Source organism: Methylobacillus pratensis (genome assembly GCF_054072455.1).
The window spans coordinates 343,346-574,031 of the sequence record NZ_JBSUSR010000002.1 but is presented as its reverse complement, the minus strand read 5'-3'; the positions used below and the strand labels follow the sequence as shown (position 1 = coordinate 574,031).

Below are 230,686 nucleotides of genomic sequence, written 5' to 3'. Positions count from 1 at the left end.
GCGAGCTGGCGTGCGCGGTAGGCCGCGACAAGGGTCAACTGGAAACGGTTGGGTATCTTTTCCAGACAGTCATCAACGGTAATACGTGCCATGTTACGAATATCTCCTGAATTTTGTCATGTACATTTACATGGGCCGGAAGACGGCTAGAGCAGTTTCTGCACCACATCCTGGTAGCGCAGCAATTGCTTTTCGCGCCGCAATCTCTGGCTGCGGATAATGGCCCGCAGGTCTTCCAGCGCATGTTCGAATCTGTCGTTGATTGTAACATAGTCGAATTCCGCCACGTGGCGCATCTCGTCCCGCGCCGCAGCGAGCCTGCGCACAATCACCTCCGCGCTATCCTGCGCGCGGTTGTTCAGGCGCTGCTCCAGGGCCTCCATCGAAGGCGGCAGGATGAAGATGCTAATGGCTTCGGCATACTGGCTGCGCACCTGCTGCGCGCCCTGCCAGTCGATTTCCAGGATCAGGTCGTACCCTTCCGCCAATACGGAATTCACCGTCGACTGCGATGTGCCGTAATAAGCGCCGTGCACTTGCGCGCTTTCGAGGAAGTCGCCGTGGTTGAGCAGTTCCACGAACCTGGCTTCCTCGACGAAGTGGTAATGCACGCCGTCCTCCTCGCCCGGCCGCGGCTGGCGCGTGGTATGGGAGACAGAGAGCTTGATATGCTCGTCACCGTCCAGCAGCGCGCGCACCAGCGAGGTTTTGCCGGCGCCCGATGGGGCGGTAATGATGAATAGGTTGCCTTTCATAGCATGGAATTCCGTCGTGCAAACTTAAAAAAAATCAGACCCGATGCGCCAGTCTGCGCCTGTAGAAGATGGATGACAACAAGGCCGCCATGATGAATATCACGCCGATGAGGCCGGTCACCACTTCAGGCACGGGCCGGTAGATGGTGTAGAACATGATCAGCCCGAGCACTCCGATCGCATAGTGGGCGCCGTGCTCCAGGTAAACATAGTTGTCTAGCGTGCCCTTGTACACCAGGCGCACGGTCATGGAGCGCACGAACATCGCGCCTATGGTCAGGCCCAGCATGATGATCACCACGTCGCGCGTAATCGCAAACGCGCCGATCACGCCGTCGAACGAGAACGAGGCGTCGAGAATTTCCAGGTAAAGAAACCCCATCGCCCCGTTGCGCTTCGCGGTCTTGGCAAAGGCGTCACCCTCGGCCTGCGAAGAGAAAAACCCGCTCAGGCTGTCGATCACGACATACAGCACCACCCCGCTCAACCCTGCCAGCAGGATGGTCAGGCGCTCGGCCTGGGAAATGGGCAGGAAGTTCTGCAAGCCCAGCAGGATCAGCAGAATGACGATGATCTTGATGGACTCCAGGCTACCCAGCCTGCCGAATGCCGCTTCCAGGCGGCCCAGCCAGTGCAATTCCTTCTCCGGGTCCAGCAGGAAGCTCAGGAACACCAGGAACAGGAAGGAGCCGCCGAATGCCGCAATCGCGTTATGCCCGTCGTCTAAGTAATCGGCATACAGCACCGGGTTATTGATCGCCATATCGGCCACCTCGAGCAGCCCCTGGTCGGTGGCCGCCGCCACCAGCAACAAAGGGAACAGCAGGCGTACGCCGAACACGGCAATCAGGATGCCCACGGTGAGGAAGATATGCCGCCATTTTTCGTCCATTTCCTTGAGGATGGAGGCGTTCACCACGGCATTGTCGAAAGACAGGCTGATTTCCATGATGCCGAGGATCAGCGCCACGCTCAGCGCAGGCCAGATGCCGGACACCCCGCCCTTGATTTCGTAGCCCCAGAGCGCGGCCAGCCCGAGGCAGAGGAAAGTGACGAAAAAGGAATATCTGAAATCGCGCATTGCTTAAGTTCCGGATCAATGAGGTTCGCGGCCAGGCAGCAGCCTGCGCCAGGACAATCGGACGGCTACTCTATGTTCTGCACTTGCTCGCGCATTTGCTCGATCAGCAGCTTGAGCGCCATGGCGACTTGCGACACTTCAGTGGAAACAGACTTGGAAGCCAGGGTATTGGCTTCGCGGTTCAGTTCCTGCATGAGGAAATCCAGCTGCTTGCCTGCCGGGCTGCCCGCCTCGAGAATGCGCTTCACTTCCTCGATATGCGCGCCCAAGCGGCTCAGTTCCTCGTCCACGTCAATGCGCTGGGCGAAGATGGTGAGCTCCTGGCGGATGCGCTCGTCATCCACCGAGCCCAGCGCCTCCTGTAATTTGCCGTACAGGCGCTCCTGATAGATCTTCACCTGCTCGGGCAACAAGGGGCGCACCCTGGCGACCAGGCTCTCCATTTCCGCCAGGCGGTCGAGGATGATGGCCTTGAGCTTGATGCCTTCGCGCGCACGCGCTTCTGTCATCTGCTGCACCAGCTTCAACAGGCTGTCGTGGATGGCAGCCGAGAGGGCCTCGTGATCCGCGCCTTCTCCCGATATCACCCCTGGCCAGCGCAGGATGTCCGCCACGCTCAAGGGGCGGCTTTCCGGGAAATGGCGTTGCACGCTGACGGTCATCTGCGCCAGCTGCTGCAACACTGTGTCGTCCAGCTGCACCTGCCGCTGTTCGGAGGCGCGATGGGCCAGGCTGATGCGGCACTCCACCTTGCCGCGCTTGAGGCGCTGGTTGATCAGTTCGCGCACCTGCGGTTCGAACATGCGCACATTGTCATCCAGCTTGAGCTGCAACTCGAGGTAGCGATGATTGACCGAACGCAGTTCGAGCACCAGAACGCCATGGCTCACCTCCTGCTCCAGCGAGGCATAACCCGTCATGCTGAAAATCATGTTGATGGAAATTCCCGATTAAATTTGGCCCATGGTATCAAATCCGGAGCGTTTCATGACAGAATAGCCTGCAAATTATAGGTTTTACCCTTGCCGCCCATCATTCACCAGCACATGCACGCCAATCAGAATCTTGCCCTGCCGCCAGGCTACGAACTGCAGGGATATGAAATCAAAAAGCTTCTCAGTGCCGGTGGATTCAGCTTCGTCTACATCGCACGCGACCTGGAAAACGACACCACCGTCGCCATCAAGGAATACCTTCCCAACATGCTCGCGCTGCGCAAGGAAGGCGACCAGGTACGCATTCCGACCAATGAAGCCGCCGCAGGATTCCGCTTCGGATTGAAATGCTTTTTCGAGGAAGGCCGCGCGCTGGCCAATATCGAGCACAAGAACATCGTACGCGTGCAGAACTTCTTCCGCGCCAATGACACCGTCTACATGGTGATGCGCTACGAGCGCGGTAAGTCCCTGCAGGAATACGTGCTGGCGCGCGACACGCCCTTGCCGGAAACCATGCTGCGCAGCGTGTTCAGCCAATTGCTCAACGGCCTGCGCGAGGTGCACGCGCAAAAACTGCTGCATCTCGACATCAAGCCCGCCAATATCTATATCCGCCTGGACGGCTCCCCGGTATTGCTGGATTTCGGCTCCGCCCGCATGGCGCTCAACGAAGCCTCCAACACGCTGCCGCCAAGCTACACTCCCGGGTTCGCCTCGCCCGAGCAATATGGCGACCGCAAGCAACTCGGTCCGTGGAGCGATGTCTACAGCATAGGCGCCAGCATGTACGCCTGTCTGCTCCAGGCCGCGCCACAAGCGGCGGACCAGCGTTTGAGGAAGGACCAGCTGGTGCCCGCAGCCAGGCTGGGCAAGGGCAGGTATTCGCGCAACCTGCTGCAGATCATCGACAACTGCATGGCCTTGGACCACATGGACCGGCCGCCCAGCGTGTTTGCCTTGCAGAAATCGTTGCTGGAAGCGGTGCCGCTGCCGGCACGCCACGGCTGGCTGAACAAGATTACCTCGCTGTTCACCCAGGATTGAAAGATATTGAGCACTCACTAAACCAGGATGAAATTCACCATACACCAGAGCAGCCGTAGCGGAGGACGCCCGGTCAACCAGGACCGGGTTGCCTACTCCTACAGCAAAAACGCCGTGTTGCTGGTGCTTGCCGACGGCATGGGCGGGCACCATCATGGTGAAGTTGCGGCGCAACTCGCGGTCAAGATGCTCACCGGCGCATTCCAGCAGGCGGCCCAGCCGGACCTGCCGGACGTAGTGGGATTCCTGCAGACCGAAATCATGAAGCTGCATGAGGCCATCCACCAGCTGGCAGAAAACCGCGGGCTGCCGGAAACGCCCAAGACCACGCTGGTAGTGGGCATCCTGCAGCACAACACTCTCTACTGCGCTCATGTGGGCGACTCGCGCCTCTATCATTTCCGCAACGGCAAGCGGCTGTTCCGTACCGAGGACCATTCCATCGTCCAGATGATGCTGAAACAGGGCAAGCTGGATGCAAAATCCATGCTGCAACACCCCGACCGCAACAAGATATACAACTGCCTGGGCAGCGAGTTGACCCCGACCATAGAAATCAGTCCGCCTTGCCCCCTGGAAGCCGGGGACCAGATCCTGCTGTGCAGCGACGGCTTATGGGCCCAGCTCAGCGATGAACGCATGCAGGACATCCTCAACAACGGCCTCGGCATCGCCCACAGCGTGCCCAGCCTGCTGGACGCTGCCGAGCGGCTAGGAGGCAAGAACATGGACAACCTGAGCGCCATCGGCGTGCAATGGGAAAGCAAATCCGAACAGCCGCTGACGATCTCCACGCTAGAGATGTCATTGGCCCAGTCCCACACCATCCTCGGGTCGGCGGAACCTGCGGAAAATAGCACCGCGGCAACGGCCGCCGACCTGGATGAAGAAGACATCGAGCGCGCCATCGCCGAGATCAACGCCGCCATCAAGCGCAGCAGGCATTGATTCCACAGGACAAAACCACGCCAGGCCGCGGTAATCATCACGCTTGCCATGGTCATCGCATATAATATGCACTTTGCAAATTCAGGAAACATCATGCGTCCCAGCAACCGCGCCCCAGACCAGCTACGCGAAGTCGAGATCATCCGCCGTTACACCAAGCATGCGGAAGGGTCTGTGCTGGTCAAGTTCGGCGACACCCACGTGCTGTGTACCGCCAGCGTCGAAGACAAGGTCCCGCCCTTCCTACGCGGCAAGAACCAGGGCTGGACCACCGCGGAATACGGCATGCTGCCCCGCTCCACCGGCAGCCGCATGGACCGCGAGGCAGCACGGGGAAAGCAGTCGGGCCGCACGCAGGAAATCCAGCGTCTGATCGGCCGCAGCCTGCGCGCCGTCATCGACCTCGAGAAGCTGGGAGAACGCACTATCCACATCGATTGCGACGTGATCCAGGCCGACGGCGGCACGCGCACCGCCAGCATCACCGGCGCCTACGTGGCGCTGCATGACGCTGTCGGATTCCTATTGAACAAAGGGCTGATCCAGGCATCGCCCTTGCGCGACGCGGTGGCCGCCATTTCCGTTGGCGTCTACCAGGGCACGCCGGTCCTCGACCTGGATTACATCGAGGATTCCGCCTGCGATACCGACATGAACGTGGTGATGACCGGCAGCGGCGGATTTGTCGAAATCCAGGGCACGGCGGAAGGCGAACCGTTCCAGCGCGATGCCATGAACCGCATGCTGGATCTCGCAGACAGCGGCATCCGCACCCTCCTGCTCAAGCAGAAAGAAGCGCTGGGGCTGTAAGCATGGGCATGCCTTTCCAGAAACTGGTAATCGCGAGCGGCAACCAGGGCAAGCTGAAGGAAATCCAGGCCTTGCTCGCGCCGCTGTCGATCGAGGTATTGCCGCAATCCGCGCTCAATGTGCCGGAGGCGGAAGAACCGTTCGTGACGTTCATCGAGAACGCCCTGGCCAAGGCGCGCCACGCCAGCCGCCATACCGGCCTGCCGGCGCTGGCTGACGACTCGGGCATCTGCGTCAACGCGCTGCAAGGCGCGCCGGGCGTCTATTCCGCACGCTATGCCGGCGAGCCCAAGTCCGACGAGCGCAACAACCAGAAGCTGCTGCAAAGCCTGGAGGGCCTGCAAGACCGCCATGCCTATTACTATTGCGTCATGGTGCTGGTGCGTCATGCGGACGACCCGCAGCCATTGATCGCGGAAGGCGCCTGGCAGGGAGAAATCCTCACCGTGCCGCGCGGCGACGGCGGTTTCGGCTACGACCCCCTGTTCCTGGACGCCAAGACTGGTCAGACCGCGGCGGAGCTGCCTAGCGAGATCAAGAACCGCATCAGCCACCGCGGCCACGCACTGACCAAACTGGTACAGCAACTGGAAAGGCTGGCCTGATGAGCGGAAACTGGCCCAAATGGTTGCGTGACGACGGCAGCGTCGTCTCCTGCACGGAAAAGGTCAAGGTCATGACCGAGAACTTCGACGAACTCAAGCAGATTGCCCAGGATGCGCTGGAGGACGGCCTATTGATGGAAGTCTCCGAATCGCAGATGCGCGAAGCATTGCACCGCCTGATTGACGAACTGGTGAACCCCTATCAGCACACCCATCGAAATCAAGGCGATTAGCGATACTCCCGGGCTAGCGGAGCCAGGGGAAACGCCCGCATCCGCTCCCACCCAGCCCCCGCCGCTCTCGCTTTACATCCATATCCCCTGGTGTGTCCGCAAGTGCCCTTACTGCGACTTCAATTCGCACGAGTCGCGCAGCGAGATTCCCGAGGCTGCCTATGTCGATGCATTGATCGCCGACCTGGAGCAATCGGTGCCGCGCGTCTGGGGACGGCGCGTGCACAGCATTTTCTTCGGCGGCGGCACGCCCAGCCTGTTCTCGCCCGAGGCGATCGACCGCATCCTGAGCAATGTGCGCGCCCTCGTGCCGTTGAGCGTGGATTGCGAGATCACGCTGGAGGCCAATCCCGGCACCGTGGACGCCGCGCATTTCCGCGGATACCGCGCTGCGGGCGTCAACCGGCTCTCGCTCGGCATCCAGAGCTTCGACAGCGCCTACCTGCAAAAACTCGGGCGCATCCATGATGAAACCCAGGCCGTGGCGGCCGCCGAGCTGGCGCTGCAGACCTTTGACTCCGTCAACCTGGACGTCATGTATGCCTTGCCTGGGCAAAGCCTGGAACATGCCCTGGCCGATGCGCAACGCGCTTGCGACCTCAAACCAGCGCACCTGTCGTTCTACCACCTGACGCTGGAGCCCAACACGCCGTTCCACCGCACCCCGCCCGCATTGCCGGACGACGATACCAGCGCGGCCATGCAGGAAGCGATCGAAGACCTGCTGGGCCGGAATGGCTACGGGCATTACGAAACCTCGGCGTTTGCGCAGCCTGGCAAGCAATGCCGCCACAACCGCAACTACTGGCTGTTCGGCGACTACCTGGGCATCGGGGCCGGCGCGCATAGCAAACTGAGCTTTCACGACCGCATCACGCGCGAAAGCCGCCACAAGCATCCCAAGCGCTACCTGGAACATACGGGCCAAGGCAGTGCCATGGAACACCAATGGCAGATTGCCAAGGATGAGCTGGCCTTCGAATTCATGATGAACGCCTTGCGGCTCACCGTCGGTTTCGAACCTGCGCTCTTTGAACTGCGCACCGGCTTGCCGCTGGAAAGCATTGCCCATACCCTGGAGCATGCCGTGCAAAAAGGCTTATTGGACGTAGGCCCTGAGCGCATTGCCCCGACATTGCTCGGGCAGCGCTTCCTGAACGAATTGCTGCAGCTGTTCCTGGACTGACTCCCATACGCTAAGTTTTACTTTGTAAGACATTCTCTGTATTACAATACAGCGATTCTGGAAGCGCAGAGCAATCAGCATGGGGATGAAGTTGCGATGAAAGTTGCCAAGCTCACCCGGAATCTCAGGGAAACCGACACAATTTGGGTCAGCTATGGATCAACATAACAAGTCCGTTGAAACTGCACGACAAACCCTTATCCAGCTTGCCAAAAGCCGGATAGCGCCAACACCGGACAACTACCGCAAAGTCTATAACGCCATTGACGGCCATGCCGCAACGGACAACTCATTGACCATCAGCCAACTGTTGGGCAACGTGCTGAAGGAAGTCGGCGCGCAACAGCCTCGCCACAGCTCCGGCATCAACCATATTCTCAAGCAGCTTGAAGCGCAGAACTGGGCTGGCCTGGAAAATGCGCTGCGTGAGCTGCTGGCGAACCTGTCCACGCCCGACAACAAACACCCCGTTCCTCCAAACCCAGGCGGCGCCAACCATGACCAGGCCGACGTCGTCACGCTCTGGCGCAATATGCTGGTCAAGACGCTGGACTTGGTGGTGGTGCCGCAACTGCAGGAAGTGCCGGATGCCCAGGCGCGTGCAAACGCCTTATTGCAAGAAGCGCAGCAGGCGCAGAGCCGGGAAGAGATTCTAGCGCTGGAAACGGCGCTGAAAAATATCCTGTTCAGCCTGGAAATGCACCTGGATACCCAGAGCCAACTGCAACTGCGCTTGCTGCAACTGCTGCGACTGCTGGTCGTGAGCATGGAGGCCCTGGTGCTGGAAGAGCAATGGCTGCAGGGCCCGACGGCGGCAGTGCGCGAAATCCTGACCCAGCCGTTGAACATGGACTCCTTGTCCAAGGCGGAAGACACGCTCAAGGACCTCATCTTCATGCAAGGCCAACTGAGGCCCGGACTGATCGAGGCCAAGAAGACCCTGAAGAAAATGGCGGAGATCTTCGTGGCGCAACTGTCGGAAATCACCCTGGCGACCGACGACTACCAGACCAAGCTGAAAAACTACCGCGACGAGATCAGCCATAGCGACGAAATACAGGACCTCAACCAGGTGTTAAGCCGCCTGCTCGAGGATACCCAAGTCATCAGCAGCATTACGCAACACTCGCGCAACGAGATCATGGAGGCGGAAAGCAAGGTACGGGAAGCGGAGAAGCAAATCTACGAACTGACCTTGCAGCTTGACCACATCAATGAAATCGCGCATGAGGACTACCTGACCGGCACCTTGAACCGCCGCGGGATGGATGAGGCACTGGTAAGGGAATTCAACCGGGCAGACCGGTTCGGCATGCCGCTCAGCATCGCCATGATGGATATCGACCATTTCAAGCAGATCAATGACAACCTCGGCCATGCCACCGGCGACCAGGCATTGGCGCACCTTGCCTCCGTCATCAAGGAGTCGTTGCGCGCAACGGACGTGATCGCGCGTTACGGCGGCGAGGAATTCATCATCCTGTTGCCCGGCACCGTGGAGAAGGACGCGATCAGCGTCATCACGCGCGCGCAGCGGGAGCTGACGCGCAATATCTTCCTGCACAATGACAGCCACATCCTGATCACTTTCAGCGCCGGCGTGGCCGAACGCCAGGAAGGCGAGCCGGCCGACGCCATCATCGGGCGTACCGACCAGGCCTTGTACCGGGCAAAGAACAGCGGGCGCAACCGAGTGGTGGGCGCGAGCATGCTGGATCAACCTGGCGGCCAATAACGAAAAAGCCCCGCAATGCGGGGCTTTTTGCTAATCGTCGGACATACGAAAGGCCAACAACTCAGCGAAGCGTCCTGGCTAAGCGCGCTTAGCCGAGCAAGCTCCGGGCGCGCTTCAATGCCTCGCGTACCTGGACAGGCGCCGTGCCGCCGCGATGGTTGCGGCTTGCCAGCGAGCCTTCCAGCGTCAATACCCCGTATACGTCTTCGCCAATCTGGGGACTAAATTTCTGCAATTGCGGCAAGGAAAGGTCGGCCAGGTCGCAGTCTTGTTCCACCGCATGGCGCACCGCCAGCGCCACCACTTCGTGCGCATCGCGGAACGGCATGCCCTTCTTCACCAGGTAGTCGGCCAGGTCGGTCGCGGTGGCAAACCCCTCTGCCGCCGCCAGACGCATCGCGTCCTTGTTGACCTTGATCCCACGCAGCATGTCCGCGTAGATTTCCAGCGTCACCAGCAAGGTATCGACCGTGTCGAACAGTGGCTCCTTGTCTTCCTGGTTGTCCTTGTTGTAGGCCAGCGGCTGGCTCTTCATCAAGGTCAGCAAGGCCACGAGATGCCCGTTGACGCGCCCGGTCTTGCCGCGCACCAGCTCCGGCACGTCCGGGTTTTTCTTCTGGGGCATGATGGATGAGCCGGTGCAAAAGCGGTCGGCAATATCGACGAAGCCGAAGCGCGGGCTGGACCAGAGAATCAGCTCTTCCGAGAGGCGGGACAAATGCGTCATGATCAATGCCGCCGCCGCAGTGAATTCGATCGCGAAATCGCGGTCGGATACCGCGTCCAGCGAGTTCTCGCACACCGCCTCGAAACCGAGCTCATGCGCAACGCGCTCGCGGTCTATGGGATAGCTGGTGCCTGCGAGCGCCGCCGCACCCAGCGGCAGGCGGTTGATGCGCTTGCGGGCATCCGTCAGGCGTTCCGCATCGCGTTGCAGCATTTCGAAATAGGCCAGCAGGTGATGGCCGAAGGTCACGGGCTGCGCCACCTGCAAATGCGTGAAGCCGGGCATCACGGTATCGGCATGCTGTTCCGCGAGCTCCACCAGCGAAGCCTGCAATTTGCGCACGCGGCCCAGCGCATCGTCCACCATCGCACGCAGCCAGAGACGGATATCGGTCGCCACTTGGTCGTTGCGGGAGCGCCCGGTATGCAAGCGCTTACCCGCGTCGCCGATCTTGTCCGTCAGGCGCTTCTCGATATTGAGGTGCACATCTTCAAGGTCCAGCAACCAAGTAAACTCGCCATTGCGGATCTCTTCCAGAATCTCGCCCAGGCCCTGTTCTATCTTGGTCACGTCATCCTGGCTGATGATGCCCTGGGCGCCGAGCATGCGCGAATGCGCCAGCGATCCCTGGATGTCGTATTCGGCCAGCCGGTAGTCGAAGCCCACGGAAGCGGTATATTGTTTGACCAGCTCGGCCACAGGCTCGTTGAAGCGGCCGGACCAGGTTTTGGAAGGGGTTTGATTCAAGTGATTGGACTTTTCTGTCATGATGTTGCGTGATGAACTCACGATACCGATAAGTGTGGAAATAGTGCGCTAAACCATGGCTATTATAAAGCAAAACGCCATTCATTCCGCGAAGTCGCCCGACTTCCGCAATCTCGGCATCTGCCTGCGCATCCTCGTCGTCACCAACCTGATGGGCCTGTTCGCCTCATTGGCGGCCACATCCACACTGGCAGACTGGCTACCAGGCTTCACGCGCTGGTGCGCCTTCATTCAGCCCGTGCTCCTGGCAAGCCTGCTGGCCTTGTACGCGTTGCAGCCATGGCTGGCCCGGCTCGGCGCCGTCGGCAGCTACGCCATTGCATTGTTGCTGCCGGTGGCCTTCAGCCTGCTGGCGCACATGGTGGCGGTCCACGCGCTCGATTTCGACCTGCCGGGCGGTCCCATGCGCAGCATTATGCTCGCTGCAGGCATCGCGTCCATTACCTTGGCCTACCTGCAATTGCGCCAACGCGCCTTGAGCCCCGCGGTGACAGAGGCGCGCTTGCAGGCTTTGCAAGCCAGGATACGCCCGCATTTCCTCTTCAACAGCATCAACGCGGTACTTTCCATCGTGCGCAGCGACAGCAAGCGGGCGGAAACCGCGTTGATGGACATGGCCGACCTGTTCCGCGTATTGATGGCGGACAACCGCGAACTGGTGCCGTTGGCACAGGAGCTGGCCTTGTGCAGGCAATACCTGGCGCTGGAGAAACTACGCCTGGAAAACCGCCTCAGCATCGATTGGCAGGTCGACGAAATGCCGCCCGACGCCCTGATTCCCCCGCTCGTCCTGCAACCGCTGCTGGAAAACGCGGTTTACCACGGCATAGAACCGCTGGATGAAGGCGGAAGCGTCAGCATCCAGCTCAGCAGCACGCGCGATGAGCTGCATATCCGCCTGCGCAACCCATATCGGCCGGGCTCCGGGCACCACCAGGGCAACCGCATGGCGCTCGGCAACATTCGCGAACGCCTGCAACTGCACTTCGATGCCGAGGCTCGCCTCAACATCAGTCAAGACAACAACGAATATGCCGTTCACATCGTCATTCCCTACCGCAACAGGCCCGCATCGTGAACCCTGCCCTGCTCAATGTCGTGATTGCCGATGACGAGCCGCCGGCCCGCAACCGCTTGCGCGAACTGCTAGCGGATATCCCAGGCGTGACGCTGGTAGGCGAGGCCAGGCAAGGCAACGAGGCGCTGGAGCTGACGCAACAGCTCAAGCCCCACGTATTGCTGCTCGACATCCGCATGCCCAACATGGATGGCATAGAAGCGGCGGGACATGCGCAAAAACTGGCCCAGCCGCCAGCCATTATTTTCACCACTGCGTTCGACGGCTATGCCATCCAGGCTTTTGAAATGAACGCCGTCGACTACCTGCTCAAACCTATCCGTCAGGAGCGCCTTGAGGCTGCTTTGCACAAGGCGCGCGTATTGCTGCCGGCCCAGGTCGAGGCGCTCAGGCCCCTGCAGCGCGCGCGCACCCATTTCAGCGTCAGCGACCACGGCCGCATCCTGCTCATCCCGGTGCATGAGGTCATCTACCTGCGTGCGGAGCTCAAATACGTCACCTTGCGCACGAAATTCCAGGAATACTTGATCGAAGAATCGCTCACCAGCCTGGAACAGGAGCTTGGGCAGCTATTCCTGCGCCTGCACCGCAATTGCCTGGTGGCGCAATCCAGCATCAGGGGCTACGAAAAACGCGACACCGACGGCGAAAGCGGCTGGCACGCCATCCTTAGGGATATACCGGAGACGATTGCCGTCAGCCGCCGGCAGTACCACCTGCTGCGCAAGCTGGCCTCGCACTAAGCCGCTAACAAAACCCAGCGAAGCGATTCCGGCTAGGCGTTCCGCCGCAGACAGCACAACGAGTACGGCAAGGCAGAGCAACGACGACAGAAGGGTTTTGTTGGCGGCTTTAAGCCCTGGCTGCCCTGAGCAAGTCAAGCCATATGCTAAAATGACGCTTTCAATAACAAAGCGGCCGCCGGCACAATGCCCGTCGGCCCGATTCACTGATGAACGCTCCCAAGAAACTGGTGATCGCCTCGCGCGAAAGTGCATTGGCCATGTGGCAGGCGCGACATATCCAGGGCCGACTGCAAGCCTTGTATCCGGAAACCGAGGTCACCATCCTCGGCATGACCACCACCGGCGACCAGATCCTGGATTCGCCCTTGGCCCGCATCGGCGGCAAGGGCCTGTTCGTGAAAGAGCTGGAACAAGCGCTGGCGGACGGCCGCGCCGACCTCGCCGTGCATTCCATGAAGGACGTGCCCATGCATTTGCCGCCCGGCTTTTCCCTGGCCGCAATCGGCGAGCGCGAAGACCCGCGCGATGCGTTCGTCTCCAACGATTACCCCGATCTGGAATCGTTGCCCGCAGGCAGCATCGTCGGCACCTCCAGCTTGCGCCGCCAGAGCCAATTGCAGGCGCGCTTTCCCGGCCTCAAGGTGGAATCGCTGCGCGGCAACCTGCAGACCCGCTTACGCAAACTGGACGAAGGCCAGTACGCCGCCATCATCCTCGCCGCTGCCGGCCTCAAGCGCCTGGGACTGGAATCCCGCATCCGGGAATCCATCGATCCCGACTACAGCATCCCCGCCGTCGGGCAGGGCGCACTGGGCATCGAGATCAATGCCGAACGCCTTGACCTGCTGGAGGTGCTGGCGCCGCTCAACCATGCCGAAACCGCCGCCTGCGTGGAAGCGGAACGCGGCATGAGCCGCGCCTTGGCGGGCAGCTGCCAAGTACCGCTGGGCGCTTTTGCACAGCAACATGGCGATACGCTCCAGATGACCGGTTTTGTTGCCAGCATCGACGGCAAGGACCTATTGCGCGAATCGGTCCAAGGCCCCGCCAACCAACCCGAAGCCTTGGGCCAGGCACTGGCTGCCAAATTGGTGGCTAGAGGCGCGGACCGCATTCTTGCCGCGCTTGCGCATGAGTAAGCTCCCACATGGCTGATCGCTCATTGGTCAATCTGGCACATGGTTAATTTAGCGGGCCGCCATATTGCGATCACGCGGCCGCTCGACCAGGCAACCCGCCTGACCGGCATGATCGAAGCCGCTGGCGGGCATGCCATCGGCTTTCCGCTCATCGCCATTGCCCCGCTGCAGGATTACAGCGGTTTCGAGCAAACCCTGGATGACGCGGCCATGCAGGACTGGCTGATCTTCATCAGCTCCAACGCCGTGCAGCATGCCATGCCCAGGCTGCAGGCGCGGTTTCCTCAATGGCCCGCCAAGCCACGGTTTGCGGCAATCGGCCCGGTCACCGCGGCAGAACTCATGCAGTACGGCATCACCAGCGTGTTGCAGCCCGAGCATCGTTTTGATAGCGAATCCTTGCTGGCCTTGCCCGAGATGCAGGCGGTCAAAGGGCAGCGCATCATGATCGTGCGCGGCGTCGGTGGCCGCGAACTGATGGCTGACACCTTGCGCGACCGAGGCGCGGAGGTGAGATTCGCCGAATGCTACCGCCGCATCAATCCGCAAACAGATGCAGGAAAATTGCAGGCGCTATGGCACAATGGGCAATTGGACACTATTGTCGTCACCAGCAGCGAGGCGATGCGCCACTTGCTTGCCATGACCGACAATGGCGACGCGGAATGGCTGCGCGACATCACGATCTGCGTCAACCATGCCCGCATTGCCGAACAGCCATCCAGCCTGGGCCTGCATGTAAAGGTCGCTACAGCGCCGGGGGATGACGCCATGCTGCAATGTTTAAGTGAAGCAAACCATGACTGAACAACAATCGCCTGAAACCCAGACACCTCCCGCACCGGCCAATACGGCCGGCAATCCCTCGTTCGCGGCCTGGCTGGCCCTGATACTGGCTATCGCCGCCATTGCTTTCATCTCCTGGCAGTGGCTGAACACGCGCCATCGCTTCAACTCGCTTGAACAGACGCTGACGCAGCGCCTCGAGCAGTTCAATGCCACCAACCAGCAGAGCCTGGCATTAGCCAAGAACGCCGACGAACGCAGCTCCGAGGCTAACAGCCGCCTCATCCGCCTTGAACAGCAGTTGGCAGAATCGCGCGACCAGCAGGAAGCCCTGCAAACGCTCTACCTGGAACTGGTCAATAATCACGACGAACGCGTAATCGCCGAAGTCGAGCAATTATTGGTGATCGCCAACCAGCAATTGCAGCTTGCAGGCAATATCAAGCCCGCGTTGCTGGCGCTGCAGACTGCGGATTCGCGACTGCAGCAGATGGATAGCGTGCCCGCCGTCCAGTTGCGCAAGGCCATCGCCAAGGATATCCAGCGATTGCAGGAATTGCCGCAGATCGACACCATCGGCATCAGCCTCAAGCTGGAAAACCTCATGGAAAGCATAGGCAAGCTTCCGCTGGTCAGCGATCGCCACCCGAAAACCACTATCCCGGAAGCCACCCTGGCTGAGGAAAACCAGTTCCGCAGGCTGCTGCGCGAGATCTGGGACGACCTCAAGCACATGATCCGCCTCGAGCGCGTCGACCGGCCGGAGCCGCCTTTGCTGGCGCCCGACCAGACCTTCTTCCTGCGCGAGAACCTCAAGCTGCACCTGCTCACCGCGAGGACAGCCCTGTTGCAGCATGACGAAAGCGCTTACCGCGCCGACCTGAACCAGGCTGAATACTGGATCCGGAATTATTTCGACCTGCGCGAGCAAAGCACCATTGCAGCACTGGATACGCTGAAACAGTTGTCGGCCAGCAGCATCGTGATCCAGTTGCCGGACATTTCAGAAACGCTCGGACTTGCCAGCAAGTACAAACTGACGCTGGAGCGCGCCAATAATTCCGAGCGTGCCACCGACCGCGTCAACCTGGAGCGGGGTCAATAGTGCGCGTACTGATCTGGATCCTGCTGATACTCGCACTCGCCATCGGCGTGTCGCTGCTGGCGGGCAATAACGAAGGCTACGTGCTCATCGTGCGCCCGCCCTACCGCCTGGAGTTGTCGCTCAACCTGCTGCTCATCCTGGTCGTGATGGCGTTTGCCGCGCTGCACCTGCTGCTGCGCTTCATCCATTACGCCCGCGACCTGCCAGCCAATGTCCGCGCCTACAAGGAAAACCGCCGCGTCCGACTTGGCCATGCCGCCCTGCTCGAAGCCTTGCACGCCATGAGCCAGGGCCGCTACCAAATTGCTCAGAAAGCAGCCTCCAAGGCGCTCGACTACGGCGAAGACCCTAGCCTGACTGCGCTGCTGGCGGCCCGCGCCTCGCATAAGCTCAAGCAGAAAGGCCAGCGCGACTATTACCTGGCCGAGGCCGAACGCCTGGCTCCCCATGCCGCGGTGGCCCGCCTGCTGCTCAATGCAGAACTGCTGCTCGACGACCGCCTGTATAGCCAGGCACTGGACGTCCTGCATAAAATCGAAAAGATTGAGGCTAAATTTGTTCCCGCCATGCGGCTCGAATTGAAGGTGCAGCTACGCCTCAACAACTGGGAACAGGTGTTGGTCCTGCTGCAACAGCTGGAGAAATACGATGGCATGGAAAGCTGGCAGGCAAGGGAAATCCGCCACCAGGCACATCAGCACCTGATCGAGCGCCACGGCAAGGACTTGAACGCCCTCATGGCCTACTGGAAAAAGGTGCCGGAGGACGACAAGCTCAATACGCGTATCGCCAAAATGGCGGCCGAAGCCCTGATCGCGCTGAACGCAGGCAATCAAGCGCAGGAAATCATCGAAATGAGCCTGACCAAGAGCTGGGACAGCGAGCTTGCCGGCAAGCTCGGCGACTGTGCCAGCACCAACCCGCACAAGCAGCTGCAACAGGCGGAGCACTGGCTGCTCAGCCACGAACAGGATGCCAAGCTGCTGCTTTCGCTAGGCAAGATGTGCATCCGCCTGAGCCTGTGGGGCAAGGCGCAAAGCTACCTCGAGGCCAGCATCAGCGTGCAGCCTTCCGCCGAGGCGCACCTTACCCTGGCGCGCCTGCTGGAAAGCCGCGGCGAAAGCGATGCGGCCAATTACCACTACCGTCTCAGCGTGCAGTTCTGCCGCGAGGAAAAATAAGCCGGCACGCCCCACTGCGGGAAAGCATCAACAACGTTACTGCCGCAGCCTCTTACTGCCAGCCTAGATAGAGGCCTTTGCCGCCGGATTGGCGAAGGTGAACGCATCGGAAAAGAATTCCCGCTCGGGCAAGCCATGGCCCTGGAAATCCCGGTGGGCCACCTCCACCATTTGCGGGGCGCCGCAGCAATATACCTGGTAGGCCTGCATGTCGGGATGGTCCTCCAGCACCGCCTGGTGCACCAGTCCCGTACGGCCTTGCCATGCGTCCCCCGGTGCCGGGTCGGATAGCACGGGAATATAGCGGAACAAGGGGTTTTCTGCCTGCCAGCGCTGCGGCAAACCGTCGAGGTAAAGGTCCTCCCGGGTCCTGGCACCCCAGTAGAGCGTCATCGGGCGCTTCATGCCCAGCTGCAAGGCGTGCTCGACAATACCCTTTACCGGCGCGAACCCTGTACCGCCCGCCACCAGGAGGACCGGACGCGTGCTATCCTCGCGCAGGAAGAAAGTCCCAAACGGCCCTTCGATGCGCAGGATGGTTCTTTCCTGCATTTCATTGAATACATACTGGGTGAACTGCCCGCCGGGCACCAAACGCATATGCAGTTCGAGGAAACGGTCGCTATGGGGCGCATTGGCAAGCGAGAAGGCGCGGCGCCTGCCGTCCTTGAGCAGGAACTCGATATACTGCCCTGCCATGAATTGCATACGCTCGTTGCTCGGCAATTTGAGCGTCATCCTCATGACATCGTGGGAGAGCTTTTCGAGCTTCTCCACGCGAACCGGCATGATACGCGGCGGAATGCCTTCCCCGGCCACCTCGCGGCATTCGATCACGAGGTCGGACAAGGGCTGGGCACAGCAGAACAGCGCCTTGCCGGTTTTCTTCTCGTCTTCGCTCAACGCGCTGTCGAAATACTCGCCGTAATTGACATCGCCTGCCAGCAGCTGCCCCTTGCAGGCACCGCAAGTGCCGTTGCGGCAGCCGTAAGGCAGGTTGATGCCCGCATCGATCGCGGCATCCAGCACGGTATCGCCATCCTCAACGTTGAATATGCGGTCGCTGGGCTTGATAATGACTTGGAAAGACATGGGGAAAGATCTGACCCTATAGCCTCACGACAGGCTGGAAAAAGTGTGCAAGTCTAGCATAGGCTATTCTTCGCGCCGGTACTCCCCTTCGATCACGTCGCCGTTGGGCTGCTGCCTGCCAGCCTCCTGGCGCACCTCCTGATAGCTGGTTTCACGTGAAACGACGTCATCGTCGTTGGCGGCTGGCTGCAATTTGGTGCCGCCGGGCAGCAGGAGCAGGACGACGGCAATCGCGTCGCTGATCACGCCTGGCACGATGAGCAGCATCCCCGCAAGCACGTTCTTTGCACTGCCGAATACGGCGCGCAACGGGGTGCCGCCGGCCTGCAGGGTTTGCGCCATGCGGCCCATCATCGTGAGTTTTTCATCCTGGATCAGGCGCCAACCGAGGATGCCCACCACGATCAAATAAGCCAGCACCAGCCAGCCGTATCTTGCAGCCAACTCCACCAGCACCCATACCTCAGCGATAGGGAAAGCGAGTAAAATCAGCAAGAGGAAAAGAAAACGCATGAAACTTCAATCTCCATCATTAGAAAACAGCAGCGCCGTCCTGGTCATGACCAATATGCCGGACCAGGGCAGTGCCGAAAATATCGCGCGCGAGCTAGTCGCTAGAAAACTGGCTGCCTGCGTCAACCTGCTGGCCCCATGCCAGTCTTTCTACCAATGGCAGGGCAAGCTGGAAACCGCAACGGAAATACCCTTGCTGATCAAGACCACCAGCCTGCGCTATCCCGAGCTCGAGCGAGCCATCCGCGAACTGCACCCTTACGAACTTCCCGAGATCATCCATGTCCCAGTCACGGGCGGGCTGCCCGCCTATCTTACATGGCTACACCAGGAAACCCGGGATTGAACTCTGCATTACAGCAACGCCTAGCATCCACACTGGCATCGATTCTGCTGCTCTGCACATTGCTGCTTAGCGCCAGCGTACAGGCCGCGCCCAGCAGCCAACTGGGCGAGTGGCTGAGCCAGGGGCGCAGCGCATTCCTCGGGAACGATACCGATAATATTCTGCCGCCCGAGCAAGCTTTCAAGCTCCAAGTCGAAATAATTGATGCAGACCACCTGCAGGCGGCGTTCAAGATCGCTCCCGGACACTACCTCTACAAGGACAGGATCAAGTTCGAGCTGGAACCTGCCGGGCATGCGGTCCAGAACCTCAACTTGCCGCAAGGCGACTGGAAACAAGACCCAACCTTCGGCCGCACCGAGGTGTTCCATCAAGACTTTACCGCGGATATGCGCATGGCTCCGCCTACCGTCCCGGGCGGCAACCTCCGGCTCAAGGCCACCTATCAAGGGTGCAGCGAGAAAGGGCTGTGCTACCCGCCTACGCATAAAACCATAGCGCTAGACTCCCTGCATGCGACCGCGGGGGATGGCCCAGGTTCCATCGCTCCGCCGCCGCAGGCCGAGCACGACCGGGCAGCCAGCCTGCTCGCAAGCGGCAAACTCTGGCTGATCGTCGCAGGATTCTTCGGCTTCGGCCTGCTGCTCTCGCTTACGCCTTGCGTACTGCCGATGATCCCGATTCTTTCCGGCATTATCGTCGGCAGCCAGCGCAAGCACCGCTTGCATGCCTTCTGGCTCTCCCTGGCGTATACATTGGGGATGGCATTGAGCTATACCGCGGCAGGCGTGGCCGCCGGGCTTTCCGGCCAGTTGCTGAGCGCTGCCTTGCAAAACGCCTGGGTGCTGGGCGCAAGTGCCTTGGTCTTCGTCTTGCTGGCGCTTTCCATGTTTGGCTTCTATGAGCTGAAACTGCCCGCCTCTCTCGAAAGCCGGCTGGTGAATACCAGCAACCGCCTGCCGGGCGGGCAATGGCTCGGCGTGTTCGCGATGGGCGTCCTTTCCGCACTGATTGTCAGCCCCTGCGTCGCTGCGCCGCTCGCGGGCGCCTTGATTTACATCGGCCAAACCCAGGATGTGGTACTCGGCGCCACCGCCCTGTTCGCCTTGTCCATGGGCATGGGCGTCCCGCTGCTGCTGGTAGGCGCTTCAGCCGGGGCCTTCTTGCCCAAGGCCGGACCGTGGATGATCGCAATCCGCCAGGCGTTCGGCGTATTCATGCTGGCTGTCGCCGTCTGGATTGTGTCGCCGTTGCTGCCAACCAGCCTGCAACTATTGCTCTGGGCAAGCCTGCTCATCGTGCCAGCCGTATTCATGCGGGCGCTGGACCGCTTGCCCGATAGCGCCACCGCCTGGCACCGCTTCTGGAAAGGCATTGCCGTGCTCATGCTGCTGGCGGGGGCCACCTTGGTGGTCGGCGCCGCCTCGGGCGCCAAGTCGCCGTTGCGGCCGTTGGAAGGGCTGACCCTGGGGCAAGCAGGCTCCAGCTCCAGCCTGCCGTTCCAGCGTATCAAGCGCGTTGCCGACCTGGAACAAGTGCTGCGGCAGAACCCCGGCAAGCCGGTGATGCTGGATTTTTATGCCGACTGGTGCGCAGCCTGCAAGGAGATGGATCAGTTCACCTTCAGCGATGCCGCAGTACGCGCCAACTTGCAGGAATTCGTCCTGCTGCAGGCCGACGTCACCGCCAACGATGTCGAAGACCAGGCATTGCTCAAGCATTTCGGCCTGTTCGGCCCGCCCGGCATCATCTTCTTTGATGGGACGGGGCAGGAAATAAGGCATCGCAGGGTCATCGGCTACCAAAACAGCAATACATTCCTCGACACACTGAATGCGGTAAAATCAACCCCATGACATCATCCGCCAACAAAGGCTTAAGCAAGCGCGGCTTTTTCCTGCTGGCATTGGCACTGGCAGCCGCCATCGTGCTGATCCAGCAATATGCCAGCAAACCCCGTATCGCGCATCCTGTGGAGACGTTTGCCTCCACTGCGCCATTCTTTGCCGCCCATGCATCAGACCTTCAGGATAGCGAACAGCCGCTGTCGCAATGGCAGGGGCAGTTGCTGGTGGTAAATTTCTGGGCGACCTGGTGCGCGCCCTGCCGCGAGGAAATGCCGGAGCTCGCAGAACTGGCTCGGGAATACGCTGGCAAGCTGGTTGTGCTCGGCATCTCCCTGGATAATGTAGAGAAAATGCAGGCTTTCGCCCAAGGCACACCCATGCCCTACCCTTTGCTGTCAGCCGAGGACGAAGGCATGAAGCTCAGCGCGTCCCTCGGCAACCTGAATAGTGTGGTTCCACATACCGTCATCATCGGTTCCGATGGTAAAATCCTCAAAAGTTATTTCGGCCGGGTTACCAAGGCGCTTTTGCTGGAAACGTTGCAACCGGCGCTCAATTCCTGAGACCTTATTCCTGGCTGAGCAATATCAAGCAATTTCGCTAAATTTCGTCAATTCTCTAGACAAAATACCCTAATTTACGGCAAACTTGCAGCCATCAAAGTTGCATTGGCGGCCAAGCCGCCCCCATTCATGGCCCAACCATCCTCCAAAACCGTACTGGTATTGCACGGACCCAACCTGAACCTGCTGGGATTACGTGAACCCAACCATTACGGCTCGGATACCCTGGAAAGCATCAACCGTGAGCTTAAGCAGCATGCGGACAATGCGGGCATTGCTCTTGAAACCTTCCAGAGCAACCATGAAGCGGCATTGATAGAAAGAATCCATGCCCTGGCGCATACGCCGGCGGATTTCATCATCATCAACCCGGCAGCTTTCACCCATACTTCCGTGGCTTTGCGCGATGCATTGTCCGCGGTGAAAATCCCGTTTATTGAAGTCCATCTTTCCAATATCTACGCACGCGAATCCTTCCGGCACCACTCGTATTTCTCCGACCTGGCGGTCGGCGTGATCAGCGGCCTGGGCGCGCGCGGATATTCACTGGCGCTGGACTACGCCATCAAACATATTACCCGTGCCTGACCGGCACCCCATATACATCTAGAGGTTAACCATGGATTTACGCAAACTGAAGAAACTGATCGACCTGGTCGAAGAGTCCGGCATCTCCGAGCTGGAGCTCACCGAGGGCGAGGAAAAGGTGCGCATTTCGCGCCACCTACCCAGCAGCCAGGCGCCAGTCCAATTTGCCCAGCCCTATATCGCGGCCCCTGCCGCTCCGCAAGCAGCACCAGCAGCGCCCGTCGCGGAGGCCAACGCTGCGCCGGCCATCGAAGGCCATGTCGTCAAGTCTCCCATGGTGGGCACTTTCTACCGCGCGCCTTCCCCTGACGCCAAGTCGTTTGTCGATGTCGGCAGCAATGTCAGCGCCGGCGATACGCTCTGCATCATCGAGGCCATGAAGCTCCTGAACGAGATCGAGGCCGACAAGACCGGCGTGATCAAGGCGATCCTGGTCGAGAACGGCCAGCCCGTGGAATACGGCGAACCGCTGTTCATCATTGGCTAGGAATCAACCCATGTTCGATAAAGTCCTTATTGCCAACCGCGGCGAGATTGCCTTGCGTATCCAGCGGGCATGCCGCGAGCTAGGCATCAAGACGGTCGCCGTCCATTCCGAGGCCGACCGCGAAGCCAAATACGTCAAGCTTGCCGACGAGTCCGTATGTATCGGCCCGGCCCCTTCCGGCCAAAGCTACCTGAACATCCCCGCCGTTATCAGCGCGGCGGAAGTCACCGACGCGCAAGCCATCCATCCCGGCTATGGCTTCCTGTCCGAGAATGCCGATTTCGCAGAGCGCGTCGAGCAAAGCGGCTTCACCTTCATCGGCCCGCGCGCGGAAACCATCCGCCTCATGGGCGACAAGGTCAGCGCCAAGGACACCATGAAGGCCGCTGGCGTGCCTTGCGTCCCCGGTTCGGACGGCGCGTTGACCGACGACAGCGATGAAACCTTGCGCATCGCCAGGGATATCGGCTATCCGGTCATCATCAAGGCTGCCGGCGGCGGCGGCGGCCGCGGCATGCGGGTCGTGCACACCGAGGCAGCGCTACTCAACGCGGTCAGCATGACCAAGGCGGAAGCGCAGGCCGCATTCGGCAACCCCATGGTCTACATGGAGAAGTTCCTCGAGCAGCCGCGCCATATCGAGATCCAGGTATTGGCCGACCAGCACGGCAACGCCATTTACCTCGGTGAGCGCGATTGCTCCATGCAGCGGCGCCACCAGAAGGTGCTGGAAGAAGCACCGGCCTTCGGCATCACGCCGCAATTGCGTGAAAAGATCGGCACTGCCTGTGCCGAGGCCTGCAAGCGTATCAACTATCGCGGCGCAGGCACGTTCGAGTTCCTCTACGAAAACGGCGAGTTCTATTTCATCGAAATGAACACGCGCGTGCAGGTGGAGCATCCCGTGACGGAAATGGTCACCGGCATCGACATCGTCAAGCAGCAGATCTTGATCGCGGCGGACGAAAAGCTCGGCATCAAGCAGAAGGACGTCAAACTGGCTGGCCATTCGATCGAGTGCCGCATCAATGCGGAAGACCCGTTCAACTTCGTGCCGTCTCCCGGCCGCATCACCACATTTCACATGCCAGGCGGCCCGGGTATCCGCGTCGATACCCATGCCTATCAGGGTTACATGGTGCCGCCAAACTACGACTCCATGATCGGCAAGCTGATCGCCTACGGCGATACGCGCGAGCAAGCAATTGCGCGCATGCAGATCGCCTTGTCGGAGATGGTGATCGAAGGCATCAAGACCAATGTGGCCCTGCACAAGGAACTGCTCGCCGATGCGGCATTCCACCAGGGCGGCACCAGCATTCACTACCTGGAACACAAACTGGGCATTGCAACCAAGTAATGGCTTGGATCTCTCTCAAAATCGAGGCCCAGGACGATAACGCCGAACTCCTCAGCGACACCTTGATGGAGCTTGGCGCCCTCTCTGCCAGCATTGAGGACGCCAACGCCGAAACGCCGGACGAACAGCCTATCTTCGGCGAACCCGGCGACCCGCCTCCCGGCATCTGGCAGCAAAACGTCGTCAGCGCATTGCTGGATGAGGACGCAGACCTGGACTCCCTGTTAAAGGAACTCAGCGCAGCGACAGGCATTGCGGATTTCCGCTATAGCACGGAAACCATCGCTGAACAGGACTGGGTGCGCGCCACGCAATCGCAGTTCGAGCCCATCCGTATCCGCGATGACTTGTGGATCGTGCCTTCATGGCATGATGCGCCCAACCCTGACGGCCTCAACATCGTGCTGGACCCCGGCCTGGCGTTCGGCACCGGCAGCCACCCGACCACCCATTTGTGCCTGAACTGGCTTGCCGATACGGTGACGCCGCAGGCTAGCGTGCTGGATTACGGCTGCGGTTCCGGCATTCTCGCCATCGCGGCGCGCAAACTGGGAGCCGGCAATGTGGTTGGCGTGGATATCGACGCCCAGGCCATCCAGTCCAGCGTGTACAACGCGAGTCAGAACGAGACTGAGGCCAGCTTCTACCTGGCCAACGACCTGCCCAGCGGACAATTCGACATCGTCGTAGCGAACATCCTTTCCAGCGCGCTCTCGGTGCTTGCGCCTGCCCTCGCACGCGCAGCAAAGCCTGGTGGCAAAATTGCGCTTTCAGGCATCCTGCGTGAACAAGCCGACCAAGTTGGCGCCATCTACCAGGAATGGTTCGTCATGGACGCTCCCGTGTTCATGGATAGCTGGGTGTTGCTCACAGGAAGCAGAAGGTGAACACCTGATATGCGGCTAGTGACCTCCTGCCCAGCGTGCGATACCCGATTCCACGTCAAGCCGGAACAACTGGCGGCCCATGGCGGCGATCTGCGCTGCGGTCAATGCCAGCATCTCTTCAATGCCGGCTCGCGGCTCTATGAAATCCTGGAGCCGCAAACCCTGACACCATTGCCACCCGGTTCTGCAAGCGAGGAGCCCGTCCCCGATCAGATTACCGCCGAGGCGGAAGAGGCAAGCCATACCCTGCCTCACGACACCAGCCTCACCTCCGCCGAAGCGGACAGTGGAACAGCGGAATCGCCAGGGTCGGAAGAAATCATCCTTGCCGAGGAATTAATCACCGTTCCTGAGCCGGAACCGGCGGATACTGTTGAAATCGACCACGGGGAATCGGTAGATACTGAAACGGCACCCCTCAATGCTGGTGTATTCAGCGAACAGTATGCGGACGAGCAGGCAGCAGAGATGCCCGAAGCGGATGAGCAACCCGTCGCCGCCAGCTTTCTCGCCCCTGACAAACCCGCGCGTCAACGGCGCTTTCCCCTCTGGCTGACAGTGCCGCTCAGCCTGCTGCTGCTTTTGGCGCTGCTCGGTCAATCGATCTATTTCTTCCGTACCCAGCTGGCGGGATACTGGCCGGCCAGCAGGCCGACCCTGGAGTCCGCTTGCCAATGGCTGGGTTGCACGGTGCCGTTGCCACGCAATGCGGAACTGCTAGCGCTGGATGATTCCGACTTGCAGGAGGATTTCGAGCATCCCGAGGTCATCCAGCTGTCGACCAAGCTGATCAACAATGCAGCTTATACCCAGGCCTATCCCATGCTGGAGCTGACGCTGACCGATGACGACGACCAGCCCAAGCTGCGCCGTATTTTCAAGCCGGAGGAATACCTGCCATCAGGCCTGGATATCCAGGCGGGCTTGGCCGCCAATGGGGAAATCCAGGTCAACCTGGCATTCTCCACCAGCGGGGAAACGGTATCCGGCTACCGGGTGTTCGTCACTTACTAACCCGGTTGTCCCTTTAAGGTAGCTTTCAGCGTCCGCATACTAATGAAAATCATGAGGCTCAGATCATGATGCTGCGCATGGCATTAAAAGGCGCACGCTATATGATGGGAACCATGGATTGCGCGGTAAAGTTGATGACCGTGTGGCCCCTACCCCAAACTTAAAGGAGATACATCATGTGGACCAAGCCAGAAGTGACCGAAATGCGTTTTGGTTTTGAAGTAACCATGTACGTTTGCAACCGCTAAGTTGTTGCTCATCTCCGTACAAAAGGGGCCGCCAGGCCCCTTTGCTTTTCCTATTACCAATACAATCCTATAAGCTACTTCTCTTCATGACACTGCAATCGCACTGGTTGTCGTATCTAATCTCGTAATGAATTAAAAATCGATTATTCCGCTATGGATTGCAAACAAGGCGATTTCAATGCCCTGACCGCCTGCAACAGGCAATCGATGGCTTTCTCCCTGGTGTAGCCCTTGCGCCAGGCCAAGGCCATGCGGCGGGTTGGAACCGGGTCTGCAAACGGAATCGTCCTGATCAGCGGGTTCTGGTAGCGTTCCACCGCCGCGCTGCACGGCAGCACGGTAATGCCGAGGTTGGAAGCGACCATATTGCGTATGGTCTCCAGGGAGTTGCCCTGCAGCACCTCGCCGTGACGCGACAGTTCCGGGCACGCCAATACCACCTGGTTGCTGAAGCAATGGCCGCTGTTAAGCAACAGCACCTTCTCGTCCGCCAGCTCCTCCGCTTGGATTTCCTTGCGGCCCGCCCAGGGATGGATATCCGGCACCGCCACAACGAAACTCTCGTCGTACAACGGCTCGCAGCGCACGCCGGGCACATCGAACGGCAACGCAATGATCGCGGCGTCAATGACGCGATTGCGCAATTGGGTCTCCAGGTTGGCCGTCAGGTTTTCCTCCACCTCCAATGGCATTTCCGGCGCGAGGTGGCGCAAGGCGGGAATGATCTCGGGCAGCAGGTAAGGGCCGGTGGAATAGATCACGCCCAGCTTGAACGGCCCCGCCAGCTGGTTATTGCCCAGACACGCAATTTCCTTGATGCGGTTGGATTCTTCCAGCGTGCGGTTGGCCTGGGCAATGATCTGCTCGCCGATCGGCGTCGTGGCCACGTCCTTGTGGCTGCGCTCGAAAATGGTGACGCCCAGTTCCTCCTCCAGCTTCTTCACAGCCAAGCTCAGGGCCGGCTGGCTCACAAAGCATTTCTCCGCGGCGCGCCTGAAATTGCGTTCCTTCGCCACGGCAACAATAAACTTGAGTTCACTTAACGTCATGTGGAAATAATAATTAATATCAATCGAATGTAAATAATTAATAAGCAGATGATATATCTTATCAAAAAAAACCATCATCCCAAGCATCCCTAAACCATTCCATTGATGATAGATTGCGTTGTTTCCCCCTAAGGTCCCGCTTGTGTCTGCCGTATTGAACTGGCTCAAGGGCTTGAAGCCGCAACAAAGCCCGGTAAACCACCAAGAAAAATTGCGCGCCTGCCTGGGCGCCCTGCTCGGCATCCTGGTGAGCGGTTTCGTCAGCACCTGGCTGCTGGGGGTGGAAAGCCTGCCCTTCCTGATTGCGCCCTTGGGCGCTTCTGCGGTGTTGCTGTATGCGGTACCGGCCAGCCCGCTGGCGCAGCCATGGTCCATCATGGGCGGCAACCTGGTCTCCGCACTGGTGGGCGTTGCCAGCCTGCACTGGATTGCCAGCATTCCCGTCGCGGCAGCAGTCGCTGTGGCGCTTGCCATCGGCCTGATGTTCGCATTGCGCTGCCTGCACCCGCCGGGCGGGGCCGTGGCGTTGACCGCCGTGCTGTCCGGCCCGCTAGCATTGGAACATAGCACTTACTTCCTGTTGCTCGTCGCCACCAACTCAGGCCTGTTGCTGTTGGTGGCGCTGCTCTACAACAATGCCACGAAGCGGCGCTATCCGCACCAGGCCAGGCCCGAGCCCAACCTCCATAAAACCCATGATTTGAGCCCGTCGCGCAGGGTGGGGTTCTCGAGCGCCGACCTCGACGCCGTACTCAAGGAATACAACCAGGTGCTGGATGTCGCAAGGGATGACTTGGAAAACCTGTTCCTGCAGACCGAGATGCAGGCGTACAAGCGCCGCTTCGGCGAAATCAATTGCGGCGACATCATGTCGCGCGATGTCGTCAGCGTGGAATACGGCACCCTACTGGAAGAAGCGTGGCCGCTATTGCTCAACCACCATATCAAGGCCCTGCCCGTGGTGGATCGCGCCCGTCGCGTGATCGGCATCGTCACGCGCTTCGATTTCCTCAAGCATGCCAATCTCGACGCCTATCCCGGCTTCGAGGAGAAGCTCAGAAAGTTCGTGCGCCGCACTTTCCTGGTGGAAACCGACCAACCGGAAGTCGTGGGCCAGATCATGACCGGCAAGGTGCTGACCGCCAGCGAGGACACACATATCGTGCAACTGGTACCACTGCTATCCGAGCACGGCATTCACCACGTGCCGGTGCTGGACCACGAACGCCGGCTGGCCGGCATCGTGACCCAGACCGATTTGATCGCAGCCCTCTACCGCGGGCGGCTGGAGGAAAAAAGCGCCTGAACGTCAGGCCGGATTGCCTTAGCCTGTTATCGCATTACGGCGACAAGGGTTGGCGCATCGCCTGTAAATCCGCGCCGCTGGGGTTCTGGAATACGCGCAAGCCGAACTCGGGCAGGATGGCCAGCAAGTGGTCGAAAATATCCGACTGGATGGCTTCATACTGTACAAACACCGTGGTATTGGAGAAGCACCAGACTTCCAGCGGGATGCCTGCTGCGGAAAGGTCTTGCTGCCGCACCACCATGAGCATGTCCTGGTGCACGCGCGGGTGGTTCTTCAGGTATTGCTCGACATAGGCGCGGAAAGTACCGAGATTGGTGATGCGGCGGGTATTGATCGGCTTCCTGCCTTTTTCGCCCAGCGCCCTGTTCCATTCGTCGAGCTCTTCCTGTTTTTTCTTCAGGTAATCGTCCAGCAAGCTGAATTGCTGCAGTTGTTCAAGCTCTTCCGGCGTGAGGAAGTGAACGCTGTTCTGGTCGATGAAGATACTGCGCTTGATGCGGCGCCCGCCGGATTCGAACATGCCGCGCCAGTTCTTGAACGAATCGGTGATGAAGCGCTTGGTGGGGATGGTGGTGATGGTCTTGTCCCAGTTCTGCACCTTGACCGTATGCAGGGCGATATCGATCACGAAACCGTCCGCGTTGAGCTGCGGCACCTCTATCCAGTCGCCGACGCGGATGATGTCGTTCGACGAAATCTGCACGCTGGCCACCAGCGACAGCAAGGTATCCTGGAAGATCAGCATCAACACCGCTGCCATGGCGCCAATGCCGGACAGCAGGATCACCGGCGAACGGTCCATCAAGGTGGCGATCACCAGGATCGTCGCGACGATGTAGATCACGATCTTCACCACCTGCACGTAGCCCTTGATCGGCCTGCGATGCGCGTCGGGCCGCTGCTGCCAGACATCGTTGACAATATCCAGCATGGCGGCAATCGCCAGGCCTATCGTCAGCACAATGAAACCATGTGCCACATTGCGCACCACCGTCACAAATGCCTCGGGCAATTCAGGAATCCAGGAAATGCCCACGGCAATCATCACTGCGGGAATGATATTCGCCAGCCTGGCCACCACACGGCTTCGCGCAATGGCCTGCCCGACCGCGGCAGAACGCAGCATCTTGTGCAAGCCGCGCACCAGCACGCGCCTGATCACCCAATTGGCCGCCCCGGCCGCCAGCACCAAGAGCACAATATTCAACAAGCTGAATATGGCCTGATGAATTTGCAACCACCCCATTAAACTATTCCAATCTTCTGTCATTGTTGTCTTTCCTGCCTGTTACCACATGTGCGACCGGTACTTGGCCGGCCACTTCGGATGTTCCGCCCGCACAAAAGCAAAAGCGCCAACAGCCTTGCCAAGCAAGGATCGGCAGCAAATGGATGAGTTTGGGAACAGCCTGTTAGTACGCAGGAGACCGGATAGGTTCAGAAAATATGATGAACTGGCGCCATGCAAACAAGATGCCGGGCGCAGACCCGGCATCTGTCTCCAAGACCTTCGTTAGAAAGTATATTTCATGGAAGCCATGAAATTGCGCGGGGCGCCGAAAGTGCCGGAATTACTGGCCACCGTCGAATAGTATTCTTTATCCAGCGCATTGTTCAGGTTGAGGGAAAAGGACAGATTCCGGCCAATCTGGTAACGTGCCATCAAGTTGACTAGGGCGACGCTATCTTGCACATAATTGAAGCCGCTTCCGCTGGTAATGGCATTCTGCCAATGAACGCCACCGCCCAATGTGAGTTTCTCCCATGCACCGGGCATACGATAGCTAGTGAAGAGCTTCATTGTCTGGCGGGGCACATAGGTGAGTACGCGTTCTTTATCACCATCTTCGCTAGTTGCATAGGCATAGCCAGCGGAAAGCTGCCAGTTGGTTGCTAACTCACCATTTAACTCCATCTCAACGCCACGGGTACGAGTGTTACCCAGCAGATCGTATGTGAACGCATCGTTATTCCAGACGGCCAAGTTGTCCACGTCGTTGCGAAACACCGACAAGCTGGCCGTCAGTCGGCCGCCATGGAAACCAGCCTTGACACCCGCCTCGTAGCCGACACCTTCCTCAGGTTTCAATGACGTGGGGATAAACTCGTTGAGCCAGGAGTCTTGCGGGCGAAAGATCTTAGTATAGCTGGCATAGACCGACCAAGTGTTGTTCAGCGCATGTACGATGCCAGCATACGGGACAAAGGTGCTCCTGCGATCGCGGGTGGAGTAATCACCCCATAGAATGCTGGTTTCGTCAATATCTCGAGACCAGCGTGTCGTGCGACCGCCAAGTAGCAAACTGGTGTCATCCGTGAGCGTGAAGCGGGCGCTTACGAATACGCCATTGTTGCGTTCGTCACCTTTGTTACCGCCTGTCTCGTCAAACGCCGGAGCTGGGGTATTCGCCCACTCATAAACGGTAGTCGAAATAGGATAACCCGCATCCAAGGTGTAGCCCAGGCCTTTCGACTGAAGCTTCGACAGCGTGAATCCAGCAATCAACTCATGGTCGCGACCAAACAATGGAAACATGCCTGAAACATAGGCATCGACATTGTCCTGCCTAAGTTGACTTTTCCAACGGTTTGGACGTACCGTCACGCCTGCACCGGTGGCTTGGTCAACTACACCAAGCATATTTGCGACCAATCCGTCGTATTCATATCGCGTATGGCTGCATTCCACCTTGCCGACCCATCCAGAGCTAAAGCGGTGCTCCAGCGAGGCGAAAATGCCATCCATGTCATGCTCGTAGTAGCGCCACTTCTGACTAGTGTTGTCGGAGCGTGACCACGGCATGCGTTGGCCGTTACTGAAGAAAAGCGGTCGCCCGATGATGGCAGAATCAGTATCCTGCCGCAGATGATTCAGGCCAACGGTGAGCAAAGTATTCTCGCTCAGATCAAATTCGCCGATGCCATAGAGCGCAAGGCTTTTCTGGCGGAAACGATCCACCCATGCGCCCTGCTCCCTGTAGTCGCCCACCAGGCGCACGCGTGCTGTACCACTTTCGTTCACTGCGCCGGATACATCAATCCCAGCGCCATACCGATCCCAACTGCCAGCCTGCGCCGTCAGTGTACGCTGTGTGTCAGCAGTCGGACGCTTGCGAATCAGGTTGACCGTGGCCGCAGGGGTGCCAAGGCCGCTCATGATCCCAGTAGCACCTCGCACCACTTCCACGCGGTCGTAGGCAGCTACGTTGGCAAAGAACGGGCTCATGCCGGAGGATGTCGGCACACCGTCGATCTGGAAGTTGCTCAGTCTGGAACCGCGTGCATAGAAGTTCGGGCTGTCCTGGCCAATTGTGCTTTGCTGGACAATGATGCCTGGTGTGGCGTCAAGCACATCGATCAAGGTATCGAGCCTCTGGTCGTCCATGCGCTGCCGCGTGATCACGGTCACGGCCTGCGGCGTTTCCTGTGGGGTCAGGTTAAGGCGAGTCGAACTGCTGGTGGAATAAGTGGTGTAAGAGCCTGTACCCTCAGTAATCGAGCCTGGTGCTTTGCCAGAGACACTCACTGCCAATTCAGGCAGTACCGAAACGGCAGCATCTTTAGGTGCGAGGTTCTGCACCGGAATCTGGCGCAGCAGGTAGCTGGTTGCGCTTTGCGCCACGACCTCGAAGCCGCTGCCTGCCGTAATCCGGTCGAAGCCCTGCTTGATGGTCACGTCGCCTTGCAGGCCCGGCGATTGCAGCCCTGCCATCTGGGATGGATCGAACGAAAGGGTAACGCCTGCGGCGGCGGCGAATTCGCTGAGTGCAGTGCCAAGCGGTCCGGCAGGAATCCAGTAATGGTGGCTTGGCGCGGTTTCCGCTGCGCTGGCCAGGCTGGGCACGGCAAAAGCCGCCGTGACGATGGAGAGGCTGAAAACCGCACCGGCAATGGCCTGCGCCAATGGTGTAGCCTTTGGAAGTGGTTTCCCTTGCCGGGCAAGAGAAAAGCGCAAGGCGCGCTGAGACATGATGATTCCCTTTCGTTCTTGATGGTCAGATCAACGCTGAAAATAGCGCTTCATCTGTTAAGCCGAATGAGAATCAGAAACAGCAACCCCATGCGCGGATTTTTACATTCAACGCCTCGGCATCACCGTTACCCAGTAACGGGTTCGGTATACCAATCGAACAGGCAATGCGACGGCTAGGTTATGCAAGGCTTCGTCCGTATCCTGCAGCCTGAATGCGCCCGATACGCGCAAGTCCGCGACTCCCGGATCGCAGCGCAGCAGGCCGGGACGGTAGCGCGCAAGCTGTGCGATGAACTCGCCCAGCGGCTGGTCGTCCGCCACCAGCACGCCGCGTATCCAGGCATCCTGGTGCGGGTGGAGCCGCCACGGCGCGCTGGCTTCAGCGGCATTGAACCTCGCCTGCTGGCCGGCCTGCAGCAATACGCTTTCGCTATCGCTCCCCGCCAGCGTGATCTTCACGGCGTGTTCAAGCACCGCTGCCTGGGTGCCGTGGCGGTCGGTTCGCACGGTGAACCTGGTTCCCAGCGCCCGGATTGCGCCGTGCCGCGTGTGCACGATAAAAGGCCTGTCGGCTGCATCGGCCGCGGTCTCGACCAGGACTTCCCCTTCATGCAACTGCACGATGCGCTGCTGCGGGCCGTAGTCGATATCCAGGGAGGTGGCGGTATTGAGGAACAATATCCCGCCGTCTGCAAGACGGACTTGCCTGATTTCGCCTGTAGCCGTGCTGTAGCCGGCCGTCAGCGGCCTCCAAGGCCGGTATTCGTAAGCACCCCATCCCGCCGGTGCGGTGATCGCCAGCAATGCCACCATCTTGAGCACCGTGCGCCGCCTGGTTTGGGCGTTTTGCAATGCCGGCACGGCAATATCCGCCGGCAGCAAGCCGAATTGCTGCTCGAGCCTTTGCACCTTGCTCCAGGCATGGCGATGGCTGGCATCGGCATGCAGCCAAGCCTCGAAACGCTGCAATTGCTGGGCGGTGGGTTGCTCCGCCTGCAGCTGCACATACCACTCGGCGGCAGCTTGCAAGACGGCATGGCCCGGCTTGGCGGCAACGCTCATGCTCAATCGTCCAGCAACGCCAGGCAGTGCGTCATGGCGCGTACCATGTGTTTCTTGATGGTGGTGACGGAGACTTGCTGACGTTCGGCAATGGCGACATAGCTCAACCCTTCAAGCTGCGCCATGAGGAATATGGCACGCGTGCGCGGCCCCAGGCCATCCAACATGCGGTCGACTGCAACCAGGATTTCCAGCACCAGCAGGCGCTGTTCGGGAGAAATCGCCAACGGTTCCGGCCGTGCTTCGAGGGCGTCGAGATAAGCCTGTTCCAGCGCACGGCGGCGGAACATGTCTGCCACCAGCCCGCGCGCAATGGTGCTCAGGTAGGCCCTGGGCTCGCGTATCTCGGCCCGCTGATCGGCATTGAGCAGGCGGATGAAGGTGTCCTGCGCCAGGTCTGCCGCCTGCTCGGCATCCCCCAGCTTGCGGCGGAGAAACTGGAACAGCCAGCCATGATGGTGGGTATAAAGCTGGTGCAAGCCTACATAGGAAGGGTCGGAAATGGTCATGACGATGAAAATTGAGAATTATTCTCATCATATCAGGCGGATATCCCTCGCATCAATCTCCAATATCAGGGTTTGTCTGGCATTGTCCTACATGAAGATCAGCCTCAACCCGATGTCATGCATTATTGTTGAGCTCTATGCTGGAGGCTCAATATCGAAGGAGAAACGTCATGAAATTCCTGATCAAAGCCGCAGTACTGACTTACGTCGTCAAGCGCATTGCCAAATCCTACCTGAGCAAGGCGTAATTTCCACTGGGAGTCTTGGCTCCCTTTTTCATGTGCCGTGTCTGGTCAATTCATAAAGGATCATCATGGATTTCCATCTCAGCCTGGCCCCGCTTGTTTCCCTGATTGCCGGCATCCTGATTCTCGTCATCCCGCGCCTGCTCAACTATATCGTGGCACTCTACCTGATCATTATCGGCATCCTCGGCTTAGTGGGGACCAATACCCTGTAAAGCTGGAAAATTGTCAAAAAATGTCTCCAAACGGCGTCACACCGGGCTTTAAATAGAAAAATTTGCTGGATTCCGCGCCAAAAGGGGTTTCATTGAGCACAGGTTGTGATATTTTCTCCCCTGTTACTACTTAACCTGGTAACGAGGCGAAGTATCAGCCTTACCAAAACTAGCTTGATAACCCAATAACACAAGGACTGGACACATATGAACAAGACAGAACTGATCGAAGAAATCGCCAAGGAAGCGGGAATCTCCAAGGCTGCTGCTGGTAAAGCTGTTGATGCATTCACTGCATCCGTAACTGCAGCCCTGAAGGGTGGCGATACAGTAACACTGATCGGCTTCGGTACTTTTGGCGTTTCCGAGCGTGCTGCCCGCACTGGCCGCAATCCTCAAACCGGTAAGGAAATCAAGATTGCTGCTCGCAAGGCCCCTAGCTTCAAGGCTGGCAAGGCACTGAAGGACGCATTGAACTAAGCGCTTGCATTGTTCGATGAACGAGAAAACGCCAGCCGATGCTGGCGTTTTTTATTGTCCTGCTCCAGCGTGTAACGCACCCTGCCTAAGGCAATACAGCAACGCGGGAAAGTTTTGTCAGCCGTTCAATGGCCCAGTTGCTTCTCGAAGCAGCGACTGACCGGGTTGCCGATATAAGGCCCGAAAGGCACAACGGGCCGGTAGCCCAGGCCTTGGTAAAGCGAGATGGCGGTTGCCTGCAGGTTGCCGGTTTCGACCAGCAGGCGTTTCACTCCCTGCTGCCATGCCCTGCGCTCGAGGTCGGCCAGCAACCGCTTCGCCAGGCCATGGCCGCGTGCGGATGGCGTAACGAACAGGCGCTTGATTTCTGCTGCATCCGCAGCCAAGGACAGCAAGGCGACGCAGCCCACAGGCCGGGCTTCCGCGCGTGCGATCAAGACCAGCGATGGCTGCAGGGCTGCTGGCTTGGGCATGCCGGGGTAGATCTGGAAAAGCTCGTGTTCCAGCTCTTCCAACAGCGATTGCATATCGTAGCCGGCGAAATCACACGCCTCGATCGCGACCTCGCCCAGGGGCTTATTCTTCATCCTGGTCCGGGGAATGGTATTCAACGTCTTCGTACACCGACTCTGCAATCGGCAGCAGCACTTCGTGCAAAGCCTGTTCCGTCATGACACTATATTGTTGTTGCGCGGTCAAAGCCGGATCGGGTTCCAGCGCCTGCAACAAGGGCTCGTAATCGTCACCCGAGACGCCGAAATGGTCGTCGCTGCCCACGGGCTTGCTATAGGTCAGTGAATATTGCCGCTGGCGCAACTCGAGATCGAATCTGATATTAAAATAGGGGGTTGCAGCGTCATTTTCCCGCGATTCGCCGTAATCGATATCGAGCAGGATGGCGTTCACTCCCTGGATGCTGATGGCTTTGCCGTGTTGCGTCACTGCAGTTTCCTTACTGACTAAATCCAGCATTGTACTGGTTTTGAACCACTATATAACTCATCCACATTGAGGAGAAAGTAATGGCCAAGGTATTGAAGACAGACGCCGAATGGCGCGAGCAACTCACCCCGATGCAATATGAGGTCACGCGCCATGCCGCCACAGAGCGCGCCGGCACAGGAGAATATGCCTTTCATTTCGAACATGGCATCTATTATTGCGTATGCTGCGGCACGCCGCTGTTCGCCTCGGATACCAAATTTGACGCCGGCTGCGGCTGGCCCAGCTATTTCGAGGCGCTCGACCCGGACAATGTCCGCGAAGAGGAAGACACCTCTTACGGCATGGTGCGCACCGAGGTGATCTGCAATGTCTGCGACGCCCATCTCGGGCATGTCTTCCCAGATGGCCCGCCGCCCACCGGCCTGCGCTACTGTATCAATTCCGCATCCCTGCGCTTCGAGCCGCGCTGACCCTATGCGTGAACTAGACGAACTGTTCGCCGCACTGGGACGCTCGCGCTTCCGCAGTTCGTTCAAGCTCAATCCACACGACCGCACCTACCTGCATGCTAAAGGGCTGCCGGTGATCCAGGACCATGCGCGCGACTTCATCGCCAAGCGCCTGGCGCCGGCCGTGATTGCCAACGACGGCAAGCAGACCCCTTACCGCGGCCATCCGGTATTCGTGGCGCAGCACGCCACCGCGTGCTGTTGCCGGGGCTGCCTGCAGAAATGGCACTTGATCCCCGCAGGGCGGGCATTGAACGCGGATGAACAGGCATATGTCGTGCAAGTGCTGATGCACTGGCTGGAAAACGTTTATTGACATGGAAACAGGGTTTTACAGAAGCGTGGCTTATGCATATCATGGCGACCCAAGACTACAGTAGCGAAATATTTCCAGCCTGACATGAGCACTTCCCTAGACACCGATATCCTGCTGGTTGGCGGCGGCATCATGAGCGCCACCCTGGGCACCCTGCTGCACAAGCTCAATCCGGACCTGCGCATCACGCTGCTGGAGCAGCAGGCGGAAGTGGCGACGGAAAGCAGCGACGGCTGGAACAATGCCGGGACCGGCCATGCCGGGTATTGCGAACTCAACTATACGCCGCAGAATGCGGACGGCAGCGTTTCCATCTCGCGCGCGCTCAAGATCAACGCGGCTTTTGAGGAATCGCTGCAATTCTGGGCCTGGCTGGTGGAACAAGGGATACTGCGGGAACCTGCGAGCTTCATCAATCCCACGCCGCATGCCAGCTTCGTCTGGGGCGAGAAGGACGTGGCCTTTTTGCAGAAGCGCCACCAGGCGCTGAGCGCGCATCACCTGTTCGCCGACATGGAGTACAGCGAAGACCCTGCTGTACTCCAACAATGGATGCCGCTGGTCATGGCGGCCCGCAAAGCGGACATCCCGGTGGCGGCAACCCGCGTTACCTATGGCAGCGACGTCGACTTCGGCTCCCTGACCCGACAACTGGTGCAGCACCTGCAGGCGGTGCCTGGCTTCAAGCTGCTCACCCGCCATGCCGTTACCGACCTCAAGCAGCAGCAAGGCCGTTGGCAAGTGAAGGTGGCCGACTTGGCCAAAGGCCAGCCCATCAGCATCCGTGCGGGATTCGTTTTCCTGGGCGCCGGCGGCGCCACCCTGCCCCTGCTGCAAAAATCTGTCATCAAGGAAGCCAAGGGCTACGGCGGCTTCCCGGTCAGCGGGCAATGGCTGGTATGCCACAACCAGGATGTCATCAACCGGCATCATGCCAAGGTCTATGGCAAGGCGCCCATCGGCGCGCCGCCAATGTCGGTGCCCCACCTGGATACCCGCATCATCAACGGCAAGCCGGCCTTGCTGTTCGGCCCGTTTGCCGGTTTCACCACCCGCTTCCTCAAGCAAGGCTCTTTGCTTGACCTGGTCAGCTCGGTCAAGCGGGGCAACCTGAAATCCATGCTGGGGGCCGGCCGCCACAATATGGACCTCACGCGCTACTTGGTCGGCGAAGTATTCCAGAGCCATAAGCAGCGCGTGGCGGCATTGAGGAATTTCTACCCCGAGGCCAAAGAGAGTGAATGGTCACTTGTCTCCGCAGGCCAGCGGGTACAGATCATCAAGGAATGCGACCAGAAAGGCGGCAAGCTGGAGTTCGGCACCGAGATCGTATCTGCCGGCGATGGCAGCCTGGCGGCATTGCTGGGCGCTTCCCCCGGCGCCTCCACCTCGGTGCCGGCCATGCTGGAAGTATTGCAGCGCTGTTTCGGCCCGCAATCGCAAAGCGCCTCCTGGCAAGAGCGCATGCGCGAGATGCTTCCCTCCTACGGCCAATCCCTCGTAGAAGACGCCGAATTGCTGCGCGCGGTACGTCGCCGCACCCTCACTAGCCTGAAGCTGGCATAAAAGTCAGCCTTTCCATCGGACCTGCTGCTGGCCGCTCCAGCTCAGCCATTTCCGTTTGTCCTACACGCATATCAGAGTTTTCCAGATAAACCGGGCCGCAAGCGCAGGCTATAGTGGCTCCACAATTTCAGTCACTTAAAGGAAACCATCATGCATGCCTTATTGAACCTGGTGCTGGTAACCGTCATGTTTGGCCCGATTGCGCTGGGCTTCATTTTTGGTTAAGCCCAACCAGTTTTTGCAAGCCGCTGGCATTTGTCAGGATTAGCGACTGTCCGTCCCCCTCTATCGAACTAATCCGGGTTGCTTCACAGATAAAAGGCGCCTCGAGCGCCGAAGCGTCCCAGACAAATGCCAGCAAGTGCTGCTCGCTCCAAACGCTAAACCGCTCCCGCCCATTTCATTCTGCTTGCCTTTTCACTGTTTGTAGCCAGTTCCTGCTGATGGCTTTTCCAACATCTTCGTAGAACCTGATCACGATTTTTTATGTATGCACATAGTTCGTCCGGTCAAGGCTCAGTCCACAGGCAATGCTTATTGTCTTGCCAATCATTGCAGCAACGCAGGACAAGCGTGTTTGGGCCCCATCCCTTCGGGTTATCCGGCAGCGCATCCGCTGCTGCATTGCAAATCCTCGCCAAGCAATGAGAAGTCTGCGGCTTGCGTCAATATTTCCTGCCGGGGCAATGCACCCATGAAAAGATCGTAAGCAGGCTCTTTAAGCCCAGTCAGCTCATTCCTACATTTGTTTCAGCGACATGCTGATTAAGGCTGTCAGCCTATCTTTCTAGAATGCAAACGTGTTCTCGATAACTAAATCCAAAAAGGAGTCTTAAATGAAAGCGAATTTGAAAAGCCTAGTCCTGATCAGTGCCCTGCTGATGCCAGTTGCCAGCTTCGCTGCTGAAGGCGACAGCATTGAAACCAAGCTGAGCGACTCCGTCGTCACCACCAAGGTGAAGGCTGCATTCGCCAAGGACAAGCTGGTCAGCGCCACGGACATCAAGGTTGAGACCGACAGCGACGGCCTGGTGCAGTTGAGCGGTACAGCCAAGAGCAAGGCGGAAGCCGAGCGTGCCGTGAAGCTGGCTAAGGGCGTCAAGGGCGTGACCGGCGTTAAGGACGATATCGTCGTTCCTTAAAGCTGTCGATGCATTGAAACCAATTGCATTGCAATCAAAATGGGGCTGATGCCCCATTTTGCGTTCATGCCGCCTTGAACCTGAGGTTTAGGTAAGCCAGGATTTCCTGCTTGAGTTGCTCGTGGAACAGTTCGCGGTCGAATCCTTCAGGGTCGACAGTCGGTAAGGCCCCTCCCTGCTTGATCTTTGGCGGGAACGGGCTCAGAAAGGAAAAATGCCCGGCATTGCTCACGCAGCGGCTGGTAACTTTGGCAGGATCGCGTACGCCCTTCAGCACAATCTCGTTGTGCCACGCAGGAGTGTATGGGTCATGCTCGGCGCTGAGCATCAACATTGGCACGTCGACATTTTCGAGCGCGTTCTCTGGCGCGAACCATGCCGTGGCAGGCGCCAACAGCACGAGCGCCTTGACCCTGTCGTCGTGCTCCACACCGAGGATCGCGGGCTCTGGCCCCTGGTAGTCCGGCTTGAATGCTTCAGGCGGATACCATGGCGTCCCCCCGGCCAACGCCAGCGCGGCATAGCCACCCATGGAATGCCCGATGACGCCGAGCTGCCCTGCCCGCAAGTGCGGGCCGATGACAGCGTCCCGGTAAAGCGCGTCAGCCGTGAGCTTGAGGTGGCGCGGGCGGTATTGCAGGTTTTCCACCTTGCCCATGAAGCGGTTGTCGACCCGGTTGTTGCCGGGATGCTCGATCATCGCCACGACATATCCGTGCTGTGCAAGATGGGCGGTGACGCTCCGGTACAACAGATGCGAGCCGCCGCTGCCATGCGAAACCAGGATCAAGGAGTATTGCCCGGGAGCCACGGGCGCATCCAAGCTAACATCCATGACATAAGGGCCAAACGCGTGGCTGGCAGCAGGTTGCCGGGTGGGGTACATCACCAATGCGGGAAACGAGAGCCCATGCTCCTCGTCGGCCAATCTGAATTCTTTCAAGCCAATAAACATATTGAAATCAATCAGTTGATCAATGCGACAGGCAAAATAAAAGCAGACGCTCAAGGTCTGCTTTTATTGGAATTGGCGTCCCCACGGGGATTCGAACCCCGGTTACCGCCGTGAAAGGGCGATGTCCTAGGCCTCTAGACGATGGGGACATGAAACATAACGTTTCTAGAGGGTGCGAATTCTAACCAAAAACCCTGATGAACACCAGCTTATTTTGAAAAAATATTACGTAAACAAAAATCCACGATTTGATGCAGACCTGCACAATCATTGCTAGCATAGCGCCCAGATGAAAGACCCCCGCTTCCCCGACCGGCGTATCGCCCATCTCGACATGGACATGTTCTTTGCCGGGGTGGAACTGCTGCGCTATCCGGAACTGCGCGGGCATGCCGTAGTGATAGGCGGCCGTTCGGCTTACCAGCCAAGGCAGTTGGCCGACGGCAGCATCCAATTCTTCCGTTTGCGCGAATACAACGGACGCGGCGTGGTGACCACCTCGACCTATGAGGCCAGGGCCTTCGGCGTGTTTTCGGCCATGGGCCTGATGAAATCCGCGCAACTGGCGCCGGACGCCATCCTGCTGCCCGCTGATTTCGAGTCCTACCGCCATTATTCCAGGCTGTTCAAGGCCGCAGTCGCCGCCATTGCACCGCAGATCGAGAACCGCGGCATCGACGAAATCTATCTCGACCTCAGCGCCCACGAGGAAGACACCGCCGCCCTTGCCCAACGCTTGAAGGACGCCGTGTTTGAGGCCACCGGCCTTTCCTGCTCGATCGGCATTGCGGCCAACAAGCTGCTTGCCAAGATCGCCTCAGACCTCGACAAGCCCGACGGGCTCACCATCATCGACGACCGGGCTTTCCGCGAGCGCATCTGGCCGCTGCCCGCCAAGAAGATCAACGGCATAGGCCCCAAGGCGGCGGTCAAACTGGAAAAGCTCGGCATCCACACCATCGCCGACCTGGCAGCGGCCGACCTCGCCTTGCTGCAGGAAAACTTCGGCCAGAGCTATTCGCACTGGCTGATGCGCGTGGCGAAGGGAGAAGACGACAGGCCCGTGGTCACCACCTCGAAGCCCAAGTCCATGAGCCGTGAAACCACCTTCGAGCGCGACATGCATGCCCAGCAGGACAAGCGCCAGCTCGGCACAGCCTTCACCTCGCTGTGCGAACGCGTCGCCGGCGACCTGCAACACAAAGGCTATCTAGGGTACACGGTAGGCATCAAGATCAAGTACCAGGATTTCCGCACCGCCACCCGCGACCTTACCCTGCCCGCTCCCGTCAATGACGCTGCCGCCATCCGCCGCGCTGCGGGCGCCTGCCTGAAACGCGTATCGCTGGATCAGCGTTTCCGCTTGCTGGGCGTCAAGGTCAGCAACCTGGTGCGCGCAGACGAAATCGAGCCAGATCCGCCGGAACAGGCCAGCCTGTTCGGCTGAAACTGCTTGCTCGATGCTGAGCCGGTCAGGCCTGCCATTGCGCCGGAATATGTGCCACGAGGAAGTCGATCAGCAGCCTGAGCTTGCCGGTGGCGGCCTGGCGATCACGGTAGCAGGCATAGAAATCCAGCGGCTCGATCTCGACGGCGGGCGCTTTTTCGCCGCCCGGCTCGAACAACGGTACCAAGCGGCCCTCCGCAATCAGGCGGTCGGCAACAAACGCCCCGATGCGCGCAATTCCGGCACCGGCTGCCGCCATGACCGCCAGGGAGTCGATATCGTTGCAAACCAGGGTATCGTTCAGCTTGGCCTCGAAACTCAGGCCATTCCTGGCAAACCGCCATCCCAGCAAACGTCCGTCAAAAGGCACGCGCAGCACCAGGCATTGGTGATGAAGCAACTCGTCCGGGTCATGCGGGGTGCCGTGCTGGGCGAGATATGCCGGGGAGGCGCAGAAACGCAACGGCACCCGCGCAATCCGCCGTGCCACCAGGCCGGGCTCCAGCTGCTGGGAGAACCGGATGCTGAGGTCGATCTCCTCGCGGATATGGTCGACGTAATGGTCCGCCAGCACCAGCTCGACCTTGAGCCTGGGATAGCGGATCGCAAACGCCGCCACCAGAGGGGCCAGCACGTTGCGCCCGAAGGCGGCGGAACAGGCAATCCGCAATTTTCCGCGCGGCTCGCCGCCAAGCGCATGCAGCTCCGCCTGGGCATGCGTAAGCTCCTCGATCACCGATTGCACGCGCTGGTAATAAAGCTGGCCGCTCTCGGTCAAGGCGAGGCTGCGCGTGGTCCTGACCAGCAAGCGCGTACCCAGCTGCTGTTCCAACCGGGCAATGTTCTGGCTGGCGGCCGCGGCTGAAATTCCCAGCCTTCTCGCTCCGCCGGCAATACTGCCTTCTTCCACGGCCTTGACGAAGCTGCTGATGCCTTTCAGGTTATCCACAAGATTGCCTTTTCCCTAGGTGATCGATTGTTAAGTTTAACTTGAAAATGAATTTAGGTTTTCACTACTACTGGCTTACGAACAACCCGGATAAAGTGACCGCCAATGACATCGCATCGGAGCAACAAACATATGAGATCCAACTTCAACCTCGGCCTGCCCAAGCGTTACACCTCTTTCGTATTTGCGTTTTTCATGTCCGGCATCATGGCCATGCTGATGTGCCTGGTCATCGTGGGCGCCAACAGCGGACTCGGCCCAGGCTATCTTGGAAGGGTGATGAAATCCTACGAGCTGGCCATGCCAGTGGCTTTTGTATGCGTATTGCTGGTCCGCCCCATCGTCGTGCGGCTGGTGGCAGTGACAGTCCGTTCTTGATTCATGAGTAATATTTCATCGCTCACTGGACACAGCTGCAATCCAAGCTAGCACTACTGACAATAAAGCCTGCAATTGCAGGCTTTTTGTTTGCATGAATCAAATCATTTCAATATTGCCAACGCAGGGTGAACAATACCTTACGCGGCTTTGCTGCGTTTTACTGTGTGCATTCACTTTCTCCGACAGCCTTATCGGAAGCTCGCCTATGCAGCGTAATCAGCACTGCCGTTACACTGAGCCTCAGGATATCTGCTGACGAAAGCCGATTTCAGCGGAACTGTTTAGCCTTGAAACCATCCATATTGATAGGAGGGCGTTATGCCAGTGATCGAGAAATCCATAGAAGTGAAGGTACCGGACCAAGTGGCCTACGACCAATGGACGCAATTCGAGGATTTTCCATTGTTCATGGAAGGCATCATCGAGGTCACCCAGTTGGACGACACCCATTTGCACTGGAAGGCTGAAATTGCCGGCCAGCGCAAGGAGTGGGATGCCGAAATCACCGAGCAGATTCCGGGCAAGCGTATTGCCTGGCACAGCATTTCAGGGGCGCGCAATGCCGGCGTCGTCACCTTCCACCATATCGACGCGTCCACTTCGCGCATCATGCTGCAAATGGATTACGACCCGGAAGGCTTGCTGGAGAATGCCGGTGACGCCCTTGGTGTGCTCAGCCACCGCGTGGCAGGCGATCTGGAACGCTTCAAGGGATTTATCGAGTCCCGCGGTGCGGCCACTGGCGCCTGGCGCGGCCAAGTCGACCAAGGCAGCCACAGCGCAACAACGCCACGACACTAGAATCACTCACGTTAGGAGGTTTTTCATGAAACTGTTACTCAAGACCCTGATTGCAGGTTATGTCGCTAAGAAGCTGACACATTACTATCTCAACCATAAAAAGCCGAAGACCATAGAAGCTTAACCCCAAGCCGGGCAATGCCCGGCTTGTTTTTTGTGAAATCCCGCCATGCGCCACCTTTCCCGCCTGCTCACATTGTCGATGCTATGCCTCACGCTTAATGCCTTGCCATCACATGCGCAAGAATCCAGCCAATCCCTGAACGGCAGCTGGCAATTCCAGCCTGTCGCCGACCCGGGCAATGTCACGCCTCAACTGCAGGCACCCGCGTACGGCTGGAATAAGATCAATGTCCCGGACAACTGGTATCGGCAAGGCCATGACATCAGCGGTTTTGCCTGGTATCAGACCCAGTTCAAGCTGAACGCGCAAAATGCCTCCCGGGTGGCCCACCTGGTATTCAACGGCGTGGACTACGCCGCCGACGTATGGCTGAACGGCCGCTACCTCGGACACCATACCGGCTATTTCCAGGCATTCGAATTCGACGTCACAGGACTGGTGAAGCCGGGCGAGAACCAGTTGCGCGTATTGGTGAACAGCCCCTTGGAAAAATCCGAGGATTGGTCCTTGCACAAACGCCTGGTGAAAGGCATCTTCAGCCATCACGATACCCGGCCCGGAGGCGCCTGGTCTGAGCGCGGGCAGGAAAAGAACACCGGCGGCATCTGGGCGCCGGTCGAATTGCAGTTTGCCGACCAGGCCGCAGTCCGCCAATTGCAGGCCACCCCCAGCAAGCAGGCAACGGAGGCAAAACCCCAGCATTGGGAGATCAAGACGGAGGCCGTGGTCCGCCAACATGTTTCACATGAAACACCCGTGACGGTGGAAGCCAGCATCAGCCCGGAGAACTTCAAGGGGCCGGCAGTGCATTTTTCTCAGCGGCAAACCCTGAAGCCTGGCGAAAACAGCCTCGACCTCAGCTACCCCTTGGACAATCCCGCCCTGTGGTGGCCCTACGAGCATGGCAAACCCAATCTGTACAAGCTGGAACTCAGCATCAAGGACCGATCGGGCAAGCTACTGGACCGGCAGCACCAGGTGTTCGGCGTGCGGGAAGTCAAAGCGGATGACAACCTGCAATGGTTCGTCAACGGCCGCCGCATGTTCCTCAGGGGCACCAATTATATCGCCAGCCAATGGCTGGCCGAGATGACGCCGGCGCGTTACCGGCAGGACCTGGACATGATGCAGGCGGCCCATATCAACGCCGTGCGCGTGCACGCCCATGTCACCGGGAAGGATTTCTACGAACTGTGCGACCGCATGGGCATATTGGTCACGCAGGATTTCCCGTTGTTGTGGGGGTATAGCGACGACCCGGCCTTTATCGCCGAGGCGCGCAGCCAGGCGAAAGACATGGTGCAATCGCTGCAGCGGCACCCATCCATCATTTCCTGGACCATGCACAACGAGCCGCCGTGGGACTCGCCCTGGATGGCGCAGAAATATCCCGACTACCAGCCAGACATCAACCGCAAGCTGGACGAATTGCTCTACGAAGATGCGCGCAAGCTGGATACGTTGCGCGTGGTGCGCAAGGAATCGGCCACCAAGGAGCATGAATGGATGGGCTGGTACTTCGACCATTGGCTCGCTTTCTCTCGCCCTGCCCCCACGCCCTGGAGCACGGAATTCGGCGCCCAGGCGCTGCCCAACCTCAAGGGCCTGAAACGCATGTTCAGCGAAGAGCTGCTTTGGCCCGATAGCGAGGCCAAATGGCGCGAGTGGGAATATCACAACTTCCAGCGCAAGGAGACGTTCGAGTTCGCCGGGGTGAAACAAGGCCGCAATATCGAGGAATTCATTGCCAACAGCCAGCATTACCAGGCGCGCTTGATCCAGTTCGCGGTGGAGAATTACCGCCGCCAGCGCTATAGCCCGGTCTCTGCGGTATTCCAGTTCATGTTCGTGGAAAACTGGCCCTCCATCAACTGGGGCATCGTCGATTACTGGCGCGATCCCAAGGCAGGCTACGAAGCATTGCGCACCGCCTACCAACCCGTGCTGCCGAGCCTAGAATGGAAGCAGGACGAGTACGAGGCGGGCGCGTCGCCCCAGGTCGGCCTATGGGCGATCAACGACACCTGGCGCGGCTTCGAGCACGCCAGCTATACGGTGACCTTGTACCGGGAGGGCAAGCAATTGGATACGCTCAAACTGCCGCTGGAAATGCTGCCTGATTCCGGCCATAAGTTGCGCGACTATCCGCTGCCGATGCTGGAGAAAGGACAATATGAGCTCAAGGCCGAGATCACCGGGCAGGATGGCAAATCCATGGGGCGAAACCAGTACCGTTTCAGCGTGAAGTAGCCTTGCAAAGGTATTAGCGCGAGCCACCTGGAAACGCTATCCCAGCTTGTCGTCCGCTACCGGATAATTTGGGTCTTCGAGTAGGTTGACCTCGACCAAGTCGCGCGCACGGCCGAGCAGGGCCCGGCAATCTGGGCTCAGGTGCTTGAGCGATAACTGCTTGCCCTGCTGGGCGTAACGCTCGGCCAAGGCATCGATCGCGGCCAGCGCCGAGTGGTCCACCACCTTGGCCTGCTTGAAATCCACTACGACCTGCACCGGATCGTCCTGCGGGCTGAACAGCGCCTGGAAATTGGCAATCGAGGCAAAGAACACGCTGCCCTTGAGCATGTAGACCTTGCGCCCTGCCTCGTCGACATAGGCGCTGGCCGAGACTTCCTTGGCATGCTCCCAGGCAAACACCAGCGCCGAGACGATCACGCCGACCAGCACCGCCACCGCCAGGTCGCTAACCACCGTGATGAACGCCACCAGGATGCCGACGAAGATATCCGCCTTGGGGACCCTGCCGAACAGCCGGAAGCTGCCCCACTCGAAGGTCTTGATCGCCATGACGAAAATCACCCCGATCAAGGCGGCCAGCGGGATCATCTCGATCCAGTGCGAGGCAAACAGGATGAACGACAGCAGGAACGCCGACATGGTAATGCCGGACAGGCGCTTCAGGCCGCCCGCGTTCATGTTGATCATGCTCTGCCCTATCATGGCGCAGCCGCCCATGCCGCCAAAGAACCCGGTCACCACGTTGGCGGCTCCTTGCGCCATGGATTCGCGGTTGGGCTGGCCGCGCGTATTGGTCATCTCGTCGATCAGGTTAAGCGTGAGCAAGGTCTCGATCAGGCTGATCGCGGCCAGGATCAAGGAGTAAGGGAACACGATCTTGAGAGTTTCCAGGCCGAGCGGCACTTGCGGCACATGCAAGCTAGGCAATCCGCCGGCGATTGAGCCCAAGTCCCCTACAGTCTTGGTTTCCAGCCCCATCGCCGCGACCGCTGCCGACACCACCACAATCGCGGCCAGCGCGGAAGGCACCATCCTCGTCACACGCGGCAGCAGGTAAATCACCAGCATCGTCAATGCTACCAATCCCAACATGGTGTATAACAAGGGCCCGCTCATCCATTGCACGCTGCCGTCCGCCGACGCCATCTTGAAATGGTTGAACTGGGCGAAGAATATCACCATGGCCAGGCCATTCACGAAACCGAGCATCACCGGGTACGGCACCATACGGATGTACTTGCCCATCTTCGCCGCCGCGAACAACATCTGCAGCACCCCCATGAGCACCACGGTCGCGAACAAGTATTCCACCCCGTGCTGCACCACCAGGGCCGTCATCACCACCGCCAGCGAACCCGCCGCGCCGGAAATCATGCCGGGGCGCCCGCCAAAGGCGGCGGTAATGAACGAGACTATAACCGCGGCATACAAACCGGTTAATGGCGAGACGTGGGCCACGAAGGCAAACGCGATCGTCTCCGGCACCATCGCCAGTGCCACGGTCAAGCCGCTCAATACATTGGTCTTGATCTGGGCAGGGTTCAGCCCCCTGGATACTGCATTCGACATCATATGCTCCTGTTTACTGCGCAATCGCACCCTTCATGCGCAGAATGGTTCAGCCATACACGACTCATGGGCGTGGAAATCCCGGTTAAATTATCGCTGAATCAATGGATTACATCGGTCTGATACAGTATGAAACGGATAACAACAGCATGTATTATTTCATCAATGGCAGATCGGACCAAATGATCATAGATAGGGTCCCATTAAATACGCTGGATATTTTTCAGCAACAACCGCGCTTAGGAGCATCCAGGATGGAAAACCAATGGAGTGTCTACAAAATCGCCCCGATCGACCACGGCTGGCATTACCTCAAGACTGTGAACGAAACTGCGCGCCTGCTGGGCGGCAACTGGGCTGAAGCAGAAGTCGACGGCTTGGTGGCGGACCAGCCTACAGTGGAAGCATTCCTCGCGGCGTACCGCTTTGCGCACGATGCCGCGATCGCCTATGGCTATGACGGCATCAACCGCCAAGAACCGGTGGTATTCTGGCTTCCCGATGCCACGGTGTTCAGCTACGGGTTTGTTTTCAAATCGGATATCGGCGGAGTCACCTACGTGGTCTCCCCCAATCCGCTGCCCTGGGTCAGTGCGCTGGCGCACAAGGAATAGGTAGGCAGCCCTTGAAGCTGCTGTGATGCGGATCGCCTGCGTGCAAAGATACCGGCAGGACACGAAGCCAACGTGTCAAAGCAGGCGTTTGCCCTCGCGCAGCATTGTCTCGAACTCCGCCGGATCCATGGGCTGGCTGAAGTAGAACCCCTGGATCTCGTCACAACGGTTCATGCGCAGGAAATTATAGTGCTGCTCCGTCTCCACGCCTTCGGCAATTACCTTGAAATTCAGGTTGTGGGCAAGCGAGATGACGGCGAGCACGATCGTTGCGTCTTCGGTTTCCGTCAGCATGTTGCGCACGAATGACTGGTCGATCTTCAGCGTATCCACGCGGAACTGCCTCAGGTAGCTCAGGCTGGAATACCCCGTACCGAAATCGTCTATCGACAGTTTCACCCCGATTGCCTGGAGCTGGTCGATGATGTGGATCACTTCCTCGATATCCTGGGCGATCACGCTCTCCGTCAGCTCGAGCTCCAGCCAGTCGGGCGGCAACCCTGTCTCCTCGAGCGTGCGCTTGACCCAGGAGACCATGTCCTGCTGCAGGAACTGGCGGACGGAAATGTTCACCGCAACGTGGATTGGCGGCATTCCCTCGTCCATCCAGCAGCGCGCCTGGGTACAGGCAGCCCGCAGCACCCAGTCGCCGATCGACACGATCAGGCCCGAATCTTCCGCAATCGGGATGAAATCGCTGGGAGAGACCGTTCCCAGTTCCGGATGGTGCCAGCGCAACAATGCTTCGCAGCCGATGATGCTGCCGTTTTCCAGGTTCACCTTGGGCTGGTAGACCAGCCGGAACTGCCCGGCCGCAGCCGCGCCCCGCAGCTTGGTCTCGATGTCGACGCGGCGCTGCGTATCCTCGCTCATCTCGTGCGTGAAGAACTGGTAGGTGTTGCGCCCCAGCTCCTTGGCACGGTACATCGCCATGTCCGCATTGTCGATCAGGACGTTTGCAGCCTCGCCGTCGTGCGGGAACATGCTCACGCCGACGCTGCCGGACAGGTAGATTTCGCGTCCCTCCACGACCACCGGGCTATCCAGGCTCTCGACGATCTTGCGCGCGACGATGTCGGCATCGGCCGGCTGGCGCAAGTCGGCAAGCAGGACCAGGAATTCGTCGCCGCCGAGGCGGGCCACGGTGTCTCCCTCGCGCACCAGCCCGCACAGGCGTTCGCCTGCGGCTTTCAATACCCTGTCCCCGAACAGGTGGCCGTAGCCGTCGTTGACCACCTTGAAACGGTCCAGGTCGAGATAGAGCAATGCGAGCATGCAATTGGTGCGGCGGGCATGCGCAATCGCTTTCCCTATGCCCTCCTGGATCAGGTTGCGGTTCGGCAGGCCGGTCAAGCCGTCGTACATGGCCAGGTAGCGGATGTGCTGCTCGGCCTGCCTGCGCTTGGTGACATCACGGTGAATCCAGATGCGCCCGTAGTAACGTCCTTCCTTGTCGAGCACGGGCGCGGAATAGCGGTCCAGGATGGTGCCGTCGATAAGCTCGAGCTCGTCATGGGCGGTTTCCTCGGGATGGTCGCGCAGCCAGAGCACCTTGGCGATGAACTTGGCTGGGGATGTGGTGCGCTGCGCGGCAAAATCGAGCGGCGGCTCGCTGCCCAGCTTGGCGGCCATATGCGGAGGTATCTTCCACAATTCGCGCATGCGCTGGTTTTCGATGACCATTTTCCCCTGCGTATTCACCACAATGATGCCGTCGGGAGAGCTTTCGACCTGAGCGTCGAACAGCGCGGTCTTTTCGCGCAGGCTTTCCTCCATGCGCTTGCGCTCGGAAATATCGCGGCTGATCCCCAGCAGCCCCAGCAATTCGCCGCCCGGGCCGTAGAAAGGCGCCTTGATGGTATCGAACATGCCGATGCGCCCCCCGCTGCCCGGAATTTCCTCCTCGGTGCGCTGCATTTGGCCCGAGGCAAACAGTTTCTGGTCCTCCTTGCGATAGTATTGGGCCCAATTGTCAGGCAACAGGTCGAAGTCGGTCATGCCGGTAAGCTTGGCTTCGGCGATGCCGAGATAATGCTCGAAGGCGCGGTTGCAGCCCCTGAAGGCGAAATCGGTGTCCTTGAAGAACACCAGGTCGGGGATGCTGTCGATCAGCGCGCGCAGCAAGGCGCGCTCGTGGCGGATGTTTTCCTCGCTGCTGCGCAAGGCTTCTTCCATCTGCTTGCGCTCGGTGATGTCATGGCCGACGCCAACGACTACGCCGTCGGCCTTGGAAAAGGCGGCCGACCAGAGCATGTGGACGACGTCGCCGGATTTGTGCAGGCAGCGTTTCTCGAAATTTTTCGAGTTCCTGCCTTGCAGCACTGCCTGAAACTCTTTCCTGATGCGCTCCAGGTCGTCCGGATGGGCGAGCTTGTCGAAATAATGGCCTTCCAGCTCTGCAGGATCGTAGCCCAGCATGCCTTTCGAGGCGCTGCTGACCTCCAGGAACCGGCCTTGCTGGTCGAATACGCAAATGAGGTCGGGCGAGCTGTCGAGTATGATGGTCTTCATGCGCTCGAGCCGGTGCCGCTGGCGCCTGATTTCAGCCGCGTCAAGCGCATGCTGGACCGCCGGGACCAGGCGGATCAGGTTCTGCTTGAGCAAGTAGTCTTCGGCCCCGTGCTTGATGGTCTGGACCGCGACATCCTCCCCTACCGTGCCGGAAACAATGATGGCGGGAATATCGCAGCCGGTTTCGCGCAGCACCCGCAATGTTCCCTCGGCATCGAACGACGGCAGGCAATAATCGCTCAACACGATGTCCCATTGCTTGTCGCACAACGCCTGGCGCAAGCCGGCCTCGGTCTCGACGCGCAAATGGCGCACCTCGAAACCGCCGCGATTCAAGGCTTCCAGGATGAGGAGTTCGTCGTCGTCGCTATCCTCGACCATGAGCACGCGCAAAGCCATCTTCATGGCCCCAGCCCCCGCGATGGCCTTTCGTTGAGGAGCAGCCAGTATAGGCCGAGCTGGCGCACGGCCTCGAGAAACTCGACAAAATTCACCGGCTTGCGCACATAGCTGTTGCAGCCAAGGCTATAGCTGCTGATCAGGTCCTGCTCCTCGCGCGAGGAGGTCAGGACCACGACCGGCAGGAATTTCGTGCGCTCGTCGCCGCGGATACGGCGCAATACTTCAAGCCCGTCCACCTTAGGCAGCTTGAGGTCGAGCAGAACGACGGCGGGATCGATGCTTCCGCCTTGGCCGTCAGGGCCGAACAACAGATCCAGCGCCTCCACGCCGTCCCGCGCCACGGTAATGGTATTGAAGATGTGGTTTTGCTCGAATGCAAGCAGCGTCAGCTCATCATCATCAGGGTTGTCCTCGACGAGAAGAATAGGCTTGTCGTTTTTGATGCTCATGATGCAGGTTGCCCCAAGGAAAAATGAAAAGTTGCGCCATTGCCGGGCTCGGCCTGAACCCAGATATCCCCGCCGTGGCGGCTGATGATGCGCTTTACGGTGGCAAGGCCGATGCCGGTGCCGGGAAACTCCGTCTCGCGGTGCAAGCGCTGGAAAGGACTGAAGAGCTTGCTCGCATAGCGCATGTCGAAACCGTCGCCATTGTCGCTAATGAAAAAGCCAGGCGTGCCGTCCTTCCCTTCCTCCGCAGCGAAGACGATACGGGCATCCAGGGTTTTGGCAGTGAATTTCCATGCATTGCCCAGCAGATTCTGCAGCATGATGCGCAACAGGTTGGTGTCGCCCTCGGCGCTCAATCCTGCTTCAATCATGGTTTCCACCTGGCGATCCGGGCTGCCGTCCTTCAGGTCGGCCACGATCTCGTTGGCAATCGCGCTCAAGTCGACGGCCTCGCGGCGCATTTCCTCGCGTGAAATCCGCGAAAGCTGCAGCAAATCGTCGATCAACGCTTCCATGCGGTGTGTGGCCGCCAGCACGCGTCCGAGGTAGTTCTTGGCCTTGTCGTCGAGATTGCCGCCGTGGTGCTGCACCAGGATTTCGGCAAACCCGGCAATGCCGCGCAGCGGCGCGCGCAGATCGTGCGAGACGGAATGGCAGAACGAATCCAGTTCCTGGTTGGAGGCGATGAGTTCCGCGGTGCGGTGGATAACGCGCCTTTCCAGCTCGGCGTTGAACGCCAGCAATTTGGCCTGGGCGAGCTTGCGCTCGGTAATGTCCTGCATGGCGCCGACCATGCGCATGCCGCGCCCGGCATCATCGCGCAACACATGGCCGCGGTCGAACAGCTCGGCATAGGTGCCGTCCTGGCGGCGGAAGCGGTATTCGTCCTTCCAGGTGTCCTCGGTTCCGTCGATGACCGCATGGATATGGGCCACAACGCGTCCATAATCCTCAGGATGAATGCGGGTTGTCCATGAAGCGATCGTGGGCTCGATATCCTGCTCGGCATAGCCGAACAAGGTCTGGAAGTTCTCGTTCCACCAGATATGGTCGGTAGCCAGATTCCAATCCCAGATCACATCGCCGGTAGCCTGCGCGGCGGCATGAAAGCGAGCCAGGCTGTCGCGCAAGGCCGCGTCGATCCGCTTGCGCTCTGAAATATCGCTGATGACCAGCGTATGAACCTCTGCGCCGTCCTGGGTGAAGATCACCGGCCGCAATTCCGCGTCGAATTCCCCCTGCCCTCCCATGAAACGGAAGGTGCCAGTGCCTTTGGTGGCCAGGATCGCCACCCAATCGGCAGGGCCTTCGGGAGCCAATACAATGTCGCTGACCGCCCGGCCAAGCACTTGAGCGTGCTCCAGGCCAAACAGGCGTTCCGCGGCGGCATTCCACTCCAGCACCTTCAACTGGCGATCGAGGCTGAAGATCGCAGCGGAAGTAAAATCAAAAATGGCCCCCTTGAGCGCGAGCGAAGCCAGCTGCTGCTCCTTGGCGAGCACTTGCTGGCCGATCGCCACCGTCATGCGATCGAGCGCATCGCTCAGGCGCTGGGTCTCGCGGAACTCTCCCGCCGTGGCGGCGCTGCCCATCACCGGCATGTCCAGCTTGTTCTCCTCGATGCGAACCACACGCTGTTCGAGCTCGGCAAGCGGCCTGCCAAAGCGTCGTGACATGCGTGCCAGGGCCAGCAGCAAACCAGCCGCGATGAGCAACCCTATGCCGAGCAGCTGGTACAACTGGTTGCGCAGTGCAGCCTCAATGAAAGGTGCAGGCCGCGAGGCAACGACCAGCCATGAAAGGCCCCCCTGCAGATCGATGCGCCGGGCGGCGACCCATTGGCGTTTACCCGCCAGCTCCATTTGTTTCACGAAGATATTGCCGGAAAAATCCGTCAAGAAGGCAAGTTCTGCAGTGACAGGCAGCGGTACTCGCCCGGCTTCCGGTCCGCCGATCAAACGAGGCGTCTCGTCCAATTCCATCACTTGCAGCTGGATACGGTGGTCCGCAGCCAGAGATCCGAGGAAACGGTTCAATGCCGGCATATCGAAGTCGGTATCGATCACGCTGACCAGTTGCCCTGAACCATCCCTGATCGCCTTGACGTAACTGAACCCCCAGAGCGGCTCATTGCCCGAGAAATACCCTATCCATTCATATGCCGGTATCCAGGTGCCGCCATGTGGCTTGTTCAACGCCGCCTGGTAGAACGGCCGCACTCGCGGGTCATAACCGTCGGCGGGATAGGTTTTGTGCAGGGCGAAGCCCTTTTGAGTCAGGGAGAAGCTGCGTATCACGGCGTCATTGGAACGCGTGCCGGGAAAACTCTTGAACTGGATGGCGCCATCGGCTGTTCGCTCCAGGGCTGCGTACTCCCCCATTTCCGGCAGGGCGATGCCCAGGTAGCTCAATTCCGGCCGCTGCTCGAACGCAGCCAATGAACTCTCCAATATGGGTTGTATCGTAGCCCCGCTCACCTCCGAGGCTCGCGATATGCGTTCGACGGACTCCACTGTCATTTCCGCGGCGCGGATTAGAAGCTGTAGACGGCTTACCGCCAGGTTGAGCGTTTCGCTGATTTCCTGCCGCGCTTCCTTCTCGGTGCTGACAATGGCCTGCCAAACCATCGCGCCGAGCAGGACCGAGCCAAGCACTATCACCAGGCCGACGACATTGGAAATTAGGGAATAGGTAAATGAGGGTGCCGGCTGATCCTGGACACTCCGCGCGTGGAACACGCTCCGGATGTCTCGGCCGTTTGCCATCTCAGCTAATCCGGCTCAACTCAAGGCTTGGACCAATGCGCTAGCCGACTTGTGCCGGAGTCCGGTGGAATGTGATACCCCATTATGCTGACCATGCTGCATCCTCCCCAGGATAGTAAATAGTAAAATTACACTACCTCAGCAATAGTATTCCAAGATGCAGCCTTTGGGTAGGTTCTCGGAAATAGCGAAAACCTACCAGGTATTAGACGTCCAAGTTGCTGACGCCTAATGCATTTCCTTCGATAAAGGCTCTTCTCGGCTCCACTTGGTCGCCCATCAAGGTGGTGAAGATTTCATCCGCGGCAATCGCGTCGTCGATCTGCACCTTGAGCAAGCGGCGTACGGTAGGATCCATGGTGGTTTCCCACAGCTGTTCCGGGTTCATCTCGCCCAGGCCTTTATAGCGCTGGATGTTGAGCCCGTGCTTGGCTTCGCCCATGAGCCAGTCGAGGGCCGCCTTGAAGCTGCCGACCGGTTGTTGTTTTTCGCCGCGCTTGATGATGGCGCCCTCACCCACCAGGCCTTGCAAGGTCAGGGAGGTCGAGAGGATTTGCTGGTAGTCGCCACTGTTGATGAAATCGCTGTCGATCACGCTGGCTTGCAGGTTGCCGTGAACGTACTTGTTGATTTCCAGGCGGTAGTCGCCGTTTTCCTGGTTTTGCGTGACCAGCACTTCGCTGCCGGTATGGCCCAGCAACGGCCGGAGTTTGGCGGCGGTGGCCTCGGCCTGGGCTTCGCTATCCAGTTCAAGCTTGCCCAGGTTGAGCAATGCGCGCAGGATGCTCTCGTCATAGAGCGGGCTCAGGCGGCGGATAATGGCTTCGGTCAGCACCATCTGCTTGGCAATCGCCGCCAACGCTTCGCCGCTGATGGTTTCGCCATCGGTTTGCTTGAGCAGCTCGGCACCCTTGAGCGCGGATTGCAGCAAATACTGGTCCATTTCCTGCTCGTCTTTGAGGTAGCGCTCGTCGCGGCCCTGCTTCACCTTGTACAAAGGCGGCTGGGCGATATAGACGTGGCCGCGTTCGACCAGTTCGCCCATCTGGCGGTAGAAGAAGGTCAGCAGCAAGGTACGGATGTGCGCGCCGTCGACGTCCGCATCGGTCATGATGATGATGCGGTGGTAGCGCAGTTTTTCCGCGCTGAAATCGGTCTTGCCGATACCGGTGCCCAATGCGGTGATCAGGGTGGCGATTTCCTGCGAGGACAGGAGCTTGTCGAAACGCGCTTTTTCCACGTTCAGGATCTTGCCCTTCAATGGCAGGATGGCCTGGAACTTGCGGTCGCGGCCTTGCTTGGCGGAACCGCCCGCGGAATCGCCCTCGACAAGATAAAGTTCACACAGCGAAGGGTCTTTTTCCTGGCAGTCCGCAAGTTTTCCCGGCAAGCCCATGGTATCCATGGCGCCCTTGCGGCGCGTCATTTCACGCGCCTTGCGCGCAGCATCGCGTGCGCGGGCAGCCTCGATGATCTTGTTGCAGATGATCTTGGCTTCGTTCGGGTTCTCCAGCAGGAATTCCGCCAGCTTGGCGGCGACCACTTCCTGCACCACAGGCTGCACTTCGCTCGAAACCAGCTTGTCTTTGGTCTGCGAGGAGAACTTCGGCTCGGGAACCTTCACGGACAGCACGCAGGTCAGGCCTTCGCGCATGTCATCGCCGCTGGTGTCGATCTTGGCTTTTTTCGCCAGTTCGTTCTGCTCGATATAGCTATTGAGAGTACGCGTCATCGCCGTACGCAGGCCGGTTAGGTGGGTGCCGCCGTCACGTTGCGGAATATTGTTGGTAAAGCACTGCACGCTTTCGCTGTAGGAGTCGTTCCACTGCATGGAGACTTCCACGGTCATGCCGTCTTTTTCGCCCGTAGCAAAGAATGGCTTGGGATGCAGCACGGTCTTGCTGCGGTTCATGTATTCGACAAAGCCCTTCACCCCGCCGGAATGGGCGAAGTTTTCCGATTTGCCGTTGCGCTGGTCGACCAGCTCGATCTTGACGCCGTTGTTGAGGAAGGAAAGCTCGCGGATGCGCTTGGCAAGGATTTCAAAGTGGAATTCCACATTGGTGAAAGTTTCTGTGGAAGCGAGGAAATGCACTTCGGTTCCCGTACGCTCGGTAGTGCCCGTTACGGCCAGCGGGGCTACTGGCACACCACGGCGGAATTCCATCTGGTGCACTTCGCCGTTGCTGCAAATGCGCAGTTTGAGCCAATCCGAAAGCGCGTTGACCACGGAAACGCCCACACCATGCAGACCGCCGGAAACTTTGTAGGAATTCTGGTCGAACTTGCCGCCCGCATGCAGTTCCGTCATGACGATCTCGGCGGCGGAGCGCTTGGGCTCGTGCTTGTCGTCTTTCTTGATGCCGGTGGGAATGCCGCGACCGTTGTCGGAAACGCTAATGGAATTGTCGGGATGAATAATGACCTTGATGTCGTCACAGTGGCCCGCGAGGGCTTCGTCAATCGCGTTATCCAGCACCTCGAATACCATGTGGTGCAAGCCGCTGCCATCGGAAGTGTCACCGATGTACATGCCAGGGCGTTTGCGAACTGCGTCTAGGCCTTCGAGGATTTTAATACTGTCGGAATTGTAATCAGTCATAGTCCTGTGGGTTTCACGTGAAACAATCAAGTTATTATTGAATATTCAATCAGTTAAATACGCATTGGCATCACGACATACTTGTAGTTGCTGTCGTTTTCCACGGTCACCAGGCAGCTGCTGTTGGCATCTGCAAACGAGAATGTCACGCTTTCGCTGTCTGAGTTGTTCAGTACGTCAATCATGTAGGTGACATTGAAGCCGATATCCAGGCTGCTACCGCCATAACTGATCTCGAGTTCTTCCTCTGCTTCTTCCTGCTCGCTGTTGGTGCTGATCAGCTTCAGGCTGTTGGCCGAAAGCACCATGCGGATGCCACGATATTTTTCGTTGGACAGGATGGAAGCGCGTTGCATGGACAGCAGGATCATGGTGCGGTCCACGGTGAAACTGTTCTGGTGCCCGTTCGGGATCACGCGGGTGTAATCAGGAAATTTCCCGTCAATCACCTTTGAAATCAATCGGATATCACCAAAAGCGAAATTAGCCTGGCCATTGGCAACCTCTATTGTGACTTCATCTTCGCTTTCGTCCAACAGTTTTATCAATTCGATGACGGTCTTGCGCGGCAGGATGATCTCCTGCTTTTCGTAGCTGTTGGCAAGCTCCGTGGAGGTGAAACTCAGCCTGTGGCCGTCCGTGCCCACCACATTTAGGCGGTTGCCATTGACTTCGAACAACAAGCCGTTGAGGTAATAACGGATGTCTTGTTGCGCCATCGCGAACTCGACTTGCTTGAACAGGCGCTTCAGCGATTTCTGCCCGATCTTGATCACGGTGTTGCCTGCGTCCGCGGTTTTGGTCATCACCGGGTAGTCGTTGGCAGGCAATGTCTGCAGGTTGAAGCGGCTCTTGCCGGTTTTCACCTGGATGCGGCTGTCCTGGGTGGCCATGGTGATTTCGGCGTTTTCAGGCAGCGAGCGGCAAATGTCGAGCAGCTTCTTGGCTGAAATGGTGGTTGAGAGCTCCCCTCCTACGGCAGTTTCCACGGAAAGTGAAATCTGCATTTCGAGATCCGTTGCCGTCAGGACGATCTTGTCTTGTTTGGCTTCCAACAGCAGGTTGGAAAGAATAGGCAAAGTATGACGTCTTTCAACAATACTGCTTACGGATGAAAGAGGTTTTAGCAGCGTATCGCGATTGATTTTAATGTTCATATCTTTAAAACCTAATATATAAAAAATAAATTGATAATAACAATAAGGTTAGTAACTTCTGTTGATAACTCTAATTTTCAATTTAAATTCAATTGCCTGCTTGAAAATAAACTATCTTGAAACTTTTATACCCTGCTGTGGATAGAATGTTGGTTATTTTACTGCTTTCTCGAAAACGCGTTTAAACCGCATTTCTGCCCACAGCTTTTCCATAAGCGTACATTCATCTTTCATCAACTTAATCCCGGATTACCTGGATCAATACCGAGATATCCCGGGCAAGGTTCTGGTCGTTCTGCCGCAACTGCTCGATTTCGTCACAGGCATGCATGACTGTGGTGTGGTGCCTGCCGCCGAAAGCTTCGCCGATTTCTGGGAAGCTGTGGTTGGTAAGCTCGCGCGCCAATGTCATGGCGATCTGCCGCGGACGTGCGAAGTTGCGCGAGCGTTTCTTGCTGTACATCTCTGCGACCTTGATCTTGTAATAGTCCGCGACGGTTTTCTGGATGTTCTCGATGGTGATCTGGCGGCCGCGTACGGCGATCAGGTCTTTCAAGGCTTCCTTGGCCAGGTTGACGTCGATGGCGTGGCCGGTGAAGTTGGCCATGGCGATGATGCGGTTCAATGCGCCTTCCAGTTCACGCACGCTGGAACGCACCTGCTTGGCGATGAAGAAGGCGACATCCTCGTCCAGCGTTACGCGGGCGGCTTCCGCTTTCTTGAGCAGGATCGCGACGCGCATCTCCAGCTCGGGCGGTTCCACCGCGACGGTGAGGCCCCAGCTGAAGCGCGTACGCAGGCGTTCGTCGACGTCGGCGATTTCCTTGGGGTAGGTATCGCAGGTAATGATGATTTGCTTCTTGGCCTCGATCAGTGAATTGAAGGCATAGAAAAACTCTTCCTGGGTGCGGCTCTTCTTGGCGAAGAACTGGATATCGTCGATCAGCAGCAGGTCCAGGGAATGGTACTGGCGCTTGAACTCGTCGAAAGCCTTGTGTTCGTAGGCTTTCACGACGTCAGACACATAGCGTTCGGCATGCAGGTAGCGGATCTTGGCGTCGGGCCGCTGCGACTTCAAGTGATTGCCGATGGCTTGCAGGACGTGGGTCTTGCCCAGCCCTACCCCGCCGTAAATGAATAAGGGGTTATAGGCCGTGCCCGGATTTTCCGCGACCTGGATAGCGGCAGCGCGCGCTAATTGGTTGGCCTTGCCGGTGACGAAGTTGTCAAAGCGGAACGCCGGGTTGAGGCCGTTGCTTTCTGCGGCAGGCTTGGTTTTCTTGACTGCGGCCGAGGCGGATTTGGCAGGCGTGACGGTTTTCGTGACCTTGCTGATTTCAGCCTCAATTTTAGCGGCCGGGGCAGGCTCTGCCGTGGGCTTGGCTTTAGCAGCGGGTTTGCTGGCTGGCGCCTTGTCGCTGGCGTCGTAAAGGGCCAGCTCGATTTGCATGGGCGCGGAAAACGCTTCTTCCGCCAAGGCGGCGATCTTTTGCAGGAAGCGGTCCTTCACCCATTGCTGCACGAAACGGTTGGGCGCCAGCAGGCGCAATGCGCCCTCGTGCGCTTCGAAGCGCAATGGCTTGATCCAGGTATTGAATTGCTGCGTTGACAACTCTTCTTCAAAGCGACCGAGACAAAGTGACCAAAAATTTTCCATCGGTTGCCCGAAACTCCGCAGTGAAAATGAAATGATGAGGTAAGGACGGACGCCTGCCTATTTGTTATTATCGACCAGATGCCGGTTTCATCGGGTTTGACCCCATAGCCGGGATAGGTGATTCTAGCCTGTTTGCCACAACTTATCCACAGGCAGCGCACAATCATTTTCACAACGGCTAGGTTTCCCCAAATAAACATTGACATAGCCCGGTGTTTTCAGGTTAAATTACGCGTTTTTGATTCGCAACATCTAGAAGTCAACCGGAGATTCACATGAAACGCACTTACCAGCCTTCTAAAATCCGCCGTGCCCGTACGCACGGTTTCCTGGTGCGTATGAAGACCCGCGGCGGTCGCGCTGTTATCGCTGCGCGCCGTGCCAAGGGCCGTGCTCGCCTGGCTGTTTAATCGGCCACTCGCCGTCAAGGCGATTCTAGCTATACATGGTTTTGCCAACTTATGCGTTTAAGCGCCAGGCAAAATTGTTAAAAACGGATGAATTTTCATCCGTTTTTAATTTCCGCAAACGAGTTTCAGGCCGCTATCTTGTATTGCACTATCGCTATAACGAATTGGCTTATGCAAGAATCGGCCTGGTGGTGGGCAAGAAAATCGCCCGCCGCGCCGTTGACCGCAATTACATCAAACGCGTCATGCGGGAACTGTTCCGGTTGAACCAGCATCAATTACCAGGCCTGGACCTGGTGGCCAGGCCGCAAGTGCTGTTTGGCAGGCCGCAGTTTGCCGAAATCGAGCAAGAGTTTGCCGAGCTGGTTACCAAGCTGCAGCACAAGCTGGCAAGCCGGCAGGAAGCGGTCTGAATGCTTGCCAGGCTGATGGTGGGTTTGATCAAGCTATATCAATGGACCTTGAGTCCTTTGCTGGGCCAGCGGTGCCGTTTTTACCCGACCTGCTCGCAATATGCCGTTGAAGCCATACAAAAGCATGGCGCATGGCGCGGAGCCTTTTATACAATACGCCGTTTATCCAAGTGTCATCCATGGCATGGCGGCGGTCATGATCCTGTGCCATGAGGTTGTGGCCCAATAAATAGATTAAGAGATTTATGGATACCAAGCGCCTGATTCTGTTTGTTATTTTTTCATTTTCCATCCTCATGCTATGGGATTCGTGGCAGCGCGACCAAAAGCCTGCTGAAGCGCCTGCGGCGCAGACAGCCCAGCAAACGGTAGATGGCAGCGTTCCACAGGCCGCCAAATCTGCCGCGCCTGCCGCAAGCCAGGCGAGCTTGCCTGTCGAGACCGGGTTCCGCCTACAGTCCGCGGAGCGCATCAATGTGGAAACCGACCTCTACAAGGCCAGCATCGACACGATCGGTGGCGACCTGCGCCGCTTGCAGTTGCGTGAACACAAGGATGATCAGGACCTGGACAAGGACTTCGTGCTGATGGACGACCAGTCGGCGCCTATGCTCTATGTCGCGCAGACCGGCCTCATCGGCAACGACCTGCCTACCCATAAGGCGACATTCACGAGCGAATCGACAAGTTACCAACTCGCCCAGGGCGCCGACAAGCTGGACGTGCGCTTAACCTGGAAAGGCGATAACGGGGTCGAGGTCGACAAGATCTACACCTTCCACCGTGATAGCTATGCGATTGAAGTCAGCTACGAAATCCGCAACAACGGCCAGGCTGCCATCGATCCTTCCGTTTACTACCAGATCGTGCACGACAACCAGTCACACCAGGGTTCGTACATGATGCCGACCTTCACCGGCGGCGCCTATTACACCGAGGCCGACAAGTACAAGAAGCTGAGCTTCTCCGACATGTCCAAGACCAACCTTTCCAAGAACGCGAGTGACGGCTGGGTCGGCTTGGTGCAGCATTATTTCGTCAGCGCCTGGATTCCCAAGGACGGCCTGGCGCGCGAGTTCTACTCAAAGAAACTCTCGGATAACATCTATTCGATCGGCAGCGTCAGCCACCTGGGGAACATCGAGCCTGGCCAGTCGGTGGAATTGAAGTCGCGCCTGTATGCCGGCCCGCAGACGCAAAGCGAACTGAAGAGCGTCGCGCCAGGCCTGGAATACACGGTCGATTACGGCTGGCTCACCGTGATTGCCTCGCCGTTGTTCTGGATCCTGTCTTCGATCCAGAAGCTGGTGCATAACTGGGGCGTTGCGATCATCCTGCTGACCATTCTCATCAAGCTGGCTTTCTACCCGTTGTCGGCAGCCAGCTACCGCTCCATGGCCAATATGCGCGAACTGGCTCCTCGCCTGCAGCGCCTGAAGGAGCAATACGGAGACGACAGGCAGAAGCTGCACCAGGCCATGATGGAAATGTACAAGACCGAGAAGATCAACCCGATGGGCGGCTGCCTGCCCATCCTGGTGCAGATCCCGGTATTCATTGCGCTCTACTGGGTGTTGCTTGGCAGCGTGGAAATGCGCCATGCGCCGTTCATGCTCTGGATACAGGACTTGTCCGCGGTCGATCCCTACTACGTACTGCCTATTCTCATGGGCGCCACCATGATCATCCAGACCAGGCTGAATCCCAAGCCTGCCGACCCGGTGCAGGCCAAAGTCATGACCATCATGCCTATCGTGTTCAGCGTGTTCTTCTTCTTCTTCCCCGCCGGCTTGGTGCTGTACTGGCTGGTCAACAACATCCTCTCCATTGCACAGCAATGGCAGATCAACCGCACCATCCACAATGCGGCGGTGAAAAAGAAGGGAAATGCGCGTCGTTGATACTATTGCCGCCATTGCCACTGCTCCCGGGTCCGGGGGCATTGGCGTGGTGCGTATCTCCGGCCCTTCCAGCCAGTCCATCGCCGAGGCGATGCTAGGCCACTGCCCTGCCCCGCGCCATGCCGCGTACCTTGCTTTTCGTGACGAACACTATGCCCTGATCGACCAGGGCATTGCCATTTACTACCCGGGACCGCACTCCTACACCGGCGAGGATGTGCTCGAGCTGCAGGCGCATGGCGGCCCGGCCCTGATGCAGATCTTGCTCAAGCGCTGTCTTGCACTGGGCGCGCGGCAGGCGGAGCCCGGGGAATTCACACGGCGCGCTTATTTGAACGACAAGCTGGACCTGGCCCAGGCCGAGGCCGTGGCTGACCTGATCAATGCCGCAACCGAGGCTGCGGCGCGCAGCGCCGTCAAATCCTTGTCCGGCGAGTTTTCCGCTAGAATTCATGGCCTGCTGCAACAGTTGATCGATTTGCGGCTCTATGTCGAGGCATGCCTGGATTTCCCCGAGGAAGACATCGATTTCATCAGCCAGGGGCGCGTCGCTGAAAAACTGGCAAACGTGGCGGCAGGATTGGACGCCGTGTTCCGCGAAGCCAAGCAAGGTAATTTATTGCGCGAGGGGTTGCAGGTCGTATTAGTCGGCCAGCCCAACGTAGGCAAATCCAGCCTGATGAACCAGTTGGCGGGCGAAGAAGTCGCGATTGTCACCCCGATTGCCGGCACCACGCGGGACACGATTAAAAATTCCATACAAATCAATGGAGTACCACTGCATATCATCGATACTGCCGGCTTGCGCGAGACAAGCGACGAAGTCGAGCAGTATGGTATTGCCCGCACATGGCGAGCTCTACAAAACGCCGGTGTTGCGTTATTGCTGGTCGACGCAGCTCATGGTATTGGAAATATGGAAAAATCGATCCTGGAGCGATTGCCGCAGTTTTTGCCCAAAATCTGGGTTCACAACAAAATAGACCTCGAATCGACAACGCCAAAAATCGAAGAAAAGGCTGGCGAAACCCATATTCATCTTTCCGCCAAGACCGGCGACGGGGTACAGCTGCTGCGTCAGCGCCTGCTGGAAATCGCAGGCTGGCAACCCAGCGGCGAAGGCGTGTTCATGGCAAGAAGCCGGCACCTGCTGGCCCTGAATACAGTGCGTGAACATCTCGAAGTCGCCGCGGGGTTGTTGATGCAGCCGGAATTGTTTGCCGAAGAGTTGCGGCTGGCTCAGGACGCATTGAATACCATTACCGGGGAATTTACCCCGGATGACCTGCTTGGGGAAATATTCAGCCGCTTCTGCATCGGCAAGTGATCAACCAATAAAAAAGCCCGGATGACCGGGCTTTTTTATTACTGAGATAATATTACTTATGCGCGGCGGCGAGCGACAAAGCCCAGCAGTCCCAGGCCCAGCAGGAACATGGCATAGCTGGAAGGTTCTGGTACCGCAGTTACCGGAATGTCGCCGGTGAATGCGTATTGGTGGATCTGGCCGCGCTGGACCAGGTTGTTGACGTATACGTTGCCCTCGATATCTGCCCAGTTGGTCAAGGTGGCGTCAACAGCAAGGATGGAGCCACCGAACTGGCGTCCGAGGTCAACCGTCTCGGCATTGTAGAAATTCCAGATGACATTGCCTGCGATCCGTTGTGCGGAACCGCCGAGGAAATTCGCGGAAATGTCGATACCCTTCAGCCCGGCGTTGATGACGACCGTGGTGGCACCGTTAAGGATGAAGTCGAATTCGCCCAGGCCGAAAATAGCCAATGCATCTGCGTCGCTCAGGTTGAAAACCGCCAGGCCGGTGCTGTCCGCCGTAGCGGTGAAGGTGGCCTTCTGCGAAGTCCAGGCGACATTACTGTTGCTGTCCAATGACTTCAGGCTGTCAGAAGTGTTGCTGAGCACGTTGTAGAAATCCGTGGAGCTTGCCGCGGCAATATTGGTTTCCAGTTGCGAGTTCGGTGCAGACAATTGGCCGCCATTGAACGTAATGCCGCTGGTTGTGCCGGCGACATAGCCGGGACCATTCAGGTGCCCGTTGCTTGCATTGCCGAGAACAGCGGTACTGCCGCCGTTTACGCTGGTGTTGGCGAGGTTGCCATTGATCACTGCGCCTTGTGCAAGCACTCTCGCGTTGCTGATGTTGCCTTGCACGGTGAGGCCGGCATAGTCTGATGTTGGCAATGGACGATGAACGAATTCTCCGCCGTTGACATTGCCGCCTACCCAGGCGCGGCCATGCAGATGGGAGGTGGAATCGATATTGCCAAGAACGACAGCATTGAATTGCTGGAAGGTTTGGTTGACATCAAGTGCAGCATGGGCGCTGGCACTGAACAAAGCGGTTGCCGCGATTGCGGGCAACACAAAAGCACGAATAAACATAAAAATCCCCGATAGTTTAATGAATGCTGCTATTTAAATAATTGCGACGCTGGTAGCGCCTGCTTATTCTCTGATTGCATGGCAATACAGATTTGTATGGGCAGTAAAATATCACGCGGTGCCAAACAATTATATAGTCCGAATGGGTAGAAAAGACTCACAGAAACTCAGCAATTGTCAATTGTTCCACGTGGAACATCCGCTGCGAGAGCAAACTGAGATGATTATGCATGTTTCACGTGGAACAACACCCTATTGTCACTGACAGACTAGGGCTTAATGCAGTATCATTCGGGTAATTCTATGTGAGTGTTTTCATGCAATATCCGGAAAAATTTGATGTGATCGTTGTTGGCGGCGGCCATGCTGGAACGGAAGCGGCGCTAGCGAGTGCTCGCATGGGGCGCAAAACCCTGTTGCTGACGCATAATATCGAGACGCTTGGGCAGATGTCCTGTAACCCCTCGATCGGCGGCATTGGCAAGGGCCACTTGGTCAAGGAGGTGGATGCGCTCGGGGGTGCCATGGCGGCAGCAACCGACGAGGGCGGCATCCAGTTCCGCATCTTGAATTCCAGCAAAGGGCCTGCTGTACGGGCAACGCGTGCGCAAGCCGACCGCGTGCTTTACAAGGCTGCCATCCGGCGCCGCTTGGAGAACCAGCCCAACCTGTGGCTGTTCCAGCAGGCGGTGGACGACATTATTCTCGAGGGCGAGCGTGTCGCCGGCGTGGTGACGCAATTGGGCCTCAGGTTCGAGTCCAAGGCTGTCGTGCTGACCGCGGGGACTTTCTTGGCGGGGTTGGTGCATGTCGGTTTGGCGAATTACCAGGCAGGACGGGCCGGCGACCCGCCTGCGGTGTCGCTGGCGGCGCGATTGCGCGAGATTGGCCTGCCTGCCGGACGCCTCAAGACCGGAACGCCGCCGCGAATTGACGGCCGCACCATCGATTACAGCGTTATGGCCGAGCAGCCAGGGGATACGCCTGTGCCGGTATTTTCCTTCCTTGGGAGCGCCGAGCAACATCCGGCCCAGTTGTCGTGCTGGATTACATTCACCAACGAAAAAACCCACGATATCATCCGCAGCGGCCTGGACCGCTCGCCTATGTACACCGGGGTGATTGAAGGCGTAGGCCCGCGCTATTGTCCTTCGGTCGAAGACAAGATACACCGCTTTGCCGACAAGGATTCACACCAGGTGTTCCTTGAGCCGGAAGGCTTGACCACCAATGAAATCTATCCCAACGGCATATCCACCAGCCTGCCGTTCGATATCCAGTACCAATTGGTACGCTCCATCAAGGGGCTAGAGAATGCGCATATTCTGCGCCCTGGCTATGCGATCGAGTACGACTACTATGATCCGCGCGGATTGAAGGGCTCGCTGGAAACCAAGGCGGTGCGAGGCTTGTTCTTTGCCGGCCAGATCAACGGCACCACCGGTTATGAGGAGGCCGCCGCGCAAGGCTTGCTGGCGGGTGCGAACGCGGCCCTGTACGCTCAGGATAAAGAAGCCTGGTGGCCCACGCGCGACCAGGCTTATCTCGGCGTATTGGTCGATGATTTGATTACGAGAGGCGTGAGCGAGCCCTATCGCATGTTTACCAGCCGGGCCGAATACCGTCTGATGCTGCGCGAAGACAATGCCGATATGCGGTTGACCGAGGCAGGCCGCAAACTCGGCTTGGTCGACGATGTGCGCTGGGAAGCTTTCCAGCGCAAGCAGGAGGCCATCGAGCGCGAGCAGCAGCGCTTGCGCCGCACTTTCATCCATCCGCAGCATGTGCCGCAGGAGCAGTTGCAGCAGGTGTTCGGCAAAGTGCTGGAACGCGAATACTCCATGTTCGAATTATTGCGCCGCCCGGAGGTGAGCTATGAAGCCTTGCTCACCCTGCCCCAGGCCGGCGAGGGCGAGACGGACCCACAGGTGCGTCAGCAACTGGAAATCGCAGCAAAGTACCAAGGCTACATAGACCGGCAGGCCGAGGAAATTGAGCGCCTCAAGGATAGTGAGCACTACAAGTTGCCGTTGGATATGGACTACAGCGAAGTGCACGGGCTCTCGATCGAGGTGCAGCAAAAGCTCAACAAGCAAAAACCGGAAACCATCGGCCAGGCCGGGCGTATTTCCGGCGTCACTCCGGCGGCGGTTTCGTTGTTGTTGGTACACCTCAAGCGCAAGAGCCGCAAAACAAGCAATACCGCGGGCCAGGTGGCATGAGTTTGCAGGAAAAGCTGCAAGCCGGCATCCGGCAGCTGGGGCTTGAGCTATCTGCAGAAGCGGTCGAAAAACTGCTCGCCTATCTTGCCTTGCTGGCGAAATGGAACAAGGTGCACAACCTGACCGCGGTGCGCAATCCGGAGGAAATGGTCACGCTACATTTGCTGGATAGCCTGTCGGTATTGCCGCATGTGCCGCCGGGGCGGTTGCTGGATGTGGGCAGCGGCGCAGGACTGCCGGGAATCGTCCTGGCGATCTGCCGGCCGGACTTGCAGGTCACCACCATAGATGCGGTGCAAAAGAAGGCCAGCTTCATGCGCCAGGCCAAGGCGGAGCTGCAGATCGACAATTTGCAGGTGGTGGCTGGGCGGGTCGAGCAGCTCAAGCCGGAAGCGCCATTCGATACCGTGATCTCGCGGGCGTTTTCCGAGATTGCCTTGTTCGTCAAGCTGACAAAGCACTTGATTGCCGAGGATGGGCTATGGCTGGCGATGAAGGGGCAGATGCCGCAGGAAGAGCTCGAGGCGGTTGCGCTCAAGCCCTCGAAGATAACGTCGTTGACGGTGCCAGGGCTGGATGCCCAGCGTCACCTGGTTTTCCTGCCGGTACGGCAGCTTTGATGCATTTAATACTAGTGGGATGGCTTAAATCATGAGGATTCTGGCAATTACCAATCAAAAAGGCGGTGTGGGCAAGACCACGACATGCGTGAACCTGGCAGCCAGCCTGGCGGCCACCAAGCGCAAGGTGCTCGTGATCGACCTCGATCCGCAAGGCAACGCCACCACGGGCTGCGGCATAGACAAATCCAAGATGCAGCACACCATCTATCATGTGCTGATCGGCGAAAAGAGCCTGCGCGATGTCATGCAGCGCTCGGAGCGCGGGCGCTTCGATGTAGTGCCGGCCAACCGCGAACTCGCAGGCGCCGAGGTCGAGCTGGTCAACGAGTTTGCGCGCGAGACGCGCCTCAAATCGGCATTGGCGGAACTGGGCGATGCATATGATTACGTACTGATCGACTGCCCCCCTGCCCTCAACCTCACCACAGTCAACGCGTTGACCGCGGCCCATGCGGTCATGATTCCCATGCAGTGCGAATACTACGCGCTCGAAGGCCTGTCCGACCTGGTGAACACCATCAAGAAAGTGCGTGCGCACCTCAATCCGCATCTCGAGATCGAGGGCCTGTTGCGTACCTTGTTCGATAACCGCAACACACTGGCGCAGCAGGTTTCCAATGAATTGGCGCAACATTTCGGCGACAAGGTGTACCGCACGGTGATACCGCGCAATATCCGCCTGGCGGAAGCGCCCAGCTACGGCGTCCCGGTGTTGCTGCACGACAAGGCTTCCAAGGGTGCCAAGGCATATCTCGCGCTTGCGGGGGAAATCATCAACCGGCATATCGTCAGCAATAGGCAAGTTGCAGCAAATTAGGAGTCACAATGGTTAAGTTGAAGGGTTTGGGGCGCGGGTTGGATGCCCTGTTGGCGGGAGATGTGGAGACGGTATCGGCCAATGATACGCCCAATACCTTGTCGGTAAGCCAGTTGCAGCCGGGCAAATACCAGCCCCGCACCCATATGGACCAGGCATCGCTGGCCAGCCTGGCGGATTCCATCCGCGCGCAGGGCATCATGCAGCCCATCCTGGTGCGCAGGGTGGCGGATGATAAGTATGAAATCATTGCCGGCGAGCGCCGCTGGCGCGCATCCCAATTGGCGGGCCTGTCGGAAGTGCCAGTGCTGGTGCGCGAGATTCCCGACGAATCCGCCTTGGCCATGGCCTTGATCGAGAATATCCAGCGGGAAAACCTCAATCCGCTGGAAGAGGCGCAAGGCATCCAGCGCCTGATCAATGAGTTCGACATGACGCACCAGGCGGCGGCAGATGCGGTAGGTCGTTCGCGCAGCGTGGTGACCAATCTGCTTAGATTGCAGAATTTGAATAAAAATGTGCAGGAAATGCTGATGCAGGGCCAGTTGGACATGGGGCATGCGCGCGCCCTGCTCTCGCTGCCGGAAGCCAAGCAGATCATGGCAGCCGAGCAGATCGCCCAAAAACAGCTTTCTGTCAGGGAGGCAGAAAAGCTGGTCAAGCAATTGAGCGCCGAACCCCAGCAAAAGGCGCCCAAGACGGTGGACCGGGATGTGCTGCGCCTGCAGGAAGACTTATCGGAATTGCTGGGCGCGACGGTCGAGATCCGGGCCGGAAGCAAGGGCAAGGGCGAGGTCAAGATCCATTACGGAAGTTTGGATCAGCTGGATGCGCTGATTGAGAGATTTAAGGGTGGAAATAGCAATTAAGCTTGACTTAATGCTGATTTAACAACAAAATCTCGGGATTTCACGGGTAGGGCAAAAATGCTCGGCTTTTCTTTTGCCCGTCATTTGTGAAACAGGGAATTCTCAAGGCATGGATGAACTACTGGCAAGAATGATCAAAAGACAGGTCTTTGCCACGTTGGTAGTCGCGGTGCTTGCGTTTGTCTTCCTCAACAAGTTTGGTGTCGGCCTCCATGGCGCGTTTTCTGCGCTGGCGGGCGGAGGTTCGGCCATCTTGGGCGGCTTGGCCGCCAAAATGAAGCTGCAAAATAAGACAGCGGGGTTGGGCGCAGGTTCCGTACTGGCCAATATTTTGATCGCTGAGGCGATCAAAATCGCAGTGATCGCAATCACCCTGCTCTTGGTATTCAAGTTTTACGAAAAACTGGTTCCTATCGCGCTGATCGCAGGATTGGCAGCGGCGGCAATCATGTCTGGTGCAGCAATTTTTGCAATTAATGAGAAAAACAACGCTTAAGGTTTGAGGTTATGGCGACAGGTCAATTAACTCCTTCGGAATATATCGGGCACCACCTCTCTTTCAATGCAAAGAGCGTCGGTGATGGCAATTTTTGGGTATTGCACATGGATACCCTGGTCATGTCGATACTGCTCGGTGTTGTCGTGTTCGGCCTCCTCTGGTGGGTGGTGCGCGGTGCTACTTCCGGCGTGCCGACCAAGCGCCAGGCATTCGTCGAATTGCTGATCGAGTTCATCGACAACCAAGTCAAGAGCATTTTCCATGGCGACCGCCATGCTTTCGTTGCACCATTGGCATTGACCGTATTCGTCTGGGTACTGGTGATGAACGCGATGGACTTCCTGCCCATCGACATCATGGCGATTGTCTACGGCTGGCTGGGCCTGCATGAGTGGCGCAGCGTGCCGACTTCCGATATCAACGCGACTTTCGCATTGGCGCTGGCTGTCTGGCTGCTGATGATTTTCTTCAGCATCAAGGTCAAGGGCCTGGGCGGCTGGATCCACGAACTGTTCTGTTCGCCGTTCGGCAGCAACCCCCTGGTATGGCCTGCCAACTTTGCGTTCAACCTGATCGAATACATTTCCAAGCCTCTTTCCCATTCCCTGCGTCTGTTCGGCAATATGTACGCGGGCGAGATCATTTTCCTGCTGCTCGGTATGTGGGCGGCAACCGGCCTGGCAGGCACTTTCTTCGGTGCGTTGCTGGGCGCTGGCTGGGCGATCTTCCATATCCTGATCGTCTGCCTGCAGGCATTCATTTTCATGATGCTGACGGTTGTCTACATATCCATGGCGCATGAAAGCCACTAATTAGTTTGCTGTAGTTGATTTTTTATCGTTAACACTCTCTAAAAGCCGAAAGGAAATTAAATGGAGAATTTGCAATTGTTGGCCATGATTCAAGCTTACACCGGTGTTGGTATCGGTTTGATCATCGGTTTGGGCGCAGCTGGTGCCTGTATTGGTATCGGCATCATGTGTGCAAGCTTCCTGGATGGCGCTGCTCGTCAACCAGAACTGATCCCTGCCCTGCAAGGCAAGGTATTCCTGCTGCTGGGTCTGATCGATGCCTCCTTCATTATCGGTGTTGGTCTGGCCATGATGTTCGCCTTTGCAAACCCATTGCTGAGCGTAGTCGCTTAACTGAGCCAGTTCTGGATTAAGTGTAAGTAATTAAACTTAAGTCTGACTGGATTTAACGGCTCGGGAGCAAATATGAATATCAACCTGACACTCATTGCGCAGGCTATCTCATTTGCCATTCTGATCTGGTTCACCACAAAGTTCGTGTGGCCATATCTCCTGAATGCAATCGAGACTCGCCAGAAAACCATTGCGGATGGTCTGGCTGCGGCTGAGCGCGGTAAGCAGGAGCTTGACGTGGCAACCCAGCGTTCCGCTGAAGTTGTCAACGATGCCAAGCAGAAAGCGACTTCCATCATCGCTCAGGCTGAAAAGCGTGCCAGCGATATCGTGGAAGAAGCCAAGGCGAATGCCAAAGCAGAAGGCGATCGTATTATCGCTGGCGCCAAGGCCGAAATCGACCAGGAAGTGAATCGTGCCAAGGAAGGCCTGCGTCAGCAAGTATCTACGCTGGCAATTGCTGGTGCCGAGAAGATCCTGCGCAAGGAAATCGATGCCAAGGCGCATGCTGACCTGTTGACCAGCATCGCAAACGAGCTCTAAGGAAGGAATGGGAGCACGATATGGCTGAAGCGATCACCATTGCGAGACCTTATGCGGTAGCGGTTTACCGCCTGGCCAAGGAAAAGAATGCGTTGGCAGACTGGTCGCAAATGCTTGCTCTTGCCGCTGCAGTGGCGGCAGATGAGCAAATGCGGGCGTTTATTGACAACCCCAAGGTTGATGCGGCTGAGTTGGAGCGCGTATTCCTCTCCGTTACTGGAGACAAACTCAACGAGGCGGGCGTCAACCTGGTCAAGTTGTTGGTGGAATACGGTCGTTTATCCATCCTGCCGGAAATTGCGACTGCATTCGAAGACTTGAAGTCCCAGGAAGAAGGTGTGCTGGAGGCGGAGATTACCGCCGCAGCCCAGCCTAGCGATGCTGAGTTTTCAGCCATCGTGAAACGCCTGGAAACCAAGTTCGGCAAAAAGGTTGAAGCAAGCGTAAAAGTGGATCCGGCAATTATTGGCGGAATCAAAATTGTAGTCGGCGATACGGTCATTGACGCTTCAGTCCGTGGCCAATTGCAAGAGTTGGCCTACACGCTGAAAGGTTAGGAAAAAGTAATGCAATTATCTACGTCAGAAATCAGTGAACTGATTAAGAGCAGATTAGAGAATTTCTCCACCAGTGCTGAAGCGCGTACCCAAGGTACCGTGATTTCAGTGACTGATGGTATTGTCCGTATTCATGGCCTTTCCAACGTGATGGCCGGTGAAATGATCGAGTTCCCAGGCAACGTATATGGTCTGGCATTGAATCTGGAGCGCGACTCCGTAGGTGCCGTGATTCTGGGTGACTACGAAAACATCACCGAAGGTGACACCGTCAAGTGCACCGGCAAGATCCTGGAAGTGCCAGTTGGTCCTGAACTGGTTGGTCGCGTAGTGAATGCGCTGGGTCAGCCTATCGACGGCAAAGGCCCGATCAACGCCAAGCTGACAGACAAGATCGAAAAGGTCGCGCCAGGCGTGATTGCCCGTAAGTCCGTGTCCCAGCCTGTGCAGACCGGTATCAAGGCGATTGACTCCATGGTGCCGGTTGGACGTGGCCAGCGTGAGTTGATCATCGGCGACCGCCAAACTGGTAAGACTGCGGTTGCTGTTGATGCCATCATCAACCAGAAGGGTCAGAACATGACCTGTATCTACGTTGCGATCGGCCAGAAGGCTTCTACTATCGCCAACGTGGTACGCAAGCTGGAAGAGCATGGCGCGCTGGAGTACACCATCGTCGTGGCTGCTTCTGCCTCTGATCCTGCTGCCCTGCAATTCCTGGCGCCGTATGCCGGTTGTACCATGGGTGAGTATTTCCGTGATCGCGGCCAAGATGCATTGATCGTCTACGATGACTTGACCAAGCAAGCTTGGGCATATCGTCAAATCTCCCTGCTGCTGCGTCGTCCACCAGGCCGCGAAGCTTATCCAGGTGACGTGTTCTACATCCACTCCCGCCTGCTTGAGCGTGCCGCTCGCGTGAGCGAAGAGTATGTCGAGAAGTTCACCAACGGTGAAGTGAAAGGCCAGACCGGTTCCTTGACCGCATTGCCTATCATCGAAACCGCTGCAGGCGACGTTTCCGCGTTCGTTCCGACCAACGTGATCTCGATTACCGACGGTCAGATCTTCCTGGAAACCGACCTGTTCAACTCCGGTATCCGTCCTGCGATCAACGCTGGTATCTCGGTATCACGCGTAGGTGGTGCAGCGCAGACCAAGGTGATCAAGAAGCTGGGCGGCGGTATCCGTCTGGCACTGGCTCAGTATCGTGAACTGGCTGCGTTTGCGCAGTTTGCTTCCGACCTGGACGAAGTGACCCGCAAGCAGTTGGATCGCGGTCGCCTGGTCACTGAATTGATGAAGCAGGCGCAGTATCAGCCATTGTCTACTTCCGAAATGGCAGTGAGTTTGCTAGCAGCCAACAAGGGCTTCTTCGACGATGTGCCGGTTGCACGCGTATTGGCGTTTGAATCTGCCCTGCACTCCTTCCTCAAGTCCAAGTACAAGAACATCCTGGACAAGATCGACAGCACCAATGACCTTGGCGGTGACGACGAGAAGGCTCTGGAAGCGGCAATTCAAGACTTCAAAGCAACCAACGCTTACTAAGCTTAAGTACAGACAGGCAGACTAGACAATGGCTGGTAGCAAAGAGATACGTAGCAAGATCAAGAGCGTAGAAAATACGCGCAAGATCACCAAGGCGATGGAAATGGTGGCGGCGTCCAAGATGCGCAAGGCGCAAGAGCGCATGCGTATGGCCCGCCCCTATGCGGAAAAGATTCGTAATGTGACAGCCCACCTGTCGCAAGCCAATCCTGAATACAAGCACCCTTTTATCGTCAAGCGCGAGAAGGTGGCAAACGTCGGCTTGATCGTCGTGAGTTCGGACAAGGGCTTGTGCGGTGGCTTGAACACTAACGTTCTCCGCCTTTCGCTGAATCAGATGAGCGCATGGGAAAACGAAGGCAAGAAGATCGCCTTGAGTGCCATCGGCAATAAAGGTTTGACGTACTTGAACCGTGTTAATGCCGATGTGAGATCCCATGTCGTGGGTCTTGGCGATACGCCAAACCTGGAAAAGCTGATTGGCAGCATCAAGGTGATGTTGGATGCTTATATCGCCGGTGAGATTGATCAACTGTATATCTCTTATACCCGCTTCATCAATACCATGAAGCAGGAGGCCGTCATTGAGCAGCTGCTACCGCTGTCTGATGACAAGCTGGATACCACCAACAAAACAGCAACCGGCCCTTGGGATTACATTTACGAACCCGATGCCAAGGTCGTTATCGATGAACTGATGACACGTTATATCGAGTCTATCGTTTATCACGCCGTTGCTGAAAACATGGCGTCTGAACAAAGTGCCCGTATGGTCGCGATGAAGGCCGCTTCGGACAATGCGAAGACCGTGATTGGCGAATTGAAGCTGGTGTACAACAAGGCACGCCAGGCTGCGATTACCAAGGAAATTTCAGAGATTGTCGGTGGCGCGGCGGCTGTCTAGTCGTGCTGAACTGTAGCTTAGCTAAAGCTCAAAGAATTTAAGTATAGATTGAGGATACCAAGATGAGTCAAGGTAAGGTTGTTCAATGTATTGGTGCCGTGGTTGACGTCGAGTTCCCACGCGATCAGATGCCCAAGGTATATGACGCACTGATCCTGGATGAAGAAACATCCACGGCAGAAGCAGGTTTGACACTGGAAGTGCAACAGCAACTGGGCGACGGCGTAGTTCGCGCCATTGCCATGGGTTCCAGTGATGGTCTCTCCCGCGGCATGAAGGTGAAGAACACTGGCAGCCAGATCCAGGTTCCAGTGGGTCATGGCACCCTGGGCCGTATCATGGACGTGCTGGGCCGCCCTATCGATGAGGCTGGTCCTATTGAAGCTGACGAAAAGCGCTCCATCCACCAAAAGGCACCAACTTTCGAAGAGCTTTCCCCTTCCGTTGACTTGCTGGAAACCGGCATCAAGGTGATCGACTTGGTCTGTCCTTTCGCCAAGGGCGGTAAGGTCGGCCTGTTCGGCGGCGCCGGTGTGGGCAAGACCGTGAACATGATGGAGCTCATCAACAACATCGCCAAGCAGCACAGCGGCCTGTCCGTGTTTGCCGGCGTGGGCGAGCGTACCCGTGAAGGTAACGACTTCTACCACGAAATGAAGGACTCCAACGTTCTCGACAAGGTGGGCATGGTATTCGGCCAGATGAACGAGCCGCCAGGCAACCGTCTGCGCGTCGCGCTGACCGGCCTGACCATGGCGGAGCGTTTCCGTGACGAAGGCCGTGACATCCTGTTCTTCGTCGACAACATCTACCGTTACACCCTGGCCGGTACCGAAGTATCCGCGCTGCTGGGCCGTATGCCTTCCGCCGTGGGTTATCAGCCTACGCTGGCTGAGGAAATGGGCCGCCTGCAAGAGCGTATCACTTCCACCAAGGTGGGTTCGATTACTTCCATCCAGGCCGTTTACGTACCTGCGGATGACTTGACCGACCCATCCCCAGCGACCACCTTCCTGCACTTGGATTCCACCGTCGTGCTGTCCCGTGACATCGCCGCCCTGGGTATCTACCCTGCGGTTGACCCGTTGGATTCCACATCGCGTCAGCTGGATCCGCAAATCGTCGGTGAAGAGCACTACAGCGTGGCACGTTCCGTACAGTCCACACTGCAACGCTACAAGGAATTGCGTGACATCATCGCGATTCTGGGCATGGACGAACTGTCCCCAGAAGACAAGCTGGCCGTGGCCCGTGCGCGTAAGATCCAGCGCTTCCTGTCCCAGCCTTTCCACGTGGCCGAAGTATTTACCGGCGCGCCTGGCAAGTACGTGACCCTGAAGGACACCATCAAGGGCTTCAAGGCGATTGTCGCTGGCGAATACGATCACCTGCCAGAACAGGCGTTCTACATGGTAGGCGCGATTGAAGAAGCGGTTGAGAAGGCTAAGACTCTTAACTAAGAGCTTCTCAACTCATTCCTGCAAAGCGAAGGATAGGACGATATGGCATCGACAATACACCTGGATGTGGTGAGCGCGGAAGAGTCCATTTTCTCGGGCGAGGCGGAATTTGTCGCCGCACCTGCGAAAATGGGCGAGGTAGGTATTTATCCCAACCACGCACCCTTGATCACCACCATCAAGCCAGGCGTGCTACGCGTTAAGGTCGCCAATAGCGGTGAGGAACAGGCCATCTATATTTCCGGCGGTTTGCTGGAAGTGCAGCCCGGCGTGATCACCGTATTGGCGGATACCGCGATCCGTGGCCATGACCTGGATGAAGCCAAGGCGATTGAAGCCAAGCGTGTTGCCGAAGAAGCATTGAGAAACAATGCTTCTGGCGTGGACTATGCGCGTGCGCAAGCTGAGTTGTCAGAAGCGCTGGCCCAATTGCAGACAATTGAGCAATTACGCAAGACGACGCACTAACCCTGCAAGTTTTGCTTGAGAAGGCAGCCATTTGGCTGCCTTTTTTCATTTATACTTTCAGTTAATTTTCAATGCTTGAACCGGACCAGAACTTGTCTCTTTCATCTCCCTCACCCAAGCTCAATATCGTGATTCTCGCCGCGGGCAAAGGCACCCGCATGCATTCCAGCAAGCCCAAGGTATTGCACGCGCTGGCTGGCAAACCCATCCTCCAGCACGTGCTGGATACGGCACGGCAGCTCAAACCTAGCAAGATCATCGTCATCTATGGCTTCGGCGGCGATACAGTGCCGCAGGCCTTGCCAGCCGATGACATTACCTGGGTGGAACAGGCCGAGCAATTGGGCACGGGGCATGCCATGCAGCAAGCCCTGCCCCACCTCGAGACTGATGCGAGGACATTGATCTTGCTCGGGGACGTGCCGCTGCTGGAAGTGGCAAGTTGCGAAAAGCTGCTTGCGGAGCATGCCCCGTTGGCCTTGCTTACCGTCATCAAGCACAATCCTGCGGGCTATGGCCGCATCGTGCGCGAACAATCCTCGGTGAAGGCAATCGTCGAGCACAAGGATGCCTCGGAAGCGCAACGCGCGATCCAGGAGGTGAACACCGGCATCATGGCGGCGGAAAATGGCTGGCTGGTGCAATGGCTCGCTCGCCTGGACAATCGCAACGCCCAGCAGGAATACTACCTGACGGATATCGTGGCATTGGCCGTGGCGGACGGCCAGGCGGTTGACGCGACGCAGAGCGATGACGAGTGGCAGGTCACAGGCATCAACTCGAAACAGGACCTCGCGACGCTGGAGCGTGTCTATCAGCAGCGCTATGCGGCCAGGTTATTGGCGCAGGGCGTGACGCTGTCGGACCCTGCGCGCATTGACGTGCGCGGCACATTGACCGCCGGGCGCGATGTCGAGATAGACGTCGGCTGCGTGTTCGAGGGCGACGTGACCTTGGCTGACAACGTGCGGATCGGCCCTTATTGCGTGATCCGCAATGCCAATATCGGAGCCGGCACCGTATTGGCGGCTTATACCCATATCGACGATGCCAGCCTGGCGGCCGGCTGCAAAATCGGACCCTATGCGCGTTTGCGTCCGGGTACGGCCCTGGCCGACCATACGCATGTCGGCAACTTCGTCGAACTGAAGAACGCGCAGGTGGATACGGGCAGCAAGATCAACCACCTGAGCTATGTGGGCGACGCCACCGTAGGCAAGGACGTGAATATCGGCGCAGGCACCATCACCTGCAACTACGATGGCGTGAACAAGTCGCGCACCGTGATCGAGGATAGGGCATTCATCGGTTCCGACACGCAATTGGTAGCGCCCGTGACCGTCAAGGCCGGTGCGACCATTGCGGCCGGATCGACAATCACGCAGGATGCGCCGGCGGACACGCTGACCATGTCGCGTGTGCGCCAATTTACGATAGAAAACTGGAAACGCCCTGAGAAAGTGAAGAAATAAGATGTGTGGCATCGTAGGCGCAGTCGGTGCGCGTAATATTGTCCCGATATTGATCGAGGGCCTCAGCCGCCTGGAATACCGCGGTTATGACTCAGCAGGGGTCGCCGTACTCAGCGAGGGCACTATCCGCCGCGTGCGCGCGGTGGGCCGCGTGGCAGAAATGCAGGGCAAGGCCCAGGCGGAAAACCTCACCGGGACGCTAGGCATCGGCCATACGCGCTGGGCCACCCATGGCGGCGTGACGGAGTCCAACGCGCATCCGCATATCTCGCGTGGGGAAATTGCCGTGGTGCATAACGGCATCATCGAGAACCATGACGAGCAGCGTCAGCGTCTGCAAGCGATGGGCTACGAATTCGAGTCGCAGACCGACACCGAGGTGATTGCGCACCTGATCCACCACTACCTTGCCCAGGATTTGGCATTGCTGGACGCGGTCAAGCATGCGGTCAAGCAGCTGACCGGCGCGTTTGCGATCAGCGTGGTGTCCATCCACTACCCAGGCCAGATGATCTGCGCGCGCCAGGGCTGTCCGTTGTTGATAGGCATCGGGGAAGGCGAAAACTTCATTGCTTCCGACGTATCTGCCGTGCTGTCCGTCACCCGCAACGTGATCTATCTAGAGGATGGCGATGTGGCGGATATCACCAAGGACAAGGTGATGATATTCGATGCCGCGGACCAGCTGGTGGAGCGTACCGTGCACCGCAGCGACCTCTCGCTGGCCTCGCTGGAGCTGGGCCCCTACTCCCACTTCATGCAGAAGGAAATTCACGAGCAGCCGCGTGCATTGACCGACACGCTGGAAGCCATCATCGACGACAACGCTTTCAGCCCGGCCCTTTTCGGCGCAGAGGCGGAAGCAGTGTTCAACGAGGTGGACAGCATCCTGATCCTGGCGGCAGGCACGAGTTATTACGCCGGCCTGACGGCCAGGTACTGGTTGGAGAGCATCTCGCAGTTGCCCACCTCAGTGGAAATTGCCAGCGAGTACCGTTACCGAAAATCCGTGCCCAACCCCAGGCAGTTGATCATTACCATCTCCCAGTCCGGCGAGACCCTGGATACCATGGAAGCGCTCAAGCATGCCAAGTCGCTGGGGCAGCATTTGACGCTGGCGATCTGCAACGTGCAGGAAAGCGCCATTCCCCGGGCATCACGCCTGGTCTTGTATACCCGCGCAGGCGCCGAGATCGGCGTGGCGTCGACCAAGGCGTTCACTACCCAATTAGTGGCCTTGTTCACGCTGGCCGCGACGTTCGCCAAGCAGCGCGGCTTGCTGAGCCAAGAACAGGAGCAGGCCTATATCGATGAGTTGCGCCACTTGCCCGGCAGCGTGCAGTATGCGCTCAACCTAGAGCCGCAAATCCGCGAGTGGGCCAAGGCGTTCAGCAACAAGTTCCACGCCTTGTTCCTCGGGCGCGGCATGCATTACCCGATCGCCCTCGAGGGTGCGCTCAAGCTCAAGGAGATTTCCTACATCCATGCCGAGGCCTATCCTGCCGGGGAGCTCAAGCACGGCCCGCTGGCATTGGTGGACAAGAACATGCCCGTGGTGGTGATCGCCCCCAACGACGCCCTGCTGGAAAAGGTGAAATCCAACATGCAGGAAGTCAGCGCGCGCGGCGGAGAGTTGTTTGTGTTTGCCGATGCGGACAGCAATTTCACCGGTAGCGAAGGCGTGCACGTGATCCGCACCCCCAGGCACGTCGGCGTGCTGTCACCCATCCTGCATACCATTCCCGTGCAGTTGCTGGCCTACCATGCCGCCCTGCTCAAGGGCACGGACGTGGACAAGCCGCGTAACCTGGCCAAGTCGGTGACAGTGGAGTAATAGGAGAGTAATACAGTCTCATACCAAGTAATAAAGATTCATACTGAGTATTAAGGTAGTGCCATACTAAAATGGCAGCAATCACATCGGTAGGCCGTCATTTCTAAATCAAAAATGCCCCCAACCAATTTAGAGCTTAAAAGTTGAGACAACATTGTGTGTCTTGATTGACCTATTTTATCGGACAAGCCTCTTAACACTGTGAGTACACTATTTGAAATCGCTAAACATTGATCGTATCAATAAAACCGGTCAGTAGCATAAATCACTAGAAGGGCTAGAAAAACTAGAAGAACTGCGATGGCTAGTATCATTGCCAACTTTTTCATGAAGCCTGGTTTATCAAATACCACGCCTGCTGCTTCCCTCACCCTCCTCTCTTCATCAAAATGCCATTTAATGGCAAAAAAGGCTCCAATACCTAATACAATAAGCTTAAAAGCTCCAGCAAAGTATGGAAAGGAGTTAGCCCAACTGCCATTCATTATCTATCTCCATAAAATTTAATATCGATTTTGCGGCAGCATAATCTAAAGGTTCATGTTTAGTGCGTGCCCAAAGTCAGGCGTTCTAGCTAGCGCAAGTCTACTGCTCGCGCTAACTGTCCACAACTCTCTTTGCAATACCTGTAGTAATGGTGGTTTGCTAAATTGGCAAAAGCACTGGCACATTTATGTCCAAAACTGAGTTACAACCAGTATGATACTTTTCCTACATGCAGAGACATAACATGAGTGATCAAAATCACATCCTGGTGGTGGATGACGACCACGAAATCCGTGAGCTTCTAACTGATTATCTGCGTGATGCAGGTTTTAAAGTATTTGAGGCGAGTAATGGTCGCGAAATGTGGCGGGTGGTGAACAAAGAGCAGGTAGACCTCATTGTGCTGGACTTGATGCTGCCGGAAGAGGATGGATTGAGCCTGTGCCGGGAAGTGCGCGCGCAAGGCGATACGCCGATCATCATGCTGACAGCGAAGGGCACTTTGGTCGACCGCATCGTCGGCCTGGAAGTCGGGGCCGACGATTATCTGCCCAAGCCGTTTGACCCGCGCGAGCTATTGGCGAGAATCAAGGTGATCTTGCGCAGGACCCGTATCGATACCGACAAGGCCGCCGCCGACGAGTTTGCCTATATCAGCTTCGAGGGCTGGCGTCTTGATACCCATGCCCGGCAGATGTTCTCGCCCGATGGCGTGATAGTGTCGCTGGGCAGCTCGGATTACATGGTATTGCGCGCATTGCTCGAGCATCCCAACCGGCCCTTGAGCCGGGAGTTCCTGATTGAGCATGTCTATGGCAAGGACAGCCATGCGATGGACCGCTCGATCGACGTCTGTATCAGCCGCCTGCGGCACCATCTCGAACTGGACTCGCGCAACCCGAGTATTATTCGTACCGTGCGTAACGCGGGCTATATGCTGGCGAGCCAGGTCAAGCAAGAAAAATGAAGTGGAAGTGGCTATGGCCGGCTTCATTATTCGGCCGCCTGGTGATCGTGCTCGTAGCCGGCACCATGACGGCGCAAGTGCTGACGGGGTTCATCTGGTACGACATGAACTACGGCAAGGCGCTGGAAATCCCCACGCGCGTACTCGCGGCCAAGCTCTCTGACAGCATCAGCCTGATCGAAATCAGCAAGGTCGAGGATGAGCGCCTGTTGATCCACAAGCTGAGCAATTCCATGTACCGCTTGTCGCCCGTGGATGCTCCCCCGCGCCTCAAGACCCTGAACACGCGCGACCGCGCCGTGGAGCTCTTGTTCAAGCATGTGTTCGAGCAGGAGTTCGGCCGCTTGTTGCCGATCCGCATGGGGGATATCGACCTGCATGACGATCATGGCAGGGAGGCTGGCTGGCTGGACCTGTTCGAGTCGCACTACCCTTCTGCGCATTTCATCCTCTACGTGCAGCTCGATAGCGGCCAATGGCTGCAGCTGGACGCCTACGAAGGCCAGGCGGGCATGAGCATGGCGCCGCTCATGGACTTGTTCGACTACTTGTTCCGTATTTACTTCATCCGCATCATCGTGATCGTCGGTATCGCATTGTTCGCCGTGCGGCAGATCATGCGGCCGCTGAACCGCCTGGCAGTGGCGGCAGAGCGCCTGGGGCGTAACATTTACAGCCCTCCGCTGGACGTGGACGGCCCCACTGAAGTACGGCGCTCCGCCAAGGCGTTCAACCTGATGCAGCAGCGGCTGATCGATACCGTGACGGAGAAAACCCGCTTCCTGGCCGCGATTTCGCATGATCTGCGTTCCCCCATCACCCGCATGCGCTTGCGGACGGAGCAGATCGACAAGCCATTGCTGCGCGAGAAATTCCGCCGCGACCTGGAAGACATGGAAACCTTGATTTCGTCCACGGTGGACTTCATGCGCGGGGTGGAGGTGCATGAAAACCGCCATCCCATCAATATCAATGCCATGCTGCAAAGCTTGCAGATAGACGCGCAGGAAACCGGGGCCGAAGTGTCGCTATCGGGCGAGGCGGCCCCTATCGACGGCTATGCCGTCAGCCTGAAACGCTGCCTGCAGAATTTGCTGGAAAATGCGATCCGCTATGGCAAATCCGCGCATATTGAAGTCATGGACGCCCCGAACCGGTTGCGCATCGCCATACGCGACCGCGGCCCCGGCATTCCTGACAACCTGCTCAAGCAGGTGTTTGAACCATTCTACCGGGTTGAAACTTCCCGCAATGTGGCAACAGGCGGCTCTGGCTTGGGTTTGAGCATTGCCAAAACTATTGTGGAAGCGCATGATGGACAAATCCATCTGCGTAACATGGCTTCAGGAGGTCTTGAAGTGCTGATTGACTTGCCAAGGCAGTTTTCCGAACCCGCCGCAGAATAAAAAAAATTGCGAGTAATGGGAGATTGTTTCACGATCGCCATGATCGTCCGGTCCCATTGAGATCAAAATAAATAGATTGTGGTGAAAAGAAATGAGCAGCACAAATATCTCTGATCGGGGCTTGAGCGTTGCAATGCAGCTTCATATGCTGAGTTTTGCAATCAATCGGATTCAAGAGATTGTTCTTGTCTGTGATGCTGATGCCAGGGTATGTCTGGCCAACCTGGCTGCCTGCGAAGTGCTGGGTTGTAGCGAGTCCGAATTGCTGCAGATGTCCGCCACCGATGTTTTCCCCCACCTTGATGCCGCGCAATGGCACAGGGATTGGCAATCCTTGCAGCAACAGCACGTCATCATCCGGGAAACCACACTGCAGGGCAAAACCGGCGCCTCGATTCCCGTAGAGCTCCAGGCCAACTACTTCGTGGATGCGGGCCAGCCGTATTGCGTATTGCTGGGGCGCAACCTCACTGCCCATCTCGACATGCGGGAAAAGCTACGCGAGCAGGAATTGCAGTATCGCCAGCTGGTAAAGAACTCCCCGGATATCTTCATCCGTTACGACCAGGACTGCAGGCGTATTTTTCTCAGCGATGGCTATGAAGCGGTGTTCGGGGTGCCTGCGGCACAAGCCTTGGGAAGGCGGCCGACTGAAATCTGGGGCCGGCCCACGATGCGCCCGGAGGATTACGAGGCCCGGTTGCGTGAAGTCATGCAGTCGGGAAATACGCAGGAAATCGAGCTGGAATGGATGGAGGGCGACCACTACGTCTGCCAGTCCTTGCATGTCGTGCCCGAACGCAACGTGAAGGGCGAGATTACCGGTGTTTTGACGATCACCCGCGATATTTCGCATATCCGCCGCGTGGAGCGGGAGCTGAGGAAACGGGAGAAATACCAGAGCGCGCTGATCGAGAACTTTCCTTTCGTCGTCTGGCTCAAGGACCTGGATAGCAAATTGCTGGCGGCCAACAGCGCCTATGCCAAGTTTGCCGGCGTGGTCTCCAAAGAGGAATTGGAAGGGAAGACGGATTTTGACCTGTTTCCCCTGGAAGACGCCACCACCTATGTCGACGGGGATAAGCGCGTGCTGCAAAGCGGCCAGCCTGACCTGGCGGTAGTGCCGATTACCATGGTCAATGGCGAGAGCGCCTGGATAGAGGCCTACAAATCGCCGATGGTGCTGGACGGCAAAGTGATGGGGACGGTAGGGTTTTTCCGCGATATCACCGATATCAAGCAGAACGAGGAGAAGCTGCTGCAGCGGGAGCGCGAGCTGCAGTCGTTGATCGACAATACGCCCGACACCATCATCCGTTACGACCTCAATGCGCGCAGGCTATATGCCAACACGCCCAAATTGAAGCGTATCGGTATCGAAAGCGGCAAGCTGATCGGCACGACGCCATCCGAATATCCCGGGGGCGAGGCCTATGTGAAGTATGAGGAAAAGATCAAGGGCGTCATCAGCAGCGCGACCCCGGATTTCCTCGAGCTGCACGGTAAGGCTGATAACGGCAGCACCTGGTTCATCCATGTGCGCATCGTGCCCGAGTTCGGCGAGCAGGGGCAGGTGATCGGGGTGCTGGCGGTGGAGCGCGACATTACCGAGCTGATGGAATACCGCGAGCGCATCCATTACCTGGCCTATTACGATGCGTTGACCGGATTGCCGAATCGCACCCTGTTTGCCGATCGCGTCAGCCAAGTGTTGGCGGACGCCAGCTGGCACGAACAGCGCTTCGGCCTGATGATGCTGGACCTGGACCGCTTCAAGGAGGTCAATGATACCCTCGGCCACCAGGCCGGCGACGACCTGCTGGTGGCGGTTGCCCAGCGGCTCAATGCCTCGGTGCGCAGCTACGATACCATTGCCCGCCTGAGCGGGGACGAATTCGCCATCCTGTTGCCGGAACTGCGCAACCCGGACGACCTGGCCACGATTGCCCGTAAGATCAACGTTGAGATCGCCAAGCCGTTCCTGATCCACAAGAAAGAGCTGTTCATCTCCACCAGCATCGGCATTGCGATCTACCCGAACGATGGCGATGACCGGGCGACATTGTTCAAGAGCGCCGATGTGGCGATGTACCATGCCAAGAGCTATGGCCGCAACAATTACCAGTTCTACTCCCGTGAGTTAGGCTCCAAGGCTTCGGAATACATCATGCTGGGCGCCTCTATCCGCCAGGCGCTCAAGAACGCCGAGTTCGAGCTGTTCTACCAACCCCAGGTCGACCTCATGAACGGGGCGATCGTCGGTGCCGAGGCGTTGCTGCGCTGGCGCAACCCGCAGTTGGGCGTGGTGATGCCCGACCGCTTCGTCAAGGTGGCGGAAGAAAGCGGCCTGATCGTCGAGATCGGGGAATGGGTGCTGCGTGAGGCCTGCAACGCCGTGGTGCGCCTGAACCGCTATCGCCCCGACGACGGCCCGCTCAGCATGGCGGTCAATCTTTCGTCCCGCCAGTTCCTTTATAACGACCTGCTCGCTTCGGTGAAGGAAATCTTGGCGGAAACCGGCTGCAAGCCTGAATGGCTGAAGCTGGAAATCACGGAAAGCCTGTTGCTGGAAGACAGCCAGGAAATCATCAACACGCTCAGCTTGTTCAAGGAAATGGGTATTACCATTTCCATCGACGATTTCTGTACCGGTTATTCCGCCATGAGCTACCTGGGGCAGTTCCCCATCAGCCAGGTCAAGATAGACCGTTCCTTCGTGCGCGATATTGCCGCCAAGCAGGACAAGCTGGAATTGATCACTGCCATTATCCGCATTGCGCATGCGTTGCGGCTTGAGCTCGTGGCCGAAGGGGTCGAGAGCAAGCAGCAAGCCAATCTGCTCAAGATCCAGGGCTGCACGATTGCGCAAGGGTATTTCTTCGGCAAGCCGATGCGCTTGCGCCACCTGGAGTTGATCCTTGCCGACGGGCAAGACCTGATGCAGTAGCCGCCCTATTCCAAGTGCAGTGAGCGGCAGGGTTTGCATTGATGCAACACTGTTATATAATGAGATTTATTCTCATTTGTTGCGGTTTTGCAACGCGGCTGCCCTATCTTGAACACTTTCAAGGCTCTATACGCGAACCACCATAGCTGGCTCAACCATTGGTTGCGCAAGAAAATGGGCAACCAGTCCGACGCGGCCGACCTGGCGCAGGATACCTTCCTGCGCGTCCTCCTGAGCGGGGATGCCGATAAGCTGCATGAACCCCGTGCTTTCCTCACCACCGTGGCCTCCGGCCTGGTTTCCAATTTCTACCGCCGCAAGAAGCTGGAGCAGGCTTATCTCGATGCGCTCCTGCACCTGCCCGAAGCCGAAGCGCCCTCCCCCGAGGCAAAAGCCATCATGCTGGAAACCTTGGTCGAAATTGATGGTCTTCTTGATGGTTTGCCATACAAGGTGCGCAAGGCGTTTCTGCTATCCCAGCTGGACGGGATGAGCCAGGCGGATATTGCCGGGGAGCTGGGCGTGTCGATATCGACAGTCAAGCGCTACATTGTCCAGGCGGTAGAGCAATGTTGTTTCGGAGGAGCGTAGTCAATGGGGGCTAATTCAGAAAAAGCGATTTCCCCGAAAGTGAGCCGTGCGGCGGCAGAATGGCTGGTGGAGCTGCAATCGGGCCAGGTGAGCGCGGAAGTGCGCGAGCAGTGGCAAGCCTGGCGCGCAGCGCATCCGGACCATGAGCGCGCATGGCAGCATATCGAAATGCTGGGGGAACGGCTGGGCGGCCTGTCGTCGTCGGTTGCCCATGCCACGCTGGCGCCCCGCGGCTCGCTCAAGCGCAGGCGCGCCATCAAGACGCTTGCCATGCTGCTGTTTGCGGGCGGCAGCGCCTGGGTGGTGCAGGAAAAACTGCCCTGGTGGCAGCTCAGCGCCGACTACAGCACCGGCGTCGGCGAACAACGGCGCGTAGTGCTGGAAGACGGCACGGCAGTCGAGCTCAATTCGTCCAGCGCCATCAACGTGGCCTATACGCAGCAGCAGCGCATCGTCATGTTGCTGCGCGGCGAGATCCACGTGGCGACCGCGCACGAGCCGACACAAACGCGCCCGTTCCTGGTCGCGAGCGATCAAGGCAGCATGCGCGCCTTGGGCACCCGCTTTGTCGTGCGCCAATTGACCAATGAAAAAGATAGCCCGATCAAGATAGGGGTGCTGGAAGGCGCCGTCGAAGTTGCTCCGAGCGAGATGCCGGCAAGGGTGAGGTTGCAGGCTGGCGAGCAATTGTCGTTCACGCGGCATATGGTGGCGCCGGTCGAGCCCGTAGTCCCGCATGATACGGCATGGCTCCAGCGCATGCTGGTGGCGGACGATATGCCGCTAGGCGAATTCCTGGCCGAGCTCAGCCGCTACCGCAAAGGAAGCCTGGGTTGCGACGACAGCATCAAGCATTTGAAAGTGAGCGGCACGTATCCGTTGGATGATACCGACAAGGTGATTGATATGCTGCAGCAGAGCCTTAATTTGCAAGTCCGCATGCTCACCCGCTACTGGGTGCGCCTGACGCCTTCGGCAGCATAAATTTCGCCATAGGTTGAGCTGTTTTTGATTCTTGCGTGGCATGAGAAATAGGGGACCTATTTCAACCGCTACACTAAGGGAAAATCAATGCAGCACAAGCACGACATACCACGGTTAAGGCTGGGACACTTGATCCTGGCCCAGGCACTTTCCACACTATTAGTTTTCACCACGCCCATATTCGCCGGTTCTGCCATGGCAGAACCGACAGCCAAGCAGTACCAGATTCCGCCCGGGTCGCTCAAGGATGCGTTGGCCCAGTTCGGCCGGGAAGCCCAAGTCATGCTGTCTTACAACAGCGAACTGGTATCCGGCTTGCATAGCAACGGCTTGAACAAGACGGCTTCCGTGCGTGACGGTCTGGAACAGTTATTGACGGGCACCGGCCTGGAAGCTGTCGCGCAGGAAAATGGCGGGTATATGCTGCGCAAGTCCAACAAGCCGGCAACAGGAAGTTCCGAAAGCACCTTGGATGAAGTGCGGGTCAGCGCCAGCAAGGATCCGACAACGGAAAACACCGGCTCCTATACCACAAGCTCCACAGGCGCTTCCGTTAAATTGCCATTGTCGCTCCGCCATACGCCGCAATCTATCAGCGTGATCACCCGACAGCGCATGGACGACCAGAACCTGACCCAATTGCAGGAAGTGCTGGAGCAGACGGTGGGGATTACGGTGACGCAAAGCGGTTATGTCGGTGCCAACTGGAACGGTTACCAGTCCCGTGGGTTCAATATTGATAACTATCTGGTCGATGGCCTACCGCAACGTAATGGTTTTGAACAGATGACATCGGATATGGCATTTTATGACCGGGTGGAAATATTGCGTGGCGCCAATGGCATTGTAAACGGCGTGGGTTCTCCTGGCGGCAGTATCAACTTCATCCGCAAAAAGCCCACCAAGGAGTTCCAGGCATCCGTCACCGGACAAGCGGGATCCTGGGACAACTATCGCGGCATGCTGGATATTTCTACTCCCTTGAACGCAGATGGCAGCGTGCGTACACGCGTCGTTGGGGTAAAACAGGACAGCCGCTCCTATACAGAGCGTTTTTCCCTTGAGCGGGAAATGTTTTACGGCATCATTGAAGCTGAGATTACTCCCTCCACTTTGTTCACTGCTGGCGTCGAATATCAAAAGTATGATACCAACGCTTCGCCTGAGGCCGGATTCCCATTGTTCTTCAGTGATGGATCCCATACCCAGTGGAAGCGCTCAAAAAATCCAGGAACCAACTGGGCATACAGCAAGCATGAAAAACTCGCCTGGTTCACTTCGCTGGAGCATTTCTTTGACAATGACTGGCGCGCCAAGCTGCAGTTCAATCGTTCTCGCATCGAGTACGATTCACTGATAGGCTCGGCATTCTGGGGATACCCAGATCGCAACACGGGTGCTGGGGTGAATCTCTATGCCGGACGCTGGCAGGCCAAGCCGGTGCAAAATGCTTTGGATGTCTATGCCAGCGGCCCGTTTTCCTTGTTGGGTAGGCAACATGATCTGGTATTTGGCATCAATGCCTCCGATAGCGAATATAATTCACCCAGCAATGATCTTTGGAATATTGCCGGCTATGATCCCAGCGTGCCGAATTTGATCGATTGGGATGGTAATTCGCCAGCTGCCCCATACTTGCCGACAACCGGACGGTACAAATTCAGGGAGCGCCAGTTTGGTGCCTATGTCACTGCTAAATTCAAGCCTACCGACAAGCTGGCCATCTTGGCCGGTGCGCGTGTCAGTCATTGGCATCAAACGACCGAGCAAACACCTGATCCTAAGGAAAGCAAGTCGGAAACCGGCGAGGTGACGCCGTATCTTGCTGTCACCTATGATGTTACCGACACGGCCTCTGTCTATGGCAGCTATACCACTATTTTCTCGCCTCAGTCCTATCAGAGTCCTAATGGTACCTTCTTGCCTCCTCTGGAAGGCAAAAGTATGGAGACTGGAATTAAGCATGCCTTTTATGACGGTCGTCTGAATACCAGCCTGGCAGTATTTTACGTTGAACAGGATAATGTCCCTGTGGAACTGCCGGGCGTTCCCGGGCCTAGAGGGGGGGCGTCCTACCGAGCAGAGAAAGGCACGACCAGCAAGGGGTTCGAGGCCGAGGTGGCAGGAGAGTTACAGCCGGGGTGGCAAGTCAGTGGCGGGTATACCTATCGTATCTCGAAAGACGCCGATGGCCACCTGCTGCAAACAGTTGCACCGAAGAATCTAGTCAAACTGTTCACCAGCTATCGTTTACGCGGTGACTGGAATAAGCTGACCTTAGGCGGCGGTGTCAACTGGCAAAGTCGTATTTATACGGATGATACCGGTCCTGGCGGTGCGTATCGCTTTACGCAGGGCAGTTATGCTGTCGTGAACCTGCTGGCCCGCTACCAGTTTGATGAGCACTTGTCTGCAGCCTTGAATGTCAACAACCTGTTGGACAAGACCTATTACACCAGTACCAACATGGGGTTTTATGGCGCCCCCAGTAATGCCATGCTTACTGTGAAATACCAATTCTAGTCACAGGATAAATCGCAGGGGCGGCGTTGCCGCTCCTGTGAAGCTTGATGCACATTATTGGTGCTGAATTTTCTGCAGCCGGGTATCGCTACTTGCCGGAAATTTCTCTTTAGTTTTCCCGTGAAATCGGGAATTCGCCCAGCTCATCAGTGCAATACGGTCTTTGATCCGGTGTTCCGGCAAAGTGCGCTTCGGTTTCCCTCTACCATCCTTCAATCCCGCAGATTTGCCATATTTGACTCGGCTTCTTGCCTTTTCGTCATCCTTACGCACGAAAAATGTGCTTCAAATGTGCATGCGCACATTTTTGGTGCTTTTGATAATGTTCTCAACAACGCCTCGGAGGGCGCAGGCCATGATTGGCATAATGTAATCCCTTGTTTTTAAAGTGGATACATTGGAGCGGGGAAACCGAGATTTGATATAGAGGCGCCAGCTCATTTTGGTACGGTAATTGCTTATAAATAAGCCCGGCGAAAGTTGGGGTGCTTGGAATAACAAGCGAGAAGACAATATACCATGCCGTGGTGCAGGTATGACAAAGCCGCATCAGATATTAATGAATTTGCTGGAGAGGTACATGAGCGCACTCAATGGTCCGCAGAGCGAGAATACTTTTGGCTTGTATGACAGTTCCCTGGAAAAGGATAACTGTGGCGTTGGTTTCATTACCCGCAAGGACGGGGTACAAACGCACGACGTACTGGTCAAGGGGCATGAGGCTTTGTGTACGATTCCCCACCGCGGCGGCATGTCTGCCGAGGGCGTGGGCGATGGCGCTGGCGTTTCCATCGACCTCTCGCTGCCGTTTTTCCGCAGGCTGACCGGCCAGACGCTTGAGGCCGGCCGCTTCGGTGTCGGCAACTTCTTCCTGCCAAGCGACGAAGGTGCGTATTCCCGTGCCGACGACATCATCCGCACTGCCTTGTCCGGAAAGGGTTTCGATATCTTGCTGGTGCGGGATGTGCCGGTAGACAATGAGGCCATTCGCCCTGCTGCTATCCGTTATCAGTTGCCTATCCAGCAGTGGGTGTTTGCGGCCCCTGCAGATATCGACGCGCAGGAGTTCGATCGCCGCATATACCAGGCATTGCTCGTGATCGAGGAGCAGGCTTATACGGATGCCGCTTTGAGCGGGCTCTATCCGTTGTCGATGTCCGCCCATACCCAGGTGCTAAAAGGCCGGCTGAATTCCAATGAGGTGATTCCTTACTTCCATGACCTCATGGAAGAGGATCACGCCGTGCATACCATGTATTTCCACACGCGGTTCTCCACCAATACCGATCCGCACCCCAGCATGGCGCAACCATTCCGCATGATGGCCCACAACGGCGAACTGAACACCGACCGCAAGAACCGCATTGCCGAAGCCGCATTGGCGCGCGCGCGCAATGGCAGGATTTTCCGCCCCAAAGGCCAGTCCGACAGTTCGCGCCTGGACCAGACATTGAACAGCCGCCTGATGGACGACGGCCTCGACCTGGTGACGGCCGTGGTCTCCATGATGCCTCCTGCCTGGGAAAACGATCCTACCCTGCCTGAGAGCATCAAGGCGATGCTGGAGTATTTCTCCCTCTATGAAGAGAAGAACGACGGCCCTGCCGCCTTGATTTTCGGCAACGGCAGCGTGGTCGGCGCGCGCCTGGACCGTCTGGGACTGCGTCCGTTGCGCAGTGTCGAGACCGAGGAATATCTTTGCGTGATGTCCGAAGCCGGCCAGATCAATTTCCCGCCGGAAAGCGTATTGCGCCGCGGCCGCATCGAGGCTGGCGGCATGCTGTATTACGACCACGGCGAGAAGCGTTCCCGCGGCACGCTGGAAACTCTGGAAATGCTGGCTGCCAAGCGCGATTATCCTGCCCTGCTCGAGCAGGCGCGTGCGACGCTGAAGCAGCTTCCCGCAGTGCCTGCCGAGGTGGCCGGCTCCCCGCAGCGATACCATGGCGACCTGGCGCTGTACCAGCGTTTCGTTTCCTATTACTACAACCAGGAAAGCTTCAAGTTCATGATGGACCCGATGCTGGCAACCGGAGCGGAAAAGATCTCCGCCATGGGTTACGGCAACGCCATCAATGCGCTGACCGATCATGAAGGCGGTGTGGCGCATTACTTCTCGCAACGTTTTGCGCAGGTGACCAATCCCCCGCTGGATTCCATCCGCGAAGCCGATGGCATGACCTTGCGCGTCGCGCTGGGCGCCAAGCCCAATATGAACAAGGGCAAAGGCAGGCAGATCGTGATCGACTCGCCTATCCTCAGCCACCTCGACATGCTCAAGTTGCGCGAGCAGGCGGAAACGCCGTACCGCTGCTTCGAATCGTTGTATACCCCTGTCACCGGCGATGCGGCTGCCAACGAAAAGGCGCTGGAACAAGGCATCGATGCGCTGGCGGATGCCGTGGTGGCATTTGCACGCGAAGAAGGCGGCATTGCCGTCATTTCCGATCGCCACGTATCGTCTACCCAGGCTGCCATGCCGTTGCTGCTGGTGGTATCCGCCATCAACCAGCGCCTGATCGACGAAGGCTTGCGCCTGGACGTGTCTATCGTGGCTGAAAGCGGCCAGGTCGTATCATCCCACCACGTGGCCGCCGCCTTGGGCTTTGGCGCTTCTGCCGTGTATCCGCTGGGCGTGCAGCTGCGTGCCGAGGAAAAATACGGCGCAGACGCCGACAAGGCCTTCAAGAAGTACGCCAAGGCGGCTGAAAAGTCGCTCATGAAGACCATGGGCAAGGTCGGCCTCTGTACTGTCGAGAGCTACATCGGCGGCGAATTCTTCGAGCCCAATTTCCTCGATACCAACGACCCGGTATTGCGCAAATACTTCCCCAACCTGAAGACGCCGGTTGGCGGCGCCGATTTTGCCGCGATCGCGAAAATGGTCGTCGACTGGCACCAGGAAGCGCAAAAGGTCACCGATGAAAACAGCGTGCCGTTGCTGGGCCTGTTCAAGGAGCGCTCCGAGGGCGCCGGCCATTCTTTCGGCACCATTGCCGTACGCGGCTTCGTCGAGATGACGGAGGAAAAGATCCACTTCGACAAGCAGGGCAAGCGTGCTGAGGACGAATTCCTGCGCCTGATGACCTTGTCCAAGCTCGAAGATGCGTTCTCCTTCAAGAAGGGCGAGGCATTCAGCGGCAGCTTCGACCGCCTGAGCGCCGAAGAGATCGACAACTTCGGCGTGACCCAAAGCTATCGCAGCTTCTCGCACATGATGGCGGAAGAGCGCGCCAAGCGTCCCTCCGCCTTGCGCGACGTGCTGGAGTTCCCGGCTGACCTGACCGGCCTGAAGACATCGGACGAGTTCCGCGCGGTATTGGCCCGCTATGCCATCATGGGCAACAACAGTATTGCCGTACGCGGCCTCGAAGCGCAGGAGCTGGGCAATGACCGCTTCAGCCTGCAGTTGACCGGCGCGCTGGCCGGGGACATTTCGCGCTTGTCGACGCTGGGCCAAGCCCTGGTGGCGCATTTCGGCAAGGCGATTAGCGGGCACTGGCTGGAAAGCGGCGTGCTGACCGTCGAGGCCACCGGCAAGGCGGCGGATTACTTCAGGCTGCTGCGTGTCGCGCCTGCCAGCGTGCCGCTGGCCGAGGTGCAGCCCGCGAGCGAAATCACCCGCAGCTTCGCCTCCGGCGCCATGAGCCACGGCGCATTGGTGGCGCCCGCGCATGAGGCGGTAGCGCACGGCACCAACATGGTGGGCGGCATGTCCAATTCCGGCGAAGGCGGCGAGCATATTTCCCGCTACGGGACTATCCGGGCTTCGCGGATCAAGCAGCTCGCGTCCGGCCGTTTCGGCGTCTGGGCGGGCTATCTCGCCGATCCGATGCTGGAAGAACTGGAAATCAAGATCGGCCAGGGCGCGAAACCTGGCGAAGGCGGCCAGCTGCCCGCGCCCAAGGTGACGGTGGAAATCGCGGCCGCGCGCGGCGGTACGCCAGGCGTGGAGCTGGTCTCTCCGCCGCCGCACCACGATACCTATTCGATCGAAGATCTGGCGCAGCTGATCCATGACTGCAAGGCGGCGCGCGTGCGCGTGATCGTCAAGCTGGTGTCCTCCGAGGGCATCGGCACGATTGCCGTGGGCGTCGCCAAGGCAGGCGCCGACGTCATCAACGTCGCCGGCAATACCGGCGGCACCGGCGCGGCTGCCGTGACCAGCCTGAAATATACCGGCCGCGCCGCCGAAATCGGCATCGCCGAAGTACACCAGGCATTGTGCGCCAACGGCTTGCGCGAAAAAGTGATCCTGCGTTGTTCCGGCGCGCATCAGACCGCGAGCGACGTGGTGAAATCCGCCATGTTGGGCGGCGACAGCTTCGAGTTCGGCACCACTGCCCTCATGATGCTGAAGTGCGTGATGGCGAAGAACTGCAACGTCAAGTGCCCTGCCGGCCTCACTACCAATGCCGAAGTGTTCGACGGCGACCCGCGCGCATTGGCGCAATACCTGATCAACGTGGCGCATGAAACCCGCGAGATTCTTGCCGCGATCGGCCTGCGCTCGTTGCGCGAGGCGCGTGGTCGCAGCGACCTGCTGCAACTGCTGGATCATCCTGCCAGCGTCGGCCAGCTCGACCTGCGTGCGATGCTGACCGTGGTGCCTGAAGTCAAGATCGAAAATCCTGTCTACATGGAAAAGGACTTCGCACTCGACGACGCATTCATCGACGTGCTGCGCCAGGCGCTCGTTGCTGACAAGCAGCTCGAAGTCCAGCTTGGCGAGGGCCGCAGGCTGAACAATTGCAACAAGACCGTGGGCGGCCAGCTTGCGATCGATATCGAGCGCTTGCTCAACCATGAGCTGACGGCGGAAGATGCGTTGCGCCTGCCAGCCGTGATCGCCGACAAGCGCGGTCGCCGCTTCCTCAAGCCGGATACCGTCAAGATCACTACCAGCGGCTCCGCTGGCCAGTCCTATGGCGCTTTCTGTAACGACGGCATGGTGTTGCGCCATAGCGGTACCTGCAACGACGGCGTGGGCAAGAGCCAGGCTGGCGGCACTATCATCGTGACTTCCCCAGGCGGCGGTTCCGAGCAGGCCGGCGGCAACGTGCTGGTGGGCAACTTCGCGCTGTTCGGCGCTACGGGAGGACGCCTGTTCGTCGAAGGCCAGGCCGGCGACCGTTTTGCCGTCCGTAACTCCGGCGCGACTGCGGTGGTGGAAGGCGTGGGCGACTTCGCCTGCGAATACATGACCAACGGCGCCGTGCTTAACCTGGGCGCATTCGGCAAGGGCTTCGGCAACGGCATGAGCGGCGGCTTCGCCTACCAATACGATCCGTACGGCGAGCTGTCGGGCAAGGTGGCTGCGGATTCCGTATTGCTGGGCAATATCACCGACGATACCGAAATGGCGCGCGTGCACAGCCAGGCCATCCAGCAATTGCTGCAATGGCATCTTGAAGCCACCGGCTCCAAGCGCGCCGCATGGCTGCTGGAAAACTGGGAAGCCGAGCGCCAGAACTTCGTGTTCGTGATGCCGCGCGCGCTGTTGCTCTACCAGGATAGCGACGAAATTCTCAAGGCGAAGCCGCGCAAGGAGCTGCTCGAAGAGCTGTCTTCCGCGCTGGCAGCGTTCCAGGTGCGCAAATTCAAGCTGGCTTACCGTGACGGCAAGCCGGTGGTAGGCGGCAAGGTGCCGGGCCACGGCGAGGCGGACAGCGAGGAAATGTATGAGTTGCTGAACAACTACACCGTGCTCAACATGGCGCAGCAAGTGGCGATGGCCAAGGTGCCCAATGCTCAGTCGGTGGCCGACCCCGCCGTGCAAAAGGCGGTGCGCAACCTGTTGCTGACCGAGGATTTCCTCCTGATGCAGAAACTGCAGCGCTATGCGCGCGAGGCGATTGACGGATACAGTGACCAGGAGCTTGCCGTGCTGATCGCGGACAAGCGCCTGCGGGATTACAAGTCCGCCTTGAGCCTGCGCAACATCTTCTCCATGGATAGTCCGGGCACTTACGGCTGGATCATCCACCAGAGCTTGAAGAACAGCACCCAGCTTGGCGCACTGCCCAGCCTGGAAGCCTTGTTTGCCAAGGCTTCCATGCAAGAGCTCGTGGCTACGCTAAAATCCAATTAAGACTATACTAATAGTTTGACCCCATGCCGTGCCTGGCGCACGGCATGCATTTGTTGACGACCAGATAATGAAGATTCCTTACATTCCTGAAGATTCACCGTTCAATCAAGACCAGAAGGCCTGGCTTGCCGGCTTCATGGCCGGTTTGCAGACCAGGCTGCTCAATACCGATAGCGGCAGCGGGCGCGGCAAGCCGCCGATTTATATTCTCTACGGATCGCAAACCGGCAATGCGGAGGGCCTGGCTGCCACGGCTGCCAGCGTGGCCAAGCAGCAAGGGCTGGAGCCTGTCGTGAAGGCGCTGGACGAAGTCGAACTGGAAGAGCTCGGCGCCATGCGCCGGGTATTGATCGTCACTTCCACATACGGCGAAGGCGAAATGCCGGACAACGCCCAGTTGTTCTGGGAAGCATTGTCATCCGAACATGCCGAGCGGCTTGAGGATATGAGCTTCGGCGTGCTGGCGATTGGCGATACCGGTTACGACGGTTTCTGCGAAGCCGGCAAGAACCTGGACACCCGCCTGGAACAGTTGGGCGCCAAACGCCTGCTGGCGCGCGTGGACTGTGACGTGGATTATGAAGAGCCCGCGAATGCCTGGATCGAGGCTGCCCTGCCCTTGTTCGCGGAAGTGGAAGGCGGCCCGGACGAAGCCGCTGCAGCCCCTGCGGCTGCCGATACTCCCGCTCCCGCAGCATCCACCTATAACCGCAAGAATCCATATGCCTCCACATTGGCAGTGAACCGCCGCCTCTCGGGCCAGGGTTCAGGCAAGGAAATCCGCCATTACGAATTCGACCTCGGCGACAGCGGCATTCATTACGAGGCCGGCGATGCGCTCAACGTGGTGCCGGAAAACAATCCCGAGCTCGTGGGCCTGATCCTGGAGCGCCTGAACGCCAAGGCGGACGCTGCGGTCGCCAAGCACGACCAGCCACTGGCAGAGTTGCTCACGCGCGGGTTCGAGATTTCCACGCCGTCGCGCGAATTGATCGCGGCGGTCGAACAACGCGCCGGCAACGCAGACCTGAGCCGTCTCGTGCAAAGCGGCGACAAGGCGGCGCTGGAAAACTGGCTCTGGGGCAAGGATATCCTCGACCTGCTGCAATTGAATCCGTCGCTGAACTTGAGCGTGGATGAGTTCGTCAGCCTGCTCAAGCCGTTGCAGCATCGCGCCTACTCGATTTCCTCCAGCTCGCTGGCGAACCCCGAGCGCATCCACCTCACTGTCGCAAGCGTGCGGTACGTCTCCGGTGGCAGGTCTCGTGGCGGCGTATGTTCCACCTACCTGGCCGAGCGCGTGCCGGAAGGCGGCCAAGCCGGCATCTTCCTCACTACCAACAAGTCCTTCCGCGTGCCCGCTGACAAGAACGCTCCCGTGATCATGGTGGGCCCGGGCACCGGCATCGCGCCTTTCCGTGCCTTCCTGCAGGAGCGCCATGCGTCTGAAGCACCAGGCAAGAACTGGCTGTTCTTTGGCGACCAGACTCGCGCCAGCGACTTCATCTACGAAGACGAGCTTACCGCCATGATGAATGACGGCGTGCTCAATCGCCTCGACCTTGCCTTCTCGCGCGATCAGGCCGAGAAGATCTATGTGCAGACCCGCATGAGGGAAAACGGCAAGGAGCTATATGCCTGGCTGCAGGATGGCGGTCATTTCTACGTCTGTGGCGATGCGAGCCGTATGGCCAAGGACGTCGACCAGGCGCTGCACGACGTGGTCGCTGAGCACGGCGGCCTGGATGCCGAAGGGGCGACTGCCTACGTCAACCAGCTGAAGCGCGAGAAGCGCTACCTGCGCGACGTTTATTAAGGACCGCTACAAAACCCTTCTGGCGTTGTTGCTCTGCCTTGCCGTACGACTTGTACTACCTTTGGCATAGCGCCTAGCCAGAATCGCTTCGCTGGGTTTTGCTGCCGGCTCTGGATAAATAGCCATTCCAAGCATATAAAAAAACGGGGCTTCATGCCCCGTTTTTTCTGGCTGTTTAATACGTAGCGCCTGCCTATTTTTATGAAATTTTCTGTGCAGGGGTGTCCTTTTTTCATTCTCGCGTGTCATTACTAGTGAGAACGCAATTTTTACTCACGCTATAACGAGAATGGAAAACACATGAGAACACGACAATCCTTGGCTGCCCGCTGGGCCATTGCCGCAATGGCATTGCTTGCGAGCTTCAGCGCCGCTGCAAACTACCTCTGGCTGGAGCCGGATGAAGGCGGCGCGAAAGCCTACCTGGGGCTTTACGAGTCCGCGCGGCTCGATCCTGCCGGCCTGAGCGCCGTGCGGGGGCTGCTGGCCGATGGCAAGGAGCTGGCAACCAAGGTCGAGGTCGACCGCGTGCAGGTGACGGCACCGGCCGGCGGCGATATCCGGTTGACAGCGCAAGCGGTGGGTCAGGACAAGGTGCTGCATTTCTACCAGGCAAAGTTCGGGCGTAATGAGACCAAGGCCGTGAACGACCTCGAGCTGGTACCGACCGAGGCTGGCGGCAATACCTTCAAACTGGTATGGAAGGGAAACACGGTCGCGGCCTCGCAGGTCAACGTGAGCACCAGCGAGGGCTGGATCCGCACCTTGAAGCCGTCGGAAGACGGCACTGTGACGCTCACCACCCCGTTCGCGGGCATCTATATCCTCGAAGTCACCGCGCGCGTCAACGGCAGCATGACCTACCAGGGCACCAAGTATGACGATGTGCGGCATACTGCGACATTGAGTTTCGAGGTCAAGCGCTAGATGAGGCGGGGGAAGATTGCACTGCTAGCCGTCGTGCTGGCAGTGGTTGGCGCAGCCTGGCTTGCACGCAGCCAGGACCCGGCTGACGCTTTCGAGATCGAGCTGGTCAAGCGCGGGGATATCGAGCACAACGTCACGGCCATCGGTACCTTGCAGCCGCTCAGCTATGTCGATGTCGGCGCGCAGGTATCCGGCCAGATCCTGGCCTTGCATGTGGAGCCAGGCGACACGGTCCAGAAAGGCCAGTTGCTGGCCGAGATCGACCCGCGCGTGCCCCAGGCGACCGTCGATGCCGGTCGTGCCGCATTGGCCGGTTTGCAGGCCCAGTTGCAGGAGCAGGAGGCGCAATACGTGCTGGCCAGCCAGCAGCATGAGCGCCAGCAGCAGATGCAGGCGGACGGCTCGACACGTACCGAGGAGGTGCAGCAGGCGCAGGCTGCCCTGAAAACCGCGGCGGCGAGGATCAACAACCTCAAGGCGCAGATAGACCAGACCCAATCGACCCTGCAGGGGAGTGAAGCCCTGCTCGGCTTCACCAAGATTTATGCGCCCATGTCCGGCACGGTGGTCTCGATCGAGGCCAAGACCGGGCAGACCCTGAATGCCACCTACCAGACCCCCACCTTGCTGCGGATCGCCGACCTCTCCACCATGACCGTATGGACGGACGTTTCCGAGGCCGACGTGCGGCATGTCAAACCCGGCATGCAGGTCTATTTCAAGACATTGGGCGGGGACGAGCGCCGCTGGAACAGCACCGTGCGCCAGGTGCTGCCAGCACCGCCCAAACCCGAAGGCGCCAGCACTACCACGACGCAAACGCCGAGCAGCAACAAGGTCGTGCTCTATACCGTGCTGTTCGATGTCGACAACAGCGATGGCGAGCTGATGCCGCAGATGACCGCGCAAACCTCATTCGTCGTGGCAGCGGCCAACCGGATACTCACCGTGCCGATCATGGCGCTCACTGAAGTCGATGCCAAAGCGGGTAAGTACAAGGTGCGCGTGCTGGACAAGGACGACAAGGTGTTATGGCATGAGGTCACGACAGGCGTGCGTACGCGTTTGCGTGCCGAAGTGTTGTCCGGCCTTTCGGAAGGCGAGCGGTTGATCACGGCGGACAAGACGCCCAAGCCCAGCCCCTGGAGATTCCAGTTTTGAGTGATCGCCAGCCCCTGATCTCGCTGGTGGATATCCGCAAACACTATGGTGGCGGGGACAAGCCCCGGGTGGATATCCTGCACGGTATTTCACTGGATATCCATGCCGGCGAATTCGTGGCGATCGTCGGCGCTTCCGGCTCGGGCAAGTCCACTTTAATGAATATTCTGGGCTGCCTGGATAAGCCGAGCTCGGGCCAGTATCGTTTTTCCGGGCGCAATGTGGCGGAGATGGACGTCGACGAGCTGGCGTGGCTGCGCCGCGAAGCGTTTGGCTTCGTCTTCCAGGGCTACCACCTGATTGCGACCGAGACCGCGCAGGAAAACGTGGAAATCCCGGCGCTCTACGCCGGCATGCCGGAGCACGAACGTGCGGCGCGTGCCCGGGCATTGCTAGGCCGGCTTGGGCTGGCCGAGCGTTTGCATTATCGCCCCAAGCAATTGTCCGGCGGCCAGCAGCAGCGCGTGTCTATCGCGCGTGCGCTCATGAACGGCGGCCGCATCATCCTGGCCGATGAGCCGACCGGCGCGCTCGATTCGCGCAGCGGCGAGGAGGTCATGCGCCTGCTCAACGAACTGGCCGAGGCAGGCCATACCATCATCCTCATCACCCACGACCGCGATGTGGCCGCCAATGCGCGTCGCGTGATCGAGATCCGCGACGGCCATGTCATCAGCGATACCGGCTCCGTGCAACGTACTGCCAGCGATGCGGCGCCTGCGTTCAAGCTGGAAGCCGATGCGGGACAGGTACAGTGGCGCGGCGACTTCCTCGAGGCATGCCGGGCGGCCTGGCGCGTGATGTGGGTCAACCGCTTCCGCACTGCGCTGACCCTGCTCGGCATCATCATCGGCGTGGCATCGGTGATCGTGATGATGGCAGTGGGCATGGGCACCAAGGAACGCGTGGTGGCGGAATTGGGCGCCTTCGGCACCAACCATATCTACGTGAGGCCCAAGCATGAAAGCTCGCGCGTGCCGGGCCGCGGCATCAGCGTGGGCGACCTTGAGGCCATCGGCGAGGTGCCGCTGATTACGTACGTATTGCCCAACCTTTCCGGCAGCAAGGTCGTGCGCTATGGCAACGAGGATGTGCAGACCCGCATCAAGGGGTCGGGCGCGGCGATGTCGCGCATGTTGAACTGGCCAGTGGTCAATGGGTCTTTCTTTAGCGAGGAGGATGACCAGCGCATGGCGACGGTGGCGGTCATCGGCCCGCGCCTGGCGCAAAACCTGATGCCGGACGTGGAAAACCCGGTGGGCGAGACTATCCTGATCGGCAACGTGCCGTTCCAGGTGATCGGGGTGCTGGGCTCGAAAGGCGCCTTGACCGGCGACCAGAGCGACGACGACCTGGTGGTCATTCCCTACTCCACCGCTAGCATGCGCGTGTTTGGCGAGCGCGATCCTTCCTACGTCACCCTCGAAGTGGGCGACATGAAGCAAATCGATGCCGTGGCAAAAGCCGTGGACGACGTGCTGTTTTCCCGCCACCAGATCCGCGATTACGGGCTGGACAATGCAGCCGGCTGGATTGCCGCCCAGGCCAAGACGCAGGACAGCATGGGCGTGATGCTGGCCTTGATCGCCGTCATTTCGCTCATTGTCGGCGGCATAGGCGTGATGAACGTCATGCTGATGACGGTGCGGGAGCGTACGCGCGAGATCGGCATCCGCATGGCGACCGGCGCGCGTCAGCGCGACATCCTGCAGCAATTCCTCACCGAGGCGGTACTGGTCACCACGGTCGGCGGGGTGACCGGCGTGGTATCCGGCCTGGCGATAGGCGTCGTGCTGGTGTTCTGGGGCATGCCCGTGATCTTTTCCCTGAGCGCCATCATTGGCGCATTCTTCTGTTCCGTGATTACCGGGCTGGTCTTTGGTTTCATGCCTGCGCGCCAGGCCGCCAAGCTTGACCCGGTGGTCGCCCTTGCCAGTGAGTGACATGAAAGTCCTGCGTTTATTCCTGCTGTTGCTATTGCCTGCCTGCACCAACGTCAAACCGCCGCAATTGCAGGCCGAGGACGGCTTGCGCAACCTGCCTGCACAGTGGCGCAATAGCGCGTCCGGTACTGAGCTTGAGGCACCACAGGCGCGGGATGGCGACTGGTGGCAGTCTTTCGGCAGCAGTGCGCTGGCGGGCATGGTGCAGCAGGCGCAACTGGACAGCTACGATATTGCCGCTGCCATTGCCCGTGTCGAGCAGGCACAGCACCTAGCCGTGGTTGCCGGGGCGCCCCTGCTGCCGGAAGTCTCCGCTATCGGCAATATCGGCCGCCAGCAGCGGCTGGGAGGAAGCAGCGATGCCAATCGCCTGAGCACTTATTCCGCAGGTTTGCTCGCGAGTTATGAAATCGATTTCTGGGGCAAGAACCGCGCCGCCTACCAGGGAGCGTTGAGCAATCTCCGCGCCACCGAGTTCGATCGCGACAGCATGCGGGTGACTCTGGGCGCCAATGTCGCCATGACCTGGGTGGAGGCAGTCGGCCTGGCCGAAAGAGTCGGCATAGCCAGGAGCAACCTGGAGAACGCCGAGCGTGTCTTGGCCCTGGTCGAGTCACGCTACCGCGCAGGGGCTGCCACTGCGATCGAGCAGGCTCAGCAGCAGGGTCTGGTGGCAACCCAGCGCCGCACCGTGGCTTTGCTGCGGCAACAGCAAGGCAATGCCGAAGCCGCCCTGGCAACATTGGCGTCGAGGCCGGTGGGAGAGTTGCAGCTCATGGAGAACAGCGTGCGTCAATTGCAGCTGCCGATAGCCGATTCGGGCGTGCCCTCTGAATTGCTGGTCCGCCGACCGGACATTGCCCTGGCCGAGGCCAGGCTGCTTGCCGCCGATGCCGACATCCAGGTGGCGCGGGCCGCAATGCTGCCCAGCATCCGCCTGACAGGCGGTTTTTCCAGCAATAGTGAGCACTTGCGCGATTTCTTCGATGCGCCTTTATACAACCTGGCAGCCGGGCTGACGGCCCCAATCTTCAACGCCAGTCGCCTTGCCGCGCAACGCGACTTTGCGATCGCGCGCCGCAAGGAACTGCTGGCGAATTACCGCCAAGCCATCATTGCCGCGCTAGGCGATGTCGAGGCGGCGCTCAACCGGATTTCAGGGCTGGAGCAGCAGGCTATCGCGCAAACCCTGGCGCTGGAGAATGCCGAACGCGCCTTTGCCCTAGCCCAGTCGCGCTACCAGGCAGGCGCGGAAACCATGCTGACCATGCTTGATACGCAACGTACCCTGTTCACGGCACAGGACCTGGACCTGCAGCTACGCCAGCAACGTCTGCAAGCCGCTGTCGATCTTTATCGCGCCTTGGGCGGAGGTTGGCAACGCCCGTAGCAAGGAGGCTATGCGATGCAAAACGCTGTAAGGCAGAGAGGGCGCGTTTTGTAGCCAGGTCCTCGGGCTTGTCCCGTCAGCATGCTCGCCGCAGTGTAAATCCTCGCCGCATTCTAATTGACCGCATTGGGCAGGATGGATGGGCAGGATTTGGTGTATAGTCACCTCCTGATTAATTCCTGTTCTCACTCAGCATGTCTGCCAGCAGTGCCCAATCCATTACCCCTGAACACCTGAACAGCATCAGTACGGAAGAGCTGAAGCGCCGTCTTGCGGGCGATCCGCGCGAGGCCGTGCAATGGATACGGGCGCTGGCTGAACAAGGCGAGCCGGAGGCGCAGGCATTGCTCGGGCAGGCTTATCTTGACGGGCACGGCCTGCAGCAAGACCCCAAGCAGGCCAGGGTCTGGTTCCGCAAGGCCGCGGAAGCGGGCCACCTGCTTGGGATGAACATGCTCGGGCGCGCCTACGACCAAGGCTGGGGCGGGCCGGTGGATTATGCCTGCGCTGCATACTGGTTCCGCACGGCGGCCAACCAGGGGCTGGATTGGGGCATGTACAACTATGGCCACCTGCTGCTGCATGGGCTGGGCGTGGAGAAAGACGAGCCACAGGCGTTCGACTGGTACAACAAGGCGGCAGAGTTAGGGCACGCCAAGTCGCTGGGCGTGGTCGGCAGGTTTTTCGAGGAAGGCTGGCTGGGCGAACAGGATAGGGAAAAGGCCTTCGACTATTACCGCCGTTCGGCCGAGGCGGGCGATTTCCGCGGGCAATACAACTATGCCCTGATGCTGTCGGAACGCGGCCAGCCCGAAGGCGCACGCCGCTGGATGCGCGAAGCGCTGGTCAATGCGCACCTGGTATTTTCCCGCACCATGGCGGCCAATTTGCTCAAGCACCCTCACCTGGCTTTACGCCAAGTGGGCATCGAAGCCCTGCACAAATGCGCGCAACAGGGCGATGAGCACGATGCATATGCCTATGCCAGGTTCCTGTTGGGCCAGGGAGATAGCGCCAGTCTCTCCGTGGGTCGCTGGTGGCTGCGTTGCGCGGCGCGCCAGGGCCATGTGCAGGCGCAAAAGGAAGCTTCCCGTCACATCAGCCTGAGCTGAATATAGTGTACTGATTTCTAGCAGGAAGTCTGCCTCAAGAGGAACAGATGAGCATCAGAAAGTGGTATCTCGTACATAAATGGACTAGCCTGGTATGCACGGCATTTTTGCTGATGCTGTGCATTACAGGGCTGCCGTTGATATTTCATGAAGAGATCGAGCACCTTTCCGGCGTGGTGGAGGCTCCGCCCATGCCTGAGGATACGCCCTATGCCAGCCTGGACAAGGTGGCGGAGGCTGCGCACAAGCAGCGCCCGGGCGACGTCATCCGCTTCATGTTCTGGGAGCAGGATGAGCATCCGCATGTGACATTGGTCTCGATGGCGGAATCCATGGATGCGCCGCCCGATGCCGGCAAGATCGTATTGATCGACAGCCGTACCGCCCAGATATTGGACGAACCACCGCCCGACCGTGGGTTCATGTATGTGATGTTCAAGCTGCACGTCGACATGTTCGCCGGCCTGCCCGGCATGCTGTTCCTCGGGTTCATGGGCCTGTTGTTCGCGGTGGCGATCGTTTCCGGCATCGTCTTGTACCACCCTTTCATGCGACGGCTGGATTTCGGCACCATCAGGCGCGAAAAGCAGGCGCGCCTGAAATGGCTGGATATCCACAACCTGCTGGGCGTTGCCACGCTGGTTTGGGCGCTGGTGGTCGGGTTGACGGGCACCATCAACACCTTGAGCCAGATCGTGATTTTTATCTGGCAAAGTGACCAGATGGCGGAAATGACCGCACCGTACAAGGATTTGCCGGTGCCCACAACATTCGGCTCATTGCAGGCGTCGATCGATACCGCAAAACAGGCGATTCCCGACATGCACGTGAATTTTGTCGCCTTCCCGGGCAGCATGTTTTCCAGCCCGCACCATTACACCGTGTTCATGAAGGGCAATACGCCTGTGACCTCACGCCTGCTCAAGCCGGCGCTGGTGGATGCCCAGACCACCGAATTGACGGATGCGCGCGAGATGCCCTGGTACGTGAAAACATTGCTGCTGTCCCAGCCATTGCACTTCGGGGACTATGGCGGTTCCCATTGAAGGTGATCTGGGCCCTGCTGGACTTGGTCACTATCGTGGTGCTCGGCAGCGGCCTCTATCTCTGGTTCAAGCGCCGCAAGCAGACGGAAAAGCGCCTGACGGAGCTGGAGCAGCACCATGCGGCCCGTGCCTAAATCATGACCGGCTTTGGGGAAACCAGGATATGAACAAGCGTTTTACCGATATATGGGGCTGGCCGATCCTGCTGGCGGTGCTCACGACGTTAGGCCTGCTGTCGGCCTTGCTGGGCGTCGGCATCTGGCATTGGCTGGCCTGGGCCAGCCTGGCGGTGCCGCTTATCGTGATCTGGCATTATTGGCTGCGGCCTAAGCGGTGAGTGGCAGGTCAAGTTAAAGGCCGCTTGTGCGAATGACCGGTAAGGGCATAAAATGAGAATTGTTTTTATTAACAAAGCTCCGCCATTCCATGCCTTCCTCCCAGCCCACGGTCACCCAGCGCTTGAGCGCGCTTTACAGTGATCATCATGGATGGCTGTTTGCCTGGCTGAGAAAGAAACTCGGTTGCCCGCACGAGGCGGCAGACCTGGCGCAAGACACCTTCACCCGCATCCTTGCTTCGCGCGATGCCCTGTTCAATATGCAGGAGCCGCGCGCCTATCTCACCACGACGGCCAAGCACCTCTTGCTGAACCAGGCCAGGCGGAGGGCGATCGAGGAAGCCTACCTTGCAGGCCTGATGGCATTGGGCGAGGACCATGCGCCTTCCGCCGAGCAGGTGACAGCCGCCATCGAGGCGCTGGAGCAGATCAGCATGGTGCTGCAAGGGTTGGCCCACAAGCCGAGAGAGGCCTTCCTCATGCGCTACCTGGATGGCATGTCCCATGCCGAGATTGCCGCCAGCCTCGATGTATCCACCAAGATGGTGCAGAAATATCTGGTGAGCGCCCTGGTGCATTGCCATGCCGCGCTGGGCAAGCATGCGGGCGGCTTGTGAGGGAAAACGCATAATGGCTTCAGTCGCGGAACAGGCAGCCGAATGGTTGATGCGTCTTGAGGATGAGGCGCACCAGCCCGGCCTGCAGGCGCAATTCCAGCAATGGCAGGCGCAGGACCCGGCGCATGCCGAGGCCGTGCAGCAAATGCAGGGGCTCATCCACCAGCTTGAAGGCCTGCGCCCGCAATCCGGCATAGCCCATCAAGCGATCCAGGCCGGTGTGAAACCGCACCGCAAGCCAGCCAGGCGTGCGGCCAACATGCTGGCGGCCCTGCTGGTGTTCGCTTTGCCGGTAGGCATGCTGTTGCAACACTATCCCCTGGCGTATTGGCTCTCTGACCTGCATACCGCAACAGCGGAGTGGCAATCTGCTGAGTTGCCGGACCAAAGCCAGATTACCCTGAACGGGCATACCGTGGTGGACGTGGATTTTAGCGGCAAGCTGCGCGCACTCCACCTGCATCAGGGGGAAATCCTCGTGGATGTTGCCAAGGATGCCGCGCGGCCTTTCGTCGTCAACACGGCGCAAGGCAGTGTGACGGCATTGGGTACGCGTTTTGTGGTGAGCCAGCGTGGGGATGTCACTGAAGTTGCCATGCTGGAATCCAAGGTCAGGGTGGCGTCGGGCAGGTCGTCTAGCGAGGCTGGGCCGGCAGCCGACATTGCCCAGGGCGAAGCCATCGAGATCACCCCGCACGGCCTGGGCAAGGCCCATGTAATTGATCCTGCCAGCATCAGCGATGCCTGGAGATTGCACCAGCTGGTGGTGCAAGACCAGCCCTTGCCAGAAGTGCTGGCGACGCTGGCGCGGCATCGCAAGGGATACCTCCGCTTCGATGCCGAGTCGTTGGCCCGCTACCAGGTCACGGCCGTATTGCCGCTGGACGATACGGATAAGGCGCTGGCGCTGCTGACCGAGAGCTTTCCGGTCAGGGTCAAGCGCTTTACGCCTTGGCTGGTCACGGTGCAGGACGCTGCCGCGACTGATTCTCATTAAATTTTTACTTCCTGGTTCCAGTTTCCGGTTGCCAAGTGTCTTGGTAATTGAAACCGTTCATCAGGGAGTAAAACACAACATGCCACAACCGATTAAACCAGGCTTCAGGCTGGCACCCGTCATGCTTGCCGTCCACTTGGCCTGCGTGCCCGTATTGTTCAGCGGCCTTGCCCATGCCGACAATCTCGCTGCCGCCCAGCAATACGACATTCCCTCCGGACCGCTTGCGGCGGCGCTGACGCGCTTCGCGCAACAGTCTGGGGTCGCCATTTCTGTCGATGCGGCGGAGATCAAGCACCTGCAAAGCCAGGGCTTGAAGGGAAATTACAGCGTAGAGGACGGTTTTAACAAGATACTGGCCGGCACCGGCTACGGCGCGGAAAAAACCGCTGCCGGCTATGCCCTGCGCAAAGCCGCTGACGTGCGCGATGATGCAAGCCGCAGCGACGCATTGCCTGAAGTTAGCGTCACGGCGGCTAGATCGCGCGAATCGCGCGCGGTCAGCGAGGGTACAGGTTCCTATGCCGCACGTGCTGCGACCATAGGAAAAGGCGAACAGTCACTACGCGACATTCCTCAATCCGTCAGCGTCGTCACGCGCCAGCGCATGGATGAGCAGAACCTGACGACGCTGGATAATGTGCTGATGCAGACGACGGGCGTGACACGTCAAGCTCGTAATTATGGGCACAGTGTTTATTATTCGCGCGGTTTTGCCATCGGCAACTATATGACTGATGGTGTCCCAATGGGAGATTATGGCGGTATTGGCTTGACGCCGGATACTGCGATACTGGATCGGGTAGAGGTGATGCGTGGTGCGCCAGGGTTACTTATCGGGAATGGAGATCCAGGCGGCACCGTGAATATGGTGCGCAAACGTCCTTTGGCAGAAAAGCAGATACAGCTGACTGCACGGGCCGGGAGCTGGGATTATTACCGTCTTGATGGGGATATCACCGGCCCGCTCAATGATGCTGGTACCTTGCGCGGCAGGCTGGTGGCAGGATATGAAGATAGGCATTATTTTGTCGATGAGGCGCAAAGCAAGATACCTCTGCTATATGGCATTATCGAAGCCGATTTGGGCAAGGATACCGTGGCTGCGTTCGGTGTGCGTTACCAATCCTACAGGCAAGATGGCGGACGTTGGATTGCCGGCTTGCCTCGATCCACTGATGGTAGTGACTTGAAATTGTCCCGCTCGACTTCACTGGGGCCTAGCTGGACTAGTTATGATAGTGAAATGAAGGAGGTGTTTGCTGACCTGACACATCATTTGAATGATGACTGGAAAGTAAAGCTGAGCGCTAATTACCAGAATAGCAATCGTCAGGATGCCCCAATGTTGCATAATCGTGCCGCTGTCGACCCGATCACCATGACGGGCTTGGCATTGAGAGGTATTGATTATGAAGATGTGCAATACCGCAATACAGGGGTAGATGCACAACTAAATGGCAAGTTTTCTGCCTGGGGCCAGCAGCACGAGATGTTTGTCGGTGCCAACTGGCAACGGAACAAGTTAGCCTACAAGTATCTGACGTCTCTGTATGGTACGGCAATTCCCATCAACCTCAATAATTACAGTCTGTCATCCCTGCCCAGGATTTACCGAGGGGCTTACGATACATTTGGCTCCAGCACGACGACGACTCAAGGCTTTTATGGCAATGTCCGCTTGCAAATCATAGACGATCTGAAGCTGATTCTGGGTGGACGCGTCAGTTGGTACGAATACGATGGCGGGTCAAGCCAGTACAAGCAGACGCATGAAGTGACGCCTTATGCAGCCGTGATTTACAAGCTGGATGAGCGCTGGTCTTTGTATGGCAGCTATACCGATATATTCCAGCCGCAGAGCAGCAACTATACGGCCAGCGGGAATGCATTGTCTCCGGCCATGGGCAAGAATTATGAGGCTGGTATCAAAGGCGAACTCTACGATGGCAAGCTGAATGCCTCATTGGCAGTATTCCGGATTGATCTGGAAGATGTTGCCTTGGTTGATCCATTTAACCAAGGCGGTTGCCAAGGTGGGAACGATTGCTATATCAATGCCGGTAAGCAAAAAAGCCAGGGTCTGGAAGCTGAGGTGAATGGCGAGATTTTGCCAGGCTGGCAGGCTTTTGCCGGTTATACCTACAATGCATCCAAGTTTGTGAGAACAGCAAATGGGGCTACTGACGGTACCAGAGTGGGGGCTGATCATAACCCGCGCCATTTGCTGAGAATGTGGCAAACCTACCGCTTGCCTGGTGACTGGGAGAAGGTCACGCTAGGTGGTGGCGTTACTTTGCAAAGTGAAACCAATACTGCGTTTGGAACCATCAAGTATCAGCAGTCTGGGTATGCTGTGTGGAATGCGTTTGCCAGTTATAAAGTGGATGAACACTGGACGGCTGCACTCAACATAAACAACCTGTTTGATAAGCGTTATTACACTACGCCTAGCGGTGCCATATATGGTGAACCTCAAAGCTTCATGCTGAGCTTGCGCGGTAGTTTCTAACGCACCACTCACGATAGTCCTTCTATCACCACCAGGCCGCAGGAGTGCAACATTGAGTGTTGTATTCCTGCGGCTTTTTGCATGTTTTTATTGACAATAATTCTTATTTACTTAACCATTCGCCTTGATTGCCGATTCGTTGTTTTAGATACCGAACCTGCGTTTTCCCAATTGATCCCTCTAGCGAATGTTCATGTCAGATCAACCCGCCTCCCCTCATGCCAGCTTCGGCGAGCTATATCAAGCGCATCATGGCTGGCTGGTGAATCTGCTCAGGCGCAAACTCAGTTGTAACCATCAGGCGGACGACCTTGCCCAGGACACGTTTACCCGGATCTTGTCTTCCCGCAGCGAGATCGCGGAGATCAAGGAACCTCGGGCTTTCCTGACGACTGTCGCCAAGCGCCTGCTCGCCAACCACTACCAGCGCCAGACGCTTGAACAGGCCTATCTGCAGGCATTGGCTGTGATGCCTGAGCCGGAGGCGGTATCCCCCGAGCAGCGGCTCTTGATCCTACAGACGCTGCACGAGATCGATGAAATGCTGGATGGATTATCCGCCAAGGCCCGCACTGCCTTCCTGTTGTCGCAGCTGGAAGGCCTGACCTATGACGAAATTGCATTGCGCCTGCAGATATCGACGCGCACGGTAAAGCGCTACATGGCATTGGCATTCGAGCAATGCCTGTTGGCGATGATGTGAGGCGCTATGGAGCATCCCGCGCCTAGCCACGCCGTCATCCGGCAAGCGGCCAAGTGGCTGGCATTATGGCATTCCGGCGCCATGACCGATGCCGACAGGCGCAAGCTGGCGGATTGGCGCGCTGCAAAACCGGAGCATGAGCAGGCCTGGCGCCATGCCGAGCTGCTGGCACAGAAATTCGCCACAATCCCCGCAGAGCTTGGCGTACCGGTGCTGGCGAGGGAAGTCAGCCGCCGCGATTTCATCAAGCCCCTGGCGTTGTTCATGGTCGCCATGCCGGCCGGGCTGCTGGCGTATCGTTATACCCCTTGGCAGGAATGGATGGCCGATTACCGCACTGCGACCGGCGAGCGCCGGGAGGTGGTGCTGGCTGACGGCAGCCGCGTCCTGTTGAATACCGCCAGCGCCATTAATGTGGCGTTCGACAACGAGCAGCGGCAAATCCGCTTGCTCGCGGGAGAAATCCTGGTGCAGACCGCACTGGACCCTCATCCTGCGCACCGCCCGTTCATTGTCCAGACCGCGGAAGGTGGCTTGCGGGCATTGGGCACGCGTTTTACGGTGCGCCAGCAGCAAGGATTGACCCAGCTTGCCGTGATGGAAGGCGCGGTTGAGGCAGCCCCGGCAACGGCAAGGCAGCAGGCTGGCATCGTCCAGGCTGGCCAGCAATCCAGCCTGACCGAGCGGGAGATGCATGCTGTCGAGGCATTGGACGACAAGCGTGCTGCCTGGGCGGATGGCATCCTCTACGTCGATAAAATGCCGCTGGAGGAGTTCGTTGCCGAGCTTGGCCGTTATCGGACCGGCGTGGTGCGCTGCGAGCCTGATGTGGCGCAGCTGGCGGTTTCCGGCGTGTTCCAGCTCAAGGATACTGACCGCATCCTTGCCGCCTTGCAGAATACCCTGCCGGTGCAGCTGCATTGGCGCACCCGTTACTGGGTCACCATCGCGCACCGCGAATAACGCAATCTACCGGTCCAGCTTTTTACGGCCATTGAGTCCGGTTTGTCCCCTTTTCTGATCTCGCCTGACATTGGGAATGTAACGATCAAAAACCAATGAACAGGATAATTTCTATGCAACAGGGTAATCACAGCCCGGCACTGCGGCGTAAAAGCAGTGTCGTGGCTTTGCAATTGGCGTTCATGATGATGGCTGTTGCTGTCGGCCACACGAGCGCATATGCGGCCGAGCCATCGGCTATCGATAGCAGGCAGACATACCATATTCTGGCAGGCCCCCTTGATAAGGCATTGGCTGCCTTCGCCGGGGTCAGCGGCATCAATCTTTCACTTAACCCAGCATTGACGGCAGGCTTGCAGAGCCAGGGTTTGCAGGGCAGTTATGGCGTCAAGGAAGGTTTTAACCGCTTGCTGAACGGAAGCGGCCTTGAGGCTGTCGTCGATGACAGCGGCAACTGGAAGCTGCGCAAGGCGGCGGCATTGCAGGGCGCTACTGATAAGCCGAGTGCTACCCTGCCGGAAGTCAGTGTCGTTGCCGGCCATGACCGTGAATCCAAGGCCATCAGCGAAGGCACGCGCTCCTACGCGGCGCGCGCCGTCACGATTGGGAAGGGCGAGCAATCCCTGCGTGAAACGCCGCAATCCGTCAGCGTGGTCACGCGCCAGCGCATGGATGACCAGAACCTGACGACATTGGATAGCGTATTGATGCAGACCACAGGCGTGACCCGTCAATTCCGCAACTTCGGCCACTCTGTTTATTATTCCCGTGGTTTTGCCATCAGCAATTTCATGGCGGATGGTGTGCCCATGGGGGATTATGGCGGTATGGGGGTAGCGCCGGATACGGCGATGCTGGATCGTATCGAGGTGCTGCGTGGTGCCCCGGGCCTCCTGGTTGGCAATGGCGATCCAGGTGGTACGGTGAACATGGTGCGCAAACGCCCCTTGGCTGAGAAGCGGGCCCAGGTGACAGCGCGCGCGGGAAGCTGGGATTACTACCGACTGGATGGGGACGTCACCGGCGCGCTCAATGACGCTGGCACCCTACGCGGCAGGTTGGTGGCCGGGTATGAAGACAGGCATTATTTCTATGACGAAGCCAAGACCAAGCTGCCTTTGCTCTACGGCATTCTTGAAGCGGATCTTGGCGCCAATACGGTGGCGGCAGTGGGTGTGCGTTACCAGGACCATAAACAGAACGGCGGGCGCTGGGTCGGGGGCTTGCCTTTGTCCAGCGATGGCTCTGACATGAAGCTTTCCCGCTCCACATCGTTAGGGCCGGGCTGGACCAGCTACGAAAGTGAAGTGAAAGAGATATTTGGCGATGTGACGCATCACTTCAATGATGACTGGAAACTCAAGATCAGCGCCACACACCAGCGCGTCACACGCACTGATGCCGCGATGCAAAGGTCGTCGTATGTCGATCCGCAGACAGGGATCATATCCTTTAGCCGAATGAATTTTTCTGAAAACAAGATCGAAAAGAATGTGGCCGACATTCAGTTGAACGGCAAATTCACCGGTTGGGGACAAGAGCACGAAATGTTCCTAGGGGCCAATTGGCAGGAAGACAAGACGCTTTCATCGCGGAGTTATCTCGCACCTTATAGCCCCAATGTAAGCGCCAATATTTATGACCTGGATTTATCCAGCTTGCCGAGGCTGTACCGCGGGGCTTATGGCCCGGCTTCCAACCAGGAGTCCACCACGCAGGGCCTGTATGGCAATGTGCGGTTGCAATTGGTGGATTCACTCAAGCTGATTCTGGGCGGGCGCGTCAGTTGGTATGAGTTCGAAAATTCCAGCAATACCTCCTATAAACAGACGCGCGAAGTCACGCCGTATGCAGCCTTGATCTGGCGCATCAATGACACTTGGTCTGCTTACGGCAGTTATACGGATATCTTCTTGCCGCAAAGTTCTTCCTACACGGCGGCTGGCAACCCGTTGGAGCCGGCCATGGGCACTAATTACGAAGCCGGCGTCAAGGGCGAGTTCTATGGCGGCAAGCTGAATACTTCATTAGCCTTGTTCCGGATCGACCAGGACAACCGCGCCATGACCGATCCCAGATTTCCCACCAATTGCCCGGCCTCCCCTGTAGGCGGCGGATGTTCGATCAATGGCGGCAAGGTCAGGAGCGAAGGGGTTGAAGCTGAGGTCAACGGGGAAGTCTTGCCTGATCTCCAGCTTTCCGCAGGTTACACATTCAACGCCGCGAAATATCTCAAGGACAGAAGCGCAACTGGCGCGCCCACCTTGGATGAGGGTAACCGCTTGATGGGCGATCATAATCCCCGGCATTTGCTGCGAACGTGGGCTACCTACAAGCTGCCTGGCGAGTGGGATAGGTTCACTGTGGGAGGTGGGTTCACGTTGCAAAGCAAATTATCGTATGTCGATCCCTACGGACCGGCTGGAACCGTGACGCGCAACCAGCATGGATACTCCGTCTGGAATGCATATGCGAGTTACCGGATTGATGAGCATTGGATTGCCGCGTTGAACATCAACAATATTTTCGATACGCGCTATTACACCGATGCCTTGCGCAGCCAATATGCCGAACCGCAAAGCGTCATGCTGACTGTGCGTGGCAATTTCTAACGCATGCACCTCAAATTCTGAAGAATCTTCTGCCCTGTGAGGCCCGGAAGGCAGCCATCGGGCAGAGGATGTTCAGTTATATAAATTGCAAGTATGAGTTTTAATTGACATAAATAAATGATAAGACTTATCATTATTGTTCCTAATTAACTCATGGCAGTACGCTCATAGTCGCTGCCACACTAAGGGGAATTCAATATGATCAAGCATCTAGTAGGTTCAGCCGCACTGGCAGTCACCATGATGGCCTCTGTCGCCCAGGCGAACGACACCGCAGCGCCGTTTGTCGATGTTGCGGATTCTGCCGAGTTCAATGGCTGGAACAGCCTCGTGAGCTCAACAGTGACTGCAGCTCAAATCGTAGCTGGCTACAATGCCAACGTCGCGGGTTCTGGCGATGCCGTATTTACCCGTATTGCGGGCACTGCATACCCTGCGGGCGGGGGCTTGTATGAATGGCAAGGCGCTTTCTCCACCTTCACGCTGACAGATTTCACGGTAGCAGACAGCCTGACTTCCGTCGTGTTCCAAAGCCATAGCGCAGCAGGCGGCACCGGCAAGGGCCTGTATGACGTTTCCCTGAGCTACACCATTGACGGCGTCGATTACCTGGCTGCCTTGGTCGATAACAATGCTCAAGCAGACGCTTACAAGTATTTCTCCTGGGATCTGAGCAGCGTGACCGGCATTGATGCAATCAAGGTGACATTCTCCACAGAAGCGCATGCCAATTCCTTCGCATTCCAGCTCGACCAAGTGGTAGCGGCAGTTCCAGAGCCTTCCGAATATGCCCTGTTGCTGGCTGGCCTGGCCTTCGTAGGCTTTGCCGCACGTCGCAAGCAGCAAGCCTAAGCTAAAAGCTGAAGTTTGAAGTAAAAACGGCAACCTCGAGAGGTTGCCGTTTTTTTGCCTGCCTTTAAGATAAAAGCCCTGACAAGTCAGGGCGGTAGCCAGGGATAATCGCAATCTTCGGGGGGAATGGATGATATGACCAAGCTACGCGACCTATCCTAGCCTGCTTGTGTGATAGTTGAGTTGTATCTTCATGACGGTTTGATGACAGATGGCTATAATCCGCTAAACCCCTATTGCAAATGTTGTTGACAATGATTTTCATTTAAACCATGATAGGCATCATACATTCTTGGCACTCTAACTTTCTCCGCCAATAATGTACTCTCACAAGGCTAGCAGTTCCTGCTGGCCTTCTTTTTATGATACTGGGTCGGCACGTCATGGCTAACAATTCAGCATCTCGGCACCACTTGTTAGCCGAATGGTATCGCAATCATCATGGCTGGCTGGTCGGTTGGCTGAAACGCAAGCTTGAGGGCGCCGCGCATGCCGATGATTTGGCCCAGGAAGCGTTCGTGCGGCTGTTTAAGGCGTCGCAGCTGGAAGACGTACGCGAGCCCCGTGCCTTCCTCACGGTGGTCGCGAAGCGCGAACTGTATAACTTCTGGCGGCGGCGCGAGCTGGAACAGGCCTATCTCGACGCCCTGGCGCAGATGCCGGAAGAGCTCGGCCTTTCCCAGGAAGAATATGCCTTGCTCAGGGAAGCCATCCTCATCATCGACCGCCAGCTTGAAGGCCTGCCAGGAAAAGTGAAGCAGGCATTCCTGCTCAACCGCCTGGAAGGCTTGACCTATGTGGCGATCGCGCAGGAAATGAATCTCTCTGTCGCGACGATCGAGCGCTACATGAAGCAGGCCATCATGCATTGCCACCTGGCGCGTCTCGAGGGCAGGCTATGAGCCAGCAAGCCTTGTCCCATGAAGCGATCGAGGCTGCCGTCGACTGGCTGGTCAAGCTGAGTTCGGGCGCAGTGAGCGACGAGGTGAGCACGCAATTCCAGTCATGGCTGGATGCCGACACCCATCATCAGGCAGCATGGCAGCAGCTTGCCCAGAGCATGTCTGGGTTCGAGCAGGTCCAGCACCTAACGAACCGGCAGGCGGGACATGCGAATGCGGTGCGCCAGGCGTTGGCGGGCAAGCATGTTTCCGCAGAGCGCCGCCACTTCCTGAAAGGCGGCGCTGCCGTCGTCGCGCTCGGCTTGGGCACGGCATACCTGACCAACCGGGTCACTCCCCTCACCCACATCACGTCGGACCATGTCACGCCTACCGGCGAGCGCAAGGATATTGCCCTCGCCGATGGCACCCGGGTGCAGCTCAATGCGCGCTCCGCGCTCGACATTGACTTTTCCGAGAAGCAACGCGTGCTCACCTTGCACCGGGGCGCCTGCATCGTCGATGTGGCGCCGGACGCCTTGCGGCCTTTGCTGCTGCGCACCGTGCATGGCGTGGTGCATGCTAACGGCGGGTGCCGCATGCTGGCGGGGATCTCGGGCGGGCAAAGTTATGCCATGGTGCAGCAGCAATCGCTGGTGGTCGCGCCGCTGCATCACCGCGAAGCGGTATTGACCTCCGGTGAAGCCGTCGCTGCCTGGTTCGATCAGCATACCCTGACGCTGAAGCCGGCCAATGTGAAGGCCAGCATGGCGTGGGAGCACGGCATGCTGGATGTGCGCGACCAGAGCCTGGAGGATGTGGTGGAGAGCCTGCGCGCCTACCATGCAGGCTGGATCAGGCTGTCGCCGCGCGCTGCGGGCTTGCGCGTATTCGGCATGTTCCAGCTGGATGACGTCTGGCAGGTCATGCATGCATTGCAGTCCATTCTGCCGATCAGCGTCCGGCGTTACGGCAACTTGCTGACCATGATCGACCTGGCCTAGCGCCGCTGACAAAATCCTTTCGTCGTTGTTGCCCTATTTGTTCTACCTGAACCATAGCGCCTAGCAAGAATTACTTTGCTGAGTTCGTTGCAGTGCCTAGAAAAATGTTCAGAAAAAATTGAGGGGTTTTCCCGGGATTGTTGGACAAGGAAATAGAAGCCTTCGATAACACTCAGGGAGCAACTCAATGCAGTCCACAGTTTTCCGGCCTTGCCTACTGGCACTGGCTATTGCCTCAATCTCTCCGCTTGCGCCGGCATTTGCGGCAGAACCAGCCGCACAAGCTGCAGCCGTGCAGTACAACATTGCAGCGGCGAGCTTGGCGGATGTATTGAGCCAGATTGCCGCTGCCAGCGGCCAGAATATTGTCGCCGAGCCCAAGCTGGTTGAAGGCAAGCGCGGCAGTGCGGTGCGAGGAAATTACACCCCGCGCCAGGCCATAGAACAGGCATTAATAGGAACCGGCCTGCAGGTGGTCGCCAATGAAGCGGGCAGCTTCGTCATCCGTGCGAGCGCACAGCTCAATAGCGCAGTGCAGGAAAACGCCTTGCCGGAAGTTGCCGTGAAGGCGGCGGCCTTCGAGGCGGTAACGGAAGGCAGCGGCTCCTACACCACGCAGGCCATGAGCACAGCCACCCGCCTGCCCCTGTCCATGCGGGAGACGCCCCAGTCTGTCACGGTAGTCACGCGCCAGCGCATGGATGACCAGGGCATGCTGAATATCAACGACGTGGTCAAAAGCACGCCAGGCATTTTCCTCAGTAACGCCGATGGCCCTGGGCGACCCAATTTCGAAGCGCGAGGGTTCGGGATCAGCAATATCATGTACGACGGGGCGCTGGTGCCATGGTCGTCCTACATTCCGAGCGCGCAGGCCAACCTGGCGATGTTCGACCGGGTGGAAGTGGTGCGCGGCGCGACCGGGCTCATGCAGGGGGCTGGCAATCCTTCGGCCGCGATCAACCTGGTGCGTAAAAGGCCGACTAGCGAATTTCAGGGCTCCTTGACTGCCTACGCAGGAAGCTGGGATAGCTACGGCAGCATTCTTGATCTGGGCGGCGCCTTGAATGAGGCGGCTTCGTTGCGCGGGCGCGTGGTGGCTTCCGTGCAGGAGGCGGGAAGTTTCCGCGACGGGCAGAGCTACGACAATCATCTGTTTTACGCAATCGGCGAGGCCGATCTCTCCGAGAAGACCACGCTGACCGTGGGCGCCTATACGCAGAAGGACGGAACAAATGGGGCCTGGTGGGGCGGGCTCCCCATCAACCCGGATGGCAGCCACGTCAACCTCAAGCGCTCTGCAACACTGACGAATAGCTGGGAATACCTGGACCAGGAAACCAAGAGCATTTTCGCCATTGTCGAGCACCGCTTCAATGACGACTGGAAGCTGAAGTTCAATACCACATATATGTGGAGCCATATCGACGGCCTTGGTACCTTCATGCGCAGCACGGTGACTGGCGGCAATATCAATCGCGACCTCATGACATGGCGCGGAGAGCAGGAAAACAAGGCATCCAGCTATGACGTGGTCGTGAACGGCAAGTATGAATTGCTCGGGCGGCAACACGAGCTGGTGTTCGGCGCCAATCGCAACCAGTTCGATTCCAGCCCGAAAAATTACGGAACGACGTATATCGGCAGCAATACGGATATCTACAATTGGAGCAGGCGCGCACTGCTCCAGCCCAACCTGCCCTACACCAGCACCGGCCATACGCGCACGCAACAGGATGCGGCCTACGTGACGACGCGCCTCAACCTGGCCGAGCAGTGGAAGCTGATACTGGGCGGCCGGTTGGATTGGTACGACTACGACAACTACCGTAATACCTCGGATTACAAGGTGGTGCGCAACGTCACGCGGTATGCGGGGCTGATATACGATATCAACGACCAGCACTCGCTGTATGCCAGCTTCACGGATATTTTCAGCCCGCAAAGCAGCATTGGGCGGGATGGCAACGTGATCCGTCCGATTGACGGCGAGAATTATGAACTCGGGCTCAAGGGCGAATACCTGGACGGCGCGTTGAATGCCAGCATTGCCTTGTTCCAGGTGAACCAGAAGAATCGCTCTCGCGCAGTTAGGGATGTCAGCGAGTGTCAGGTGGGCACGAGCTGTTCGGAAGCATCGGGCGAAGTGCGCAGCCGGGGCGTGGATATGGAGCTGCAAGGCGCATTGCGGCCCAATTGGCAAATCGGGGCCGGCTATACCTATACCAACACCGAATACATCAAGGACAACACTTATGACAAGGGTGACCGTTTCAATACGCTGCTGCCCGAGCATATGTTCAAGCTGACCACTGTCTACCGCTTCCTCGGCGATTGGGAGAATTGGAGAGTGGGTGCTAACTTGTATCGCCAAAGCCCTATGTATGCAACGGCGGAACAATCCGGCACTACCCATGATGTCGAGCAGAAAGCCTATACCCTGGTGGATGTGATCGTGGGCTACAAGGCAACCAAGAACCTTGATTTCCAGCTCAATATCAACAACTTGCTGGACAAGACCTATTACCGCGGCATATCCAACAGTGCCAACTGGGCCTGGGAAAGCTATGGCGAGCCCAGGAGCGCCAGGGTGACCGCCAGATATACTTTCTAACCGTTCTTCATCGTATCGACCGCTTTCCAGGCCGCAGCCCGGGAAGCGGTTTTTTATTGCTTAACTCAGGCATAAAATAATAAAATGAGAACCATTTCCATTCATTGACTGTGGTTCCTGCTGCCATGTCTTCGGCAAACACTCCTTCCCACACCGAGATTCTGCGTACCTTGTACCTTGATCACCAAGGCTGGCTGCAAAATTGGTTGCGGCACAAGCTGGGGTGCCATCACCAGGCGGCAGACTTGGCGCAGGAGACGTTTTGCCGCCTATTGTCGGTGTCCCGCGTCGATCTCGCGGACCTGAAAACGCCTCGCGCCTACCTCACTACCACCGCTACGCGCCTGCTGATAGACCAGGCCAGGCGGCAGAAGGTGGAGCAAGCCTACATCGAGGCATGGTCGCTGGCATGCGAGGGAACCCATTCCGTCGCGCCCGAGCAGCATCTCGAAGTCATCGAGACCCTGACCCTGATTGCCGGCATGCTGGAAAGCATGCCCGAAAAGCCGCGCCAGGCTTTCATGCTGAGCCGCCTCGAGAATCTTACCTACCCTGAAATCGGCATCGTGCTCGGGGTGTCCAGCAGCATGGTCAAGCAATACATCGCCCTCGCCATGGTGCATTGCCACAATATCGCCTATGGCGCGGATGCGTGACCGCATGCGAAGCCCTGCCTCCCACATTGCTCCCGGCATCATCGAGCAAGCCGCCAAATGGCATGCGCAGGTGCATTCCGGCGAAGCCACCGAGGCCGAGCGTGTGGAATTCGAGCAATGGCGCCAGGTGGATGCGACACATGCGGAGGCATATGCGCGCATGGAAAAGCTATGGTCCAGCTTCGAAGAAGCGCAGGATGCGCCGGGCAAGGCCGCATTGAATGCCGTGCTCAAGCCGCGTCGCAGCAAGCGCACGAAAACGGCTACCAGAATACTGTCGCTGCTGGTGATCACCGTGGCGGTCGGCTTGGCAGCGCAGACGCAGCCCGCCCGGGTCATGCGGGCGGATTACAACACCGGCATCGGCGAGCAGCGCGTGATCCGGTTGGCGGACAGCAGCCGGGTGACGCTCGATACCCATAGCGCGGTGAACGTGGATTTCAGCCACGGACAGCGCCGGATAGAACTGTTGCAAGGCAAGATCCTCGTGGAAGTAGCCAAGGACAAGCAGCGGCCGTTCATCGTCGAAACCGCCGAAGGCACCGCGCGGGCGCTGGGTACGCAATATGCCGTCAGGCGGCAGAAGAAAGTGACGCAGGTCACGGTGATCGAGTCCAGCGTCGAGGCCTGCGGCCTGCAGTCAGAGTGCGTGACCCTGCAGCCTGGCGAGTCGGCCCGCTTGCAACGCGGCCTGGCGCTCACCAAGGCCCAGGCCGACGTCCAGGCGGAAACCGCCTGGACGCGCTTCAAGCTGGTGGCGGACGACATGCCGCTGCCGCTGTTGCTGAAGGAATTGCAGCGCTACCATCGCGGGCATCTCTACTTCAACGAAGAAGCGGTTGGCAACGTCCATGTGTCCGGCGTATTCGCGCTCGACGACACAACCCATACCCTTAAGGTGCTCGGGGATACGACCCCCGTTGTCATGACGCAATACACGCCCTGGCTGACCGTCATCACGCCCGCCAAGTAAAAATATTCGCGGTTCACTGTCCCTCTCCCTGTCTGGTGCGTCATCGATAGTGAATACAACATTCAGGGAGTCTTATTTTCATGCAGTCATTCCATCTCAAGCAGAAGCCGCTGGCCGTTGCCGTGCGCATGCTGCTGGCATTTTCATCCGCCACGCTTGTTTACCTGCCGCAATCGGTACAGGCCTATACCGGCAGCCAGGCGGAAAACCGCCATACCTACGATATTTCAGCCGGTTCACTGACTGGCGTGCTCAACAATTTTGCCCAGGCTGCCGGCGTCGTGCTTTCGTTCGACCCGGCGCTGACCGCCGGCAAGAACAGTAGCGGCCTCCAAGGTAGCTATACCGCCAAGCAAGGATTTGATGCTTTGCTGCGCGATACCGGATTGCAGGTGTCTCCTGCCGCCGATGGCGGATTTACGCTGAAAGCCGTGCCGGTCGCCAATGTCTCGGAGAAAGCGGATGTGCTGCCCGAGGTGGCGGTGCGGGCAAAAGCGGAAAAGGCTGCTGTCACTGAAGGGACAGGCTCATACACTACGCGCAGCATGAATTCTGCGACCAAGTTCAACCTTTCTCCCAGGGAAACGCCGCAGTCGGTCACCGTGGTGACCCGGCAGCGGATTGAAGACCAGGCGCTTCAATCATTGAGCGATGTGGTTCAAGTAGTGCCTGGATTGACGGTGACCAAGTGGGGCGGAGAGCGGTATCGCTTCACTTCTCGCGGCTTCCAGATCAACAATCTCATGGTGGATGGCCTGCCCATTCAATACGAAGAGGCGGCATTGTCTACCGGCGCGATGTCCATGTATGACCGGGTGGAAGTGATGCGGGGCGCTGCCGGGCTGATGGAGGGTGCAGGCACGCCTGGCGGTTCGATTAACCTCTTGCGCAAGCGCCCGACCAAGGAGTTTCAGGGTTCTGTCACTGCAAGTGCCGGGAGCTGGGATAATTACCTGGGTTCGCTTGATGTTGCCGGGCCGCTCAACGAAGCAGGAACACTGCGTGGCCGTACCGTGATCAGTTACCAGGATAAAAAGTCGTTTATTGATGACTACCAGAACAAGCGTACATTGGTATATGGCATCCTCGAAGCCGATCTCACCCCTGCCACCACAGCAACGCTGGGCCTCTCCTACAGTAAAGAAGACAATCCCGGTACGGATTGGAACGGTATCGGCACCTATCCGAACGGCAGTTTTTTGCCTATTTCCCGTTCAACACGCATGAGTCCGAGCTGGTCATATTGGGATAAGGAAAGCACCACCATATTTGCTGATATCGAGCATCGCTTCGGCAACGACTGGAAAGCCAAGGTGGCGGCGACCTCCATTGCAAGCAAGATGGATATGCTAGGCACATTCCTGGGAGATGCCAACGTGGATGCCGGGGGCAACCCATCATTCACGTTGTACGGTGCCGGCACAGCCTACCGCTATGACCGCGATCAATTCAGCATAGACGCTTATGCTTCCGGCCCCATCGACCTTTGGGGCCGTACGCACGAGCTCGTCATTGGTGCGAGCAAGCGCAGAAGCACCTGGAATGACGAGGGCGCCCCGACCGACTTCACTGCCGTGACTTTCAATCCGCTGAACTGGAACCCACGCTCGGTTCCCAAGCCGTCTCTCACCGGCGACTGGAGCCTATATGGCCGCGATGCTGAAACTGAGCAGACAGGCATTTACTCGACAGGTCGTTTCAAGGTGTTTGACCCACTGACCGTAATTGCTGGCGCACGCCTGAATTGGTATAAGCAAACACTGGAAAATCGATGGGCTGGCGCTGTCTACGGTACTTCAGACTTTAAGGTCAGCAATGAGTTCACACCTTACTTGGGCATTATTTATGACCTGAATACGCAACACTCAGTCTATGCCAGTTGGACACGTATTTTCGAACCTCAAAGCTACTATACTGCGGGCGGTAGTTTGCTCGACCCGCAAACCGGCAACAACTACGAGGCAGGTATCAAGGGCGAATATTTTGGCGGCCGCTTGAATGCCAGTGCCGCCATTTTCCAGATTGATCTGGAAAACCTGCCTGATGCTGTGCCTGTATCTCAATGTGCGGCAGGTCTGACAAGTTGTTACCAATCCGCTGGCGAGGTACGCAGCCGGGGGATCGAGTTTGAACTGAACGGCGCACTGACGCCTGATTGGCAGGTGGCTGCCAGTTACACGTATGCCTCGGCCAAACGCCAGTCGGAAGCTTCAGATTATGATCCTATCGGCACCTACACCATGGGCAAGCGCTATGCGACCAATATTCCCCGCCAGCTATTCAAGCTTGCCACCACATACCGGTTGCCGGGCGGGTTGAACCGTTGGAAGATAGGCGGTTCGGCGCATGTCCAAAGCGAGATTGAAAGTCCTTGGGGCGTCAGGCAAGGAGGTTACGCTATTGTCGGGCTTTACGGCACCTATTCAGCTAGCAAGCAACTGGATATCAGCTTGAATGTGAATAACCTGTTTGACCGTAAATATTACTCCGTGATTGGATCATTCTCGGATAGCAATTTCTTCGGCGATCCGCGTAACGTAATGCTAACCGCACGCTATAAGTTCTGAAAATTATTGACTCGAGGGTAGCCTCTCAGTTTAGGCCTGCCTTTTGCAATACCCATGACAAAAAGCCCCTTTCTTAATATGGAAAGGGGCTTTTTTATCAGTAGCCCAATGGTAAGCGGTTCATGCGCGTATCAATAAAATTATTCTCGAGATGACCGCAACGCAGAATATAATAGTTCTTATTTGCGAATTTCGTGCCGGTCCAGCGCATGTCCACTCCCACCCTACACCCGAATATCCATGACGCTGCGTTACAGCAAGACGTGGAGTCGCTTTATACCGGCCACCATCGCTGGCTGCGGTCATGGCTGAGGCGGCAGCTGCATTGCAGCGATAGCGCGGCGGACTTGGCGCAGGACACGTTCATGCGGGTGATTGCCGCGCGCAATGCGAGCCAGATACTGGAGCCGCGCGTCTATCTTGCCACGGTGGCGCGGCGGGTCATGGTGGACTACTTCCGCCGCAGCGCGCTGGAGCGCGCCTACCTGGAAGCGATTGCAGGCATGCCCGAGCCGGTGCAGATTTCCGTGGAGGAGCGCACCATCGTCATCGAGACCCTGTGCGAGATCGATGCCATGCTTGATGCGCTGGGAGAAAAGCCGAGGCAGGCTTTCCTGATGTCGCAATTGGACGGCCTCACCTATCAGGAAATTGCCGAGCGCATGAACCTCTCTGTCAGTTCGATCAAGAAATACATGGCGCGCGCGATCGAGCACTGCCTGTTGTTTTCCCTGTCATGAGCAATACCACGGTACCCGACCCGCAGACCGCGCGGCGTGTCATCCGCGAGGCGGCGGCCTGGTATAGCCAATTATGCTCCGGCGAGGCTGGCGCGGAAGAAAAGCAGGCCTGGCAGCGCTGGCTGGACCAAGGTTGGGAGCATCAATGGGCATGGTCGCGCGTGGAACATTTGCAGCAGCAAATGTCGGCGGCGCCCGGGCTCGTCACGCGCAACGTGCTGGATTCCGGCACCGAGGAAATGCGGGCCCGCAGACGTAGCCTGCTCAAGGGCCTTGGCATGGTGGCAGTCGCCGTCCCATTGGCTTGGCAAGGCTGGCGCACGCAACCATGGCAGGCCGTACTGGCTGATTACAGCACGGCCACGGGAGAACGCCGCGAATGGATGCTGGCGGATGGCACCCGCCTGACCCTCAATACCGATAGCGCGGTGAATGTCGTCTTCGACCAGCATGCGCGCATGCTGCACTTGATCAAGGGCGAAATCTACATCGAGACCGGCCATGGCGCCGGAACGCAGGGCCGGCCGTTGATCGTCAAGACCGCGCAGGCGAGCCTGCGGGCATTGGGGACGCAATTCGCCGTCAGGCAGCTTGCGGGGGCCACCTGGCTCGGCGTGATGCAGCATGCGGTCGAGGTCGCGCCTGCTCATACAGGCCAGGCCTATATCGTGCCTGCGGGAAGGCAGGCCACGATTGACGGTCATGCATCCGGAGCGTTGCTCGCGCTGGCCGGCAACGAGGCAAGCTGGCGGCGCGGCATGCTGGTGGTCAGCGATTGGCGCCTGGAAGACCTGGTGGCCGAGCTGGGCCGCTATCGCCGCGGCGCCTTGCGTTGTGATCCGCAGCTTGCGGAGCACAGGATTTCAGGCGCTTTCCCGCTGGATGATACCAATGTGGCGCTGGAAGCCATCCAGACCGCACTGCCACGTGTGCGGATCGACTATTTCACGCGTTATTGGGTGACCTTGCGTTCCACCACATGAGCGATGCCGGGTAAAACGTAAAAGTTTCCATTTGCATTGTCCCTTTCCTGATTTCGTCCGACCAATCCCATGAAGCGATTCATTCCAGGGAAACGAAGTGAACAAGGGAGACGAAATGAAACGGCCATCCAAAGCCATCCACCACCATCCATTGCAACGCAACATACTGGGCGCCATGCTGGCGACCGCCTTCAGCCTGGGCACATTGCCCTTGGGGGCGCTCGTGTCGCCCGCCATTGCGGCAGAAAGCGAGACTGCGCGCCCCTACGACATCCCGGCCGGAGCGCTGGATGGCGCATTGAGCCGCTTTGCCGGGGAGGCGGGCGTGGTGCTGTCGTTCGAGGCGGAGCAGGCCAGGCATCTTGCGACCAAGGGCCTGAAAGGCAATTACAGCGTCAAGCGGGGGGTTGACGCGCTGCTGCAAGGCAGCGGCTTGCAGGCAGTCGAGGTGCAGCCCGGACGCTTTACCTTAAAGGCGGTCACGACCAGCCCATTGCAGAAATCGGCAGAAGACACCTTGCCGGAAGTCAGCGTCAAAGCCAGCGCCGTAGTGGATGCAGTGACGGAAGGCACAGGTTCGTACACCACAAAAAGTATGAGCACTGCGACCAAGATGAACCTATCCTCCAGAGAAACACCGCAATCGGTGAGCGTGCTGACGCGCCAGCAGATCGAGGACCAAGGCCTGATCACCTTGGACGACGCCGTACAGAACATCACCGGCTTGATCGTGCAGAAAGGCTATTACACAGGGGATTCAGGCGGCTTCTTCTCGCGGGGTTTCCAGATTTCCAACTTGTTGCTGGATGGCTTGCCAACCAGCACGGGGGCGAACGGTACGTTCAATGCCGATAACGACGCCCTGGATATCTACGACCGTGTGGAGGTCGTGCGCGGGGCTACAGGCCTGACCACCGGTGCCGGCACGCCATCGGCAGCGCTCAATCTCGTGCGCAAGCGGCCGACGGCGGAAGCGCAATCCAGCGTGACCTTGAGTGTGGGAAGCTGGAATAATTTCCGCGCGGTACTGGATGCGAGCGGCCCGCTGAATGCCGCAGGCACCCTGCGTGGACGTACCGTGGTCACGGCACAGGATAACGATTATTTCTACGATGCTGCGCATGGGCGCAACCAGCAGTTTTATGGCATTTTGGAAGCAGACCTGGGCGATACCACGGTCGCTGCGTTGGGAATACATTATCGCAGGGTAGATAACGACGGCTTGATTCCCGGCCAGCCTACCAATGCGGACGGCAGTTTTCTTTCCGGGCTCAAGCGCTCCACCAACCTTGCCAACGATTTCGACTATTGGAAACAAACGGACGTCACCATATTCGCTGACTTGACGCACAAGTTTGCCAATGACTGGCAACTCAAGGCGGCTGCCGTCTGGAAGCGCCCGGAGCAGGACATGATGTTTTCAGGGCTGAGCCGGAACAGCGGCGTGCTCTACCAAAACAGCCAAAGCTACCGGCTAGATAACAAGCAGGATAGCTACGATGCCTCGCTCAATGGCCCATTTACCTTGTTCGGGCGCAGCCATGAAGTGATGTTGGGCGCCAATTACCGCCAGTATGACAACAAGAACTGGGGCGGCTGGGCATCTTATAGCTGGTCTACCTCCGGCCCGGTGGTCGACCCCTACAACTGGAGTTCATCCAGCGTTGTTGAGCCGGGCATTAATATGTCGTTGTGGAAGATCGATACCACGACCCGGCAGAAAGGCGTTTATGCCGCGACACGCTTGAATATTGCCGATCCCTTGAAAGTCATTTTAGGCTTGCGTTCCAATTGGTATGAAAACCAGAATCACCTGACTCACTCCGAATATAAGGTAACGCGAGAGATCACGCCTTATGCCGGCATTATTTACGACGTGAATGAGGCACATTCGGTCTATGCCAGCTGGACCGAGATTTTCGAGCCGCAAAGCAGCGTGGATAAGAGCGGCAACCTGCTTGAGCCGATCACAGGCACCAATTACGAGGCCGGCGTGAAAGGGGAATACTTTGGCGGCAGGCTGCATGCCAACCTGGCTACCTTTATTGTCAAGCAGCAGAACCGCGCCGTCAATGACTTGAGCGGCCCCAACCCTTGCCCCGGCAGCACCGGAGGATATTGCCAGCGCGCTTCCGGCGAGGTGGAAAGCAAAGGGGTAGAGCTGGAAGTCAGCGGTGCGCTGACGCCAAACTTACAGGTCATGACCGGCTATACCTATGTGGCGGCCAAATATACCAAGGATGACGATCCCGACAATATCGGCAGGCTGTACAACAGCAATTTGCCGCGCCACCAGTTCAAGCTGATGACGAACTACCGTCTGCCGGGCGAACTTTCACGCTGGCGCGTCGGCGGCAGTGTGTATGCGCAGAACAGCATCAAGGCGAACGACGACCCGCGCATCCAGCAATCTGCCTACGCGATTGTGGGGCTGAATGGCAGCTACACCTTGAACGAAAGGACGGAATTCCGTCTGAATATTAATAACTTGTTCGACAAGTATTATTACCAGACCATAGGCTGGGGCACCGGGGGCAATGTATTCGGCACTCCCAGGAGCGTGTTGCTGACGGCACGCTACCGGTTCTAAGCTGTTACTATGCGTCAATAGGATTGGTATCCCCATCATGCAGGCCGCCTCTGTGCGGCCTATTCGCTTTTATTGCTGGCCAGACAAAAAATTTTGGGTTTGGGGTGTCCTTTTTGCATTCTCAAGTGTCATTACTAATAAGAGGGTAATATTTCGAAATATTGGCCCATCCGCATGATGGGCTGCCTCAATGAATATGCAAGGCGGATAGCGGCCCTATCCGCCTTTTGATTGAACCGAGCAAGGATTTGTCGTGAAAGAAGGTTTTCGCCAGAGCATGGCCTGGCTGCACACCTGGGTGGGCCTATTGGTCGGCTGGGTGTTGTTTTTCGTATTCGTCACCGGGACGACGGGCTATGTGAACGCCGAAATTACGCGTTGGATGCAGCCGGAGCTGCCCCTGCCCAAGAAAGTGGTCGAGGTACCGTCCGCCCAGGTGCTGAAGCTGGGCCTGGACCGGCTCGAGCAGGTGGCGCCCGACGCCAAGATGTGGAGCATCACCTTGCCGCATCGCGGGCTGGCCGAGCGCACGGATCGTGAAGCCGGCATCTCCTGGGAAGACATGCCACGTCCGGGGCTGGAGCGCGGGCGACGCGGCAACGAGAATTTCGACCCGGTGACCGGCGTCCCGGACCAGCCTGTGGAAGGCCGGGAGACCGGCGGCGGCTGGGAGCTGTATGAAATGCACTACGCATTGCATTACATCGATTACGACGTCGCGTTCCGCATTGTCGGCGCGTGCACCATGTTCATGCTGCTGGCGATCATCAGCGGCGTGATTACGCACAAGAAGATTTTCAAGGACTTTTTCACCTTCCGCCCAGGCAAGGGCCAGCGTAGCTGGCTGGATGCGCACAACCTGGTGAGCGTCATGGCATTGCCGTTCTTCCTCATGATCACCTACAGCGGGCTGGTGTTCTTCGCATTCCAGTACATGCCGACCGTGAAGGACACCTTGTACGGCTCCTCGGAAAAGCAATTGCGCCAGCTGTACGACGAACTGTTCAAGCGCGACCCGGTAGATAAGGTCTTCGAACCGGTGAAGCGCCCTGCCGCTTCCGTGGAGGACATGGTCGCGACGGCCCAGGCGGCTTGGGGCAAGGTGCCGGTCGCCACGGTGATGTTGCGCCACCCGGCCGTCGAAGGCCCGTATGTGGAAATCATCGGCGATTACTCCACCACGCTCAACCGTGGCTTTCCGCCCAAATTGCGCTTCAGCGCGGTGACGGGCGAGCCGGTGGAATTCGACAATGAGACCAACGCCTCCATGCTGACGCGCAACGTGATGCTGGCCTTGCACGAAGGGCATTTCGCCGGCTGGTGGCTGCGCTGGCTGTATTTCCTCTCCGGCGTGCTCGGCTGCGCGATGATAGGCACCGGCCTCGTATTGTGGACGGTGAAGCGCCGCAACAACTACCTTGGCAAGCACGGCGGCACGCCGGGCTTCGGCCACCGTCTGGTGGAAGTGCTCAACGTCGGCACCATCGTCGGCCTGCCGGTGGCTGTGGCCGCCTACTTCTGGGCCAACCGCCTGCTGCCGATAGAAATGGCGGACCGCGGAGAATGGGAAATGCATTGCCTGTTTGCCGCTTGGGGCTGGATGTTCATCTACGCCGGCCTGCGCCCGCTCAAGCGCTCCTGGCTGGAAAGCCTATATATCGCCGTGGCAGCGTTCGGCCTGATCCCGGTGCTGAATTTCCTCACCACCGACAAGCACCTGGGTGTGACCCTGCCCCATGGCGATTGGGTACTGGCAGGCTTCGACCTGACCATGCTGGCGTTTGCCGCCGCCTTCGCCTATATCGCCTATAAGCTCAAGAAGAGATGGCTCAAGCAGGAGGGCAAGGTATGAGCGAAACGGCACGTTACCGCCTGGCGGTCGCCTCGCGCATAGTGGCCGCGGTCGTCGCTGGCTATGCCCTGGCATCCGCGGTATCCATATTGTTCGCGCTGTTGCTGCCGGTCTCCAGGGCCGAGGCCGTGCTGGCTTCCACCATGTTGAGCTTTGCCGTCTATGCGGGCATCGTCATCTGGGTGTTTCATGCGCGTAGCGCGACGCGGGCCTGGATCGGCCTGCTGGTTCCCCTGGCCGTGATTTCGCTGGCTTGCTGGCTATTGATGCCGGGAGGTGCCGCATGACCGCATACCATGTCGCGGTGCTGCTGTTCGCCCTGGCAGGCTTTGCCGCGCTGGCCGCCAGTATGGAGAAGCACGGCAGGGAGCTGACCGGAAGAGAATTGAGCGCTGGCCAGCGCAAATGGGTCTACTGGCTGGGCTGGAGCCTGCTGGCAATCGCATTGGCATGCGGCGTGGCGGGATGGCACTGGAATATCGGCCCGGTCGTGCTGCTGGGCTGGCTGAGCGTGGTGGGCGTGTTGATCGCGTTCATGCTGCCATGGTGGCCTCTACAGCCGAAGCATGCGCCGCGCAAGGAAAAGCCGCTGCCGCAACTGCAGGATACAGTCCTGTCCTTGCCGTTGCGGGCCTTGCTGGTCCTCGCGTTGCTTGCAGTGCCGTCATGGGTGGTGTTTAATGCCTGGAAAATGTCGGAGCAGGCCGTGCTGCGCGAGGATGCCATCCACGGCAAGATCGGTCCCTGGACGTTCGTGATCGCCGAAGAAAGCCAGGACGGTCCGGAGTTCTTTGCCGGCAAGACGCCGGTCAAGGAGTTTCATCTGCGCTTCTGCGAAGCCTGCGATAGCGAAATCCGCGCGGCCTACCTGAAGATACGCAAGCCCCGCTCCCTGCGTGCCGCAGGCCTGGCGTTCCAGGGCGCAAGGTGGACGAGGGAAGTGGCCATTTACATTCCTCCCGCTGCCACGCTGGAAGACCAGATCTGGCTGACGGTGGAAAGCAAGAGCGGCGAGGTGTATCACCAGGCCTTCGATATCGAGCGGCTATCTCCCGCCACCGCCAAGTTCATCAAGGAGAAGCGATAGCATGCAAGTTGGCAAAACCTTCATTTCTCGTATCCTCGTCCTGCTGGCTTTGCTGGGCAGCTCGCCGGCATGGGCGCACGGCGTGCATATCCCCATAGGCAAGTGCTGGACGGAAGCGAAAGAGATCGTCTGCGAGGGGGGCGAATCCGATGGTCATCCGCTGCTCAACGCGCTGGTGGAAGTGATCGACTACAATGAAAACATGCAGTTTTCCGGCAAGCTGGACGACCATTCCCGCATCCGCTTCAAACGCCCTCAAGGCGAGTTCTACATCCTCATCGATGCGGGGCCGGGACAAGTCATCGAAATCGACTGGAAAGATATCAAAGGGGTTTAACGCGCTGGCCAACACTGTTGGCCGCGCTTGGTTCCGGTGTAGGCGTAACGCTGATTGAACGGCATCAGCGCCTATGTTTAAATCGACGTTGATTGCCCGTGCAATGCCCGCCAACGATTTGAGACGAGGTGCCACCCATGAGCCAGACCTTCCACCGTTTTTCCGAACTGTTTGCCCAGCTTGGCCTTCCTACCGATGAATTGGGCATCCGCCGGTTTCTCGCCGAACACTCTCCCCTGCCTCATGATGTTCCCTTGCCTGACGCCCCGTTCTGGACGCCTGCCCAGGCAACCTTCCTGCGCGAAGGCTGGTTGCAGGATGCCGACTGGGCCGAAGTGATCGACCAGCTCAATATCGCATTGCGTCCGGTCGAAACCTGAACAGGCTTAGAGCCTGTTCATGGTCATTTCATAGGGCACGTTGCCCCGGCAGTGTAGTCGAAGCAAGGCGCAAACCGAAGCCGTGCTGATTGCCCGGCGAGGATTTGCAACGCAGCAGCGGCTGCGCTGCCGGGGCAACCCGAAGGGCATGGCCCCAACACGCGCCCGCTCCGCGTTGCAGCCCTTGGCAAGGCAATGAGCATTACCTGCGGACTGTGCCTTGACCGGACACGTTTTGAAACCATGCGTGCCCTATGAAATGATCGTGAACAGGCTCTTAGTACAAATTCTTTTTCGCATCATGGTCCAGCGCCAGGTCGATCAGCTTGGCCGGGACAAATAGCTTGTACTGATCCTTGGCAATCTGCCCCAAGGTGGGAAACTCCTTCCGGCTGATCTGCTTGTCCGCATTCCACAGTTCCGAGCGCCGTAACGCCTTGGAGCAATGCATATACGCCTCCTTCACCTCCACCACGATCACGGCGCGCGGCAGCTTGCTTTGGTGCACGAAGCGCTGCATGAGGTTCTCATCCAGGGTAATGGACGCCACGCCGTTGATGCGCAGCATTTCATGAATGCCCGGCAGGAAGAACAGCATGCCCACACCGGGCGAAACAAGGATGTTGGTCAGCGTATCCAACCGGTTGTTGCCCGGCCGGTCCGGAAAGGCAATGTGCCGGTCATCCAGCACATGGACGAACCCAGGCTCCCCGCCGCGCGGCGACAGGTCGCCTAGGCCTTCCTGCCCATGCGAGCTGATGCAGAAAAAGGGCGATAGTCCGATAAACCTGCGGCTATGTTCGTCCAGCCCGGGCAATGCCTTGTCGCGGATGGCTTTGGCTGGCTCATCGTAAATAGTCCTGAGCTCCGACAAGGAGGAAATGGCAGTGATGCCGGGCAATGACATGGCATGCTCCTGGGTAAAAGTGATTGCATGGGAGATTGACCGTAGTTTATCACGATGTTAATAATTCTTATTTGCGATAATAGCGGCGAATTGTCAATCCATGCTGACAGTTCATATTCATATCCACGATGAGTGCAAAACTGAAATGACAATCTGTCGTGTGGAGCAGCTATACAGCCATTACCGTGGCTGGCTGCATAATTGGCTACGCGGGATCAGGATGGAGAAGTCGTTCTGAGCGCCGTGCGGTATGTCAAAGTTCTATCCTGGGCTTATGCGGCGCGTTCTTAGTCAACCTATCCCATAACCAGCGCGGGATGATGCGCAGAATACGCGCTACCCAGCCCATTTGCCAGGGGATGACGACAAAACGCTTGCGCTGGGCGATGGCGTGGGCGAACTTTGCAGCGGCGATATCGACGTCCATGAGGAAGGGCATGCGGTAACCGTTGACGTCGGTCATCGGGGTACGGATGTAGCCTGGAGCGATGGTGGTGACGGCGATACCGTGGTGCTGCATCTCGGTACGCAGGCTTTCGAGGTAGGTGATGGCTGCGGATTTCGAGGCGCTGTAGGCGCCAGCCCCCGGCAGGCCGCGTATGCCCGCGACGCTGGCGATGCCGACCAGCTGGCCTTGCAGGCCGGATGCCCGCATGGCGGCGATGAAGGGCTGGAAGGTGTGCAGCATGCCGAAGACGTTGATCTCGAATACGGTATGGAACGCTGCGGTATCTTCGGCTTCGGCGGTCAGGGTGCCGCGGCTGACGCCTGCATTGGCGATTACGATATGCGGCACGCCGGCTGCCCGGATGAAATCCTGCGCGATGGCCTGCATGGCCTGGACATCACGCACGTCTGCCTGGTAAGGCAGGCATTGTCCGCTGGGGAACTCGGCCGCGAGCTTGTGCAATAGCTCCGCCCTGCGCGCAGTGACGCCGACAGTGGCGCCTCGCTTGAGGTAATGCCGGGCAAGGGCGAGGCCGATGCCGCTGGAGGCACCGGTAATAAAAACCCGCTGACCGGCAGCGGGTGTGGATGTGTGCAGCATCGCGACAGGCGGAAGATTACTTGGCGCCGCCGCTCTTTTCCTTGCGCACGTTCTCGATGAGGTAGTCGGCTACCTTGAGCACGTTCTGGTTGCCGCCCGCCATGGAGCTGGAGGTGATGTAGCGGCCGTCAATGATGATGGCAGGCACTCCAGTGGCGCCGGAATCGCGGAAGGTGTTCATCGCGCGTACGACATTGTTGTTGGTGGAGAATGAGTTGAACGCTTCTTCCACTTTCTTGCGGTCCTGCCCGCCTTGCTTGGTGATCCAGTCGATCAGTTGCGCTTCCACGGTCGGGTTCACAGTGCGGGCCTTGTGAATGGCGTCGAACAGCTGATTGTGCAGCTTCTCGGTCAGGTTGAGGGCTTCCAGCGCATAGAACGCCTTGCCGGCAGGCGCCCAGTCTGGACGAGGGACGCCGGGAACGCGCTTGAAGTAGACATCCTGAGGCAGCTTCTTCACCCAGGTGGCCAGGCTTGGTTCCAGGTGGTAGCAATGCGGGCAACCGTACCAGAAAATTTCCAGTACTTCGATCTTGGCCGGGTTGTCGGTCTTGATGGTCTTGGCTGTCTGGTTGAATTCGTTACCCAGTTGCGGATCCGCCATGGCCGTTGCAGATACCAGCAGCATCAAGGCAGCGAGAAGCTTTTTCATATCATGTCCTTACGATCGAGTTTAGGTGGTTAACGTTGTGCAAATTGTTCTGGATGACCTTGGCTTATTGTCCAGGGCTATTCACTTTGATCAGATCCGCCTTGAAGCCGTTTTGCGCAAGATCAGACTTGGCGCTATTGATTTGGTTCAGGTCGGCGAAGGGGCCGACGCGCACGCGGTGCCATACGCCCTTGCCTGGAATCGTGGCCGTCTGCACGATGGCTTCTTGCCCCAGCAAGGCCAGCTTGGCCTTCATGTTGTCGGCCTCTTGCTCGGTCTGGAATGCCCCGACCTGCAGGAAATAGCTTTCCTGCGTTTGCGCGGGGGCCGGGTCAGCCTCCTTCTGCTTGATTTCCTGCTCCGTTACCTGGCTTTCGGTGCCAGGCAGGATAGTGTAGAAATCGAAACGCGGCTTTTCGCTGCCGGATTGTCCATTGCCGGCTTCATTGGCTGGCTTGCTTTCCGGCTTGGGCAACGCGATTTCGCCTGGCTCCAGCTTGGGCTTGCCCGCCTTGTCGGAAAATGGGCTGTCGCTCTTCATGACGACGATGGCGACACCGACGGAAATGCCGACACCCAATAGCAGGCCAACCAGTAAACCGGTGAAAAACGGGCTGCCTTTACTGTTGCCGCCGGAGCTCGATTTGCGCTGTGCTGGCTTGTAGTCTCGACTCACGATAATTCCTCTTCCTCTTTACATTCATGTCCTGGCAGGCTTTGCATGGAGGCCTGCCTAGCGACTTGACTCAGGTTGCGATGGTTCCCCGTCAACAATCAATTCTTAAGCAATGCTTGAAGTTTACATGTTCGCTTACATTTTTTCTGGCGCGCTCACGCCGAGCAGTTCCAGACCGTTGCGCAGCACCTGGCGCGTGGCGCTGACAAGGGCCATGCGCGCTGCAGTGATATCGGCGTTTTCCACCAGGAATTTATGCGCGTTGTAATAACTATGCAGGTCGCCCGCAAGATCCTTGAGATAGGTCGCCACCATGTGCGGCGCGAGCTCCTGCGCGGCATTGGCAACCAGCTCGGGAAACTCGCCCAGGCGCTGCATCAGCACGGCTTCGTGCTCAGTATCCAGCGGGCTGAGGTCGGCCTGGGCCAGGCTGGCGATGTCGCCGCCCCACTCGTTCAATACGCTGCAGATGCGTGCATGGGCATACTGGATGTAATAGACCGGGTTGTCGTTGCTCTGGGCGCGGGCGAGGTCGATGTCGAACACCAGTTGCGAATCGGCGCGGCGCGCGGCCAGGAAGTAGCGCGTGGCATCGCAGCCGACTTCCTCGATCAAGTCGCGCAACGTGACGTAGCTGCCGGCACGCTTGGAAATCTTCACTTCCTCGCCGCCGCGCATTACGGTCACCATCTGGTGCAGCACATATTCCGGCCAGTCCTTGGGGATGCCGACATCAAGCGCCTGCAAGCCGGCGCGCACGCGGGTGATGGTGCTGTGGTGATCGGCGCCCTGCTCGTTGATCACGCGTTCGAAGCCGCGCTGCCATTTGTCGAGGTGGTAGGCCACGTCGGGGACGAAGTAGGTATAGCCGCCCTCGCGCTTGCGCATGACGCGGTCCTTGTCGTCGCCGAAATCGGTAGTGCGCAGCCAGAGGGCGTCGTCCTGCTCGTAGGTGTGGCCGCTCTTGACGAGGTTGCCGACAGTGCTTTCCACCTTGCCTTCGCTATAGAGCGCGGATTCGAGCGAGAACACGTCGAAATTGATCTTGAACGCCTTGAGGTCGAGATCCTGCTCGTGGCGCAGGTAGGCCACGGCAAACTGGCGGATCGCCTCGGCGTCCTCGGCGTCGCCCTTGCCGGTAACGGCCTGGTCGTCGGCGGTGACGGTTTCCTTCGCCATGTAGGCGGCCGCGACATCGGCGATGTAGTCGCCGCGGTAGCCGTTTTCCGGCCAGGCGGCATCGTCAGGCGTGATGCCCTTGCAGCGCGATTGCACGGAGATGGTGAGGTTGTCGATCTGCGCGCCGGCATCGTTGTAGTAGAACTCGCGCGTGACCGCCCAGCCGTTGGCGGCGAGCAGGCGCGCGAGACAGTCGCCGACCGCGGCGCCGCGCCCGTGGCCGACATGCAGCGGCCCGGTCGGGTTGGCGGAAACGAACTCCACCTGCACCTTGCGCGCCTGCCCTGCGTCGTTGCTGCCGTATTGCGCGCCCTGGCGCTGGATTTCGCGTACCACCGCTTGTTTGGCGGCGGGGCTCAGGTAGAAGTTGATGAAGCCCGCGCCTGCGATCTCGACCTTGGCGACGTATTCGGAAGCGGGCAATGCCTTGATCAGGGATTCGGCAATCGCGCGCGGATTCTGGCGCAACGGCTTGGCCAGGGTCATGGCGAGGTTGGTGGAAAAGTCCCCATGCTGCGTGTTCTTGGGACGCTCAAGCTGGATGGCGCTGATGCCCGCGTCGGCATCGAGGCTGTTTGCGGCGAACTGCAGTAATTCGGTAAGATGTGCTTTCAAGGCGAGCGACGAACGTGAATAAAAGCATTATTTTAACCTACTGCAAGCTTGCACTGATATGCAATTGTCGAACTTCGTCATGCGGACGGCAGATGATGGAAACTGCATGAGCCAGCATTCTTCCGATATGCATATCCTCAAAGTCGCGCTGGATGTCCCGCTGGATGGCGTGTTCGATTACCGTAGCGATGTCCCGCTGCAGGCAGGGCAACGCGTCGTCGTACCGTTCGGCCCGCGCAAGCAGGTGGGCGTGGTGGTCGATATTGCCGCCGCCAGCGATATCGCCCCGGCCAAGCTCAAGTCCATCATCCGGCATTTCGACCACGAGCCCGTGCTCGACGGCGAATTCTTCTCGCTGCTGAAATTCTGTGCCGATTACTATCAATATCCTTATGGGCAGGCCCTGCTTTCGGCATTGCCCGCGCGCCTGCGCCAGACCGAGCCGGCACAGGCAAGACAGCAGTTCTGCTATTGGCTCAACGCAGCTGGCCAAGCTGCCGACGTGGCGGCCATCCCGGCGCGGCAAACGGTACAGCGCCGGATTTTCACCGCATTGCGCGAGCATGGCCGCCTGAACGAGGCGGAGCTGGCGGCACTCAGCCCAAGCTGGCGCAAGGGGCTGGCGGCACTGAGCGAACAGGGTTGGATAGAGGAAGAGCAAGTCTATGCAGGCTTGAGTTCGACATTGCATGCTTCCAATGTGCAGCCCGAACTGAACGGTGAACAATCCCATGCCGTGCACAGCATCCTGCAGCAGCGGGACACGTTCAAGCCATGGCTGCTGCACGGCATCACCGGCAGCGGCAAGACCGAGGTCTACATCCGCCTCCTGCAGGCGGTGCTGGAGGGCAATCACGACCAAGCGCTGGTGCTGGTGCCGGAAATCAACCTCACGCCGCAACTGGAGGCGCGGTTCCGCACCCGGTTGCCACAATTCCCATTGGTCACGCTGCATAGCAATCTTAGCGAAAGTGAGCGCTTGCAAAACTGGCGGCTGGCGCAAACAGGCGCCGCACGTATCGTGATCGGCACGCGCCTGTCGGTTTTCGCTCCCCTGCCCGGGCTCAAGCTCATGATCGTGGACGAGGAGCACGACACTTCATACAAGCAGCAGGACAGCATGCGCTACCATGCCCGCGATGTGGCGCTGGTGCGCGCGCAACGCCGCAATATCCCCATCGTGCTGGGTTCGGCCACTCCGGCGCTGGAAACCTGGCATAACGCACAGAGTGGGCGCTACGGCCTGCTCAGCATGCAGCAGCGGGCGGTGAGCCAGTCGCAGCTGCCGCGGGTGAATTGCGTGGACGTTTCCCGCGTGCAGATGCAGGAAGGCTTGTCGCCGCAACTGGTCAAGGCCTTGAAAACCCGCCTGGAGCGGGGCGAACAGAGCCTGCTCTTCATCAACCGCCGCGGTTATGCGCCCGTGCTGCTGTGCAACGCCTGCCATTGGATCGCGCCCTGCATGCGCTGCAGCAGCAGGCTGGTGGTCCACCTGCGCCAGGGTTTCCTGCGCTGCCATCATTGCGGCCACGAGCAAAAAATCGTGCGGCAATGCCCGAGTTGCGGCAATGCTGACCTCCACCCCACCGGTAACGGCACGCAGCGCTTGGAGGAAACCCTGGCCAAGCTGCTGCCCGAAGCGCGCGTATTGCGGGTCGACCGTGACAGTACGCGCCGCAAGCATGCCCTGAGCGAGATGTTGTCCGCAGTGCATGAGGGGGAAGTGGATATCCTGGTGGGAACGCAAATGCTGGCGAAAGGCCACGATTTTCCCAACCTGACTTTGGTGGGCGTGCTCGATACCGATAGTGCCCTGTTCAGCCCGGATTTTCGCGCCGCCGAGCGACTGTTTGCCCAGCTCATGCAGGTCGCGGGACGTGCGGGCCGGGCGGATAAGCCCGGCGAGGTATTGATCCAGACCACCTTCCCGGAGCATCAATTGTTCAACGCCCTGCGCGGCCAGGATTACGCAGCTTATGCCGCCGGCCTGTTGCAGGAGCGCGAAATCGCCCAGTTCCCGCCCTACGAGTTCCTGGCCTTGATCAAGGCTGAGGCCAACGAATACGGTCCTGTGCAACGTTTCCTGCAATTTGCTGCCGATGCCGCACGCGAGCTGGGCACCGACGCGCTGGTGTACGACCCGGTCCGGCCGCAGATGGAGCGCCTGAAAGGCATGGAGCGCGGGCAACTGCTGTTCCAGGCCGCAACCAGGCAAGCCCTCCAGGTGGTCCTGAGGCAGCTCACGCCGCAATTGCGTGCGCATCCGCTCAGCAACAAGATACGCTGGGCGGTGGACGTGGACCCCCAGGAGTTCTAGCCCGTGTCCGGCAAGCGCATAGCCTTGGTGATGATAGCCCGCAACGAGGCACACTCGATAGCGCGCTGCCTGCGCAGCGCCCAGCCATGGGTGGATGAGATGATCGTGCTCGATACCGGCTCGCAGGATGAGACCGTCGGCATTGCCGAGTCGCTGGGCGCCAAAGTGCATCCGTTTATCTGGTGCGATGATTTTGCCGCTGCCAGGAACGCGGCGTTGGAATTATCCAGCGCTGATTGGAACTTGGTGCTGGACGCGGACGAGTGGATTATCTCCGGCGGTGAGGCATTGGCAGCATTGCGGCATTGCAACGAGGAGGTGATCGGCATATTGCGCCGTGACGATGAGGCCGAGGTGGACGGGGAGCTGCAGGTTGCCAGCGTGTGGATATCCCGCATCCTGCCGCGCCACGTGCGCTATGCCGGGCGCATTCACGAACAGCCGGTCTGTCCCGGCATGCCGAGACGGCAATTGGCTCTGGTCGTCGGACATGACGGCTATTTGGAGCAGAACAAGGCGGCCAAGCAGGGGCGCAACGAGGCTTTGCTGCGGTTGGAACTGGCGTCGAACCCGGAGGATGCCTACCTCAATTACCAGCTAGGCAAGGAACTGGAAATCTACGCGCGTTTTGCCGAGGCGGTGCCGTTTTACGAGAAGGCGTTGCTGCGTACCGGCGCCAATGCCACCTGGCGACACGACCTGGTGGTGCGGAGCCTGTTCAGCCTAAAGAAGGCAGGCCGTTTCAATCAGGCTGTCGACCTGGCTGAAGCCGAGATGCCGAATTGGCAGTATTCTCCCGACTTCTTCTTTGCGCTAGGCGACGTCCTGCTGGACTGGGCAATTGCCGACCCTTCGCAAGCCGAGGCCCTGCTGCCAATGATCGCCTCAAGCTGGGAAAGATGCCTGGAAATCGGCGACAACCCCGCCCTCAACAGCACAGTAGTCGGCAGGGGCAGCTTCCTGGCTGCCAAAAACCTGCACGCCTTTCACCTTAGCCTGGGACAGGCGGACCAGGCTGAATACTTCGCCAACCTTGAACGCGAGCTGCTGCGGCAACGCAGTGTTTAGTTCTTGCCGCATTTTTCAGGCTTGACGGTTTCGATTTCGGATACCACGCCCTTGTCATGCTCCACCTCGACACAGGCGCCTACCACCAACGGGCCTTGATCGGGATCGATATCGGTCTTTTCGGTGACTTCCACCTGTTGACCGCTGATGGTCCAGATACCCAGGTTGCCTGCTGGGCGCGCATCGATACGTCCGACGAATTCTTTATCCGCCATGGCGGGGGTGCTGACCAGCAGAGTACTGACGGTGAGGAGGGAAATAGTGCTGAATAGATTGGCGAGCTTCATGTTGTTATCCTTTCTTGATGTTGAGCTTGGATGAAAGCAAGCTTAACCATTGGAATATCGCCACCGTATCGGTATCAGGCTGATCTTGATGTAGGACTCCTGCCGAGGCGTTATCAATTCCTGACAGCAAATTGAATGGCTTAGTACCAAGTTGAATGGCGCTTTTGTCATCCCCATGCCTGCTGCTTATCAAGCCGGTATATGGAGCGCATACTGGACCCTATTCATTGATCCATAGGAGCCACTATGCAACTCAACCTGGAAAATAAATTGGCGCTTGTGACCGCATCCTCCGCCGGGATCGGCCTGGAAATAGCGAAATCGCTGGCAAGGGAAGGGGCGCGGGTTATCATCAACGGGCGTAGCCAGGCCAGCGTGGACAAGGCGCTCAGCCAGGTGCGGCAGGATGTGCCGCAAGCGGACCTGCTGGGGCTGGCGGCGGATAACGGCACGCTGGAAGGCACGCAAGCGACGCTGGCGCAATTCCCGCAAGTCGATATCCTGGTGAACAACCTGGGTATCTACGAAGCGGTCGGCTTTTTCGACGAGACGGATGCCGCCTGGCAGCATTTGTTCGAAGTGAACATCATGAGCGGTGTCAGGCTGGCCAGGCATTACCTAGGCAAGATGCTGGAAAACAAAGCCGGGCGCATCGTGTTCATCTCGAGCGAGTCCGGCGTCACGCCCGCCCCTGAAATGGCGCATTACAGCGCCACCAAAACCATGCAACTCGGGATTTCGCGCTCCCTGGCGGAGTTGACCAAACAGACGGCGGTGACGGTGAATGCCGTACTGCCCGGCCCCACCCGCACTGAGGGCGTGGAGAAATTCATCCAGGATATTTATCCAGGCATCAGCCTGGAGGAAGCGGAAAAGAAATTCATCAGCGAGAACCGCCCCACTTCGTTGATCGGCAGGTTGATCGACCCGGCGGAAATCGGCGACATCGTGGCATTCGTCTGCAGCGAGCGTGCCGCCGTGATCAATGGCGCCACTATACGTGCAGAGGGCGGATTGATCCGCTCCGCCTTTTGATTAGGCAGGTGCCAGGTTAGGACTCGGTAGGAAGATACCCGGGCGCAGGCCCGGGTATTGATGGGAGTTAGTGCTCGGCGGAATGTTCTTCCTGATGCTCGGCAGCAGCTTCGCGCGCCTTGTCGATCGCGTCTTCAGCAGCTTCCTTCGCATCGTCTACCGCTTCCTCCGCCCTGTCGGCAGCATGTTCCGCATGCTCCTGGGCTTGCTCTACGGCTTCCGCAGCGGCAGCTTCAACATTCTCTTCTTCCTTGTTGCTGCAACCTCCGAGCGCCAGGCTGGCGAGGAAAATGGCAAGGACGGACGTTGATAGTAATTTCATCTGAATCTCCTGTTGATGTTATTGGGGGATACGTAGGGTCTGGCCCGGATAGATTTTATCCGGATGGTTCAGCATGGGCTTGTTCGCCTCGAAAATCTTCATGTAGGCATTGGCGTTGCCGTAATGCTCCTTGGCAATCTTGGACAAGGTATCGCCGCGTACCACTGTGTAGAACACGGGAGCGGTTTCTGAAGTCGTGACCTTGAGGTTGTCCACGACATCGCTGACGCCGTTGATGTTGCCGCAACAGAGCAGAATCTTTTCCTTGACCTCCTGGGTGGCCGCGGTGCCGCTGACCGTAACCTTGCCCGTGGCGCCGTCGAAATCCACCTGCAGGCCGTCTGCGTCAAGATCCATTTTATGGATGTAGTTGAGTATGGCCTTGCTGGCCTCGGTATTGGCGGAAGCTACCGGATTGTCGGTTTTTGACTCGACGGCGGGATGGGTGCCGAACAGCTTTTCGCCGGCGTCCTTGATGAATGAAATCAAACCCATTTGCTTATCTCCTTGTTGTTATGAAGTCGTGACAAACGAAACGCGTTAATAGTTCATCTTACTCCGATATTGCGGGAGATGGCGGCCGCGAATGTCATTTTTTGTCAATCGCGGCCATGGGGTATTAATGGGATCTTACAGGTGGTATTTGCTGCTGATGGCATGCACTGCCTTGATCATGGCCTCCGCATTCTCGGGCGGCGTGAATTGCGTGATGCCGTGGCCGAGGTTGAAGACATGGCCGCTGCCTATGCCGTAATCGGCGAGAATGCGTGCGGCTTCCTTTTCCACGGCTGCAGGGGTGGAAAGCAGGATGGCGGGATCCATGTTGCCTTGCAGGGCGACCTTGCCGCCCACGCGCTTGCGCGCTTCGCCCAGGGAGACAGTCCAGTCCAGCCCCAGTGCGTCCGCGCCGGTTTCCGCCTGGGATTCGAGCCATAGCCCGCCGCCCTTGGTGAACACGATGCTGGGCACGGCGCGGCCTTCGTTTTCCTTGGTCAATCCGCTGACGATCTGCTTCATGTACTGCAGCGAGAACTCCTGATAGGCATGGTGGGAAAGCGCCCCGCCCCACGAGTCGAATATCATCACCGCCTGCGCGCCGGCGGCAATCTGCGCATTGAGATAGGCGGTGACAGCCTGGGCCGTTACCGACAGGATATGGTGCAGCAGGTCCGGCCGGGCGTAGGCCATCTGCTTGATGGTGAGGAAATCGGTGCCGCCGCGGCCTTCCACCATATAAGTCGCCAATGTCCAGGGACTGCCGGAAAAACCGATCAGGGGCACGCGGCCGTCAAGCGCGCGGCGGATCTGGCTCACGGCGTCGGTGACATAGCCGAGCTCGCTGCCGATGTCCGGCACGGCGAGCTTGCGGATGTCGCTTTCCTCGCGCAATGTGCGCTCGAACTTGGGGCCTTCCCCTTCCTCGAAATACAGCCCCAAGCCCATCGCATCGGGAATGGTGAGGATATCCGAGAACAGGATGGCGGCATCGAGCGGGAAGCGGTCCAGCGGCTGCAGGGTGACTTCGGTTGCCAGGTCCGTGTTCTTGCACAGGTCCATGAAGCTGCCGGCTTTTTTCCGCGTTTCGCGGTACTCCGGCAGGTAACGCCCTGCCTGGCGCATCATCCAGACCGGGGTGTAAGGCGTACGCTGGCGTTGTAGTGCGCGGAGGAAAACGTCATTTTTCAGTGAAGTCATTACGGCTGGTCCTGTCAATCAAGGCTTTATTCTAATGGCATAAGCGAGGCAAGGGCTATGAATGGAGCTCATGCCCAGGCAAGGCGGAAACGACTTGTGCTGCCAGGCGGTCGGGATGGTCGGTGCCGTCCAGGCGTAGGACCGGCAATGACTGCTGTGCAAGCCAGTCTTCATGTCGCGCCAAATTACGCCCGGTATGGCCGGGACCGGGCGCTTCGTACTGCGATGCCCATTCGGTAAACGCAAGGTGCGCATCGTGCATGTCGCCGCCCGGTGCTATGCGTTCTCCATGACGTTGCTTTTCGCGCTTTTTCAGCCTATCCATGCGCACTGCATGGGGCGTGACGACAAACACGATCAGGCTGGCATGCTCGATCAGGGCATCGCCCCAGCCATCGAACGAGCCGGCCAGGATCCAGCCATCCTCGCCCAATGCGTCGCGGATCAGGCTGACGCGCTCTTGCGGAGGGCGTTTGAGCAAAAAAGGCGGGTCGGTGGGTAGCCAGTAGAACTGGTCCACATCGATATGCGGCAGCCCTAACTGCCGTGCGAGCGTGGCACCCAGCGTCGTGACGCCGGCACATGACGCACCCGTGATATAGATGCGCGGCCGGTTGGTCATTGGGCGTTGATGCGGCTGAATACGCTTTCTGCCGCGGCAATGGTCTGGTTGATATCCGCCTCGCTGTGCGCGATCGAGACAAAACCGGCTTCGAAAGCGGATGGCGCCAGGTAAACGCCCTCTTCCAGCATGCCGTGGAAGAAGCGGTTGAATGCGTGTTTATCCGCCTGCATGACCTCGGCGAAGCTGGCGGGGCATTCGGCGCTGAAATAGAGGCCGAACATGCCGCCGACGCTTTGTGCACTGAACGTGACGCCGGCATTGCGTGCCGCCTGTACCAGGCCTTCGGTGAGTTGGCGTGTTTTCGCGGAAAGCGCTTCATGGAAGTCGGGGCGCTGCAATTGCTTCAATGTCGCCAGGCCGGCGGCAACGGCGACCGGGTTGCCGGACAAGGTGCCGGCCTGGTACACCGGCCCCAGGGGCGCGAGGAAGGCCATGACCTCGGCACGGCCACCGAAGGCGCCCACTGGCAGGCCGCCGCCGATCACCTTGCCGAGCGTGGTGAGGTCGGGTTTGATGCCGAACAATTGCTGTGCGCCACCCAAGGCGACACGGAAACCGGTCATGACCTCGTCAAAAATCAACAGGGTGCCGGATTGGGTGCAGAGCGAGCGCAACGCGGCCAGAAATTCCGGCGTGGGTCGCACCAGGTTCATGTTGCCTGCCACCGGCTCGAGGATGACGCAGGCGATCTCCTTGCCTAGCTCCTCGAATAGTTGTTTCAGCGCTTGCACATCGTTGTAGGGCAGGGTCAATGTATGGGCGGCGAGCTCGGGCGGCACGCCGGCAGAGCTGGGCTGGCCGAAAGTGAGCGCTCCCGAACCTGCCTTGACCAACAGGGAGTCGGCATGGCCGTGGTAGCAGCCCTCGAACTTGAGTATCTTGCTACGGTTGGTGAAGCCGCGCGCCAGTCGGATGGCGCTCATGGTGGCTTCCGTCCCCGAGCTGACCAGCCGCACTTGCTCCATGCTGGGGACGAGCTGCGTGATCAGTTGCGCCATTTCCAGTTCCAGCGCGGTCGGCGCGCCGAAGGACAGGCTGTTGGCTGCGGCGGCCTGCACGGCGGCAATCACGTCGGGCTGTGCGTGGCCGAGGATCATCGGCCCCCAGGAGCCAACGTAGTCGATGTATTCCTTGCCGTCTTCGTCCCATAGCCGCGAGCCAAGGCCGCGCTTGAAGAACACCGGCGTGCCGCCTACCGAGCCGAAGGCACGCACCGGCGAGTTCACGCCGCCCGGGATCAGGGTTTGGGATTGTTCGAATAATTGCTGGTTTCTGCTCATGGCCTGGCTCTAACTGAAAAGTTGGTTGAATTGACTGGCTTGTGTCTTGATGTCGGGAGCGTTCCACAATGCCCCGATCACGGCGACGGCATCCGCGCCCGCGTTGATGATGCTGGCGGCATTCTCCAGGTTGATCCCCCCTATGGCAACGACTGGCAGCCCGAGTTCATGCGCCCTGGCGAACAGGGCGATGTCGGCGCGTGGCGCGTTTGGCTTGGTGGAGGAAGGAAAACATGCACCGAAGGCGACGTAATCCGCGCCAATGCCGGCGGCCTGCCGTGCGAGGGCGAGGTTGTTGTAGCAGGAGGCGCCGATGATCTTGTGTTGGCCCAATGCCGCCCGTGCGGCGGCAATATCGCCGTCGTCTATGCCCAGGTGCACGCCGTCCGCATCCAGCCCGGCGGCAAGCTGGACGTCATCATTGATGATCAAAGGCACCTGGAAACGGCGGCACAAGGCCAGGAGCGCGCTGGCCTGGGCGTGGGCCTGTTCGCCGGAAACTTGCTTGTTGCGGTATTGCAGTACCCCGGCGCCCCCGGCGAGGGCAGCCTCGCAGATGGTCAGCAGCCTGGGCGTGTCGGTTTCATCCGGGGTGATGGCATACAGTCCATGGATTGCCGGGAGCTTATTCCGCGTCATCAGACTCTTCGCGCGCCCAGAACAAGCGGTCGGGGATATATTGCCCCATGCCGGGACGGAAGGCGTGGCGCAGCGAGTGCCAGGTATATTCCTGCGCTTCCGCGATGGCTTCCTCCATGCCCAGCCCATGCGCCAGGCAGGCCGCGATCGCCGAAGCCAGCGTGCAGCCGGAGCCGTGATAACTGCCCGGCAGGCGCTCGCAAGGATAGGAGCGCAACAGCTTCTGCGAGCCGTAAAGATTGTTGACGACTTGCGGCGAGCGCTCATGCGTGCCGGTAATCAAGACATATTCAGGCCCGAGCGCCAGCAGGCGTTCCGCCACCTCTTCGATAGAGGCGTGCTCGCTTTCGTCGGTATAGTCGCCGGTGAATGCCAGCCGCCGTGCTTCCAGGCTGTTGGGCGTGATCAGCGTCGCCTGCGGGAACAGCAAGTCTATCATTGCTTCCTGCATTGCCTCGTTGGCCAGCTCGTCGCCGCGGCCCGAAGACAGGATCGGGTCTATCAGCAACGGCACATCGGGATAATCGGCGACGATCTCGGCAATCACGGCGATATTTTCCACGCTGCCGAGCATGCCGAGCTTGAAGGCCGATATCTGCATATCTTCCAGGATGGTGCGCGCTTGCTCGTTGATGAGTTCCGCGTCCAGGGGGACGACATTTTCCACTCCTACCGTATCCTGAACGGTGACCGCCGTGACGACAGACAAGGGGTGGCAGCCGATGCTGGCCAATGCCAAGAGATCTGCCTGCAGGCCTGCGCCGCTGCTCGGATCTGTAGCGGCAAAGGTGAGTACGCTGGGAGGCATGAGGTTGATTGTTTCCATGGCGGATCCTGTCAGATGGATAAACGGGCTCGAACAGGCAATGACTGGCCGGGCCGATGTTTGAGCCGCTAACAAAACCCTCCTGTCGTCGTTGCTCTGCCTTACCGTACTCGTTAGTACTGTCTGCGGCAGAGCGCCTAACCAGAATCACTTCGCTGGGTTTTGTTAGAGGCTCTTATTCAAGAGGTCTATTTTAGCCTAATCACTCCTGAAAGGAGAGGATTGGGTTGCGATGGGCAGATCCGGATGCCGGGTGACGCGCATCATTGTGGATTCCGGGGGAAAGATGGCGAGTGTAATCGACATGCTTGATTAAGCCATATTTGAAAAATGGTTTTGCCTGATCGCGGCAAAGCCTTTTAGAATAAAAAGACACCGACCATTGAAAGGCCATTGCCCATGCCGCAATCCAGCCAGAATGATGCAGTTGCCGCACCGCCGTGGCATGCCCTCAAGTCGAGCGAAGCGCTTGAGCGCGTGCAGTCCAGCCCAGAGGGCCTGAGCAGCAGCGAGGCCGAAAAGCGGCTGCGGGAACACGGGCGCAACGAACTGCCCGCCCCGCGCCGGCAGCATCCCGTCATGCGCTTCCTGTCCCAGTTCAACAATGCCTTGATCTATTTCATGCTGTCCGCGGCGGTGATCGCATTCTTTCTTGAGCACGCCGTCGATTCGGCGGTGATACTCGCCGTGGTGCTGATCAACGCGATTGTCGGGTATATCCAGGAGGGCAAGGCCGAACAGGCGCTGGATGCCATACGCAACATGATGGTGCCGCATGTTACGGCATTGCGGGACGGACACCGCCAGAAACTGGACGTGGCCGACCTGGTGCCCGGGGACGTGATCGTGCTCGAGGCGGGCGACAGCGTGCCCGCGGACGCGCGCTTGCTCAAGGCCCGGCAGCTTTCCAGCGAGGAGGCCATCCTGACCGGCGAATCGGTCCCTAGCCAGAAGCAGGAGCAAGCCGTGGCAGAGGACGCCGACCTGGGGGACCGCCACTGCATGTTGTATTCCGGCACCATCGTGGCGGCAGGCCAGGGCCGTGCCGTGATCGTGGAAACTGGCAGCGCGACGGAAATCGGGCGTATCAGCAGCATGATTTCCAAGGTGGAAACCCTGGAAACGCCCCTCTTGCAGCAGATCAACCATTTTGGGCGCCTGTTTACCTGGTTCGCCCTCAGCCTGGCCCTGGGGTTGCTCGCGTTTGCCAAGCTGGTGCAGAACTACAGCTGGATCGACGGATTCATGGTGGTAGTGGCGATCTCGGTCGGGCTGGTGCCGGAAGGCCTGCCGGCCGTGATCACCATCACGCTGGCGATCGGCGTGCAGCGCATGGCGAGGCACAACGCCATCATTCGCCGCTTGCCCGCGGTGGAGACCCTGGGCGCCACCTCGGTGATCTGCTCCGACAAGACGGGCACCCTTACGCGCAACGAAATGACGGTCAGGCGCCTGGTGGCAGGCAAGGCGCATTACCTGGTCGAAGGCACTGGGTACGTGCCGGAGGGCGAGATCAAGCCGCAGGACGATGCGCCAGACCATGAGTGGGAAGACCTGGTGCGGGCAGGCCTGCTTTGCAACGATGCCAAGCTGGAGCAGCAGTCCGGACAATGGCACGTCCTGGGCGACCCGATGGAAGGGGCGCTGGTGGCGCTGGCGATGAAAGCCGGCAAGGATATCCAGCAGGAGCGCAACGCCTGGAAGCGGCTGGATGAAGTGCCTTTCGACAGCAAGCACAAGTTCATGGCGACGCTGCACCATCACCAGGAACACGGTACCTGGATGTTCATCAAGGGCGCGCCGGAAAGCGTGCTGGAAAGGTGCGGGCAGCCTGACCACGAGTACTGGGCGGAGCGCATCAGCGAGGCGGCACAGCATGGCGAGCGCGTACTGGGCTTTGCCGCCAAGCGTTGCGAGGACGGCAAGCAGCATCTCGAATTCAAGGACGTGGAGGGCAACCTGGAACTGCTGGGCGTCATGGGCTTCATCGATCCGCCGCGAGAAGAGGTGCTCGATGCCATAGCCAGCTGCCGTTCCGCCGGTGTCAAGGTCAAGATGATTACGGGCGACCATGCCGCCACGGCGCAAGCGATCGCCAAGCAGTTGCACCTGGCGGACGAGCCGGGCGTCATGACCGGAGCCGAGCTCGACAAGGTGCCGGATGAGGAGTTGAGCGCCGTGCTGGCGAAAACCAGCGTGTTTGCGCGCACTACGCCCGAGCACAAGCTGCGCATCGTCAAGGCCTTGCAGCAACAGGGCGAGGTGGTCGCCATGACCGGAGACGGCGTCAACGATGCACCCTCCCTCAAGCAGGCCGACGTGGGCATCGCCATGGGCAAGAAAGGCACGGAGGCGGCCAAGCAGGCCTCGGAAATGGTGCTGGCGGACGACAATTTCGCCACCATCGTCTCTGCGGTGCATGCCGGGCGCACGGTCTACGACAACGTGCGCAAGGTGATCGCCTGGACATTGCCGACCAACGGCGGCGAGGCGCTGGCGGTGGTGGTGGCGCTGCTGCTGGGCATGTCCTTGCCTATGACGCCGGCACAGATCCTCTGGATCAATATGGTGCTGACGGTGACGCTGGGGCTGGTGCTGGCTTTCGAGCCTTCCGAGCCCGATGTCATGGAGCGTCCGCCGCGCCCGCGCAATGCTGCCCTGCTTTCTCCTTTCCTGCTTTGGCGCGTGGGCTTTGTCTCGGTCTTGTTCACCATGGGCGTTTTCATCATTTTCGAATATGCCATGCGGCGCGAGCTGGGTGAGGAGGTGGCACGCACCATGGTGGTGAACACCCTGGTAGTGCTGGAAATCTTCTACCTGTTCAACGTGCGCTACCTCAATGCCAGGTCGTTCAGCTGGCGCGGGCTGGTCGGCACGCCGATACTGCTGATCGCGCTTGCGGTGGTGATCTTGGCGCAATTGGCCTTCACCTATGCCGCCCCCTTGCACGCCTTGTTCGCTAGCGCGCCGATTGACTGGAAAGATGGTCTCGTGATCATATTGATCGGTATTGCCTTCATGCTGGTGCTGGAATTCGAGAAAATGTTGATGCGAAAACGCGGCAAAACCAACGTGCTGGCAGAATCTTAAGGAAGGAAACCCTGGTGACGACAGAATTCAAGACCAAACGGCCACGCCAGTTGTTATTGGCTACCGATCTCGGCGCGCGTTGCGACCGTGCGCTGGACCGGGCGGTGCAGCTTTCGCGGGAATGGCATGCCCCGCTGACGGTGGTACATGCCTTCGAGCAGATAGAACCGATTGCAGACGAGCCCGGCTGGCGCCAGCCGCAAGATGCCGCCCTCGCTATCCAGGCCGAACTGGAGGATGCGACCGGCTTGCCCGGCATTACTGTCCGCGTGCTGAAAGGCAAACCGAGCGAGGTGGTATTGAATGTGGCCGAGGAGGTGCAGGCCGAGCTGATCCTCACCGGGGTCAAGCGCGACGGAGCCTTCGAGAAGGCCCTGCTCGGCGATACCGTGACGGAGCTGGCGCGCCAGTCCAAGGTACCGGTGCTGGTGGTGAAGAAGCGCCTGCGCAAGCCTTACGGCAAGATCGTCGTGGCAACCGACCTTTCCGAATTGTCGCGTGCAGCGTTGGCTCGCGCAGTGGACTTGTTCGGGCCGGAAAACCTGGTGGTGTTCCATGCTTCGTTCGCCCATTTTGCCAGCCGCATGGATGACAGGGTGGCCTATGAAAGCGAGTTGCGCAGCGACGCCATCCAGAACTGCCGGGACTTTATCCGCGAGGTGGCAGGCGACGAGGCGGCCGCCGGCATAGAGGTGGTGGTGGAATATGGCGAGCCAGACCTGTTGCTGGAAAAATATGTGCAGGACAAAAAGGTGGACCTGGTCGTCGCGGCAACCCGCGGCCGCAGCGGTCTGCTGGGCGTGCTGTTGGGCAGCGTTGCCATCCGCATACTGGATAGCGTCGCTTGCGATGTGCTGATTGTGCGCAGCTGAGCAGGCGATGGTATCCGGGCGGTTAACGACTTTCCCGGCGTTGTTGTCCTGCTTTGCCATACCGCTTTTCGCTGCTTGCGCAGCCCCTAGCCGTACCGTGGTGTTTTTTCTTAAGGTTTGTTAGCCGCTGACTATGATGCATGCGGATTACCTGGCCCGGATTGCTGCGTTGATGCGCGAACTGGGCATTCCGCAGCATATCGTGGTGGAAAGAAACCTGCCCTTGTTCCCGGAAGCGGAAGTATTGGTCGAGACCGCCTCGGCAAGCAGCAATGGCACCCCTTTCCTGCTGGAGCCCGATACTGCTGCCGCCTGGCATCGCATGCAGCAGGCTGCGCATGAGGAGGGCATCGCGCTGGTCTTGTTGTCCGCGTTTCGCAGCCTCGATTATCAGGCCGCCATCATCCGCCGCAAGTTACAGAAAGGTATGAGCCTGGAAGAAATACTTTCTGTCAGCGCTGTGCCTGGATACAGCGAACACCATTCCGGCCGTGCCGTGGATATTGGCGCTCCGGAATCGTTGAATCTAGAGGCCGCGTTCGAACGCACGCCAGCGTTTCAGTGGTTGTCGCAACATGCTCCCGGCCATGGATTTGCCATGTCCTATCCCAGGAACAACAAATACGGCTATGCCTACGAACCCTGGCACTGGTGCTTCCAGGGCGCGACGCATACACGGACTGTTTAGGTAATTCTGACAGGGTTTTCAGCGCTTTGCCTATCCAGGCACACGCGGCTAGACAGGTAACCTGAAAGCTCATTTTTGCAAGGAGCAATATCATGAGTCTTTCCCATGGAATCTTGCCCGGCATGCCGGTGATCTGTTCCCAGGGCGGCAAGTTCGCCACCGTGGACCATATGGAAGGCAGCAACCAGATCAAGCTGCAGAAGGATGAAAACGGCCAGCACCACTACATTCCCGTGAGCTGGGTAACTGCTACCGACAATGCGGAAGTCACGGTCGACCGCCCCGGCAAGCAGGCGATGCAGGATTGGTCCACTACCCCATTGCCGGAGAAATTTAGCTAGCGATAATTTTTAGCGATTAGCTCACGGCATATGATCAGAATGAGTGGCTCCACTGTGCGCTCAATATGTTGACTTTGGAGGAGAATTCTCCTTGGATGTTGTGGCGCACAGCCCCCTCACTGCTGTTGTCGATGCTGGAGTCCTTCATGCGCAGATAGGCGTAGCCGACATCGATGGTATTGAAGGAGTCCAGCTTCCAGCTTGCGCCAACCGCGAACCAGGTGCGGTCGGCATCCGGGATGCGGGGGGTGCGGTGGCTGGAATCGGGCACAGGCGTCTGATCATAGGCGACGCCTGCACGCAGGGTGAGCTGGTCGTTGTAGCGGTAGTTACCGCCTAGCGAAATCCGGTAGCTGTCGTTCCACTTGGTGGTAGTGACATTGTCATCCAGACCGCTGTCAAACTGGATGCGCAATTCTTTGAAGCGGCTCCAGTTGGTCCAGGTGACATCGGCCAGCAATTCCACTTTGTCGTTCAATTGTTGTGCCAGGCTGAACGAGACGGTTTCGGGCATGGAAAGGTTCGCAGTAATATCCGAGTTACTCAGGCGCGAGGCAAGCGGTGCGACTTGGTTGATTGCGGCGGAACGTCGAAAGCTCGCCTCGCCCTCCAACTTGTGTTTGATATGGGAACGGTAACTGGCTCCCAAGGTGGTGTTTTCCCAGGGTTTGTAAATCACGCCTAGGTTGAAACCCCAGCTGATGTCATCGCCCTTCATTTTGCTATAGCTGTCGACGGCTGCATTACCGGCTTGGCCCAAGCCACTGGGCGAACATACCCCTAATCCATTTAACGGACTGCCTAAGCAAAGCGCGCTTGAATCTATTGCATTCGTGAGTTCAGCTTTGACGTATTGCAGGCTGATGCCGCCGCCAATCGACCATTTCTCCGACGGCTTGAATGAAAGCGCCGGGTTGACATTGACGGTTATCAATTCGGATTTCAAGGCTTGGTAGCGGCCTTTCCAGCCGTTATCGTATTCCGAGGTCAGCCCATAAGGCACCGTAATCCCCAAACCAAACTTCAGGTCAGTGCTCAGGTCGCTGGCGAAATAGAAATTAGGTACCAGTTCCAAGGACGCGGCATCACCGCCATTGTTGCCGGAAATTGGAGTGCGCCCATTAGGGTCAATATAACTTGAGTTGGTATTACTGAGCTTCGCGCTGGGGAGAATGGCGCTGCCCCCTAGCACGATCTGTCTGCCTGCAGGCAGCCATGAAAGGCTGGCCGGGTTGAAGAACTGGACGCTGGCGTCGTCTGCTCGGGCTGCCATGCCGGCATAGGCATTGCCGAACCCGGACGCGCTTTGCTCAATCAGGGCAAAGCCCGCAGCATGCGCCGTCATGTTCACTCCACTGCTGATTCCCAAAATCGACAAAATGCATAAGCGCTTGATCATTTTTTTTATTTCCATCGGTGGTATTTGGCGTCAAGAGTGGATATTAACGGCAAAGTTTAAAGAATGTTGAATTTCTAATAATCAATCAGGCATTTACCTTGCAATACAATTGTGCTACGTCTGTGCGTGTAGTGTAATTTTTTTAACCTTTATGGGGAGTTCTTTATGAATGCCGTTGTTGATTTCAATCCTTTAAACACTGTTCAATTTGAGCAAGTACGTGCCCACTATGAGCCCGAGTTCGGTATTACATGGCTATTTATGCAGCCCAACCCGCGGCCGTGCTTCAACCGGATTTGCATGAGCGAACTGCTGATGAACCAGACGCAGATCGAGGCATCGCATGCCAATCCGCTTCACCGTCCGCAGCAGGCTACAAACTACCTGGTGCTGGCGTCCGATGTGGAAGGCGTGTTCAACCTGGGCGGCGACCTGGCAACATTCAAGGAAGCCATCGAGAAGAAGGAAAGGAGCAAGCTGCTGGAATATGCCCATTTGTGCATAGACAACCTCTGGACCTTCTACAACATGCAGGCCCCGATCACCACGATTTCCCTGGTCAAGGGCCAGGCCATGGGGGGCGGGTTCGAGGCGGCCTTGTCCGCGCATGTATTGATCGCCGAGAAGGGGGCGCTCATGGGCTTGCCCGAGGTGTTGTTCAACCTGTTCCCCGGCATGGGGGCGATGAGCTTCCTGTCGCGCCGGATCGGATTGAACGCCGCCGATAAGATGATCCGCTCGGGCAAGGTCTACACCGCCGAAGAGCTGTACGATATGGGCGTGGTGGACGTGCTGGCAGAAACCGGCCAGGGCGAGAAGGCGTTGCATGACTGGGTGCGCAAGACGCACAAGTCGCTGAACTCATTCCAGGCGATCCAGAAGGCCAAGCAGCGCGTCAACCCGCTTACCAAGCAGGAGCTGCTCGACATCACGGAAATCTGGGTGGATGCGGCATTGCGGCTGACCGAGCGCAACCTCAAGGTGATGGAGCGCCTGGTGCGCGCCCAGAACACCAAGGTGGGAGATCAGGAAGAAGCCGTCAGGGCAGCAGGATGACAGCTAGCTCGAGGCAGCCTGCCGACTACTCAAGTAGTCGTTGATGGCTTGCGTGGCTGCCTCGAACTCTTTCTCGAGTTGATCCAGCATGATGGTGCCGCGGAAACGCAGCTCCTCAGGACTGGCTTTGTCCATCATATCCGCTTGTTTGCTCACGGTGACCGCACCGACGCTCAGGCTATTGCCCTTGAGCGCATGGCAAAACTCGTGCAGTTCGCCATAACGCTTGGCGCCGAGATTTTGCTTGATGACTTTGACCAACGCTCCACAGTCGGTGACGTACTTGCTTAGGAGGCGGGGTACGAACATGCTGTCCTGCCCGCCCAGCAGTTCGAGTTCCGACAGCGTCGCAGGCGACAATACGTCGTTTGCCTTTGCCGCTTCCTGCGGCGGGGCCGCATTCTTTTTCGCATAAAACTGGGCCACCTGGCCCGAAACCGGCAGGCCGCCCTTGAGGCTGGCTATCGTGTCGAACAACAGCTTGGTTTCGATCGGCTTGGTCAGGTAGGCGTCGAAGCCCGCCACTTCGGCTGCAGACTTGGTTTCCACCGTTGCGTCGGCGGTAAACAGGATGAATTTGGTTTCCCTGTCGTCCGGCCGCAGGAAGCGATACAGCTTCAGCGCGTCTATCCCATTCATCCCGGCCATGTTGAGGTCGGACACCACGAGGTCGAACTGCTCGATTTCCAGCCTGTCCAGCAGCTCGTCGGCATTGTCGACCACGGCGACGTTGTGGCCGGGCAATTGCAGCAGCTTGACGATGATGGTCTGGTTGGTGACATTGTCCTCGCAAACCAGGATCTTGAGCGGCTTGGTGGAGGGCTGGGGATTGTTGTCGACCGCGGCAAGCGAGACGACGGGCGCAGGTGCGACGATTTCCAGCGTAAGGTCGAACCAGAACCGGCTGCCGACATTGAGGCCGCTGTTCAGGTGCAGCTCGCTGCCCAATGCTTCGACCAGGCGCTTGGCGATGGTGAGGCCTAGGCCGCTGCCGCCAAACTTGCGCGTGGTGGAGATGTCGGCCTGGGTGAAGCTTTCAAAAATGCGTTCGCGCTGCTCGTCGGAAATGCCGATGCCGGTATCGATGACCTCGATGCGGTATATGCCCTGGTCGGCTGTCGACTCCAGTGTGTGCACGGCAAGCGTGACCGAGCCGCGCTCGGTGAACTTGACGGCGTTGCCGACCAAGTTGGCCAGGATCTGCTGCAGGATGTAGGGATCGCTCTTGACGCGTACGTCGTCGAGGTCGATGCTTTTTTCCAGCGTGATGCGCTTGTTGAGCGCCTGGCCCTTGAATACCTCGATGGTTTGCTCGGCCAGCTCGCGCAGGGAGAGCTCGGTTTCTTCCACCTGCAGCTTTTCCTGCTCGATCTTGGAGAAGTCCAGCACGTTGTTGAGCTGGGCGAGCAACAGCTTGGACGAGCTCTCGAGCGTGCGCAGCAGCTCGTCCTGCTCGTGGTTGAGCTGCGTGTTGCGCAACAGGGTGCTGATGCCGATGATGCCGTTGAGCGGGGTGCGGATTTCATGGCTCATGTTGGCGACGAAGCGGGTTTTCGCGTGGTTCGCGACCTCGGCTTTCTGCCTGGCCTCCTCGATGCGCGTGATCAGGGTGGCGACGTAGAGCGGCAACGCCACCAGCATGAGCAACAGGCTGTAGCTGATGGCCCTGTGCTCGAGCCAGAACGGGTTGACGTTGATGGTGTAAAGAAAGCCGATCACGCTCAGCGCCTGGGAGTGGAGCAGGTATTTCTTGCCGAAGCGGAAGCCGTTGCCGAAAGTCACCCATAGGTATACCCCGACCAGGATGACCCCCAGTTCGCCCGTCATCGCCATGAACATGGTGGGCAGGCCGATATCCAGCCAGGCGCCGGACAGCCTGCGCAAGGCGGCATGGCTTGTCGTGAACAGGATCAGCCCGATCAATACGAAGGACAGCACCTGAAACACCACCGTCATCGGGATGGCGAGCGGGAAGGTATGGCTGATGGTGTTGAGGCCGGTGACTTCGCGGTAGATCAGGAAAGACAGGAACGCCATGCACAGCCAGATGCGGATGATCGCCTGCTCAAGCTCCAGCGGGTCGCAATGCCTGCTCAGAGTCAGCCAGTATTGTCTGGCCCGCTTGAAGGGTTGCATCAATGACATAGGCTGGTCGAGTTTTTCAAAGTTGGAAAGCACTGCAATCGGGATTGCAGCTCCGTGTCATTCCGGTTGCGTGTATTAGGTTGCGCTTAGATAAAGTTATATTCAAGTCCCCTGAAGGGGAAATTTGCAACTTTTAAACAGGCTCTTAGGAAGCATGACGCTTGTGAATTTCCTCGAACAGCATATGCACATCGGGTATGAGCTTGATCAATTCCGGGTCGAAATGCTTGCCGTTTTCCGCAATCAGGTATTCGATCGCCTTATCCACGCTCCAGGCCTCCTTGTAAGGCCGGCGGCTGGTGAGTGCGTCGAATACGTCCGCTACCGCCACAATACGGGCCGATAGAGGAATTTCCTGGCCGGACATGCCATAGGGGTAGCCCGAGCCGTCAAACTTCTCGTGGTGCGCAAGCGCGATCTCGCTGCCTTTCTGCAAATACTTGGACGGGCTGCCCTGCGGGATTTCATAGCCGATCAGCGGGTGCCGCTGCATGACCTTTTTCTCTTCGGGCGTGAAGGGGCCTTGCTTGAGCAGCACGCTATCCGGGATGCCGATCTTGCCGATGTCGTGCAGCGGGGCGGCCAACTCGATCAGCTCCGCCTCGTCTTCAGGGAAGCCCAGCGCCTCTGCCAGCACGCGGCTGTAAAGCGACATGCGCAGCAGGTGCTGTGCGGTGTCGTAATCGCGGTATTCCCCTGCGCGGGCAAGGTGCATCAGGGTTTCCTTCTCCCGCATGAGGATGTTCTCGGTGGCCTCGCGCACCATGCTTTCCAGCAGCCGGCTTTTGTCTTCCAGGGTCAGCCGCTGCTGGCGCAAGGTGATCAGGTTCTTGCAGCGCGCCATGCACTCATGCATGTCGACCGGCTTGGTGAGGAAATCGGTGACGCCCGCATCCAGCGCGGCATAACGGATCTCCACATCCTGCTTGATCGTGATCATGATGGTGGGCACGGTTTGGTACTGGGGCAGGCGCGTGATTTCATTGATGAAGCACAGGCCGTTCATGCCCGGCATTTCATAATCGACCAGCAATAGGTCCGCGGTGTTGTCTTGCGCCCAGAGCAATGCCTCGGTAGGCGAGGAGAACTCACATGTTTTGATACCGCGCCCGAGGTTCCTGACGATTTTGGACAGGATGGAGCGGCTGACGGCCTGGTCATCGAGTATCAGCACCTTGGCGGTATCAACGAGGTTGAGGGTCTTCATAATTACCTATGTTCTTAGTCCAGGGGGGGTACTAGGCACAGCCTCCACAATCGCTTCGAATGACGGACAATCGTTAATGCAGAGGATCAGTTGCGTTATTATCATACAGCCAGATGCAAAAGATTGAAGCATTGATGACATTGATTAATATTCCCCAATCTCAAATCCCAGCAAGCCATTGCAGGAAATTAGGCTTATTACCGTACTAAAATCATTGAGCAAAACTCGCCTGACATTGCGCTCTGCCCTACCCCGCCCCTTGTACCGCCTGCGGCACGGCGTATGGCCAGGATCGCTTCACTGAATTCTGTCAGCCCTAAATAGCAGAATATCGGCAATCGCCAGCATTTCTGTAAAACTTGGTAAAACCTGAGTCCAATTAACGCCCTCGCCGATATGCGGCGGTCAACTGCGCGGGGATACCGCACGCGCGAGGAAGAACGCCAGCCCCACGAAGAACAGTACCACCAATAAGGCATGGCGCAAGGAATAATGTTCCCCAATAAATCCCAGCAACGGCGGCCCTGCCAGAAAGGCGACATAGCCAGCTGTCGCGACGATGCTGACGCGCGCGGTGGAGTGGCTGCCGTCCCCGGTATCGCCCGCCGCGGAAATGGTCAGCGGGAAGCCAAGCGAAGTGCCCAGGCCCCAGAACAGGACTGCCGCGGCGGCGACATAAGGATGGTTGGCAAAAATGACCATGCTGATCCCAATGACGCCCAGCAGCGCGCTGGCGCGGACCACAGACACCCTGCTGTAGCGTTCGAGGAAGTAGTGGCCGCTGAAGCGGCCCAGCGCCATCATGCCGGCAAAGCCGGTATAGATCATGGAGCCGATGGCGGCGCTGAAATGATGTTCATCCACCATGAGGATCGGGATCCAGTCCGTCGCCGAACCTTCCGCCAGCGCCATGCCCAGCACGATCAGGCTGATACACATCAGTTGCACGTCACGCCACGGCTTGAACGGCTGGTCCATCTCTCCATTCATGTTGGATTGGCCGGATTGAGGCGTTGATTCGATTCCCACTCCCGCTGGAATTGATCTCAACCCCCACAAGATCACCGGAACGCCCGCCAGCGCAGTGAGTGCAAGATGCCATGCCACCGGGAATGCAATACTGGCCAGGCCAATACCGACAATGCCGCCCAGGAAGGTGCCCAGGCTGAAACCCGCATGCAGCATGGCAAGCGCGGGTTTGTGCGTGATGCGCTCGACTTCTGCGCCCTCGACATTGAGTGCGATCTCCCCTAGTCCGATGCCCAAGCCGAACAGCATCAGGCCCAGCGCGACCAATAGCGCCAATGTCGACGCCAACCCTGCCGCCATGACGCCCAGGCCGACCAGCAGGGTCAGCATGCCTGCACGGATCACGGGCTTGGTGCCGTAGCGCTGGACCAGCTTGCCGGAACTGAGCACGCCGGTCATGGCGCCAACCGAGATGCTGAACAGGATCAAGCCCATTTCTGCGATCGAGACGCCGAGCTGGTCCCGGATCGCAGGCGTCCGCGTAACCCAGGAGGCGACGGCCAACCCGGCCAGCAGGAAGAAAGAGAATAATGCCTGGCGGCGATGTATTGCGGTTTTCATGGATAAATACAGGCGTATCGGGCAATGCCAGCCCGGTTGACAGCGATATAAAGTTATAAAGAAAAGCCGCGGCCTTGAAGTCAGTGGAGGCCATCCTAACATTGCCTTGGCCGCAGAGGATGGTATTGCCGTGAAATTTCGGAGATTGGAGCGGGCGACGGGAATCGAACCCGCGTATCAAGCTTGGGAAGCTGGCGTTCTACCATTGAACTACGCCCGCACAGGCGAGCAATTATACCTGTTTATCCCATGCAGAACATGCTCATGGTGCGACATTATGCCGCATCGTTGAGATGCCCCATTCCAACTACAATCCAGCGTTTTGCAATACATCAATATGCAGTTTTGGAGCCGGGAGCGGAAATGAAGGTCGAGGTAAGAACGCGCGCGGGAGCGCATCAGGCAATGCCGCTGAAATGGACGGCGCTGGTGCTGGCATCCGTATTCAGCAGTGTTGCGCATGCGGAGCATGAGCATCTGGAGCACCTGCCGGAAATCGAGGTGACGGCGCATGCGCATGACGGCAATAGCGACTTGCACAAACGCATGGTCAACAGCGCCGACGCAGCCAGCCTGCTGCAGGATTACACGGGCGTGTACTCCTACCAGGCAGGGGGAATCTCCGCCCTGCCCAATATCCGCGGGATGAACGACAACCGCATCCGTATCCTGGTCGACGGTGCGGAATTGACGGCCGCCTGCGCCAACAACATGAATGCGCCGCTGACCTATATTTCGCCAGCCGCAGTGGCCAATGTCAGCGTGCTGGCCGGCATTACGCCCGTGAGCATGGGCGGCGACAGCATTGCCGGCACGATCACTGTGGACTCCGCCAAGCCTATCTACGCTGCCAATGCCGATGCATGGTTATACAAGGGCAGTTTCTCCACGGTGTACCGCAGCAATCTCAACGGGTTGAGCACGGCGCTGAATGCGACGGCAGCCAGCGACAACCTCAGCCTGAACTTCACCAGCACCATGGACCGCGGCCAGAGCTACCGCGACGGCAACGGCGACAAGGTGCGCGCGACCCAGTTCGAGCGCCATATCCAGACGCTGACGATCGGCGCCAAGGGCGAGAATGAGGATTTCGTGCTGCGCCTCAGCCACCAGGAAGTGCCGCACCAGGGCTTCCCCAATCAATACATGGACCTGGTCGACAACAAGGCGGATTCCATCAATGCGAGCTACAGCCGCCGTTTTGCCTGGGGCGATCTGGATACCCGCGTCTATTGGCAGGAAGTACGCCATGAAATGGGTTTCTTCACCTCCGAGAAGACCGGCGCCATGCCGATGAAGACGCATGGCAAGGATATGGGCTATAGCGTGAAAGCGACAATTCCGATTGGTGATATCCATATCCTGCGCCTAGGGAACGACCTGCATCGCAATACGCTGGATGATTTTTGGCCTGCGATATCCGGCGATACCATGATGATGGGGCCTAACACTTATGTGAATATCAATGACGGCCGGCGTGCCCGCGCCGGCATATTTGCGGAGGTGGAATCCCAATGGGACAGCCGTTGGAGTTCCCTGCTGGGCGCCCGTATTGACCATGTGCGCACCAGCACCGGCGAGGTGCAGGCCTATGGCGGCATGATGGGCATGGCGGATATTGCCGCTGCGAGCGCGTTCAACGCGGGCAGCCGTTCTGCCAGCGACAATCACTTCGACCTGACTGCGACAGGGAAATACGAGATTAACGAAAATTCCAGCATCGAATTTGGATATGCCCGCAAGACACGTTCGCCCAATCTCTACGAACGCTATTCCTGGGGAGCCGGCACCATGGCGCGCACCATGATTGGTTGGTTTGGCGAGGCCAACGGCTATGTCGGCAATCCCGATTTGCGCCCGGAGAAAGCGAACACGGTAAGCGCCACCCTGGATTGGCATGACGCCGGGAAGGAGTCTTGGCAAGTGCGGCTGACGCCTTATTTCACCTATGTACAGGATTACATCGGTGTCGAGCGTATCGGGACGTTCAATCCTCTGGGTCGCGCCGGCACCACCAATGCTTTGCTGCGTTTTGACAACCAGGATGCACGCTTCTATGGCATCAATGGCGATGCCGCCAAGCAACTATGGCAGGACAGTGCCTGGGGCGAAGGCCGGCTGCGCGGCAGCTTGGCCTGGACGCGCGGGGAGCGCACCAACGGGGATTCGCTCTACCAGATCATGCCGCTCAATGCGCGTATCAGCCTGGAGCAGAAGAAGGGCGCCTGGTCCAATGGCATCGATGTGCAGTTCATCGACAGCAAGACGCGCGTCGACCATGCGCGTTTCGAGCCTGAAACGGGCGGCTATACCCTGGTGGATCTGCGCAGTAGCTACCAATGGCAGAAGGCCCGTCTCGATTTCAGCGTGACCAACCTGTTTGACCGCTACTATCTGTTGCCCAACGGTGGCGTGAACTATGCAAATTGGAAAGCGGAGAATGCGGCAGGCCCGATGAGCGCGCTGGCTGGCATGGGCCGCTCGGTCAATGTCGGTTTGACGCTGGATTTCTGATCAGGCGCGCAGCTTGACCGGACGTTCCGCTCCGAACATCCGGACATAGCGTTCACGCATGGTGGCGCTGCCCTTCATGCCGCCCTGGTGCAGGTACAGCCAGGGCTGCTTGAAGCGCTCGCGGTGTTGCAGGATGCAGGCCCAGGCCGGCAAGTCGTACAGCAGGTCGAAACTGATGCCGGTTTCTGCCGCCAGTTCGGCCTGCAATTCCCACAGCTCGCGGTACAGCGAGCCAAAGCGGTAATGCGGCTCCTGCGCCAGGATGACGGGGTGGCGTTGCTGTTGCAGGGTTGAGAACACCTGCTGCAGATAAGGCGTATCGCCATATACCGGCGTCGTCACGACCTCCATGCCTGGCAGCGAGGCGGCCAGGTGGCAGGCGCTGCTCCCGGTGCCTGATGGCAGGAATACCTGCTGGAATCCCAGCGTGCCGGCTACCTCGCTGATTTCAGCGCCCAGATATCCGAAACCGTGTGCTACATGTGCATGGTTGGCTCCCTCGGCGAATATCCATTCATTCTCGCTGGGCACGAACGCCTGCTGCGTCATGCGGCGGTATAGCTTGCTGTCGATATGCAAGTGCATGCCGCGATCCAATGCCAAGGCCAGGTTGCCCTTGGGCTGTGTTTTCAGCTCGTCGGCGAGGTATGGCAGCACATAATGAAATTCCGTGCCCATGAGTTGTGCGAATGCACTCAAGGCCAGCATGGCGTTGGACTGGGCTGAGCCATAGCTCCAGATGCGCTTGGCGGGCGGCAGTGAGGCGAGGTTTTCCAGGTAGTAGGCGAGTTTGTAGAGTTTATTGCCCTCGATCGCCTCGAAGTATGGTGCCGGGACGGCCTGGCAGAACGCAGGCGCTGGCGCGGTCTTGAGAATGCGGTTGCCTGACAGAGTGGCAGGCGACAACAGTGCGGACTCGATGCGCAGGATGAAATCCATTCCGGCAAAACTGCATTGTAGGTAGCTGAAGCTGGGCAGGGCCATGGGCAAGACTCGGTAAATTCTTATGATGATACTTAAGCAAAACCCAGACCATCAACAAGAAAAAACCGGCCAACAGGCCGGTGGAGGGAGTATTACTAGAGGAGAATCAAATCACACTATTTGACTAGTGTTTGGTACAGCTCTTGTTGAAGGAGTCGATCTGCTTCTCGGCCTCTTCCTTGGAGATGCCATAAAGCTCCTGCAACTTGCCGGATAACATTTCGCGGTTGCCCTTGATTTGCTCGAATTGGTCGTCGGTAAGCTTGCCCCATTGCTGGCGCACCTTGCCTTTGAGTTGCTTCCAGTTACCTTCTACTTGATCCCAGTTCATGGTGTACTCCTTGTTGAGTTGTTCAGGTAGAAAATCGCATGGCGATTCATCTGGTACCCATGGTAGAGCATGCGTGGTGTAGGGAGAGTCGGGATGAGGATGAATTGCATGTCAGCATGCACTGACATGCAATGAAGCCCCGATGCTAATTGCCGTCTGGTAACCAGGCGCGGCGCCATTCGTGCAGGTGTTCCCCCTTCAGCATCCAGTTGCCCAGCACCTCCTGGCGCAACGCGTCTCCTGCCTTGGCCGCTGCATCCAGGTCTGCAACATGCATGCGGATGGCATCCACCCAGTCGCGGAAGCGGTTCTTCACGCGGGTGACGGGCAGGTCGTCTTCCTGGTAGCAGCGGATATCGCTGCAAATGACCGGGAAGCCGCATGCGCCATATTCCAGCAGGCGCAGGTTGCTTTTGCATTCATTGAACAGGTTCTGCTCCACCGGTGCCAGGGCAAGGTCGAGGTTCAGGCCGGCCAGGGCTGAGGGGTATTTGTCGATAGCCACCCCGCCATGGAATTCATGCACGCAGGGGCGCAACGCTTCGGGACACATGCCGAAGAACACCCACTCCACCTCGTCCGCCAGTTCCTTGACCACATCGGCGATCAATTCCAGATCCCCGGTATGGCTGTTGCCCCCAGCCCATCCCACGCGAGGCTTCGCTGCAATGCGGCGTTGGCTTTGCAGACCCTGCCACCAGCCGACGGGCAAGCGGTTCTTGACGACGCGGATATCGGCGTGCAGGTTGGAGAATGCTTCGGCCAGCGCCGGGGTGGAGACGACAAAGCGGTCGACGAAACCCAGCCCCTGCCGCAGGGCTTTGACGGCATCCTTGGTGATGTGCTTGCGGTGGATGCTTCTCATCGGCAGGTTGGGCAGGTAGTCGTCCAGCTCGTAGACCTTGAACGCCTGGGAAAATGCCTTGATCCTGCGTATCGCTTCCACGCGGTCTTGCGTAGTCTGGCGCTGCAGCACGACGGCATCGGGCTGGTAGCGCTCGAGTTCGACCGGCGATAGCAGGTTGCCAGATATCGTGCCGTCGACGAGTGCCGCTTCGCGCATGGCAATGAGCGGCTGGATGACGCGGTAATGGCCGCAGCCATAGGGGTCGGCATGGTGGGCGAGGATGGTCGGGAGCGGCTTCCATGATTGCAACGGGCGCCAGGACAACGGCGGCTCGGCAAGCTTGAAGCCTGGCTCGGCTTGGACCGAGAAGCCGGGGTTGTAGGCCGGGTCGCGCGCCAGTACGGGCAGCCAGCGGGCGTACATGGCATCCTCTTCCCGCGTGCTGGCGGCAGCGGCGGCCGGCATGTCCATCAATAGCGTCACCCGCGGCGTCCAGACATTGAGGAAGCCGGCCTGCTGCAGTTTGAGGCACAAGTCGACATCGAACCAGCGCGAAAGCAAACGGTCCTCATCAAAGCCGCCCGCCTGCAGGAATAGCTCGCGGCGCAGCAACAGGCATTCGCTGCTCAATGCGGAATATTGCTGCTCAACCTGCAAGCGTTGCATGTAGCCGCCCTCGTCGTGGGACAGGCCTTCAAACGCGCGGCCCGCCGGGCCGTTGAGGCCGAGCAGCAAGCCGGCATGGCGTATCTTGCCGTCGGCGGAAAGCAGTTTGCCACCGACGGCCCCTACCTCGGGGCGCAGGCCGTGGTTGAGGAGTTGTTGCAGCCAGTCCTGGTTGAGGATGCCGGCGCCGTCTCCCAGCCAGAGCAGGAAGTCGCCGTGCGCATGCTGGGCTGCCTGGTTGCACAAGGCCTCGCGCGTGATCGCGGCATCGAAGCGCAGGACGCGCAATTGCGGCAAACCCATGGACTCGATGCCAGCCAGCCAGGTGCAAATATCCGCAGCCTGATTGCCGTGGTCCAGCAACAGCACCTCGTAATTGGAGTAGCTGGTGTTCTCGAGCAGGGTTTCCAGGCAGCGCTGCACTTGCGGCAGCCGGTCCTTGACGATGACCAGGATACTGACGCCGGGTTGCTGCGCATGGCCGTAATCGATCGCATAGCACCTCGGCAAGTGGTTGTGGACGACAGGCTGCTCATAGCCGCGTGCAGCCAGGTGCTGCGCGATGACGGCCTGTTCTTCCGGATATGCCTGCAGGTTCAGCTGCTGGCCGATCAGCAGCGGCTCGCTGATATGGGCGATGCTGCCGAAGCCTGATTGCTCGATCAGGCGCAATTGATATTCCAGCTCAAAAGCACGCCCCGATGTGGCGGAGAAGCCGCCTTGCTCAATCAGGCTTGTTCTGCGGAACAGCCAATGCGGAGACATGCTGGCGGGGAAGCTGAGCAGCAAGTCCAGATTGAGGTCCGGACGCAGGTTGAGGCCCAGCTCGTTGTCTTCCAGGCGGATGATGTCGTCGGCATAGGCGGCGTGGCAGGATGCCGGCAAGGCCGGCAAGTCCAGCGCGGCGATCAACAGGCCGCTGGGCATGAAGTCTGACCCGGCCTCGGCCAGCAATATCCATTCCGCCTGTGTTTCGGCAATGGCGCCGTTGACGGCGCTGGCGCTGTTGTCGCTTGGGTCAAGCGTCAGCACCTTGGCCTTGTCCGCAAGATTTGGCAAGGCCAGGGGCGAGAGTACCCATATTTCCACGTTGCGGTAAAGATTGCCTTCTTGCAGGCTGGCCAGCGTATGCTCGATAGCCTCGGCCGAGCCGGAGTGATCGAGCAGCATGACGGCAATGCGCGGGCCGCCCTGTTGCGCCGCCAGGTGCTGGTCGATGAGCGCCTGCTGTACCGTCGTCGGGCGGCGTATGCCCATCCAGTTTGCCAACGACACACTGCCCAGCCCCGCTGCGCGGTGCAATGCGGCCAGCAGGTTGACCGGCTTGAACACCCGCGCCTTCAATTGCGTAATGGGCGCGACGCCGACCAGCTTGTTGTCGCCCGACATGCGATACCAGCCCAGGTCGCGGATGGCCTTGCGGAAGTCCGCATGGCCCTTGTCGCCAATGCCGACCTGGTCGCGGCCTACCTGGCTGAACTGCGCGCTGGAGACGCGGAACTTGGTCAACGGCTTGGCAAGAAACGCCAGGTTGCCCCGCTGCAACAGCTTGGCATACAGCGCCAGGTCGCCAACCCAGTGGATCTCCTTGCCATTGAGCGACATCAGCTCATCGGCAATCGCCAGCAGGTCGTCACGCCGCGCCAGGATGCAGCTCGGTTCGCCGATGAAGTTGATCGTGTGGTCGCCCAGGAACGAGACCAGTTCCTTGCCGTCGATCAGCACATCGCCGGAAAAAGGGAAGCAGGTCGGCAGTATGTCCGGCAGCGGTTCGCCGTCGTCGTCTACCCGCTGGCGCCGCGAGGAAGCCAGGGCGACGTTAGCTTCGTGCTCGATTGCTGCAACCAACTGCGCCACGCATTCTGGTTCCAGCACATCGTCGTCATGCAGGAGCTTGATATATTTTCCCTGGGCAAGCTTGATGCCTTTTGCCGTGCTGCCCAGCTCCTCAAGCCTGTATGCGTTCTTGGAGTAGCGGATGGGCAATGTCGAGCCAGCCTGCTTCTGTTTTGCCAATTCGGCGATCTGCTCATTTGCGCTGTCATCACAGACGACCAGTTCCAGCGCAGGATAGGTCTGACCAATCGCGCTATCCAGCGCCTGTTCAATAAACTGGAACTTGTAGGCCGGCATGACGATGCTGACCAGCGGGAATTCACCTGCCATTCCTTACCACCTTTTGCGCAATTGAGAAGATTAAGCCCGGGTTTGCAGTATACGTCGGGCGTGGTCTTGCCTATTGCCAGAACAATAACAATAAAACCCGGTTAATATCCGGATGGCGGTCTTGATAATCACGGTTTGATATCACAACAGCTCGATAGAGCGTCATTATGGAGTCATGAGAATGAGGCACCCCAGCAAGATTCACTCGTTGGAGAAGATAAAGAAGATCGGCATGCCGATAGGCACCGTCCTGGATGTGGGGGTGCTGACAAGAACGCCTGAGCTGATCGAGGCATTTCCAGACTTGCACCATCTGCTATTCGAGCCCTACTCGGGCTGGAATGACAGGATAGCCCACCATTACCGCGACCTATCGCATGAGATATTGAATATTGCCGTGTCGGACCAGGACGGCACGGCCACGTTGGAATTACGATCGGTCAATCCGGATTACGAAGTGACCCATACCGGGATCGTGCAGGAGCCGGGTAGCGGCCGCGAGAGCATCACCGTGCCGATGTCCAGGCTTGATACGGTGCTGGCTGATCGCCAGGCCCTTCCTGGACCGTACCTGCTCAAGATTGATGTTGATGGGCACGAAATGGCAATCTTGCAAGGCGCAGAACAAACCCTGAAGCAATGTAGCGTCGTGGTGATAGAGGCAGCCATAGGGTCCCTGATGGAGCGGGCCAAGGTGCTTGAGTCGGCAGGGTTTACTCTGTTTGATATCGTTGACATTTGCTATTACGACGATTATCTCTGGCAGGTGGATTTGGTGTTTCTCAATACTCAAATGATGTTGGAGAATCAATGTGGCCTACAGCATATCCAACAATACGATTTTGTCAAAAAATTCCAGGGTTATTTTCCTTTCAATGATTAATTGATTGTATGGTTGGTGCCTTTACCTGCCCCAATCTCCTAACTAACCCCAAGAGTGCATGAAAATGAAAAATTGCTTTGCATTCTTAAATGACTCTCATGGAGCGTATTGGCTTCGCATTTAGAAACAGGGTGACACAGGGCTTGCAGCCGTCTAATCGCAGCAGTGGAGGCGGTAGGAGTAATTAATCTGGAGTCAGGCAAACACCCCAGTCATAGTGCTCTACACTTGTTTCTGCGCACATACCTGCAAACCAGGCTCGGGCTTGCTGGCTGACGGAGAGATCAATGGCAATGGCATCAGGATATTGTTTGGCTTGCTCCAGAAACTGGCTGCTTGACCAGCAGGGTGTCCCATGGATTACAGGAGTGGTCGGTTCGTCATGAATGGCTGCAATGACTTGGCCATATCGCTGCGCAATACCGGCGCCGAAAGCAAGGCCTAGGCGCGACAGCGGAGCCATGAGGAAAACAGGTCGGTTTCCTGCATGGTTGGGCCGATGGAGTTTTCTTCCATCTAAGCTGGTAAAGGTTTGTAATACCGGGTCCGTTGCGTGAATGGCCAAAAGATTATAATCAGCCTTGAAGAGCTTGTACTGTAAGCTCTCCAGCACGTAGGACAGTGCTGTGAGGTCGCTTTTGATCCACTCGATCAATATGATGGGTTTGCATGTCTCCAGGGTTTTTCTTCCGCCACGCAAGGCTTCTATCTCCATTCCTTCAATATCGATCTTGATAAAATCCAGACGGCTGAGGTTGAGGCTGTCGATGGAAATCATTTTGGTTGGAATGAGTGCGGATTCATTGTATTGAATGGGTTGGCCAATAAACTCAGTATCATGATTTTGCCGTATCTCAAGACTGCCATAACTGGCTGGGTGATTGTAGTCAGGTTGTGGAACTCCGATCATGCCTTCATTTTTACCAATTGCGCTCCATATAGCGCGTGCATTAAGGCAATTATTGATAGCGAGATTGCCGGCCAATGCATAAAAAATCCGCTCCTGCGCTTCGAATGCGGTTACCGAACCCCAATTGTGCATGAGCCTAGACCATTCAACGACATGTACTCCTATATTCGCTCCGCAATCTAGAGCGACTACACCATCTCCGAAATGATCTCGTCTAGATCGCAAGAGATCAAGCGCGAGCGCCACCTCCGAATGATCGAAGGATGAATGGTTCAGTAATTGCCATCCCACACCATAGTGGATGCCATCTGGCGTGCTGTTGTAGTCGTTCCGGTTCAGAATCATTGTGCCATGATGAGTGGATGCGAGAACAAATGCAGCGGGTTTGGGAGGTAGCATGATCAAGCTTCTTAGAATAGATGGATATGGATTTTATTCGTTTAGTTGCTGGTAGCTGTGATATTCACTATTTCCAGTGCTGAAATATCGGTTTCGTTATCCAGTGCTTTGAATACAAGGTTGAAAACATCGTCTACTGTGATATCCCTGATGCATGGTACTGCCTCGTGTATTTTTCGGGGAAAGGAGCAGAGCCATTCGCAGCCATAACATTCCATCTTCTTCGTGGCAGCGAATGGCTTTATCCCGTTAATCTCGGCAGGGTATGGCAGAAACATACCATAGTGCCCTCCTCCGAGAATGCAGACGGATGCTGTATCCACGGCAGGCGCAATGTGTATTGCAGAGGTATCGTTACTGACTAACATCTTGGCTCCGCGAATCAGTTCAACGAACTCGATGAAGCTAGTCTTCCCCGCAAAATTTAGAACATTGGCTGATATATTTTCTTGAATGAAATCACACAATGGTTTTTCGTCTTTTGTTCCACATAGCACGATAGTCCAGCCGAAATGAAGCTGCAGTTTTTCCCCTAGTGCTACAAAATTCTCTATAGGCCAACGACGCCCGCTCCAAGATGCTCCAGGGAAAAGAATGCAGTAATCGAGGTTGGGAATGATTGCCGGAATAGTTGTTTTAGGTAGTTTGTGGATGGCAGGCGGTAATTCTTTTTTTATCAGTAGAGAAGCAAACTCTGCATTTCGCAGGATTTCTGAAACATGCGGGGTGGGTAATAAAGATGTAAACAGCGTTGTATACCAGGCATCAGCGGCTATTTTTTCTGTTTGCGTGAGGCGTGGGTGAGGGTGGCAATTCCAGCCGATACGATGAGGAGCGTTGCTTGCATTCACCAAGCCTTCGGTTTCAAGGTAGCTTCGATAGAATGTTGGATTAATGACAATGTCATACTGGTGTATCCATATTTTCAACATGATGCTCCATCGGTAGAGCAAGGTTTGGCTCAACAAGGATGGATTGATGGCTATTACCGCGTCCCAATACGGTAAGGTTTCGGCATATTCTGCCCAATGAGCATTTGCAAACAACGTGATCTTGAATTCTGGATAATGATTACGGATATGGCGGGCGCTCTCTAACCATAATATGAAATCTCCGGCACCATCCAATCGAATCAACGCTATTTTATGATCGGGAAACTTCCATCTGCCTAGATGGGCGATCAACCAATCTCCGGCCTGACGATAAAACGATTTTCTATCCTTTTTAACACGAAGTTTCTTTTGATTATAGAGCCCAGTAAAAATACCTTCTGCCTGCCGAAATGAGATGCAGCCGATGTGATTTTCCTGACAGAAATGATCGAAAAAGTATTTGGGTTTTGGGTTCTCGCATGTATTGATGGCAATCAGGCCCACATGCTTCTTTGTCAGCACTGCAAGCTCTTGCGTCGTGATCAAGGGGACATTGCAGTAATGCTTTTCTTCCTTCGCGCGAAAATCATCCACAACAGCAATAATCTCGCATCCTCTCTCTTCTGGAGGCAAGTTGAGCAATGCAAACCCCATGCCGTTCGTGCCCAATATCACGACTTTTGCATGTTTTCCTTCACGGCGCAGGATTTTTCTGACTGGGCTTGGTATACCGATTGAAAGAAAATTCATCATGATCAGTGTGCTGGTGACGATGGCTGGTATATCAATTTAGCAAGCATCCGGCACAGGTTTTCAATGGTTCGTCGTTCGTCACTGCTGGCCAGGTCTTGATGAATCATGGCTTGGCGTTGATAGCCAAACAATGGATAGCCAAGGGCTTCGAATCGTACATCCTTAATGAGCAGGTCGACAATATGACCGCCTTCGGGGCCGAATCCGGAGAGCTCCCAGATGATGAAAAGATCATGCTTAATCGCTTCCGGGATACGCGCTAGCTGTTCAGAAGCCGTTGCAAGGTCGCCGTTTGTAATACGGATTCTGATAGTGGAGAAAGGCGTAGGCGTGTTTTTGGTGGTCCAAGGGCTGGCGCCAAGGTTGAAGAATATCGTTGGCATCAACTTGGTGCTACCGGGTCCGCCGAGCCAGGTAACTTTCTTGTTTAATGATTGCAGGTTATTCAGACTGTGTGAGTATGCAGGATGCTGTGCATATTGACGCAGTAAGCTTGCTGCCACTGCTTCAATATTGTTCTTGAAGTGTTGCTGACCGTTTTGATCGGAATAATCACGTAGCTTTTCGTCCTTGTGCAGTGTGCGAATCGACAGACACGGATTATTGACGGCATAACCCTCTATACGCAGGAGGGCGACAATCGCGGTGTCGCAGCCTAGCGTGCCAATCAATACGGATGATAGTGATGCCGGGGTTGAGATCGGGGTGTTGAATACATAGCAATCGTAAGAAAGATAGTTTTTTTCGAAGTGGCAGCGTCCATCGGGCGACCAAGGGGCCCAGGGTGGATGCGGTTGCAGGCTTTGCAGATATTCTCCGGTCGATGTCTGATTCCAGCGTGTTAGCGCATAAATGGGAGCATGATTGGTAGTGAGGCCATCCCTCAGGTCGTGCACTGCTTGTGCCGGTAATAACATATCGGCGTTGACGATGGCTGCTGAAACATTTCCCAGTGAATTGGCGTAGTCGAACAGGCTGTTGTAATACGGGCGCGAAGTGATGGGTGCGAGTACTAGTTTGCCTTGTGCCAAGTATGATCTTAACGCATGTGCTTGATCATCTTGCAGCAGGTCTTCCAACGCAGTGACAGGCCCCTCCAATAATACGTGGACATGATCTATCGAGGGTTCGCTGCAGTTTGCCAATAGCGTTTCCGCGCAATTCTTGACATCATCCGCATCCCCGGTAACGCGGAACGTGGTGATGAGTGCGAAAGGACGCGGTTGCGGTTTATGCGCGATGACTTTGGCGCGGACAGCGTTATGCCTCGTGTTTGTTTTATGGTCTTGTGGATAATGTACGGCAAGGCATTCGCATATCGCCAGCATGATGGAGGGGGATTTTTCCTGCAGGCCTAATGATATGGCATCGCGCAAGATGGTGTGAATGCTGTCTTCTGGCAATGCATTAACCTGGGTTGTCAGGTTGATATGGTAGTGGCGCGCTGCCTGTAGTTGGATTTCTGCCTTCACGGATTTCACCAGCCAGGTATTGAGGAAGGCGACAAATCCCGTATCTTCCATCATGGACTGGCATATATTTTCATTACCACTGATCAGGCACCAGATGAACAGTGAGAACTCGCGCAAGCGCCTTGCGACGGCAAAAGGTGGTTGTCTGAAGCCTGGTGTCGAGATGATGGGGTGTGTAGGTGCATAGATCCAGCCTAGCACGTTCTTCAACGCGGCTTCATGGCGCTCTAGTTCTGCAGCCAGGGTAGGTGCTCGGCAAACCCTGTGCTGTGCGCCGCCTTGCTCGACGTATTCTGAAGTGACGCCGGTGCTCAATACCTGGGCGAAAAGTAGCCAGCCTCGGTACCAGCCAAGCGCTGCATCCGGGGACAAGGCAAGTCCGCGGAACAGTGCGGCCTTGCCCATTACGCCGCTGAGGTGCACCGGGTTCACGGCGGCATCGAACTCAATGGCCTTGGGGCGCACGATGGCTGCACCCAGGTCGTTGCCGTCCATGTCAATCAGCCTGACCGGGCTATGCACCAGCGAGGTTTCTGGATGTGTTTGCAGGTATTCGAGCCTGGCCCGCAAGGTGCCTGGCTCGAATGCGCCATCAGCCTCGAGAAAGGCGAGGTATTGGCCGGTGGCCTGCTGGATATCATCGCCAATGATCAGTTCAAGGTCGTCTATGCCTTGTGCCCGCACAGAGTCGATCGCCTGCGACAGAAAGCTTGCGTTCTGGGAGTCGAGGATGATGACGGAAACGAGAGGCTGGCTGGCTGGGCTGGTCATGTCTGTGATGGAGAATGGTTGTAGACATATATCGGCTCATCGTAGCGAAGATCGTATACGGTCTTATCCGCGATGTCGGTATTGTAGACTTGCGGCCAGCCCAGTTCTGCCGATTTGCCTATCGTGATATTGCTGTGCACGATGGCGCCGGTGCGGACGATGGCATGTGCGCCTACCTTGACTCTGCTGCCGATCTGTACTCCTGGTTCTATCCACACCGACGAGCGGAGGTGACTGTTGGCACCGAGCTGCGCGCCGGCATGGATCACGCTGTTGTACTCCACCTTGCAGCCGTGGCCGATCACGGCGCGGGCACCGACGAACACGTTCCTGCCGATGACAACATCCCCTGCCACATCGGCGCTGGCGCTGATGAAAGAGGCCATGGCAAAGCCGCGCTCAAGCGCTGCGCGGAACAATTCCATGCGCTTGAAGTTGCCGAAGCGGTCGTCGACGGCAATGAAGACATCTCCGGTTTCAGGGCGCAATGGTTCGAAGATAGAGAGGTCGAACTCATAGTCGTCGCCTTGCGCAACCTCGATCTTCTGTACATGCTCGTCCGGGCTGGCCTGCTTCCAGGCATGGAATGCCAGGTCCAGGTAGTCCCCATCGCCAATCACCCATCTAGATTTCATGACTGGTCTCCATCAGGGTGGTGTACCAGCGCTCCACCAGGCGGTTCTGGGTCTCATAAGCGCCCTGGCTGGGCATGGGCGCGTCGGGGTGCAATGCGGACTGCACGGCTTCCAGGATCGCGATATCCTCCCCGACCACCTTCTTGCTGTAGTGCATGTGGGAGAGCAGCACTTGGTGCGAGGTGGCATAGAGCTGTTTCTTTTTGGCCGTGAAGTAATAGATCTCGACATCGGTCTTGCCAGGCGAGACCGGGACATGGTTCTCGATGGAGAACGAATACCCGCCCGTGCCGCTGGCAATATGCAGGTTGGGGTACGCCAGCCAATTGTAATAGCCATCGGCTCCCCGCCACGGCTCTACCATATCCATCCACGCGTAATGGCGCGCCTGCGCATATTCGGCATCTTCTGCCCCGGCATGGCTGAAACGGCGCATTTCCGTACGCAAGCCTGCCGGCGACAAGTCCGTGAGCGGGCCTGCCGCCTCGTCGATGAAGATGTCGCTTTCATGTTTCTGAAATTTCAAGGCCTGGCCCAGGCTCTTGGGGTGGATATAGCGGACGTGGTTGAGGTCGCGCAGGTTCTCGTACACCAGTTTCCAGTTGAAGCTGGCATGCCAGGTCGTGAACATGACCTCAGTGTCGTACTGCTTGGAACTGTTTTCCAGCAATTCGATGAACTTGGCCGAGAACTGGGCCTCCAGCGGCATGGGGTCACTGCTGAGGTTGATGAACAGCAGTGAGCCGACCTGTTGCAGGGCAAACTCGCGCAGTTTGAGCGATTGCCTTTCTTCATCGCTGAAGCGGTAGAGCGCGTCACAGTCCGGAATCTGCCTGACAGCCCCGTTGCTGTCGTAGCTCCAGGCATGATAGGGGCAGACCAGTGCGCGGCGCCCGCAGAACCCTTGCTGCAGCGGTGCGCTTCGGTGCAGGCAGACATTCTCGAATGCCTTGATCTCTCCCTTGAAATTCTGGATCACGACGGGAACGCCAGCAATCTTGCGGGTCAGATAACTGTTGTTTTCGGACACCATAGCCGCCAGGCCGGCAAACAGCCAGACCTTGCGGAAAACCTTGGTCTGTTCGCGGTCGAAGATTTCCTGCGACAGGTAGTATTTGGGATGCATGCGCGATTGCATTGATCTTCTGTCCGGCCTGCGGGTTAGAAAATGACTTTTGCCGGGTTGCCGAACACGGTGGCGCCCGGCGGCACGTCCTTGATCACCACCGCGCCTGCGCCCACCGTGGCGCCCTCGCCCACCTTGATGCCCGGCGTGATGGTGGCATGGGGATAGATGATCGCCTTGCTGCCGATCTGTGCCCCGCCGCCGAGGAACACCATGGCGCTGATCTGCGCATAATCGTCGATGCGCACGTCGTGGCTGACGATGCTGCCGCTGTGGATATTGGCGAAATTGCCGATGTGCACATCGGGGCTGACCTGCACGCGGTGCGAGAGGATGGCGCCCTGGCCTATCTGCACTCGCACGCTGATCCAGCCCAACGGTGCGTCATGCAATGTGAAGAACCTGCCGCCCTTTTCCAGGATGGGCTGCGCGAAGGACTGTCGTCCATTCGGCAGGCCGACCGCGCATACGAATAGTTCGTCGTCTTGCGGCAGGTGCGTCAGCGGGTCGCCTACGATGCCGACATCGCAACCGGTGCCGTCCAGCATATGCGGGCGAGTATCGAGGAAACCGGCAATGTCCCAGGCCGAGCCGCAATCCGTGTGGTCCCGCAGCAGGATCAACACTTCCCTGCCCCAGCCGCCTGCGCCAATGATGTAGAGCTTTTTCATGAAGCCAGTTCCGCACCTGCTCCGTTAACCGGCAAGCTGGTGCCCGTAATCCAGCGGCTGGCGTCGGAGAGCAGGAAAATGACGCCGTTGGCTACATCCGGCCAGAGCGCTTCATGGGCGGCAGGGGAAATCCCGTTGACGCGGATGCCATTGACTGCCTGCTCCAGGGCCAGGCACTTGATCAGGCCGGACAACGCCGCCTTGCTTGCCGCATAGGCGCCCTGCCCCTTGGCGCCTTGATGGGCGGCAGCGGAGAGCAGGAACACGATGGATGAATTGGGCGCCAGGCTTCCTGCCTGCAGCAATCGTTGCGTCAGCATGACGGGCCCGATAAGGTTGGATTGCAAAACTTGCATGAGGTCGGATTCGCTCAAGTCCGCTACCGGGCACTCAAGCTGTTGGTCCACGCAATGCACCAAGCCGTGAAGTTGCCGGCCTGGCTGGGCTGCGGACAAAATTTCGGCGCCACGCTGTGCGCACGTCTGTGTAATCGCATGTCCGACTCCCGATGTCATACCGGTCACCAGGATGGTTTTGCCCTGCAGCGAGAATGCCTTTGCCCGTGATGTCATGCGTGAATATCCAGCGGTATGCTCAATCCGCCGTCCACGAAAGCGTAGTGGCGGGAAATGTGCCGGCTGGCGTCCGAGAGGTAGAACACGGCGGCATGGGCCACGTCCTCCGGTTCGCCTATGCCGAGCGGGGTGCGGGCGATCAGCTCATCCATGTTGGCGCCTCCGTCTGCCAGGCCGTCCAGCATGGGGGTGCGTACATAGCCTGGCGCAATGCAGTTGGCGCGGATGCCTTGTTTCGCAGTTTCGATGGCCAATGTGCGCATCGCGCCCAGCAACGCGGATTTGCTGGCGGCATAGGCGCCCGTGGCAATGGCGCCGCTGTGGGAGGCCAGTGCCGAAATGAAGAGAATGGAACCGTGACGGCCGATGCGCCTCTTGGCAAGCAATGCCTTGGTCAACAGCAACGGGGCAAAGGTATTGCTGTCGAAGATGTCGGCCAGGTGGCTTTTATTGATGAGCCGGAAAGGCACCAGTTTGGAGATCCCTGCAGCATGCACGACGCCATCCAATACTCCGGCCTGCTCCGCGAGCAGGTCTATGCCTTCCTGCTGCGATATATCCGCAGGGATGGCGCTATGCCCTGTGCCCTGCAATGATGTCGCGGTCGCCTGTAGGCGTTCCGGGTTGCGTCCGCTGATGACCACTTTGGCGCCCATTTGCGAACAGGTGATGGCAATCTGCCTGCCGATGCCGGAAGATGCGCCGGTCACCAGCACGCGTTTGCCGGCTAGTGAGAATGGGTCCTGCACTGCGTTCATGAAATGATCAGTTCGGGGAATACGGCATTTTCCACGTCCACGATCGCGCCGCCCCAGGACAGGCCTACGCCAAAGCCGCAGAACAGCAGGCGTTTCTTGCCGGCGGCCAATGCATCGCGCAGGCGGGCGGTGACGGTGACAGGCAGCGAAGCGCCGCTGGTGTTGCCGAACTCGCGTAGGGTGGATGGGACTTTTTCTTCCGGCAGGCCCAGTTTCTTGCGGATGGTTTCATTGATCATGCGGTTGGCCTGGTGAAAGATGAAGTAGTCGATGTCATCCTTGGCAACGCCAGAGTATCCAAACAGGTTTTCCACCATCGGCGGTACGCGTTGCGTCGAGAAGCTGATCACCGCAGGGCCGTCGAGGATCAGGTCCAGGTCCGAGCGCCAGAAGCCGTCGTCTCCCTTGCGGGCGATGCCATGCTCGAGCTGGAACGGGTTTCTATGTCCACCGACCGGGACGATGATCGCCTTGTAACCGCTGCCGTCGCTGTTGAGGTCAAAGTACATGGGCGGCGCGCCTTCCTGGTATTCCAGGGCGGTGGCTGTGCCGGCGTCGGAAAACAGCGGGTCCTTTAGCGGGTCCTTGTGCTTATAGCTGGAACGGTCGCCAAGCAGCACCAATCCCTTCTTGATCGCGCCCGATGCGATCATGCTACCCAGGATCTGCAAGGCGAATGGATAGGCCGAGCAACCCAGGTTGACGTCGAATGCGATCGTGGAATGCGCCAGGCCCAGCCGGTCCTGCAGGATGATGGCGGTGGCCGGCACCAGGTAATCGGGGGACTGGGTGACGACGATCAATGCGCCTATCTCCTCGCGCGACCATTGCAGGTCGTTCAACAGCTTGTCCGCGGCATCGTATGCAAGGTCGGAGAAGCATTGCCAGTCCGGGCAGACGCGGCGGGTTTCTATGCCGATATTGCGTACCAGACGTTCACGCTCGGAGCGCAGGTGCGGCGGCACGTCATGCACATTGTGGACCACATGCTTGGGCACGCAGGTCGCCATGCCTGCGAAGCGTACATTGTTGAGCGTGGAGGTAGCCATAGCGATCTCAGGCGAGCAGTTGGTAAAGGTCTTGCACGGTAGAGGCTTGTTTCAGATGTTCGCCGGTGATGGTCTTGCCGTATTCCATGTCGAACATGACGATCACGCCCAGCGCGGCGAGCGAATCCCATTCCGGCAAGTCTGCAAGCCTGGTCTCGGGCTTGATTTCGACGGCTTCCTGGAAGTCGACGGCGGTAATGAATTTCTCAATGAAGGTTTCGATGTTGTCCATGATCGTTCTCACTAGGGTTGATGAGCTCTAAGCTTGATGAGTTAAAGTTAAGCTAGCTGTGGCCAGGCTGGCCGCCTCGGTGACGCGGGCAATGTCTTCACCGCTCAGGAACGGTGAAAACGGCAAGCCGATCAGGCCTGACGCCACGGCTTCCGCCACCGGAGTCGGCTGCTTGATGATGGGAGCCACTTTCGCGGCATGCTGGTGCAGGAGCGGCTGGTACCAACGCCGGGTGGCGATTTGCCGTTGCTGGCAGATTTTTTCCAGCCGGTCGCGCGCTTCCGCCGCCATGCGCAGGCAGAAAATCGTCGGCGCCGCCAACGGGATGCCTGCCTGCCATTGCAGCTGGTCGCCGCAGGCATTTTCCAATGCCTGGCGATAAGCGCGGTAAATATCCTGCCTGAGCAGTGCTTGCGTATCCCATTGGTCCAGGCTGGCATGGGCGACGGCGGCATGGTATTCGGACAGCTTGGCGTTGCTACCTACAAACGAGAGGTGTCCGACAGGGAAGCCGGCGTTCGAGTCAAGGTTGATGCCGAAATTGCTGAGCTGGCGGATATGGGCGTTGGTGACGCTGTTGCCGCTGATGACCAGCCCGCCCTCGCCTGCCGCGAGCGATTTGGTGGCATGCATGCTGTAGATGACCGGAATATCTGGCGCTTCCACCCACTGGCTGCCGAACGCGCCTGCGGCGTCGATTACGACATGGATGCCGGATTTTCGCTGGAAGTCGCTCCAGTGCTTGGTATCCTGGGGTTGGCCGAATGCCGCGACGGCCAGTACGGCTCGCGCGCCGGTCTGTATGGCGGCTTCTGTGGCGATTTCTGGCGTCAGCAGCCAGCTTTGCGCATCGATGTCCGCGATGACGGGAATATATCCTGCACGGATGATGGCGGTTAGCGAGGCGACGAAAGTCAGCGCCGGCACAATGACCTTGCTGCCAGCCGGCAGGTCTAGGCTGCTAAGCGCCAGCTCCAGCCCGAGCGTGGCACTGCTGGTGGTAGTGACATGCAGCGGATAGGCGCTGTGTTCTTCGAATATGCCGGCTAGCCGGGCTTCCAGCGCGTTGTTGAGCGGGCCAAAATTGGAGTAGTGTCGGTTCTGGTCCAGCTTGGCCAGGTATGGGGCTAGCGCATCCCGGTCAGGCAATAGCGGGGTCAATAGCGGGATGGCGGCATGCTGGCTCATATGGGTTGCCCTTGCCTTTGGTCATAGACGTCACGTAGTTGATGAAGGTCTTCCGAATACGGGGTGCCCACCCTGAGAAACTTGGGGCGTTCGAGCAGATAATTGAGCCAGAGCTGGCGATACGCGGTCTCCAGCTCGCGGCAGCGGCCGGCATAGTCCATGAGTGCGGATGCCTGCATCAATTGGCGCGCCCGGGCGCGTTGCTTGGCCAATAATTCAGGGTGGTCGAGCAAGTGCAGCACTTTGGCAATATATTCTTCCTCATCGCTCGCAACCCATTCGTGTAGCCCCAACCCTTTCAGCGTGGCGGCAGTGGAGGCGGACACCGCATCGGTGGCATCCATGGCGACGACAGGCAAGCCCATCCACAAGGTATGCAAGGTGGTGGTGCCCCCGGATACCGGGAAGCTGTCGAGCGCGACATCCACAATCTGGCCACGCGTCATGAATTCGGCCATGGGCACCATGGGCGAGACGATGATGCGCTCCAGCGGCAGTCCTAGCCTGATCAGCCTGGGTTCTATGGTGTTGACGGCATCTTCCACGCTTTGCTCTTGCACGTGGATGAGCAACTGCGCATCGGCACGGGCTTCGAGAATGCGTTTCCACACCAGCAGGGCGGCATCGGTGAGTTTGCGCGAGCTGTTGAGCGAGGCCAGCGTGGGCGGGTTGCCTTGCAGCATGGGCGGTGCCGCCTCCAGCGGTGCGTCGGCCGGCGGGATATAGCTGGCCATGCAGTTCAGGCGGAACAGCTTTTCCACGTAAAACTGTTCGTTGCCTGCCGGGTCCATGCCCCAGTCGGTGAGGCGGTAGTCCATGTCCTGCATGCCCAGTGTGCCGCCGACGTAACCCAGCCATGTGACCTGCACCGGGGCCGCGCGGCGGGCAAAGACGAATAGGCGGTGGCCCTGGGTATGGCCCGACAGGTCGACCAGGATATCGATCTTGTGTTTGCGGAGCAGGGCATGGAGCGCTTGGTCGTTGAGCCTGGAGACATCATGCCAGTGCGGCACCAGCTTTTTCAGCCTGTCCGTGACGGCATCTGGTTGGTTGCTGGTGGAATAGACGAAAACCTCTACCTGCTCTGGATCGTGGTGGGCGAACACCGGCTCCATGAAATAAGCCACCGCGTGGTCGCGCAAGTCGCCGGAGACATAACCGATACGCAACACACGATCGGGGGAACGATCATGGCTGAAAGCGGCGGGGTTCTTGCCCAGCGGATCGGCAAAGCGCCGACCCCATTCTTCATAGAGCTGGCGTTTGCGGGCCGGGTCGGGCTTGGCGAGTGAGTGGATATTGGCGCGATCCAGCGCATAGGTGTTGTTGTCCGGCTGCATTTCCGCCGCATGGTCGATGAAGGCGCGGGCTTCCTCGTGGCGGCCCAGGTAGAAATAAGCAATCGCGAGCCCGTAGACGGCTTCGATATTCTGCGGGTCCATGCCCAGCACGAATTCCATGGTTTCCGCGGCCTGCTGGTATTTCATGGTGCGCAGGAACAGGTTGCCGATCTTGAGCCAGGTCTTGAGTTGTCCGCTTCCGGCCTCGAGCGAGGCGGTGTATTTCGACAGGGCTTCCAGGTAGTTGTGCTCAGCCTCGGCAGCTAGGCCGGCCTTGAACAATGCCTGTGAATGTGCGGATGGCTGATATGACAATTTCTCTGCCTTGTCTTATTCTCGTAGTGTTCACCCTGTATAATCTGCCGAAGCCTATATGGCACGGCATGTCCAGTCAAGCAGGGCGGTTGCGGGCATTTGCCCATGTTCCTATCTTACTATCGGTTATTCGGCTGCAATGTTGAGAGCAGCAAGGTAAATGGCTTGTTGTTCAGGTGTTTCGTATATCATCCGCCCCCTGGTTTGCTAATTGTCCATGAACCTACGTAAAATGTCGCTCTATCGGCAGCACTGCCTGCCTGTCTCTAAACCGTTCATTTCACTTTGGATAATTTCATTAGGGTAGTATCAATTGATTCATCTGACCATCAACGGAAATCCACGACAGTTCGATGCTGAGCACTTGACGGTGGGAGAGCTGGTAGAAAAGCTGGGACTCACCGGAAAGCGCCTTGCCATCGAGCGCAACGGTGAGATCGTGCCGCGCGGCAGTTTTGCCGATGCGGTGCTCAACAGTGACGACAAACTTGAAATCGTGGGCGCGGTAGGAGGCGGTTGAATGGATACATTGAATATTGCGGGCAAGAGCTACAGCTCGCGCCTGTTGGTGGGTACGGGCAAATACAAGGATTTCGAGCAGACCAGGGCGGCCATCGATGCCAGCGGCGCCGAAATCATCACGGTGGCGATCCGCCGCACCAATATCGGCCAGAATGTGGGCGAGCCTTCATTGCTTGAATACCTGCCGCCGGAAGAATTCACCTACCTGCCGAACACTGCGGGCTGTTACAGCGCGGATGATGCCGTACGTACCTTGCGCCTCGCGCGCGAGCTGCTCGACGGCCACAAGCTGGTCAAGCTCGAAGTGCTGGGCGACCCCAATACCCTGTATCCGAACATGCTGGAAACCATCAAGGCGGCGGAAACGCTGATCAAGGACGGTTTCGACGTCATGGTCTACTGTTCGGACGACCCCATCATCGCCAAGCAGCTCGAAGACATGGGCTGTGCCGCGGTGATGCCGCTGGCGTCCTTGATCGGTTCCGGCATGGGCATATTGAACCCGTGGAACCTGCAGATCATCATCGAGAACGCCAAGATCCCGGTGCTGGTCGATGCCGGGGTGGGTACGGCCTCCGATGCCGCGATCGCGATGGAGCTGGGCTGCCAGGGCGTGCTCATGAACACCGCGATTGCCGCGGCGAAAGACCCGGTGCTGATGGCGGGCGCAATGAAGAAGGCGATAGAGGCGGGCCGCGAGGCTTTCCTGGCAGGCCGCATGCCGCGCAAGCTTTATTCCGCCTCGCCCAGCTCGCCAACCACCGGCCTGATTGGATAAGTCGGGCCAGGACAAGGAAGACAGATGACCAAGGACAAGCGCTATGCATTTTCAGTGAAGGTGGAGACAGCGTTTGTGCCTGACCAGTCCGACGTGGAGCAAAACCGCTACGTGTTCACCTATACGGTCCATATCGAGAATACCGGCAACGTGGCGGCGCAATTGATCAGCCGCCACTGGATCATCACCGATGCCGCCGGCAAGACGCAGGAGGTGCGCGGCCTGGGCGTGATCGGCCAGCAACCCCTGCTCCAGCCTGGCGAGCGCTTTCAATATACCAGCGGCACCATGCTGAACACGCCCGTGGGCGAGATGCGCGGCTTCTACCACATCACGGCAGAAGACGGCACGCAATTCGATAGCGAGATCGCGCCTTTCAAGCTCAACATGCCGCGCGTGCTGCACTGATCCATGGACATGCTTTTTTACAGCCTGCGCAAGCAGTCGTGGTTGTTATTGGCTTTGCTGTTGGCGGCGTGCGGCGGCCATCGCCATGTCAAGGTCGAGCAGCCCTGCCAGTGCCCGGAGTTGCCCGCCCCTTCCATCCCTGTTCCGGAACAGCCCAAGCAGCCTCCCGCCACTCAAGCGCCCGCGGCGAGCAAGATTCCTGATTACGGCTTGCTCAAGCCGGCCCATTGGCAGGATCTCGCCGGATTTGACCAGGCGCAGTTGGGCGCGGCCTGGCCCGCCTGGCTGCTGGGTTGCAGCACCCTGAAGAACCGCCAGCCGTGGCAGGCCGCATGCGAGGCCGCGGCGCATTTGCCGCAGCGCCCCGCCGATTCGCAGGTGTTGGCCTACTTCCAGCAGTATTTCAACGTCTACCAGGCCGCCACCCAGGACGGCGGCGATACCGGCCTGGTGACGGGCTATTACGAGCCCTTGCTCAAGGGCAGCCGGGTCAAGACGGCCCAGTACCGCTACCCATTGTACGGCCGTCCTGACGACCTCATTACCGTCGAATTGGCGAGCCTGTTCCCCGAACTTGCCAACAAGCGCGTGCGCGGACGTGTCGTCGGCAACAAACTGGTGCCCTACTTCACGCGCGCCGAAATCGAGAATGGCATGGCGCCGGTGGCGGGCCGTGAATTGCTTTGGGTCAACGATCCCGTGGAACTGTTCTTCCTGCAAGTGCAAGGCTCGGGGCTGGTCCAGCTTGACAATGGCGAGGCGGTGCATGTCGGCTATGCGGACCAGAACGGCATGAGCTACCAGTCGATCGGCCGCACCTTGGTCGAGCGCGGGGAGTTGACGCTGGACAAGGCCTCCATGCAGGGCATCAAGCAATGGGGACGCCAGAATCCCGCCAAACTGCAGGAATTGTTGAACACCAATCCCAGCTACGTCTTCTTCCGCGAGCTGCCTCCCAACCTGCCAGGGCCGCTCGGGGCGCTGGGCGTGCCTATCCTCGCGGAGCGGGTAATCGCGGTGGATCCCAAGTTCATTCCATTGGGTGCGCCGGTATTCCTCGCCACCACATACCCCAACAGCAGCGCGCCGCTCAACCGCCTGGTGCTGGCGCAGGATACTGGCGGGGCGATCAAGGGCGGGGTGCGCGCCGATTTCTTCTGGGGAGCGGGCGACGCAGCCGGTCAGCAGGCCGGCGCCATGAAGCAAGAGGGCCGCATGTGGGTGCTCCTGCCGAAAAATTTCCCGCTGCCGGTCGCAAAGTAGCGGTCATCTCCCAATAGCTACGTGCTGTTGTTTACGGTGGTGTGTGCTAGCCGTTCTTAATCCCAGACATAGGCATCCATCGCCAGGATGCCGAACGTATTTTCGGGTTGATACCGGATGGCTTTCCCGCTGGCGGCGCCTAAGGCGACAAATAGCGGCATGAGATGGTCTTCATGCGGATGGGCGCGTACGCCTCCGGGCGCTTGCCGGCGGTAGTCCAGCAGCGCCTCGGTGTCGCCCGCGGCAATCCTTTCCGCCATCCAGCCGCTGAAAGCGGGAACATAGTCGAGGACATGCGCATCGCGGTCTGCGCTGAAGAAATCATGCAGGTTGTGGGTAATGGCGCCCGAACATAGCAGCATGATGTTCTGTGCCTGCAATCCTGCCAATGCCTGGCCCAGCCGGTAATGCGCGCGCGGCCCGGCATGGCTTTGTATCGAGAGCTGGGCGACGGGGATGTCCGCCTCCGGATACATCAGCATCAGCGGCACCCAGGCGCCATGATCAAGCCCGCGTACCGTGTCTATTTGCACTGCGATGCCTTGGGCCGAAAGTCCTTCCGCGATCGCACGGGCCAGTTCCGGGGCGCCGGGCGCCGGATATTGCATCTCGTACATGGCGCGCGGAAACCCGCCGAAATCATGAATGGTCTCCGGACGCGCTGCCGCACTGATACGGGGCTGCTGGGTATCCCAGTGCGCCGAAACCGCCACGATGGCATCCGGGCGAGGCAATGATTTGCCCAGCTCTGCGAGCATTTCACCAGTTTTGCCAGGCTCAAGCACCAGGCTGGGGGCGCCATGCGAAATGAACAATGTGCTCATGGAGTGCTCCTGTTTTTGCTTGTATCCATTGCATCCGTCATGCCGAAGCATGATGAATGTTCTCGAGTTCTGCAGATATATTGAAAGCAGTCATAAAACTCAGCGCGGCGATCGGTTAGGCGTTCTGCCGCCGACAGTTCAAGTAGTACGGTCAGGCAGGGCAAGAACGCCAGGAGTGTTTGTTGGCCGCTGTTAACGGCGATACGCATCCAGGCTCAGGCCGCCTGCGCCATGGACGGCGATCTGCAGCAGGCCGCCCGCAATCGCCAGGTTCTTGAGGAACATGATGGTTTGGACCTGGTTATTCAAGTCGAAGTGGAACATGAACGCAGTGGCCAGCGTGAACAAGGCGATCAACAATGCCGAGATGCGTGCGCGATAACCGACCAGCAAGGCGGCAGCCAACCCCAGTTCGACCAGCAACGCGATGGCATAACCCAGTTCGGGCAAGGGCGCGCCCGTGCTGCCGATGAAGGCGATGGTGCCGGTTGGGTCGGCCAGCTTGCCGAATCCGCTGATGATGAAAATTGCGGCTAGCAGCGCGCGGCCGAGCAATGCGGTGATATTTGCGGCATTCATGATGTTTCCTTTTCGTTGATGTGAAGAATGAATGCATTGTATTTTGTGAACTAGGTATTGATAATCCGGTTTATAGTAGTAAGACTGTCTATATATAGTTGACAATATGAGCCAACTGGAACAAATGCGCATTTATGCTGAAGTGGTGAAGAGCGGGAATTTCACTGCGGCCGCCAGGCATCTGGGCATCAGCAAGCAACTGGTCAGCCGGCGCGTGATGGAGCTAGAGGAGCGCTTGGGTGCGCGCCTGCTGCAACGCACGACACGAAAGCTGTCGCCGACCGAGCTGGGCCGGATATTTTTCGCGCGGTGTCGGGAGATCCTGCAAGCGGTAGATGAAGCCGAGCAGGCAATATCCAGCAGTACAGGGGAGCTGCGCGGCCTGCTGCGCCTTTCTGCCCCGGTGTCCTTCGCCAGCATGGTGCTCTCGCCCGCGCTCAACCAGTTCATGCAACTGCATCCCAACCTGGAAGTGGCGCTGGATGTGGATAACCGCCTGGTGGACTTGGTCGGCGAGGGTTACGACATGGCGATCCGCATTACCAAGCAGCCGGACGAAGGCCTGGTCGCGCGCAAGCTGACGGATTCGGCCTTGGTCTATTGCTGCAGCCCGGGCTACCTGGCGCAATATGGAGCGCCGCAATCGCCGACGCAGCTGGGTCGGCACCGCTGCATCACGGCAAGAGCCGGGGAGTGGTTGTTCACCGATGGGGGCGAACCGCTCAAGCTGCAGGTGCATCCGGTATTGCGCTCCAACCACGGAGAGGTGATGTGCGAAGCGGCGATTGCCGGGCTGGGCATTGTCGGCCTGCCGGAGTTCTATGTGCGGGAGGCGCTCGGGAAGGGCGAGTTAGTGCAGATCCTGCAGGAGTATACCGCCGACATTGGTGCCGTCTATGCGCTGTATCCGCAGCATAGGCAAGCCTCGCTCATGGTACGTACTTTTGCTGATTTCTTGCAGGATTGGTTCAAGACGGAGTAGTCATAGTTGGCGTTGCAATCGCCGGAAAAACAAATGGGAGCGTAAGCTCCCATTCACTTGATGCACCTGGACAATCGATTAACGATTGCAAACGTACATTGTCACTTCAAAGCCGAAACGCATTTCGGTCACTTCTGGCTTGGTCCACATGATAAACCTCCTTAGTTGATGATTTCGGGGTTGTAACCGTTTTGCAAACTGCAGAACGTGGATCAAACTCTACGCCCCTCGAACAGGTTTGACATGCGTACCAGCCATTAAAACCAGCTCATGATTTTCATGAGCCTGCATGGGCTTGAGCTTATTTATGACGGTCTGCCGCGTCTTCCAGCTTTTCGCCGCCGCGCTGGATATCCTGGCCAGCGCCCTTCATGGTGTTACAGCCAGTCAGGACAATAAATCCACATAACATCAGGAACGCAGTCAGTTTCTTCATGGAACTCTCCTTCGCAAAATGATCGGGTGCAAGATCGGTGTCAGAGTGGCTAACAAAACCCTCCTGGCGTCGTTGCTCTGCCTAGCCGTACTTGCTGTGCTACCGGCGGCGGAGCGCCTGGCCAGGAACGCTGCGCTGAGTTTTGTTAGCCACTGTCAGCAATATAGTGGCTTTAGCTCAGCAGCAAATTCAGATGTCGGCTGAATGATGTGTAGGATAATTCCTACCTGGCTTCTTGGTGGATGCGTGACCAGGCGAGCCAGCCGATCGCAAGGAACACCAGCCCGCCTATGGTCACCGTAATCGGGACGACAGGCAGTTGCTGCTTGCTGAGCAGGATGTAGAGTCCCATCATCAAGAGCATGCTGATATTCTCGAACAGGTTCTGGATTGCGATGGCGTGGCCGGAGCCCACGGATTCGTGGCCTCTTTCCTGCAGCAATGCATTGAGCGGCACGGCGTAGAAACCGCCGAGAAAGCCGATCAGCAGCAGCCATGCAATCGCGGTGGCGATGTTGCCGCTGTAGGCAAACGCTATGATTGCCAACCCGATCAGGACGCCCGCGGGCAGGGCGCGGTTGACCGTGCGCAAGTCCACCCAGCGCGCAGCGGCGATTGCGCCTAGCGCAATGCCGATGGCGACGGCGCCGCTGAGGTTGGCCGGCGTGCTCAGGTCGTGGATGTTCAACGCGACCGGTACCCAGGCTACCAGCAGGAAGCGCAAGGTGCTGCCTGCCCCCCAGAAAATGCTGGTGCCGACGATGGAAAACTTTGCATCCCGGTCCTGCATCAAGGTGCGGGTCGCATGGAGAAAGTCCCGACACATGGCGAGCGGTGCGAAGTTGGTGAGGACGTGGGAGGGCGGCAGCCGGGGGATCAGCAGGTTGATGGCGGCGGCAAGCAGATAGGCCGTTGCGATGGCATACAACGCGCCGGCCAGCCAGTAGTCCGCGAGCCAGCCGCCTACCACTGCGCCCAGCAGGATGGCGACAATGGTGGAACCTTCCATGAGGCTGTTGGCCTTGACTAGTTTTTCCACTGCCACCAGTTCGCTCAGGATGCCGTACTTGGCGGGCGAATAGGCGGCCGCGCCGAGGCCGACCATGCCATAGGCGAGCAAGGGGTTGAGCCCCGCGAGCATGGCCGCGGCGCCGAGGAACTTCATGCTGTTGGCTATCAGCATCACGCGCCCCTTTGGCAATGTGTCGGCGAACGGCCCGGCAAAGGGCGCCAGGATGATATAGGCAATCACGAAGAATTCCTGCAATAGCGGAACCTGCCATGCCTGGGCGCTGCCGGCCTTGATCAGGGCGATCGCGGCAAACAGCAGCGCGTTGTCGGCCAATGCGGAGAGGAACTGGGCAAGCATGACGGCCAGCATGCCGCGGCTGAGCAGCGAGGTTTGCGGGATGGTCGGGTTGTGAGCTGTCATGGTTATCTTTCGTTTTCAGCCATTTGCTTGAGCGTGACATAGTCGGTCTTGCCGGTGCCGAGCAGCGGCAGCGCCTTGACGGCCACGATCCTGCGGGCAACCGCGAGTTCGGTGTTGCCGGTGTGGCGTGCGGCGTGCGCCAGGGCATCGCGGGCCAGCGCGGCATCCGTGGTATACAGCATGATATTCTCTCCGCGTTGTGTGTCACTTTGCGTAGTCGCGGCATGCTGGTGGTCGGGCGACGCGGCGTGGGCGATTTGCTCCACGGTTTCCAGCGAGACCATTTCACCAGCGACCTTGGCAAAGCGCTTCACCCGTCCCTGGATGGTGACAAAGCCGCGGGCATCCATGTCGACGATGTCGCCCGTGTCGTACCAGCCGTCCTGCGGCGGCTGCAACTTGCCGGGATTGTCGTAGAAATAGTACCCCAACATCACGTTGGGCCCCTTGACCTTGAGCAGGCCGCCGCCGTCGATGCCGGGCACCGGCTCCAGTTGATGGTCCAGGCTGGGCAGCAGCATGCCGACGCTGCCGGCCTGGTTCGCCATGGGGGTGTTCACCGCCAGCACAGGCGCGCACTCTGTTGCGCCATAGCCTTCAAGGATGCGGATGCCGAACTTGTCCATCCACAGCTTGCGGACTTCATTGCTGAGCTTTTCCGCTCCCGCCACGACGTAACGCATCTTGTAGAAGTCATATGGATGCGCGAACTTGGCATAGTTGCCGAGAAAGGTGCTGGTACCGAACAGTGCGGTACAGCCGCGGTCGTAGATCACTTCCGGGATGACGCGGTAGTGCAGCGGCGATGGGTAGATGAACACCTTGCTGCCGCATACCAACGGCATGATGCCGCCGCAGGTGAAGCCGAAGGCATGGAACAAGGGCAATGCCATCATGAACTTGTCGCGGTGCGAGAAATCGATCACGGCGCGGATCTGCGCAATGTTGGCGAGGATGCTGCGGTGGCTGTGCACCACGCCCTTGGGCTTGCCTTCGGAGCCTGACGTGAACAATACCACGGCAGGCGCGTCCGGGTTGCGTACGCGCACAATGCGCTTGGGAAAGCGTAACGCATACGCCATCAGCCATAGTTTGTCCGCAAGTCCAAACTCGCTGCGCATGTCTTCCAGGTACACCACGTCGATATGACTCAGCTTGGTGACGGCATCGACCAGCTTGGCGGTCTCGAGGAATTTGCGCGAGGTGATGACGGTCTTGATCCCGGCTGCAATACAGGCGTTCTGCATGCCGCTGGTGCCGGCCGTATAGTTGAGCATGGCGGGGATGCGGCCAAGAGCGCTCATGCCGAAGATCAGGCAAACCGTGTTGGTGACATTCGGCATCAGCACGCCGATGGTCTCCCCTTCGGCGCTGACCTTGCTGGCAATGCGGCCGAGTGCCAGGCTTTTCTTGAGCACAGTGCCATAGTCCTCCTCCACTTGCTGCATATCCTCCACCAGCTTGCGCTTGCGGCCATAAGTATCAATCGCGTTGAGAAGCGCGCCGTACAGGGTATCGGTGGGCTCGGAGGCAAACATCATGTGCTGCATGATGCCTTGCATCTGTTCGCCTGCCAGGCGGCGCCTCTGCTTGGCGCTGGGCGCGTCAGGCATCGGCAGGGCGGTAGGCGGCAGGATGGTAAGCGTGATCTTGGGCAGCAGTTGGCGCGGGAAGTCGCGCTCCAGGCGGCTGAACCAGCTTCTTGCCGCGCCGCGAATGCGTACCGGCAGGATAGTGGCGCCAGTCTTGGCGGCAACGAAGGCAGGCCCGTCATAGACCTTCATGAGGCTGCCGGTGAGCGTGATGCGGCCTTCGGGAAAGATCATCACCGATTCGCCGGCTTCCAGCAGACGGATGACTTTCTTCATCGCCAGCGGGCTGGCGGTATCGACGGCCAAATGGGGGACATGGCTCAGTATCCAGCGGAAGAACCAGTTGTCCAGCACCATGGTATGCACGACGAAGGTGGTGCGGATCGGCAGGAACAGGCCGAGCAGGAAACCATCGAGAAAGGAATCGTGGTTGCTGATGATGAGGAGCTTTTCGGGCGATGGGATGTATTCCTGCCCGAATACTTCAATGCGGAACAGCAGGCGGGTGATGGTCTTGGTCAATGACAGCAACATTGGGGAATCTCTTTCGTTAGATTTCTTGTTGGATGTAATGCAGCACGCTTTGCAGGGCGGTCTGCATGTAGTCTTTGTCTATGGAAAAAAGCACCTCTTTACCTACTTTTTCACTCTTTAATGCGCCTCCTTGCTGCAGTACCTTAAGATGATGGGTGATGGCTGTCCGGCTCAGGTCCGAGGCGCCGACGATCTGGCTGATGCTCAAGCGCTCGCCGGGTTCGAACGAAAGCAGGATGCGCTGGCGGTGCGCATCGCCAAGCGCGACGAATAGATCGGAAATGTCCTGCCATTCGGTTGGGATATTGACGGGTGTTTTCATAACTAAATAATTAGTTATGTAGTGATGATTGTCAATAAGTTTTTTTCAAAGATTGTTCGCGATTCGCTAATATGCTGGTGTAGCTCGCAGGACATGTTGGGATGCCTGTGGATGCTTGAGAATAATGAGAACCAACCCCTGGCGGTGTTAAGTGAGTGAAAAGCTTTTGATGCAGGTAAATGATACGGTAAGCCTTTGTGAAAAGATCACGGGTGATGGTTTCAGCTTTGTCCCGGGGCAACAAATAAAAGAATGGCTGCTGGCTTCCAATCCTGACGCGTTATTGGACTGGTATGCGTTCGATGCCAGCTGGGATGGGATGCCCCTGGACGAATACATGGCGGATGGCGGGCGCTACCGCCGCCGCCGCTTTGCCACGCTGAGCGCCGAAGCCGCAGGCCCTATCATGCTGGAGCCGCACCAGCCGCATTACCAGAGCCGGGAGTACAACTCGCTCAATGGCGGGATTGCGCGCATCTACGAACCCATACCCGCCGACCTGATCCATGGACAGACAATGCAGGGTATCCTGCAGCTCAGTCGCGACTTGTTCAGCCGCATGCGCCCGCAGGCGCGCTGGCATATCGAAGCGCATCAATTCCGCATAGAGGCCAACCAGCAGGAGCATGGCCAGCCTGCGCCCGAAGGCGTGCATCGCGACGGCGTGGACTATGTGCTGGTCATGATGGTCAAGCGCGTCAATATTTCCAGCGGCACCACGACCCTGCACAACCTGGATAAAGTCGTGCTGGACAGCTTCACCCTCACCAATCCGCTGGACTGGGCGCTGGTGGACGACCGGCGATGTATGCATGGCGTGACGCCGGTCGAGCAAATCGATTCTTCCATGGCGGCATATCGAGACGTCCTGGTGGTGACGTTTACTGATAAGAGCAGCTAACAACGCTCTTATCTGTCGTTGTCGTCCTGCCTTGCCGTGCTATTTTGTATTTCCCCGTTGCAGAGTGCCTGGCCAGGAGCGTTTCACTGAGTTTCGTTGGCGGCTCTAAGTCTTGAAAGGGATGTGTTCGTGTTCCTGTTGAACCTGATGGGTGCAGTATTGAGAGTATTTCGCTGAACGGCAGCAGTTTGCGCTGCCGTGGCGCAAGTGAAGGAATATGGACTGTTCAATTCATCATATTGTGATGCGTTTCTTGTTATTGAGCCTCCTGCTCGTGAGCGGGCAAGGCTTTGCCGAGCCTTTGGAAAAGGTCAGGCTGCAACTCAAGTGGTATCACCAGTTCCAGTTTGCCGGCTATTACGCGGCCCAGGCAAAAGGCTTTTACCGTGAGGAAGGCCTCGATGTCGAGATCGTGGAAGCGGACATGGCGCACTCTTCCATCGAGCGCGTTGTCTCCGGCACGGCGCAATACGGGGTCGGGGATGCCGAAATCGCCATCGCCCGCCTGCACGGCAAGCCGATCGTGGCCCTCGCCGCGATTTTCCAGCACCCGCCCCATGTACTGTTGAGCAAGAAGTCCAGCCATATCCGCAGCCCTGCGGACTTGGTCGGCAAGCGCATCATGCTGGCGAATACTGAATGGCGGGACGCCCAGCACCGGGCGTTGCTGCGCAAGCATGGCATTGACATGCAGGAAATCACCATCCTGCCTCAAAGCGGCAAGCTGGAGGATTTGCTGGAGGACAAGGTGGACGCCATCTCCGCTTATGCCACCGTCGAGCCCTTGCGCATGGCGGAGCTAGGCGTCGAAACCTCGATGCTGATGGCGATGGATTTCGGCGTCGATTTCTATGGCGACACCCTGTTTACCACCGAGTCCGAGCGCAACGCGCATCCGGACCGGGTGGAGGCCTTTCTGCGCGCGAGTCTGAAGGGCTGGAAATATGCGCTGGCCAATCCGCATGAAATCGCGCAGCTGATCGTGCACATGCCCTCCGCCAGGAAACCGGCCCCCAGCTTGAAACAGCTGATGTACGAAGCCAGGGAGATGGAGCGCTTTATTCTGCCGGATGTGGTTGAGCTGGGGCGCATGACGCGTGCGCGCTGGGAATTCATTGCCCGCATGTTTGTCGATCTCGGCCTGGTCGAGCCCGGTTATTCCCTCAATGGATTCCTCTTGAAAGAGGAGGAAGACACCACGCATCTGGTCAAGTGGTTCGCGGGTGCCGCGTTGCTGGTGGGTTTGATCGCGGGCCTGGTATTGCTTTGGAACCTGCAGATGCGCAGAAAGGTGCGGGAGCGTACAGAGGCATTGCATGCGGAAATCCACCAGCGGCAGTTGGTCGAGATGGAGCTGGAATCCAGCCAGGAACAGGTCAGGCTGACTTTTCATAGCGCCTCGGCAGGGATCGCCATGATTTCCATCAAGGGGCGGTTCTTGCTGGTGAACCCGGCTTTCTGCGATATCGTGGGGTATTCCGAAGAGGAGTTGAAGGATCTGTACTGTCACAACCTCGATTACGGCCAGGATAACCTGGAGGTGCGGAAAAACCGGCAGCGCCTGTTGGACGGCAAGATCGATTCCTCGGTCGTGGAAAAGCGCTACCGGACGAAATCCGGCCGGCCTATCTGGGTGCGCATCAGTGCGACTCTGGTCAAGAACCCGGACGGCAGTCCGCGCAACCTGATCAAGGTAGTGGAAAACATCGAGCAGCAAAAGCGCCAGGAAAGCCTGCAGGTCGAGCAGCGGCACCTCCTGGAGCGCATGCCGCCGGCGCCGTCCTCGACGACGTGCTGCTGGCAACCGTGGCGTTGCTGGAGGAGCAATATCCGGACGTGCTGTGCTCAATCATGTTGCTGGACCAGCCGAATACGTTCGGCAGAAGCATCGCGCTGCGCTTGCCGAAACGCTATCTGGACAAGCTCAAGGGCTTGCAGATCGGGCCTTCGGTCGGCTCTTGCGGTACGGCGGCGTACGAGCGCCGCACTGTGGTGGTGGCGGACGTTCAGCAGGACCCGTTGTGGACGGATTACCGCGACCTCGCCAATCGCTACGGGCTGAGGGCGTGTTGGTCGATGCCGATCTTGTCGAGCAACCAACAGGTGCTGGGCACATTCGCCGTGTATGGCCGCGAGGTGCGCGTGCCCGAACAGCGTGAAATGGAATTGGTGAGCGCATGCTCGCATATCGTCGGCATCGCGATCGAGCGCCACCACTCCGAAGAGCAGCTCAAGCTGCTCGAAACCAGCATTGCCCGGCTCAACGACATCGTGCTGATCGCCGAGGCCGATCCGGAAGGCATCCAAAGCCCGCGCCTCATTTTCGTCAATAAGGCGTTCGAGCGGCTGACCGGCTATACGGCCGAGGAGGTGCTGGGCAAGGACCCCGGCCTGCTCGACGGACCAAGCACGCAGATGGATGAAATGCGCCGGGTGAAGGCCTTGCTCAAGCAGGGCGAGTCCGTGCGCACCGAACTGATCAATTACAGGAAGAACGGCGATGAGATCTGGCTGGAAATGGATATCCTGCCGATAGCGAACAACGCCGGGGTGTTCACGCACTGGGTTGCGGTCGAGCGCGACATTACCGAGCGCAAGGCGGCAGAGAGCAGGATCCAGCATCTGGCGTTCTACGATATGCTGACCAACCTGCCGAACCGGCTGCTGTTGCTGGACCGGCTCGAGCAGGCATTGCTCAACAGCATGCGGCTCAAGCGCTCCGGCGCCCTGCTGTTTCTGGACCTGGACAATTTCAAGACGCTCAACGACACCCACGGCCACGATTTCGGCGACATGCTGCTGGAGCAGGTGGCGCAACGCCTGCTCGGCAGCGTGCGCATTACCGATACCGTGGCGCGCCTGGGCGGGGACGAGTTCGTGGTAGTGCTGGAGAACCTGAGCGAGCAGAGCGGCGACGCGGCGCAGGAGGCCAGCCTTGTCGCCGACAAGATTCTTCTGGCGTTGAGCCAGCCGTTCGGATTGTCGGGATATGAGCATTATTCATCATGCAGCATCGGGGTGGCCCTGTTCTGCCCCGAGCAGCAAGTCACCGTGGACGAGTTGTTGAAGCGGGCCGACCTCGCCATGTACGAGGCAAAAGCCGCCGGGCGCAATACTTTCCGCTTCTTCGACCCGGCAATGCAGGCATTGATCACCAAGCGTGCCGCCATGGAAGAAGACCTGCGCCAAGCCTTGCGGCGCGATGAAATGCGCTTGTACTACCAGCCGCAGGTGGACAATCACGGCAAGCTGCTGGGCGCGGAGGCGTTGATACGCTGGGAGCACCCGCAACAGGGCTTGCTATCACCGGCAGCGTTCATCGAGCTCGCCGAGGAAACCGGCCTGATCCTGCCGGTCGGGGAATGGGTGCTCAAGACGGCATGCCTGCAACTGGTGGCATGGGCGGAACGACCGGAAACCGCAAGCTTGGGCTTGTCGGTCAATGTGAGCGCACGCCAACTGCACCAGCATGACTTTATCGACCGCGTGTTTGCCATCCTCAAGGAGACGGGGGCCAATCCGCAATTCCTCAAGCTGGAGCTCACGGAAAGCACCCTGGTGGAAAATATCGAGGACATGATCGTCAAGATGAATACCCTCAAGGCGATGGGGGTGGGCTTTTCCATGGACGATTTTGGTACTGGCTATTCTTCATTGGCCTACCTCAAGCGCTTGCCTTTGTCTCAACTCAAGATCGACCGTTCATTCGTGCGCGATGTACTGATCGATAGCAACGACGCCTCCATCGTGCAAACCATCATCGCCCTCGGCCAGGGGCTGGGGATCGAAGTGGTGGCGGAAGGCGTGGAAAGCCGCGAGCAGCAGCTATTCCTCGAGGAGCACGGCTGCCTGGAATACCAGGGCTATCTTTTCGGCAAGCCGCAACCGGTCGACCAGCTTGAGCGCGAGTTCGGCCTGGCTAAAAATTGACATCAGGCTAGTTTTTGGGAACTATTCCTCTGGATGTGTGCAATTTTTCACATATCTTCCGTATTCACATGAGGAGAAAGTGCCATGAAAAAAATACTATGTTCGGGTGTCGCCATGCTTGTGCTTGCCGGATCGGCATGGAGCGTGCAGGCGGCGGAAGAAGAGTTCTACGGCGTGCTTGAAAGCCGTCCGCAAACGGCGGAAGGCACCTGGGTGGTATCTGGGCGCAAGCTGGAAGTGACCAAGAAGACCGAACTTGAGGAAAAGCATGGCCCGCTGGTCGTCGGCGCCTGTGTAGAGGTTGAAATCGAGGACGGGCTGGTGGAGGAAATCGAAACCAAGAAGAAGGAAAAGTGTGCCAAGTAATGCAGCCTTGCCATAAGGTCGCTCGAGGCGCCAGTCATCAAGTCTTCCTGCGTTAAGAGCCGTTACAAAACTCCTTCTGACGTTGTTGCTCTGCATTGCCGTTTAGTTCGCTGAGTTTGTTAGCGGCTCTTTGAACAGATTATTAACCCCAGAATGCGCTTGATGACTGCCCGGACCTGGTTTAGCTCTATCTTTATCCGGGCGGTTCCCTCCATGCCCTGGCCGCATCCGCAGAATGCCGGGGTGAAAATCTGCTTGATCCATATATTGAATCCTCCTGATTAGCGCTATGCTAATCGCCATGGCTGCATGGGGCAGCCTGACGGCCGTCTCGGCCTACTTCACTATTTGTCTGAAGATTGAGCAATCATGCAAGAATCCGCTTCTGCCATTGAGATTGCGCGCCAAACCCTGATACAGCTTTCTTCGCGCAAGATACCGCCCACACCGGACAATTTCCGTATCGTCTATGACGAAATTGCTGGTGTGAAATCCATGGATAGCGCTGCCGAGCTTGCCAATGCCCTGGATGAGGTGCTGCTCGTCGCCAGCGTGCAAAGCCCGAAATACCTGGCTGCGGCGCAGGCGATCAAGCAGTCGGTGGATGCCCGCAACTGGTCCCGCTTCAAGGAGCAGCTAGGCAACCTGCTGCCGCAGGCGGCGGCAAAGGACGATGTCACCTGGCCTGCGGCATTGCGGCATTTGCTCAAGCAGCTGGAAGCCAGCCACAGAGGCGTCACCCTCAGCCGCAAGCGCGAGGGCTTGCAGCGCTTGCTGAACAATTTCGAGCAGGATCCTGCATTGCCGCAGAAAATCCATGCATTGGCGAGCTCATGGGGGGCAGGCATCAGCGAGGACCTAGTGGACGGCACCCAGCAGGAGGGGGCTGGGCCCACGGAACCATCCCCGGTGCCGGTTAGCGGCGAGCAGGAGTCGGCACGCACCTATTATGCAAGGATCGCCGACCATTGGCGCAATATGCTGATGCGCACGATCAACCTGATCGTGATCCCCCAATTGGCGGCCTGGCCTGAAATGGCGAAGAAGGCGGAAGCCCTGCTCGAGGACATCCGCCTCGCCTATGCGGAAAACGACGTGCTGAAACAGGCGGAAAGCCTGAAATCCGTCCTGTTCACGCTGGAAATGCATGGCGACACCCAGCAGCGCACCCATGAGGGGCTGCTGCAATTGCTGCGCCTGGTGGTCACCAGCATGAACGAGCTGGTGATGGAGGATAAATGGCTGCATGGGCAGACCATGATCGTGCAGGAGCTGCTGCAAAAGCCGTTGTCGCTGGATATGCTCTACGATGCGGAAAGCAGCCTCAAGGAGCTGATCTTCAAGCAGGGACAGCTCAAGCCCCGCTTGCTGGATGCCAGGGACTCCATGAAGAAAATGGCGGAAGTCTTTGTCGGCCGCCTGGCGGACCTGGCGGACAGCACCAACGAATACCAGGGGAAAATCGACAGCTACAAGCAGAAAATCACCGCGGCTGAAGATATTGTCGAGCTGAACGCATTGATCGACCGCATGCTGGAAGACACGCGCAGCATCAGCTTCAATATCCGCCAGTCGCGCGAAATATTGACGGAAACCCAGCAGCGCGTGGTCGAGTCCGAGCGGCTGGTGCAGGAGCTGACTGCCAAGCTGGAGCACGTGAACGAAGTCGCGCATGAGGATTTCCTCACAGGCACGCTGAACCGGCGCGGCATGGAGCAGGCGCTGGAGCGCGAGTTCGACCGGGCGAACCGCCATGCCACGCGATTGAGCCTGGCCATGATGGATATCGACCATTTCAAGCGGCTCAACGACAAGCTCGGCCATGCGACGGGCGACAAGGCCCTGGTGCATTTGTCCAAGGTGATCAAAGAATCGTTACGCAGCACCGATGTGCTCGCCCGTTATGGCGGAGAGGAGTTCATCATCATCCTGCCGGGCACGGGAGAGTCCGAGGCCGTGGAGATCATGAAGCGCGCGCAGCGCGACCTCACGCGCAATTTCTTCATGCATGACAATGAGCGCGTCTTGATCACTTTCAGCGCCGGCGTCGCGGAACGCGAGCAGGACGAGCCCGCCCAGTCGTTGCTACCGCGGGCAGACAGGGCCCTTTATCGCGCCAAGCAGGCGGGCCGCAATCTGGTGGCAGGCGCCGCCGATATCGCCAAATGATGTTTGCCTAGTGAAGTTCACCGAGATTGCCTACGGTTCCGACCTCTACCGCGAGAGCCTGCATTTGCGCGAGCAGGTGTTGCGCGCCCCGCTCGGCCTGACGCTGAGCGCCTCGGATACTGCCGGTGAGCATCAGCAACGGCATTTCGGCATCGTGCAGCAACATGCATTGCTGGCCTGCCTGGTGGTCAAGACCGGGCAGCAGCCAGTGGCGAAGCTGCGGCAAATGGCCGTAGCCCCTGCCATGCAGGGCCGGGGATTGGGCAGGATGCTGGTGGATGCAACAGAGCTGTGGCTGCGCCAGGCCAAGTTTGACCAGATCGTATTGGATGCGCGCGAAACCGCGATCGGTTTTTACCAGTCATTGGGATACCGTGCCGATGGCCCCGTGTTCCAGCAAGTGGGCATTTCCCACCGTTGTATGCACAAGCGGCTGGCATGACCGTGCATGGGTTAATGATGGTTGCTGGAGCCCTGCCGTGCTAGCATGACGCATCCGCTGCCATGAGCAATGGCGCTGTCACCGCGGCTTGCCGCATTTCATTTGTTAACGACCTGAATACAAGCAATTGATTACACCTGAACGCCTGAAGTACCTGGCACTGGGCATGCTCATCCTGTTGGTCGCCGGCATTTTTATCGGAGGGGAAGCGCCCGGCGCAGGGTCGTTGTTCCCGCCGCCTTGGGATAAAGTCGTGCATTTCTTCGTCTTTGGCACCATTGGGGTACTCGCGGGCCTGGCGTTTTTACGGCTGCCGCTGGTTGCCGTCTGGATCATCGTGGTGGCGCTGGGCGCTGCCGATGAGCTGCACCAGCTGTTCATCGAGGGGCGGCAGGCCGGCCTGGACGACCTGCTGGCCGATGCGCTGGGAGGGTTGGCCGCGTTGCCGGTAATTGCCCTGTTACGGCGCTGGCTGGGCCAATATTCTTGATCCATATTGGTGACCCGGGCGAATAGCCTTGTTTGCGCCATGGTGTCATGAGGGCGGCGCATTCTTTACAATACCGGTATGGCCCCTGACGTTTCTCCCTACCCGCTCCGCAATATTGCGTTCCTGAAACTGCTGGCTTTCCGCGTCAGCATTACGTTCTCCTACCAGATCATGGCGGTGGTGGTGGGCTGGCATATCTACCAGATCACGCGCGACCCTCTGTCGCTGGGCCTGATCGGCCTGGCCGAGGTGATTCCTTATTTCTGTACCGCCCTGTTCGCCGGCTACGCTGTCGACCATTATTCGCGCCGCATGTTCGGCGTGATGGCGAGCATCGTGCTGGTGATCAACGCCCTCGTGCTGGCCGGGATCGCGGCCGGGTGGTTGTGGCACCCCAGCGAGTCGTCGCAATTCATCTATCTCTCGATTGCCTGCGTCGGTTTTGCGCGCGCTTTCATCGGCCCATCCTATAGCGCCCTGTTTGCGCTGGTATTGCCGCGCCAGCAATTCGCGCGTGCGGCCAGCATCGGCAGCTCGGTATTGCAGACCGGGCTGGTGCTGGGGCCGGCGATCGGGGGCGGTGTGATCGCCCTGGCGGGCATCAGCACGGCTTACGCCTGTTCCGCAGTGTTCGCAGGGGTCGCCGTCGCCACCATGCTGAGCCTGAAGGTGAAGACGCCGGTTGTCGAGGCGGATGCCCCGGTGTTTGCCAGCATCGCCCAGGGCTTGCGCTTTGTATTCAGCAACCAGGTCATGCTGGGCGCGCAGGCGCTGGACATGTTTGCCGTATTGTTCGGCGGCGCGGTCGCCATGCTGCCGATGTTTATCCATGACGTGTTCCAGCATGGCCCTGAAGGCCTGGGCATCTTGCGCGCCGCTCCCGCGGTGGGCGCGATAGCCACCGGAGTCTGGCTGACGCACCATCCGGTCAATCGCCGCGCAGGGCGGATATTGCTGGTGGCGGTGGCCGGGTTCGGACTCAGTATCATTGCCTTCGCCTTGAGCAGGAATTTCTGGCTCGCGGCATTCCTGCTACTGATTTCCGGCATTTGCGACGGCGTGTCGGTGGTGGTGCGGACGACCATCATGCAGTTGGTCACTCCGGATGAAATGCGCGGCCGCGTTTCCGCGATCAACGGCATATTCATCGGTTCCTCCAATGAACTGGGCGCCTTCGAGTCGGGAATGGCGGCCAGGCTGATGGGCTTGATCCCTTCCGTCATTTTCGGTGGGGCGATGACGATTGCGGTGGTGGGCGCGGTGGCGCGTTTTGCGCCCAGGCTACGCCGCCTCAACATGCGCGACTTGCACTGACCCCTGAAGGACGGCCAGCTGCCTAGCGTTGGGTAGGGAAATGCGCCGGCTCGCTCAAGGCCTGCACAATTTCGTCGTACACCAGGCGGATACGCTCCGGCACCGGGCCGCGGCGCGGACGGTAGACATTCAAGTCCCAGGCCGGCGCCACGAACTCGTCAAGCACGCTCACCAGTTCTCCGCTTTTGAGCTGCGGTATCACCAGCGGGGCGCCAATCTGGGCAAAACCGACGCCGTCCAGGGCAAGCGACACCTCGCTATCGGAATCGTCGGTGATGAAGCTGGCCTGCCTGGGATTGATCTGCTGCCCGTCGGCAAAGAACCAAGGCCAGTTCTTCCCGCTGCTCTTGTCGACTAGGGCGATGGTGGGGACGTGATGCAAATCTTCCAGTTGCTGCGGCGTGCCCACGCGTGCCGCCAGCGCTGGCGTGGCAACGACGAGGAACGATACCTTGGCGAGCGAGCGGGCGACAAAACTGCTGTCGCGCAGCAATCCCACGCGCACCCCGATATCAATCTGCTGTTCGACCACGTCGCTGTGCATGTCGGAGAGGCGCAAGTCGATGGTGATATGCGGATGCTCCCTGGCGATACGGCTCAGTATGGGTTGCAGGAAACGCCTGCCAATCACGACCGGGGCGGTGATGCGCACCACGCCGCTTATTTCCCGCTCCTGCCGCTTGCCGCTGGTCATGAACAAATCATCCACGCCGCTGATGGCCTCGCGCCCGCGCAGGGCCAACTGCTCGCCAAACTCGGTGATGCGTATCTGCCGCGTATTGCGGTAGAAAAGGGGTTCTCCCAATAGCGATTCCAGCTCCTTGACCGCCCGGGTTACCGCCTGCGGCGAGATGCTGAGCCGGGCGGCGGCCTCCTTGAAGCTGGAGGCTTCCGCGGTGGCGCAGAAGATGCGCATCATTTCCAGGCGGTTGAGCATAACGGTTCCGGTTGAAAGTCCAGCCCTCATTATTCCATAAAATGGAATTCTAAAATGAGCATATTTCCATTTATAGAATAGGGGAATTTGCGCATACTCGGCATATCCCATTGATAGTAAACGATATATTTGTTTGTATATAGCGTTTGCCGCTTGCAAAAAAAGAAAGGAATTCACATGGTAACGCTGGACATCAACGGCAAAAGCCAGCAGCTCGATGTGCCGAACGATATGCCCTTGCTGTGGGCGATCCGCGATATCGCACAGTTGACCGGGACCAAGTTCGGCTGCGGCATGGCCCTGTGCGGGGCATGCACCGTGCACTTGGACAGCGAGCCCGTCAGGGCTTGCGTCACCCCGGTCTCGGCCGCGGCGGGCAAGAAAATCACGACGGTCGAGGCCGTGGGCGAGGACAAGGTCGGCAAGGCGGTGCAGGCGGCCTGGTTGGAGTTGGGCGTCGCCCAGTGCGGCTATTGCCAGGCCGGGCAGATCATGTCGGCGACCGCGCTGCTGCGTTCTACGCCCAATCCCACGGACGAGGATATCGACGAAGCCATGAGCGGCAATATCTGCCGCTGCGGCACTTATCCGCGCATCCGCGCGGCGATCAAGCTTGCCGCCAAGGAGGGTGCGAAATGAGCCAGGAACTGGTATTGGACTTGCCGGACCTCAGCCGCCGTCGCCTGCTCAAGGGCATGGGCCTGGTGACCGGCCTCGCCCTTACGATCGGCGTCAACGGCCTGGTGCGCGCAGCAGTGGGAGAGCCCAAGAAATACGGCGGCGACGCCATGCCGGGCGGCCTCAAGGAGGACGTGCTGGTATTCGTCTCCATCGGTACGGACGGCATCGTCAATATCGTCGCGCACCGCTCGGAAATGGGCCAGGGCGTGCGTACCAGCCTGCCCTTGGTGGTGGCTGACGAGCTGGAAGCGGACTGGGCGCGGGTCAACGTGGTGCAGGCCGAGGGCAACGAGGCGCGGTATGGCAACCAGAACACCGATGGCTCGCGCAGCATGCGCCACCACTTCGAGCCCATGCGCCGCATCGGCGCCACGGCCCGCATGATGCTGGAGGCCGCCGCTGCCGCCACTTGGGGCGTGCCTGTCGGCGAAGTGCAGGCAAGGCAGCACCAGGTTGTCCACAAACCTAGCGGCAAGACGCTGGGTTACGGCGAGCTGGCGACGGCCGCGGCCAAGATTCCCGTGCCTGCGAAAGCGCAATTGAAGCTCAAGCCGGCTTCGGAGTTCCGCTACATCGGCAAACAGAACACGCGCAATATCGATGGCCGGAAAATCGTCACCGGCACCACGCAGTACGGCATCGATACCAGGCTGGAAGGCATGCTGTATGCCGTGGTGGCGCGGCCGCCGGTATTCGGCGGCAAGGTGAAGTCCTTCGATGCCAGCGCCGCGCTCAAGGTACCGGGCGTCGCCACGGTCATCGAGCTGCAAAGCGGCAGCCTGCCGCCATTGTTCCACCCCCTGGGCGGCATCGCGGTGCTGGCGAGCAATACCTGGGCCGCCATCAAGGGACGCGAGGCGCTCAAGATCGACTGGGACCACGGCGCCAATGCCGCTTACGACTCGCCCGCCTTCCGCAAAACCCTGGAGGATGCCGCACGCAAGCCCGCCAAGGCCGTGCGCAACAACGGCGATGCAACGGGCGTGCTGACAAAATCCAAGCAGACTTTTGCCGCCGAATATTACCAGCCGCATATTGCCCACAGCACCATGGAGCCGCCGGCAGCGACCGTGCGCATCGTCAACGGCAAATGCGAGGCCTGGGCATGCGTGCAGGACCCGCAAGCGACAGTGACCGCCTTGGCAGGCCATCTCGGCTTCAAGCCGGAAAACGTCCGCGTCAACGTCACCTTGCTCGGTGGCGGTTTCGGCCGCAAATCCAAGCCGGATTTCGTGGTGGAAGCCGCCCTGCTTTCCCAGGCGATGGACGGCAAGCCGGTCAAGGTCACCTGGACGCGCGAGGACGATCTGCACCACGACTATTTCCATACGGTTTCGCTCGAGCGCATCGAGGCCGCACTGGATGCCAAGGGCGTGCCGACAGCATGGCTGCACCGCACGACGGCGCCCACCATCGCCTCGACCTTTGTCGAGAACGCCAAGGGCGGCGCGCCGTTCGAACTCGGCATGGGGGCGGTGAACCTGCCGTTCAACATTCCCAACATGCGGGTCGAGAGTCCAGAGGTGCCCGCGCACACCCGCATTGGCTGGTTCCGCTCGGTGTCCAATATCCCGCACGCGTTTGCGACCCAGTCCTTCGTGGCCGAGCTGGCGCACAAGGCCAAGCGCGACCATCGCGATTACCTATTGGACCTGCTCGGTCCCGCGCGCAAGGTCGACCCGGACAGCATCTCCGATAGCTGGAACTACGGCGAGTCGCCCGAGCGCTACCCGCTGGATATCGGGCGCATGCGCCACGTGGTGGAGCTGGCTACGCAGAAAGCCGGCTGGGGGCGCAAGCTGCCCAAGGGCCATGGCCTGGGCCTGGCGTTCTGCTACAGTTTCGTCACCTATGTTGCCGCCGTGGTCGAGGTCGCGGTGGGCGATGATGGCGAGATCAGCATCCCGCGCGTGGACATCGCCGTGGATTGCGGCCCGCAGGTCAACCCGGACCGTATCCGCTCGCAGGCGGAGGGAGCTTGCATCATGGGCGCCAGCCTGACGCTCACGGGCGAGATCAGCTTCAAGAACGGCGTTGCCCAGCAGAGCAATTTCCATGAGTACCAGGTGATGCGCATAGAGGAGGCGCCGCGCGAGATTCGCGTGCATCTGGTCGAGCACAAGCTGGATGTGCCGCTGGGCGGCATCGGCGAGCCCGTGACGCCGACGATCGCCCCTGCGATCTGCAACGCCATTTTTGCCGCGACAGGCAAGCGCATCCGTACCCTGCCGATCCGCGACCAGTTGAAGGCATAAGCATCATGCATGCCCCTGAGCAGGAAGTGCTGGAACATGCCATCGCCTGGTTGCAGGCGGGCCATCGCGTGCATCTGTGCACCGTGGTGCGCACCTGGGGTTCGTCGCCGCGCCTGCCGGGCGCCATGCTGGCGTTGCGGGACGACGGCCAGTTGCTGGGCTCCGTTTCCGGCGGCTGCATCGAGGACGAGCTGAGCGACCGGGCGCGCCACGGCCGCCTGCCGGAGGTGAATGGCTTGCTCGAATATGGCGTCAGCCGCGACGAGGCGCAGCGGTATGGCATTCCTTGCGGCGGCCGGCTGCAGATTTTCGTCGAGCAGGTGACGGATGCCGATGCTCTGCGGCCGGTCCTGGAAAGCCTGCGGCAACGCAGGCTGTTGCGTCGCTCCGTGCGGCTGGGCACCAGCGAGTCCATGCTTGGCGAGGCCATGCCGGGCGCCGTGGCCTGCTTGGAGGATGGCTGGTTCCACCATTATTTCGGCCCGCAATGGCGCTTGCTCGTCATCGGCGCCAACCAGCTGGGCGCCATGCTCGCCAGCATGGCGCAGGCGCTGGAATTCAATGTACTGCTGTGCGACCCGCGCGAGGAAATCCGCGCGCAATGGCAGGTCGATGGCGTGCAATGGTGCGAAGGCATGCCCGATGATGTGGTGCTGGAGATTGTGCCTGATGCCTATACCGCGATCGTGGCGGTGACGCACGATCCCAAGCTCGACGACATGGCCTTGCTGGAAGCGTTGCGCTCGGAAGCCTTCTACGTCGGCGCGCTCGGCTCCAGGCTCAACCAGGATAAGCGCCGCGAGCGCATGCGCATGTTCGACCTCCACGAAGAGGAAATCGACCGTCTGCATGGCCCGGTAGGCTTGCCGATCGGCAGCCGCACCCCGGCCGAAATTGCCGTCGCGATCCTGGCCGAGATCATCCAGATCCGCTCGCAGCAGCGTGCGGCGGCGATCACCAGCCAGTCGATCGCGAATGCGCTGTCGGCAGGCAGCGCTTGCGCCAGTTGAGAGGCGCGACAAAACTCCCCTGGCGTCGTTGCCCTGTCTTGCCATACTGGTTCTGATACTACCTGGAGCAAAGCGCGTTGCCAGGACCGCTTCGCTGAGTTCTGTCAGCTGCTCTAATGAGCGCTAAACCATGCCGCTAGATTGCTTTTGGTTTCTGCCTGTAGGCTTGCTCCGGTCAGATTTGCGGCAATAAGCGCTGCAATTCTTCCCAGGTGTCGAAGTCCTGCAGAATGCCTGGATCCTCGCATTCCAGTAGCCGTATCTCTTCTGCATGGCGGCGTAGCACCGAGCGTGCGCCCTCGTCGCCGCTCAAGCTCGCCAGCTCGGCAAAAAAACGCCTGCCGAAGCCTACCGGGTGCCCGCGCAACCCATGGTATGCAGGCGCTGCAATATGGGCGCCTGCCGTGAGCTGCCCGGCAACGGCGGCAATAGTCTCCGGGCGGATGAACGGCATATCCGCCAGCGCTACAACGACGGCATCCGGAGGCGCGGGCCATAAAAGGACATGCCGCACGGCGGCAGCCAGGCTGTCGGCCATTTCCTGTTGCTCGGGCTGGCAGACGAGGACTTCCAAGCCGATGCCTGCAAGCAAGGTGGCAAGCTCGGGAGTCTCGGGCCTGACCACGGCAAGGCTCTCGGGCAAGGCCGCGAGCAGGTGTTGCGCGGAAACGATTGCGGTCGGCTGTCCCGGCTGTAACGGGTAAAGCAGCTTGTTGCCATGGGTGAAGCGACGGGAGTGGCCGGCCGCCAGCAGGATGCCGGTAACGTTCATGTAATGCCCAGTATCAGCGCTAACATCCGTCGGTAGCCATGTGCGATATGCCCAGGCGGGCGACCTCGGCCACATCCTTGCTCAACAGCAGGTTAGCGTCCTGGAGCGCGTCGAGCGAGAACCACCCTGTCTCCAGGGCATCGTCGGCGGGAACCGGCGTGCCTGAAATCCACCGGCATAGCACCGCGATCAAGATGAAATGCTGCGGGCTAGAAGGCTGAGCATCGCCGGAGAATGCATCCAGCGCCGTCAGGACACTGATCGCCTTGCCCTCGATGCCGGTTTCCTCGAGCAGCTCGCGGGTGGCGGCCTGCTCGATGCCCTCGCCGGCATTGATCTTGCCGCCCGGGAATCCCCAATAGCCTGCATCAGGCGGGTTTGCGCGCCTTACCAGCAATACCTCGCGGTCATGGACGACGACGGCAATGGCAGCGGGAACCGGGTAAGGCATCAACGCGGCGGGGATTGATTGGCAGTGACGTCATGCAGGTCGGCAGGTCTCACCAGGATGCGTCAGGCGGCCGGTTCTGCGGGATTCTCTTCGGGAGGAGTGGCGGCTGGCGCTGCTTCCGGCTTGGGCTTGCGCGGCTGTTTGCGTCGCGCTTCCAGGGAGCGTGCCTGTGCGGCATCGCGTGCCGTGACCTCTCCTGCGGGGTTGCCTTCGAGGTCGACTCGAGGAGCCCCCTCGACGATGCTGGCCCAATAGCGCGTGCCGCGGCACCAGGTCTTCACCGCATCCGTGATCGCGGCTTCTTCCAGGCCGATTTCCTTGGCTTTCGCTAGCAGTTCCTGGTGGATGCCGATCTTGAGCGGTAGCTTGGGCGCGGGGTTCTTGGGGAATGTCTTGGGAAAGTGCCTTTGCAGCCTGCCTATGCTGAGCACCACGGGGTCGACCGGGTTCTCCTTCTCCGGCTTGCGCGGCGCGGCGGCTCTTGGCTTTGCCTGGGGCTTGGCCGGACGTTCCGTCTTGGCCTTGGCTGCCAGTTGTTTTTTCAGTTCTGCGAGTTGTTCGAAGCCCATGATGGTGTTTTGGAAACAAAAACGGGATTCTACTACTGAAAGCCGGGTAGCCAGAAGGTTATTGCATTCCCCGGCGTTGCAATCTTGCTTGCTCTGTCCGCAATGCTGCATATCCCGGCGGAAAGCGCATGTCAGGCTTCTTGTACCTGTGTATCCAGTGCCTGCTTCAAGCGGTAGATGAATTCCCTGCGCACGCTGCTCTTTTCCGATGGCCTGACCTGGAAGCGCGCGCGCAACACGGCGGTTTCGTGGTCCATCTGGTCGACGCCGGCCACTTCGAGGTCGCCTTCAATCTTGTTCTGGTAGGCTTCGTCCGCACGCAATTGTTTGCCGATTTCACGCATGGTCTGCAGGATGCGGCTGAAATCGCTGGCGATCGGCACCTTGATGTCGATCACGGCGTAGGCAAAGCCGCGGCTCATGTTGCTCACGGTGGTGATGACGCTGTTGGGGATGAAATGCACGGTGCCTTCATAGTCGCGCAGGCGGATGTGGCGCAGGGTGACCTCTTCTACTGTGCCTTTCTTGCCTGCGGCTTCAATTGAATCGCCCTGGCGGATCTGGTTTTCCAGCAGCATGACCAGGCCGTTGAAGTAATCTTTGACCAGGCTCTGCGAGCCGAAGCCGACGGCCACGCCGACGACACCGGCAGCGGCGAGCACCGGAGCGAGCGAGATGCCGAATTCATGCAGGACCTCGATCACGGCAATGCTGCCGATCACGGTGGAAGCGATATAGCTGATGACGCGTCCCAGGGTCTCGATGCGCTTGAGCTCCTCCAGGTTCTGCTGCGCATGCGTGCGCAATCTGCCCTTGAGCAGGCGGATCGCCTTGTTGCATAGCTGCACGAGGATGATGGCTGCAAGGACGATGAACAGGATGCGCAGGCCGGACAGGATCAGCGGGATGATGTTCTCGGGAACGCCTAGGGAAGCGAGGAATGATGGCATGGGTTTCCTTTTCTAGTTTAGAGCTGTAGCCAATAAAATCCGAGCGGCGGGATCTCGAGCCTGCCGCTCTTGGTGGATAGCGATTTTCCACTGTAGAGATCCTTGGCCTCGCGGTGCTCGAACAGGTTGACCGCCTCGAGCTCGCCGAGGTTCATGATTTGCGGCGAGACGTCGAAATTGACGGTCACGAGCACGCGCGAGTGCAGGCCCCGCGATGTGAAGCGCAGGAAGGTGAACAGGTGCGGGTTGCTGGTCTCGAATATCTCGCGGTTGTTGAGGTCGGCAAACGCGGGAATTTGCTTGCGCACGGCCAGTATCCTCTGGATAGCGGTAAAGATGCGGTTTTCCACCGTGCCCGGCTCGTGGCGGCGCGCGGCCTTGTTCCAGTCCAGGGTGGGGCGGTGCACCCAGCGGCTGTCGTGGTGCTTGTTCTCGTCGTCCAGGTAGGTGTTGTCGTTCAGGGTGCCGATCGAGTCCCCGTAGTAGAGCAAGGGAATGCCGCCGAACGAGGCGATCATGCTGTGCAGCAGGATGATGGTGCGGATGCTGACGTCGATGGCATGCTCGTCATTCTGCAGCAGCGCGGTTTCCAGCCCTGCCAGCGAGGCCAGCGAGCCCGAGATGCGTGCGTCGCCGGTCTTGGGGTTGACGCCGAAAGCCACGCCGGTGGCCGTGGAGTCGGGATAGGCGCCGGTATAGTAATCGACCATGAAGCGCCGGTGCGCTTGCGGGTCGTAGCCGGAGGCACGGATGTCGTTGTCGTCGAAACCTAGGCCGATGTCGTCATGGCAGCGCACGTAGTTGAGCCAGGTGGCGCTGTCGAGCTTGGTGGGCAAGCTGCGCAGCCCGCGGTTGAGCAGCAAGGTCTTCTTGGTGGCGACGGCTTCCCACAGCAGGGCCATGTAGGTGGCGTTGTAGGCGATCTCGCATTCCTTGGCGTTGACGGCATCCTCGCCGAAATACTTGATGATCTCCAGCGGGGCGACAATGGCCTCGGCGATGAACAGGGTGCCCGGCGCCGTGACCTGGCAACAGTCCTTCATGAGCTGGAGGATGAGGTGCGCCTCGCGCTCGTTCTGGCTGGCGCTGCCGATCTTCTTCCAGAGGAAGGCCACGGCGTCGAGCCGTACCACGTCCGCGCCGTGGTTGGCCCAGAACAGGATGATGTCGATCATCTCGATGAAGACTGCGGGGTTCTTGTAATTGAGGTCCCACTGGAAGTTGTTGAACACCGTCATCACCCAGCGGCCCATCTGTTCGTTCCAGGTGAAATTGCCCGGTGCGGTTTCGGGGAAGACCTCGGGCATGGTCTGCTCGAACAGGTCGGGGATTTTCCGGTCTTCGTAGGTGTAGTAGTACTCCTGGTATTTCTTGTTGCCCTTCTGCGCCTTCAGCGCCCATTCGTGTTCATCCGAGGTATGGTTCACCACGACGTCGAGCACCAGCAGCATGTCGCGGCTGCGCATGTCGGCGCTCAGGGCGTCGAGGTCCTCCAGCGTGCCGTATTTGTCGTCGATCTTGCGAAAGTCGCGCACGGCATAGCCACCGTCGTTGCGCCCCTTGGGGCCGTCGAGGATGGGCATGATATGGACCAGATTGATGCCCAGTTCCTGCAGGTAATCCAGTTTCTCGTGCATGCCTTTCAGGCTTTGCGCGTATTCCTGGCAATAGAGGGCGTAGCCCGCGAGTTTCTGGCTCAGGAACCAGTCATGGTCCTTCTCGCGCGCCAGGTCGCGCTGGCGGAATTCCTGGGGGCGGTTGACGTATTGCTTCGCCATGACGGCCACCAGCTTGTGCATTTGCAGGCGGAAATCGCGCCGGTCGCCATACAGCTGGTGGAACAATGAATGGATCGCGTAGAAATTGGCGCCCAGGCGGATGTAGAAGTGCTTGAGGTCTTCACACCCCACCTTGGGGTCGAGGCCGATCAGGATATCGTTCAGTAACGAGTGGGATACTTGTTCATACATGCCGGTTCACTTTCTCGCGATGAGGGGTGATGCTACTGCTCGTTAACGGGTATGGGCTCGATTTCATCGAAGCGGTAATGGGCGATGCCCTCGAGGATGCCGGCCGCATAGCTGCCCTGGGCGAAATAGACTTGTTCCATGCCGCGCAGCTTGTCCAGCTCTTCGCTATGGTTGCCGACCACCACGCCCAGCGTGTCTCCCACCAGCATTTCGTGGTCGTTGCCCGAATCCCCTGCCACCAGGAAGTGCCGGACCGGCACGCCCCACTTGTAGGCCAGGTAGCGGATGGCATGCCCCTTGGAGGCGCGGATGGGCAACAGGTCGAGGAACTCGTTGTGCGAATAGATCAATTGCGCGAACAATTGCTGGTCGCGCAGGCGGCGGTTGATTTCCTCGACCGGCAGCATCTTGTCCGGGTCCGCGATGTAGCTGAGCTTGAACTCCCGTTGGTTCTCTTGGGATTGCAGCGTCAATCCCGGGAAATCCTTCATGGCTTCCTCCAGCGCGTCCCGGCGCCATTTGTGGCGGATATGGTTGGCCCAGCCGGTATCGGGGATCAGGCGCGCGCCGTAGTGGATCTCGCTGCCGACGGAAGTGATCAGCACTTCCGGGACGGGGACCTGCCATTGCTTGAGGATATCGACCGCGCTATCGATGGTGCGGCCCGTGGCGATGCCGAAGGCGAACTTGCCCTTGCGCTCCTTGAGCCAGTTCACCAACTGGCGCAGCGAGCGCCTGTCGCCCAACAAGGTGTTGTCGATGTCGCTGATCAGCGCGGAATTGACCAGCGGCATGTAGGCCTTGCCCGAATCCAGCGTGATGACCAACTGGCGGCGCCAGCGCTTGCGGTCTCGCCGCAACACGTGGCGCACCTGCTTCATGTAGGTGTTCACATGGGCCGGCCAGTTGTAGTGGCGCCTGATGCCTGCCAGGCCGTTCTTGGCCCAGGTGCGCCAGCGCTTCTTGTCCGACAGCACTTCCTGCAGGGCTTCGGCGACCGCGCCGCTCTCCAATGTGTTGGCGAGCAGGCCGCTACGGCAGTTCTGCACGATGTCGCGCGGGCCGCCATCGTCCGGCGCGACAAACGGCAGGCCGCTGGCGGCGGCCTCGATCAGCGTGAGGCCGAACGGCTCGGTGAGGGCCGCGTTGACGAAGACCCCGCGGCGGCGCGCTGCGAGGCGGTAAAGCTCGGGGATATCGTCCTGGGATACGTGCTTGGGAATGGCGACCTTGCCCCACAGGTCGTAGCGGTCGATATCCAGCAACAATTCCTGCATGACTTGCTGCTGCGACTCTTCCAGGTCGCGGATGTCGTCGCGGGTGCCCGCCACAATCAGCAGATTGGCTTGCTGCTGCAGTTCCGCGCTTTCGCCAAAGGCGGCGATCAGGCCCTTGAGGTTCTTGCGAACTTCCGGACGGCAAATGGTCAGGATCAGCGGCTTGTCAGGGTCGGAAAAAAAGCGGTCTATGCTCTCCTGCAATCCGGAAGAGATTTTCCTGCGCCCTGGCGGCGAGAAGCGCGTGGTGTTGGTGCCGGGTGGAATAACGCGAAAGCGCTGGTGGTCGAAGTGCCGGTACAGGCTGTATTGCTCGTCAATCTCCTGCTGCGTGCTGGTGATGATCATGGAGGCGTGCTCAAGTACGGCTTCCTCCGCGGCAATCCGGCGTTCGAAATTGAACTGGCGCTCTATGCTGGACGCCTTGCGGCCCGAGGCGAGCAGGCGCTCGCGCTTGGTGTGGCCGAGGGAGTGCCCGGTATGGACCTGGGGGATGCCGAGCAACAGGGATAGCTGTTGCCCGACATAGCCCGCGTCGGCATAGTGGGTATGCAGCAGGTCGGGCAGCCGCCCGCCCTGGCTGCGCAGAAAATGCAGGCACTGGTCCACCATCTGATCCAGGTGCGGCCACAGCGATTCCTTGCGCAGGTAGCGCTTGGGGCCGCAAGGCAGGCGGACGATACGGGCATTGTGCTCGAGCTGCTCCTCGGGAATGCTGTAGTCTTCCGGCAGGCTGTCGTCATCGATGCGGCGCGTGAGCAGGTCGACTTTTTCCACCAGCGGGTGCTTGCCCAGCGCGCGCGCGAGTTCGACCACATAGGTGATCTGGCCCCCGGTATCGGCATCGCGACCCAGTTCCAGATTTTCCGAGCGGATCAGCCCATGCATGCTGATCATGAGGATGTAGATAGGGCGTTCGTCCGGAGCGCTCATAGCTGCCACTCCTGCTTGTACGGCGCATAGAACTCCATCGAGGACGGCGCGGCCCCGCGTACCCCGCAGAGTGCGGCGGCAAACTGGTTGGCGCGCCCGAGGGTCACGTCGGCAGGCCAGCCCTTGAGTATGCCGAGGATAAATGCCGAGGCGAACGCATCGCCGGCGCCCACCGTATCGACAAAGGTCTTGGGCGGCTCGGTGCCGTCGACGGTGATGATCTGCCCGGCCCCGTTCATCAGCCATCCTCCTTGCTCGCCTTCCGTCACCAGCAGCAGGTCGAGGTTGAAGCGCTTGATCAGCGCGGCGGCATGTTCATGCGGTGTGCGTCCAGGCAGCCGCAGCATTTTCACCAGCGTGGCGAGTTCCTCGTTGTTGAGCTTGACGAGGTCGGCGCGCAGCAGGGAACGGCGCACCGTATGCTTGTCGTACCAGGGGTCGCGCAGGTTGATGTCGAGAAAGCGCGGGCTGGTGCCGTAGTTGAGGAAATTGTCCACGGCCAGGCGCGATTCCATATTACGCTGGGCCAATGTGCCGAAATACACCAGGTCGGGCTTGGTCGCCATGGTGACCATGTGCGTCACCCCGGCATGGATGTAGTCATAGGCCTGGGAAGGCAGGATCTCGAACTGGTGCCCCTTGGGAGAGATGTGGACCTTGACCTGCCCGGTGGGGTTGAAAGGGTCTACCTGCACGCCGCTGGTATCCATGCCCAGGCGCTGCATTTCGTCCAGCAGCTCGTGCCCGAGGTCATCCTGGCCAATGCGGGTGATCATGACGGGATGCAGGCCAAAGGCCTGCAGGTGGCGGGCTACGTTGAACGGTGCGCCGCCCAGCACGCTGCCGTCGGGAAAGACATCGGCGAGCACCTCGCCGAAAATGGCAACCGCATGGCCGTTGTTTTTCTTGAAGTCGCGTTGAGGTAATGCCACTGCTGCTCCTTTATTTATTATGTAGAGCGGCTGACAAAACTGATCGGTCGCATTGCCTTCCCGCCGTTGACGATCGGCTGGCTAGGCTGCCAGGCTGAGTTTTGTGAGTCGCTTGTCCTGAGCGTAAGGCGTTTTCACGCGCGGCAAGCGGTTAGCGTTTTGAGTCAGACCACGGCTATCTTGCTCCAGTCGCCGCCCGCTCCATCGAGCAGCCGCGCAAGGGCCTTGCTCTTGCTACGGTAGTTGTCTGTATTGGCTTCCCAGCGTTGCTTGACCGACTTGTGAACTGGCCCAGAGATGGTACGGACATGCTCTTCGCGGGCCAGGTAGATACCTTTGCGCTCATTGTGTTGCTGGTCATGTGCATCAGGTTGGATGGCATTCTTGAGGTGAGGTTCAAAAATTAGTCCGCTTTGTTCCGCTTCCGCGATCATCCACTGGGCCGCGCAATAGCTTAAACCGGGCTGAGGGTATCCGCCGCCGATATCGGAATGTACCCCTGCGAACCAGACTTGCTTCAAGTCCAGCTCAGGTTTCTCGCTCCACAATGTCGGCTCGAAATCCTTGCGGTTTTCATCAATCGACACGGCATGGCGGGCATGCAGGATGATCTTGCTGGGCTCGGTATCGTGGAACAGGAATTCGCGCTCGCCCAGCGTGCCCCAGAACGGGATGGGGATGCCCAGCGCTCCTACCGTATCCCAGACGCCGACGAATTCGATGTAGGTGATATCCGCCACGGCGTAGGCCTGGCGGAATGCGGTCGCTTCCGGCGCGCTGGGGCCGCTGTTGCGCGAGCGCTTGCGGTAGAGCTTGTAGGCTTCGCCGATGCGGCCCGCATGCTCCCGCCTGAGCAAGCCGCTGTTGCGGATGAAGCCAGCCAGCGAGCGCACGGTGTAGGCGCCGCGGCTGAAGCCGAAGAAATACAGCTCGTCGCCTGGATCGTAGTTGTGCACGATGAAGCGGTAGCAATCCATGATGTTCTTGTCTATCCCGGCGCCGGTGATGCCCGCGGTGATCTTATTCCCGTCCGACCCTATGCCCCAGTCGTAGAACGCCACCTGCTCTGTGCCGCCCGTGCTCGGGCTGACCGCCTGCGCCATGTGCAGCACGTTGGTGGGTTGGGATTGCTCGGGCGAATTCCAGGTGCCGTCGGCAAAGATCGCGATCCTTTTCATGGTTGCTACCTTTACAAGGTGCTGTAATTATAATTATTTTGTTATGTTAGATAATTTCTTCTGATATTTTAATAATTTTCCAGGGTAACCTGGGCAGTGTCATATCAATAGACTGACACTATTCTTGAATAAGGAAATATAGAGCCGTACATTAAAAAATTTGTATTCCAAGCATAATCATTTTTAAAATTTAATCCAACTTAACATTAGAGGAATAGTAATAAATAATAAGAATTTTCAAGGGGGAACGAGGTATGGATAATATTAATCCTATCCGTCGCTCGGAAATTATGAGGCGCGTACGCGCCCGGAACACCATGCCTGAGATGATAGTTCGTAGAATGGTGTATGCCATGGGTTATCGTTATCGACTTCATGTCAAGAATTTGTCTGGCAAACCGGATCTGGTGTTTAAATCACGTAAAAAGATAATTTTCGTTAATGGATGTTTTTGGCATCGCCATCAAAATTGCTCTTTGGCGCGTCTACCAAAATCGAGGAAAGAATTTTGGTTGCCGAAATTAGAAGCTAATCGCCAACGTGATTTGAAAACCGAAATCGTACTTCGAGAGATGGGGTGGGGAGTTTTGACCATATGGGAATGTGAGCTTGGCGATACCGACAAGCTAAAAAATAAGATCAAGGAATTCCTCGATGCGTAGCGTTGAACTTTTCGCGGGGGCGGGCGGACTCGCTATTGGTATGGCGAATGCCGGCTTCCATCACGCCGCAGTGGTTGAATGGGATCATGACGCATGTGAAACCTTCCGGGAAAATCAGCGCCACCACGCCCATGCGGTCGAAGGTTGGCCGGTTCATGAGGTTGATGCGCGCACGTTCAATTTTTCATCTCTAGCATCAGATATCGCTGTCGTTTCCGGAGGCCCCCCATGTCAGCCATTTTCCATGGGAGGAAAGCATCAAGCGCAGCGCGACGAGAGGAATATGTTTCCGGAAGCTGTTAGAGCGGTCCGCGAACTCATGCCCAAAGCCTTCATATTCGAGAACGTAAAGGGATTGATGCGAGAGAGCTTCACCTCCTATTTTTCGTATATCCATCTTCAATTGCAGTACCCCGAGCTTTCTCGTTGCAAAGGAGAAAATTGGGTACAGCATCGGTCCCGACTGGAACGGCATCACTCATCGAACAAGAAAGCTCCAACATATAACGTCCTGTTTGACGTTCTGAACGCAGCGGACTTCGGAGTACCTCAAAAACGAGAGCGCGTTTTCTTTGTCGGGTTTCGATCTGATCTGGGGGCTGAATGGTCATTCCCGCAAAAGACGCATTCGGAAGATGCTTTGCTTGTCTCCAAGTGGATTGAGGGAACTTACTGGGATGAGCATGAACTGGATAAGGGGCGTATGAACCACATCCCAACGCGCTATGTCCGGAGAGTGCAACGTCTGCGTGATAACCCATCCCTGTTGGGAATATCTCGTTGGCGCACAACCCGTGATGCATTGCGCGATCTCCCGGACCCCGAAACCCATCCGAACAATGGCATAGCGAATCACGTATTCACACCGGGAGCACGTACCTATGTGGGTCATACCGGGAGCGCTCTTGATGATCCCGCCAAGACATTGAAGGCTGGATACCACGGTGTTCCAGGGGGAGAGAACATGTTCATCAAGGACGATGGAACCGTTCGCTACTTCACTGTGCGTGAAGCGGCCCGGTTGCAGACATTCCCTGATGAGTACGAGTTCCATGGCTCCTGGAGCCAGACCATGCGCCAGTTGGGCAATGCTGTCCCGGTGCAACTGGCCGAGGTTGTGGCTAGTTCAGTGGCGAATAGCTTGATGCGATGTGAAGCCAATGAGAGACGCGCCACCTGTGCAACGGTTGATGGAAGATAAGGAGCGATATGACTGCCACTGAGTTCGATTTAACCCCTGATCCCCGAGTTCTACAAATCCTTGGGGAGATCAATCTTGATCAATGGAAGTGTCTCGCCGAACTAATCGATAACAGTGTCGATGCCTTCATCAACGCACGTCGAGATGAGGTCCAGGTCGAGTCTCCATCCGTTGTCATCAGTCTGCCCACCCAGGACAAGGAAGATGCCAGCGTGACCATTCGAGATAATGGTCCAGGTATGACTCTGGATCAGTTGGAGCGTGCCGTCCGAGCAGGATGGAGTGGCAATAACCCGTTGGACAATCTTGGGTTGTTCGGCATGGGTTTCAATATCGCGACCGCTCGCTTGGGGATGGTTACCGAGGTGTACACCACGCGGGCGGGTGACAAGGAGTGGACCGGTCTTCGTATCGACCTCAACGAGCTGCGTCGGACTCGAACTTACCAAACCCCACGACTGACCCGGCCGAAGTCGGATTCCGCCGTCCATGGGACCGAGATCAAAATTCTCCGGCTCAAGACCGATCAACGAATTTATTTCTCGAAAAGCGCGAATCACAACAAGATCAGACGTCAGCTTGCGCGCGTATATGCACCGCTATTGCTTTCAAAGGACGCGGCATTTTCCTTGCAAATCAATAATCAGAATATCCAGGCTAAACGTCCCTGTCACTGGAATCCGGACCGTTCGGTGCTTGGCGGTGATGGGAAACCTGTACATGCGGTGGAAACATTTGACGTTGAGCTGCCGTCGCGGCACTACTGTCTCACGTGCATGTTGTCCTTCTCTGGCACGCAGGGGTGTCCAACCGCGAGCCCCGAGTGCAAAACGGTTGAACTTAAGCGTCGATTGCATGGTTGGGTGGGGTTGCAACGATACATGCATGAGGAAGATTTCGGCATCGACATCATCCGAAATGGACGTGTTATCGAGGTGCAAAACAAGGATCTATTCGTCTGGAGCGGAGGCGAACGACCGGAGCGCGAATATCCGATCGACGACCAGCGTAACCGCGGCCGGTTCATTGGCGAGATTCACTTGGATCACTGCCGCGTAAGCTATACCAAGGATCGTTTCGAGCGTGATGACACATCATGGTCGGAGATGGTGACCTTGGTCAGAGGTGAAGGCCCCTTGCAACCGCAGAAGGCGAAAGCCTTGGGGTTCGAGCCTCAGTCCGCCCCCCTGTATCGATTGTTCCAAGCGTTTCGTAGAAGCAGCCCGCAAGGCAAGACTGGGCGTTGGTCACGCATCCTGGCGGTTAAGAACAACGAACGCGCCATCGAAATGGCGGACTTGTTCCACAAGGGAGATCCCGAGTACCAAACCGACGAGAAGTGGTACGAACTTGTCGAGGAAGAGGATCGTGGCATCGTTGGTGCGACGCCAACAGCTTCCGGTCCGGGATCGGCCTCACCGGAGGTGCCGGCTGGGTTTCTCGACGATGATGGGGAAACGCCTTTGGAAAGTGAAGGGGCGTCTCTGGCATCCGAGGCTGGGCCTCCAACTCAGAACGTGCCTGCCCCACCACCGCGGCAGAAGTTGCACGAATTGTCCCGAGTTTATAAGCATCCTCTCCTCAAGGTGGAGTTTACGGTCGAGGCGTTCATGGTTGCCTCGAACGATCCCGACCTGCCTCCCAAGGCACCTTGGACCTTAAAGATAGAGGACCCCGGCACCAGAACCTTCCTCTTTCTCTTCGATCCCGACCATCCCGTTTTCCGCTCGGTCACAATGACCCCCACGGATGCTGTGCTATCCGAGTTGGCTTTCAAGACCTACGAGTTCCTAAAGGAGGCCAGCCCGAATTCTGCGGTGTTCTCCACCATTCTTTCCGACCTGAGAGGTGAGTACGCCGAGGATGCGAAACTCGATCCGAAGAGCATCATCTCCTTCGCGGATAGGTCGCTCCGCGACATCGCCCAATCGATCAGCGCATCCGGTAGCGTCGATTCATTCGGAGCGTTGTTCTCTGAGTTGCCACAAATGGCGCAGGAGAAGATCAGGCGGAAAATCGCCTCGTCCGGAATGACCAGCGCCCAGGCTGTGATCGATGCCGGCGAATTCCTCTCTTACGCCGAGGCTGCGGATATCAAACAATTCGTTCGTCGCCATCCGGAACTCTTCTTCGATGGAAAATTCTGGGCTCAGCCTCACTCTTCTTTGGACTATGGTGACGCCAAGGTGAACGAGGAAGCTCGTGAGAGAGTGCTGGAGCGCTATGACGCCTATCTGGCGGATGCCGTTTGGCTTGCTTCGCAAAGCCCGCGGGATCTTGACCGCTGTGATCGCGACGAATTGATTCGAGCGACGCTTTCCGTGCGGCTACTGGGGCAGGACGGAAACATCTGACATGGAGGGCTATTTCCTCGACTCCCGCCGTCTGCTGAATGGTTCATGGCGAGCCTTCGAGCGCGATGTGGCAAGACTCTTGGTTCAGAACGCTTTCGAGGATGTTCGCATCGTCGGCGGTTCCGGGGATCGTGGGGCTGATGTACTCGGAGTCAAGAATGGCAGTCTCTGGGTCGTTCAATGCAAATTCACCAGCGACAGCTATCCCGACCCCCATGCCGTTGACGAAGTTGTTGAGGCGTCAAAGTTCTACGAAGCTGATCGACTCGCTATCGCCACATCGCGAGCATTCGGTCCCGCCTTGAACGCGGCGATCGATCGGTGGGCACGATTGGGGATTCGGATTGAATCCCTTCCTCCGGCGACGTTACTGGAGATGATGCGCCGCAGTCCCGAGTATCCCAGGGCGCGACGAGATCTACGCGACTACCAGGATGATTGCGTTCAACGGTTGAGTGCGGCTCTGCGAGAAACCGGCCGAGGGCAACTGGTACTCGCCACGGGCTTGGGAAAAACGGTTGTGATGGCTGAAACCACCGCCCAGTTATTGCGGGACGAGGTCATTGACTCGGGACGAGTGCTGGTGCTGGCCGATAAACGTGAACTGGTCGAACAACTGCAAAGAGAGTTCTGGCAGCAATTACCCAAGAGCATCCCCACTCATCTACTGATTGGTGGGGAGCAACCTACTTTCTGGGACGGCATCACGTTCGCCACGGTTCAGAGCGTTTTGCCGCGGCTCGGTAATCTTCCCGAGTTTGGATTGGTTTGGATTGACGAAGCCCACCACATCGGATCGGAGAGTTTTCGTCGTGTCATCGATGAACTGGGAGCGCCAATGGTTGGTGGAGCCACCGCCACACCGTGGCGAGGCGACCATTTCGACATCGACACCATCCTTGGACAGCCTGTAGCCAAGATCGGTATCGACGAGGGGTTGCGCAGAGGATTCCTTTGCGAAGCGGACTATCGTCTGCTTGCCGACAACATAGATTGGGAGTTCGTGAGGAAGCAATCAAGAAATGAGTATTCAATTAAAGAACTTAATACTCGCCTTCTCATCCCGACTCGTGACGAAGAGGCGGCGAGAGTTATCGCGGATACTTTCAAGAAGGAATCCCGTCGCAGCCTGATCGTGTTTTGCGCGGGTGTCGAGCATGCGAGATCCTTCTCGGCCATGCTCAAGCTCTATGGTTTCCGGTCGGCCCACATCACCGGGGAGATGGACCCTCGTGATCGGGAGAAAACAATGGCCGGGTTGCGTAGAGGAACAATCAACGCGGTGACGACGGTGGACATCTTCAATGAAGGAGTCGATGTTCCCGATGTGGATATGCTCGCTTTCATGCGAGTTACCCATAGCCGCCGCATATTCGTACAGCAACTCGGCCGCGGGCTACGCTTGGCGCCGAACAAGGACAAAGTGGTTGTGTTGGACTTTGTCAGTGACCTGCGTCGAATCTCCGAGGTTATCGACCTCCAAAAGTCCATATCGGGTGATGTCGAGCGCCTCGATCTCGTCGAGCGCATTGTCCAATTCTCAGATCATGGGGCCGGCCATTTCATGTTCGAGTGGTTGCTTGATCAAGCCGATCTGTTCAATCGGGAGGGGGATGCGAAATTGGAGTTGCCTGAGTTCAACTTCCCCTTGCCACCTTCTCCGGGAGCGGTTCAATGAGCATGGCCGTAGCCAAGGATGTTCGGGACAATATCCGGAAAAAAATATGGGACAAGGCTGATGAATTGGGCTGGCCAGGACTGTCCGATATTGATCGCGCGACCTGGTATGAAAACTGGTCGAAGGACAAGGACATTGGAGGAGTTCTGGCGCATTTTATGGACTCCCGCAAAGTGCGGGTGTATATCAAGGATTCTCTACTGAAGCCATATTTGCGAACTCGTTTGAAGGATGGTATGAGAAGTGTTTTTCTGGCGGCAGGATTTGGTAAAGATATAGTAGAAAAAAGTATTTATGACAAGCCTAATGGTCGATTACTAACAGATGGAAAAATTATTTGCTGGGGATATAGTAGAGATTGGAAAGCAATTGTTATATCAGTGTTTGAACGAGCATATTGTTTTGAGGCGGGTATTCCATATGCTGCTATATTGATTGAGTCTGGTGGAACCAAAGACACTGAGAAAAGGGAACTAATTTGTGAAGCGGGAAAGCGGTTAGGGTTAGAAAAGATTATTTGGATAGAAAATATTGAGGATTGCTTGCTTGGTAAGAAATAAAATTAGCTTGTGGTTTTAATGGATACTAACCATTTGGCTTATTGTCATAGAAGGCTTTAAAGAAACCGCAGTTATTGCGGTTTCTTAAGATTTCTTACAGTGTATTGCTGAACAGCTGCAAGGCCAGCTGGTAGCCCGTGGCGGCGAGCTGCGGGTCGTAGCGTTCGCCCTCGTCGCGCATGAAGGCGTGCTGGCCGTTGAACTCGTGCCAGGTGAAGCTGAGGCCCGCATCCGTCAATTGTTGGTAAACCTGCACGCGGCCTGCGGTCGGGATGTGGTTGTCCTGCTTGCCCCAGATCATGAGCAGTTCGCCCTTGATGTCGGCCAGGCGTTCCATGCTGTGCTGGCCCGGCTTGTTGGGGATGACCTGGGTATGCAGGTCGGTCGCGTAGAAACAGGCGGTGGCCTTGACTTCAGGTTGCAGAGCGGCGCGGAACGCCAGGTGGCCGCCGATACAGAAGCCTGCGGCGCCGATGTTGCCGTTGAACCAGGGCTGCGTTTTGGTCCACTCGATCAAGGCGCGGTTGTCGCTGTCGTAGCCCTGCACGTCCTTGGCCGACTTATCGGCATTGCCCTTGTCGCGGCCTGCGTCATCGTAGGCGAGCACGGTGCCGATCGGGTTGAGTTCGTGGAAGACTTCCGGCACCAGCACAGCGTAGCCGTGGCCTGCCAGGAAGCGTGCGGCACGCTCGATCGGGCCGGTCTGCTGGAATATCTCGGAGTAGAACAGGATCGCAGGGAAACGGCCTTCGCCAGCAGGACGATGCACAAAGGTGCGCATGGTGCCGGTTGGGGTCTCCAGGTCGACGATATGGCTTTGAATCAGCATTACGTGGCTCCTCCCACAAATAAATTATCAATAAACTGCCTATATTCTATCGCGCCAGGCGCAATTCATGCAGGGATATCAAGCGGATGCGGGGCAAATCAGGCAGGCCAGCCCCGGGAAACGGCCTTGAACAGGCTCCGGGGCTGGCTGGATGGCGGGTTAGTTGGCGGACAGGCAGCTTTTCATGAAGTCCTTGCGGGCATCGCCGCTCAGGTTTTTCTTGCCTGCCTCGGTATTGCAGTTCTTCATTTTCTGCTGCTGGGAATTGCCGGCTAGCTCAGGCGTGCCGGACAGGCAGTTCTTCATGAACGCCTTGCGTTCGTCGCCCTTGAGGTTCTTTTCGCCAGCGGAGGCGTTGCATGATTTCATGCGCTCCTGCTGGGTGTTGGCCGGCGTATCGGCGGTGGCCGACAGGCACGATTTCATGAAGTCCTTGCGGGCGTCACCGCTCAGGCTCTTGGCGGAAGCATCGGCATTGCAGGATTTCATCTTGTCCTGCTGCGGGTTAGCCTGGGCGGTGCTGATACAGAGGATGGATAACAACAGGGCGCTGATGAGCGGTTTCATTGCAAAGGTCTCCTCGTCGGGTAGTTGAGCCAAGTCCTGGCTTGTTGGGAATTGCAATGCCTATCTTACTGCCAATTCCGCCCATGGAGTTGCTTGCAACAGGGAAATGACAATTGTTGACTAAGACAATTCTTCCACAATGTCCATCAAGGTATGCTGTACGTAAATGACGCCCAGCGCCAAGGCGTTGGCCAGGCGCAGCAGGGATTGGCTGAGGAGTTGCATGGCGATATTCCTGACTCGTGAAATTCCTCGCCATCATCCTTCGCCAGTATGACAATGATGTGATCCGGAAACCGGTGCCGTGCCAACGACGAACACATATACGGGTCGGCGTTGGAAAGCATGCAACACGGGGATCAAGGCTTTAAACCCTTGCGGGAAATGTCATCCGCCCTGCAAAATCCACATAAATACAGTCGTTGATTGACGGAGGATGATGTCATGCAGCAGTCATTGCTACAAGCCGTGGAGCTGGCATTGAATGACGATTGGGATGCTGCCCATGAAATTGCGCAGGATTCCAACGAGGCGGTTGCGCATTGGATCCATGCCGTGCTGCACAAGATCGAGGGCGATGAGTGGAACAGCCGTTATTGGTACCGGCGGACTCCGCACGAATATGAGGAGTATGCCGATCCCAAGACGGAGTTGCGGGCGATTGCCGCAGCGTTGAAAGGCGGGAATTGAAACTTCCCGCCTTTCAGCGTAGTTATACCTTGAACTGAGGACGTCCCGGTTCAGGCCAGTCGGTGTGGAAGAACTCGCCGCGTGGCTGGTCCGTGCGTTCGTAGGTATGGGCGCCGAAGTAGTCGCGTTGCGCTTGCAGCAGGTTGGCCGGCAGCGATGCGCTGCGGTAGCCGTCGTAGTAGGACAGCGCTGCGCAGAACGCCTGGGCCGGGATGCCGTTGCGCACCGCAAGCGATACCACTTCCCGCCAGCTTTCCTGTCCTTCATCGAGCGCCTCGGTGAAGTAAGGGTCCAGCATCAGGTTCTTCAGGCGTGAATCCAGCGCATAGGCATCGGTGATCTTCTGCAGGAAACGGGCGCGGATGATGCAGCCGCCACGCCAGATTTGCGCAATCTCGCCGAAGTTGAGCTTCCAGTTGTAGGCGACCTGGGCCTTGTCCATCAATTGGAAGCCCTGGGCGTAGGCGCAGATCTTGGAGCAATACAATGCATTGCGGATCGCCTCGATCAGCTTCTCGCGGTCGGATTCCAGCTTGATCGCAGGCCCCTTGAGGATGCCGCTGGCTTCGACGCGTTCATCCTTCACTGTCGACAATGCGCGCGCGAACACGGCCGCGGCGATCGCATTGGCCGGGGAGCCCAGTTCAAGCGCGTTGGCGGCGGTCCATTGCCCGGTGCCCTTCTGCCCTGCGGCATCCATGATCTTGTCCACGAGGAAGCCGTCGCCGGCAGGGTCCTTCTGCTGCAGGATGTCCCCGGTGATCTCGATCAGGAAGCTCGACAGCTCGCCCTTGTTCCATTCCTCGAATACCTTGCCGATTTCGTCTGCGCGCATGCCGAGCAGGTTCTTCATGAGCCAGTAGGCTTCGCAGATCAGCTGCATGTCGATGTATTCGATGCCGTTGTGCACCATCTTGACGTAATGTCCCGCGCCGTCGGGGCCGATGTACTCGGCGCAGGAGAAGCCGCCCTGCAACGGCTTGCCCGGCTCGGCACCCTCGATGGGCTTGCCGGTGCGCGGGTCCACCTTGGCGGCGATGTCGCGCCAGATCGGCTCCAGGGACGACCATGCCTTGCGTGTGCCGCTGGGCATGAGCGACGGGCCGAAACGCGCGCCGGTCTCGCCGCCCGATACGCCCGAGCCGATGAATTCGAGTCCCTTGGCCTTGAGTTCCTTCTCGCGGCGGATGGTATCCGTCCAGAGCGCATTGCCGCCATCGATGATGATGTCGCCTTCCTCCAGGAAAGGGATCAATGCATTGATGGTGACGTCGGTTGCGCTGCCGGCTTTCACCAGCAATACAATCTTGCGGGGACGCTTGATGCTCAATACGAAGGTGGCGAGGTCTTCAAAGCCTTTGAGGTTCCCGGCTGAAGGCTCATTTTCCTTGCTGTGGGCGATGAATTTGCGCGTTTTTTCCGGGTCGCGGTTATAGACGGAGATCGTGTAGCCGTGATCTGCGATGTTGAGTGCTAGGTTCTGCCCCATGACTGCCAAACCAATGAGGCCAATATCTGCGGTATTTGTACTCATGATGATTGCTTCTTGTTAATTAGGGTGGATAGAAACGAGAGCCAAACCAACGCGCGAGCATATATAACTCGGTGAATATACAACTCTGTAAAACGGCTCCCAAGCCAGACTATAGACCTTTATGGAAAAACCTACAAAGCCAAAGTTCCGGGAATTTTGGAAATTGTAATGATTCTTATGGATTTGCCGGGCTTGTGCCGGCGAGGTGGGAAATGAGCTTGAGGCGGCGATTGAGGGTATGGCCCGCGATCAGGAGCAAACTGCCCGGTATCGTCAGGGCGATTTCGGCAGCGGTGTTCATGGGCACGAATGCAGCGGCACCCACCAGGGCCAGTCCGGCGGCCAGCAACAGGCTGGGCTTGCCATCGCCGTGATGGCGCAAACCCGACCATGCGCCGAAAATGGCCGCAGGCAGCAGGGCAATGAACAGCCAGACGTGCACAGCCTCATCAAGGAACACGGAAAGCGGCAAGACCATGGCGATCAAGGGCAGCACGGTACAGTGGATCAGGCACAGCAGCGAGACGAAATTGCCGAATTTGTCCCAGTTGAGGAATTTTAGATCGGTGAGGCGGATGATGTGCACCACAGTTGCAGAGATTAACGAGTATGGATTCTAGCCCAATGCGTGGCATGGAGCAACTGTGTTGCAATTTTATGACACGGAGAAACGGTAGTTTTTCTCAGCCTGTGGTTATTCTATTTGCCTGCCGTGTCCGGCAGTCAGTCGACTGAGAAAGGGCATGCTGGCTGCGATGGCTGTCAGAGGATTGTTTACCCAGAATTACCTAACTTTACACTGGCCCTACAAACTTAGGCTCAGCCTTGCCAGTCCTACGTTTACTTTCCAAACAAGGGACGAATCGAGGTGTATGGTGGCAATCTCTAAACGGTCGATGATACTTCTGGCACTGGCCGGCAGCTTGCTGATGAGCGTCAGTGCCCAGGCTGACCCATGGCGGGGCGGGCACCGTCATGGCGGAGGCCCCAATATCGGGTTTTATTTTGGCCCAGGCTTCTATGGTCCCGGCTGGGGGCCCTATTATCCGCGCCCATACTATGCCGTGCCCACTTATCCCTATTACCCACCCGTGATCGTCGCCCCGGCGCCGGCACCCGTGCCGCCGCCGGTCTATATCGAGCAGGCTCCGCAGCAAAGCGCCGCGCCCGAGGCGGCGGATAGCGGGTATTGGTATTACTGCAAGCAGCCGGAAGGCTACTACCCCTACGTGAAGGAATGCCCTGCGGGCTGGCAAAAGGTTGCGCCGCAGCCGGCACGGTAATGGAAGGAAGCATCATGAAACGCGTTGCCGCATTGATTCCGTTGCTGCTGTTAAGCGCCTGCGCCACCTTGCCGCCGGACGGTCCGAGCCGCATGGCCCTGCCGGGCAGCACCAAGAGTTTCGACCAATTCCGCTATGACGACAGCATTTGCCGCCAGTTCGGCCTGGAGCAAAGCGGCTCTGCCAAGACCGCGGCCCAGGATAGCGCAGTGACGAGTGCCGCAGTGGGCACGGTGGTGGGCGGTTTGCTCGGCGCCGCGGTCGGCGGGCATGAAGGGGCTGCCGTCGGCGCGGGCTCCGGCTTGCTGGTCGGCACCATGGCCGGTACCGGCATGGCGGCGGACTCCTACCAGGCTTCCCAAGCGCGTTACGACAATGCCTATACGCAATGCATGTACGCCAAGGGGCACAAGGTGGCGGTGTCAGGCAGCCTGGCCCAGGTCCGCGAGCAGGCGGCCCCTGTGCGCCGCAGCGTGCCGCCTCCGCCCCCGCCGCCGGGATATCGCGGCGAGCCGTTGCCGGCCGGCGTACCGCCGGATTACCGGGAATAAGATATTTTCAAGTTGTTTGCATGTATCGGGGATAGACAGAGCGTTCGAGAACGCAGGATCAGGAGGACAGTATGAAACAGGTGAATAAAAACAGGTTTTGGTCAGCCCTTGGCATGGTATTGCTGACCAACATGCTCGGCCAGGCGGCCGCCTATGCGGACCGGGACGACAGGCATGACCGGGGACAGCGTCAGGAGCAGCGCTGGGATAGAGGCCATGACCGTGGCCATGGCGACCGGCAGTACCGGCAGCAAGACAGGCGTGGGGAGCGCAATGCGCGTCATGTGATCGTGCAGCAGAACGTGCAATATCAATTCCGCGACCAGGACAGGGCAAGGCTGTATACACAATACCAGCGCAGCCTGCGCGGGGCCAGGTGGGACCACAGGCCGGACTTCCGCCCGGGCTATGCCGTCCTGCCGGCTTACCGTCCCTACATTACTCCCGTGCCGGTGCATGTGCTGCGCACCTTGCCACCGCCGCCGCCAGGATATGTGATCGGCTACTACCAGGGTTACAACGTGGTTTACGATCCCACCACCTATGTCATCCTGACCGCGATAGACCTGCTGGCAAGGTAACGCCGGGGCTGGACGGTGCGGTTCAGCGGGGTATCGGCTCTCCCCACTGCACCTCGGCCAGCCCAAGGTTGCGCAGCGCAGCGTTGACCCTGGAATAGGGCTGGCTGCCGAAGAATCCGCGATGGGCGGACAGCGGCGAAGGGTGCACCGAGCTGATGACATGGTGCTGGGGCGCGATCAGCGGGCGGAATTGTTGCGCATGGCTGCCCCAGAGGATGAACACCAGTGGCGCCTCGCGCTGGCCCAGGTAGTAGATGACGGCGTGGGTGAACGCTTGCCATATCTTGCTGTGGGCACCCGCCACGCCGCCGCGCGTGGTGAGCGAAGCATTGAGCAACAATACGCCTTGCTTCGCCCATGGCATCAGATTGCCGCTCGACAGGGTCTGGCCCACGTCCGTTTGCATTTCCTTGATCATATTGCGCAATGATGGCGGCGGCCTGACCCCTTCCGGCACGGAAAACGACAAACCATGGGCTTGCTGGATCCCGCGGTCCTCGCCATGGTAAGGGTCCTGTCCCAGCAACACCACTCTCGCCTTTGCCGGCTCGACCTGGCGCAATGCCTCGAACCACAATCCCCGGCGCGGGCGTACATCCTCGACCGTCTCCAGGCTGGCGCTGATGCTGTTGTACAGCGCCTGCAATTCAGGAATCGCTTCCGCCCAGGTGGCAGGGAGCGACTCGGAATGCGGATGGGTCACGGGATCTAATACTGTCATTGTCGGTCTCAGGCATGTGGAATTGATGCGGCCTACGGTACTAAATTCAGTGGTGCCGGGCAAGCGCAAAAGGCGTAATATCGTCTTGGGGCGCACCGCCCTGAAAGCAGACACCAAGACAGGCGCCAGACCTGTCGGTGGCATGAGTTCAACCTATGGAGAAAGCATGATGAAAACCCTGGCTATCCTATCCTTGTCCCTCTTTGCCGCATTGCCTGCCACCGCCAAGACAGTGGCAGAAGACGAGTTCCAGGTCATGAAGGCTTGTCATGTGAATGCGACCGCCATGAACCTTGATGGGCATGTGCGTGAGCACTACCTCAACAATTGCGTGCTGTCGAAAACCTATGCGAGCGAGGCGGCACACCAAGCCCGCAAACAGTGCCAGATCAGTGCCACGGCGATGAACCTGGATGGGGACACGCGGCGTAATTACCTTGCCTCCTGCCTGGCGAGCAATTGAATCAGCCCAAATAGTCCTGTAACCGGCTCGCCAGCCAGTCCATGAATACGCGGACCCGCCGCGGCTGATGGCGCCGGTTCGGGTATAGCATGGAGACCGGCATCGGTGCTGCGCGGTATTCCGGCAGCAGTTCGACCAGCCTGCCATGCTGGATATGAGTCTTGGCTGCCGCCTGCGGTACCTGGATGATGCCCAGCCCGGCCAGGCAGGCCTGGGTGTAGGCATCGCTGTTGTTGACGGTGATGATGGATTGCATCTTCATGCGTTTGGTGTCGTTTCCTTGCACGTATTCCCAGTACGCTTCCTCCGAACCCAGCACCTGCGCGTAATGCACCATGAAGTGCCGTTCCAGGCCGTCCAATGACAGCGGCATGCCGTGCCGCTGCAGATATGCCGGGCTGGCGCAGTTGACGATGGGGTGAATGCCGATCTGGCGCGCGACCAGCCCGGAATCCCCTAGAGTGCCGACGCGCAGCACGCAATCGAAGCCTTCCGCTACCAGGTCTACCCGGCGGTCGGTGCTGCTGAGCTCGATCTTGATGCCGGGATGCTGCTGCAGGAACGCGGGCAGGTGCGGCATCAGCACTTCGCGTGCGACGGCAAGCGGCACATCCACGCGGATGCGCCCTTGAATGCCTTTTTCGTCGAGCAGGAACATGGACTCCAGCTCGTCCACGTCGGTCAGCAAATCCTTACAGCGCTGGTAGAACAATTGGCCGTCATGGGTGAGCACCACCTTGCGCGTCGTGCGCTGCAGCAGCCTGGTCCCGAGGTGGGATTCGAGGTTCTGCACCGCCATCGAGATGCTGCCCTTGGGCAGGCCGAGGCTGATGGCGGCCTGGGTGAAGCTCGAGAGTTCCGCAACGCGCGCAAACACCGTCATGGCATGCAGCTTGTCCATAAAGTGATTTCCATTTTGTTCAAATTATTTGAACAGTGTAATCATTTGGCGAGTATTTATCACGATTTGTTATCGCAATAGACTGTGTCCACATTCATTTACCAAGGAGACAGCATCATGGGCAAGATCGCGATTATCACCGGCGGCAACCGCGGACTGGGGCGCAACATGGCCCTCCACCTCGCGCGCAAGGGCGTGGACAGCATCATTACCTACCGCAACGGCAGGGAACAGGCAGATGCGGTGGTTGCCGAGATCGAACAACTGGGGGCGAAAGCCGCCGCCTTGCAGCTGGACGTAGGCGACAGCAGCAGCTTTGCGGCTTTTGCCGGGAGCGTGCGCCCACTGTTGCAGCAATGGGGCAGGCCGGATTTCGATTTCCTCGTCAATAACGCCGGCATAGGCATTCATAGCCCGATCATCGAGACCACGGAGCAGCAGTTTGACGAACTGGTGAATATTCATTTCAAAGGCGTGTTTTTCCTCACCCAGGCATTGTTGCCCTTGTTGCGGGACGGCGGGCACATCCTCAACGTCTCCAGCGGCCTTACGCGCTTCTCGCTGCCGGGCTATGCCGCCTATGCGGCGATGAAGGGCGGGATCGAGGTGCTGACCAGGTATCTTGCCAAAGAGTTGGGCTCGCGCGGCATCCGGGTCAACGTGCTGGCGCCCGGCGCCATAGAGACCGACTTTGGCGGCGGCGCGGTACGCGACAATGCGGATATCAACCGTTTCGTCGCCGAGCAGACGGCATTGGGACGCGTAGGCTTGCCTGACGACATTGGTGGGTTGGTGGCGGTGTTGCTGTCGGAAGAGAGCGGCTGGGTCAACGGCCAGCGCATCGAGGCATCCGGCGGAATGTTCTTGTAAGCCGGATATCCACCGGATAACTGGGTTATCCGGTGGAATGCGCATTACAGCGACCTGCTAGCCATTGCGTTTTTCGTAGGCCTCGACGGCCTTTTTGGTTTTTTCCGGCTCGGTTTGCCAGCCGCGTACCCAGCTCATGACGTGCAGGATTTCATCAGGTTCCAGCAGGCCTTGCTGGGGTCCCATCTGGCCGTCCGCACCGCCGTAGATGGTTTCGAACAGTCCCTTGTCCTCGCGGTTTCCGGGATAGGTCCAATAATCGTCACTCAGCGCCGGCCCCAACTTGCCTTCGGCCAGATGGCCGTGACAACCGGAACAGGCGGTGGCAAAGATCACGTAACCCTTGTTCATTGCCTCCTGATCGCCATTGTAGGGGTTGATGCCGGTGTTCTTGAATTCCTTGAATTGCGGACTTTCCGTTTCGCCCGTGAAATCAAGCGGATCGCCGGAAATCGTACCGCGGAAATCCAGGTCGGCGTGCGCATGGGTTAAAAGCAAGCCAGTGGCGAGCAATGTGCCCAGGCTGCCTGCAATGATAAGCTTTTTGAACAGTTGCATATTGTTAACCTCGTTTTTTCATTGAATGAGAATAAAACTCATATAATTTAATGAATTAAAATTGTTAGGTTGCTTACCATAGTGTAATTTTTTAGAGATGTTCCCACGCATAAAGTTCAAGGACGGTTTCGCCGGGATTGATACTGTGAGGTGATGAATCTTGGGAATGGTGGGCTTGCCGACAGCGTGCATGTGCAACGTATGCACGTCTCAGAAAAGGATGGGTGTGTGAGTGGAATGGCCGCAGCCTGCGAGACCCGCTTACTTGATTTTTATACGATCGGTTTGTAGGCCAGCAGGCTGGCAAGCTCCTGCAGGAGCTTGCGGCGCGGGTGTTGACGGTGCCAGACCAGGGCGATGGTGCGGCTGGGGTTCTGCTTGATAGGAATGTAACGGATGTCGCTCTCATCCGGCTGGATGGCGACAGAAGGCATCAAGGTGACGCCTACGCCATTCTTGACCATGAAGCGCAGGGTTTCGAGGCTGGATGCGCGGAAATCGTCCTCGATGAAGCGCGAGGGATTGCAGATCTGCAAGGCCTGGTCGCGCAGGCAGTGCCCTTCGTCCAATAGGAGCAGGTTTTCCTGGTCGACGGCATTGAGGTCGACCACATCGTGGCCGGCCAGCGGATGGTCGCTGGCAACGGCCAGGGTGAAGGGGTCCTCGAACAAGGGGCTTGCTTCGAACTCTTGCGGTTTCACCGGCAATGCCAGCAGCGCGGCATCCAGCTTCATCCCCATGAGCAATTCCATCAGCGCATTGGTCTTTTCCTCGATCACCAGCATCTTCATTTCGGGAAAGTGCTGCTTGATGCGGAATACGTATTCCGGCAGCACATAGCTGGCAACGGATGGAAAGGCGCCCAGCGACAGCTTGCCGCAGGTGGGCAGCTGCGCCTGGGCCGCGATCATGCGGATCTGTTCCGCATCCGCGACGATGCGGCGCGCCACTTCCACGACCTGGGTGC

General features: G+C 58.5%; 207 protein-coding genes, 2 tRNA genes and 2 pseudogenes (2 of these 211 cut by a window edge). 127 read left to right on the top strand and 84 right to left on the bottom strand.

Translation table 11 applies throughout. From position 1 onward, the window contains the following. From rpoZ to ACW4YW_RS07260, 4 genes are all read right to left on the bottom strand, one after another. Nucleotides 1–92 carry the start of a DNA-directed RNA polymerase subunit omega gene (gene rpoZ, locus ACW4YW_RS07275; RefSeq protein ID WP_309566036.1) on the bottom strand. It extends 121 nt beyond the left edge of the window, so only the first 92 of its 213 coding nucleotides appear in the window; its start codon is at nt 90–92; its stop codon lies beyond the left edge, outside the window. Between the two features lie 54 nt (nt 93–146). Further along, complete coding sequence (gmk, locus tag ACW4YW_RS07270) at nt 147–755, bottom strand: guanylate kinase (protein ID WP_309566035.1); 609 nt, start codon at nt 753–755, stop codon at nt 147–149. A 34-nt stretch (nt 756–789) separates the two neighbouring features. Continuing rightward, the gene (locus tag ACW4YW_RS07265; RefSeq protein ID WP_457136961.1) at nt 790–1,836 is read right to left on the bottom strand and encodes a DUF475 domain-containing protein; all 1,047 of its coding nucleotides are present in this window, start codon (nt 1,834–1,836) and stop codon (nt 790–792) included. A 65-nt stretch (nt 1,837–1,901) separates the two neighbouring features. Further along, nucleotides 1,902–2,768, bottom strand: a complete 867-nt coding sequence (locus tag ACW4YW_RS07260; protein WP_457136960.1) for a YicC/YloC family endoribonuclease — start codon at nt 2,766–2,768, stop codon at nt 1,902–1,904. 114 nt (nt 2,769–2,882) lie between these two features. Here ACW4YW_RS07260 and ACW4YW_RS07255 point away from each other — a divergent pair, with 114 nt between their 5' ends. The 7 genes from ACW4YW_RS07255 to ACW4YW_RS07225 all read left to right on the top strand — a co-directional run bounded on the left by ACW4YW_RS07255 (nt 2,883) and on the right by ACW4YW_RS07225 (nt 9,335). Continuing rightward, on the top strand, nt 2,883–3,818 hold the full coding sequence (locus tag ACW4YW_RS07255) for a serine/threonine protein kinase (RefSeq protein WP_457136986.1): 936 nt from the start codon (nt 2,883–2,885) through the stop codon (nt 3,816–3,818). A 27-nt stretch (nt 3,819–3,845) separates the two neighbouring features. Continuing rightward, the gene (locus tag ACW4YW_RS07250; protein WP_457136959.1) at nt 3,846–4,766 is read left to right on the top strand and encodes a PP2C family protein-serine/threonine phosphatase; all 921 of its coding nucleotides are present in this window, start codon (nt 3,846–3,848) and stop codon (nt 4,764–4,766) included. Nucleotides 4,767–4,859: 93 nt separating this feature from the next. Further along, nucleotides 4,860–5,576, top strand: a complete 717-nt coding sequence (rph, locus tag ACW4YW_RS07245) for a ribonuclease PH (RefSeq protein ID WP_457136958.1) — start codon at nt 4,860–4,862, stop codon at nt 5,574–5,576. Between the two features lie 2 nt (nt 5,577–5,578). Continuing rightward, nucleotides 5,579–6,181, top strand: a complete 603-nt coding sequence (gene rdgB, locus ACW4YW_RS07240; RefSeq protein WP_457136957.1) for an RdgB/HAM1 family non-canonical purine NTP pyrophosphatase — start codon at nt 5,579–5,581, stop codon at nt 6,179–6,181. Beyond that, the gene (locus ACW4YW_RS07235; RefSeq protein ID WP_457136956.1) at nt 6,181–6,414 is read left to right on the top strand and encodes a hypothetical protein; all 234 of its coding nucleotides are present in this window, start codon (nt 6,181–6,183) and stop codon (nt 6,412–6,414) included. Before rdgB ends, ACW4YW_RS07235 begins: the two co-directional genes overlap by 1 nt. After that, nucleotides 6,410–7,600 (top strand): radical SAM family heme chaperone HemW, encoded by a 1,191-nt coding sequence (gene hemW, locus ACW4YW_RS07230; RefSeq protein ID WP_457136985.1) that lies wholly within the window; start codon nt 6,410–6,412, stop codon nt 7,598–7,600. The genes ACW4YW_RS07235 and hemW overlap by 5 nt, the downstream gene beginning before the upstream one ends. Before the next feature lie 154 nt (nt 7,601–7,754). Next, complete coding sequence (locus tag ACW4YW_RS07225) at nt 7,755–9,335, top strand: GGDEF domain-containing protein (RefSeq protein ID WP_457136955.1); 1,581 nt, start codon at nt 7,755–7,757, stop codon at nt 9,333–9,335. 88 nt (nt 9,336–9,423) lie between these two features. Here ACW4YW_RS07225 and argH read toward each other — a convergent pair whose 3' ends face one another. Beyond that, nucleotides 9,424–10,830, bottom strand: coding sequence for an argininosuccinate lyase (argH, locus tag ACW4YW_RS07220; protein WP_457136954.1), 1,407 nt, complete (start codon nt 10,828–10,830; stop codon nt 9,424–9,426). 55 nt (nt 10,831–10,885) lie between these two features. On the opposite strand from argH, the gene ACW4YW_RS07215 reads away from it, so the two are divergent. From ACW4YW_RS07215 to ACW4YW_RS07190, 6 genes are all read left to right on the top strand, one after another. Beyond that, nucleotides 10,886–11,908: a sensor histidine kinase gene (locus ACW4YW_RS07215; protein WP_457136953.1), complete on the top strand. Its 1,023-nt coding sequence runs from the start codon at nt 10,886–10,888 to the stop codon at nt 11,906–11,908. Further along, nucleotides 11,905–12,651, top strand: a complete 747-nt coding sequence (locus tag ACW4YW_RS07210) for a LytR/AlgR family response regulator transcription factor (RefSeq protein ID WP_457136952.1) — start codon at nt 11,905–11,907, stop codon at nt 12,649–12,651. The genes ACW4YW_RS07215 and ACW4YW_RS07210 overlap by 4 nt, the downstream gene beginning before the upstream one ends. 209 nt (nt 12,652–12,860) lie before the next feature. Next, entirely contained in the window at nt 12,861–13,793 is a 933-nt protein-coding gene (gene hemC, locus ACW4YW_RS07205; RefSeq protein WP_457136951.1) for a hydroxymethylbilane synthase, read from the top strand. 39 nt (nt 13,794–13,832) lie between these two features. Next, nucleotides 13,833–14,600, top strand: a complete 768-nt coding sequence (locus ACW4YW_RS07200) for a uroporphyrinogen-III synthase (RefSeq protein WP_457136950.1) — start codon at nt 13,833–13,835, stop codon at nt 14,598–14,600. Further along, complete coding sequence (locus ACW4YW_RS07195) at nt 14,593–15,684, top strand: uroporphyrinogen-III C-methyltransferase (protein WP_457136949.1); 1,092 nt, start codon at nt 14,593–14,595, stop codon at nt 15,682–15,684. The genes ACW4YW_RS07200 and ACW4YW_RS07195 overlap by 8 nt, the downstream gene beginning before the upstream one ends. After that, the gene (locus ACW4YW_RS07190) at nt 15,684–16,865 is read left to right on the top strand and encodes a heme biosynthesis HemY N-terminal domain-containing protein (protein ID WP_457136948.1); all 1,182 of its coding nucleotides are present in this window, start codon (nt 15,684–15,686) and stop codon (nt 16,863–16,865) included. The genes ACW4YW_RS07195 and ACW4YW_RS07190 overlap by 1 nt, the downstream gene beginning before the upstream one ends. Nucleotides 16,866–16,928: 63 nt before the next feature. Here ACW4YW_RS07190 and ACW4YW_RS07185 read toward each other — a convergent pair whose 3' ends face one another. Beyond that, a complete protein-coding gene (locus ACW4YW_RS07185) occupies nt 16,929–17,957 on the bottom strand; it encodes a CDP-6-deoxy-delta-3,4-glucoseen reductase (protein WP_457136947.1) in 1,029 nt (342 codons plus the stop codon). Between the two features lie 63 nt (nt 17,958–18,020). Then, the gene (locus ACW4YW_RS07180; RefSeq protein ID WP_457136946.1) at nt 18,021–18,470 is read right to left on the bottom strand and encodes an FxsA family protein; all 450 of its coding nucleotides are present in this window, start codon (nt 18,468–18,470) and stop codon (nt 18,021–18,023) included. On the opposite strand from ACW4YW_RS07180, the gene cutA reads away from it, so the two are divergent. From cutA to pqqA (ACW4YW_RS07135), 9 genes are all read left to right on the top strand, one after another. Beyond that, on the top strand, nt 18,469–18,816 hold the full coding sequence (gene cutA, locus ACW4YW_RS07175) for a divalent-cation tolerance protein CutA (RefSeq protein WP_457136945.1): 348 nt from the start codon (nt 18,469–18,471) through the stop codon (nt 18,814–18,816). The two genes, ACW4YW_RS07180 and cutA, sit on opposite strands and share 2 nt — an antisense overlap. After that, nucleotides 18,813–20,672 (top strand): protein-disulfide reductase DsbD, encoded by a 1,860-nt coding sequence (gene dsbD / locus ACW4YW_RS07170; RefSeq protein WP_457136944.1) that lies wholly within the window; start codon nt 18,813–18,815, stop codon nt 20,670–20,672. Before cutA ends, dsbD begins: the two co-directional genes overlap by 4 nt. Next, on the top strand, nt 20,669–21,226 hold the full coding sequence (locus tag ACW4YW_RS07165) for a TlpA family protein disulfide reductase (RefSeq protein ID WP_457136943.1): 558 nt from the start codon (nt 20,669–20,671) through the stop codon (nt 21,224–21,226). The genes dsbD and ACW4YW_RS07165 overlap by 4 nt, the downstream gene beginning before the upstream one ends. A gap of 129 nt (nt 21,227–21,355) precedes the next feature. Then, nucleotides 21,356–21,814 (top strand): type II 3-dehydroquinate dehydratase, encoded by a 459-nt coding sequence (gene aroQ / locus ACW4YW_RS07160; protein WP_457136942.1) that lies wholly within the window; start codon nt 21,356–21,358, stop codon nt 21,812–21,814. A gap of 31 nt (nt 21,815–21,845) precedes the next feature. After that, complete coding sequence (gene accB / locus ACW4YW_RS07155; protein ID WP_457136941.1) at nt 21,846–22,301, top strand: acetyl-CoA carboxylase biotin carboxyl carrier protein; 456 nt, start codon at nt 21,846–21,848, stop codon at nt 22,299–22,301. A gap of 10 nt (nt 22,302–22,311) precedes the next feature. Next, nucleotides 22,312–23,661, top strand: a complete 1,350-nt coding sequence (gene accC / locus ACW4YW_RS07150; RefSeq protein WP_457136940.1) for an acetyl-CoA carboxylase biotin carboxylase subunit — start codon at nt 22,312–22,314, stop codon at nt 23,659–23,661. Next, a complete protein-coding gene (gene prmA, locus ACW4YW_RS07145) occupies nt 23,661–24,548 on the top strand; it encodes a 50S ribosomal protein L11 methyltransferase (RefSeq protein ID WP_457136939.1) in 888 nt (295 codons plus the stop codon). Before accC ends, prmA begins: the two co-directional genes overlap by 1 nt. Nucleotides 24,549–24,557: 9 nt before the next feature. Continuing rightward, a complete protein-coding gene (locus tag ACW4YW_RS07140; RefSeq protein ID WP_457136938.1) occupies nt 24,558–25,562 on the top strand; it encodes a DUF3426 domain-containing protein in 1,005 nt (334 codons plus the stop codon). Between the two features lie 176 nt (nt 25,563–25,738). Then, nucleotides 25,739–25,810, top strand: a complete 72-nt coding sequence (gene pqqA, locus ACW4YW_RS07135) for a pyrroloquinoline quinone precursor peptide PqqA (RefSeq protein WP_081774944.1) — start codon at nt 25,739–25,741, stop codon at nt 25,808–25,810. Between the two features lie 143 nt (nt 25,811–25,953). Here pqqA (ACW4YW_RS07135) and ACW4YW_RS07130 read toward each other — a convergent pair whose 3' ends face one another. Continuing rightward, nucleotides 25,954–26,859 (bottom strand): hydrogen peroxide-inducible genes activator, encoded by a 906-nt coding sequence (locus ACW4YW_RS07130; protein WP_457136937.1) that lies wholly within the window; start codon nt 26,857–26,859, stop codon nt 25,954–25,956. Between the two features lie 142 nt (nt 26,860–27,001). On the opposite strand from ACW4YW_RS07130, the gene ACW4YW_RS07125 reads away from it, so the two are divergent. Further along, the gene (locus tag ACW4YW_RS07125; RefSeq protein ID WP_457136936.1) at nt 27,002–28,165 is read left to right on the top strand and encodes an HPP family protein; all 1,164 of its coding nucleotides are present in this window, start codon (nt 27,002–27,004) and stop codon (nt 28,163–28,165) included. Between the two features lie 34 nt (nt 28,166–28,199). Here the strand turns inward: ACW4YW_RS07125 and ACW4YW_RS07120 are convergent, their stop codons facing one another. The 4 genes from ACW4YW_RS07120 to ACW4YW_RS07105 form a co-directional block, all read right to left on the bottom strand. Further along, the gene (locus ACW4YW_RS07120; RefSeq protein ID WP_457136935.1) at nt 28,200–29,414 is read right to left on the bottom strand and encodes a mechanosensitive ion channel family protein; all 1,215 of its coding nucleotides are present in this window, start codon (nt 29,412–29,414) and stop codon (nt 28,200–28,202) included. Between the two features lie 267 nt (nt 29,415–29,681). Continuing rightward, on the bottom strand, nt 29,682–32,138 hold the full coding sequence (locus ACW4YW_RS07115) for a TonB-dependent siderophore receptor (RefSeq protein ID WP_457136934.1): 2,457 nt from the start codon (nt 32,136–32,138) through the stop codon (nt 29,682–29,684). Between the two features lie 108 nt (nt 32,139–32,246). Further along, the gene (locus tag ACW4YW_RS07110) at nt 32,247–33,203 is read right to left on the bottom strand and encodes a FecR domain-containing protein (RefSeq protein WP_457136933.1); all 957 of its coding nucleotides are present in this window, start codon (nt 33,201–33,203) and stop codon (nt 32,247–32,249) included. Between the two features lie 2 nt (nt 33,204–33,205). Then, complete coding sequence (locus ACW4YW_RS07105) at nt 33,206–33,712, bottom strand: sigma-70 family RNA polymerase sigma factor (RefSeq protein WP_457136932.1); 507 nt, start codon at nt 33,710–33,712, stop codon at nt 33,206–33,208. 313 nt (nt 33,713–34,025) lie between these two features. Between ACW4YW_RS07105 and ACW4YW_RS07100 the strand changes: the two genes are divergently transcribed. Both ACW4YW_RS07100 and ACW4YW_RS07095 read left to right on the top strand, forming a co-directional pair. Further along, entirely contained in the window at nt 34,026–34,172 is a 147-nt protein-coding gene (locus ACW4YW_RS07100; RefSeq protein ID WP_309566005.1) for a DUF3096 domain-containing protein, read from the top strand. A 207-nt stretch (nt 34,173–34,379) separates the two neighbouring features. Next, entirely contained in the window at nt 34,380–34,652 is a 273-nt protein-coding gene (locus ACW4YW_RS07095; RefSeq protein WP_230342959.1) for an HU family DNA-binding protein, read from the top strand. Between the two features lie 125 nt (nt 34,653–34,777). Here ACW4YW_RS07095 and ACW4YW_RS07090 read toward each other — a convergent pair whose 3' ends face one another. Next, nucleotides 34,778–35,239 (bottom strand): GNAT family N-acetyltransferase, encoded by a 462-nt coding sequence (locus tag ACW4YW_RS07090; protein WP_457136931.1) that lies wholly within the window; start codon nt 35,237–35,239, stop codon nt 34,778–34,780. Next, a complete protein-coding gene (locus tag ACW4YW_RS07085) occupies nt 35,229–35,594 on the bottom strand; it encodes a hypothetical protein (protein WP_457136930.1) in 366 nt (121 codons plus the stop codon). The genes ACW4YW_RS07090 and ACW4YW_RS07085 overlap by 11 nt, the downstream gene beginning before the upstream one ends. 80 nt (nt 35,595–35,674) lie before the next feature. Here ACW4YW_RS07085 and msrB point away from each other — a divergent pair, with 80 nt between their 5' ends. From msrB to ACW4YW_RS07065, 4 genes are all read left to right on the top strand, one after another. Next, the gene (gene msrB, locus ACW4YW_RS07080; RefSeq protein WP_457136929.1) at nt 35,675–36,067 is read left to right on the top strand and encodes a peptide-methionine (R)-S-oxide reductase MsrB; all 393 of its coding nucleotides are present in this window, start codon (nt 35,675–35,677) and stop codon (nt 36,065–36,067) included. 4 nt (nt 36,068–36,071) lie between these two features. Then, nucleotides 36,072–36,422, top strand: a complete 351-nt coding sequence (locus ACW4YW_RS07075; RefSeq protein ID WP_457136928.1) for a DUF4186 domain-containing protein — start codon at nt 36,072–36,074, stop codon at nt 36,420–36,422. Nucleotides 36,423–36,506: 84 nt separating this feature from the next. Further along, entirely contained in the window at nt 36,507–37,988 is a 1,482-nt protein-coding gene (mqo, locus tag ACW4YW_RS07070) for a malate dehydrogenase (quinone) (protein WP_457136927.1), read from the top strand. A gap of 836 nt (nt 37,989–38,824) precedes the next feature. Further along, nucleotides 38,825–39,130, top strand: a complete 306-nt coding sequence (locus ACW4YW_RS07065) for a BON domain-containing protein (RefSeq protein ID WP_457136926.1) — start codon at nt 38,825–38,827, stop codon at nt 39,128–39,130. Nucleotides 39,131–39,194: 64 nt separating this feature from the next. Here the strand turns inward: ACW4YW_RS07065 and ACW4YW_RS07060 are convergent, their stop codons facing one another. Together ACW4YW_RS07060 and ACW4YW_RS07055 are read right to left on the bottom strand one after the other, a co-directional pair. Then, entirely contained in the window at nt 39,195–40,085 is an 891-nt protein-coding gene (locus ACW4YW_RS07060) for an alpha/beta hydrolase family protein (RefSeq protein ID WP_457136925.1), read from the bottom strand. A 73-nt stretch (nt 40,086–40,158) separates the two neighbouring features. After that, nucleotides 40,159–40,234, bottom strand: a tRNA-Glu gene (locus ACW4YW_RS07055). A gap of 140 nt (nt 40,235–40,374) precedes the next feature. Here ACW4YW_RS07055 and dinB point away from each other — a divergent pair. Beyond that, entirely contained in the window at nt 40,375–41,532 is a 1,158-nt protein-coding gene (dinB, locus tag ACW4YW_RS07050) for a DNA polymerase IV (RefSeq protein ID WP_457136924.1), read from the top strand. Between the two features lie 25 nt (nt 41,533–41,557). Here dinB and ACW4YW_RS07045 read toward each other — a convergent pair whose 3' ends face one another. Continuing rightward, the gene (locus ACW4YW_RS07045) at nt 41,558–42,481 is read right to left on the bottom strand and encodes a LysR substrate-binding domain-containing protein (protein WP_457136923.1); all 924 of its coding nucleotides are present in this window, start codon (nt 42,479–42,481) and stop codon (nt 41,558–41,560) included. 132 nt (nt 42,482–42,613) lie between these two features. Between ACW4YW_RS07045 and ACW4YW_RS07040 the strand changes: the two genes are divergently transcribed. The 3 genes from ACW4YW_RS07040 to ACW4YW_RS07030 all read left to right on the top strand — a co-directional run bounded on the left by ACW4YW_RS07040 (nt 42,614) and on the right by ACW4YW_RS07030 (nt 46,037). Beyond that, complete coding sequence (locus ACW4YW_RS07040) at nt 42,614–42,859, top strand: DUF2798 domain-containing protein (RefSeq protein ID WP_457136922.1); 246 nt, start codon at nt 42,614–42,616, stop codon at nt 42,857–42,859. Between the two features lie 321 nt (nt 42,860–43,180). Then, entirely contained in the window at nt 43,181–43,663 is a 483-nt protein-coding gene (locus ACW4YW_RS07035; protein ID WP_457136921.1) for an SRPBCC family protein, read from the top strand. Between the two features lie 169 nt (nt 43,664–43,832). After that, nucleotides 43,833–46,037, top strand: coding sequence for a glycoside hydrolase family 2 protein (locus tag ACW4YW_RS07030; RefSeq protein ID WP_457136920.1), 2,205 nt, complete (start codon nt 43,833–43,835; stop codon nt 46,035–46,037). A 36-nt stretch (nt 46,038–46,073) separates the two neighbouring features. Here ACW4YW_RS07030 and ACW4YW_RS07025 read toward each other — a convergent pair whose 3' ends face one another. Next, nucleotides 46,074–47,612: a SulP family inorganic anion transporter gene (locus ACW4YW_RS07025; RefSeq protein ID WP_457136919.1), complete on the bottom strand. Its 1,539-nt coding sequence runs from the start codon at nt 47,610–47,612 to the stop codon at nt 46,074–46,076. A gap of 251 nt (nt 47,613–47,863) precedes the next feature. On the opposite strand from ACW4YW_RS07025, the gene ACW4YW_RS07020 reads away from it, so the two are divergent. Next, the gene (locus tag ACW4YW_RS07020) at nt 47,864–48,223 is read left to right on the top strand and encodes a hypothetical protein (RefSeq protein ID WP_457136918.1); all 360 of its coding nucleotides are present in this window, start codon (nt 47,864–47,866) and stop codon (nt 48,221–48,223) included. A gap of 75 nt (nt 48,224–48,298) precedes the next feature. On the opposite strand, the gene ACW4YW_RS07015 is transcribed toward ACW4YW_RS07020, so the two are convergent. The 6 genes from ACW4YW_RS07015 to dnaA form a co-directional block, all read right to left on the bottom strand. Beyond that, the gene (locus ACW4YW_RS07015) at nt 48,299–51,139 is read right to left on the bottom strand and encodes an EAL domain-containing protein (RefSeq protein ID WP_457136917.1); all 2,841 of its coding nucleotides are present in this window, start codon (nt 51,137–51,139) and stop codon (nt 48,299–48,301) included. After that, on the bottom strand, nt 51,136–51,579 hold the full coding sequence (locus ACW4YW_RS07010; RefSeq protein ID WP_457136984.1) for a response regulator: 444 nt from the start codon (nt 51,577–51,579) through the stop codon (nt 51,136–51,138). The genes ACW4YW_RS07015 and ACW4YW_RS07010 overlap by 4 nt, the downstream gene beginning before the upstream one ends. Before the next feature lie 2 nt (nt 51,580–51,581). Further along, on the bottom strand, nt 51,582–54,350 hold the full coding sequence (locus tag ACW4YW_RS07005; protein WP_457136916.1) for a sensor histidine kinase: 2,769 nt from the start codon (nt 54,348–54,350) through the stop codon (nt 51,582–51,584). A gap of 205 nt (nt 54,351–54,555) precedes the next feature. Continuing rightward, nucleotides 54,556–56,952, bottom strand: a complete 2,397-nt coding sequence (gene gyrB, locus ACW4YW_RS07000; protein WP_457136915.1) for a DNA topoisomerase (ATP-hydrolyzing) subunit B — start codon at nt 56,950–56,952, stop codon at nt 54,556–54,558. Between the two features lie 53 nt (nt 56,953–57,005). Then, nucleotides 57,006–58,109 (bottom strand): DNA polymerase III subunit beta, encoded by a 1,104-nt coding sequence (gene dnaN / locus ACW4YW_RS06995; protein ID WP_457136914.1) that lies wholly within the window; start codon nt 58,107–58,109, stop codon nt 57,006–57,008. A 238-nt stretch (nt 58,110–58,347) separates the two neighbouring features. Further along, a complete protein-coding gene (gene dnaA, locus ACW4YW_RS06990; RefSeq protein WP_457136913.1) occupies nt 58,348–59,766 on the bottom strand; it encodes a chromosomal replication initiator protein DnaA in 1,419 nt (472 codons plus the stop codon). 275 nt (nt 59,767–60,041) lie between these two features. On the opposite strand from dnaA, the gene rpmH reads away from it, so the two are divergent. The 5 genes from rpmH to mnmE are packed head-to-tail and all read left to right on the top strand — an operon-like array spanning nt 60,042 to nt 63,817. Then, entirely contained in the window at nt 60,042–60,176 is a 135-nt protein-coding gene (gene rpmH, locus ACW4YW_RS06985; RefSeq protein WP_230348357.1) for a 50S ribosomal protein L34, read from the top strand. Between the two features lie 35 nt (nt 60,177–60,211). Beyond that, nucleotides 60,212–60,589, top strand: coding sequence for a ribonuclease P protein component (gene rnpA / locus ACW4YW_RS06980; RefSeq protein WP_457136912.1), 378 nt, complete (start codon nt 60,212–60,214; stop codon nt 60,587–60,589). Then, nucleotides 60,590–60,802 (top strand): membrane protein insertion efficiency factor YidD, encoded by a 213-nt coding sequence (yidD, locus tag ACW4YW_RS06975; RefSeq protein ID WP_457136911.1) that lies wholly within the window; start codon nt 60,590–60,592, stop codon nt 60,800–60,802. A 32-nt stretch (nt 60,803–60,834) separates the two neighbouring features. Beyond that, nucleotides 60,835–62,490 (top strand): membrane protein insertase YidC, encoded by a 1,656-nt coding sequence (yidC, locus tag ACW4YW_RS06970; protein ID WP_457136910.1) that lies wholly within the window; start codon nt 60,835–60,837, stop codon nt 62,488–62,490. Next, complete coding sequence (gene mnmE / locus ACW4YW_RS06965) at nt 62,477–63,817, top strand: tRNA uridine-5-carboxymethylaminomethyl(34) synthesis GTPase MnmE (RefSeq protein ID WP_457136909.1); 1,341 nt, start codon at nt 62,477–62,479, stop codon at nt 63,815–63,817. Before yidC ends, mnmE begins: the two co-directional genes overlap by 14 nt. 56 nt (nt 63,818–63,873) lie before the next feature. Here mnmE and ACW4YW_RS06960 read toward each other — a convergent pair whose 3' ends face one another. After that, nucleotides 63,874–64,890, bottom strand: coding sequence for a choice-of-anchor A family protein (locus tag ACW4YW_RS06960; RefSeq protein ID WP_457136908.1), 1,017 nt, complete (start codon nt 64,888–64,890; stop codon nt 63,874–63,876). A 317-nt stretch (nt 64,891–65,207) separates the two neighbouring features. Between ACW4YW_RS06960 and mnmG the strand changes: the two genes are divergently transcribed. From mnmG to glmS, 15 genes are all read left to right on the top strand, one after another. After that, entirely contained in the window at nt 65,208–67,112 is a 1,905-nt protein-coding gene (mnmG, locus tag ACW4YW_RS06955) for a tRNA uridine-5-carboxymethylaminomethyl(34) synthesis enzyme MnmG (protein WP_457136907.1), read from the top strand. After that, nucleotides 67,109–67,732, top strand: a complete 624-nt coding sequence (gene rsmG, locus ACW4YW_RS06950) for a 16S rRNA (guanine(527)-N(7))-methyltransferase RsmG (RefSeq protein ID WP_457136906.1) — start codon at nt 67,109–67,111, stop codon at nt 67,730–67,732. The genes mnmG and rsmG overlap by 4 nt, the downstream gene beginning before the upstream one ends. A gap of 31 nt (nt 67,733–67,763) precedes the next feature. Further along, nucleotides 67,764–68,552: a ParA family protein gene (locus tag ACW4YW_RS06945; RefSeq protein WP_309565979.1), complete on the top strand. Its 789-nt coding sequence runs from the start codon at nt 67,764–67,766 to the stop codon at nt 68,550–68,552. Between the two features lie 8 nt (nt 68,553–68,560). After that, nucleotides 68,561–69,421, top strand: coding sequence for a ParB/RepB/Spo0J family partition protein (locus ACW4YW_RS06940; protein ID WP_457136905.1), 861 nt, complete (start codon nt 68,561–68,563; stop codon nt 69,419–69,421). A 109-nt stretch (nt 69,422–69,530) separates the two neighbouring features. Then, nucleotides 69,531–69,917: an ATP synthase subunit I gene (locus tag ACW4YW_RS06935; protein WP_457136904.1), complete on the top strand. Its 387-nt coding sequence runs from the start codon at nt 69,531–69,533 to the stop codon at nt 69,915–69,917. Between the two features lie 11 nt (nt 69,918–69,928). Next, nucleotides 69,929–70,732, top strand: coding sequence for a F0F1 ATP synthase subunit A (atpB, locus tag ACW4YW_RS06930; RefSeq protein ID WP_457136903.1), 804 nt, complete (start codon nt 69,929–69,931; stop codon nt 70,730–70,732). 60 nt (nt 70,733–70,792) lie between these two features. Next, on the top strand, nt 70,793–71,065 hold the full coding sequence (gene atpE, locus ACW4YW_RS06925; RefSeq protein WP_011480965.1) for a F0F1 ATP synthase subunit C: 273 nt from the start codon (nt 70,793–70,795) through the stop codon (nt 71,063–71,065). A gap of 72 nt (nt 71,066–71,137) precedes the next feature. Next, a complete protein-coding gene (locus tag ACW4YW_RS06920; protein WP_309565975.1) occupies nt 71,138–71,608 on the top strand; it encodes a F0F1 ATP synthase subunit B in 471 nt (156 codons plus the stop codon). Between the two features lie 20 nt (nt 71,609–71,628). Beyond that, nucleotides 71,629–72,165, top strand: a complete 537-nt coding sequence (locus ACW4YW_RS06915; protein ID WP_407993478.1) for a F0F1 ATP synthase subunit delta — start codon at nt 71,629–71,631, stop codon at nt 72,163–72,165. Nucleotides 72,166–72,174: 9 nt separating this feature from the next. Continuing rightward, nucleotides 72,175–73,716, top strand: coding sequence for a F0F1 ATP synthase subunit alpha (atpA, locus tag ACW4YW_RS06910; RefSeq protein WP_309565973.1), 1,542 nt, complete (start codon nt 72,175–72,177; stop codon nt 73,714–73,716). 28 nt (nt 73,717–73,744) lie between these two features. Then, on the top strand, nt 73,745–74,620 hold the full coding sequence (gene atpG, locus ACW4YW_RS06905; protein ID WP_309565972.1) for a F0F1 ATP synthase subunit gamma: 876 nt from the start codon (nt 73,745–73,747) through the stop codon (nt 74,618–74,620). A gap of 62 nt (nt 74,621–74,682) precedes the next feature. Continuing rightward, nucleotides 74,683–76,080, top strand: coding sequence for a F0F1 ATP synthase subunit beta (gene atpD, locus ACW4YW_RS06900; RefSeq protein WP_309565971.1), 1,398 nt, complete (start codon nt 74,683–74,685; stop codon nt 76,078–76,080). 42 nt (nt 76,081–76,122) lie between these two features. After that, nucleotides 76,123–76,548: a F0F1 ATP synthase subunit epsilon gene (locus tag ACW4YW_RS06895; protein ID WP_309565970.1), complete on the top strand. Its 426-nt coding sequence runs from the start codon at nt 76,123–76,125 to the stop codon at nt 76,546–76,548. Nucleotides 76,549–76,706: 158 nt separating this feature from the next. Further along, nucleotides 76,707–78,020: a bifunctional UDP-N-acetylglucosamine diphosphorylase/glucosamine-1-phosphate N-acetyltransferase GlmU gene (gene glmU / locus ACW4YW_RS06890; protein ID WP_457136983.1), complete on the top strand. Its 1,314-nt coding sequence runs from the start codon at nt 76,707–76,709 to the stop codon at nt 78,018–78,020. A gap of 1 nt (nt 78,021) precedes the next feature. Further along, nucleotides 78,022–79,854, top strand: a complete 1,833-nt coding sequence (glmS, locus tag ACW4YW_RS06885) for a glutamine--fructose-6-phosphate transaminase (isomerizing) (RefSeq protein ID WP_457136902.1) — start codon at nt 78,022–78,024, stop codon at nt 79,852–79,854. Nucleotides 79,855–80,093: 239 nt separating this feature from the next. On the opposite strand, the gene ACW4YW_RS06880 is transcribed toward glmS, so the two are convergent. Beyond that, entirely contained in the window at nt 80,094–80,339 is a 246-nt protein-coding gene (locus ACW4YW_RS06880; protein WP_457136901.1) for a hypothetical protein, read from the bottom strand. A 245-nt stretch (nt 80,340–80,584) separates the two neighbouring features. Between ACW4YW_RS06880 and ACW4YW_RS06875 the strand changes: the two genes are divergently transcribed. From ACW4YW_RS06875 to ACW4YW_RS06850, 6 genes are all read left to right on the top strand, one after another. Continuing rightward, entirely contained in the window at nt 80,585–81,307 is a 723-nt protein-coding gene (locus ACW4YW_RS06875; protein WP_457136900.1) for a response regulator, read from the top strand. Then, nucleotides 81,304–82,713, top strand: a complete 1,410-nt coding sequence (locus tag ACW4YW_RS06870; RefSeq protein WP_457136899.1) for an ATP-binding protein — start codon at nt 81,304–81,306, stop codon at nt 82,711–82,713. The genes ACW4YW_RS06875 and ACW4YW_RS06870 overlap by 4 nt, the downstream gene beginning before the upstream one ends. Before the next feature lie 145 nt (nt 82,714–82,858). Beyond that, nucleotides 82,859–85,660: an EAL domain-containing protein gene (locus tag ACW4YW_RS06865; RefSeq protein ID WP_457136898.1), complete on the top strand. Its 2,802-nt coding sequence runs from the start codon at nt 82,859–82,861 to the stop codon at nt 85,658–85,660. Between the two features lie 108 nt (nt 85,661–85,768). Continuing rightward, on the top strand, nt 85,769–86,251 hold the full coding sequence (locus tag ACW4YW_RS06860; protein ID WP_457136897.1) for a sigma-70 family RNA polymerase sigma factor: 483 nt from the start codon (nt 85,769–85,771) through the stop codon (nt 86,249–86,251). 3 nt (nt 86,252–86,254) lie between these two features. Continuing rightward, nucleotides 86,255–87,235: a FecR domain-containing protein gene (locus ACW4YW_RS06855; RefSeq protein WP_457136896.1), complete on the top strand. Its 981-nt coding sequence runs from the start codon at nt 86,255–86,257 to the stop codon at nt 87,233–87,235. 87 nt (nt 87,236–87,322) lie between these two features. Then, on the top strand, nt 87,323–89,758 hold the full coding sequence (locus ACW4YW_RS06850; RefSeq protein WP_457136895.1) for a TonB-dependent siderophore receptor: 2,436 nt from the start codon (nt 87,323–87,325) through the stop codon (nt 89,756–89,758). Nucleotides 89,759–89,812: 54 nt separating this feature from the next. On the opposite strand, the gene ACW4YW_RS06845 is transcribed toward ACW4YW_RS06850, so the two are convergent. Next, nucleotides 89,813–90,031: a hypothetical protein gene (locus tag ACW4YW_RS06845; RefSeq protein ID WP_457136894.1), complete on the bottom strand. Its 219-nt coding sequence runs from the start codon at nt 90,029–90,031 to the stop codon at nt 89,813–89,815. A 307-nt stretch (nt 90,032–90,338) separates the two neighbouring features. Between ACW4YW_RS06845 and ACW4YW_RS06840 the strand changes: the two genes are divergently transcribed. The 30 genes and pseudogenes from ACW4YW_RS06840 (at nt 90,339) to ACW4YW_RS06695 (ending at nt 131,501) form a co-directional block, all read left to right on the top strand. Beyond that, entirely contained in the window at nt 90,339–95,849 is a 5,511-nt protein-coding gene (locus ACW4YW_RS06840; protein ID WP_457136893.1) for a glutamate synthase-related protein, read from the top strand. A 67-nt stretch (nt 95,850–95,916) separates the two neighbouring features. Then, on the top strand, nt 95,917–97,665 hold the full coding sequence (locus tag ACW4YW_RS06835) for a sulfite reductase subunit alpha (protein ID WP_457136892.1): 1,749 nt from the start codon (nt 95,917–95,919) through the stop codon (nt 97,663–97,665). Nucleotides 97,666–97,965: 300 nt separating this feature from the next. Beyond that, complete coding sequence (locus ACW4YW_RS06830) at nt 97,966–98,592, top strand: hypothetical protein (RefSeq protein WP_457136891.1); 627 nt, start codon at nt 97,966–97,968, stop codon at nt 98,590–98,592. Then, a complete protein-coding gene (locus ACW4YW_RS06825; RefSeq protein ID WP_457136890.1) occupies nt 98,593–99,753 on the top strand; it encodes an efflux RND transporter periplasmic adaptor subunit in 1,161 nt (386 codons plus the stop codon). Further along, complete coding sequence (locus ACW4YW_RS06820) at nt 99,750–101,696, top strand: MacB family efflux pump subunit (protein ID WP_457136889.1); 1,947 nt, start codon at nt 99,750–99,752, stop codon at nt 101,694–101,696. The genes ACW4YW_RS06825 and ACW4YW_RS06820 overlap by 4 nt, the downstream gene beginning before the upstream one ends. A gap of 1 nt (nt 101,697) precedes the next feature. Next, nucleotides 101,698–103,086, top strand: a complete 1,389-nt coding sequence (locus ACW4YW_RS06815; protein ID WP_457136888.1) for an efflux transporter outer membrane subunit — start codon at nt 101,698–101,700, stop codon at nt 103,084–103,086. A gap of 194 nt (nt 103,087–103,280) precedes the next feature. Further along, nucleotides 103,281–104,198 (top strand): tetratricopeptide repeat protein, encoded by a 918-nt coding sequence (locus ACW4YW_RS06810; protein ID WP_457136887.1) that lies wholly within the window; start codon nt 103,281–103,283, stop codon nt 104,196–104,198. A 47-nt stretch (nt 104,199–104,245) separates the two neighbouring features. After that, nucleotides 104,246–105,378: pseudogene (locus ACW4YW_RS06805) on the top strand (PepSY-associated TM helix domain-containing protein). 29 nt (nt 105,379–105,407) lie between these two features. Beyond that, nucleotides 105,408–105,581, top strand: a complete 174-nt coding sequence (locus tag ACW4YW_RS06800; RefSeq protein ID WP_457136886.1) for a hypothetical protein — start codon at nt 105,408–105,410, stop codon at nt 105,579–105,581. Nucleotides 105,582–105,670: 89 nt separating this feature from the next. Further along, nucleotides 105,671–106,198 (top strand): sigma-70 family RNA polymerase sigma factor, encoded by a 528-nt coding sequence (locus ACW4YW_RS06795; protein WP_457136885.1) that lies wholly within the window; start codon nt 105,671–105,673, stop codon nt 106,196–106,198. A gap of 13 nt (nt 106,199–106,211) precedes the next feature. Then, entirely contained in the window at nt 106,212–107,195 is a 984-nt protein-coding gene (locus ACW4YW_RS06790) for a FecR family protein (RefSeq protein WP_457136884.1), read from the top strand. A 79-nt stretch (nt 107,196–107,274) separates the two neighbouring features. After that, nucleotides 107,275–109,707 carry a TonB-dependent siderophore receptor gene (locus ACW4YW_RS06785; RefSeq protein WP_457136883.1) on the top strand — a complete coding sequence of 811 codons (2,433 nt, stop codon included), beginning with the start codon at nt 107,275–107,277 and terminating at the stop codon, nt 109,705–109,707. Between the two features lie 193 nt (nt 109,708–109,900). Further along, a complete protein-coding gene (locus tag ACW4YW_RS06780; protein WP_457136882.1) occupies nt 109,901–110,410 on the top strand; it encodes a sigma-70 family RNA polymerase sigma factor in 510 nt (169 codons plus the stop codon). Between the two features lie 6 nt (nt 110,411–110,416). Further along, nucleotides 110,417–111,373: a FecR domain-containing protein gene (locus ACW4YW_RS06775; RefSeq protein WP_457136881.1), complete on the top strand. Its 957-nt coding sequence runs from the start codon at nt 110,417–110,419 to the stop codon at nt 111,371–111,373. Between the two features lie 113 nt (nt 111,374–111,486). Continuing rightward, nucleotides 111,487–113,985, top strand: coding sequence for a TonB-dependent siderophore receptor (locus tag ACW4YW_RS06770; RefSeq protein ID WP_457136880.1), 2,499 nt, complete (start codon nt 111,487–111,489; stop codon nt 113,983–113,985). A 198-nt stretch (nt 113,986–114,183) separates the two neighbouring features. Then, complete coding sequence (locus tag ACW4YW_RS06765; RefSeq protein WP_457136879.1) at nt 114,184–114,837, top strand: PEP-CTERM sorting domain-containing protein; 654 nt, start codon at nt 114,184–114,186, stop codon at nt 114,835–114,837. A gap of 383 nt (nt 114,838–115,220) precedes the next feature. Then, nucleotides 115,221–115,739, top strand: a complete 519-nt coding sequence (locus ACW4YW_RS06760) for a sigma-70 family RNA polymerase sigma factor (protein ID WP_457136878.1) — start codon at nt 115,221–115,223, stop codon at nt 115,737–115,739. Further along, nucleotides 115,736–116,722: a FecR family protein gene (locus ACW4YW_RS06755; protein WP_457136877.1), complete on the top strand. Its 987-nt coding sequence runs from the start codon at nt 115,736–115,738 to the stop codon at nt 116,720–116,722. The genes ACW4YW_RS06760 and ACW4YW_RS06755 overlap by 4 nt, the downstream gene beginning before the upstream one ends. Nucleotides 116,723–116,909: 187 nt before the next feature. Further along, entirely contained in the window at nt 116,910–119,336 is a 2,427-nt protein-coding gene (locus tag ACW4YW_RS06750) for a TonB-dependent siderophore receptor (protein WP_457136876.1), read from the top strand. Nucleotides 119,337–119,461: 125 nt separating this feature from the next. Beyond that, a complete protein-coding gene (locus tag ACW4YW_RS06745; protein ID WP_230348405.1) occupies nt 119,462–119,992 on the top strand; it encodes a sigma-70 family RNA polymerase sigma factor in 531 nt (176 codons plus the stop codon). Between the two features lie 4 nt (nt 119,993–119,996). Next, nucleotides 119,997–120,965: a FecR family protein gene (locus tag ACW4YW_RS06740; protein WP_457136875.1), complete on the top strand. Its 969-nt coding sequence runs from the start codon at nt 119,997–119,999 to the stop codon at nt 120,963–120,965. An 80-nt stretch (nt 120,966–121,045) separates the two neighbouring features. Continuing rightward, nucleotides 121,046–123,532: a TonB-dependent siderophore receptor gene (locus ACW4YW_RS06735; protein WP_457136874.1), complete on the top strand. Its 2,487-nt coding sequence runs from the start codon at nt 121,046–121,048 to the stop codon at nt 123,530–123,532. A gap of 209 nt (nt 123,533–123,741) precedes the next feature. After that, nucleotides 123,742–124,272 (top strand): sigma-70 family RNA polymerase sigma factor, encoded by a 531-nt coding sequence (locus ACW4YW_RS06730; RefSeq protein WP_457136873.1) that lies wholly within the window; start codon nt 123,742–123,744, stop codon nt 124,270–124,272. Continuing rightward, nucleotides 124,269–125,255 (top strand): FecR domain-containing protein, encoded by a 987-nt coding sequence (locus tag ACW4YW_RS06725; protein WP_457136872.1) that lies wholly within the window; start codon nt 124,269–124,271, stop codon nt 125,253–125,255. Before ACW4YW_RS06730 ends, ACW4YW_RS06725 begins: the two co-directional genes overlap by 4 nt. 115 nt (nt 125,256–125,370) lie before the next feature. Continuing rightward, on the top strand, nt 125,371–127,845 hold the full coding sequence (locus ACW4YW_RS06720; protein WP_457136871.1) for a TonB-dependent siderophore receptor: 2,475 nt from the start codon (nt 125,371–125,373) through the stop codon (nt 127,843–127,845). Between the two features lie 253 nt (nt 127,846–128,098). Continuing rightward, nucleotides 128,099–129,697, top strand: coding sequence for a PepSY-associated TM helix domain-containing protein (locus tag ACW4YW_RS06715; RefSeq protein WP_457136870.1), 1,599 nt, complete (start codon nt 128,099–128,101; stop codon nt 129,695–129,697). Next, nucleotides 129,694–129,984, top strand: coding sequence for a DUF3649 domain-containing protein (locus ACW4YW_RS06710; protein WP_457136869.1), 291 nt, complete (start codon nt 129,694–129,696; stop codon nt 129,982–129,984). The genes ACW4YW_RS06715 and ACW4YW_RS06710 overlap by 4 nt, the downstream gene beginning before the upstream one ends. Next, the gene (locus ACW4YW_RS06705) at nt 129,981–130,784 is read left to right on the top strand and encodes a DUF3325 domain-containing protein (RefSeq protein WP_457136868.1); all 804 of its coding nucleotides are present in this window, start codon (nt 129,981–129,983) and stop codon (nt 130,782–130,784) included. The genes ACW4YW_RS06710 and ACW4YW_RS06705 overlap by 4 nt, the downstream gene beginning before the upstream one ends. 1 nt (nt 130,785) lies before the next feature. Then, on the top strand, nt 130,786–131,121 hold the full coding sequence (locus tag ACW4YW_RS06700) for a hypothetical protein (RefSeq protein WP_457136867.1): 336 nt from the start codon (nt 130,786–130,788) through the stop codon (nt 131,119–131,121). A 137-nt stretch (nt 131,122–131,258) separates the two neighbouring features. Next, on the top strand, nt 131,259–131,501 hold the full coding sequence (locus ACW4YW_RS06695) for a DUF2789 domain-containing protein (RefSeq protein WP_457136866.1): 243 nt from the start codon (nt 131,259–131,261) through the stop codon (nt 131,499–131,501). A 277-nt stretch (nt 131,502–131,778) separates the two neighbouring features. On the opposite strand, the gene ACW4YW_RS06690 is transcribed toward ACW4YW_RS06695, so the two are convergent. The 5 genes from ACW4YW_RS06690 to argS all read right to left on the bottom strand — a co-directional run bounded on the left by ACW4YW_RS06690 (nt 131,779) and on the right by argS (nt 136,578). Continuing rightward, on the bottom strand, nt 131,779–132,408 hold the full coding sequence (locus ACW4YW_RS06690; protein ID WP_457136865.1) for a pyridoxamine 5'-phosphate oxidase family protein: 630 nt from the start codon (nt 132,406–132,408) through the stop codon (nt 131,779–131,781). Nucleotides 132,409–132,661: 253 nt separating this feature from the next. After that, the gene (locus ACW4YW_RS06685; protein ID WP_457136864.1) at nt 132,662–133,456 is read right to left on the bottom strand and encodes an SDR family oxidoreductase; all 795 of its coding nucleotides are present in this window, start codon (nt 133,454–133,456) and stop codon (nt 132,662–132,664) included. A gap of 16 nt (nt 133,457–133,472) precedes the next feature. Continuing rightward, on the bottom strand, nt 133,473–134,108 hold the full coding sequence (locus ACW4YW_RS06680) for a thiol:disulfide interchange protein DsbA/DsbL (protein ID WP_457136863.1): 636 nt from the start codon (nt 134,106–134,108) through the stop codon (nt 133,473–133,475). Between the two features lie 64 nt (nt 134,109–134,172). Beyond that, a complete protein-coding gene (locus ACW4YW_RS06675) occupies nt 134,173–134,784 on the bottom strand; it encodes an SPOR domain-containing protein (protein WP_457136862.1) in 612 nt (203 codons plus the stop codon). A 135-nt stretch (nt 134,785–134,919) separates the two neighbouring features. Then, nucleotides 134,920–136,578, bottom strand: coding sequence for an arginine--tRNA ligase (gene argS / locus ACW4YW_RS06670; RefSeq protein ID WP_457136861.1), 1,659 nt, complete (start codon nt 136,576–136,578; stop codon nt 134,920–134,922). Between the two features lie 106 nt (nt 136,579–136,684). On the opposite strand from argS, the gene ACW4YW_RS06665 reads away from it, so the two are divergent. Both ACW4YW_RS06665 and ACW4YW_RS06660 read left to right on the top strand, forming a co-directional pair. Beyond that, nucleotides 136,685–138,895, top strand: a complete 2,211-nt coding sequence (locus ACW4YW_RS06665; protein WP_457136860.1) for a primosomal protein N' — start codon at nt 136,685–136,687, stop codon at nt 138,893–138,895. A 3-nt stretch (nt 138,896–138,898) separates the two neighbouring features. Further along, nucleotides 138,899–139,963 carry a glycosyltransferase gene (locus ACW4YW_RS06660; protein WP_457136859.1) on the top strand — a complete coding sequence of 355 codons (1,065 nt, stop codon included), beginning with the start codon at nt 138,899–138,901 and terminating at the stop codon, nt 139,961–139,963. Here the strand turns inward: ACW4YW_RS06660 and ACW4YW_RS06655 are convergent. After that, entirely contained in the window at nt 139,960–140,250 is a 291-nt protein-coding gene (locus ACW4YW_RS06655; protein WP_457136858.1) for a DUF5666 domain-containing protein, read from the bottom strand. The genes ACW4YW_RS06660 and ACW4YW_RS06655 overlap by 4 nt on opposite strands. Before the next feature lie 246 nt (nt 140,251–140,496). Here ACW4YW_RS06655 and ACW4YW_RS06650 point away from each other — a divergent pair, with 246 nt between their 5' ends. Further along, the gene (locus ACW4YW_RS06650) at nt 140,497–141,285 is read left to right on the top strand and encodes an SDR family NAD(P)-dependent oxidoreductase (protein ID WP_457136857.1); all 789 of its coding nucleotides are present in this window, start codon (nt 140,497–140,499) and stop codon (nt 141,283–141,285) included. A gap of 67 nt (nt 141,286–141,352) precedes the next feature. On the opposite strand, the gene ACW4YW_RS06645 is transcribed toward ACW4YW_RS06650, so the two are convergent. The 7 genes from ACW4YW_RS06645 to thiD all read right to left on the bottom strand — a co-directional run bounded on the left by ACW4YW_RS06645 (nt 141,353) and on the right by thiD (nt 146,672). Further along, nucleotides 141,353–141,607: a hypothetical protein gene (locus ACW4YW_RS06645; RefSeq protein WP_457136856.1), complete on the bottom strand. Its 255-nt coding sequence runs from the start codon at nt 141,605–141,607 to the stop codon at nt 141,353–141,355. A gap of 18 nt (nt 141,608–141,625) precedes the next feature. After that, nucleotides 141,626–142,102 carry a peptidoglycan-binding protein LysM gene (gene lysM, locus ACW4YW_RS06640; protein WP_457136855.1) on the bottom strand — a complete coding sequence of 159 codons (477 nt, stop codon included), beginning with the start codon at nt 142,100–142,102 and terminating at the stop codon, nt 141,626–141,628. 135 nt (nt 142,103–142,237) lie between these two features. Beyond that, entirely contained in the window at nt 142,238–143,302 is a 1,065-nt protein-coding gene (gene hemE, locus ACW4YW_RS06635) for a uroporphyrinogen decarboxylase (protein WP_457136854.1), read from the bottom strand. A 55-nt stretch (nt 143,303–143,357) separates the two neighbouring features. Next, a complete protein-coding gene (locus tag ACW4YW_RS06630; protein ID WP_457136853.1) occupies nt 143,358–143,924 on the bottom strand; it encodes an ATP-binding protein in 567 nt (188 codons plus the stop codon). Next, entirely contained in the window at nt 143,921–145,207 is a 1,287-nt protein-coding gene (gene hemL / locus ACW4YW_RS06625; protein WP_457136852.1) for a glutamate-1-semialdehyde 2,1-aminomutase, read from the bottom strand. The genes ACW4YW_RS06630 and hemL overlap by 4 nt, the downstream gene beginning before the upstream one ends. A 9-nt stretch (nt 145,208–145,216) precedes the next feature. Beyond that, nucleotides 145,217–145,846, bottom strand: a complete 630-nt coding sequence (gene thiE, locus ACW4YW_RS06620; protein ID WP_457136851.1) for a thiamine phosphate synthase — start codon at nt 145,844–145,846, stop codon at nt 145,217–145,219. Then, nucleotides 145,833–146,672, bottom strand: a complete 840-nt coding sequence (gene thiD, locus ACW4YW_RS06615; protein ID WP_407993427.1) for a bifunctional hydroxymethylpyrimidine kinase/phosphomethylpyrimidine kinase — start codon at nt 146,670–146,672, stop codon at nt 145,833–145,835. Before thiD ends, thiE begins: the two co-directional genes overlap by 14 nt. 399 nt (nt 146,673–147,071) lie before the next feature. Between thiD and ACW4YW_RS06610 the strand changes: the two genes are divergently transcribed. The 4 genes from ACW4YW_RS06610 to ACW4YW_RS06595 all read left to right on the top strand — a co-directional run bounded on the left by ACW4YW_RS06610 (nt 147,072) and on the right by ACW4YW_RS06595 (nt 151,663). Beyond that, nucleotides 147,072–149,762, top strand: coding sequence for a cation-transporting P-type ATPase (locus tag ACW4YW_RS06610; RefSeq protein ID WP_457136850.1), 2,691 nt, complete (start codon nt 147,072–147,074; stop codon nt 149,760–149,762). A gap of 14 nt (nt 149,763–149,776) precedes the next feature. Continuing rightward, on the top strand, nt 149,777–150,634 hold the full coding sequence (locus ACW4YW_RS06605) for a universal stress protein (RefSeq protein ID WP_457136849.1): 858 nt from the start codon (nt 149,777–149,779) through the stop codon (nt 150,632–150,634). A 133-nt stretch (nt 150,635–150,767) separates the two neighbouring features. Beyond that, a complete protein-coding gene (locus ACW4YW_RS06600) occupies nt 150,768–151,322 on the top strand; it encodes a M15 family metallopeptidase (RefSeq protein ID WP_457136848.1) in 555 nt (184 codons plus the stop codon). 92 nt (nt 151,323–151,414) lie between these two features. Next, nucleotides 151,415–151,663, top strand: a complete 249-nt coding sequence (locus ACW4YW_RS06595; protein WP_407996284.1) for a DUF2171 domain-containing protein — start codon at nt 151,415–151,417, stop codon at nt 151,661–151,663. Between the two features lie 34 nt (nt 151,664–151,697). Here ACW4YW_RS06595 and ACW4YW_RS06590 read toward each other — a convergent pair whose 3' ends face one another. Further along, complete coding sequence (locus ACW4YW_RS06590) at nt 151,698–153,008, bottom strand: OmpP1/FadL family transporter (RefSeq protein ID WP_457136847.1); 1,311 nt, start codon at nt 153,006–153,008, stop codon at nt 151,698–151,700. A 219-nt stretch (nt 153,009–153,227) separates the two neighbouring features. On the opposite strand from ACW4YW_RS06590, the gene ACW4YW_RS06585 reads away from it, so the two are divergent. Then, entirely contained in the window at nt 153,228–154,118 is an 891-nt protein-coding gene (locus tag ACW4YW_RS06585; RefSeq protein WP_457136846.1) for a crotonase/enoyl-CoA hydratase family protein, read from the top strand. Nucleotides 154,119–154,121: 3 nt separating this feature from the next. Here ACW4YW_RS06585 and ACW4YW_RS06580 read toward each other — a convergent pair whose 3' ends face one another. The 4 genes from ACW4YW_RS06580 to ACW4YW_RS06565 form a co-directional block, all read right to left on the bottom strand. Beyond that, a complete protein-coding gene (locus ACW4YW_RS06580) occupies nt 154,122–156,254 on the bottom strand; it encodes an ATP-binding protein (RefSeq protein ID WP_457136845.1) in 2,133 nt (710 codons plus the stop codon). Nucleotides 156,255–156,408: 154 nt separating this feature from the next. After that, nucleotides 156,409–157,470 (bottom strand): HD domain-containing phosphohydrolase, encoded by a 1,062-nt coding sequence (locus ACW4YW_RS06575; RefSeq protein ID WP_457136844.1) that lies wholly within the window; start codon nt 157,468–157,470, stop codon nt 156,409–156,411. Nucleotides 157,471–157,875: 405 nt separating this feature from the next. Then, entirely contained in the window at nt 157,876–159,060 is a 1,185-nt protein-coding gene (locus ACW4YW_RS06570) for an MFS transporter (protein ID WP_457136843.1), read from the bottom strand. A 146-nt stretch (nt 159,061–159,206) separates the two neighbouring features. Further along, nucleotides 159,207–159,280 (bottom strand) — tRNA-Gly (locus tag ACW4YW_RS06565). A 143-nt stretch (nt 159,281–159,423) separates the two neighbouring features. Here ACW4YW_RS06565 and ACW4YW_RS06560 point away from each other — a divergent pair. Continuing rightward, on the top strand, nt 159,424–161,574 hold the full coding sequence (locus ACW4YW_RS06560; protein ID WP_457136842.1) for a TonB-dependent receptor: 2,151 nt from the start codon (nt 159,424–159,426) through the stop codon (nt 161,572–161,574). On the opposite strand, the gene ACW4YW_RS06555 is transcribed toward ACW4YW_RS06560, so the two are convergent. From ACW4YW_RS06555 to ACW4YW_RS06545, 3 genes are all read right to left on the bottom strand, one after another. Beyond that, the gene (locus ACW4YW_RS06555; RefSeq protein ID WP_457136841.1) at nt 161,575–162,513 is read right to left on the bottom strand and encodes a hypothetical protein; all 939 of its coding nucleotides are present in this window, start codon (nt 162,511–162,513) and stop codon (nt 161,575–161,577) included. A gap of 169 nt (nt 162,514–162,682) precedes the next feature. Next, nucleotides 162,683–162,889 carry a CsbD family protein gene (locus tag ACW4YW_RS06550; protein WP_011480867.1) on the bottom strand — a complete coding sequence of 69 codons (207 nt, stop codon included), beginning with the start codon at nt 162,887–162,889 and terminating at the stop codon, nt 162,683–162,685. Between the two features lie 145 nt (nt 162,890–163,034). Then, complete coding sequence (locus ACW4YW_RS06545; protein ID WP_457136840.1) at nt 163,035–166,568, bottom strand: glycosyltransferase; 3,534 nt, start codon at nt 166,566–166,568, stop codon at nt 163,035–163,037. A gap of 181 nt (nt 166,569–166,749) precedes the next feature. Here ACW4YW_RS06545 and ACW4YW_RS06540 point away from each other — a divergent pair, with 181 nt between their 5' ends. After that, a complete protein-coding gene (locus tag ACW4YW_RS06540; RefSeq protein WP_457136839.1) occupies nt 166,750–167,451 on the top strand; it encodes an FkbM family methyltransferase in 702 nt (233 codons plus the stop codon). Between the two features lie 184 nt (nt 167,452–167,635). On the opposite strand, the gene ACW4YW_RS06535 is transcribed toward ACW4YW_RS06540, so the two are convergent. Genes ACW4YW_RS06535 through ACW4YW_RS06480 form a run of 12 tightly spaced genes read right to left on the bottom strand, consistent with a single transcriptional unit; the run spans nt 167,636 to nt 180,517 of the window. Continuing rightward, nucleotides 167,636–168,760 carry an FkbM family methyltransferase gene (locus ACW4YW_RS06535; RefSeq protein WP_457136838.1) on the bottom strand — a complete coding sequence of 375 codons (1,125 nt, stop codon included), beginning with the start codon at nt 168,758–168,760 and terminating at the stop codon, nt 167,636–167,638. A 41-nt stretch (nt 168,761–168,801) separates the two neighbouring features. Then, complete coding sequence (locus ACW4YW_RS06530; RefSeq protein ID WP_457136837.1) at nt 168,802–170,385, bottom strand: glycosyltransferase family 9 protein; 1,584 nt, start codon at nt 170,383–170,385, stop codon at nt 168,802–168,804. Nucleotides 170,386–170,387: 2 nt separating this feature from the next. Then, nucleotides 170,388–172,628: a hypothetical protein gene (locus ACW4YW_RS06525; RefSeq protein WP_457136836.1), complete on the bottom strand. Its 2,241-nt coding sequence runs from the start codon at nt 172,626–172,628 to the stop codon at nt 170,388–170,390. Continuing rightward, nucleotides 172,625–173,263, bottom strand: coding sequence for a DapH/DapD/GlmU-related protein (locus ACW4YW_RS06520; RefSeq protein WP_457136835.1), 639 nt, complete (start codon nt 173,261–173,263; stop codon nt 172,625–172,627). Before ACW4YW_RS06520 ends, ACW4YW_RS06525 begins: the two co-directional genes overlap by 4 nt. After that, nucleotides 173,253–174,389 (bottom strand): aromatic ring-hydroxylating oxygenase subunit alpha, encoded by a 1,137-nt coding sequence (locus ACW4YW_RS06515; protein WP_457136834.1) that lies wholly within the window; start codon nt 174,387–174,389, stop codon nt 173,253–173,255. The genes ACW4YW_RS06520 and ACW4YW_RS06515 overlap by 11 nt, the downstream gene beginning before the upstream one ends. A 35-nt stretch (nt 174,390–174,424) precedes the next feature. Continuing rightward, a complete protein-coding gene (locus ACW4YW_RS06510; RefSeq protein ID WP_457136833.1) occupies nt 174,425–175,060 on the bottom strand; it encodes an acetyltransferase in 636 nt (211 codons plus the stop codon). Beyond that, nucleotides 175,057–175,632 carry an SDR family NAD(P)-dependent oxidoreductase gene (locus tag ACW4YW_RS06505; protein WP_457136832.1) on the bottom strand — a complete coding sequence of 192 codons (576 nt, stop codon included), beginning with the start codon at nt 175,630–175,632 and terminating at the stop codon, nt 175,057–175,059. Before ACW4YW_RS06505 ends, ACW4YW_RS06510 begins: the two co-directional genes overlap by 4 nt. Beyond that, nucleotides 175,629–176,393 (bottom strand): SDR family NAD(P)-dependent oxidoreductase, encoded by a 765-nt coding sequence (locus ACW4YW_RS06500; RefSeq protein ID WP_457136831.1) that lies wholly within the window; start codon nt 176,391–176,393, stop codon nt 175,629–175,631. The genes ACW4YW_RS06505 and ACW4YW_RS06500 overlap by 4 nt, the downstream gene beginning before the upstream one ends. Continuing rightward, a complete protein-coding gene (locus ACW4YW_RS06495) occupies nt 176,390–177,442 on the bottom strand; it encodes a ketoacyl-ACP synthase III (protein ID WP_457136830.1) in 1,053 nt (350 codons plus the stop codon). The genes ACW4YW_RS06500 and ACW4YW_RS06495 overlap by 4 nt, the downstream gene beginning before the upstream one ends. A gap of 7 nt (nt 177,443–177,449) precedes the next feature. After that, nucleotides 177,450–177,674 (bottom strand): acyl carrier protein, encoded by a 225-nt coding sequence (locus tag ACW4YW_RS06490; RefSeq protein WP_457136829.1) that lies wholly within the window; start codon nt 177,672–177,674, stop codon nt 177,450–177,452. Between the two features lie 27 nt (nt 177,675–177,701). Then, nucleotides 177,702–178,862 (bottom strand): DegT/DnrJ/EryC1/StrS family aminotransferase, encoded by a 1,161-nt coding sequence (locus ACW4YW_RS06485; protein ID WP_457136828.1) that lies wholly within the window; start codon nt 178,860–178,862, stop codon nt 177,702–177,704. Then, nucleotides 178,859–180,517, bottom strand: coding sequence for an O-linked N-acetylglucosamine transferase, SPINDLY family protein (locus ACW4YW_RS06480; protein ID WP_457136827.1), 1,659 nt, complete (start codon nt 180,515–180,517; stop codon nt 178,859–178,861). Before ACW4YW_RS06480 ends, ACW4YW_RS06485 begins: the two co-directional genes overlap by 4 nt. 313 nt (nt 180,518–180,830) lie before the next feature. On the opposite strand from ACW4YW_RS06480, the gene thiS reads away from it, so the two are divergent. The 4 genes from thiS to mltA are packed head-to-tail and all read left to right on the top strand — an operon-like array spanning nt 180,831 to nt 183,488. Beyond that, nucleotides 180,831–181,037 (top strand): sulfur carrier protein ThiS, encoded by a 207-nt coding sequence (gene thiS, locus ACW4YW_RS06475; RefSeq protein ID WP_457136826.1) that lies wholly within the window; start codon nt 180,831–180,833, stop codon nt 181,035–181,037. Beyond that, nucleotides 181,038–181,817 carry a thiazole synthase gene (locus ACW4YW_RS06470; RefSeq protein WP_457136825.1) on the top strand — a complete coding sequence of 260 codons (780 nt, stop codon included), beginning with the start codon at nt 181,038–181,040 and terminating at the stop codon, nt 181,815–181,817. Nucleotides 181,818–181,841: 24 nt separating this feature from the next. Continuing rightward, nucleotides 181,842–182,225 carry a Co2+/Mg2+ efflux protein ApaG gene (apaG, locus tag ACW4YW_RS06465; protein WP_309565886.1) on the top strand — a complete coding sequence of 128 codons (384 nt, stop codon included), beginning with the start codon at nt 181,842–181,844 and terminating at the stop codon, nt 182,223–182,225. Nucleotides 182,226–182,228: 3 nt separating this feature from the next. After that, complete coding sequence (gene mltA, locus ACW4YW_RS06460) at nt 182,229–183,488, top strand: murein transglycosylase A (protein WP_457136824.1); 1,260 nt, start codon at nt 182,229–182,231, stop codon at nt 183,486–183,488. 56 nt (nt 183,489–183,544) lie between these two features. Here mltA and ACW4YW_RS06455 read toward each other — a convergent pair whose 3' ends face one another. Both ACW4YW_RS06455 and ACW4YW_RS06450 read right to left on the bottom strand, forming a co-directional pair. Beyond that, entirely contained in the window at nt 183,545–184,312 is a 768-nt protein-coding gene (locus ACW4YW_RS06455; protein ID WP_457136823.1) for a DODA-type extradiol aromatic ring-opening family dioxygenase, read from the bottom strand. 192 nt (nt 184,313–184,504) lie between these two features. Next, complete coding sequence (locus tag ACW4YW_RS06450; RefSeq protein ID WP_457136822.1) at nt 184,505–184,891, bottom strand: DoxX family protein; 387 nt, start codon at nt 184,889–184,891, stop codon at nt 184,505–184,507. A 124-nt stretch (nt 184,892–185,015) separates the two neighbouring features. Between ACW4YW_RS06450 and ACW4YW_RS06445 the strand changes: the two genes are divergently transcribed. Beyond that, nucleotides 185,016–185,873 carry a LysR family transcriptional regulator gene (locus ACW4YW_RS06445; RefSeq protein ID WP_457136821.1) on the top strand — a complete coding sequence of 286 codons (858 nt, stop codon included), beginning with the start codon at nt 185,016–185,018 and terminating at the stop codon, nt 185,871–185,873. A 78-nt stretch (nt 185,874–185,951) separates the two neighbouring features. On the opposite strand, the gene pqqA (ACW4YW_RS06440) is transcribed toward ACW4YW_RS06445, so the two are convergent. The 5 genes from pqqA (ACW4YW_RS06440) to ACW4YW_RS06420 form a co-directional block, all read right to left on the bottom strand. Continuing rightward, on the bottom strand, nt 185,952–186,023 hold the full coding sequence (gene pqqA / locus ACW4YW_RS06440; RefSeq protein WP_081774944.1) for a pyrroloquinoline quinone precursor peptide PqqA: 72 nt from the start codon (nt 186,021–186,023) through the stop codon (nt 185,952–185,954). A 151-nt stretch (nt 186,024–186,174) separates the two neighbouring features. After that, nucleotides 186,175–186,309 (bottom strand): entericidin A/B family lipoprotein, encoded by a 135-nt coding sequence (locus ACW4YW_RS06435; RefSeq protein ID WP_457136820.1) that lies wholly within the window; start codon nt 186,307–186,309, stop codon nt 186,175–186,177. A gap of 223 nt (nt 186,310–186,532) precedes the next feature. Then, nucleotides 186,533–187,741, bottom strand: coding sequence for a lysophospholipid transporter LplT (lplT, locus tag ACW4YW_RS06430; RefSeq protein ID WP_457136819.1), 1,209 nt, complete (start codon nt 187,739–187,741; stop codon nt 186,533–186,535). Between the two features lie 2 nt (nt 187,742–187,743). After that, the gene (gene aas / locus ACW4YW_RS06425; RefSeq protein WP_457136818.1) at nt 187,744–189,867 is read right to left on the bottom strand and encodes a bifunctional acyl-ACP--phospholipid O-acyltransferase/long-chain-fatty-acid--ACP ligase; all 2,124 of its coding nucleotides are present in this window, start codon (nt 189,865–189,867) and stop codon (nt 187,744–187,746) included. A gap of 16 nt (nt 189,868–189,883) precedes the next feature. Next, nucleotides 189,884–190,189 (bottom strand): ArsR/SmtB family transcription factor, encoded by a 306-nt coding sequence (locus ACW4YW_RS06420; protein ID WP_457136817.1) that lies wholly within the window; start codon nt 190,187–190,189, stop codon nt 189,884–189,886. A gap of 151 nt (nt 190,190–190,340) precedes the next feature. Here ACW4YW_RS06420 and ACW4YW_RS06415 point away from each other — a divergent pair, with 151 nt between their 5' ends. The 8 genes and pseudogenes from ACW4YW_RS06415 to ACW4YW_RS06380 all read left to right on the top strand — a co-directional run bounded on the left by ACW4YW_RS06415 (nt 190,341) and on the right by ACW4YW_RS06380 (nt 199,801). Continuing rightward, the gene (locus ACW4YW_RS06415; RefSeq protein WP_457136816.1) at nt 190,341–191,090 is read left to right on the top strand and encodes a 2OG-Fe dioxygenase family protein; all 750 of its coding nucleotides are present in this window, start codon (nt 190,341–190,343) and stop codon (nt 191,088–191,090) included. Between the two features lie 217 nt (nt 191,091–191,307). Next, a pseudogene (locus ACW4YW_RS06410) lies at nt 191,308–192,807 on the top strand (ABC transporter substrate-binding protein); the annotation flags it as partial. Nucleotides 192,808–192,881: 74 nt separating this feature from the next. Beyond that, the gene (locus ACW4YW_RS06405; RefSeq protein WP_457136815.1) at nt 192,882–195,020 is read left to right on the top strand and encodes an EAL domain-containing protein; all 2,139 of its coding nucleotides are present in this window, start codon (nt 192,882–192,884) and stop codon (nt 195,018–195,020) included. 84 nt (nt 195,021–195,104) lie between these two features. Next, nucleotides 195,105–195,386 carry a DUF5666 domain-containing protein gene (locus ACW4YW_RS06400; protein WP_457136814.1) on the top strand — a complete coding sequence of 94 codons (282 nt, stop codon included), beginning with the start codon at nt 195,105–195,107 and terminating at the stop codon, nt 195,384–195,386. 369 nt (nt 195,387–195,755) lie between these two features. Beyond that, nucleotides 195,756–197,555, top strand: a complete 1,800-nt coding sequence (locus ACW4YW_RS06395) for a GGDEF domain-containing protein (RefSeq protein WP_457136813.1) — start codon at nt 195,756–195,758, stop codon at nt 197,553–197,555. A gap of 10 nt (nt 197,556–197,565) precedes the next feature. Next, the gene (locus ACW4YW_RS06390; protein ID WP_457136812.1) at nt 197,566–197,997 is read left to right on the top strand and encodes a GNAT family N-acetyltransferase; all 432 of its coding nucleotides are present in this window, start codon (nt 197,566–197,568) and stop codon (nt 197,995–197,997) included. A 127-nt stretch (nt 197,998–198,124) separates the two neighbouring features. Continuing rightward, nucleotides 198,125–198,487, top strand: a complete 363-nt coding sequence (locus ACW4YW_RS06385) for a VanZ family protein (RefSeq protein ID WP_457136811.1) — start codon at nt 198,125–198,127, stop codon at nt 198,485–198,487. Between the two features lie 78 nt (nt 198,488–198,565). After that, nucleotides 198,566–199,801 carry an MFS transporter gene (locus ACW4YW_RS06380; protein ID WP_457136810.1) on the top strand — a complete coding sequence of 412 codons (1,236 nt, stop codon included), beginning with the start codon at nt 198,566–198,568 and terminating at the stop codon, nt 199,799–199,801. 22 nt (nt 199,802–199,823) lie between these two features. Here ACW4YW_RS06380 and ACW4YW_RS06375 read toward each other — a convergent pair whose 3' ends face one another. Then, nucleotides 199,824–200,738, bottom strand: coding sequence for a LysR family transcriptional regulator (locus ACW4YW_RS06375; protein WP_457136809.1), 915 nt, complete (start codon nt 200,736–200,738; stop codon nt 199,824–199,826). A gap of 177 nt (nt 200,739–200,915) precedes the next feature. On the opposite strand from ACW4YW_RS06375, the gene ACW4YW_RS06370 reads away from it, so the two are divergent. The 3 genes from ACW4YW_RS06370 to ACW4YW_RS06360 are packed head-to-tail and all read left to right on the top strand — an operon-like array spanning nt 200,916 to nt 204,684. After that, entirely contained in the window at nt 200,916–201,377 is a 462-nt protein-coding gene (locus tag ACW4YW_RS06370) for a (2Fe-2S)-binding protein (RefSeq protein WP_457136808.1), read from the top strand. Next, nucleotides 201,374–203,674, top strand: a complete 2,301-nt coding sequence (locus ACW4YW_RS06365) for a molybdopterin cofactor-binding domain-containing protein (RefSeq protein WP_457136807.1) — start codon at nt 201,374–201,376, stop codon at nt 203,672–203,674. Before ACW4YW_RS06370 ends, ACW4YW_RS06365 begins: the two co-directional genes overlap by 4 nt. A 5-nt stretch (nt 203,675–203,679) precedes the next feature. Continuing rightward, nucleotides 203,680–204,684 carry an XdhC family protein gene (locus tag ACW4YW_RS06360; protein ID WP_457136806.1) on the top strand — a complete coding sequence of 335 codons (1,005 nt, stop codon included), beginning with the start codon at nt 203,680–203,682 and terminating at the stop codon, nt 204,682–204,684. A gap of 175 nt (nt 204,685–204,859) precedes the next feature. Here the strand turns inward: ACW4YW_RS06360 and ACW4YW_RS06355 are convergent, their stop codons facing one another. From ACW4YW_RS06355 to ACW4YW_RS06320, 8 genes are all read right to left on the bottom strand, one after another. Further along, nucleotides 204,860–205,456, bottom strand: coding sequence for a nucleotidyltransferase family protein (locus ACW4YW_RS06355; RefSeq protein ID WP_457136805.1), 597 nt, complete (start codon nt 205,454–205,456; stop codon nt 204,860–204,862). A 19-nt stretch (nt 205,457–205,475) separates the two neighbouring features. Next, the gene (locus tag ACW4YW_RS06350; protein WP_457136804.1) at nt 205,476–205,907 is read right to left on the bottom strand and encodes an NUDIX hydrolase; all 432 of its coding nucleotides are present in this window, start codon (nt 205,905–205,907) and stop codon (nt 205,476–205,478) included. A 62-nt stretch (nt 205,908–205,969) separates the two neighbouring features. Then, a complete protein-coding gene (locus ACW4YW_RS06345) occupies nt 205,970–206,476 on the bottom strand; it encodes a ProQ/FinO family protein (RefSeq protein WP_457136803.1) in 507 nt (168 codons plus the stop codon). A gap of 131 nt (nt 206,477–206,607) precedes the next feature. Continuing rightward, on the bottom strand, nt 206,608–207,426 hold the full coding sequence (locus ACW4YW_RS06340) for a mechanosensitive ion channel family protein (RefSeq protein WP_457136802.1): 819 nt from the start codon (nt 207,424–207,426) through the stop codon (nt 206,608–206,610). Between the two features lie 17 nt (nt 207,427–207,443). Continuing rightward, a complete protein-coding gene (locus ACW4YW_RS06335; protein WP_457136801.1) occupies nt 207,444–209,396 on the bottom strand; it encodes an amylosucrase in 1,953 nt (650 codons plus the stop codon). Between the two features lie 32 nt (nt 209,397–209,428). Continuing rightward, a complete protein-coding gene (locus ACW4YW_RS06330; protein ID WP_457136800.1) occupies nt 209,429–211,606 on the bottom strand; it encodes an HAD-IIB family hydrolase in 2,178 nt (725 codons plus the stop codon). After that, entirely contained in the window at nt 211,603–212,538 is a 936-nt protein-coding gene (locus ACW4YW_RS06325) for a carbohydrate kinase family protein (RefSeq protein WP_457136799.1), read from the bottom strand. The genes ACW4YW_RS06330 and ACW4YW_RS06325 overlap by 4 nt, the downstream gene beginning before the upstream one ends. A 164-nt stretch (nt 212,539–212,702) precedes the next feature. Further along, nucleotides 212,703–213,716: a DUF2235 domain-containing protein gene (locus tag ACW4YW_RS06320; protein WP_457136798.1), complete on the bottom strand. Its 1,014-nt coding sequence runs from the start codon at nt 213,714–213,716 to the stop codon at nt 212,703–212,705. Between the two features lie 254 nt (nt 213,717–213,970). Here ACW4YW_RS06320 and ACW4YW_RS06315 point away from each other — a divergent pair, with 254 nt between their 5' ends. From ACW4YW_RS06315 to ACW4YW_RS06295, 5 genes are read left to right on the top strand one after another with little or no spacing between them, the layout of a single operon-like run. After that, complete coding sequence (locus ACW4YW_RS06315) at nt 213,971–214,378, top strand: very short patch repair endonuclease (protein WP_457136797.1); 408 nt, start codon at nt 213,971–213,973, stop codon at nt 214,376–214,378. After that, entirely contained in the window at nt 214,371–215,579 is a 1,209-nt protein-coding gene (locus tag ACW4YW_RS06310) for a DNA cytosine methyltransferase (protein ID WP_457136796.1), read from the top strand. The genes ACW4YW_RS06315 and ACW4YW_RS06310 overlap by 8 nt, the downstream gene beginning before the upstream one ends. A gap of 8 nt (nt 215,580–215,587) precedes the next feature. Continuing rightward, nucleotides 215,588–217,933, top strand: coding sequence for an ATP-binding protein (locus ACW4YW_RS06305; protein WP_457136795.1), 2,346 nt, complete (start codon nt 215,588–215,590; stop codon nt 217,931–217,933). 1 nt (nt 217,934) lies between these two features. Continuing rightward, the gene (locus tag ACW4YW_RS06300) at nt 217,935–219,611 is read left to right on the top strand and encodes a DEAD/DEAH box helicase family protein (RefSeq protein ID WP_457136794.1); all 1,677 of its coding nucleotides are present in this window, start codon (nt 217,935–217,937) and stop codon (nt 219,609–219,611) included. After that, on the top strand, nt 219,608–220,171 hold the full coding sequence (locus tag ACW4YW_RS06295; RefSeq protein WP_457136793.1) for a hypothetical protein: 564 nt from the start codon (nt 219,608–219,610) through the stop codon (nt 220,169–220,171). The genes ACW4YW_RS06300 and ACW4YW_RS06295 overlap by 4 nt, the downstream gene beginning before the upstream one ends. A 94-nt stretch (nt 220,172–220,265) precedes the next feature. On the opposite strand, the gene ACW4YW_RS06290 is transcribed toward ACW4YW_RS06295, so the two are convergent. Then, entirely contained in the window at nt 220,266–221,000 is a 735-nt protein-coding gene (locus tag ACW4YW_RS06290; RefSeq protein WP_457136792.1) for a dienelactone hydrolase family protein, read from the bottom strand. Nucleotides 221,001–221,159: 159 nt separating this feature from the next. After that, complete coding sequence (locus ACW4YW_RS06285; RefSeq protein WP_457136791.1) at nt 221,160–221,567, bottom strand: PsiF family protein; 408 nt, start codon at nt 221,565–221,567, stop codon at nt 221,160–221,162. A 444-nt stretch (nt 221,568–222,011) separates the two neighbouring features. Between ACW4YW_RS06285 and ACW4YW_RS06280 the strand changes: the two genes are divergently transcribed. Further along, nucleotides 222,012–222,257, top strand: a complete 246-nt coding sequence (locus ACW4YW_RS06280) for a hypothetical protein (protein WP_457136790.1) — start codon at nt 222,012–222,014, stop codon at nt 222,255–222,257. 22 nt (nt 222,258–222,279) lie between these two features. On the opposite strand, the gene gndA is transcribed toward ACW4YW_RS06280, so the two are convergent. Both gndA and ACW4YW_RS06270 read right to left on the bottom strand, forming a co-directional pair. Beyond that, entirely contained in the window at nt 222,280–223,791 is a 1,512-nt protein-coding gene (gene gndA, locus ACW4YW_RS06275) for an NADP-dependent phosphogluconate dehydrogenase (protein ID WP_457136789.1), read from the bottom strand. A 175-nt stretch (nt 223,792–223,966) separates the two neighbouring features. Continuing rightward, complete coding sequence (locus ACW4YW_RS06270) at nt 223,967–224,377, bottom strand: MerC domain-containing protein (protein WP_457136788.1); 411 nt, start codon at nt 224,375–224,377, stop codon at nt 223,967–223,969. Between the two features lie 343 nt (nt 224,378–224,720). On the opposite strand from ACW4YW_RS06270, the gene ACW4YW_RS06265 reads away from it, so the two are divergent. The 3 genes from ACW4YW_RS06265 (at nt 224,721) to ACW4YW_RS06255 (ending at nt 226,206) form a co-directional block, all read left to right on the top strand. Then, on the top strand, nt 224,721–225,074 hold the full coding sequence (locus ACW4YW_RS06265) for a hypothetical protein (protein WP_457136787.1): 354 nt from the start codon (nt 224,721–224,723) through the stop codon (nt 225,072–225,074). 14 nt (nt 225,075–225,088) lie between these two features. Continuing rightward, nucleotides 225,089–225,625 (top strand): YMGG-like glycine zipper-containing protein, encoded by a 537-nt coding sequence (locus tag ACW4YW_RS06260; protein ID WP_457136786.1) that lies wholly within the window; start codon nt 225,089–225,091, stop codon nt 225,623–225,625. A gap of 71 nt (nt 225,626–225,696) precedes the next feature. Then, complete coding sequence (locus ACW4YW_RS06255) at nt 225,697–226,206, top strand: hypothetical protein (RefSeq protein WP_457136785.1); 510 nt, start codon at nt 225,697–225,699, stop codon at nt 226,204–226,206. 22 nt (nt 226,207–226,228) lie between these two features. Here the strand turns inward: ACW4YW_RS06255 and ACW4YW_RS06250 are convergent, their stop codons facing one another. Beyond that, a complete protein-coding gene (locus tag ACW4YW_RS06250; protein ID WP_457136784.1) occupies nt 226,229–226,927 on the bottom strand; it encodes a uracil-DNA glycosylase in 699 nt (232 codons plus the stop codon). 166 nt (nt 226,928–227,093) lie between these two features. Between ACW4YW_RS06250 and ACW4YW_RS06245 the strand changes: the two genes are divergently transcribed. Next, nucleotides 227,094–227,390 carry a hypothetical protein gene (locus ACW4YW_RS06245; protein ID WP_457136783.1) on the top strand — a complete coding sequence of 99 codons (297 nt, stop codon included), beginning with the start codon at nt 227,094–227,096 and terminating at the stop codon, nt 227,388–227,390. 1 nt (nt 227,391) lies between these two features. On the opposite strand, the gene ACW4YW_RS06240 is transcribed toward ACW4YW_RS06245, so the two are convergent. Continuing rightward, entirely contained in the window at nt 227,392–228,291 is a 900-nt protein-coding gene (locus tag ACW4YW_RS06240) for a LysR family transcriptional regulator (protein WP_457136782.1), read from the bottom strand. A 117-nt stretch (nt 228,292–228,408) separates the two neighbouring features. On the opposite strand from ACW4YW_RS06240, the gene ACW4YW_RS06235 reads away from it, so the two are divergent. Further along, the gene (locus ACW4YW_RS06235) at nt 228,409–229,161 is read left to right on the top strand and encodes an SDR family NAD(P)-dependent oxidoreductase (protein WP_457136982.1); all 753 of its coding nucleotides are present in this window, start codon (nt 228,409–228,411) and stop codon (nt 229,159–229,161) included. Nucleotides 229,162–229,218: 57 nt separating this feature from the next. Here the strand turns inward: ACW4YW_RS06235 and moxG are convergent, their stop codons facing one another. Together moxG and ACW4YW_RS06225 are read right to left on the bottom strand one after the other, a co-directional pair. Further along, nucleotides 229,219–229,719, bottom strand: coding sequence for a cytochrome c(L), periplasmic (moxG, locus tag ACW4YW_RS06230; RefSeq protein ID WP_457136781.1), 501 nt, complete (start codon nt 229,717–229,719; stop codon nt 229,219–229,221). A 272-nt stretch (nt 229,720–229,991) separates the two neighbouring features. Next, nucleotides 229,992–230,686, bottom strand: partial view of a LysR substrate-binding domain-containing protein gene (locus ACW4YW_RS06225; protein WP_457136780.1) — the 3' portion only. The gene runs 181 nt beyond the window's last position; 695 of the gene's 876 nt are visible here — the last part of the coding sequence; its start codon lies beyond the right edge, outside the window; the stop codon is at nt 229,992–229,994.

What these genes read in the sequence shown, in the direction of transcription:
- gmk (WP_309566035.1), bottom strand. Translation starts at nt 755, where the DNA reads ATGAAAGGCAACCTATTCATCATTACCGCCCCATCGGGCGCCGGCAAA.
- ACW4YW_RS07265 (WP_457136961.1), bottom strand. Translation starts at nt 1,836, where the DNA reads ATGCGCGATTTCAGATATTCCTTTTTCGTCACTTTCCTCTGCCTCGGG.
- ACW4YW_RS07260 (WP_457136960.1), bottom strand. Translation starts at nt 2,768, where the DNA reads ATGATTTTCAGCATGACGGGTTATGCCTCGCTGGAGCAGGAGGTGAGC.
- ACW4YW_RS07255 (WP_457136986.1), top strand. Translation starts at nt 2,883, where the DNA reads ATGCACGCCAATCAGAATCTTGCCCTGCCGCCAGGCTACGAACTGCAG.
- ACW4YW_RS07250 (WP_457136959.1), top strand. Translation starts at nt 3,846, where the DNA reads ATGAAATTCACCATACACCAGAGCAGCCGTAGCGGAGGACGCCCGGTC.
- rph (WP_457136958.1), top strand. Translation starts at nt 4,860, where the DNA reads ATGCGTCCCAGCAACCGCGCCCCAGACCAGCTACGCGAAGTCGAGATC.
- rdgB (WP_457136957.1), top strand. Translation starts at nt 5,579, where the DNA reads ATGGGCATGCCTTTCCAGAAACTGGTAATCGCGAGCGGCAACCAGGGC.
- ACW4YW_RS07235 (WP_457136956.1), top strand. Translation starts at nt 6,181, where the DNA reads ATGAGCGGAAACTGGCCCAAATGGTTGCGTGACGACGGCAGCGTCGTC.
- ACW4YW_RS07225 (WP_457136955.1), top strand. Translation starts at nt 7,755, where the DNA reads ATGGATCAACATAACAAGTCCGTTGAAACTGCACGACAAACCCTTATC.
- argH (WP_457136954.1), bottom strand. Translation starts at nt 10,830, where the DNA reads ATGACAGAAAAGTCCAATCACTTGAATCAAACCCCTTCCAAAACCTGG.
- ACW4YW_RS07215 (WP_457136953.1), top strand. Translation starts at nt 10,886, where the DNA reads ATGGCTATTATAAAGCAAAACGCCATTCATTCCGCGAAGTCGCCCGAC.
- hemC (WP_457136951.1), top strand. Translation starts at nt 12,861, where the DNA reads ATGAACGCTCCCAAGAAACTGGTGATCGCCTCGCGCGAAAGTGCATTG.
- ACW4YW_RS07200 (WP_457136950.1), top strand. Translation starts at nt 13,833, where the DNA reads ATGGTTAATTTAGCGGGCCGCCATATTGCGATCACGCGGCCGCTCGAC.
- ACW4YW_RS07195 (WP_457136949.1), top strand. Translation starts at nt 14,593, where the DNA reads ATGACTGAACAACAATCGCCTGAAACCCAGACACCTCCCGCACCGGCC.
- ACW4YW_RS07185 (WP_457136947.1), bottom strand. Translation starts at nt 17,957, where the DNA reads ATGTCTTTCCAAGTCATTATCAAGCCCAGCGACCGCATATTCAACGTT.
- cutA (WP_457136945.1), top strand. Translation starts at nt 18,469, where the DNA reads ATGAAACTTCAATCTCCATCATTAGAAAACAGCAGCGCCGTCCTGGTC.
- ACW4YW_RS07180 (WP_457136946.1), bottom strand. Translation starts at nt 18,470, where the DNA reads ATGCGTTTTCTTTTCCTCTTGCTGATTTTACTCGCTTTCCCTATCGCT.
- ACW4YW_RS07165 (WP_457136943.1), top strand. Translation starts at nt 20,669, where the DNA reads ATGACATCATCCGCCAACAAAGGCTTAAGCAAGCGCGGCTTTTTCCTG.
- aroQ (WP_457136942.1), top strand. Translation starts at nt 21,356, where the DNA reads ATGGCCCAACCATCCTCCAAAACCGTACTGGTATTGCACGGACCCAAC.
- accB (WP_457136941.1), top strand. Translation starts at nt 21,846, where the DNA reads ATGGATTTACGCAAACTGAAGAAACTGATCGACCTGGTCGAAGAGTCC.
- accC (WP_457136940.1), top strand. Translation starts at nt 22,312, where the DNA reads ATGTTCGATAAAGTCCTTATTGCCAACCGCGGCGAGATTGCCTTGCGT.
- prmA (WP_457136939.1), top strand. Translation starts at nt 23,661, where the DNA reads ATGGCTTGGATCTCTCTCAAAATCGAGGCCCAGGACGATAACGCCGAA.
- ACW4YW_RS07140 (WP_457136938.1), top strand. Translation starts at nt 24,558, where the DNA reads ATGCGGCTAGTGACCTCCTGCCCAGCGTGCGATACCCGATTCCACGTC.
- ACW4YW_RS07130 (WP_457136937.1), bottom strand. Translation starts at nt 26,859, where the DNA reads ATGACGTTAAGTGAACTCAAGTTTATTGTTGCCGTGGCGAAGGAACGC.
- ACW4YW_RS07120 (WP_457136935.1), bottom strand. Translation starts at nt 29,414, where the DNA reads ATGGGGTGGTTGCAAATTCATCAGGCCATATTCAGCTTGTTGAATATT.
- ACW4YW_RS07115 (WP_457136934.1), bottom strand. Translation starts at nt 32,138, where the DNA reads ATGTCTCAGCGCGCCTTGCGCTTTTCTCTTGCCCGGCAAGGGAAACCA.
- ACW4YW_RS07110 (WP_457136933.1), bottom strand. Translation starts at nt 33,203, where the DNA reads ATGAGCGTTGCCGCCAAGCCGGGCCATGCCGTCTTGCAAGCTGCCGCC.
- ACW4YW_RS07105 (WP_457136932.1), bottom strand. Translation starts at nt 33,712, where the DNA reads ATGACCATTTCCGACCCTTCCTATGTAGGCTTGCACCAGCTTTATACC.
- ACW4YW_RS07100 (WP_309566005.1), top strand. Translation starts at nt 34,026, where the DNA reads ATGGATTTCCATCTCAGCCTGGCCCCGCTTGTTTCCCTGATTGCCGGC.
- ACW4YW_RS07095 (WP_230342959.1), top strand. Translation starts at nt 34,380, where the DNA reads ATGAACAAGACAGAACTGATCGAAGAAATCGCCAAGGAAGCGGGAATC.
- ACW4YW_RS07090 (WP_457136931.1), bottom strand. Translation starts at nt 35,239, where the DNA reads ATGAAGAATAAGCCCCTGGGCGAGGTCGCGATCGAGGCGTGTGATTTC.
- msrB (WP_457136929.1), top strand. Translation starts at nt 35,675, where the DNA reads ATGGCCAAGGTATTGAAGACAGACGCCGAATGGCGCGAGCAACTCACC.
- ACW4YW_RS07075 (WP_457136928.1), top strand. Translation starts at nt 36,072, where the DNA reads ATGCGTGAACTAGACGAACTGTTCGCCGCACTGGGACGCTCGCGCTTC.
- mqo (WP_457136927.1), top strand. Translation starts at nt 36,507, where the DNA reads ATGAGCACTTCCCTAGACACCGATATCCTGCTGGTTGGCGGCGGCATC.
- ACW4YW_RS07065 (WP_457136926.1), top strand. Translation starts at nt 38,825, where the DNA reads ATGAAAGCGAATTTGAAAAGCCTAGTCCTGATCAGTGCCCTGCTGATG.
- ACW4YW_RS07060 (WP_457136925.1), bottom strand. Translation starts at nt 40,085, where the DNA reads ATGTTTATTGGCTTGAAAGAATTCAGATTGGCCGACGAGGAGCATGGG.
- dinB (WP_457136924.1), top strand. Translation starts at nt 40,375, where the DNA reads ATGAAAGACCCCCGCTTCCCCGACCGGCGTATCGCCCATCTCGACATG.
- ACW4YW_RS07040 (WP_457136922.1), top strand. Translation starts at nt 42,614, where the DNA reads ATGAGATCCAACTTCAACCTCGGCCTGCCCAAGCGTTACACCTCTTTC.
- ACW4YW_RS07035 (WP_457136921.1), top strand. Translation starts at nt 43,181, where the DNA reads ATGCCAGTGATCGAGAAATCCATAGAAGTGAAGGTACCGGACCAAGTG.
- ACW4YW_RS07030 (WP_457136920.1), top strand. Translation starts at nt 43,833, where the DNA reads ATGCGCCACCTTTCCCGCCTGCTCACATTGTCGATGCTATGCCTCACG.
- ACW4YW_RS07025 (WP_457136919.1), bottom strand. Translation starts at nt 47,612, where the DNA reads ATGATGTCGAATGCAGTATCCAGGGGGCTGAACCCTGCCCAGATCAAG.
- ACW4YW_RS07020 (WP_457136918.1), top strand. Translation starts at nt 47,864, where the DNA reads ATGGAAAACCAATGGAGTGTCTACAAAATCGCCCCGATCGACCACGGC.
- ACW4YW_RS07015 (WP_457136917.1), bottom strand. Translation starts at nt 51,139, where the DNA reads ATGAAGATGGCTTTGCGCGTGCTCATGGTCGAGGATAGCGACGACGAC.
- ACW4YW_RS07005 (WP_457136916.1), bottom strand. Translation starts at nt 54,350, where the DNA reads ATGGCAAACGGCCGAGACATCCGGAGCGTGTTCCACGCGCGGAGTGTC.
- gyrB (WP_457136915.1), bottom strand. Translation starts at nt 56,952, where the DNA reads ATGACTGATTACAATTCCGACAGTATTAAAATCCTCGAAGGCCTAGAC.
- dnaN (WP_457136914.1), bottom strand. Translation starts at nt 58,109, where the DNA reads ATGAACATTAAAATCAATCGCGATACGCTGCTAAAACCTCTTTCATCC.
- dnaA (WP_457136913.1), bottom strand. Translation starts at nt 59,766, where the DNA reads ATGGAAAATTTTTGGTCACTTTGTCTCGGTCGCTTTGAAGAAGAGTTG.
- rpmH (WP_230348357.1), top strand. Translation starts at nt 60,042, where the DNA reads ATGAAACGCACTTACCAGCCTTCTAAAATCCGCCGTGCCCGTACGCAC.
- rnpA (WP_457136912.1), top strand. Translation starts at nt 60,212, where the DNA reads ATGGTTTTGCCAACTTATGCGTTTAAGCGCCAGGCAAAATTGTTAAAA.
- yidD (WP_457136911.1), top strand. Translation starts at nt 60,590, where the DNA reads ATGCTTGCCAGGCTGATGGTGGGTTTGATCAAGCTATATCAATGGACC.
- yidC (WP_457136910.1), top strand. Translation starts at nt 60,835, where the DNA reads ATGGATACCAAGCGCCTGATTCTGTTTGTTATTTTTTCATTTTCCATC.
- mnmE (WP_457136909.1), top strand. Translation starts at nt 62,477, where the DNA reads ATGCGCGTCGTTGATACTATTGCCGCCATTGCCACTGCTCCCGGGTCC.
- ACW4YW_RS06960 (WP_457136908.1), bottom strand. Translation starts at nt 64,890, where the DNA reads ATGTTTATTCGTGCTTTTGTGTTGCCCGCAATCGCGGCAACCGCTTTG.
- mnmG (WP_457136907.1), top strand. Translation starts at nt 65,208, where the DNA reads ATGCAATATCCGGAAAAATTTGATGTGATCGTTGTTGGCGGCGGCCAT.
- rsmG (WP_457136906.1), top strand. Translation starts at nt 67,109, where the DNA reads ATGAGTTTGCAGGAAAAGCTGCAAGCCGGCATCCGGCAGCTGGGGCTT.
- ACW4YW_RS06945 (WP_309565979.1), top strand. Translation starts at nt 67,764, where the DNA reads ATGAGGATTCTGGCAATTACCAATCAAAAAGGCGGTGTGGGCAAGACC.
- ACW4YW_RS06940 (WP_457136905.1), top strand. Translation starts at nt 68,561, where the DNA reads ATGGTTAAGTTGAAGGGTTTGGGGCGCGGGTTGGATGCCCTGTTGGCG.
- ACW4YW_RS06935 (WP_457136904.1), top strand. Translation starts at nt 69,531, where the DNA reads ATGGATGAACTACTGGCAAGAATGATCAAAAGACAGGTCTTTGCCACG.
- atpB (WP_457136903.1), top strand. Translation starts at nt 69,929, where the DNA reads ATGGCGACAGGTCAATTAACTCCTTCGGAATATATCGGGCACCACCTC.
- atpE (WP_011480965.1), top strand. Translation starts at nt 70,793, where the DNA reads ATGGAGAATTTGCAATTGTTGGCCATGATTCAAGCTTACACCGGTGTT.
- ACW4YW_RS06920 (WP_309565975.1), top strand. Translation starts at nt 71,138, where the DNA reads ATGAATATCAACCTGACACTCATTGCGCAGGCTATCTCATTTGCCATT.
- ACW4YW_RS06915 (WP_407993478.1), top strand. Translation starts at nt 71,629, where the DNA reads ATGGCTGAAGCGATCACCATTGCGAGACCTTATGCGGTAGCGGTTTAC.
- atpA (WP_309565973.1), top strand. Translation starts at nt 72,175, where the DNA reads ATGCAATTATCTACGTCAGAAATCAGTGAACTGATTAAGAGCAGATTA.
- atpG (WP_309565972.1), top strand. Translation starts at nt 73,745, where the DNA reads ATGGCTGGTAGCAAAGAGATACGTAGCAAGATCAAGAGCGTAGAAAAT.
- atpD (WP_309565971.1), top strand. Translation starts at nt 74,683, where the DNA reads ATGAGTCAAGGTAAGGTTGTTCAATGTATTGGTGCCGTGGTTGACGTC.
- ACW4YW_RS06895 (WP_309565970.1), top strand. Translation starts at nt 76,123, where the DNA reads ATGGCATCGACAATACACCTGGATGTGGTGAGCGCGGAAGAGTCCATT.
- glmU (WP_457136983.1), top strand. Translation starts at nt 76,707, where the DNA reads ATGCATTCCAGCAAGCCCAAGGTATTGCACGCGCTGGCTGGCAAACCC.
- glmS (WP_457136902.1), top strand. Translation starts at nt 78,022, where the DNA reads ATGTGTGGCATCGTAGGCGCAGTCGGTGCGCGTAATATTGTCCCGATA.
- ACW4YW_RS06880 (WP_457136901.1), bottom strand. Translation starts at nt 80,339, where the DNA reads ATGAATGGCAGTTGGGCTAACTCCTTTCCATACTTTGCTGGAGCTTTT.
- ACW4YW_RS06875 (WP_457136900.1), top strand. Translation starts at nt 80,585, where the DNA reads ATGAGTGATCAAAATCACATCCTGGTGGTGGATGACGACCACGAAATC.
- ACW4YW_RS06870 (WP_457136899.1), top strand. Translation starts at nt 81,304, where the DNA reads ATGAAGTGGAAGTGGCTATGGCCGGCTTCATTATTCGGCCGCCTGGTG.
- ACW4YW_RS06865 (WP_457136898.1), top strand. Translation starts at nt 82,859, where the DNA reads ATGCTGAGTTTTGCAATCAATCGGATTCAAGAGATTGTTCTTGTCTGT.
- ACW4YW_RS06855 (WP_457136896.1), top strand. Translation starts at nt 86,255, where the DNA reads ATGGGGGCTAATTCAGAAAAAGCGATTTCCCCGAAAGTGAGCCGTGCG.
- ACW4YW_RS06850 (WP_457136895.1), top strand. Translation starts at nt 87,323, where the DNA reads ATGCAGCACAAGCACGACATACCACGGTTAAGGCTGGGACACTTGATC.
- ACW4YW_RS06840 (WP_457136893.1), top strand. Translation starts at nt 90,339, where the DNA reads ATGAGCGCACTCAATGGTCCGCAGAGCGAGAATACTTTTGGCTTGTAT.
- ACW4YW_RS06835 (WP_457136892.1), top strand. Translation starts at nt 95,917, where the DNA reads ATGAAGATTCCTTACATTCCTGAAGATTCACCGTTCAATCAAGACCAG.
- ACW4YW_RS06830 (WP_457136891.1), top strand. Translation starts at nt 97,966, where the DNA reads ATGAGAACACGACAATCCTTGGCTGCCCGCTGGGCCATTGCCGCAATG.
- ACW4YW_RS06825 (WP_457136890.1), top strand. Translation starts at nt 98,593, where the DNA reads ATGAGGCGGGGGAAGATTGCACTGCTAGCCGTCGTGCTGGCAGTGGTT.
- ACW4YW_RS06815 (WP_457136888.1), top strand. Translation starts at nt 101,698, where the DNA reads ATGAAAGTCCTGCGTTTATTCCTGCTGTTGCTATTGCCTGCCTGCACC.
- ACW4YW_RS06810 (WP_457136887.1), top strand. Translation starts at nt 103,281, where the DNA reads ATGTCTGCCAGCAGTGCCCAATCCATTACCCCTGAACACCTGAACAGC.
- ACW4YW_RS06800 (WP_457136886.1), top strand. Translation starts at nt 105,408, where the DNA reads ATGAACAAGCGTTTTACCGATATATGGGGCTGGCCGATCCTGCTGGCG.
- ACW4YW_RS06795 (WP_457136885.1), top strand. Translation starts at nt 105,671, where the DNA reads ATGCCTTCCTCCCAGCCCACGGTCACCCAGCGCTTGAGCGCGCTTTAC.
- ACW4YW_RS06790 (WP_457136884.1), top strand. Translation starts at nt 106,212, where the DNA reads ATGGCTTCAGTCGCGGAACAGGCAGCCGAATGGTTGATGCGTCTTGAG.
- ACW4YW_RS06785 (WP_457136883.1), top strand. Translation starts at nt 107,275, where the DNA reads ATGCCACAACCGATTAAACCAGGCTTCAGGCTGGCACCCGTCATGCTT.
- ACW4YW_RS06780 (WP_457136882.1), top strand. Translation starts at nt 109,901, where the DNA reads ATGTCAGATCAACCCGCCTCCCCTCATGCCAGCTTCGGCGAGCTATAT.
- ACW4YW_RS06775 (WP_457136881.1), top strand. Translation starts at nt 110,417, where the DNA reads ATGGAGCATCCCGCGCCTAGCCACGCCGTCATCCGGCAAGCGGCCAAG.
- ACW4YW_RS06770 (WP_457136880.1), top strand. Translation starts at nt 111,487, where the DNA reads ATGCAACAGGGTAATCACAGCCCGGCACTGCGGCGTAAAAGCAGTGTC.
- ACW4YW_RS06765 (WP_457136879.1), top strand. Translation starts at nt 114,184, where the DNA reads ATGATCAAGCATCTAGTAGGTTCAGCCGCACTGGCAGTCACCATGATG.
- ACW4YW_RS06760 (WP_457136878.1), top strand. Translation starts at nt 115,221, where the DNA reads ATGGCTAACAATTCAGCATCTCGGCACCACTTGTTAGCCGAATGGTAT.
- ACW4YW_RS06755 (WP_457136877.1), top strand. Translation starts at nt 115,736, where the DNA reads ATGAGCCAGCAAGCCTTGTCCCATGAAGCGATCGAGGCTGCCGTCGAC.
- ACW4YW_RS06750 (WP_457136876.1), top strand. Translation starts at nt 116,910, where the DNA reads ATGCAGTCCACAGTTTTCCGGCCTTGCCTACTGGCACTGGCTATTGCC.
- ACW4YW_RS06745 (WP_230348405.1), top strand. Translation starts at nt 119,462, where the DNA reads ATGTCTTCGGCAAACACTCCTTCCCACACCGAGATTCTGCGTACCTTG.
- ACW4YW_RS06740 (WP_457136875.1), top strand. Translation starts at nt 119,997, where the DNA reads ATGCGAAGCCCTGCCTCCCACATTGCTCCCGGCATCATCGAGCAAGCC.
- ACW4YW_RS06735 (WP_457136874.1), top strand. Translation starts at nt 121,046, where the DNA reads ATGCAGTCATTCCATCTCAAGCAGAAGCCGCTGGCCGTTGCCGTGCGC.
- ACW4YW_RS06730 (WP_457136873.1), top strand. Translation starts at nt 123,742, where the DNA reads ATGTCCACTCCCACCCTACACCCGAATATCCATGACGCTGCGTTACAG.
- ACW4YW_RS06725 (WP_457136872.1), top strand. Translation starts at nt 124,269, where the DNA reads ATGAGCAATACCACGGTACCCGACCCGCAGACCGCGCGGCGTGTCATC.
- ACW4YW_RS06720 (WP_457136871.1), top strand. Translation starts at nt 125,371, where the DNA reads ATGAAACGGCCATCCAAAGCCATCCACCACCATCCATTGCAACGCAAC.
- ACW4YW_RS06710 (WP_457136869.1), top strand. Translation starts at nt 129,694, where the DNA reads ATGAGCGAAACGGCACGTTACCGCCTGGCGGTCGCCTCGCGCATAGTG.
- ACW4YW_RS06705 (WP_457136868.1), top strand. Translation starts at nt 129,981, where the DNA reads ATGACCGCATACCATGTCGCGGTGCTGCTGTTCGCCCTGGCAGGCTTT.
- ACW4YW_RS06700 (WP_457136867.1), top strand. Translation starts at nt 130,786, where the DNA reads ATGCAAGTTGGCAAAACCTTCATTTCTCGTATCCTCGTCCTGCTGGCT.
- ACW4YW_RS06695 (WP_457136866.1), top strand. Translation starts at nt 131,259, where the DNA reads ATGAGCCAGACCTTCCACCGTTTTTCCGAACTGTTTGCCCAGCTTGGC.
- ACW4YW_RS06690 (WP_457136865.1), bottom strand. Translation starts at nt 132,408, where the DNA reads ATGTCATTGCCCGGCATCACTGCCATTTCCTCCTTGTCGGAGCTCAGG.
- ACW4YW_RS06685 (WP_457136864.1), bottom strand. Translation starts at nt 133,456, where the DNA reads ATGCTGCACACATCCACACCCGCTGCCGGTCAGCGGGTTTTTATTACC.
- ACW4YW_RS06680 (WP_457136863.1), bottom strand. Translation starts at nt 134,108, where the DNA reads ATGAAAAAGCTTCTCGCTGCCTTGATGCTGCTGGTATCTGCAACGGCC.
- ACW4YW_RS06665 (WP_457136860.1), top strand. Translation starts at nt 136,685, where the DNA reads ATGAGCCAGCATTCTTCCGATATGCATATCCTCAAAGTCGCGCTGGAT.
- ACW4YW_RS06655 (WP_457136858.1), bottom strand. Translation starts at nt 140,250, where the DNA reads ATGAAGCTCGCCAATCTATTCAGCACTATTTCCCTCCTCACCGTCAGT.
- ACW4YW_RS06650 (WP_457136857.1), top strand. Translation starts at nt 140,497, where the DNA reads ATGCAACTCAACCTGGAAAATAAATTGGCGCTTGTGACCGCATCCTCC.
- ACW4YW_RS06645 (WP_457136856.1), bottom strand. Translation starts at nt 141,607, where the DNA reads ATGAAATTACTATCAACGTCCGTCCTTGCCATTTTCCTCGCCAGCCTG.
- lysM (WP_457136855.1), bottom strand. Translation starts at nt 142,102, where the DNA reads ATGGGTTTGATTTCATTCATCAAGGACGCCGGCGAAAAGCTGTTCGGC.
- hemE (WP_457136854.1), bottom strand. Translation starts at nt 143,302, where the DNA reads ATGACTTCACTGAAAAATGACGTTTTCCTCCGCGCACTACAACGCCAG.
- ACW4YW_RS06630 (WP_457136853.1), bottom strand. Translation starts at nt 143,924, where the DNA reads ATGACCAACCGGCCGCGCATCTATATCACGGGTGCGTCATGTGCCGGC.
- hemL (WP_457136852.1), bottom strand. Translation starts at nt 145,207, where the DNA reads ATGAGCAGAAACCAGCAATTATTCGAACAATCCCAAACCCTGATCCCG.
- thiE (WP_457136851.1), bottom strand. Translation starts at nt 145,846, where the DNA reads ATGACGCGGAATAAGCTCCCGGCAATCCATGGACTGTATGCCATCACC.
- thiD (WP_407993427.1), bottom strand. Translation starts at nt 146,672, where the DNA reads ATGGAAACAATCAACCTCATGCCTCCCAGCGTACTCACCTTTGCCGCT.
- ACW4YW_RS06610 (WP_457136850.1), top strand. Translation starts at nt 147,072, where the DNA reads ATGCCGCAATCCAGCCAGAATGATGCAGTTGCCGCACCGCCGTGGCAT.
- ACW4YW_RS06600 (WP_457136848.1), top strand. Translation starts at nt 150,768, where the DNA reads ATGATGCATGCGGATTACCTGGCCCGGATTGCTGCGTTGATGCGCGAA.
- ACW4YW_RS06595 (WP_407996284.1), top strand. Translation starts at nt 151,415, where the DNA reads ATGAGTCTTTCCCATGGAATCTTGCCCGGCATGCCGGTGATCTGTTCC.
- ACW4YW_RS06590 (WP_457136847.1), bottom strand. Translation starts at nt 153,008, where the DNA reads ATGACGGCGCATGCTGCGGGCTTTGCCCTGATTGAGCAAAGCGCGTCC.
- ACW4YW_RS06585 (WP_457136846.1), top strand. Translation starts at nt 153,228, where the DNA reads ATGAATGCCGTTGTTGATTTCAATCCTTTAAACACTGTTCAATTTGAG.
- ACW4YW_RS06580 (WP_457136845.1), bottom strand. Translation starts at nt 156,254, where the DNA reads ATGCAACCCTTCAAGCGGGCCAGACAATACTGGCTGACTCTGAGCAGG.
- ACW4YW_RS06575 (WP_457136844.1), bottom strand. Translation starts at nt 157,470, where the DNA reads ATGAAGACCCTCAACCTCGTTGATACCGCCAAGGTGCTGATACTCGAT.
- ACW4YW_RS06570 (WP_457136843.1), bottom strand. Translation starts at nt 159,060, where the DNA reads ATGAAAACCGCAATACATCGCCGCCAGGCATTATTCTCTTTCTTCCTG.
- ACW4YW_RS06560 (WP_457136842.1), top strand. Translation starts at nt 159,424, where the DNA reads ATGAAGGTCGAGGTAAGAACGCGCGCGGGAGCGCATCAGGCAATGCCG.
- ACW4YW_RS06555 (WP_457136841.1), bottom strand. Translation starts at nt 162,513, where the DNA reads ATGGATTTCATCCTGCGCATCGAGTCCGCACTGTTGTCGCCTGCCACT.
- ACW4YW_RS06550 (WP_011480867.1), bottom strand. Translation starts at nt 162,889, where the DNA reads ATGAACTGGGATCAAGTAGAAGGTAACTGGAAGCAACTCAAAGGCAAG.
- ACW4YW_RS06545 (WP_457136840.1), bottom strand. Translation starts at nt 166,568, where the DNA reads ATGGCAGGTGAATTCCCGCTGGTCAGCATCGTCATGCCGGCCTACAAG.
- ACW4YW_RS06540 (WP_457136839.1), top strand. Translation starts at nt 166,750, where the DNA reads ATGAGGCACCCCAGCAAGATTCACTCGTTGGAGAAGATAAAGAAGATC.
- ACW4YW_RS06535 (WP_457136838.1), bottom strand. Translation starts at nt 168,760, where the DNA reads ATGCTACCTCCCAAACCCGCTGCATTTGTTCTCGCATCCACTCATCAT.
- ACW4YW_RS06530 (WP_457136837.1), bottom strand. Translation starts at nt 170,385, where the DNA reads ATGATGAATTTTCTTTCAATCGGTATACCAAGCCCAGTCAGAAAAATC.
- ACW4YW_RS06525 (WP_457136836.1), bottom strand. Translation starts at nt 172,628, where the DNA reads ATGACCAGCCCAGCCAGCCAGCCTCTCGTTTCCGTCATCATCCTCGAC.
- ACW4YW_RS06520 (WP_457136835.1), bottom strand. Translation starts at nt 173,263, where the DNA reads ATGAAATCTAGATGGGTGATTGGCGATGGGGACTACCTGGACCTGGCA.
- ACW4YW_RS06515 (WP_457136834.1), bottom strand. Translation starts at nt 174,389, where the DNA reads ATGCATCCCAAATACTACCTGTCGCAGGAAATCTTCGACCGCGAACAG.
- ACW4YW_RS06510 (WP_457136833.1), bottom strand. Translation starts at nt 175,060, where the DNA reads ATGAAAAAGCTCTACATCATTGGCGCAGGCGGCTGGGGCAGGGAAGTG.
- ACW4YW_RS06505 (WP_457136832.1), bottom strand. Translation starts at nt 175,632, where the DNA reads ATGACATCACGGGCAAAGGCATTCTCGCTGCAGGGCAAAACCATCCTG.
- ACW4YW_RS06500 (WP_457136831.1), bottom strand. Translation starts at nt 176,393, where the DNA reads ATGAACGCAGTGCAGGACCCATTCTCACTAGCCGGCAAACGCGTGCTG.
- ACW4YW_RS06495 (WP_457136830.1), bottom strand. Translation starts at nt 177,442, where the DNA reads ATGGCTACCTCCACGCTCAACAATGTACGCTTCGCAGGCATGGCGACC.
- ACW4YW_RS06490 (WP_457136829.1), bottom strand. Translation starts at nt 177,674, where the DNA reads ATGGACAACATCGAAACCTTCATTGAGAAATTCATTACCGCCGTCGAC.
- ACW4YW_RS06485 (WP_457136828.1), bottom strand. Translation starts at nt 178,862, where the DNA reads ATGAGCCAGCATGCCGCCATCCCGCTATTGACCCCGCTATTGCCTGAC.
- ACW4YW_RS06470 (WP_457136825.1), top strand. Translation starts at nt 181,038, where the DNA reads ATGGATACATTGAATATTGCGGGCAAGAGCTACAGCTCGCGCCTGTTG.
- apaG (WP_309565886.1), top strand. Translation starts at nt 181,842, where the DNA reads ATGACCAAGGACAAGCGCTATGCATTTTCAGTGAAGGTGGAGACAGCG.
- mltA (WP_457136824.1), top strand. Translation starts at nt 182,229, where the DNA reads ATGGACATGCTTTTTTACAGCCTGCGCAAGCAGTCGTGGTTGTTATTG.
- ACW4YW_RS06455 (WP_457136823.1), bottom strand. Translation starts at nt 184,312, where the DNA reads ATGAGCACATTGTTCATTTCGCATGGCGCCCCCAGCCTGGTGCTTGAG.
- ACW4YW_RS06450 (WP_457136822.1), bottom strand. Translation starts at nt 184,891, where the DNA reads ATGAATGCCGCAAATATCACCGCATTGCTCGGCCGCGCGCTGCTAGCC.
- ACW4YW_RS06445 (WP_457136821.1), top strand. Translation starts at nt 185,016, where the DNA reads ATGCGCATTTATGCTGAAGTGGTGAAGAGCGGGAATTTCACTGCGGCC.
- ACW4YW_RS06435 (WP_457136820.1), bottom strand. Translation starts at nt 186,309, where the DNA reads ATGAAGAAACTGACTGCGTTCCTGATGTTATGTGGATTTATTGTCCTG.
- lplT (WP_457136819.1), bottom strand. Translation starts at nt 187,741, where the DNA reads ATGACAGCTCACAACCCGACCATCCCGCAAACCTCGCTGCTCAGCCGC.
- aas (WP_457136818.1), bottom strand. Translation starts at nt 189,867, where the DNA reads ATGTTGCTGTCATTGACCAAGACCATCACCCGCCTGCTGTTCCGCATT.
- ACW4YW_RS06420 (WP_457136817.1), bottom strand. Translation starts at nt 190,189, where the DNA reads ATGAAAACACCCGTCAATATCCCAACCGAATGGCAGGACATTTCCGAT.
- ACW4YW_RS06400 (WP_457136814.1), top strand. Translation starts at nt 195,105, where the DNA reads ATGAAAAAAATACTATGTTCGGGTGTCGCCATGCTTGTGCTTGCCGGA.
- ACW4YW_RS06395 (WP_457136813.1), top strand. Translation starts at nt 195,756, where the DNA reads ATGCAAGAATCCGCTTCTGCCATTGAGATTGCGCGCCAAACCCTGATA.
- ACW4YW_RS06380 (WP_457136810.1), top strand. Translation starts at nt 198,566, where the DNA reads ATGGCCCCTGACGTTTCTCCCTACCCGCTCCGCAATATTGCGTTCCTG.
- ACW4YW_RS06375 (WP_457136809.1), bottom strand. Translation starts at nt 200,738, where the DNA reads ATGCTCAACCGCCTGGAAATGATGCGCATCTTCTGCGCCACCGCGGAA.
- ACW4YW_RS06370 (WP_457136808.1), top strand. Translation starts at nt 200,916, where the DNA reads ATGGTAACGCTGGACATCAACGGCAAAAGCCAGCAGCTCGATGTGCCG.
- ACW4YW_RS06365 (WP_457136807.1), top strand. Translation starts at nt 201,374, where the DNA reads ATGAGCCAGGAACTGGTATTGGACTTGCCGGACCTCAGCCGCCGTCGC.
- ACW4YW_RS06360 (WP_457136806.1), top strand. Translation starts at nt 203,680, where the DNA reads ATGCATGCCCCTGAGCAGGAAGTGCTGGAACATGCCATCGCCTGGTTG.
- ACW4YW_RS06355 (WP_457136805.1), bottom strand. Translation starts at nt 205,456, where the DNA reads ATGAACGTTACCGGCATCCTGCTGGCGGCCGGCCACTCCCGTCGCTTC.
- ACW4YW_RS06350 (WP_457136804.1), bottom strand. Translation starts at nt 205,907, where the DNA reads ATGCCTTACCCGGTTCCCGCTGCCATTGCCGTCGTCGTCCATGACCGC.
- ACW4YW_RS06345 (WP_457136803.1), bottom strand. Translation starts at nt 206,476, where the DNA reads ATGGGCTTCGAACAACTCGCAGAACTGAAAAAACAACTGGCAGCCAAG.
- ACW4YW_RS06340 (WP_457136802.1), bottom strand. Translation starts at nt 207,426, where the DNA reads ATGCCATCATTCCTCGCTTCCCTAGGCGTTCCCGAGAACATCATCCCG.
- ACW4YW_RS06335 (WP_457136801.1), bottom strand. Translation starts at nt 209,396, where the DNA reads ATGTATGAACAAGTATCCCACTCGTTACTGAACGATATCCTGATCGGC.
- ACW4YW_RS06330 (WP_457136800.1), bottom strand. Translation starts at nt 211,606, where the DNA reads ATGAGCGCTCCGGACGAACGCCCTATCTACATCCTCATGATCAGCATG.
- ACW4YW_RS06320 (WP_457136798.1), bottom strand. Translation starts at nt 213,716, where the DNA reads ATGAAAAGGATCGCGATCTTTGCCGACGGCACCTGGAATTCGCCCGAG.
- ACW4YW_RS06315 (WP_457136797.1), top strand. Translation starts at nt 213,971, where the DNA reads ATGGATAATATTAATCCTATCCGTCGCTCGGAAATTATGAGGCGCGTA.
- ACW4YW_RS06310 (WP_457136796.1), top strand. Translation starts at nt 214,371, where the DNA reads ATGCGTAGCGTTGAACTTTTCGCGGGGGCGGGCGGACTCGCTATTGGT.
- ACW4YW_RS06305 (WP_457136795.1), top strand. Translation starts at nt 215,588, where the DNA reads ATGACTGCCACTGAGTTCGATTTAACCCCTGATCCCCGAGTTCTACAA.
- ACW4YW_RS06300 (WP_457136794.1), top strand. Translation starts at nt 217,935, where the DNA reads ATGGAGGGCTATTTCCTCGACTCCCGCCGTCTGCTGAATGGTTCATGG.
- ACW4YW_RS06295 (WP_457136793.1), top strand. Translation starts at nt 219,608, where the DNA reads ATGAGCATGGCCGTAGCCAAGGATGTTCGGGACAATATCCGGAAAAAA.
- ACW4YW_RS06290 (WP_457136792.1), bottom strand. Translation starts at nt 221,000, where the DNA reads ATGCTGATTCAAAGCCATATCGTCGACCTGGAGACCCCAACCGGCACC.
- ACW4YW_RS06285 (WP_457136791.1), bottom strand. Translation starts at nt 221,567, where the DNA reads ATGAAACCGCTCATCAGCGCCCTGTTGTTATCCATCCTCTGTATCAGC.
- ACW4YW_RS06280 (WP_457136790.1), top strand. Translation starts at nt 222,012, where the DNA reads ATGCAGCAGTCATTGCTACAAGCCGTGGAGCTGGCATTGAATGACGAT.
- gndA (WP_457136789.1), bottom strand. Translation starts at nt 223,791, where the DNA reads ATGAGTACAAATACCGCAGATATTGGCCTCATTGGTTTGGCAGTCATG.
- ACW4YW_RS06265 (WP_457136787.1), top strand. Translation starts at nt 224,721, where the DNA reads ATGAGCGTCAGTGCCCAGGCTGACCCATGGCGGGGCGGGCACCGTCAT.
- ACW4YW_RS06260 (WP_457136786.1), top strand. Translation starts at nt 225,089, where the DNA reads ATGAAACGCGTTGCCGCATTGATTCCGTTGCTGCTGTTAAGCGCCTGC.
- ACW4YW_RS06255 (WP_457136785.1), top strand. Translation starts at nt 225,697, where the DNA reads ATGAAACAGGTGAATAAAAACAGGTTTTGGTCAGCCCTTGGCATGGTA.
- ACW4YW_RS06250 (WP_457136784.1), bottom strand. Translation starts at nt 226,927, where the DNA reads ATGACAGTATTAGATCCCGTGACCCATCCGCATTCCGAGTCGCTCCCT.
- ACW4YW_RS06245 (WP_457136783.1), top strand. Translation starts at nt 227,094, where the DNA reads ATGATGAAAACCCTGGCTATCCTATCCTTGTCCCTCTTTGCCGCATTG.
- ACW4YW_RS06240 (WP_457136782.1), bottom strand. Translation starts at nt 228,291, where the DNA reads ATGGACAAGCTGCATGCCATGACGGTGTTTGCGCGCGTTGCGGAACTC.
- ACW4YW_RS06235 (WP_457136982.1), top strand. Translation starts at nt 228,409, where the DNA reads ATGGGCAAGATCGCGATTATCACCGGCGGCAACCGCGGACTGGGGCGC.
- moxG (WP_457136781.1), bottom strand. Translation starts at nt 229,719, where the DNA reads ATGCAACTGTTCAAAAAGCTTATCATTGCAGGCAGCCTGGGCACATTG.